At 68.8% G+C, this 226,516-nt stretch carries 221 protein-coding genes and 5 tRNA genes (2 of these 226 cut by a window edge); 105 read left to right on the forward strand and 121 right to left on the reverse strand.

The annotated features are described in order from the left end of the window. Positions 1-1,293, reverse strand: partial view of a nitrate/nitrite transporter gene (locus LL946_RS03930; protein WP_404384994.1) — the 5' portion only. It extends 51 nt beyond the left edge of the window; only the first 1,293 of its 1,344 coding nucleotides appear in the window; its start codon is at positions 1,291-1,293; the stop codon falls past the left edge of the window. 143 nt (positions 1,294-1,436) lie between these two features. Here LL946_RS03930 and LL946_RS03935 point away from each other — a divergent pair. Continuing rightward, positions 1,437-1,509 (forward strand) — tRNA-Thr (locus LL946_RS03935). A 101-nt stretch (positions 1,510-1,610) separates the two neighbouring features. Here LL946_RS03935 and LL946_RS03940 read toward each other — a convergent pair. From LL946_RS03940 to LL946_RS03970, 7 genes are read right to left on the reverse strand one after another with little or no spacing between them, the layout of a single operon-like run. Then, entirely contained in the window at positions 1,611-2,828 is a 1,218-nt protein-coding gene (locus LL946_RS03940) for a tyrosine-type recombinase/integrase (protein WP_404384996.1), read from the reverse strand. Continuing rightward, positions 2,828-3,010 (reverse strand): helix-turn-helix domain-containing protein, encoded by a 183-nt coding sequence (locus LL946_RS03945; RefSeq protein WP_404384998.1) that lies wholly within the window; start codon positions 3,008-3,010, stop codon positions 2,828-2,830. The genes LL946_RS03940 and LL946_RS03945 overlap by 1 nt, the downstream gene beginning before the upstream one ends. 18 nt (positions 3,011-3,028) lie before the next feature. Then, a complete protein-coding gene (locus LL946_RS03950) occupies positions 3,029-4,594 on the reverse strand; it encodes a replication initiator (RefSeq protein ID WP_404385000.1) in 1,566 nt (521 codons plus the stop codon). Then, the gene (locus LL946_RS03955; protein ID WP_404385002.1) at positions 4,591-4,941 is read right to left on the reverse strand and encodes a WhiB family transcriptional regulator; all 351 of its coding nucleotides are present in this window, start codon (positions 4,939-4,941) and stop codon (positions 4,591-4,593) included. Before LL946_RS03955 ends, LL946_RS03950 begins: the two co-directional genes overlap by 4 nt. Further along, a complete protein-coding gene (locus LL946_RS03960) occupies positions 4,938-6,473 on the reverse strand; it encodes an FtsK/SpoIIIE domain-containing protein (protein WP_404385004.1) in 1,536 nt (511 codons plus the stop codon). Before LL946_RS03960 ends, LL946_RS03955 begins: the two co-directional genes overlap by 4 nt. 17 nt (positions 6,474-6,490) lie before the next feature. Further along, positions 6,491-6,751 (reverse strand): hypothetical protein, encoded by a 261-nt coding sequence (locus tag LL946_RS03965; RefSeq protein WP_404385006.1) that lies wholly within the window; start codon positions 6,749-6,751, stop codon positions 6,491-6,493. Then, on the reverse strand, positions 6,751-7,182 hold the full coding sequence (locus tag LL946_RS03970) for a plasmid replication, integration and excision activator (protein WP_404385008.1): 432 nt from the start codon (positions 7,180-7,182) through the stop codon (positions 6,751-6,753). The genes LL946_RS03965 and LL946_RS03970 overlap by 1 nt, the downstream gene beginning before the upstream one ends. Before the next feature lie 125 nt (positions 7,183-7,307). On the opposite strand from LL946_RS03970, the gene LL946_RS03975 reads away from it, so the two are divergent. Both LL946_RS03975 and LL946_RS03980 read left to right on the forward strand, forming a co-directional pair. Continuing rightward, complete coding sequence (locus LL946_RS03975; protein ID WP_404385010.1) at positions 7,308-8,132, forward strand: helix-turn-helix domain-containing protein; 825 nt, start codon at positions 7,308-7,310, stop codon at positions 8,130-8,132. Continuing rightward, positions 8,129-8,932 (forward strand): hypothetical protein, encoded by an 804-nt coding sequence (locus tag LL946_RS03980; protein ID WP_404385012.1) that lies wholly within the window; start codon positions 8,129-8,131, stop codon positions 8,930-8,932. The genes LL946_RS03975 and LL946_RS03980 overlap by 4 nt, the downstream gene beginning before the upstream one ends. Before the next feature lie 462 nt (positions 8,933-9,394). On the opposite strand, the gene LL946_RS03985 is transcribed toward LL946_RS03980, so the two are convergent. Further along, a complete protein-coding gene (locus LL946_RS03985) occupies positions 9,395-10,045 on the reverse strand; it encodes a DUF6338 family protein (protein WP_404385014.1) in 651 nt (216 codons plus the stop codon). 549 nt (positions 10,046-10,594) lie between these two features. On the opposite strand from LL946_RS03985, the gene LL946_RS03990 reads away from it, so the two are divergent. Beyond that, positions 10,595-10,993 (forward strand): hypothetical protein, encoded by a 399-nt coding sequence (locus tag LL946_RS03990; RefSeq protein WP_404385016.1) that lies wholly within the window; start codon positions 10,595-10,597, stop codon positions 10,991-10,993. Positions 10,994-11,074: 81 nt separating this feature from the next. Beyond that, a complete protein-coding gene (locus tag LL946_RS03995) occupies positions 11,075-11,416 on the forward strand; it encodes a hypothetical protein (protein WP_404385018.1) in 342 nt (113 codons plus the stop codon). A gap of 733 nt (positions 11,417-12,149) precedes the next feature. Here LL946_RS03995 and LL946_RS04000 read toward each other — a convergent pair. The 4 genes from LL946_RS04000 to LL946_RS04015 all read right to left on the reverse strand — a co-directional run bounded on the left by LL946_RS04000 (position 12,150) and on the right by LL946_RS04015 (position 18,746). Beyond that, a complete protein-coding gene (locus tag LL946_RS04000; protein ID WP_404385020.1) occupies positions 12,150-12,440 on the reverse strand; it encodes a hypothetical protein in 291 nt (96 codons plus the stop codon). Next, the gene (locus tag LL946_RS04005; RefSeq protein WP_404385022.1) at positions 12,434-12,706 is read right to left on the reverse strand and encodes a hypothetical protein; all 273 of its coding nucleotides are present in this window, start codon (positions 12,704-12,706) and stop codon (positions 12,434-12,436) included. The genes LL946_RS04000 and LL946_RS04005 overlap by 7 nt, the downstream gene beginning before the upstream one ends. Positions 12,707-13,161: 455 nt before the next feature. Further along, positions 13,162-13,464 (reverse strand): MafI family immunity protein, encoded by a 303-nt coding sequence (locus LL946_RS04010; RefSeq protein ID WP_404385024.1) that lies wholly within the window; start codon positions 13,462-13,464, stop codon positions 13,162-13,164. After that, on the reverse strand, positions 13,461-18,746 hold the full coding sequence (locus LL946_RS04015) for an RHS repeat-associated core domain-containing protein (RefSeq protein ID WP_404385026.1): 5,286 nt from the start codon (positions 18,744-18,746) through the stop codon (positions 13,461-13,463). Before LL946_RS04015 ends, LL946_RS04010 begins: the two co-directional genes overlap by 4 nt. Positions 18,747-18,789: 43 nt before the next feature. Between LL946_RS04015 and LL946_RS04020 the strand changes: the two genes are divergently transcribed. The 3 genes from LL946_RS04020 (at position 18,790) to LL946_RS04030 (ending at position 22,891) form a co-directional block, all read left to right on the forward strand. After that, positions 18,790-19,617, forward strand: coding sequence for a hypothetical protein (locus tag LL946_RS04020; RefSeq protein ID WP_404385028.1), 828 nt, complete (start codon positions 18,790-18,792; stop codon positions 19,615-19,617). A gap of 1,677 nt (positions 19,618-21,294) precedes the next feature. Further along, positions 21,295-22,020 carry a hypothetical protein gene (locus LL946_RS04025; protein ID WP_404385030.1) on the forward strand — a complete coding sequence of 242 codons (726 nt, stop codon included), beginning with the start codon at positions 21,295-21,297 and terminating at the stop codon, positions 22,018-22,020. Between the two features lie 115 nt (positions 22,021-22,135). Further along, entirely contained in the window at positions 22,136-22,891 is a 756-nt protein-coding gene (locus LL946_RS04030; RefSeq protein ID WP_404385032.1) for a hypothetical protein, read from the forward strand. 355 nt (positions 22,892-23,246) lie between these two features. On the opposite strand, the gene LL946_RS04035 is transcribed toward LL946_RS04030, so the two are convergent. After that, positions 23,247-23,453: a hypothetical protein gene (locus tag LL946_RS04035; protein ID WP_404385034.1), complete on the reverse strand. Its 207-nt coding sequence runs from the start codon at positions 23,451-23,453 to the stop codon at positions 23,247-23,249. Then, positions 23,450-23,911, reverse strand: a complete 462-nt coding sequence (locus tag LL946_RS04040; protein ID WP_404385036.1) for a sulfite exporter TauE/SafE family protein — start codon at positions 23,909-23,911, stop codon at positions 23,450-23,452. Before LL946_RS04040 ends, LL946_RS04035 begins: the two co-directional genes overlap by 4 nt. A gap of 100 nt (positions 23,912-24,011) precedes the next feature. Here LL946_RS04040 and LL946_RS04045 point away from each other — a divergent pair, with 100 nt between their 5' ends. Next, entirely contained in the window at positions 24,012-24,245 is a 234-nt protein-coding gene (locus LL946_RS04045; RefSeq protein WP_404385038.1) for a hypothetical protein, read from the forward strand. Between the two features lie 19 nt (positions 24,246-24,264). On the opposite strand, the gene LL946_RS04050 is transcribed toward LL946_RS04045, so the two are convergent. The 7 genes from LL946_RS04050 to LL946_RS04080 form a co-directional block, all read right to left on the reverse strand. Then, complete coding sequence (locus LL946_RS04050) at positions 24,265-25,113, reverse strand: histidine kinase dimerization/phospho-acceptor domain-containing protein (RefSeq protein WP_404385040.1); 849 nt, start codon at positions 25,111-25,113, stop codon at positions 24,265-24,267. After that, entirely contained in the window at positions 25,106-25,816 is a 711-nt protein-coding gene (locus LL946_RS04055) for a response regulator transcription factor (protein WP_404385042.1), read from the reverse strand. Before LL946_RS04055 ends, LL946_RS04050 begins: the two co-directional genes overlap by 8 nt. A 2-nt stretch (positions 25,817-25,818) precedes the next feature. Continuing rightward, positions 25,819-26,208 carry a hypothetical protein gene (locus LL946_RS04060; protein WP_404385044.1) on the reverse strand — a complete coding sequence of 130 codons (390 nt, stop codon included), beginning with the start codon at positions 26,206-26,208 and terminating at the stop codon, positions 25,819-25,821. Beyond that, positions 26,208-28,022 carry an Ig-like domain-containing protein gene (locus LL946_RS04065; protein ID WP_404385046.1) on the reverse strand — a complete coding sequence of 605 codons (1,815 nt, stop codon included), beginning with the start codon at positions 28,020-28,022 and terminating at the stop codon, positions 26,208-26,210. Before LL946_RS04065 ends, LL946_RS04060 begins: the two co-directional genes overlap by 1 nt. 166 nt (positions 28,023-28,188) lie before the next feature. Then, positions 28,189-28,761 (reverse strand): signal peptidase I, encoded by a 573-nt coding sequence (locus tag LL946_RS04070; RefSeq protein WP_404385048.1) that lies wholly within the window; start codon positions 28,759-28,761, stop codon positions 28,189-28,191. Positions 28,762-28,884: 123 nt separating this feature from the next. Next, positions 28,885-29,418 carry a TasA family protein gene (locus LL946_RS04075; protein WP_404385049.1) on the reverse strand — a complete coding sequence of 178 codons (534 nt, stop codon included), beginning with the start codon at positions 29,416-29,418 and terminating at the stop codon, positions 28,885-28,887. A 146-nt stretch (positions 29,419-29,564) separates the two neighbouring features. After that, positions 29,565-30,821, reverse strand: coding sequence for an ATP-binding protein (locus tag LL946_RS04080; RefSeq protein WP_404385051.1), 1,257 nt, complete (start codon positions 30,819-30,821; stop codon positions 29,565-29,567). A gap of 151 nt (positions 30,822-30,972) precedes the next feature. Here LL946_RS04080 and LL946_RS04085 point away from each other — a divergent pair, with 151 nt between their 5' ends. Beyond that, positions 30,973-31,227: an acyl-CoA-binding protein gene (locus tag LL946_RS04085; RefSeq protein ID WP_404385053.1), complete on the forward strand. Its 255-nt coding sequence runs from the start codon at positions 30,973-30,975 to the stop codon at positions 31,225-31,227. Between the two features lie 60 nt (positions 31,228-31,287). Here the strand turns inward: LL946_RS04085 and LL946_RS04090 are convergent, their stop codons facing one another. The 5 genes from LL946_RS04090 to LL946_RS04110 form a co-directional block, all read right to left on the reverse strand. Continuing rightward, positions 31,288-31,986 carry a transglycosylase family protein gene (locus LL946_RS04090; RefSeq protein ID WP_404385055.1) on the reverse strand — a complete coding sequence of 233 codons (699 nt, stop codon included), beginning with the start codon at positions 31,984-31,986 and terminating at the stop codon, positions 31,288-31,290. A gap of 201 nt (positions 31,987-32,187) precedes the next feature. Beyond that, positions 32,188-32,889 (reverse strand): transglycosylase family protein, encoded by a 702-nt coding sequence (locus tag LL946_RS04095; RefSeq protein ID WP_404385057.1) that lies wholly within the window; start codon positions 32,887-32,889, stop codon positions 32,188-32,190. A gap of 119 nt (positions 32,890-33,008) precedes the next feature. Continuing rightward, positions 33,009-34,463 carry a threonine/serine exporter ThrE family protein gene (locus LL946_RS04100; protein ID WP_404385059.1) on the reverse strand — a complete coding sequence of 485 codons (1,455 nt, stop codon included), beginning with the start codon at positions 34,461-34,463 and terminating at the stop codon, positions 33,009-33,011. Beyond that, complete coding sequence (locus tag LL946_RS04105; RefSeq protein ID WP_404385061.1) at positions 34,460-36,214, reverse strand: protein kinase; 1,755 nt, start codon at positions 36,212-36,214, stop codon at positions 34,460-34,462. Before LL946_RS04105 ends, LL946_RS04100 begins: the two co-directional genes overlap by 4 nt. Before the next feature lie 114 nt (positions 36,215-36,328). Beyond that, complete coding sequence (locus LL946_RS04110) at positions 36,329-36,757, reverse strand: CBS domain-containing protein (protein ID WP_404385062.1); 429 nt, start codon at positions 36,755-36,757, stop codon at positions 36,329-36,331. 203 nt (positions 36,758-36,960) lie between these two features. Here LL946_RS04110 and LL946_RS04115 point away from each other — a divergent pair, with 203 nt between their 5' ends. The 3 genes from LL946_RS04115 to LL946_RS04125 all read left to right on the forward strand — a co-directional run bounded on the left by LL946_RS04115 (position 36,961) and on the right by LL946_RS04125 (position 40,221). Continuing rightward, the gene (locus LL946_RS04115) at positions 36,961-38,067 is read left to right on the forward strand and encodes an ABC transporter ATP-binding protein (protein WP_404385064.1); all 1,107 of its coding nucleotides are present in this window, start codon (positions 36,961-36,963) and stop codon (positions 38,065-38,067) included. Between the two features lie 103 nt (positions 38,068-38,170). Then, on the forward strand, positions 38,171-39,409 hold the full coding sequence (locus LL946_RS04120; RefSeq protein WP_404385066.1) for a DUF4032 domain-containing protein: 1,239 nt from the start codon (positions 38,171-38,173) through the stop codon (positions 39,407-39,409). Positions 39,410-39,477: 68 nt separating this feature from the next. Further along, the gene (locus LL946_RS04125) at positions 39,478-40,221 is read left to right on the forward strand and encodes an RDD family protein (RefSeq protein ID WP_404385068.1); all 744 of its coding nucleotides are present in this window, start codon (positions 39,478-39,480) and stop codon (positions 40,219-40,221) included. Positions 40,222-40,317: 96 nt separating this feature from the next. On the opposite strand, the gene LL946_RS04130 is transcribed toward LL946_RS04125, so the two are convergent. The 10 genes from LL946_RS04130 to LL946_RS04175 form a co-directional block, all read right to left on the reverse strand. Continuing rightward, positions 40,318-40,773 (reverse strand): DUF2752 domain-containing protein, encoded by a 456-nt coding sequence (locus tag LL946_RS04130; protein ID WP_404385070.1) that lies wholly within the window; start codon positions 40,771-40,773, stop codon positions 40,318-40,320. Beyond that, the gene (locus LL946_RS04135; RefSeq protein WP_404385072.1) at positions 40,770-41,177 is read right to left on the reverse strand and encodes a CD225/dispanin family protein; all 408 of its coding nucleotides are present in this window, start codon (positions 41,175-41,177) and stop codon (positions 40,770-40,772) included. Before LL946_RS04135 ends, LL946_RS04130 begins: the two co-directional genes overlap by 4 nt. Positions 41,178-41,330: 153 nt before the next feature. Further along, entirely contained in the window at positions 41,331-42,281 is a 951-nt protein-coding gene (gene rlmB, locus LL946_RS04140; RefSeq protein ID WP_404385074.1) for a 23S rRNA (guanosine(2251)-2'-O)-methyltransferase RlmB, read from the reverse strand. A 2-nt stretch (positions 42,282-42,283) separates the two neighbouring features. Next, the gene (cysS, locus tag LL946_RS04145) at positions 42,284-43,714 is read right to left on the reverse strand and encodes a cysteine--tRNA ligase (RefSeq protein ID WP_404385076.1); all 1,431 of its coding nucleotides are present in this window, start codon (positions 43,712-43,714) and stop codon (positions 42,284-42,286) included. 55 nt (positions 43,715-43,769) lie between these two features. Further along, positions 43,770-44,444 carry an MBL fold metallo-hydrolase gene (locus LL946_RS04150; RefSeq protein ID WP_404385078.1) on the reverse strand — a complete coding sequence of 225 codons (675 nt, stop codon included), beginning with the start codon at positions 44,442-44,444 and terminating at the stop codon, positions 43,770-43,772. Beyond that, on the reverse strand, positions 44,444-45,529 hold the full coding sequence (locus tag LL946_RS04155; protein WP_404386785.1) for an S-(hydroxymethyl)mycothiol dehydrogenase: 1,086 nt from the start codon (positions 45,527-45,529) through the stop codon (positions 44,444-44,446). The genes LL946_RS04150 and LL946_RS04155 overlap by 1 nt, the downstream gene beginning before the upstream one ends. Positions 45,530-45,607: 78 nt before the next feature. Then, positions 45,608-46,111, reverse strand: coding sequence for a 2-C-methyl-D-erythritol 2,4-cyclodiphosphate synthase (gene ispF / locus LL946_RS04160; protein ID WP_404385080.1), 504 nt, complete (start codon positions 46,109-46,111; stop codon positions 45,608-45,610). Then, complete coding sequence (locus tag LL946_RS04165) at positions 46,108-46,878, reverse strand: SDR family oxidoreductase (protein ID WP_404385082.1); 771 nt, start codon at positions 46,876-46,878, stop codon at positions 46,108-46,110. The genes ispF and LL946_RS04165 overlap by 4 nt, the downstream gene beginning before the upstream one ends. Continuing rightward, a complete protein-coding gene (gene ispD / locus LL946_RS04170; RefSeq protein ID WP_404386787.1) occupies positions 46,875-47,561 on the reverse strand; it encodes a 2-C-methyl-D-erythritol 4-phosphate cytidylyltransferase in 687 nt (228 codons plus the stop codon). The genes LL946_RS04165 and ispD overlap by 4 nt, the downstream gene beginning before the upstream one ends. Continuing rightward, positions 47,558-48,040 carry a CarD family transcriptional regulator gene (locus LL946_RS04175; protein WP_404385084.1) on the reverse strand — a complete coding sequence of 161 codons (483 nt, stop codon included), beginning with the start codon at positions 48,038-48,040 and terminating at the stop codon, positions 47,558-47,560. The genes ispD and LL946_RS04175 overlap by 4 nt, the downstream gene beginning before the upstream one ends. A 232-nt stretch (positions 48,041-48,272) precedes the next feature. On the opposite strand from LL946_RS04175, the gene LL946_RS04180 reads away from it, so the two are divergent. Further along, on the forward strand, positions 48,273-48,797 hold the full coding sequence (locus tag LL946_RS04180) for a hypothetical protein (protein WP_404385086.1): 525 nt from the start codon (positions 48,273-48,275) through the stop codon (positions 48,795-48,797). A gap of 78 nt (positions 48,798-48,875) precedes the next feature. Here the strand turns inward: LL946_RS04180 and LL946_RS04185 are convergent, their stop codons facing one another. Then, positions 48,876-49,556 carry a response regulator gene (locus LL946_RS04185; protein ID WP_404385088.1) on the reverse strand — a complete coding sequence of 227 codons (681 nt, stop codon included), beginning with the start codon at positions 49,554-49,556 and terminating at the stop codon, positions 48,876-48,878. Next, on the reverse strand, positions 49,553-50,737 hold the full coding sequence (locus LL946_RS04190; RefSeq protein WP_404385090.1) for a sensor histidine kinase: 1,185 nt from the start codon (positions 50,735-50,737) through the stop codon (positions 49,553-49,555). Before LL946_RS04190 ends, LL946_RS04185 begins: the two co-directional genes overlap by 4 nt. 204 nt (positions 50,738-50,941) lie before the next feature. On the opposite strand from LL946_RS04190, the gene phoU reads away from it, so the two are divergent. Next, complete coding sequence (gene phoU / locus LL946_RS04195; RefSeq protein WP_404385092.1) at positions 50,942-51,649, forward strand: phosphate signaling complex protein PhoU; 708 nt, start codon at positions 50,942-50,944, stop codon at positions 51,647-51,649. Positions 51,650-51,718: 69 nt separating this feature from the next. Here the strand turns inward: phoU and LL946_RS04200 are convergent, their stop codons facing one another. The 4 genes from LL946_RS04200 to LL946_RS04215 form a co-directional block, all read right to left on the reverse strand. Continuing rightward, entirely contained in the window at positions 51,719-52,453 is a 735-nt protein-coding gene (locus LL946_RS04200) for a phosphoglyceromutase (protein ID WP_404385094.1), read from the reverse strand. Between the two features lie 64 nt (positions 52,454-52,517). Further along, positions 52,518-52,997 (reverse strand): YbjN domain-containing protein, encoded by a 480-nt coding sequence (locus tag LL946_RS04205; protein ID WP_404385096.1) that lies wholly within the window; start codon positions 52,995-52,997, stop codon positions 52,518-52,520. Positions 52,998-53,002: 5 nt separating this feature from the next. Next, positions 53,003-54,316: a D-inositol-3-phosphate glycosyltransferase gene (gene mshA / locus LL946_RS04210; RefSeq protein WP_404385098.1), complete on the reverse strand. Its 1,314-nt coding sequence runs from the start codon at positions 54,314-54,316 to the stop codon at positions 53,003-53,005. Between the two features lie 23 nt (positions 54,317-54,339). Further along, positions 54,340-55,131 (reverse strand): hypothetical protein, encoded by a 792-nt coding sequence (locus LL946_RS04215; RefSeq protein WP_404385100.1) that lies wholly within the window; start codon positions 55,129-55,131, stop codon positions 54,340-54,342. Between the two features lie 57 nt (positions 55,132-55,188). Between LL946_RS04215 and LL946_RS04220 the strand changes: the two genes are divergently transcribed. Beyond that, positions 55,189-56,007, forward strand: a complete 819-nt coding sequence (locus tag LL946_RS04220) for a class I SAM-dependent methyltransferase (protein ID WP_404385102.1) — start codon at positions 55,189-55,191, stop codon at positions 56,005-56,007. Here the strand turns inward: LL946_RS04220 and LL946_RS04225 are convergent. Genes LL946_RS04225 through LL946_RS04245 form a run of 5 tightly spaced genes read right to left on the reverse strand, consistent with a single transcriptional unit; the run spans position 55,992 to position 58,886 of the window. Further along, positions 55,992-56,315: a DUF2516 family protein gene (locus tag LL946_RS04225; protein ID WP_404385104.1), complete on the reverse strand. Its 324-nt coding sequence runs from the start codon at positions 56,313-56,315 to the stop codon at positions 55,992-55,994. The genes LL946_RS04220 and LL946_RS04225 overlap by 16 nt on opposite strands. Positions 56,316-56,324: 9 nt before the next feature. Next, positions 56,325-56,759, reverse strand: coding sequence for a D-aminoacyl-tRNA deacylase (dtd, locus tag LL946_RS04230; RefSeq protein WP_404385106.1), 435 nt, complete (start codon positions 56,757-56,759; stop codon positions 56,325-56,327). After that, positions 56,760-57,740, reverse strand: a complete 981-nt coding sequence (locus tag LL946_RS04235; RefSeq protein WP_404385108.1) for an asparaginase — start codon at positions 57,738-57,740, stop codon at positions 56,760-56,762. Between the two features lie 31 nt (positions 57,741-57,771). After that, positions 57,772-58,461 carry a hypothetical protein gene (locus LL946_RS04240; protein WP_404385109.1) on the reverse strand — a complete coding sequence of 230 codons (690 nt, stop codon included), beginning with the start codon at positions 58,459-58,461 and terminating at the stop codon, positions 57,772-57,774. 2 nt (positions 58,462-58,463) lie between these two features. Beyond that, positions 58,464-58,886: a helix-turn-helix domain-containing protein gene (locus tag LL946_RS04245; protein ID WP_404385111.1), complete on the reverse strand. Its 423-nt coding sequence runs from the start codon at positions 58,884-58,886 to the stop codon at positions 58,464-58,466. A 122-nt stretch (positions 58,887-59,008) separates the two neighbouring features. Here LL946_RS04245 and LL946_RS04250 point away from each other — a divergent pair, with 122 nt between their 5' ends. Next, positions 59,009-59,518: a DUF4395 domain-containing protein gene (locus LL946_RS04250; protein ID WP_404385113.1), complete on the forward strand. Its 510-nt coding sequence runs from the start codon at positions 59,009-59,011 to the stop codon at positions 59,516-59,518. 140 nt (positions 59,519-59,658) lie between these two features. Here LL946_RS04250 and LL946_RS04255 read toward each other — a convergent pair whose 3' ends face one another. The 3 genes from LL946_RS04255 to LL946_RS04265 form a co-directional block, all read right to left on the reverse strand. Further along, positions 59,659-60,501 (reverse strand): 3-keto-5-aminohexanoate cleavage protein, encoded by an 843-nt coding sequence (locus LL946_RS04255; RefSeq protein WP_404385115.1) that lies wholly within the window; start codon positions 60,499-60,501, stop codon positions 59,659-59,661. Between the two features lie 63 nt (positions 60,502-60,564). Continuing rightward, positions 60,565-61,596, reverse strand: coding sequence for a YgfZ/GcvT domain-containing protein (locus tag LL946_RS04260; protein WP_404385117.1), 1,032 nt, complete (start codon positions 61,594-61,596; stop codon positions 60,565-60,567). Continuing rightward, the gene (locus LL946_RS04265) at positions 61,593-62,012 is read right to left on the reverse strand and encodes a Fur family transcriptional regulator (protein ID WP_404385119.1); all 420 of its coding nucleotides are present in this window, start codon (positions 62,010-62,012) and stop codon (positions 61,593-61,595) included. Before LL946_RS04265 ends, LL946_RS04260 begins: the two co-directional genes overlap by 4 nt. Positions 62,013-62,069: 57 nt before the next feature. Here LL946_RS04265 and LL946_RS04270 point away from each other — a divergent pair, with 57 nt between their 5' ends. Then, a complete protein-coding gene (locus LL946_RS04270; protein ID WP_404385121.1) occupies positions 62,070-63,095 on the forward strand; it encodes an LCP family protein in 1,026 nt (341 codons plus the stop codon). Positions 63,096-63,149: 54 nt separating this feature from the next. Here the strand turns inward: LL946_RS04270 and LL946_RS04275 are convergent, their stop codons facing one another. Continuing rightward, entirely contained in the window at positions 63,150-63,659 is a 510-nt protein-coding gene (locus LL946_RS04275) for an FABP family protein (RefSeq protein ID WP_404385123.1), read from the reverse strand. Positions 63,660-63,694: 35 nt separating this feature from the next. On the opposite strand from LL946_RS04275, the gene LL946_RS04280 reads away from it, so the two are divergent. Then, a complete protein-coding gene (locus LL946_RS04280; protein WP_404385125.1) occupies positions 63,695-64,075 on the forward strand; it encodes a DsrE family protein in 381 nt (126 codons plus the stop codon). Positions 64,076-64,208: 133 nt separating this feature from the next. Here LL946_RS04280 and LL946_RS04285 read toward each other — a convergent pair whose 3' ends face one another. Continuing rightward, the gene (locus LL946_RS04285; protein WP_404385127.1) at positions 64,209-65,048 is read right to left on the reverse strand and encodes a hypothetical protein; all 840 of its coding nucleotides are present in this window, start codon (positions 65,046-65,048) and stop codon (positions 64,209-64,211) included. 16 nt (positions 65,049-65,064) lie between these two features. Continuing rightward, a complete protein-coding gene (locus tag LL946_RS04290) occupies positions 65,065-65,337 on the reverse strand; it encodes a MoaD/ThiS family protein (protein ID WP_404385129.1) in 273 nt (90 codons plus the stop codon). Positions 65,338-65,357: 20 nt separating this feature from the next. Here LL946_RS04290 and LL946_RS04295 point away from each other — a divergent pair, with 20 nt between their 5' ends. Genes LL946_RS04295 through murJ form a run of 3 tightly spaced genes read left to right on the forward strand, consistent with a single transcriptional unit; the run spans position 65,358 to position 68,746 of the window. Then, positions 65,358-66,065: a DNA-binding response regulator gene (locus tag LL946_RS04295; RefSeq protein WP_404385131.1), complete on the forward strand. Its 708-nt coding sequence runs from the start codon at positions 65,358-65,360 to the stop codon at positions 66,063-66,065. Next, the gene (gene mshD / locus LL946_RS04300) at positions 66,062-67,024 is read left to right on the forward strand and encodes a mycothiol synthase (RefSeq protein WP_404385133.1); all 963 of its coding nucleotides are present in this window, start codon (positions 66,062-66,064) and stop codon (positions 67,022-67,024) included. The genes LL946_RS04295 and mshD overlap by 4 nt, the downstream gene beginning before the upstream one ends. A 42-nt stretch (positions 67,025-67,066) precedes the next feature. Continuing rightward, positions 67,067-68,746, forward strand: a complete 1,680-nt coding sequence (murJ, locus tag LL946_RS04305; RefSeq protein ID WP_404385135.1) for a murein biosynthesis integral membrane protein MurJ — start codon at positions 67,067-67,069, stop codon at positions 68,744-68,746. Between the two features lie 117 nt (positions 68,747-68,863). On the opposite strand, the gene LL946_RS04310 is transcribed toward murJ, so the two are convergent. Both LL946_RS04310 and LL946_RS04315 read right to left on the reverse strand, forming a co-directional pair. Next, a complete protein-coding gene (locus tag LL946_RS04310; RefSeq protein WP_404385137.1) occupies positions 68,864-70,183 on the reverse strand; it encodes a hypothetical protein in 1,320 nt (439 codons plus the stop codon). 11 nt (positions 70,184-70,194) lie between these two features. Continuing rightward, positions 70,195-71,415: a lipid II:glycine glycyltransferase FemX gene (locus LL946_RS04315; protein ID WP_404385139.1), complete on the reverse strand. Its 1,221-nt coding sequence runs from the start codon at positions 71,413-71,415 to the stop codon at positions 70,195-70,197. A 269-nt stretch (positions 71,416-71,684) separates the two neighbouring features. Between LL946_RS04315 and LL946_RS04320 the strand changes: the two genes are divergently transcribed. The 7 genes from LL946_RS04320 to pstB all read left to right on the forward strand — a co-directional run bounded on the left by LL946_RS04320 (position 71,685) and on the right by pstB (position 79,990). Beyond that, positions 71,685-72,392 carry an aspartate/glutamate racemase family protein gene (locus tag LL946_RS04320; protein WP_404385141.1) on the forward strand — a complete coding sequence of 236 codons (708 nt, stop codon included), beginning with the start codon at positions 71,685-71,687 and terminating at the stop codon, positions 72,390-72,392. A gap of 127 nt (positions 72,393-72,519) precedes the next feature. Beyond that, a complete protein-coding gene (locus LL946_RS04325) occupies positions 72,520-74,832 on the forward strand; it encodes an RNA degradosome polyphosphate kinase (protein ID WP_404385143.1) in 2,313 nt (770 codons plus the stop codon). Positions 74,833-74,915: 83 nt separating this feature from the next. Continuing rightward, entirely contained in the window at positions 74,916-75,794 is an 879-nt protein-coding gene (locus LL946_RS04330; protein ID WP_404385145.1) for an NUDIX domain-containing protein, read from the forward strand. Positions 75,795-75,993: 199 nt separating this feature from the next. Further along, complete coding sequence (gene pstS / locus LL946_RS04335; protein WP_404385147.1) at positions 75,994-77,118, forward strand: phosphate ABC transporter substrate-binding protein PstS; 1,125 nt, start codon at positions 75,994-75,996, stop codon at positions 77,116-77,118. A 105-nt stretch (positions 77,119-77,223) separates the two neighbouring features. Continuing rightward, entirely contained in the window at positions 77,224-78,237 is a 1,014-nt protein-coding gene (pstC, locus tag LL946_RS04340) for a phosphate ABC transporter permease subunit PstC (RefSeq protein WP_404385149.1), read from the forward strand. Further along, positions 78,234-79,154 (forward strand): phosphate ABC transporter permease PstA, encoded by a 921-nt coding sequence (pstA, locus tag LL946_RS04345; RefSeq protein WP_404385151.1) that lies wholly within the window; start codon positions 78,234-78,236, stop codon positions 79,152-79,154. Before pstC ends, pstA begins: the two co-directional genes overlap by 4 nt. A gap of 59 nt (positions 79,155-79,213) precedes the next feature. Further along, positions 79,214-79,990 carry a phosphate ABC transporter ATP-binding protein PstB gene (gene pstB / locus LL946_RS04350; protein ID WP_404385153.1) on the forward strand — a complete coding sequence of 259 codons (777 nt, stop codon included), beginning with the start codon at positions 79,214-79,216 and terminating at the stop codon, positions 79,988-79,990. Positions 79,991-80,025: 35 nt separating this feature from the next. Here pstB and LL946_RS04355 read toward each other — a convergent pair whose 3' ends face one another. The 5 genes from LL946_RS04355 to LL946_RS04375 all read right to left on the reverse strand — a co-directional run bounded on the left by LL946_RS04355 (position 80,026) and on the right by LL946_RS04375 (position 84,121). Beyond that, positions 80,026-80,868, reverse strand: a complete 843-nt coding sequence (locus LL946_RS04355; protein ID WP_404385155.1) for a cytochrome c biogenesis CcdA family protein — start codon at positions 80,866-80,868, stop codon at positions 80,026-80,028. Positions 80,869-80,870: 2 nt separating this feature from the next. After that, positions 80,871-81,458, reverse strand: coding sequence for a redoxin domain-containing protein (locus LL946_RS04360; protein WP_404385157.1), 588 nt, complete (start codon positions 81,456-81,458; stop codon positions 80,871-80,873). An 85-nt stretch (positions 81,459-81,543) separates the two neighbouring features. Continuing rightward, complete coding sequence (locus LL946_RS04365) at positions 81,544-82,548, reverse strand: anion permease (protein WP_404385159.1); 1,005 nt, start codon at positions 82,546-82,548, stop codon at positions 81,544-81,546. Between the two features lie 5 nt (positions 82,549-82,553). Then, entirely contained in the window at positions 82,554-83,180 is a 627-nt protein-coding gene (locus tag LL946_RS04370; RefSeq protein WP_404386789.1) for a DUF47 domain-containing protein, read from the reverse strand. A 299-nt stretch (positions 83,181-83,479) separates the two neighbouring features. After that, a complete protein-coding gene (locus LL946_RS04375) occupies positions 83,480-84,121 on the reverse strand; it encodes a hypothetical protein (protein ID WP_404385161.1) in 642 nt (213 codons plus the stop codon). A gap of 30 nt (positions 84,122-84,151) precedes the next feature. Between LL946_RS04375 and LL946_RS04380 the strand changes: the two genes are divergently transcribed. The 3 genes from LL946_RS04380 (at position 84,152) to LL946_RS04390 (ending at position 85,687) form a co-directional block, all read left to right on the forward strand. Continuing rightward, positions 84,152-85,051 carry a crotonase/enoyl-CoA hydratase family protein gene (locus LL946_RS04380; protein WP_404385163.1) on the forward strand — a complete coding sequence of 300 codons (900 nt, stop codon included), beginning with the start codon at positions 84,152-84,154 and terminating at the stop codon, positions 85,049-85,051. Beyond that, on the forward strand, positions 85,042-85,473 hold the full coding sequence (locus LL946_RS04385; protein WP_404385165.1) for a DUF1810 domain-containing protein: 432 nt from the start codon (positions 85,042-85,044) through the stop codon (positions 85,471-85,473). The genes LL946_RS04380 and LL946_RS04385 overlap by 10 nt, the downstream gene beginning before the upstream one ends. Positions 85,474-85,611: 138 nt before the next feature. After that, a tRNA-Lys gene (locus LL946_RS04390) sits at positions 85,612-85,687 on the forward strand. 65 nt (positions 85,688-85,752) lie between these two features. Here the strand turns inward: LL946_RS04390 and LL946_RS04395 are convergent. The 4 genes from LL946_RS04395 to LL946_RS04410 form a co-directional block, all read right to left on the reverse strand. Next, positions 85,753-86,106, reverse strand: coding sequence for a DsrE/DsrF/TusD sulfur relay family protein (locus LL946_RS04395; RefSeq protein ID WP_404385167.1), 354 nt, complete (start codon positions 86,104-86,106; stop codon positions 85,753-85,755). Positions 86,107-86,228: 122 nt separating this feature from the next. Continuing rightward, positions 86,229-86,894 (reverse strand): ArsR/SmtB family transcription factor, encoded by a 666-nt coding sequence (locus LL946_RS04400; protein WP_404385169.1) that lies wholly within the window; start codon positions 86,892-86,894, stop codon positions 86,229-86,231. Further along, positions 86,887-88,215, reverse strand: coding sequence for an MFS transporter (locus LL946_RS04405; protein WP_404385171.1), 1,329 nt, complete (start codon positions 88,213-88,215; stop codon positions 86,887-86,889). The genes LL946_RS04400 and LL946_RS04405 overlap by 8 nt, the downstream gene beginning before the upstream one ends. Further along, positions 88,212-89,570, reverse strand: coding sequence for a rhodanese-like domain-containing protein (locus LL946_RS04410; protein ID WP_404385173.1), 1,359 nt, complete (start codon positions 89,568-89,570; stop codon positions 88,212-88,214). Before LL946_RS04410 ends, LL946_RS04405 begins: the two co-directional genes overlap by 4 nt. A gap of 291 nt (positions 89,571-89,861) precedes the next feature. Between LL946_RS04410 and LL946_RS04415 the strand changes: the two genes are divergently transcribed. Genes LL946_RS04415 through LL946_RS04425 form a run of 3 tightly spaced genes read left to right on the forward strand, consistent with a single transcriptional unit; the run spans position 89,862 to position 91,813 of the window. Beyond that, on the forward strand, positions 89,862-90,728 hold the full coding sequence (locus tag LL946_RS04415) for a GNAT family N-acetyltransferase (RefSeq protein ID WP_404385175.1): 867 nt from the start codon (positions 89,862-89,864) through the stop codon (positions 90,726-90,728). Between the two features lie 53 nt (positions 90,729-90,781). Next, on the forward strand, positions 90,782-91,225 hold the full coding sequence (locus LL946_RS04420) for a hypothetical protein (RefSeq protein WP_404385177.1): 444 nt from the start codon (positions 90,782-90,784) through the stop codon (positions 91,223-91,225). A gap of 45 nt (positions 91,226-91,270) precedes the next feature. Then, a complete protein-coding gene (locus LL946_RS04425; protein WP_404385179.1) occupies positions 91,271-91,813 on the forward strand; it encodes a hypothetical protein in 543 nt (180 codons plus the stop codon). A gap of 29 nt (positions 91,814-91,842) precedes the next feature. Here LL946_RS04425 and LL946_RS04430 read toward each other — a convergent pair whose 3' ends face one another. The 3 genes from LL946_RS04430 to LL946_RS04440 all read right to left on the reverse strand — a co-directional run bounded on the left by LL946_RS04430 (position 91,843) and on the right by LL946_RS04440 (position 93,954). Then, a complete protein-coding gene (locus LL946_RS04430) occupies positions 91,843-92,664 on the reverse strand; it encodes a hypothetical protein (protein WP_404385181.1) in 822 nt (273 codons plus the stop codon). Between the two features lie 61 nt (positions 92,665-92,725). After that, positions 92,726-93,097: a zf-TFIIB domain-containing protein gene (locus tag LL946_RS04435; RefSeq protein ID WP_404385183.1), complete on the reverse strand. Its 372-nt coding sequence runs from the start codon at positions 93,095-93,097 to the stop codon at positions 92,726-92,728. A 131-nt stretch (positions 93,098-93,228) separates the two neighbouring features. Then, the gene (locus LL946_RS04440; RefSeq protein WP_404385185.1) at positions 93,229-93,954 is read right to left on the reverse strand and encodes a lysostaphin resistance A-like protein; all 726 of its coding nucleotides are present in this window, start codon (positions 93,952-93,954) and stop codon (positions 93,229-93,231) included. Between the two features lie 22 nt (positions 93,955-93,976). Between LL946_RS04440 and LL946_RS04445 the strand changes: the two genes are divergently transcribed. Next, positions 93,977-94,972, forward strand: coding sequence for an NAD(P)H-binding protein (locus LL946_RS04445; protein WP_404385187.1), 996 nt, complete (start codon positions 93,977-93,979; stop codon positions 94,970-94,972). Between the two features lie 9 nt (positions 94,973-94,981). Here the strand turns inward: LL946_RS04445 and LL946_RS04450 are convergent, their stop codons facing one another. The 3 genes from LL946_RS04450 to LL946_RS04460 are packed head-to-tail and all read right to left on the reverse strand — an operon-like array spanning position 94,982 to position 98,279. Next, complete coding sequence (locus tag LL946_RS04450; RefSeq protein WP_404385189.1) at positions 94,982-96,217, reverse strand: class I SAM-dependent methyltransferase; 1,236 nt, start codon at positions 96,215-96,217, stop codon at positions 94,982-94,984. Continuing rightward, complete coding sequence (locus tag LL946_RS04455; protein ID WP_404385191.1) at positions 96,214-97,002, reverse strand: DUF1365 domain-containing protein; 789 nt, start codon at positions 97,000-97,002, stop codon at positions 96,214-96,216. The genes LL946_RS04450 and LL946_RS04455 overlap by 4 nt, the downstream gene beginning before the upstream one ends. Beyond that, the gene (locus LL946_RS04460) at positions 96,999-98,279 is read right to left on the reverse strand and encodes an NAD(P)/FAD-dependent oxidoreductase (protein WP_404385193.1); all 1,281 of its coding nucleotides are present in this window, start codon (positions 98,277-98,279) and stop codon (positions 96,999-97,001) included. The genes LL946_RS04455 and LL946_RS04460 overlap by 4 nt, the downstream gene beginning before the upstream one ends. Before the next feature lie 90 nt (positions 98,280-98,369). Here LL946_RS04460 and LL946_RS04465 point away from each other — a divergent pair, with 90 nt between their 5' ends. The 3 genes from LL946_RS04465 (at position 98,370) to LL946_RS04475 (ending at position 101,194) form a co-directional block, all read left to right on the forward strand. Further along, positions 98,370-99,659 carry a class I SAM-dependent methyltransferase gene (locus LL946_RS04465; protein ID WP_404385195.1) on the forward strand — a complete coding sequence of 430 codons (1,290 nt, stop codon included), beginning with the start codon at positions 98,370-98,372 and terminating at the stop codon, positions 99,657-99,659. Further along, the gene (locus LL946_RS04470) at positions 99,659-100,450 is read left to right on the forward strand and encodes a DUF1295 domain-containing protein (RefSeq protein WP_404385197.1); all 792 of its coding nucleotides are present in this window, start codon (positions 99,659-99,661) and stop codon (positions 100,448-100,450) included. Before LL946_RS04465 ends, LL946_RS04470 begins: the two co-directional genes overlap by 1 nt. A 117-nt stretch (positions 100,451-100,567) precedes the next feature. Further along, positions 100,568-101,194 carry a hypothetical protein gene (locus tag LL946_RS04475; protein WP_404385199.1) on the forward strand — a complete coding sequence of 209 codons (627 nt, stop codon included), beginning with the start codon at positions 100,568-100,570 and terminating at the stop codon, positions 101,192-101,194. A 60-nt stretch (positions 101,195-101,254) separates the two neighbouring features. On the opposite strand, the gene LL946_RS04480 is transcribed toward LL946_RS04475, so the two are convergent. From LL946_RS04480 to LL946_RS04490, 3 genes are all read right to left on the reverse strand, one after another. Next, positions 101,255-102,331 carry an S-adenosylmethionine:tRNA ribosyltransferase-isomerase gene (locus tag LL946_RS04480; RefSeq protein ID WP_404385201.1) on the reverse strand — a complete coding sequence of 359 codons (1,077 nt, stop codon included), beginning with the start codon at positions 102,329-102,331 and terminating at the stop codon, positions 101,255-101,257. Between the two features lie 4 nt (positions 102,332-102,335). Continuing rightward, entirely contained in the window at positions 102,336-103,070 is a 735-nt protein-coding gene (locus LL946_RS04485; protein WP_404385203.1) for an SDR family oxidoreductase, read from the reverse strand. 103 nt (positions 103,071-103,173) lie between these two features. Further along, the gene (locus LL946_RS04490) at positions 103,174-104,427 is read right to left on the reverse strand and encodes a DUF445 domain-containing protein (protein WP_404385205.1); all 1,254 of its coding nucleotides are present in this window, start codon (positions 104,425-104,427) and stop codon (positions 103,174-103,176) included. A 40-nt stretch (positions 104,428-104,467) separates the two neighbouring features. Here LL946_RS04490 and LL946_RS04495 point away from each other — a divergent pair, with 40 nt between their 5' ends. Genes LL946_RS04495 through LL946_RS04505 form a run of 3 tightly spaced genes read left to right on the forward strand, consistent with a single transcriptional unit; the run spans position 104,468 to position 108,095 of the window. Next, positions 104,468-105,904: a GuaB1 family IMP dehydrogenase-related protein gene (locus LL946_RS04495; protein WP_404385207.1), complete on the forward strand. Its 1,437-nt coding sequence runs from the start codon at positions 104,468-104,470 to the stop codon at positions 105,902-105,904. Between the two features lie 16 nt (positions 105,905-105,920). After that, positions 105,921-106,892, forward strand: coding sequence for a hypothetical protein (locus tag LL946_RS04500; RefSeq protein WP_404385209.1), 972 nt, complete (start codon positions 105,921-105,923; stop codon positions 106,890-106,892). Between the two features lie 3 nt (positions 106,893-106,895). Further along, positions 106,896-108,095 carry a cysteine desulfurase-like protein gene (locus LL946_RS04505; protein WP_404385211.1) on the forward strand — a complete coding sequence of 400 codons (1,200 nt, stop codon included), beginning with the start codon at positions 106,896-106,898 and terminating at the stop codon, positions 108,093-108,095. A gap of 269 nt (positions 108,096-108,364) precedes the next feature. Here LL946_RS04505 and LL946_RS04510 read toward each other — a convergent pair whose 3' ends face one another. Next, positions 108,365-109,702: an alpha-hydroxy-acid oxidizing protein gene (locus tag LL946_RS04510; protein ID WP_404385213.1), complete on the reverse strand. Its 1,338-nt coding sequence runs from the start codon at positions 109,700-109,702 to the stop codon at positions 108,365-108,367. Positions 109,703-109,814: 112 nt separating this feature from the next. Between LL946_RS04510 and LL946_RS04515 the strand changes: the two genes are divergently transcribed. The 4 genes from LL946_RS04515 to LL946_RS04530 all read left to right on the forward strand — a co-directional run bounded on the left by LL946_RS04515 (position 109,815) and on the right by LL946_RS04530 (position 111,663). Continuing rightward, positions 109,815-110,870 carry a PHP domain-containing protein gene (locus LL946_RS04515; RefSeq protein ID WP_404385215.1) on the forward strand — a complete coding sequence of 352 codons (1,056 nt, stop codon included), beginning with the start codon at positions 109,815-109,817 and terminating at the stop codon, positions 110,868-110,870. Positions 110,871-110,949: 79 nt separating this feature from the next. After that, complete coding sequence (locus tag LL946_RS04520) at positions 110,950-111,324, forward strand: GntR family transcriptional regulator (RefSeq protein WP_404385217.1); 375 nt, start codon at positions 110,950-110,952, stop codon at positions 111,322-111,324. Positions 111,325-111,489: 165 nt separating this feature from the next. Beyond that, positions 111,490-111,562: transfer RNA gene (locus LL946_RS04525), tRNA-Glu, on the forward strand. A 24-nt stretch (positions 111,563-111,586) separates the two neighbouring features. Further along, positions 111,587-111,663: transfer RNA gene (locus tag LL946_RS04530), tRNA-Asp, on the forward strand. A 75-nt stretch (positions 111,664-111,738) separates the two neighbouring features. Here LL946_RS04530 and LL946_RS04535 read toward each other — a convergent pair. Next, positions 111,739-112,494: a lysophospholipid acyltransferase family protein gene (locus tag LL946_RS04535; RefSeq protein ID WP_404385219.1), complete on the reverse strand. Its 756-nt coding sequence runs from the start codon at positions 112,492-112,494 to the stop codon at positions 111,739-111,741. A 55-nt stretch (positions 112,495-112,549) separates the two neighbouring features. Further along, positions 112,550-113,473 (reverse strand): NADP-dependent oxidoreductase, encoded by a 924-nt coding sequence (locus LL946_RS04540; RefSeq protein WP_404385221.1) that lies wholly within the window; start codon positions 113,471-113,473, stop codon positions 112,550-112,552. 122 nt (positions 113,474-113,595) lie between these two features. Between LL946_RS04540 and LL946_RS04545 the strand changes: the two genes are divergently transcribed. From LL946_RS04545 to LL946_RS04590, 10 genes are all read left to right on the forward strand, one after another. Next, positions 113,596-113,937, forward strand: a complete 342-nt coding sequence (locus LL946_RS04545; RefSeq protein ID WP_404385223.1) for a DUF2200 domain-containing protein — start codon at positions 113,596-113,598, stop codon at positions 113,935-113,937. Positions 113,938-114,009: 72 nt separating this feature from the next. Continuing rightward, a tRNA-Phe gene (locus tag LL946_RS04550) sits at positions 114,010-114,086 on the forward strand. Positions 114,087-114,632: 546 nt separating this feature from the next. Further along, positions 114,633-117,860 carry a protein DpdE gene (dpdE, locus tag LL946_RS04555; RefSeq protein ID WP_404385225.1) on the forward strand — a complete coding sequence of 1,076 codons (3,228 nt, stop codon included), beginning with the start codon at positions 114,633-114,635 and terminating at the stop codon, positions 117,858-117,860. Further along, positions 117,853-120,396: a protein DpdF gene (gene dpdF, locus LL946_RS04560; RefSeq protein WP_404385227.1), complete on the forward strand. Its 2,544-nt coding sequence runs from the start codon at positions 117,853-117,855 to the stop codon at positions 120,394-120,396. Before dpdE ends, dpdF begins: the two co-directional genes overlap by 8 nt. Position 120,397: 1 nt before the next feature. After that, entirely contained in the window at positions 120,398-121,267 is an 870-nt protein-coding gene (locus LL946_RS04565; RefSeq protein WP_404385229.1) for a hypothetical protein, read from the forward strand. Next, complete coding sequence (gene dpdH / locus LL946_RS04570; RefSeq protein WP_404385231.1) at positions 121,264-124,263, forward strand: protein DpdH; 3,000 nt, start codon at positions 121,264-121,266, stop codon at positions 124,261-124,263. Before LL946_RS04565 ends, dpdH begins: the two co-directional genes overlap by 4 nt. Then, on the forward strand, positions 124,256-124,930 hold the full coding sequence (locus LL946_RS04575) for a hypothetical protein (protein WP_404385233.1): 675 nt from the start codon (positions 124,256-124,258) through the stop codon (positions 124,928-124,930). The genes dpdH and LL946_RS04575 overlap by 8 nt, the downstream gene beginning before the upstream one ends. Continuing rightward, positions 124,927-129,321, forward strand: coding sequence for a protein DpdJ (dpdJ, locus tag LL946_RS04580; protein WP_404385235.1), 4,395 nt, complete (start codon positions 124,927-124,929; stop codon positions 129,319-129,321). The genes LL946_RS04575 and dpdJ overlap by 4 nt, the downstream gene beginning before the upstream one ends. 44 nt (positions 129,322-129,365) lie before the next feature. Further along, positions 129,366-129,836 carry a phospholipase D-like domain-containing protein DpdK gene (gene dpdK / locus LL946_RS04585; RefSeq protein ID WP_404385237.1) on the forward strand — a complete coding sequence of 157 codons (471 nt, stop codon included), beginning with the start codon at positions 129,366-129,368 and terminating at the stop codon, positions 129,834-129,836. Next, positions 129,833-131,815, forward strand: coding sequence for a hypothetical protein (locus LL946_RS04590; RefSeq protein ID WP_404385239.1), 1,983 nt, complete (start codon positions 129,833-129,835; stop codon positions 131,813-131,815). The genes dpdK and LL946_RS04590 overlap by 4 nt, the downstream gene beginning before the upstream one ends. A 3-nt stretch (positions 131,816-131,818) precedes the next feature. Here LL946_RS04590 and dbpB (LL946_RS04595) read toward each other — a convergent pair whose 3' ends face one another. Genes dbpB (LL946_RS04595) through LL946_RS04610 form a run of 4 tightly spaced genes read right to left on the reverse strand, consistent with a single transcriptional unit; the run spans position 131,819 to position 136,146 of the window. Beyond that, complete coding sequence (gene dbpB / locus LL946_RS04595; RefSeq protein ID WP_404385241.1) at positions 131,819-132,925, reverse strand: DGQHR domain-containing protein DpdB; 1,107 nt, start codon at positions 132,923-132,925, stop codon at positions 131,819-131,821. Continuing rightward, positions 132,918-134,147, reverse strand: coding sequence for a tRNA-guanine transglycosylase DpdA (gene dpdA, locus LL946_RS04600; RefSeq protein WP_404385243.1), 1,230 nt, complete (start codon positions 134,145-134,147; stop codon positions 132,918-132,920). Before dpdA ends, dbpB (LL946_RS04595) begins: the two co-directional genes overlap by 8 nt. Then, positions 134,144-135,280 (reverse strand): DGQHR domain-containing protein DpdB, encoded by a 1,137-nt coding sequence (gene dbpB / locus LL946_RS04605; RefSeq protein WP_404385245.1) that lies wholly within the window; start codon positions 135,278-135,280, stop codon positions 134,144-134,146. Before dbpB (LL946_RS04605) ends, dpdA begins: the two co-directional genes overlap by 4 nt. After that, positions 135,277-136,146 carry a hypothetical protein gene (locus tag LL946_RS04610; protein WP_404385247.1) on the reverse strand — a complete coding sequence of 290 codons (870 nt, stop codon included), beginning with the start codon at positions 136,144-136,146 and terminating at the stop codon, positions 135,277-135,279. The genes dbpB (LL946_RS04605) and LL946_RS04610 overlap by 4 nt, the downstream gene beginning before the upstream one ends. Positions 136,147-136,248: 102 nt before the next feature. On the opposite strand from LL946_RS04610, the gene queC reads away from it, so the two are divergent. From queC to LL946_RS04630, 4 genes are read left to right on the forward strand one after another with little or no spacing between them, the layout of a single operon-like run. Then, positions 136,249-136,947: a 7-cyano-7-deazaguanine synthase QueC gene (gene queC / locus LL946_RS04615; protein ID WP_404385249.1), complete on the forward strand. Its 699-nt coding sequence runs from the start codon at positions 136,249-136,251 to the stop codon at positions 136,945-136,947. Next, complete coding sequence (queE, locus tag LL946_RS04620; RefSeq protein WP_404385251.1) at positions 136,944-137,579, forward strand: 7-carboxy-7-deazaguanine synthase; 636 nt, start codon at positions 136,944-136,946, stop codon at positions 137,577-137,579. The genes queC and queE overlap by 4 nt, the downstream gene beginning before the upstream one ends. Further along, the gene (queD, locus tag LL946_RS04625) at positions 137,576-137,950 is read left to right on the forward strand and encodes a 6-carboxytetrahydropterin synthase QueD (protein WP_404385253.1); all 375 of its coding nucleotides are present in this window, start codon (positions 137,576-137,578) and stop codon (positions 137,948-137,950) included. The genes queE and queD overlap by 4 nt, the downstream gene beginning before the upstream one ends. 8 nt (positions 137,951-137,958) lie before the next feature. Next, entirely contained in the window at positions 137,959-138,540 is a 582-nt protein-coding gene (locus tag LL946_RS04630; protein WP_404385255.1) for a VUT family protein, read from the forward strand. Positions 138,541-138,709: 169 nt separating this feature from the next. Here the strand turns inward: LL946_RS04630 and mobF are convergent, their stop codons facing one another. After that, a complete protein-coding gene (gene mobF, locus LL946_RS04635) occupies positions 138,710-141,595 on the reverse strand; it encodes a MobF family relaxase (RefSeq protein ID WP_404385257.1) in 2,886 nt (961 codons plus the stop codon). A gap of 245 nt (positions 141,596-141,840) precedes the next feature. On the opposite strand from mobF, the gene ung reads away from it, so the two are divergent. Further along, positions 141,841-142,506, forward strand: coding sequence for a uracil-DNA glycosylase (gene ung / locus LL946_RS04640; protein WP_404385259.1), 666 nt, complete (start codon positions 141,841-141,843; stop codon positions 142,504-142,506). A 27-nt stretch (positions 142,507-142,533) separates the two neighbouring features. Here ung and LL946_RS04645 read toward each other — a convergent pair whose 3' ends face one another. Together LL946_RS04645 and LL946_RS04650 are read right to left on the reverse strand one after the other, a co-directional pair. Further along, positions 142,534-143,238, reverse strand: coding sequence for a hypothetical protein (locus tag LL946_RS04645; RefSeq protein ID WP_404385261.1), 705 nt, complete (start codon positions 143,236-143,238; stop codon positions 142,534-142,536). Between the two features lie 80 nt (positions 143,239-143,318). Then, positions 143,319-143,795, reverse strand: coding sequence for a DUF6584 family protein (locus tag LL946_RS04650; protein WP_404385263.1), 477 nt, complete (start codon positions 143,793-143,795; stop codon positions 143,319-143,321). Between the two features lie 123 nt (positions 143,796-143,918). On the opposite strand from LL946_RS04650, the gene LL946_RS04655 reads away from it, so the two are divergent. Both LL946_RS04655 and LL946_RS04660 read left to right on the forward strand, forming a co-directional pair. Next, positions 143,919-144,215, forward strand: coding sequence for a hypothetical protein (locus LL946_RS04655; RefSeq protein WP_404385265.1), 297 nt, complete (start codon positions 143,919-143,921; stop codon positions 144,213-144,215). Between the two features lie 53 nt (positions 144,216-144,268). After that, positions 144,269-144,856, forward strand: coding sequence for an HD domain-containing protein (locus LL946_RS04660; protein ID WP_404385266.1), 588 nt, complete (start codon positions 144,269-144,271; stop codon positions 144,854-144,856). Here the strand turns inward: LL946_RS04660 and LL946_RS04665 are convergent. Continuing rightward, on the reverse strand, positions 144,797-145,267 hold the full coding sequence (locus LL946_RS04665; protein WP_404385268.1) for an NUDIX hydrolase: 471 nt from the start codon (positions 145,265-145,267) through the stop codon (positions 144,797-144,799). The genes LL946_RS04660 and LL946_RS04665 overlap by 60 nt on opposite strands. A 10-nt stretch (positions 145,268-145,277) precedes the next feature. After that, positions 145,278-146,126: an XRE family transcriptional regulator gene (locus tag LL946_RS04670; protein WP_404385270.1), complete on the reverse strand. Its 849-nt coding sequence runs from the start codon at positions 146,124-146,126 to the stop codon at positions 145,278-145,280. A gap of 231 nt (positions 146,127-146,357) precedes the next feature. On the opposite strand from LL946_RS04670, the gene LL946_RS04675 reads away from it, so the two are divergent. Both LL946_RS04675 and LL946_RS04680 read left to right on the forward strand, forming a co-directional pair. Continuing rightward, positions 146,358-146,774, forward strand: a complete 417-nt coding sequence (locus LL946_RS04675; protein ID WP_404385272.1) for a hypothetical protein — start codon at positions 146,358-146,360, stop codon at positions 146,772-146,774. Further along, positions 146,771-147,175: a hypothetical protein gene (locus LL946_RS04680; RefSeq protein ID WP_404385274.1), complete on the forward strand. Its 405-nt coding sequence runs from the start codon at positions 146,771-146,773 to the stop codon at positions 147,173-147,175. The genes LL946_RS04675 and LL946_RS04680 overlap by 4 nt, the downstream gene beginning before the upstream one ends. Before the next feature lie 119 nt (positions 147,176-147,294). Here the strand turns inward: LL946_RS04680 and LL946_RS04685 are convergent, their stop codons facing one another. Further along, positions 147,295-148,047 carry a DUF6994 family protein gene (locus LL946_RS04685; protein WP_404385276.1) on the reverse strand — a complete coding sequence of 251 codons (753 nt, stop codon included), beginning with the start codon at positions 148,045-148,047 and terminating at the stop codon, positions 147,295-147,297. 159 nt (positions 148,048-148,206) lie between these two features. Between LL946_RS04685 and LL946_RS04690 the strand changes: the two genes are divergently transcribed. Together LL946_RS04690 and LL946_RS04695 are read left to right on the forward strand one after the other, a co-directional pair. Continuing rightward, positions 148,207-149,202 (forward strand): hypothetical protein, encoded by a 996-nt coding sequence (locus LL946_RS04690; RefSeq protein ID WP_404385278.1) that lies wholly within the window; start codon positions 148,207-148,209, stop codon positions 149,200-149,202. A gap of 205 nt (positions 149,203-149,407) precedes the next feature. Continuing rightward, positions 149,408-150,910, forward strand: coding sequence for a hypothetical protein (locus tag LL946_RS04695; protein WP_404385280.1), 1,503 nt, complete (start codon positions 149,408-149,410; stop codon positions 150,908-150,910). Positions 150,911-151,048: 138 nt separating this feature from the next. Here the strand turns inward: LL946_RS04695 and LL946_RS04700 are convergent, their stop codons facing one another. Beyond that, positions 151,049-151,579, reverse strand: a complete 531-nt coding sequence (locus LL946_RS04700) for a hypothetical protein (RefSeq protein WP_404385282.1) — start codon at positions 151,577-151,579, stop codon at positions 151,049-151,051. Positions 151,580-151,685: 106 nt separating this feature from the next. On the opposite strand from LL946_RS04700, the gene LL946_RS04705 reads away from it, so the two are divergent. Then, positions 151,686-152,696, forward strand: a complete 1,011-nt coding sequence (locus tag LL946_RS04705; RefSeq protein WP_404386791.1) for a C40 family peptidase — start codon at positions 151,686-151,688, stop codon at positions 152,694-152,696. Between the two features lie 45 nt (positions 152,697-152,741). On the opposite strand, the gene LL946_RS04710 is transcribed toward LL946_RS04705, so the two are convergent. Next, the gene (locus LL946_RS04710) at positions 152,742-155,039 is read right to left on the reverse strand and encodes a hypothetical protein (protein ID WP_404385284.1); all 2,298 of its coding nucleotides are present in this window, start codon (positions 155,037-155,039) and stop codon (positions 152,742-152,744) included. Positions 155,040-155,222: 183 nt separating this feature from the next. On the opposite strand from LL946_RS04710, the gene LL946_RS04715 reads away from it, so the two are divergent. Genes LL946_RS04715 through LL946_RS04735 form a run of 5 tightly spaced genes read left to right on the forward strand, consistent with a single transcriptional unit; the run spans position 155,223 to position 160,541 of the window. Next, entirely contained in the window at positions 155,223-155,507 is a 285-nt protein-coding gene (locus tag LL946_RS04715) for a DUF6112 family protein (protein ID WP_404385286.1), read from the forward strand. Further along, the gene (locus LL946_RS04720) at positions 155,507-156,289 is read left to right on the forward strand and encodes a hypothetical protein (protein ID WP_404385288.1); all 783 of its coding nucleotides are present in this window, start codon (positions 155,507-155,509) and stop codon (positions 156,287-156,289) included. The genes LL946_RS04715 and LL946_RS04720 overlap by 1 nt, the downstream gene beginning before the upstream one ends. Then, entirely contained in the window at positions 156,286-157,608 is a 1,323-nt protein-coding gene (locus LL946_RS04725; RefSeq protein ID WP_404385290.1) for a hypothetical protein, read from the forward strand. The genes LL946_RS04720 and LL946_RS04725 overlap by 4 nt, the downstream gene beginning before the upstream one ends. Positions 157,609-157,623: 15 nt before the next feature. Then, positions 157,624-159,072 (forward strand): SCO6880 family protein, encoded by a 1,449-nt coding sequence (locus LL946_RS04730; RefSeq protein ID WP_404385292.1) that lies wholly within the window; start codon positions 157,624-157,626, stop codon positions 159,070-159,072. Next, positions 159,069-160,541, forward strand: coding sequence for an ATP-binding protein (locus LL946_RS04735; RefSeq protein ID WP_404385294.1), 1,473 nt, complete (start codon positions 159,069-159,071; stop codon positions 160,539-160,541). The genes LL946_RS04730 and LL946_RS04735 overlap by 4 nt, the downstream gene beginning before the upstream one ends. 109 nt (positions 160,542-160,650) lie before the next feature. On the opposite strand, the gene LL946_RS04740 is transcribed toward LL946_RS04735, so the two are convergent. After that, positions 160,651-161,787 carry a hypothetical protein gene (locus tag LL946_RS04740; protein ID WP_404385296.1) on the reverse strand — a complete coding sequence of 379 codons (1,137 nt, stop codon included), beginning with the start codon at positions 161,785-161,787 and terminating at the stop codon, positions 160,651-160,653. A gap of 421 nt (positions 161,788-162,208) precedes the next feature. On the opposite strand from LL946_RS04740, the gene LL946_RS04745 reads away from it, so the two are divergent. Continuing rightward, positions 162,209-163,540 (forward strand): type IV secretory system conjugative DNA transfer family protein, encoded by a 1,332-nt coding sequence (locus LL946_RS04745; protein ID WP_404385298.1) that lies wholly within the window; start codon positions 162,209-162,211, stop codon positions 163,538-163,540. A gap of 449 nt (positions 163,541-163,989) precedes the next feature. On the opposite strand, the gene LL946_RS04750 is transcribed toward LL946_RS04745, so the two are convergent. Further along, entirely contained in the window at positions 163,990-164,589 is a 600-nt protein-coding gene (locus LL946_RS04750; protein ID WP_404385300.1) for a hypothetical protein, read from the reverse strand. Positions 164,590-164,671: 82 nt separating this feature from the next. Here LL946_RS04750 and LL946_RS04755 point away from each other — a divergent pair, with 82 nt between their 5' ends. From LL946_RS04755 to LL946_RS04775, 5 genes are all read left to right on the forward strand, one after another. After that, the gene (locus LL946_RS04755; RefSeq protein WP_404385302.1) at positions 164,672-165,181 is read left to right on the forward strand and encodes a hypothetical protein; all 510 of its coding nucleotides are present in this window, start codon (positions 164,672-164,674) and stop codon (positions 165,179-165,181) included. Between the two features lie 367 nt (positions 165,182-165,548). Continuing rightward, complete coding sequence (locus LL946_RS04760; RefSeq protein ID WP_404385304.1) at positions 165,549-166,190, forward strand: hypothetical protein; 642 nt, start codon at positions 165,549-165,551, stop codon at positions 166,188-166,190. Then, positions 166,187-167,395 (forward strand): CHC2 zinc finger domain-containing protein, encoded by a 1,209-nt coding sequence (locus LL946_RS04765; RefSeq protein WP_404385306.1) that lies wholly within the window; start codon positions 166,187-166,189, stop codon positions 167,393-167,395. The genes LL946_RS04760 and LL946_RS04765 overlap by 4 nt, the downstream gene beginning before the upstream one ends. Before the next feature lie 13 nt (positions 167,396-167,408). Next, complete coding sequence (locus LL946_RS04770) at positions 167,409-167,741, forward strand: hypothetical protein (protein WP_404385308.1); 333 nt, start codon at positions 167,409-167,411, stop codon at positions 167,739-167,741. Continuing rightward, complete coding sequence (locus LL946_RS04775) at positions 167,738-169,078, forward strand: hypothetical protein (RefSeq protein ID WP_404385310.1); 1,341 nt, start codon at positions 167,738-167,740, stop codon at positions 169,076-169,078. The genes LL946_RS04770 and LL946_RS04775 overlap by 4 nt, the downstream gene beginning before the upstream one ends. 159 nt (positions 169,079-169,237) lie before the next feature. On the opposite strand, the gene LL946_RS04780 is transcribed toward LL946_RS04775, so the two are convergent. After that, positions 169,238-169,732: an O-acetyl-ADP-ribose deacetylase gene (locus tag LL946_RS04780; protein ID WP_404386793.1), complete on the reverse strand. Its 495-nt coding sequence runs from the start codon at positions 169,730-169,732 to the stop codon at positions 169,238-169,240. A gap of 370 nt (positions 169,733-170,102) precedes the next feature. Between LL946_RS04780 and LL946_RS04785 the strand changes: the two genes are divergently transcribed. Together LL946_RS04785 and LL946_RS04790 are read left to right on the forward strand one after the other, a co-directional pair. After that, positions 170,103-171,434: a hypothetical protein gene (locus LL946_RS04785; RefSeq protein WP_404385312.1), complete on the forward strand. Its 1,332-nt coding sequence runs from the start codon at positions 170,103-170,105 to the stop codon at positions 171,432-171,434. Beyond that, positions 171,403-172,281, forward strand: a complete 879-nt coding sequence (locus LL946_RS04790) for a PGN_0703 family putative restriction endonuclease (protein WP_404385314.1) — start codon at positions 171,403-171,405, stop codon at positions 172,279-172,281. Before LL946_RS04785 ends, LL946_RS04790 begins: the two co-directional genes overlap by 32 nt. An 835-nt stretch (positions 172,282-173,116) precedes the next feature. On the opposite strand, the gene LL946_RS04795 is transcribed toward LL946_RS04790, so the two are convergent. Further along, complete coding sequence (locus LL946_RS04795) at positions 173,117-173,290, reverse strand: hypothetical protein (RefSeq protein ID WP_404385316.1); 174 nt, start codon at positions 173,288-173,290, stop codon at positions 173,117-173,119. A gap of 66 nt (positions 173,291-173,356) precedes the next feature. On the opposite strand from LL946_RS04795, the gene LL946_RS04800 reads away from it, so the two are divergent. Beyond that, positions 173,357-174,157, forward strand: coding sequence for a hypothetical protein (locus tag LL946_RS04800; protein ID WP_404385318.1), 801 nt, complete (start codon positions 173,357-173,359; stop codon positions 174,155-174,157). A gap of 170 nt (positions 174,158-174,327) precedes the next feature. Here the strand turns inward: LL946_RS04800 and LL946_RS04805 are convergent, their stop codons facing one another. The 4 genes from LL946_RS04805 to LL946_RS04820 all read right to left on the reverse strand — a co-directional run bounded on the left by LL946_RS04805 (position 174,328) and on the right by LL946_RS04820 (position 176,798). Continuing rightward, positions 174,328-174,555 carry a hypothetical protein gene (locus LL946_RS04805; RefSeq protein ID WP_404385320.1) on the reverse strand — a complete coding sequence of 76 codons (228 nt, stop codon included), beginning with the start codon at positions 174,553-174,555 and terminating at the stop codon, positions 174,328-174,330. Positions 174,556-174,615: 60 nt separating this feature from the next. Beyond that, positions 174,616-175,116 (reverse strand): hypothetical protein, encoded by a 501-nt coding sequence (locus LL946_RS04810; RefSeq protein ID WP_404385322.1) that lies wholly within the window; start codon positions 175,114-175,116, stop codon positions 174,616-174,618. 166 nt (positions 175,117-175,282) lie between these two features. After that, positions 175,283-175,726, reverse strand: a complete 444-nt coding sequence (locus tag LL946_RS04815) for a hypothetical protein (RefSeq protein ID WP_404385324.1) — start codon at positions 175,724-175,726, stop codon at positions 175,283-175,285. Between the two features lie 652 nt (positions 175,727-176,378). Next, positions 176,379-176,798 carry a hypothetical protein gene (locus LL946_RS04820; protein ID WP_404385326.1) on the reverse strand — a complete coding sequence of 140 codons (420 nt, stop codon included), beginning with the start codon at positions 176,796-176,798 and terminating at the stop codon, positions 176,379-176,381. A 23-nt stretch (positions 176,799-176,821) separates the two neighbouring features. Here LL946_RS04820 and LL946_RS04825 point away from each other — a divergent pair, with 23 nt between their 5' ends. The 3 genes from LL946_RS04825 to xerC all read left to right on the forward strand — a co-directional run bounded on the left by LL946_RS04825 (position 176,822) and on the right by xerC (position 178,540). Next, the gene (locus tag LL946_RS04825; RefSeq protein ID WP_404385328.1) at positions 176,822-177,100 is read left to right on the forward strand and encodes a hypothetical protein; all 279 of its coding nucleotides are present in this window, start codon (positions 176,822-176,824) and stop codon (positions 177,098-177,100) included. A 127-nt stretch (positions 177,101-177,227) separates the two neighbouring features. After that, entirely contained in the window at positions 177,228-177,428 is a 201-nt protein-coding gene (locus tag LL946_RS04830; RefSeq protein WP_404385330.1) for a helix-turn-helix domain-containing protein, read from the forward strand. A 152-nt stretch (positions 177,429-177,580) separates the two neighbouring features. Continuing rightward, the gene (xerC, locus tag LL946_RS04835) at positions 177,581-178,540 is read left to right on the forward strand and encodes a tyrosine recombinase XerC (RefSeq protein WP_404385332.1); all 960 of its coding nucleotides are present in this window, start codon (positions 177,581-177,583) and stop codon (positions 178,538-178,540) included. 77 nt (positions 178,541-178,617) lie between these two features. On the opposite strand, the gene LL946_RS04840 is transcribed toward xerC, so the two are convergent. From LL946_RS04840 to LL946_RS04890, 11 genes are all read right to left on the reverse strand, one after another. Continuing rightward, positions 178,618-179,904, reverse strand: a complete 1,287-nt coding sequence (locus LL946_RS04840; protein WP_404385334.1) for a hypothetical protein — start codon at positions 179,902-179,904, stop codon at positions 178,618-178,620. An 866-nt stretch (positions 179,905-180,770) separates the two neighbouring features. Continuing rightward, the gene (locus LL946_RS04845; RefSeq protein WP_404385336.1) at positions 180,771-181,979 is read right to left on the reverse strand and encodes a CaiB/BaiF CoA transferase family protein; all 1,209 of its coding nucleotides are present in this window, start codon (positions 181,977-181,979) and stop codon (positions 180,771-180,773) included. Next, entirely contained in the window at positions 181,976-183,463 is a 1,488-nt protein-coding gene (locus LL946_RS04850) for a dihydroorotase family protein (RefSeq protein ID WP_404385338.1), read from the reverse strand. Before LL946_RS04850 ends, LL946_RS04845 begins: the two co-directional genes overlap by 4 nt. A 9-nt stretch (positions 183,464-183,472) precedes the next feature. Further along, positions 183,473-184,858: an FAD-binding protein gene (locus LL946_RS04855; protein ID WP_404385340.1), complete on the reverse strand. Its 1,386-nt coding sequence runs from the start codon at positions 184,856-184,858 to the stop codon at positions 183,473-183,475. Further along, a complete protein-coding gene (locus LL946_RS04860) occupies positions 184,855-185,478 on the reverse strand; it encodes an aspartate/glutamate racemase family protein (RefSeq protein WP_404385342.1) in 624 nt (207 codons plus the stop codon). The genes LL946_RS04855 and LL946_RS04860 overlap by 4 nt, the downstream gene beginning before the upstream one ends. A gap of 20 nt (positions 185,479-185,498) precedes the next feature. After that, positions 185,499-186,884, reverse strand: coding sequence for an MmgE/PrpD family protein (locus LL946_RS04865; protein WP_404385344.1), 1,386 nt, complete (start codon positions 186,882-186,884; stop codon positions 185,499-185,501). Between the two features lie 2 nt (positions 186,885-186,886). Continuing rightward, positions 186,887-187,588 (reverse strand): ABC transporter ATP-binding protein, encoded by a 702-nt coding sequence (locus LL946_RS04870; protein WP_404385346.1) that lies wholly within the window; start codon positions 187,586-187,588, stop codon positions 186,887-186,889. Continuing rightward, entirely contained in the window at positions 187,575-188,309 is a 735-nt protein-coding gene (locus LL946_RS04875; RefSeq protein WP_404385348.1) for an ABC transporter ATP-binding protein, read from the reverse strand. The genes LL946_RS04870 and LL946_RS04875 overlap by 14 nt, the downstream gene beginning before the upstream one ends. Continuing rightward, positions 188,306-189,346 carry a branched-chain amino acid ABC transporter permease gene (locus tag LL946_RS04880; RefSeq protein WP_404385350.1) on the reverse strand — a complete coding sequence of 347 codons (1,041 nt, stop codon included), beginning with the start codon at positions 189,344-189,346 and terminating at the stop codon, positions 188,306-188,308. The genes LL946_RS04875 and LL946_RS04880 overlap by 4 nt, the downstream gene beginning before the upstream one ends. Then, the gene (locus LL946_RS04885) at positions 189,343-190,389 is read right to left on the reverse strand and encodes a branched-chain amino acid ABC transporter permease (RefSeq protein WP_404385352.1); all 1,047 of its coding nucleotides are present in this window, start codon (positions 190,387-190,389) and stop codon (positions 189,343-189,345) included. The genes LL946_RS04880 and LL946_RS04885 overlap by 4 nt, the downstream gene beginning before the upstream one ends. A gap of 9 nt (positions 190,390-190,398) precedes the next feature. After that, positions 190,399-191,637 carry an ABC transporter substrate-binding protein gene (locus tag LL946_RS04890; RefSeq protein WP_404385354.1) on the reverse strand — a complete coding sequence of 413 codons (1,239 nt, stop codon included), beginning with the start codon at positions 191,635-191,637 and terminating at the stop codon, positions 190,399-190,401. A gap of 216 nt (positions 191,638-191,853) precedes the next feature. Here LL946_RS04890 and LL946_RS04895 point away from each other — a divergent pair, with 216 nt between their 5' ends. The 11 genes from LL946_RS04895 to LL946_RS04945 are packed head-to-tail and all read left to right on the forward strand — an operon-like array spanning position 191,854 to position 202,076. Next, entirely contained in the window at positions 191,854-192,657 is an 804-nt protein-coding gene (locus tag LL946_RS04895) for an IclR family transcriptional regulator (protein ID WP_404385356.1), read from the forward strand. Continuing rightward, a complete protein-coding gene (locus LL946_RS04900; protein ID WP_404385358.1) occupies positions 192,654-193,523 on the forward strand; it encodes an HpcH/HpaI aldolase/citrate lyase family protein in 870 nt (289 codons plus the stop codon). The genes LL946_RS04895 and LL946_RS04900 overlap by 4 nt, the downstream gene beginning before the upstream one ends. Further along, on the forward strand, positions 193,520-194,365 hold the full coding sequence (locus tag LL946_RS04905) for a cyclase family protein (protein WP_404385360.1): 846 nt from the start codon (positions 193,520-193,522) through the stop codon (positions 194,363-194,365). The genes LL946_RS04900 and LL946_RS04905 overlap by 4 nt, the downstream gene beginning before the upstream one ends. Further along, entirely contained in the window at positions 194,362-195,765 is a 1,404-nt protein-coding gene (locus LL946_RS04910) for an MmgE/PrpD family protein (protein ID WP_404385362.1), read from the forward strand. The genes LL946_RS04905 and LL946_RS04910 overlap by 4 nt, the downstream gene beginning before the upstream one ends. Then, positions 195,765-197,210, forward strand: a complete 1,446-nt coding sequence (locus LL946_RS04915) for an MmgE/PrpD family protein (RefSeq protein WP_404385364.1) — start codon at positions 195,765-195,767, stop codon at positions 197,208-197,210. The genes LL946_RS04910 and LL946_RS04915 overlap by 1 nt, the downstream gene beginning before the upstream one ends. Further along, entirely contained in the window at positions 197,207-198,142 is a 936-nt protein-coding gene (locus LL946_RS04920) for a DUF3891 family protein (RefSeq protein ID WP_404385366.1), read from the forward strand. The genes LL946_RS04915 and LL946_RS04920 overlap by 4 nt, the downstream gene beginning before the upstream one ends. Then, complete coding sequence (locus tag LL946_RS04925; RefSeq protein ID WP_404385368.1) at positions 198,135-198,692, forward strand: hypothetical protein; 558 nt, start codon at positions 198,135-198,137, stop codon at positions 198,690-198,692. The genes LL946_RS04920 and LL946_RS04925 overlap by 8 nt, the downstream gene beginning before the upstream one ends. Continuing rightward, on the forward strand, positions 198,692-199,063 hold the full coding sequence (locus tag LL946_RS04930) for a hypothetical protein (protein WP_404385370.1): 372 nt from the start codon (positions 198,692-198,694) through the stop codon (positions 199,061-199,063). The genes LL946_RS04925 and LL946_RS04930 overlap by 1 nt, the downstream gene beginning before the upstream one ends. A gap of 3 nt (positions 199,064-199,066) precedes the next feature. Continuing rightward, entirely contained in the window at positions 199,067-199,708 is a 642-nt protein-coding gene (locus LL946_RS04935; protein WP_404385372.1) for a hypothetical protein, read from the forward strand. Then, positions 199,705-200,694: an LLM class flavin-dependent oxidoreductase gene (locus LL946_RS04940; protein ID WP_404385374.1), complete on the forward strand. Its 990-nt coding sequence runs from the start codon at positions 199,705-199,707 to the stop codon at positions 200,692-200,694. Before LL946_RS04935 ends, LL946_RS04940 begins: the two co-directional genes overlap by 4 nt. Then, a complete protein-coding gene (locus LL946_RS04945) occupies positions 200,691-202,076 on the forward strand; it encodes an MmgE/PrpD family protein (RefSeq protein WP_404385376.1) in 1,386 nt (461 codons plus the stop codon). Before LL946_RS04940 ends, LL946_RS04945 begins: the two co-directional genes overlap by 4 nt. Positions 202,077-202,485: 409 nt before the next feature. Here LL946_RS04945 and LL946_RS04950 read toward each other — a convergent pair whose 3' ends face one another. Together LL946_RS04950 and LL946_RS04955 are read right to left on the reverse strand one after the other, a co-directional pair. Further along, positions 202,486-203,139, reverse strand: coding sequence for a hypothetical protein (locus LL946_RS04950; RefSeq protein ID WP_404385377.1), 654 nt, complete (start codon positions 203,137-203,139; stop codon positions 202,486-202,488). A 12-nt stretch (positions 203,140-203,151) separates the two neighbouring features. After that, positions 203,152-205,302: an MMPL family transporter gene (locus LL946_RS04955; RefSeq protein WP_404385379.1), complete on the reverse strand. Its 2,151-nt coding sequence runs from the start codon at positions 205,300-205,302 to the stop codon at positions 203,152-203,154. A gap of 194 nt (positions 205,303-205,496) precedes the next feature. Here LL946_RS04955 and LL946_RS04960 point away from each other — a divergent pair, with 194 nt between their 5' ends. The 5 genes from LL946_RS04960 to LL946_RS04980 all read left to right on the forward strand — a co-directional run bounded on the left by LL946_RS04960 (position 205,497) and on the right by LL946_RS04980 (position 211,772). Continuing rightward, a complete protein-coding gene (locus LL946_RS04960; protein WP_404385381.1) occupies positions 205,497-206,903 on the forward strand; it encodes a wax ester/triacylglycerol synthase domain-containing protein in 1,407 nt (468 codons plus the stop codon). A 182-nt stretch (positions 206,904-207,085) separates the two neighbouring features. After that, the gene (locus tag LL946_RS04965; protein WP_404385383.1) at positions 207,086-208,561 is read left to right on the forward strand and encodes a DUF4389 domain-containing protein; all 1,476 of its coding nucleotides are present in this window, start codon (positions 207,086-207,088) and stop codon (positions 208,559-208,561) included. An 87-nt stretch (positions 208,562-208,648) separates the two neighbouring features. Beyond that, positions 208,649-209,149, forward strand: a complete 501-nt coding sequence (locus tag LL946_RS04970; RefSeq protein ID WP_404385385.1) for a flavodoxin family protein — start codon at positions 208,649-208,651, stop codon at positions 209,147-209,149. Further along, complete coding sequence (locus LL946_RS04975; protein WP_404385387.1) at positions 209,146-210,105, forward strand: ABC transporter ATP-binding protein; 960 nt, start codon at positions 209,146-209,148, stop codon at positions 210,103-210,105. The genes LL946_RS04970 and LL946_RS04975 overlap by 4 nt, the downstream gene beginning before the upstream one ends. After that, positions 210,102-211,772, forward strand: a complete 1,671-nt coding sequence (locus LL946_RS04980) for an ABC transporter permease (RefSeq protein ID WP_404385389.1) — start codon at positions 210,102-210,104, stop codon at positions 211,770-211,772. Before LL946_RS04975 ends, LL946_RS04980 begins: the two co-directional genes overlap by 4 nt. Positions 211,773-211,781: 9 nt before the next feature. Here LL946_RS04980 and LL946_RS04985 read toward each other — a convergent pair whose 3' ends face one another. From LL946_RS04985 to LL946_RS05020, 8 genes are all read right to left on the reverse strand, one after another. Next, entirely contained in the window at positions 211,782-212,402 is a 621-nt protein-coding gene (locus LL946_RS04985) for a dihydrofolate reductase family protein (protein WP_404385391.1), read from the reverse strand. An 85-nt stretch (positions 212,403-212,487) separates the two neighbouring features. Continuing rightward, a complete protein-coding gene (locus LL946_RS04990) occupies positions 212,488-213,594 on the reverse strand; it encodes a glutamate--cysteine ligase (RefSeq protein ID WP_404385393.1) in 1,107 nt (368 codons plus the stop codon). Further along, a complete protein-coding gene (locus tag LL946_RS04995; protein ID WP_404385395.1) occupies positions 213,564-214,436 on the reverse strand; it encodes an iron-containing redox enzyme family protein in 873 nt (290 codons plus the stop codon). Before LL946_RS04995 ends, LL946_RS04990 begins: the two co-directional genes overlap by 31 nt. A gap of 110 nt (positions 214,437-214,546) precedes the next feature. Beyond that, positions 214,547-214,771 (reverse strand): CDGSH iron-sulfur domain-containing protein, encoded by a 225-nt coding sequence (locus LL946_RS05000; protein ID WP_404385397.1) that lies wholly within the window; start codon positions 214,769-214,771, stop codon positions 214,547-214,549. 27 nt (positions 214,772-214,798) lie between these two features. Further along, positions 214,799-216,235, reverse strand: a complete 1,437-nt coding sequence (locus LL946_RS05005; protein WP_404385399.1) for a pyridoxal phosphate-dependent decarboxylase family protein — start codon at positions 216,233-216,235, stop codon at positions 214,799-214,801. After that, on the reverse strand, positions 216,225-217,544 hold the full coding sequence (locus LL946_RS05010) for an MFS transporter (protein ID WP_404385401.1): 1,320 nt from the start codon (positions 217,542-217,544) through the stop codon (positions 216,225-216,227). Before LL946_RS05010 ends, LL946_RS05005 begins: the two co-directional genes overlap by 11 nt. Before the next feature lie 67 nt (positions 217,545-217,611). Then, complete coding sequence (locus LL946_RS05015) at positions 217,612-218,379, reverse strand: hypothetical protein (RefSeq protein WP_404385403.1); 768 nt, start codon at positions 218,377-218,379, stop codon at positions 217,612-217,614. Further along, complete coding sequence (locus LL946_RS05020) at positions 218,376-219,308, reverse strand: ABC transporter ATP-binding protein (RefSeq protein WP_404385405.1); 933 nt, start codon at positions 219,306-219,308, stop codon at positions 218,376-218,378. Before LL946_RS05020 ends, LL946_RS05015 begins: the two co-directional genes overlap by 4 nt. Positions 219,309-219,402: 94 nt before the next feature. Between LL946_RS05020 and LL946_RS05025 the strand changes: the two genes are divergently transcribed. The 4 genes from LL946_RS05025 (at position 219,403) to LL946_RS05040 (ending at position 224,388) form a co-directional block, all read left to right on the forward strand. Continuing rightward, on the forward strand, positions 219,403-220,797 hold the full coding sequence (locus tag LL946_RS05025) for an esterase-like activity of phytase family protein (RefSeq protein ID WP_404385407.1): 1,395 nt from the start codon (positions 219,403-219,405) through the stop codon (positions 220,795-220,797). A 210-nt stretch (positions 220,798-221,007) separates the two neighbouring features. Continuing rightward, a complete protein-coding gene (locus tag LL946_RS05030) occupies positions 221,008-221,748 on the forward strand; it encodes a hypothetical protein (RefSeq protein WP_404385409.1) in 741 nt (246 codons plus the stop codon). A gap of 47 nt (positions 221,749-221,795) precedes the next feature. Further along, positions 221,796-223,751, forward strand: a complete 1,956-nt coding sequence (locus LL946_RS05035) for a sensor histidine kinase (protein ID WP_404385411.1) — start codon at positions 221,796-221,798, stop codon at positions 223,749-223,751. Beyond that, positions 223,744-224,388 carry a response regulator gene (locus LL946_RS05040; protein ID WP_404385413.1) on the forward strand — a complete coding sequence of 215 codons (645 nt, stop codon included), beginning with the start codon at positions 223,744-223,746 and terminating at the stop codon, positions 224,386-224,388. Before LL946_RS05035 ends, LL946_RS05040 begins: the two co-directional genes overlap by 8 nt. A 10-nt stretch (positions 224,389-224,398) precedes the next feature. Here LL946_RS05040 and LL946_RS05045 read toward each other — a convergent pair whose 3' ends face one another. The 3 genes in view from LL946_RS05045 to LL946_RS05055 are tightly spaced (each overlapping or abutting the next) and all read right to left on the reverse strand, a layout consistent with a single transcriptional unit that may run on beyond the window. After that, positions 224,399-225,400: a hypothetical protein gene (locus tag LL946_RS05045; protein ID WP_404385415.1), complete on the reverse strand. Its 1,002-nt coding sequence runs from the start codon at positions 225,398-225,400 to the stop codon at positions 224,399-224,401. Then, on the reverse strand, positions 225,397-226,269 hold the full coding sequence (gene folP, locus LL946_RS05050; RefSeq protein WP_404385417.1) for a dihydropteroate synthase: 873 nt from the start codon (positions 226,267-226,269) through the stop codon (positions 225,397-225,399). The genes LL946_RS05045 and folP overlap by 4 nt, the downstream gene beginning before the upstream one ends. Continuing rightward, positions 226,266-226,516: the final stretch of a glucosyl-3-phosphoglycerate synthase gene (locus LL946_RS05055; protein WP_404386795.1), read on the reverse strand. The gene runs 721 nt beyond the window's last position; 251 of the gene's 972 nt are visible here — the last part of the coding sequence; its start codon lies beyond the right edge, outside the window — the gene reads right to left on this strand; the stop codon is at positions 226,266-226,268. Before LL946_RS05055 ends, folP begins: the two co-directional genes overlap by 4 nt.

The raw sequence follows: 226,516 nt of genomic DNA on the forward strand, positions 1-226,516 counted from the left end.
CGCGTCCAGGGCGCCGGGGTGGTCGTCGATGAACTCGAGCCCCTTGTAGCGGTAGCGCCAGATCTGGAACGCGCCGAGGGCCCACAGGAGGAACTGCACCGACATGGCGACCTTGAAGTCGGTGAGCGTGTAGCTGGTCGGCCCCTCCGGCGCGCGCTGGTCGAGGATGATGCCGACGAGCGCCATCGTCACGAGCGAGGCGAAGAAGCCTCCGATGTTGATGACGCCCGACGCGCGCCCGAGCCGGTCCGAGGGGTGGAAGCTGCGGGCGAGGTCGAAGCCGACCATCGACCCCGGACCGCCACAGCCGGTGACGCAGACGAGCAGGACGAGCAGCGTCAGCGGCGCCCGACCCGGCCAGAGCAGGACGAGGGCCCACGTGGTCGCGATGGCGGTGACGATCGTCAGCACGATCTGCGAGCGCCGATAGGGCAGGCGGCCGGTGAGATGGCCGACCACCGGACCGGCGACCATCGACGCCAGGGTGAGCGTGATGAGCAGGGTGCCCGCCGTCGTCGGGCTGAGCCCCTGGCCCTGCACGAGGAACGGGTAGCCCCACAGCATCGTGAAGACCGTGGCGCCGAACTGTCCGGTGAAGTGGATCCACATGCCGAGGCGGGTGCCCGGGTTGCCCCACACCTCGCCGAGCGTGCGGGCGAGGGCGCGCACCTTGATCTTCTCGACCGCCATGCCCGTGTAGGGCGAGTCCTTGACGACGAGGAACAGGGCGACCGAGAGCAGGGCGCCGGCGCCGGCGGAGATCCCGAACGACCGCTCCCACCCGTAGTTCGAGAGCGCGGCAGCCAAGGGCGTTGCGGCGGCGACGGCGCCGAGCTGGCCCACCATGCCGCTGAGCTGGGTGATGACCGGGGCCTGCTTGACCCGGAACCACAGCGCGACGAGGCGCAGCATGCTCGTGAAGATCATCGCGTCGCCCATGCCGAGGAGCACCCGCGCGGCGAGCCCCACCCCGAAGCTGCCCGCGAACGCGAACCACAGCTGCCCGACCGAGATGAGCGCGAGCCCGACGAGCAGCAGGCGCCGCGAGCCGAAGCGGTCCAGGAGGACTCCCACGGGAATCTGCATGCCGGCATACACGACGAGCTGGACCACCGTGAACGTCGCGAGCTGCGAGGCGGTGATGTCGAAGCGCTCGGCCGCGACGATGCCCGCGACCCCGAGCGAGGTGCGGTGGAAGACGGCGACGACGTAGACCGACAGCGCGACGGCCCAGATGACCCACGCGCGACGACGGCCGATGTCGTGGATCTGCCGTCGGAGGGGTCGCGTCACCGCTCGATCCTAATGACGGACGGGGTATGCCGGCCGCCCCCGTCCGCGAGCGACCCGGTTCAGCGACAGGCGCTGGCGTCGCAGCGGAGCGGCAGGCGGGTAAAGTTCAGGTGCCGTCGGGGGCGCACTGCTCGCCGACGCGCGCTGGCGTGGCGCAATCGGTAGCGCACCTGTCTTGTAAACAGGTGGTTGAGAGTTCGAGTCTCTTCGCCAGCTCTCACCCGTGACATGCGCCCTGACCTGCGCAGATGCGGTGAATCGCCCAGGAGCGCGGTCGCCCGCGCGTCGTGTCGCAACCGCATTTGCTAACACGTTTGCTAACACGCCGACTCATCCTCGCCCTCGGGATCGGCTTCCTCGGGCGGTTCGAGCAGGGCGGCGAACGTGCCCGCGACCTCAGCAGCATGTTCCTTGATCACGTGCGCGTAGACCCGCAACGTGATTGCCGGGTCAGCGTGACCGAGGCGCGCGGCAACTACGTGGACAGGCACCCCGGCTCTCAAGAGCAGAGTCGCGTGGACGTGCCGCAGATCGTGGAAGCGACTCCGGGGCAGGGTGACACTGTCGGCCTTGTCGTCGTGCCCTTCATTGAACGCCGCCACTGCAAGGCTGAGGCGTTGACTCGGTGCAGATGGGCAGATCGGCTTCCCGAAGCCGTTGACGAAAAGGTGGCCCTCCCCCACCCACGACGCACCCGCCATTGTTTGAGCCTGCATCTGGCGGTTGCGGTGTCTCTGAAGGGCTGCGACCGTGCCCGGGTCGATGCTCACGGTGCGTTCGCGCCCACTCTTGGTCGTTCCCTCCACTCGCTGCTTCCCGACCATGCCCGCGGAGGCCCGTATTCGAATGGAGGGCGCGTTCCAATCGACGTCGGCCCAGCGCAGTGCCAGGAGTTCACCGCGCCGGGCTCCGGTGTAGGCGGCAAGACGGTAGAGGGCGAACCACTGGTGGTCGGCCATGTGCTCGAGGAACGTTCGCAGTTGCTCGGCGTCCCACACATCCCCGATCTGGCGCGTGACCCGGCGAGGTCGCTTGGCGCGTTCGGCTGGGTTGCTGGGGATGAGGCCGCCGATGAGGACCGCGTCACCGAGGGCCTTGCGCAGCGTCGCGTGTACGTAATCCACCGTACGTCGGGAGAGTGGGCGGCCATTCTTCCCACCACCTTCAAGAAGCTGCAGATAGAGACGCGTCAACGTGGCCGGTTGGACAGCCTGCAGCCGCATGCGCCCAATACGGGGGACGACATAGCGGTCCAAGATCTCGCGATAGCCCGAAAGAGTCCTGGGCCTGACCTCCAGCGCGTGGCCGTCGAGCCAGTCGGACAGGTACGACGAGACGGTGACGGTGGAGCGATTGACGAATTCGCCACGACGGGCGGCCACTCGTGCTTCATCCCGCGCCGCCTTGGCCGCTGCTTCGGTCTGAAAGCCGCTGACCCACTTGGGTTTGCTCAACCCGGTGTCAGGGTTCGTCACGCGGATGACGTAGGACCATGACTTTCCGCGCTTCACCACTCCGTCGCGGACCTGTGCCATCAGGCGGCGTCCGTCATCAGGTCGGCTACGAATGCCTCCACGTCCTCGCCACGGACACGGCGCGAGCCGTCGATCCGCACCGAGCGAAGAGCCCCGGACTGGATCAGGACATAGACCTTCGACCGGCTCAGACTCAGGTACTCGGCAACCTCGGTCACTCGGTACAAAAGTTTGTCGTTCATCGTGAATCTCCCTCTCTCTCAGTGGTTTTGATGGTGCTTCTGTTCGGCCTTCCATTGGGCGTATTCGCGGGCGCGGGCGGCGGCGGCGTCTGCGAGGGCGGCGTCTCCGGTGTTCTCCCAGCCGGTGCCGACGTAGGACCAGCTGCCGATGACGAGGGTGGTTTCCTCTTCGTCGTCGTCCATGAGTCGGCGTTCGAGGTCGGCGGTGTCGACGGGCTGCCCGGTGCGGGCGGCTTCGGCGGTGATCGCTTGCCAGCGTCGACGAGCACGGCGGAGCCTGCCGAGGGTGACGGAGTAGCGGCGGGACTTGGTCGAGAAGTGGCCCCGGAACCCGAGCATGTGTGCCCACTTCCCGATCAGGGCGTAGGGGTCTTCGTAGGCGAAGTCCCCGGCTTCACGGTGTGCAGCTGCACGACGTTCGGCATCCATCGACAGTCCTCGGCAGATCTCCCGGATACGGACGTAGTGGGCGTTGCTGCGGCCCTCTCCGGTGGTGTCGGACACGGCTTTGGTGGCGTACTTCGCCAAATAGCCGGCCACCCGCTCGACATGCTCTGAGGCCAACGCGGACGTGTCGTCATCGGGACGGTGAGCGGCTCGGACCACCCGCACGTCGAGTTGCCGCCCGAAGCGCAATAGCCGCGGTTGTGACCCCGACTGAGCGGGAGGGGCGTCGTAGTGGGCTCCGGCAGCGGCGTCCTCGATCAACGACGCCAGCAGAGTCACCGGAAGGAACTGCGGGGAAGCGCTGAACCCGTCCTTGGTTGTGGGTCCGTCGAGGCGCACGAGGCCGTGAAAGTGCATCGCCCCACGTGTCTGTGGTTCGGCCACTTTGGCGTACTGGATCGTGGCGTGATCCTTGAGACGCGATTCTTTGACGCCGAGCGCGCGGGCGATGCGGCGGCGCAGGTCGATGGTGAACCGTCGCCACAACTCCGGTGCCCACCACTGCCAGACGACGTGCCCCTCGTAGTCGTAGCACTCGTGGCAGATCGGCTGTCCTGCAAGGGGATCGCCTTCGCCGTGGGTGGTCATGCACCCGGCGGGGCGTCCGTGCTGACAGACCTGGGCTTTGTCCCGGGGGCGACACCGGGTGACGGGCCGCCCCGGCTTGGCGGTGCGGTGCACGTGCCCGAACGAGGGTGCGGTCAGGGTCACGAACAGCATCGGGTTGTCGGCCACCGAGGCGGGCACGGTCTTGCCACCGACAGCACCGGCGCGCAGGAGCTCAAACGTGTCCCGGGCGTACGTGCGGGAGCAGGACGGGCACGCGGACGCGCGACGGTTCCCGCACGGCACAAACGTGACGCCGAGCGGTGCCGAGGTCGAGGAGTACGACGACAGCACCTCACCCGTCATGGCGTCGACGGTCTGCGAGGATCCGGCCAACTGGATCGGCTTGGTGCAGTAGTGCACCGAGGCAGCGGAATCGGTGAACGCGGTCATGGTTCGGTCACGGAAGCGGCGCACCAGGGCGGCGGCACCAGCATCGGTGAGGTTGGGAAGGTCCAGCGGGGCGTTCTCCCCGAACCCGGGGAAGGACCCCGAGCCCAGGGACAGCGTGCCGTTGGCCGAAGCCTTCATGCAGCGTCACCACCGGGAAGCCACACCGGCACAGCCGGGCCGACGTAGGCGGGATCACGGTTGGTACCAGCCCACCATCCCGCGCACACATCGGATTGATCGGCAAACTCCGCGCACTGGTTGCGGACAGGACAACTCCCACACAGAGACCGCATCACCTCAAATTCCCAAGGGTCGATGTCCTCGGGGTCTGCTGTCCAAGGCAGATCTGTTCGGGTGGTACAGGCTCCAAGGGCCTGCCACGGGCCGTGTCCATGGGCTCTGGTCACGGACACCGGTGAGGCCTGCTCCCACCCAGCGCCGACCTTGGACCACCGGGAACGCGATGACCACAATTTCACCCTCATGCGACCTCACTCCCGTCAACGGAAGCTGTCGATGCGGGTCGGGTCCGAGGCGCGCGCGGTGGGCGAGGCTTACGCGGTGCCCGAGGTCGAGCAGGGGTGACCTCCGCAGGCTCCGAAGGGTGCTCACTCCTTGCCGGGTGAGGCGGCGCCGATTCCGTCCGGGCTTCCCGGCGGGTGTAGTCACCCAGCGAGGGGGCCAGCGAGGGTTCCGGGGCGAGGTTGGGAACCTCGAGCTGGTGCGGGCTCGGGTAGGACGCGTTCACGCCGTGGATCAGGTCGTCGGTGGCGTAGTGCGCCCGAACCTTGGCGGCGTGCCCGTCTTCGGTGATGGCGTACCCGGTGCCCGGGTGGGTGTCGCGTATGCGGTGACACGGGGCGACCTTGGCCGTGCCCTCGCCAAGGATCATCTCCGTCTCGAAGACGTCCACGAGGCGCAAACCGATCTTCTGCGGGAACAAGCTGCGCATCGGGACGGTGTCCTTGCGCGGGTCCTGCACCCACCCCCACACCGTGAACCCGGGTGCGCGGCCTTGGGTCAGGAGCAGGCGCAGTGCCGTGTCTGCGCGGCGCGACAGGTCCCGATCGGTGATGTAGCGGGTGATCGCGGCCAACTCGTCGATGACCACGATGACGTGCGGGTCGGTCGAGGACGGGTTGTGAGAGCGGATGTTCCCGGCCATGACAGCCGCCCGGATCGCCATGGCCTCGGCTTCGCGTTCCAGCACCACCACCGCTTCCTCAGGGGTGGTGGCCAGGGACGAGAACAGGGCGCGGGCGTGGAGCAGTTCCATCCCTGCTTTGAGGTCGATCCCGACCAGGCGCACCGTCCCGGCTCGAACCGCAGGTGCCAGGGCGGCGATGAGGGACCACATGACCGACGCTTTGCCGGACCCGGTCGCCCCGGCCACGAGCGTGTGCACCCGGGCATCCACGGTCCACGGCTGACCGCTCATCACCCGGCCCAGTTCGACACCCGAGGCGGGGTGTGTTCCGGTGGCACCGTCGCGCGGTGTCGGGGTGTTCGTGACCCGGTCGAGGACATCCCGCAGGGCGAGAGTCACGACGGCGCGGGTGGGGCCGTCATCAGCGACCCGCACCGAGTGCCCACCCAGGAGGGACGCCAGCGCGGGGGCGGCGCGTTCGACGGTGTCGATGGTCTGCCCGGCGGCATACCGCATCCGCAGCACCGAGACACCGTCACGGGTGCGGGTGCCGCGCAGCAGGCGCGGGATCGTGCGACTGTCCGCCTCTCCGGGACGGGTGACCGACAACCCGACCGACGCCGCCGTGGTCGGCCAGTGCCGACGCTGGTTCAGCGACACGCGCCGGTCGGCCACGCGATGCCAGGACTGCGAACCCCACGACGGCCAGCCCAGCAGGCCAACCAACGCCAACCCGACTCCGGAGCCGGTGACGAACCGACCCAGCAGGACCAGCACGACGACGGCCAGCAGGGCCACTGTCACCAGGTGTGGGAGGCAGCGAGCCACCCACCACACCTCACGTGCCGTGTCCGTGAACCAGCGCAGCACGCGACCTCCCGGGGTCATCACTGCTCACCCCGGACGTGATCCTCAGCCGAGGTCCGCACCGCGATGACAGCGTTGACCGCGTCGATCAGGCAATCGCGCCCGACCAACAGCGCGTCAGCTGCGGCAGGGACACCGTCACCCAGTCGGTTGATCTGACCCACAAGCAGGTCGTGGCACTCATGGAGCCGGGACAGCGAGGCCGTCAGCGAGTCCACGATCCCGTCATCACTGTCGACGCCCAGAGCAACAGCGACCCGATCCAGATTCACGGCCGTCATCAGGCCGCACCCTTCACGGGAGCAGCCGACGCACCGGGAGCGACCATGCCCTCAGCGCGGAACGACCACACGATCCGGGAGCGACCCGTCGCGGACTCCTCGATGTACGGCAACGCCGTGAGACCGGTGAACTCCACCGGGGTCCACGGAAACTGGGTCTTGTTCTCCGGGGGCACCGGCTGGTGCTTCGCGGCGATCTTGATCGACAGGGCCGTGTCCTTCTTGCCTGCTTCCTCGTCAGCGTCCAGAACCATCACCTGCCACAGCGGCAAGCCCGTGCCCTCCCCGCGCGCGTTGAGGTCGACCGCCTGCACCCGGTTGTCCTTGCTCGACTTGTCGAAGTCGATGACCTGCTCAACCGACCCCTTGATGAACGCGCCCTGAGGGAACACGTCCCCGTGCTTGACGCCAAACCGCTTCTGCATCGCCATGACTTGCCTCCATCGTTTACCCATCTAAACCAGTAGCTCAGAGTTGAACCTCGGACTAATTTAGGGGGCTAAACAGCAAGGTAGGGCACTCTGGGAGAGTAGTCAAGAGGTCTAAACTCGGCGGCGTGTCAGATTCAGAGGAGTTCGCGAGTGTGCGGGCGGAGCCGGACGCTCTCCGGCGTGGCCGACGCGCAACGGAACTGCTCACCCTGTACCAGCAGCGCTCGACGGAACTGGCCCGTTTGCGTCGCGCCGCCATAGAGCAGGCCCGCGACGAGACGGGGATGAGCTACACCGAGATTGCTGCCGCCCTGGGCATCACCAAGGGCCGTGTCACCCAGATCCGAGGGTCTGCTCCGACCCAGGAACGAGCCTTCTTCGGCGTGGGGCCGGTCACCATCGGCGTTCCATACCGCTACCAGACCACAGATCGGGAACGACCCCTCATCGCGGCGGAGGACGCTCAGGCCGGGGAGTCGGCGACGCAGCTGCTCCACGCTCTCGGGTTCGCAACGACCTCGATGCAGATCGAGCCCGATATGCGCGAACTGCCCGAAGGGGATGCACTGGTCATCTGTGGACCGAAGTCCGCTCCTATCGCCGCAACCTTGCTGGACCGCGACCCCGTCCTTGCCGTCGTGAACCACGGTGGCCGATGGTGGATCGAGGACCGAGAAACCGGCATCCGGCACGGATCGCCCAGCGACGAGCCAGAGCCCCTTGACGCAGACATTGCCTACGTCGCACGCCACGTCATCGATGGGCGAGTCATCGTCCACGTTGCAGGCCTTCACGCCATCGGCTCCCTAGGCGCTCTCCACTACCTGACCGCCAACGTCGCCGAGCTTTTCACCACTGCCGACACGTCGCTGTCGCTCATCGTCCGTGCCAACTACACCGGCTTGGAGATCGACGCGACGGAGCTACTGGCAGGCCCGAAGACCTGGTGACCCACACGATGCAGACGGTTACGGCCCAACTCCCGGACCATCGACACAGCGACGACCGCGTGTTCCTCACCGACAACGCCGTCATCGTGATGGACGGGGCGTCCGCCTTCCTCCCGGTGGCGGTGCCCGTGACCGCCTACGTCGACACCCTCGGTTCGCACCTGCTGCAAGGTCTACGCGCCGACCCAGAAGGAGAACTGCCGGATCTTCTTCGTGCCGCCATCGCACACACAGCCAAAGCCTTGGATCTAAAGCCCCGCCACTCCCCCAGCAGCACCGTCGCCATGGCCCGGGTCTCCCCCGAGGCCGTCGACCTTCTCGTCCTTGGTGACTCCCAAGTGGCAACACCCGAGCGCATCATGCGAGACGACCGCTTAGCTCAGATTGCCCCCGATCAACGCAAGGCCTACCGCACCCGCCTAGCAGCAGGACGCGGGTACGACGACACACACCGAGCACTCTTGCGCGATCTCCAAGCGGAGCAGGTCCGACACCGCAATGTGGACGGCGGCTACTGGATCGCCGAAGCAGACCCGGACGCTGCTGACCACGCACTCACATCTCGACTCATGCGATTCGAAACCCCTTGGCTCGTGCTCGCAACAGACGGTGCCTACAAGCCCATGGAACACCTCGGGCTCGACGACTGGACCGCTCTAGCCGTCGGCTCGCCAGAGCAACTGTCGGCCGTCCTGGCCACCTGCGAGGACTGGGAGGAGCGACAAGATCCCACCGGCATTGGGCTCGTGAGGGCAAAGCGACACGATGATAAAGCGCTGGCAACAATGCGTCCCGGCTGATCAAAATTTGGCGGTTGGTGGACCGCCGCGCGGTGTTGTGGCGCGCGAGCGAGGTCACCCCGGTCCGGTCGGCCAGAAGCTGCACCATGCCTGGGGGCCTCACGCCGTTCCCGTCCCCGGACAACTTGGCTACTTGCCCGCCCCCGACTGGCCTGTTCCCGCGTTCCCACCGGGGGGCCTGGCCTGACCTGAATTCGGCTTGATCGTTGGCGGCTTCCACCCACGATTGCCAAACTGGCCGCGCTTCTCCTCGACGGGCGGTTCCGCGGGACCAGGCGACGGCCGGCCCGAACGCTCACTTGGCACGACTGACCCCTGCAGACCCATGCGGTGGCTGCCGCACGGCACCAGACCGTGGAGCCTTCTTTGCGGCAGTCTTGGTCAGCTTGAACTGTCCCGACGTCGCACTGCGACTGACACTCTTACCCGAGTAGCCCCCACCGGCTGGGGGCAACCAACGACTCATGTGGAACCCTCCACTCCGTAGACAGGGGCGACGATCTGCAGCAACTGTATCTCCGAACACTGAACCAGAACCCCGAGTGAGTTTTCGACCTCGTCCCCAATCTCGCCTGTGTCCGACACAGCGTGGGCCTTCTCCAGAAACAACTGCTGGTCCTCTGGATAGGAGGTCGCGTATGACGCACCTCCGTAGTACCCCGCGATCCACGTTCCGTCCTTCGTCAGGATCCGAATGAAGCACTCGCTGGAGTTCTGAAACGCCTTATCCCACCCCGTAGGGGTGGGGTCGTACTTGGTCACCTGTGGCAGGCGACCACCCAGCCTCTGCACCCAGGGCCACTGGGGAACGCGCGCCACGGCCCCCAGCGCCGGAACCACGATCCCCAAGCCGAGCGCCATCGCCGCGCCGACCCGCACGTTCCGGAACGCGAACCCTTCACCGCGAGCAGCCTGAACGAGCAGGTCACCGAAAACCACTAGGTACACCAGCCCGAACACCGCCGAGGAAACGATCGCTCGCACCAAACGGGTAGAGAGGTCGACGTCGAGAGGGAGACGACCGCGCACGGAGATTCGGACCGCCTGATAGACGAACCCCGGAACAACGAACAACAAGAGGAGCAGCAGTTCACTGACTGTCTTGGGCCACATTGTCCGTCCTTCGCTGCAATCCGCTCTGGAGTTCGCACGCTACGTCATCACGACGACAGCACCCTGTGCCGCGCCGGACAACTCCGGGACACGACCCGCGTGTCAGGCGGCTTGTCGCACCCAGGTGGCATCCTCGGATCAAACCCGCCCCGCCCCCTTGCGGAGCTTGAGTCCCACGCACCTAGGAGGAACCAGTGCCCCCGAGGATGACACTAGAACCCGTCGGCGAAGGCGAGGAGTACCCGATCGTCGGACTCACGTCACCAGCAGGCTTCGAGCGCACTCAAAGCGGGTACGCCTGTCGTACGTGCGGCGCGATGACCCCATTGATGGCCAAGTTCGTTGAACTGCACCGTGGCTGGCACGAGGCCCAAGAGCGAGACTGACCGAGACCATGTCTTGACGCTCCTGATGCTTGACAGTCCTGTGTCAGCTGAGCCTTGACACCGGCTAGACACAGGAGCGCCAAAGCACGGATCTGCCGAATGTCGGGCGTTGCGATTCTGCCGATGAGCCGACCTCTCGCTTTGGGGCTGGCATGCTCGGCTCATGACCTCGGAGAGCGACCGCGACCTGCTTGAGCAGGTCGTCAGCGAAGTTGTCGGAGGGGCCGCGCAGGTCGAGTGGGTGGAACCGGCGGATCGTTGGTCGGCTCATGCGCGGCTTCGGGGCGCGGATGGGCACGTCAGCCACGTGCTCACCTCGCCGGAGTGGCAAGAAGCTAGGTTCGACGAGCCTCGGTGCTGCGTCGTCATCCTCACGAGCACCGATGAGGACGAAACGCGTGAGGCTCTGGAGAAACTCGCTCGGGCAGCAGTGGAGTACTCATCCGGCCGCGGTCACGTGGAGCGCAGGAAGGGACTACTTGGCACCCGGCCAGTCCTTGTCCTCCGCACGACTGAGGGCGAGTGGCGGATCGGAAAGCGGTCTGGCTCCATCCCGTACTGACCGCTCGAAAGGCCGATCATGCCGCTGTCCGATCGTGTCGGTGTGCCTGCACGGATCTCGTCACCACGGAAGGATGAGGGCATGTCCATGCTGGCAGGCGAAGACGCCGACGAGGTGCGAAACTGGCTCGGCCGCAATGAGTTCGAACACGTCTCGTCGGTGGGTGGCGACACGGCAGGTTTCGGCGATCGTCAGGACATCTGGGAGCGGGACGGCACCCTTATCCGCGTCACTCGGGATCGCGGCCAATGGTGGTATGACATGTCACGCGCGGGGACCGGCTCCTGGCTCGATGTGGATACGGTCGCAGGGGCTATGGGCTACAAACTGACAGCGCCCGTCGAGCGCGTGGCGTACGTCGCTGCTTCGATTGACGATCGTGTATTCGGCGCTCTGCTTGCTGCCGAGCGGCACTCGCCGTAACGCACGATCATGCCGCAAGCAGGATCGATCTCGCATACCTTTGAGCCCGTGTACAGGGACTTCTGGCGACTTCACGTCGCTGCGGCGGGGGGTGTCGTCTGTGCCCTGGGTCTGGCAACTCAAAGCTCCGGGTGGGCAGCAGTCGGTTGGCTGGCGGCCGCCCTGGGCTGCGTTGCGATCCTGACGACTCCCTTGATCGCCGGATCAATCCTTCGCCGACGCAGTCCATCACCGGGTCGGCACGCTGGGCCGAATCCGCCGAAGTGACGTCCCTCGGCATCTACATCCGGAACTGACGCGATTTGGGCCTAACCTTCCCGGCTCTGTCGTCGATCGCCACGGCTAGGGGTAGGGGACGTCGGGTCCTTGCTTGGGTCGTGCACCTCGGACCTCTCCTGTCGCCAGATTGCTATCTGAATCGCGACTGCAGTCGCCAGCAGTCCGGAGCCGAGCCATGCGAGCCGGGAACCTCGCCCCTCGGCCCACCAACTTAGATAGAGGGGGAAAGCGAAGGGCGCAACGACGTCCCAGAAGTTGCGCGGCCGCCAAGGAGGAACGAACTTCTCGTTGAGTGGCTGAGAGACACTCCGCAGGCCGTAGACCGCCAGGGCGAGCAGCCCGCATCCCATGAGCCAGTCGAACCAGTTCGAACTGGCGTCGAAGAGTAGGAGATATCCGGCAGCAGCAGCCGCGCTCACCGTCACAAGGATCGATGTCCGCTGTAGCCGTGCGGCTACTCGATTTCGTCGGCTTCGCATGCCCCCTCCCCTTCCTCGAGCTCGTCAAGCCACGCGTGGAAATCGGGCTCGGAATGCAGATACTCGTCGGGGCTGACCCTCAGGTCCGCCCCCGACAGCTTCTTGAGGGCATCCCAGACCAGTTGGTCCTTGACATCCGGTGACGCGTCACGCACCCATGCTGCCGCCCAATCGGCAGCTTCCTCGGGAGTGATGCGGCGGGACAGCAAGTCGAGCAAGCGTTGCCTGAGTGCATCGCGCGTGGGCTCGGGTCTGGAGTTCACCATGCACCTCCGAACTGACCGAACTCGTCGAACGAGTAGTGGACCTTTGCCCCACCGGTTTCTGGCCTGACGATGCGAACGTTCCCGGCACCGTCAAGGGTTTCGTGCCAAGTCCGAGTGAAGTCCTTTGTCGGATCCCATTCGCGCACGAGACGGCGGCCGACCATTTCGCCTGGCTTCGCCGCCTGGATCGCTTCTCCGTAGTAGCGAATCCGACCGCTCTCAAGTTCCTTGACACCACCAGCCCCGTACTTCTCAACCTGACTCATGTGTCGTGTGAGTTGGGCGCCACTCAACGCAGATTCGGCGCCACTTGCGCCCTTTGCGGCAACTTGGCTCCGGTGAAGCGATGAGTACGCCCCGTCAATCGCCGGAACATCGCCGGCCGTCGTAGTTCGACCTGCGCTCGCCTTGACCGGGCTGGTGACCAGGACGAGGAGCCCTCGCTGGTCGTAGGTGGTGTGCCCGGGGGCGGGTGCAGCGTCAGCATGCACGGAGGTTCCGGGCGAACCACTGTGGCCGGTGTCGGCATCAGGTCCAGAGACGGCACCGGCGGGCGGGCCGCGCTCGTCACAGTTGACCGTCGGCAGAACCGTGGGGTCGACCGTGGCGTACGCGTAGATGGGTCGTGGCTCGACTGTCTCAGCGACTGCGGGCCCAGATAGAGGCGGGCCACTGAAGAACACCCCGACGAGGGCCACGATCAGGGTCCGGGCAAGCGCGATCACAGTGGGTCGCCACCCCCAGGCTCGCTTCCTTCGACGTTGTTCACGAGATCGGGTGGTAGCTCGGCAGCCATCCTCATGTCAAGGGCAAGTTGCTGGATCTCAGCAAAGTGACTCGCCGAGATGGTCTTAGCCTCCTCACTGATGATCCACGCCAACGAACGGAGCGCCTCACCAAACTCAGCGTGGTCCAGGAACTCATCGACCTCGCTCAGCTCGGAGGGTGTCAGCACATCCATCAGTGCAATAAGGAGCCCGCGCAGCCTCCCGGAGAGGCTGTCGTAGTCGGGGCGCGCGCTCACCACGGGTTCCTCGGCAGGTTTGTGGGATGCCCAGTGATGATTTGTCCACCGCGGAGAACAACCTTCATGTCCACGCCTCCGCGGGTGCCCGTGGCGATCGTGCTTCCACCGCGTCCGGGCCTGAAGATGGAATTCGGATCCGTGGCGACATCGGAGATCTCGTGCATAACTCGATTGCCAGACCAATCCTTCGGGAACGGCGTCTTACCCGGAAGCCCCGGCCACAGATGGCCACCACCTGTCGCGTCCCCGTCGAGAATGTGGGTACGCCGGGATGCGGAAGCGAGGTCTACGAACTCGTCCGCTGACTTTGCGGCCTTTGTCGTCGGCTTGGCGGCTTTCGCGATCTTAGATGCCCATTGCAACGCAGCAAGCAGATTCTTGGCGCCAACTCCGGGTATTGGCAGAAAACCAATGCCGGTCCAGAGGACTTGACATCCCGTCGATTGCGGCTGACCAACAGCGCACTCGCCGGAGAGATCAGCGCCGAAGTCGGCCCACACTGGCGAAGCGACCACACCGGGTCCGGATAGAGCATGACCTGCTGCAATGAGTGTGTCAGGGTGGGGATGAACAGAGGTGGGTGGGGCAGGTTTACCGCCACCCCCATCACCACACTGCGAGATGCAGGGCGGCGGTGTCGCGGCTGGGGGCCGAGGCTGCGTGTTGGGTGTGTGCGCCGGCCCCGGCGTGTGGACGGGTCCTCCGGTCGAGGGTTGCCATGCGTCACCGCTTTGGCAACTGTCTGCGCAATTGCGCAGGCCACTGGGGTCGCTGTAGGTGAGGGGGTTGTTGGCGCCGTAGGTGTAGGGGTTGGGGGTTTGGGTGGTGGCTTGGTCGTTGAGGGGGTCGGGGCTGAGGAAGCGTTGGGTGGTGGTGTCGTAGTAGCGGGCGCCGAGGTGGGTGAGGTTGGTGGTGGGGTCGGTGGTTTTCCCGAGCCAGCCGCGGTCGGTGACGGGGGCGGTGGTGCCGGTGCGGGGTTGGCCGTAGGGGTCGGTGTAGGTGCGGTTGGGTGTGGTGGTGCCGTTGGGGATTTGGAGGTCGACGGAGCCTTGCCGGTCGTTGGTTTGCCAGGTGAGGGTGTTGCTGGTGGGGGTGGCGACGCGGACGGCGACGGTGGTGCCGTTGATCGTGTAGTAGCGGCGGACGGCGGTGATGGCCCCGTTGTTGACGTCGATTTCTTGGCCGGGTAAGTAGAGGGTGGCGGTGCCGTCGGGGGTGGTGCGGGACAGGCGGGTGCCGTCGGGGGCGTGGCTGGTGCGGGTGGTGTTGGTGCCGGTAGTGGTGGAGGTGAGGTGGCCGAACAGGTCCCAGTCGTGGGTGGTGGTGGACCCGGCTTTGGTGGTGGTGTTGGTGTGCCCGTCCGGGTCGTACGTCAGGTTGGCGGTTCCGGCGGTGGTGGCGGCGTGGGGGTGGGCGGGGTCGGTGTACGCGTAGGTGCTGGTGGTGGCCCCGCGCCGGACGCTGGTGGTGTTCCCGTCGGGGGTGTACGTCCACGAGGTGTTGTATCCCGCGGGTCCGGCAGCGGTGGTGGTGTCGGTGTCGGTGCAGGGCGTGGCGGTGGTGGTCCAGGCGTGGGTGAGGCGGTTGAGGGGGTCGTAGCTGTGGCAGGTGGTGACGGGGGTGGGGGTGGTGGTGTCGGTGAGCGTGCGGAGTTGGCTGGCGTCGGCCCAGGTGTAGGTGTCGTGTTGGGCCGTGGTGGCGCCGATGGTGGTGCTCACCGCGCCTAGGCGTTGGGTGGGGCCGTCCCAGGTGTAGGACCGGGTGATGGGTGAGGGGGCGGCGGCCAGGGTGCGGGAGGCGAGGGCGCCGTGCCCGTGGTAGGTGGTGGCGCTGACGTAGGCGGTGGTCCCTATGAGGGTTGAGGGCAGCCCGAGGGGGGTGTAGCCGGTGGTGACAGTTTCGGCGGGCAGGGCCCCGGCGGCGGGGTAGGTGAGGGTCGCGGGCCGGTCAGCGGCGTCGTAGCCGACACCGACGGTGAACGTGGTGGGGGTGGTTTTCCCGCCGAGCGCGGGGAAGGTGTAGGTGGTGCCGGTCGGCAGGCCATGGGTGGTGTACCCGGTCACGGCCTGGGTGTAGCTGCCGGTTGCGGGGTCGGTGATGGTGGTGCTCGCGGGACGGCCGATGCCGCCGGTGACGGTGGTGGAGTCGTAGGTCTGGGTCTGGAGGGTGACAGGGGTCGCGGCGGGGGTGGTTTTCCCGGTGACCTGGGTGACCCGGTTGAGGTCGTCGTAGGTGGTGGTGGTGGACGCGCCGGAGGCGCGGGTGGCGGTGACCGGGTTGTTGTTGTTGTCGTAGGTGGTGGTGGTGACGCCGGTGTCGGGGTCGTCGGTGCGGGTGCGGGCGCCGAGGAGGTTGTACGTGTAGGTGGCTTGGTGGCCGGCGGCGTCGGTGAACGTGATAGGCCGGTCGGCTGCGTCGTAGTCGGTGCCAATGGTTGCGGTGGTGGCCCCGGAGCCTTCGGTGTGGGCGGTGACCCGGCCGAGGATGTCGACGGTGGTCGTGGACGGGACTCCTCCGTCGGCTGGTGGGGTGGTGACGGTATGGGAGCCGTGATAGGCGGTGGCCGTCTGCCACTGCAGCACGTCACGCCCGTAGAACCGGGCGATGGTGGGGCGGCTGATCGAGTCGTAGACGGTGCGGGTCTCGTTGAACGCCGTCATGGGGAAGGTGAGCATCGCGGTCCCGGCGGTGCCGAACGCGGCGACCGGTTGGGACTGAGTTTCGACCCGGCCGGCTTCGTCGTAGCGCAGGTTGACCAGCTGGGTCACGTCCTGGCCCTCGTAGGGGCTGGTCGGTGCGACCGTCTGGGTTTGGCGGGGCTGCCCGAGGGCGTCGAGGAACGTCGTGGACGACACGTACGTGCCACCGGGTTGACGGCGGCTGCTGGTGATCTTCGCCGGGCTGGCCTTGGCCGGGTCGAGGGTGTACGTGAACGTGTGCGACGCGGTCGCGGCGGTGTCACCGGGGAGCAGGCCCTTGACAACACGACCGAGGAGGTCGGTGATGGTGGAGGTGGTGTTGCCGTTGGCGTCGAGGACCATGGCCGGCGTGAGCCGGCGGGCGTCCAAGGTCGTGGTCAGAGTCTGGTTCAGGGGGTTGCTGACCGTCACCGTTTGTGGGGTGGCGGTCACCGCGGAGTAGGTGGTGCTCGTGGTGTTGCTGTTGCCGTCGGTGCTGGTCAGGACCCGCCCGTAGATGTCGTAGGTGGCGGTGGTGCTGACGGTGCTGGTGATGGTGGTGCCGGCGGTGTCGGTGTCCTTGCCGGTGAGGGTCTTGGTCGGGTTGCCGGCACCGATGGGCCTGCCGGTCAGGACGACCTCGTTGTCGTAGTACGTCTGCTGCCGGGACAGGAACGCCCCGGTGCTGCAGCCCGAGCCGGTGCGGGTGTCGACCTGGGCGACGTAGTCGAGCTTGTTCCTCGCGGTCGCGGCGGCGTCCCCGGCGTACGTGTAGGTGGCACATCGGGGGTCGCCGGCGCCGGTGCTGGACTCGGTGCGGGTCTGCCCCAGGCTGGTGTACATGTACGAGGTGGTCAGGGTGCGGGACCCGACCACGCCACCGTCGACGGTGCGTTGACGCTGCACGACCGCGCTCGGTTTGATCATGTACGAGTCGTGGACCGGGTCGACGCTGCCGCTGGGGTTGGCCTTGACCGGGGTGCGCGCGGTGGTGTACCCGGTCAGGGTGCCGGAGTCCTCGGAGCTGTCCGCACCGGACGCGGTGAGGTTGAGCCGGCGGGTTTCGCGTTCCAGCCCGGACAGGTAGCCCCAATCCGTGACCTCGGTCCCGGCCGAGTCGGTGATGCTTTCGGTGCGGGTGCCGTTGATGAGCTTGTCGCCGTGCATCCCCCGGTAGAACAGGTGGTTGGTCCGAGCAATCCGCACCGTGCTGCCCCGGTACGCCGAGTCAGTACGGGTCGCGACCGTGACCAGCTCGTACCCGCGCCAGCCCGCCCAGGACTGGGTCGAGGCCGGGGCCGTCGGTGAGTCATCGTGGTGCCAGCCGGGGGTCCCCCCGTAGAAGTAGTCCGTGACCTGGTCCGCCGACCCGGTCGCGGTGTCGTCCGCCCCGACTGGGAACCGGTTGTCGCGCACGACCTTCGTCGTCACGTACTTGTGGAACGCCCCGAACCCGGCGGGCCCGAACTCGGGGACCCAGTACCTCGGGAAGCACGCCAACGTGTTGGTGTCCCACACGCTCGGGATGTTCGCTGCGGTGCATGTCTGCCCGGCGGGCTGCCCGTACGTGACCTCGACCTCCCCACCGAGCTCGTCACCGATGTACACCACCCGGTACTTGTTCAGCGGCGCCACCCCCGCCGAGGTGTCGTAGTCCACCCGGTTCGGCCGGGCTTGGCCGGTCAATGTCACATCTGGCAGCGCCAGCGCGCTCGAGCCGTTCACCCCCGAACGGCGGATTTTCGCCAGCCACAACGACGGCGACGACCCGTCACCGGGGTCGGGGTAGGAGTACGCGTACTCGACCTTGTCCACCGGGGCGAACGAGCCGCCGGTGCGGGTGTACGACGTCACCGACCGCATCAGGTAGTGCGAGAAGAACGACGGCGACTCCTGCGTGCACCCCGACGTGCACAGCAGGTCCATCGGCACATCCGGGTACGACGACGCGTTGGCCGCCGCGAAGCTCGGACACGACGGGGTCGCCCCGACAATCGCCCCGGTCGCCCGCTGGGAGCAGCGCGGCTCGAACGTGAACACTGTGCGTGACCGTGCCGCCTCCGCCCCAGCTGAGGCGAACCGGGAAGAGTAGTCCACCCGGGTCAGGAACCCGCCCCGGTCATACACAACATCGGAGGCGCCCCGCAGCCGGTAGTGGTTGACCTCGTTCGCGTACACGTACGCGGTCTGCGCGTTGTGCCGGTCCAGGACCGAGTCCAGGTTCCACCGCCACGCCTGCTGGCACCACGACGCCGCCAGCGTCGACTGGTGACACGGCTCCCCCGCGTCGTCACCGAACACCGGGACCGTCCACACCGAGTTCGTCGCCTCCGCGGCCTGACCCGCGTACTGCACGAACCCCCGACCGAACACGTTCAACGTGCCATCGGTCTCGTACACCCGCCAGTACTCGCCGTTGTTGTCGCCATAGACGTTCGAACCCGACGCCGCCAGCTCCAACCGCAAACCACGATCCTGACGGGTCCGGAACACCCGCGACCCCGCCGGTGCACCCACCGCGGCCGTGTCCTCCACCAGCTCCGAGGACTGCCCATCCATGACCAAGCGGTAATGCTCCTTGTCCCAGCACAGGTCACCCATCGAGGAATGACCATCCTGAGAACAAGCCCGGTACACCCGCTCGATGTACGCCTGCGACAACCCCCACCCGATGCCCTGCTGCGACGCCTGCGAGTTATCGCCCGCCGTCATCCCATCCACCGACGACGAGTCGTACTGCAATGACATCGACGGCACCCCACCGGTCAACGCCGGCGCCATCGGAATCGGGTTCGACCACGAGAACGAACCCGACTGCAACCCCACCGACCACGACCCCGCCACCGTCAACGGCGTCGCCGTGAACGTCCCCTCCGACCCCGACGGCCCAGCCGACACCACATACACCGACCCCTCACCCACCTGCCCCGACGGCTCCACCGCCGAAGACTCCGACGCTGAGGGGGACGACTCAGGCGACGAGGACGCGGAAGGCGACGCCGACGGGGACGCGGATGCGGACGTGCCCGGTTGGGGTGACGGCGTGCTCGATGACGTCGGTGACGGCTTCGTCGTACTCGTCGAGGACGGCTCCGGTTCGCCCGCGGCCGACCCACCCGGCGACATTCCGCCCGCGTTGGGGTCCGGCGATGAGTCCAGTCCGGTGCCCACCTCCGCCTGCAGGGCGAGTGACGTTGGCGCGTCCACCGTCAGATCCGCCGATACCGTCCCCGCCAGCGGGTCCACCACTGCCTCAACCGGCTCGGGGACCCACGCACACTCCGCCGACGACACCGCAGCACCGGCCAAAGCCAAGTCCAGCGCGCACCTCGGCACCCGCACCAGACGCAACCGCGACGCGAAACCGCCACCGAATGCCTGCGCGAACCCCGACACATCCAACCGGACCCCCACCCGGCCCCGAACGGCTGCGTCACCGTCAGCGCGGGTCAACGTGAACGCAACCCCGTGACCGCCCAGCCGCGTCGCCACATCCGCGCCCACAGCGTCCACCGCAACCTTTGCCGGCACCTCCACCGGCAGGGCAGGCTGCGGGACCGGAACCCCAGGAACCGTCCCTGCAGGATCCGCCACCGGTGTCGACACCCGAGCCGGGGCATCCAACACGCTCCGCCGTGTCAGCGACACCACCGAACCTGTCAGCACCACCTCGCCATCAGTAGAAGGCAGCGCGACCGTGCCCTTGGCCGGGCCAGGCCACACCGGTGCCACCACCTTCGCTGCCGGCATCGACCGCACCGGGGCGGGCACAGCCCCGACGGGCTTGGCCCCGATGGGCGCCTCCGGTGCCGGGGCCGTCGCCGGGGAAGCTTGCGCCGCGGGCGCCGGAACCGGCGCGAACAACGACACCGTCAATGCCGCCGCCACAGCCATCGCGACAGACGTGGCCCCACGTCGCTTCCTCGTCACCAGCGCCCGAACCCCACGACCACCGGCCACGTCAGCCTCCCAAGTCCCCGGCGCCCTCAGGACGGGCGCCCCGAGGACACCTAAGCGCACGAAGGTCCCTCCCGGCTAGTGCCTCAAGGAGCTTACTATTCGAGCCGGATGGCCCGCAGGAACAAGGCGCGCAGCCAAACCACGCGTCCACCGGATCGAGCAATGGAGAAGGCCTCATCGCGGGGGTCCACGAATTCCGTTGGGCAACAGCGGGGCTGGTAACCGTCTTCGCCAGGCTTGAACCGAACGACAGAACTTCGGGAGAGCTATCGATGCTGGAAATGCGGTCCGCTGGTCACGGCCGCACCGACCACCGACATCACATGCAGTGCCAATCCCGGCCTCCCTACTCGACGACGCCCACGGACACATCACCGAACACAGCGGCCGACCACGGCCGACGTCAAGCATCAACTGACGCAGGACTGTCAAGCATCACCCGAGACAGGACACCGTCCCGGACAGGCAGCGGTGAGAACTTTCTCTACTGACTCAAGGCGCGCCTTCGGCGCGAGCCCCGGCCCGTGGCCGGGTCCACGGCAGGGACCCCCGCGCTCCGGCCTCCCGCTTCGCTCCGGCCTACGCGCACCCCCACCGCTCCCCCGGCCACCACCGGACATGACAAAGGGGACGGCCCGGATTCAGTCCGAGACGTCCCCTCACCGCCAAGCCGCCGACCCTGCGCTACACCGTCCGGACTGCACGAGCACGCATCAAGCGGCAGCTTCTCCAGAACACCTGGGCATGTCCTCCCGGACAACAGCGCCAAGACCCACGGGGCACGACCGCTTGACCCGCACTCCCTCCGTCCGTCTCTGCTCCGCTACAGGTTCGGTGGCTCTCCCTGCCCAGGCCAGATTTGCTAACGCTTTTGCTAACGCCCATCCACACAAACCGGGACGACGCAGGATCAAGTGCCCTCGCGGGGAGCCAGTCCCCGGGGCCGACAGACGCCCATGGACACCACCTCTGAGACTTGTAAACAGGTGGTTAGGGGTTCAAGTCCCCTCGCCAGCTCTCGACGTTTTTCCGCAGGTCGGGTGTGATCTTTGGCCGGCTGGGCGCTCCAAGCCTTGCGTTTGCAGGGCCGTTATATAAGGGCGGAGGGAAAGAACCGAACCTCCCCGATATCCAGGAACCCATATGGCAGGCTCTGGGGCCATGGCTTCTATCGGGGTGAAGGTGTGGCATGGCTGAGGGAAACGAAGCGAGCGAGCGTAAGACGTTCCCGCAGTTGTCGCCAGGTGTTTGGTGGGCCCTACGCGACCGCTTCAAGCGGAGCATCCCCGGCAGCGTTGACGCGAATTACATCCACACCGTGCTGGGGGTGAGCGAGAAGAGCGCCGCCAACTACTTGGGGCAACTGAAGATGATCGGCCTCGTCGACGGGCAGGGAAAGGCAACGGAGCTTGCGGCGGCTTGGCGGTTAGACGACAAGTATGCGGAGGCGTGCCAAACAATCCTCGATATCTGCTACCCCCAAGGGCTTCTCGACGCCGTACCTGATCCCGCCACAGATCGAGCCAGCGCCCAGCGCTGGTTCATGAGTAAGGGTGTAGGCGAAGCAACGGCTCGCTTCCAAGCGCAGTTCTTAGCTCTCGTCGCCGATGCAGATCCCTCCGGTGGAGATTCACGTGGAGTTAAGGCAAACGGAGACAAGAAAACACCACGCAAGACGGCTGCAAAGAAGACTGCGGCTAGGGCACCCGCGGCGGCGGAGACGAACGCGGACAACCAAACACAATCTCCCATGGCGGATAAGCGCACCGGTGCGGACGACAGCGCGAGGGATAACCGGTCCAAGAACCGACCGGATCTGCATATCGACGTGCAAGTGCACATCGCTGCGGACGCGAGTGTCGAGCAGATCGATGCTGTGTTCGCCAGCATGGCCCGACACATCTATGACCGCTGACAGCCGAACGGTCCGCAACGTCGCACGTGTTGCTGCGGGAATACAGGCAGCAGCGCGAGCGATAGGGACCCCCTCCGCTGCAGCCACCCCGACGGGGGCGACGCCAGTCGACACCGTGACGATCCCATCGCCTGTCGGCTCAGACTCCAAGACTGTATTTGTGTCCTGGGCCCATGCCGATGAGGGCTGGTCGCAAGGTCAAGCGGACGAGTGGGCCTCGCAGGTAGCTGCGCTCGTCGGCAACCTTCGAAACTCAGGCATCGAGGCGGATGTAGACCTCTACCACATGCACGACGCCGACATCGACTGGACGAGGTTCGGGCCCAATGCCATTGAGGCCTCGGATCACGTGTTGGTGGTGATGTCGGAGGGTTGGGCGCAAAGGTGGTCCGGCAAGAACCACCCCAAGGTAGGCGCGGGGGCGGCTGCCGAGGCCGATACGTTGCACGGTCTCTTCAATCGCGACCAAACGGAATGGCAGCGAAGGATCAAGATCGTGCTACTTCCGGGGGTCAGCGGTGCACTCATCCCGGCGCAGCTCGAGCGGGTCAACCGGTTCTACGTTGAGCCCGATAACCCGGACTCGTTTGAGGATTTGGTGCGCACCCTCACCGGTCAGCCCTTGCACGCCAAGCCGCCTCTCGGCACGGTTCCTGTCCTGCCATCGGCAGCGCTCCGGAAGGAGCAGAGGCCAGTACTGGATCGCGGGCTCGACGAGATGGACGTCCGCAAGCAACTCGTCGCTGAGGTGGATCGGCTTTCAAAGCAGATAGAGCGCCAGCCCCACTCGAAGCGCGCTGAGACGTGGCGCGAACAGCGAAGCCTGATTCAAGGGACGCTGGAAGCTATGTCCGGTTGGAGCAGCGACTAGACGCGCGCCATCAAGTCGAATGGGTGGGGCGCGTCGTCCTCGGACGGAATCCATTCGGCATAGACGTCGTAAGTGATCCGGTAAGACCCGTGCCCCATTGATTCGGAGAGCCGGTGGATGTCGCCCCCCTTCGCGAGGTAGGTGCTAGCGAGCTGGCGCGGTCTGGTCGCACCCCCGGGTATCACCCCCGTCGAGAGGTAGGAGTGGGTCTCGGGCTGGATCGACGCGTTCCGCACCGGGGACAACTTCGAGCGCTTCCTCGAGCAGCAGGGTCGACAGGTCGTGGAGACCCTGGCCTCTCTCGACCTCGACGAGTCCGGACCGACTACGTCCCCGGACCCGTGAACAAGAGCGGCTAGGGACGAGGGGAGCCACCGGTCGACGACGGGTCCGGGGTCTGGGTCGACTCGAGACGGGTGCCCTCGGGGTCCTCAGTGCGCTCCTCTGACTCCGCGAGGATGGCCGCTGCCTGCGCGTCCGGGTCGTCGCTGCCGACGGCCTGTTCCTCGGGGAGCAGCTCGGCCCGGCTGCCCACGTTGTCCTCGTCTGGTTCACGGCTCATCTCTCGACCGTACCCACTCCCCGAGCCAACACGCCGGTCGCGGGCCTGCACGACCTCTCCGGACCCAGAGGAGCAGCGCGGCGGTGATGCGGGCCAGCACCACGAGGGAACGCATGACGCGCTCGGGGAGCCCATCGGCCGAGGTGCGAGCCGGCATACCCTCCGACGACGGATCCGGCGGCCAGGACGCCGACGGCACGCCAGTCCACCGGGGCGATCGCGACGAAGACGACCGACGCCACGACGTTGGCCACCATCACCGCGAAGGTCTTCTGCGCATTGAGGATCCAGAACTCGAGCGTGGTGCCGAGGCCCAGCACCGCGAGCATCATGACGCCGGAACCGGCCCCGAAGTACCCGCCGTAGACACCGGTCACCCGTCGCCCAGATCCGCGTCCCGAGTGGGAGGTGTGCGACGTGATCCCACGCTGGGCGTCGCCGCTGCGAGGCGCAGCCATGCTTTGAGCCGCGGCTGGATCCCGACGAGCAGGCAGGTGGCGAGGATGAGCCGAGGGCGCCTCGGCGATCGTCCACCGCGACACCGACCACGCCGCCGAGATGGCCGAGGCGCGGGGCGTGCGCTCGAGCGACCTGCGGCGCGCCGGCCTCGTCGACAGGGTGGTGCCGGAACGGCCGGACGCGTCAGCCGAGCCCGAAGCCTTCTGCATCCGGCTGGGTGCCGTGCTGCAGCACGAGCTCGCGACCCTGCTGGCCACGCCGGACGACGAGCGGCATGCAGCGCGGCTCGCACGTTTCGCGGCTCTCGGACAGGTGAGCGAGCCGGCGCACTAGGCGGAGCGGCCTCCGCCGTTCAGGAGCCGGGGTCGGCGTCCGCGTCGGGCCGGCGCTGGTCGCGAGCGGTGTCGATGTAGTGAGTGACGGCCTCGCTGAGCCGGGTGAGCTCGGGGATGCAGCTGCGCAGCTCGTCGGCGACGTCGGGTGGGGTCTGGGGCCACATCGCCAGGTCCTCCAGCTCGAGCCGCAGCGCTGCGATGGGGGTCCGCAGCTCGTGCGAGGCGCTGACCGCCAGGTCGCGCTCACGCTGGAGGAGCTCGTCGAGCCTGCGGGCACCCCGGCGCAACGAGTCCCCGATCGCCTCGGCCTCCGGGACGTTGTAGTGCGGGACCTCGACGTCGAACCTCCCCTTGCCGATGTCGTCGGCGATCGACGCGAGCTCCGCGAACGGGCGCGACAGGCGCCGGGCCAGGACCCAGCCCACGACGGCGGCGGCGAGCAGTACTCCCGCTCCCAGGAGGACCAGCGGGAGCACGGCGTCGGACACGCGCTCCTCGATGAGCTCGCCGGAGCGCGACAGGGTCAGCCGCCCGCCCCCCGTCAGCTCACGGGTGACGGAGATGTCCTGGGCGGCCTGTCGTGCGAGCGGCGTCCCGGCACGCGCCAAGGACCCGTCGGGCGCGACGTACTCGATGCTCTCGCCCTCGATGAGGAGCGGCTCGAGGTCGTCCGTGGTCACGCGGGTCGGTTCCGCGGCAGCCAGCCGCTCGGTCAGCAACACCGCGATGAGGTCCGCGGACCGCTCGACCTTGCGGACCTCGCTGTCGTGGACGAGGTCGGCCACGAGGTACGCGCGCGGGATGCCGTAGAGCCCGACGACCGCCACGCTCAGCCCGACGAGGATCGCGACGAGGCGCTCACGCATCCGGGGAGTCCTCGAGACGGAAGCCCACTCCGCGCACCGTGGTGATCCGCGCGGGCGCCCCGACCTCCTCGAGCTTCTGGCGGAGACGACCGATCGTTGCGTCCAGGGTCTTCGTCGAACCGAACCAGTTCTCGTCCCAGACGTCGTTGATGAGCTGCTCCCGGCTGATGACGGAACCTCGCTTCGAGTCGAGCAGCGCCAGGACGTCGAACTCCTTCGAGGTCACGGGGAGCTCGGTGTCGCCGACCCAGAGGCGGCGGGCGTCGACGTCGACCCGGACGCCGCTCGTCGGCGCCGCGGCCGGCGCGGGAGCAGGTGCTGAGTCCGACTGGACGTCGATGCCGTTGCGGCGGAAGAGCGCCCGCACCCGGGCCAGTAGCACGGACAGTCCGAAAGGCTTGGCGAGGTAGTCGTCGGCGCCGACGTCGAGTCCGACGACGAGGTCCAGCTCGCCGTCACGGGCGGTGAGGATGATGATGCCGCCCCGGTAGCCGTCGTCACGGACCTGCCGACAGACGTCGAGGCCGTCGATGTCCGGCAGCCCGAGGTCCAGCAGAACCAGGTCCACACCGCCCGCACGGACACGCTCGATGCCCGGCGACCCCGCGACGACCCGCTCGACGGAGTAGCCCTCCCGCTCGAGCGTGCGCACGAGCGGGGCAGCGATCTTGTCGTCGTCCTCGACGACCAGCACGTGAGCCATGGTCACCGAGCATAGGGGCGGGTCGGAGGCGTCGCCGCGGGGCTCCTGCGGGCGGGGAGCCGGAGGAGCACCAGCACCGTGACGCCGGCGACCGCCACCAGCACCCCCCTGACCGAGAGCCCACCGCCGAACGTGCCGGGCGGACCCAGGGCCATCCCGATGACCGCGAGCAGGGTGCTGGCGCCGGCGACCACGGCCGCCGTGAGGCGGGCCTCGAACCGGTCTCCGCGAAGGAGGCCGGCGACGGCGAGGACGGCAGCCACCGCACCCATCACGGCCATGACCGTGGTGGTGGTGGTCTCGGCCGTTCGGGCGACGTCGAGGAGGAGGGCCCCGAGGGCGGCAGTCCCGGCCGCGGTGGCGACGGGACCTCGAGCAGACGGTGAGGACATCAGAAGTCCCGGTCGAGCGTGCCCGACTCCGTGACCGGTGAGACCGAGCACACCCTGCCGTTGAGGTCGCTGACGGCTGCCGAGGGCGACCAGATCATGGCGGCCGTCAGGCTGGTCGTGCGCAGCGACGCCGCACTGCCGGAGGCGATGGTGCCGAGCCGAAGGGTCACGGTGGTGCGCACGATTCCGTTGACCGTCACCGTTCCTGCGGTCATCGTCGCGTTGAAGGAGACCGTCCGGTTGGTCTTGACGTACTCCTCCCTGAGGTTGACCGAGCCGAGGTTGACCGTCCCCCCGGTGCGCTGCACGTCGAGAGTGTCGCCCTTGTTGCCGAGGCCGAGGATGTTGCCGTCGCGCAGTCGCACGGTCACGGCCTGGGCCGCGCCCGTCCACCCGCTGGTGATGGTGGCGAGGTTGACCTGGTCGGAGTAGGTCAGGGTGACGCTGTCGTTCGCCTCGAACCGCCCGGTGGCCGCGCCCCCGTTGACCGCCTGCACGTCGGTGCCGCGCAGTGGGGTGTTGTCGACCCTCGGCCCGGTGAGGACCGTCGAGGTCGTGGTGCCCCCGGCCCCGTCCACCAGGATCGCGCGGAAGTCGTAGAACCCGTCGACGACCTTGGTCGTGTCCCAGGCGCACGAGTAGTGCGTCGCGGTGTCGGTGCAGACGTCGGTCCACGTGGACGTACCCGTGGCGGCGTACTGGATGCGGACCGAGGTGACACCTGACGTCGACGTGGCGCTCGCGAGGAGCGTCGTCGTGCCGGAGAGGAACGCACCCGGGTCCTCCATGGAGACTGAGGAGACCGTGTTGTCCACGAGCCTGTTCGCGACCGTGGTCGAGGTGGTGGCGTTGCCGGCGAGGTCGGTGGCCACGGCCCGGAATCCGTAGCTGCCGTCGGCGATCGTCGTCGTGTCGTAGCGGCAGGAGTACGGCGCGACGGTGATGGTGCAGAGCACCTTCCACGTCGACGTGCCCGTGACGGCGTACTGGATGACGACCTGGGCGACGCCGGAGTTCGCGTCCGAGGCGGTGGCCGCGAACGTCCGCGTGCCGCGCAAGGGGGTACCGGGGTCGGTCATCGTGACCACGGGGGCGAGGTTGTCGACGGACACGTCCGGGATCACGACGGAGGTCAGGGTCGAGCCACCGGACGTCGCGACGGCCCGCAGGTCGTACTCCGTGTTGGTGTACGCGGCCGCGGTCGTCACCCAGGAGCAGGTGTAGGGCGTCGAGAGGTTGGAGCAGATGGACTTCCAACTGGTGGTGCCGGCCGGCGTGTACTCGATCCGCACGGTGTAGGTGAGGCCGCCCGCGTTGTAGACGGTCGCGGAGAGCGGGACCGTGCCCCGGACGAGGTCTCCCGGCTCGGCGAGCACGACGAGAGTGGTGTTGGCGACCGTCACTCGGACGGCGTCGGAGGTCGTGGCGTAGCCGGCGCGGTCGGTGGCGCGCGCACGGACCTCGTAGCTCCCGTCGGTCAACGGCTTGGTGTTCCAGGAGCACGACCAGGGCGCGGTGGTGCTGGTGCAGGCGGTGACCCACGAGCTGCCACCAGATGGCAGGTACTCGAAGACGACGTCCTGGACCCCGGTCTCGCCGTCGGACGCCGTGGCGGTCAGCGTCACGGTGTCCTTGGCAGGCGAGCTGATGCCGCCCATCGTGACGACGGGCGGCGTCCAGTCCACGGCTGCGGTGATGCTGGCCTGGCTCGTGCTGGAGGACGTGAAGGAGGCTGACGAGAAACCCGGAGCGGTGAGACCGAGCACGGCCGCGAGCGCGAGCACGAGGAGCGCGGCGGCACGGCGGTCGAACACGGCTGCTCCTTCGGCACGAGGGCGGGTGGTCGGGCAGCGCACGCACGGTGCGTGCCCAGGGAAGACGCTACGGAGAGGCGCTCGACGGGGACTCCACAGGACGGCCCCCCAGGTTCCCCGGTTTGCTACGGCGTCGCAGCCGTGGGCCGTGGAGCGGCCCGGGCCGTCAGGGGGTCGTGGCGACCGCGCGACCCCTCCGACGCGCGGTCACGGACGACCCGACGTTCCTGACCAGCTCGACGAGGGCCAGGAGGGCGACGAGGGCGGACGGGACACCGATGACGAGCATCCGCGTCTCGCGGTCCGCGAGGGCGATGAAGACGTAGCCCGCTCGCGGAACCGAGAACTGGACGACGGGCTGCTCGGCAGCCACGAGGGAGAAGGTCCACGGGTCCACGGCGGCGTTGGCGTCGCCCTTGGTCCGCAACCGGGACGCCCCCTGCGCGTCCTCCCCCAGCTCCACGATCCGGTGGGTGACGAGGTTGCTGACCCCGCTGTCGGCGGGCGGCAGGTAGGTGATGACGTCCCCGACCTCGAGGTCGCCGACCGGGACCGGCTTCTCGAACGCGATCGACCCCTTGGCGATGGAGCCGGTCATCGAGCCACCGGTGATGACGTAGCGCTCGTAGCCGAGGAGGGACGGAACCAGGTATGCCGTGCACGCGAGGGTGAGCGCGATGAGGCAGACGTTCGTCAGGATGCGCACGAGGCGCGAGGCTGCTGACACGAGAGGCTGCATGCTGAGCTCCTGACGGTCGAGGCACGGATTCGGTGACGCGGGTGCGGCGTCGCCGGTTTCGCTGCGGTTGCGCCAGCGGGTGCGACCGCGACAGGGGCGCCATGGCTGGCGCCCCCGTCCGGATCACTGGGTGAAGGTCTCGCCGGCGAGCTGGACCGAGTTCCAGGTGTAGGTCGCCGAACCGGTCTTGCCCTGGTCGTCGTTCGGGGTGTCCTGGGCGAGGGTGACCGTGAAGGTGTAGTCGGTCGCAGCACCGGCCGCGATCTGGCCCAGGTCGGTCTTCGCCCCGTCGACGAGGCCACCGAACGTGCCGTCGTAGACGGTGGCGCCGGTGGTGGTGTTCTTGATGGCGAGCTTGAGGTTGCTCCCGGTGAAGGTGTTGGCGGACTCGACCTCGGTGAGGGAGAACGCGGCCGGCAGGGAGCCGGTGTTCGTGATCTTGAGCGCGCCGGTGACGGTGTCGCCCGGCTTGAGGTTGGTGAGGCCGAAGATCTGGGCCCCGTTCTTGGAGTTGGTGTGCAGCAGCGAACCGGAGGTGACCGTGCTGATGGTGTTGCTCGTCTCCGAGCTGAAGGTGGCGCCGGATCCGACAGCCAGCGCGCCGGCGGCGAGCAGGACGGTGAGGGGGACGAGGACCTTCTTGGCGGCGATGCTCATGGGTTCTGCTCCTGGCTGGTGTGTGATCCGGCTGACCGGTTTGCGATGAAAGCAACGCTAGGGAGCGTCGTTCCACGGCTTCTCCACACGAGTTACCCGTGAGTTCTCCAGTTCCACCCCGAGGCGGAACACCTCGACACCGAAGGTCACGCCTCGGCGAGCACCTCGGCGGGGTCGTCCCGGACCACCGGGAGCTCGAACCACACCGTCGCCCCGCCGGCCTCGTTGGCCTGAGCGCCGACCTGGCCGCCGTGGGCCTCGACGATCCGGCGGACCGTCGCCAACCCGACGCCGTGCCCGTCCTCGCCGTCGCGTGACCCGCGGCTGGGGAGCCGCAGGTAGGGAAGGAAGATCGAGTGGGTGTGCTCGGCCGGGATCCCGATGCCGTCGTCGCTCACGACCACCCGCCAGAAGTCCCCGCGGCGCTCGGCGCCGACCTCGACCCGGGGAGGCGTCCCGGACCGGGCGAACTTCAGGGCGTTGCCGAGGAGGTTGAGGGCGACGGCATACAGCATCTCCGGGTCGCCCGAGACGTGCGGGAGCTCCGCGACCGCGACCTCGGCCGAGGTGGCGGAGACCACCGGGCGGAGGTCGAGGACCGCCTGGTCGAAGACCGGCCCGAGCCGCACCGAGGTGATCCTCGTCCGGCCGCCCTCCCTCGCGTGGTTGAGCACACTGGTGATCAGCCTGCTCATCCGTGATCCGGCGTCGCGGATCTCGCGCACCATCTCGGCAAGCTCCGGGTCGTCGGCGACGGCGGGCTCCATCGACAGCATCTCGGCATTGGCGCTGATCACCATCAGCGGGCTGCGCAGGTCGTGGCTCACCTGACCGGCGAAGTGGCCGAGGGCGTCGTTGGAGCGCCGCAGCTCGTCGCGGGTGCGGGTCAGCTCGTCCAGCGACTGCTCGACCTCGCGGCTGCGCAGACGCAGCTCGAGCACGTCCATGACCCTCTCGGCAAGGACGGTGAGCGCGCGGCGCTGCTCGGGCGTCGTCTCCCTGGGCCGATCGTCGAAGACGCAGAGCCGCCCGAGCGGGATGCCACGCGGTGTGACGAGCGGCGCCGACGCGTAGTAGCGCACCGAGCCGATCACCCCGGTGACGAAGGGGTTGTCGGCAAAGCGGGCGTCGAGGCTCGCGTCCGGGACGACGACGGACCCGGGCTCGTCGACGACGGCCGCGCACATCGAGTCCTCGCGGGCACAGATCGAGGGCTCGAAGCCGGCCGTCGCGATCTGGTGCTGCTCGTCGCTGGTGATGAGGTTGATGGCCGCGGTCGGCACGTCGAAGAAGTCGGCGGCGAGGTCGACGAGGGCCTGGAGGTCCCGTCCCGCGGGCTCCTCGAGGACGCCGTACCGCTCGATCTCGCGATCGCTCGCGGACCTCACGCGTGTCTGCCCCACACCCCACCTCCTGTTGGTCGTCATGTTCCCAGACCGTCAGCGCGACCGCGCGGCGACCCCATCGCCGGCCCCACCGCCCGCTGCGCAACGAGCCCAGGGTGCGTCCGGGAGACCGTTCCCCGCACCCGGCCCACACCGCTAGCCTGAGCCCATGGCAGGCACCGACTTCGACAAGGCCGTCAAGGACGTGGGCAACCTCGCCGACGACCCCGGCAACGACACCAAGCTGCGCCTCTACGCCCTCTACAAGCAGGCCACCGTCGGTGACGTCGAGGGCAAGCGTCCCGGGTTCACGAACCCGGTGGGCCGGGCGAAGTACGACGCGTGGGCGGCGTTGTCCGGCACCCCGGGCGACCAGGCGGAGGCCGACTACGTCGCCGAGGTCTCCCGGCTCACCGGCGGCTGACTCGCGGCTTCATCGCCGGGCAAGCCTTCGGCCCAGCGTGTGGCTGATCGCCACGAGCGGTCAGTCGAACAGCCGGTTGAGGTAGCCCTGGAGCGCCGCCGTCGTCTTCGGACCCCAGGACCCGTCCTGCTCGGCACCCACCTTGGCCTGCAGCGCCTTGGTCGTCCTGGGCCCGATGCTGCCGTCGGGGTAGGACCCGACCTTGGCCTGCAGCTTCTTGACGTCGGTCCGTGACCACGAGCCGTCGACGGTGCCGCCGACCCACTGCTCGACACCCTTGCGGGTCCTCGGCCCCTTCTGTCCGTCGACGGTCAGGGGGAAGAGCGAGCGGGTGCTGTCCCGCGAGACCGTGACCGCGAGCCCGTTGGCGACGGTGAGTCCGGCACGGGTGCTGCAGGTCGGCCAGGCGCCCGGCCCCTGGACCTTGAGGACGGCCTGGGCGACGAGGATCTGCTGCGCCTTCGTGGCGAGGTTCGCCGACGTGGCGTACTGCTGTCCCCCGAAGGCCTTCCACGTGGCGGACGAGAACTGCAGCCCGCCGTAGTAGCCGTTCCCGGTGTTGATCGACCAGTTGCCCCCGCTCTCGCACTGGGCGACGCGGTCCCACACCGTCTCGGAGGCTCCGGCGGAAGTCGCCAGTCCGACGACTGCTGCGGACGCCGTCACGGCGAGCAGGGTGCCGCCGACCACGGCGCGCCGCAGGGGCCGACGTCGAGCGGGGTGGGTGGGCTGGGCAGGAAACTCTGGGGCGAAGAGCATTGACCGAGGTCCTTCGTGTCAGGGGACGACAAAGGACGCTACGTCACATCAGTCACACAATTCAATCGTGTCACAGAACTACACAACTGTAACTTCATTCCCACGCGACACGCAAGCGTCGACACGCGGCCGGCGCCAAGGAGCCGGACAACGCACGAGGCGGACCCGGTGTCCGGGTCCGCCTCGTGTGGGTGGCGCGTGTCAGCGAGCGTTGAGGTAGCGCTGCAGCGCCTTGGTCGTGAGCGGCCCCCACGACCCGTCGGTGCGGGTGCCCACGAGACGCTGGAGCTTGCGGACGTCGTCGCGGCTGTAGGAGCCGTTGACCGACCCCCCGATCTTCTTCTCGACGAGGCGCTTGTCGGCCCGGCTCAGGGAGCCATTCACCGACCCACCGACCCAGCGCTCGATCGCGCGGCGCGTGGCCGGGCCCTGCTTGCCGTCGACGACGAGCTTGCCGGGGCGGGTCGTGCTGCGCGACGCGGTGCCCGACGTCGTGGTGGTGCCTGCCGAGGCTGCTGCCCCGTTGGCGCGCGTGAGACCGGCACGCCTGCTGCACACCGGCCACGCGCCGGGGCCCTGGGTCTTGAGGACCTTCTGGGCGATCTCGATCTGCTGGGACTTGGTCGCGCGGTTCGCCGTGGACGCGTAGCGCTGCCCGCCGAAGCCCTTCCAGGTCTGGTAGGAGAACTGCAGCCCTCCGTAGTAGCCGTTGCCCGTGTTGATCGACCAGTTGCCGCCGCTCTCGCAGGCGGCGACACGGTCCCAGACGGTCGTGGCCGCGCTGGCGGGCTGGGACATCGCGGCGCCGCCACCGACGGCGGCGAAGGAGGTCACGGCGACGCCCGCGAGGCGGCGACGGACAGGCGCGGGCTTCGGGGCAGCATGCTTCGGGCTGTAGGGCATCGGCAGGGGTCCTTGCGGTGAGGGAGAGCCCGTCAGGTTCCGGGCAAGCCAGAACCGTACCGACCCGTGAGCGAGGTCACAAGTTGATCACGAACCTTCACAAAATTGTGAAGTACGTGTCAGACGCGGACGCGTCGCCGGGCTCGCGCCACCCGGCTGTCCCAGGGAGACGCGAAGATCTCGCCCAGCGTCGTGCCCGTCGCGATCGCGAGGAGCACGCCTGCCGCCCCCAGCAGGGTGCCCACACCCGCCTGGAACGACAGTGCCCCGACGTTCGTGGCACTCTCCCCGACGAGCTCGTACAGACCCCGGAAGATCGTCAGTCCCGGGAGCAGGCCGAAGCTGGCCGGCACGACGACGACCATCGCCGGAGCACCCAGCCGCAGGGCCACGAGCCGCCCGACGAGCCCGATGGCCACCGCAGCCAGCCCCGTCGCCGTGACCGACCCGAGCTCGCCCACCCGGGTGAGGAACGCGAACACCCCGGTCCCCGCGAGTGAGAGCAGCGCCGTGGGGAGGAGCAGGCGACGCCGGCTCTGCATCGTGACCGCACCGCACGAACCGACGATGAGCGAGCCGAAGACCGCCGCCCACCACTCCGCCTGCGACGTCCGCAGGTCGAGTACCGACGGCGACACGAACGAGAAGTCCATGGCCTCGGTGAGCCGGATCGTCGCACCGAGCGCGACGGCGATGCCGATGATGAGACCCGTGAGGGACACGAAGACCGCGAGGAGCCGACCTGCCCCGGTCACGGCATACCCGGAGATGACGTCCTCGACGGCGGACGCCATGGTGCGCCCGGGGAGGAGGGCGACGATCCCGCCCGCGACAATGAACGCGAAGTCCTTCCCCCCCAAGGGAATCCAACCCATCGCGCCGGCGGAGTACGCGACCCAGGCGAGGACGGTGGCGACGAAGGCGGCCACGGCGTTCGAGTAGAAGTCGGGCAGTCGCATCGGCCCCATGAGCCCCTCCACGGCCGAGACGCCGAGCACGACGAGCACCGTGAGCAAGCCGGTGAACAGCGACGCCCCGATCATCACGGCGACGGCTGCGGCGAGCAGGGCGGTCGCGAGCGTCACCGCCCAGTCCGGCCAGATCCGTGGCGTCCGCTTGAGGTCGCGCAGCTGCTCGGCCGCCTCGGTCATCTCGATGTGGCCGTTGACGAAGGCGTCGACGAGCTCGTGCACGGCCACGAGCCGGGCGTAGTCGTGCCGGGTGGAGCGGACGACCCGCAGCGACGTGACCGAGTGGACCGCGTCGATCCGGGCATGGACGAGCAGCGACTGCAGGGTGATGTCGATCTCGACGTCGTTGAGCCCCGCGGCCGCGCACACCGCGGCGACCGAGCCCTCCACCTGTGGTGCGCCCGCGCCGGACCGGAGCATGAGCTCGCCGACACGCACGGCGAGGTCGAGCGCCTCCCGGACGCGAGCCTCCTCGGCGCCCTCGATGGCGACGCGGGCGTTGCGGTAGGGAGTGCGGCGCAGCAGGTCGACCAGCGGCATGGGCTCGGTCGGCGGACCGCCCTGCAGCCGCCACTGCCGGCGCCGACGGATCTCCTCGTTCACGGCAGATTCAGCTGCTCGGCCCACGCCGTGCCGGTCGGCCACCACGAGGGCTGGCCCTCGACGACCCCGGCCGCCGCGACCGCGACGGCGGCGACGAGGAGCAGCAGCACGAGGACCCGACTCGCACTCGGTCCGGGGCTCACGCCGCGCGCGATGCTGCGCGTGCCGCGCCGCAGGCTGGCACCGCCGGGACCCCACCACGCCATGAGGCCGGCGAGGAGGCCGCCGACAGCCATGGGCACGAGGGCGTTGGGCTCCGGGGAGCCGCTCCCCCGCACCGCGACGACCGCGAGCGCGGCGCAGAACACACCCGACACGGCGATGAGCGCGGGCATGATCGCGCCGAAGAGCGACGCGAGCAGTCCGAGGACGAGGTGCCACGGGCTGACGAGTACGGCCACTGGCACGTCGCTGCGGCGGGCCCCGCGGTCGTGTCGCCGCATGATGAGCGAGGTGACGCTGCGGTCGGCCGTCCGGGCGAGGACCAGCCACCCGAGCAGCGAGAACGCTGCGACGACCGGCACCGTCGCAGCCGTCGCCACGAGCACGGCCAGCAGGGCACCGACCGTCCCGCTGCGGCTGGCACGACCGATGCGCGGGTCGAACCGCTGCTCCCCCGCCCACTGCTGGGGTCCGCCGTCCTGCGGTGGGTATGCCGGGTGGTCGCCGTGCTGCCCCGGCGCGGGGGCGAGCTGGTCAGGGCGCGCACCGAAGATCGCGTCGGCGGGATCCTGGCGAGACGGGGCGACCTGCCGGATCGGGGTGACCGGCGCCATGACCGCCGGCGCGATCGGTGGGCGCGGCTGGATCTCGCTGCGGGACAACGGCATCACCGAGGTCGGCGGCATAGCGAAAGACTGCGTCGCAGAGGTCGGTGGGACCGGCGGTCGCACGGAGATGACGTCCGTGACGAGCCCACCGTGCGCGTAGCGCTCGAGGGCCGCGACGACCTCACGCTGGTGCGGGCGGTCCTGCGGGTCCGGCGCCAGGGCGGCATACAGGAGGGGTGAGATCCGGTCGTCGACGCCGCTCAGGTCCGGGTCCCCCGTGGTGACGCGGGTGAGCACGACGTCCATCGGGCCGCGCCCGAAGGGCGGGCGCCCGGAGGCGGCGTACGCGAGCGTGGCCGCCCAGCCCCACCAGTCGGTCGCCGGTGACACGGGCTGGCCCTCGACGACCTCGGGCGAGAGGTATCCGGGCGTGCCCATGACGAGGCCGGTCATCGTCAGGCGGATGTCGTCGGTGACGTGGGCGATACCGAAGTCGATGACGACCGGGTCGCCGTCGACCATGAGGACGTTGCCGGGCTTGAGGTCGCGGTGGATGACGTCGCTGTCGTGGATGACGTCCAGGGCCTCCGCCAGTCCACGGCCGAGCCGGTGCAGGTCGTCCCCGCCCATCGGCCCACTCGTGGAGACGACCTCGTCGAGAGGCGGGCCGGGGACGTAGCGAGTGACGATGAAGGGCCGGTCACCGTCGATGTCGGCGTCGATGACCGGAGCGACGCGAGGGCTGCGGATCCGGCTCAGCGTGTCGACCTCGCGGGAGAGGCGGGCGCGGGCGGCCGGGTCGTGGGCCACGTGCGGACGCAGGACCTTGATCGCGACGGCCTTGCCGTGACGGTCGAGGGCGAGGTGGACGACACCCATGCCGCCCTCGCCGAGGCGCTGGACGAGACGATAGGAACCCAGCAGGGAGTGCTCGGGCAGCTCGTCACGTCCCCCCGGCTCGTCGAGGATCTCGGCGGTCATGACAGACACGGTATGCCGTGTTCCTGAGCGAAGCCTGTCCGAACCGCCGTACCGAGGTGTGACGGATGTGGCGGATGTGGCTAGTCGAGGACGTCCGGAAGGAGTGCCCGGCGGCTACTGCTGGATGTAGGCGCTCAGCTGGTCGCGCTCGGCCTGGAGGTCGGTGATCCGGTGCTTGACGACGTCACCGATGCTGACGATCGCGGCGAGCTTGCCGTCGACGAGAACGGGGACGTGGCGGAAGCGGTTCTCGGTCATCGTGTGCTCGAGCTCGACGAGCTCGTCGTCCGGTGAGCAGGTCTGCACCTCGACGGTCATGATCGCGGACACCGGCTCGTCGAGCACGGTGGCGCCGCGCTTCTGGAGGTGGCGGACGACGTCTCGTTCGCTGACGATGCCGGCGATCGTCTCACCGTCGTCGCTCACCACGACCGCGCCGATGCGATGCTCGGCGAGCAGGTCGAGGAGGGCGGTGACACTGGCGTCGGAGCGCACCGTGACGACAGTGGCTCCCTTGCGCTTCACGACGTCGTGGATCCTCATGTGCCGACGGTAGTGCTCCGAGCGGGACCGCGCCAGAGTTCCGCCTCGTTGCGACCCCGGCCACATCCGACCGGTGGCCACCGCGTGACAGCGCGCACGGCATACGGCATGCTGAACGCACCGCTGACACCGATGTCGGCGGGATTTCCCTTTACGACGGATCGTCCGGCACGTTCCTGCCGGTGAAGGAAGGCAATGACGCCATGGCAACTGTGAAGTTCGACGAAGCAACCCGGATCTACCCGGGCAACGACAAGCCCTCTGTCGACCGGCTCAACATCGACGTCCAGGACGGCGAGTTCCTCGTCCTCGTCGGCCCCTCGGGCAGCGGCAAGTCGACCGCACTCCGCATGCTGGCCGGCCTCGAAGAGGTCAACGGCGGCAAGATCTGGATCGGTGACCGCGACGTCACCAACCTGTCCCCCAAGGACCGCGACGTCGCCATGGTCTTCCAGAACTACGCGCTCTACCCGCACATGTCGGTCGCCGACAACATGGGCTTCGCGCTCAAGATCGCCGGCGTCGAGAAGGGCGAGATCCGCAAGCGCGTCGAGGAGGCAGCCAAGATCCTCGACCTCGAGCCCTACCTCGAGCGCAAGCCGAAGGCCCTCTCCGGTGGGCAGCGCCAGCGCGTGGCCATGGGTCGCGCGATCGTGCGCTCCCCCCAGGTCTTCCTCATGGACGAGCCGCTCTCCAACCTCGACGCCAAGCTCCGCGTGCAGACGCGCACCCAGATCGCCTCGCTCCAGCGGCGCCTCGGTGTCACCACCGTCTACGTGACCCACGACCAGGTCGAGGCCATGACCATGGGTGACCGCATCGCGGTGCTCAAGGACGGCATCCTCCAGCAGGTCGCGACGCCGCGCGAGATGTACGACTCCCCCGCCAACGTCTTCGTGGCCGGCTTCATCGGCTCTCCGGCGATGAACCTCATCAGCGTCCCCGTCACCGACGGTGGCGTGAAGTTCGGCTCGCACACCCTGCAGGTCCCGCGCGACTCCCTCGAGGGTGTCGGCCAGCAGGCCATCGTCGGTGTCCGACCGGAGGACGTCGAGGTCACGTCCGAGGGCCAGGGTCTCGAGATCACGATCGACGTCGTCGAGGAGCTCGGCGCCGACGCCTACGTCTACGGCACGCCCACCGACGGTTCCATCCACCTCGAGGGCGGCGACGACTCCATCGCGAAGCCGTTCATCGCCCGCGTCGACGGCCGCCGCGTCCCGATGAAGGGCGAGACCATCTGGGTCCAGCCCAACTCGAGCCACATGCACGTGTTCAACGCCGAGTCCGGTGTCCGCCTGAGTCACTGACGACACCGCACGCCCAACGTCGGGGGTGCCAGGAGCTCGGTATGCCGTGCACCTGGCACCCCTGACGCGTTCCGTCCCCGTGCTTCCCCGTCGGAGGTAGTCGATGGCCCTGCAGATCACGACCGCTCGACCCGATCCCGCACTGCTCGACCTGCCGTGGTCGACGCCCCTGGAGGAGTGGCCCGAGCACCACCTCGCGGCGCTCCCCCGCGGCATCTCGCGCCACGTCGTCCGGTTCGTCAGGCTGTCCGGTCGTGTCCTCGCGGTCAAGGAGATCAAGGAGGACATCGCCCGCCGCGAGTACGCCATGCTGCGCAACCTGCGCCGCCTCGACCAGCCCTCCGTGGAACCCTTCGGCATCGTCAGCGGCCGCGTCGCCGACGACGGGACACCGCTGGACGCGTGCCTGCTCACGCGGCACCTCAAGTTCTCGCTCCCCTACCGCGCGCTGTTCTCGCAGGGCCTGCGCCCGGGCACCGAGACCAGGCTCATCGACGCCCTGGCGGTGCTGCTCGTCCGTCTGCACCTCACCGGGTTCTGGTGGGGTGACGTGTCGCTGTCCAACACGCTCTTCCGCCGCGACGCCGGCAGCTTCGCCGCCTGGCTCGTCGACGCCGAGACCGGCGAGCTCTTCCCGAGCCTCAGTGACGGCCAGCGTGCCCACGACCTCGACATCGCCCGGGTCAACATCGCCGGCGAGCTCATGGACCTCCAGGCCGGCGAGCTGCTCGACCCCACGATCGACCCGGTCGAGATCTCCAACCGCATCGTCACCCGCTACGAGGAGCTGTGGGCCGAGCTCACCGCCACCGAGGAGTTCGACACCGGCGAGCGGTGGCGGGTCGAGGAGCGGATCCGCCGGCTCAACCTGCTCGGGTTCGACGTCGACGAGCTCGCGATGACGACCGACATCGACGGCACCCGGATCAGCATCCAGCCCAAGGTCGTCGACGCCGGGCACCACTCCCGGCGGCTGCTGCGCCTCACCGGCCTCGACGTCGGTGAGGGACAGGCCCGGCGCCTGCTCAACGACCTCGACGGCTACCGCGCAGCGACCGACCGGCAGAACGACGACGAGGAGCTCGTCGCCCACGACTGGCTCACCCGGATCTACGAGCCGATCACGCGTCGCGTGCCGCGCGAGCTGTCCGGCAAGCTCGAGCCCGCCGAGCTCTTCCACGAGGTGCTCGAGCACCGCTGGTACATGGCCGAGCGCGAGCAGCAGGACGTCCCCATCGAGCGGGCCATCGAGGACTACGTCGCCTCGATCCTCCCGACGAAGCCCGACGAGAAGGCGGTCGTCGGTGTCGACACCATCGAGATGCCGGTGATCGCCGACTGAGGTGCGGCCGGCCGTCGCGTCACTAGGATCGGGCTGTCCGCACGAGATCCCACAGGGGGAACCACCGCATGTCCCAGCCGTTCGACCCGAACCAGCCGTCGCAGGACCAGCCGCCCCAGGACCCGGCCCAGCCGCCGGCACCCGAGCGGTACCGTCCGGAGCCGCCGACGTGGGTTTCCGAGCCGGGTGGTTCCGGACAGCAGCCGTATGCCGGTCAGCCGCCTGCCGCTGGAGCCCCGGGTCCCTCGTCCTACCAGCCGGCGCCGGGCATGAACCCCTACGGAGGCGGGGGCCAGGCGTGGCCCGGGTCCAAGGCCTACGTCGAGCAACACTTCGGCCCCGTCGCCGGCTTCGGCAGCCGGGCGGGCGCACTCATCATCGACACGCTCCTCACCCTCATCGGCCTCATCCCGTTCATCATCGGGACCGTGCTGCTCGTCGTGTCGGCACCCGAGACCGACGAGCTGGGCTACTCGGTCGACGGCACTGCCAACGGTGGCCTGGCCGCGACCGGCGGCATCCTCATGTTCATCGGTGTCCTCGCCATGATCGGCATCCAGGTCTGGAACCGCATCTTCAAGATGGGGCGCACCGGCCAGAGCGTCGGCAAGAAGATGCTCGGCCTCAAGCTCGTCAACGAGCAGAGCGGCCAGCCCATCGGGGCGATGCAGTCGTTCCTGCGCGAGCTGCTCGGTGGCCTCATCAACCAGATCTTCTACCTGAGCTACCTCTGGATGCTGTGGGACGACAACAAGCAGACGCTCGCCGACAAGGTGGTCCACTCGACGGTCATCGAGGTCCCCAAGTCCTGACGCATGTGCGCCGACTGATTGCGCTTTCCAGCGGAGGAGCGCAGCGACGAGCGCTGGAAAGCGCAATCAGTCGGTGCGGGGTTGCGGATGAGCGGGTCAGGCGGGTGAGAGCCAGGTCCAGCCCGGCACGTTGCGCAGCACCCAGAACGCCATGATGAGCCAGAAGAGCCCGTAGAGCAGCCACGCCGGTGCCGCTGTCCAACGCTGCTCGCCGCGCCACTGGCGGCGGGTCCACCGGGCGAAGCCGAGGGCCATGAGGACGAAGGCGCCGACGGTGAGGGGGTTGCGCTGCAGCGCCTCGAGCACGCTGCCCTCACTCAGGGCGTGCGTGGCGCGCAGCGTCCCGCATCCGGGGCAGAAGGTGCCGGTGAGGGCCAGCCACGGGCAGGTCGGGTAGTTGCCGGGCTGGTTGGGGTCGATCATGTGCGCGACGAGGACGAACCCCGTCGCACCGGCGGCGGAGACCGCCGGCCACAGCAGGCGACGCCCCCGCCCGACCGACGGGTCGGTGAGCGGAGGCGTCGGGGACTGCGTCAGGGACGTCGGGATCACATACCCGTCGTCGTCGTGTCGGAGCTCATGACGCCCGTCATGATGAGCACGATGTAGAAGATCGTCGCGATGACGCCGAGGACGAGCGCGATCGTCGCGAACTTCTTGGCCTTGGCGGCCGACTCGATCGCACCGGCCTGGTCGCCGGCGTTCCACTTGCCGTTGACCTGCGCCGCGAAGACGACGGCGGGGATGCCGAGCGGCCAGCAGCAGAGCAGGCCGAGGATCGCCATGACGAGGTTGTTGCTGGGCGGCGGGCCGGCCGGGGCCCCACCGTAGCCACCCGCGGGCGGCGGAGCACCGTAGGAGCCGCCGTCGTAGCCTCCGCCACCGGGCGGGGGCGGAGGCGTCGAGCCGCCGCCGCCGGGCGGCGGGGGCGGCGGGGTGCTTCCGTAGTCAGACATGCTTTGGTCCCTCTCACTGAGACGACGTGTAGGGGTGTGATCCCCCTTGGGTCGGGTTCCCGACTGCCCGACATCGTGGCACAGGTCACCACGCCGACGGGCGAGACGCACGGATCATTGCGCGACTGGTGGAGCCGGCATACGGGGCTCTGATCAGCGACGACGTCGCCGGGCGACCTCGTAGAGCGTCACGCCGGTCGCGATGCCGGCATTGAGTGACTCGACCGCGGACGACATCGGCACCGAGACGATCTGGTCGCAGGTCTCCCGCACGAGCCGGGAGAGGCCCTTGCCCTCCGAGCCGACCACGACGACGAGGGGCTCGTCGGCCAGCTCGAGGTCGGGCAGCTCGACGTCGCCGTCCATGTCGAGCCCGACGACGAAGAAGCCGGCCTTGCGGTAGTCCTCGAGCGCGCGGGTCAGGTTGGTCGCCTGGGCCACGGGGATGCGGGCCGCCGCCCCGGCGGAGGTCTTCCAGGCCGAGGCGGTCATGCCGACCGACCGGCGTGCGGGCACGACGACGCCGTGCCCACCGAAGGCCGCGACCGAGCGCACGATGGCGCCGAGGTTGCGGGGGTCGGTGATCCCGTCGAGGGCGACGACGAGGGGGATGCCCGGCGTCTCGGGGTCGATGAGGTCGCTCGGGTGGGCGTACTGGTAGGGCGGCACCTGGAGGGCCAGCCCCTGGTGCACCGCACCGTCGGTGATCCGGTCGAGCTCGCCGCGGGGAGTCTCGAGGATAGGGATGCTGCGCTCGGTCGCGATCTTGAGCGCCTCGCGCACGCGGTCGTCGCTGTCGATGCGTCCCGCGACGTACATGGTCGTCACGGGGACATCGGTGCGCAGGGCCTCGAGCACCGAGTTGCGCCCGGCGACGACCTCGCTCGAAGCCTTGGCCTTGCGCCCACCCGTGGGACGGCCACCGCCCGAGCGCCGCTCGCCGGCCTTCGCCTCCTTGTGGGCCTTGTGGTAGGGCCGCTCCTCGGCACGAGGCGTCGGCCCCCTGCCCTCGAGGCCCTTGCGTCGCTGTCCTCCAGAACCGACGGTGGGCGCCTTCTTGCCACCCTTGCGGATGGCTCCACGTCGCTGGCTGTTGCCGGCCACGGCTACTCCCCTCGTCCACGGGTCAACGACCAGCGGGCGCCGGTCGGGGTGTCCTCGATCGTGATGCCGGCCGCCGTGAGCTCGTCACGGATCGCGTCCGACGTCGCCCAGTCGCGCGCGGCGCGGGCGGCAGAGCGTGCCGCGAGCCGCTCGCCCACGAGCACGTCGAGCGCTGCGAGGGCGTCGCTCGAGGAGCTGTCGGCGCTCGACCACGACGGGTCCAGCGGGTTGACGCCGAGGATGTCGGTCATCGCCACGACGAGACCGGCGACCTCACGGGCCTCGTCGTTCTCGCCCTCGTCGAGCGCGGTGTTGCCGCGAGTGACGGCCTCGTGCACCGCCGCGAGCGCACCCGAGACGCCGAGGTCGTCGTCCATCGCCTCGACGAAGTCGTCGGGCAGCTTCTCCTCGCCCGTCGGTAGGGCGGAGCCGGCTCCCAGGGTGCGTCGCAGGAAGCCCTCGATGCGGTCGACGGCGGCCTCGGCCTCGGCGAGCGACCCCTCGTGGAACTCGATCATCGACCGGTAGTGGGCGGCGGTGAGGTAGTAGCGGACCGCGAGCGGTCGGGCCTTCTTGGTGACCTCGTGGATGAGCAGGCTGTTGCCGAGCGACTTGCTCATCTTCTCGCCGCCGGTCGTCACCCAGGCGTTGTGCATCCAGAGCGAGGTGAACGGCAGGCCCGCCGCGCGCGACTGTGCCTGCTCGTTCTCGTGGTGCGGGAAGCGCAGGTCCACGCCACCGCCGTGGATGTCGAACGCGTCGCCGAGGTACTTGCGCGCCATCGCCGAGCACTCGAGGTGCCAGCCCGGCCGTCCACGCCCCCACGGGGTCGGCCAGCTCACCGAGGCCGGCTCGTCGGCCTTGCTGCCCTTCCAGAGGGCGAAGTCGCGCGGGTCCCGCTTGCCGCGCGGGTCCGCGTCCTCGGCCGCGGCCATGTCGTCGATCTTCTGGTTGGTCACTTCCCCGTATGCCGGCCACGACCGGACGTCGAAGTAGACGTCACCCGATCCGTCCTGCGCCGGATAGGCGTGCCCGCGCTCGACCAGGAGCTGCATGAGCTCGACCATCTCGGTGATGTGGCCCATGGCGCGGGGCTCGTAGGTGGGCGGCAGCACACCCAGGAGCCGCAGCGCCTCGGACGTGGCGACCTCGTTGCGGTAGGACAGGGCGAACCAGTCCTCGCCGGACTCCGCCGACCGGCGCAGGATCTTGTCGTCGAGGTCGGTGACGTTGCGCACCAGCGTGACGTCGTAGCCATGGCCGCGCACGAGCCACCGACGGAGCACGTCGAAGGCCACCGCGAAGCGCACGTGGCCGATGTGGGGCGGGGCCTGGGTCGTGAGCCCACAGATGTAGATCCCGACCCGGCCTGGCTGCAGCGGGACGAAGTCGCGCAGGGCGCGCGACTGGGAGTCGAACAGTCTGAGAGTCACCCGCACAAGGGTACCGGCGGCAGGTACGGCTCCCGACCACTCGGCTCGAGCCCCGTCAGTGGCCCCGGGCGACCCACTCGGCCAGGTGCGGGGCCTCGTCGCCGATGGTCGTGTGCTCGCCGTGACCGGTGAGGACGACCGTCCCCGGGGGCAGGGTCAGCAGCCGCGTCCGGATCGACTCGATGATCTGGTCGAAGCTGCTGAAGGAGCGACCCGTCGCGCCGGGACCGCCGTTGAAGAGCGTGTCGCCCGTGAAGACGGCGTGCAGGGCGGGGACGTGGAAGGAGCAGCCTCCCGGCGAGTGGCCCGGGGTATGGAGGACCCGGACCGTGACGTCGCCGATGTGGAACTCCTGCCCGTCGGTGAGGGTGGCGTCGGGTGCGCCGTCCTGGGTCAGCGCCCACACGACGCGGCCCAGGGGGTGGAGGTGCACGGGAGCACCGGTCCGCGCCCTGAGCTCGTTCGCGACGTTGACGTGGTCGTTGTGCCCGTGCGTGAGGAGGATGGCGCGGACCTTGCGGCCGGCGACGGCTGCGAGGATCGCGTCGGCGTCGTGGGCCGCGTCGACGATGACGCACTCGCGCTCGTCTCCGATGACCCAGACGTTGTTGTCGACCTCCCACGAGCCGCCGTCGAGCTCGAAGGTGCCGGAGGTCACGACCCGGTCGACCCGGACTCCTCCGTGCGAGGGGGCGATGCAGTCGATGCCGGCGGAACGGGGAGCGACCATCAGAGCACCACCACCGAACGCAGGACCTCGCCACGCTCCATCTTGTCGAACGCCGACTCGACCTCGTCCAGTGCGATCCGCTCGGAGACGAAACCGTCGAGGTCGAAACGACCCTGGCGGTAGAGGTCGACGAGCATCGGGAAGTCACGGCTCGGGAGGCAGTCGCCGTACCAGCTCGACTTGAGCGCCCCGCCGCGCCCGAAGATCTCGATCATCGGCAGCGTGACCTCCTTGTCCGGCGTCGGAACGCCGACAAGGACGACCGTGCCCGCGAGGTCGCGCGCGTAGAAGGCCTGCTCATAGGTCTCGGGCCGGCCGACCGCCTCGACGACGACGTCGGCGCCGAAGCCGCCGGTGAGCTCGCGGATCCGCTCCACGACGTCCTCGGTCCTGCCGTTGACGGTGTGGGTCGCACCGAACGACGTGGCGGTCTCGAGCTTGGCGTCGTCGACGTCGACGGCGATGATGGTCGTCGCACCCACGGTGCGGGCTCCGGCGATCGCGGCGTTGCCGACCCCACCGCAGCCGATGACGGCGACCGAGTCACCGCGCTGAACTCCGCCGGTGTTGACGGCCGCACCGAACCCGGCCATGACCCCGCAGCCCAGCAGTCCGACGGCCGCGGCGTCGGCGTCCGGGTCGACCTTGGTGCACTGTCCGGCGGCGACGAGCGTCTTCTCGATGAAGGCACCGATGCCCAGCGCGGGACTCAGCTCCGTCCCGTCGGTGAGCGTCATCCTCTGCGTCGCGTTGTGGGTGTTGAAGCAGTACCAGGGCTTGCCCTTGAGGCAGGCGCGGCACTGGCCGCACACCGCCCGCCAGTTGAGGATGACGAAGTCTCCCGGGGTGACCTCGGTGACGCCCTCCCCGACGGACTCGACGACACCGGCCGCCTCGTGCCCCAGCAGGAACGGGAACTCGTCGTTGATCCCGCCCTCGCGGTAGTGCAGGTCGGTGTGGCAGACCCCGCACGACTGGATCTGGACCACGGCCTCGCCGGGCCCCGGGTCGGGCACGACGACGTCCACCACCTCGACGTCGGCACCCTTGGACAGGGCGACGACTCCCCTCACCGTCTGCGGCACAGAACCCTCCGTGGTGTCGACCTCGACAAGCCCTCCGACCCACGTCACGCGGGCCTCGGGTCCGACGTTACTCCGTGTTCAGTCCACCTGCGCAAGGGGCATGACCAGCGCAGATGCAATCGCGGCCACACCGTCGCCGCGTCCGGTGAGGCCCAGACCATCGGTCGTGGTGCCGCTGACGGAGACCGGAGCCCCGCACGCCGCGGCGAGAGCCTGCTGGGCCTCGGCCCGGCGGGAGCCGATCCTGGGCCGGTTGCCGATGACCTGGACGGCGATGTTGCCGATCTCGAACCCGGCCTCGCGCACCAGCCGAGCGGCCTCGGCGAGCAGGGTGAGGCCGGACGCGCCGGCGAGCTCCGGGCGGGCCGTGCCGAAGTGCTCACCGAGATCACCGATGCCGGCGGCCGAGAACAGCGCGTCGCAGGCCGCGTGGGCGGCGACGTCGGCGTCGGAGTGTCCGTCCAGGCCGCGCTCGCCGGGCCAGTGCAGGCCGGCGAGCCAGAGCTCGCGACCCGAGCCCTCGGGAGCCAGGGCGTGCACGTCGACCCCGATCCCCGTCCGCGGCAGCTCGGCCCGCCTCACGACCCGTCCTTCCAGTCGATGGGGCCACGGTGGAGGAGGTGCGGCGCCGCCTGGGCGACCGGCTTGACGACGAGGGTGTCGATGTTGACGTGCTGCGGGAGGGCGACGGCGAACGCCACGCAGGCAGCCACGTCGTCGGCGACGAGCGGACGGTCGACCCCGTCGTAGACCTTGTCGGCCGCCGTCTGGTCGCCGTGGAGGCGGGTCAGCGAGAACTCCTCGGTGCGGACCATGCCCGGGCGGATGTCGACGACCCGGACGTGCTCACCGTTGAGCTCGAGCCGCAGCGTCTCGGAGACGACCGACTCGCCGTGCTTGGCCGCGGTGTAGCCACCACCGCCGGCATAGACGCGCTCCCCGGCGATCGAGCTGATGTTGACGACCGTCGCCCGGGGCGACCGGCGCAGCAGCGGCAGGGCCGCCTGGGTGACCCGCACGGTGCCGAGGACGTTGGTGGCGTACATGGCCTCCCACTCGGTGAGGTCGCCGTCCTCGACCGGGCTGAGGCCGATGGCGCCACCGGCGTTGTTGACGAGCACGTCGAGGCGGTCGAGCCCGCCCACCCCCGAGGTCACGCTGTGAGGATCCGTGACGTCCATCGGGAGGGCCGTGGCGGCGTCGCCGAGCTCGGCCACCACCGCGTCGAGGCGCTCGCGTCGGCGGCCGGCGACGACGACGGCATACCCGTCGTCGACGAGGCGGCGGGCGACGGCGGCACCGATGCCGGTGCCACCTCCGGTGACGAGGGCGACGGGTCTCTGGCTCACGGGCCGAGGATACGGTCGGCGCGCTCGAGGTCCCCCGCGGTGGTGACCTTGAAGGCGAGATCGTCACCGTCGATGACGAGGACGCGCCCACCGAGCCGTTCGACGAGGGCGGCGTCGTCGGTGGCCTCCGCCCCCGAGGCGTGGGCACTGGCGAGCACCGACCGCCGGAAGGCCTGGGGCGTCTGCACGGCCCGCAGGCTGGACCGCTCGGGCGTGGCGACCACGACCCCGTCCGCATCGACCTGCTTGACCGTGTCGGCGACCGCCAGCCCCGGCACGACGGCGTCCGCGCCGGCCCGCACGGCCGCGACCAGGCGGTCGAACAGCTCGGGGGGTGCGAGGCACCGGGCGGCGTCGTGCACGAGCACGATGTCGACGTCGTCGTCCAGTGCGTCCAGCCCTGCCGAGACCGACTGGGTCCGCTCGGCGCCGCCGGCGACGACCGTGACGTCCTGCGCGCGTGGGTGCTCGGACACGAGCGCGCCCGCCTCCCTGAGGTGGGAGGCGGGCGCGACGACGACGACCTGTGCGGTGTCGGCGGCCTGGAAGGCTCGCGAGACGGCGTGCTCGAGCAGCGTCAGACCCGCGACGCGGACGAAGGCCTTGGGCTGGTCAGCCCGCAGCCTCGTGCCCTGGCCCGCGGCGACGAGGACGACGCCGACGGAACCGGAGTGGCCGCTCAGGACGCGAGGACCTCGTCGAGGATGGACTCGGCCTTGTCCTCGTCGGTCTTCTCGGCGAGCGCGAGCTCGGACACGAGGATCTGGCGCGCCTTGGAGAGCATGCGCTTCTCGCCAGCGGACAGGCCACGGTCCTTGTCGCGGCGCCAGAGGTCGCGCACGACCTCGGCGACCTTGATGACGTCGCCGGAGGCGAGCTTCTCGAGGTTGGCCTTGAAGCGGCGCGACCAGTTGGTCGGCTCCTCGGCGAACGGCGCGCGGAGCACCTCGAACACCTTCTCGAGGCCGGCCTTGTCGACGACGTCACGGACGCCGACGAGGTCACAGTTCTCTGCGGGGACCTCGATGACGAGATCTCCCTGAGCCACCTTGAGCTTGAGGTAGAGCTTCTCCTCGCCACGGACGGTGCGCTTCTTGATCTCTTCGATGCGCGCAGCCCCGTGGTGGGGGTACACGACCGTTTCGCCGACCTTGAAAACCATATGCTGTTTGCCCCTTTCGCGACCCCCAGTTTAACACGCCGGGACCGACAGGCGGAATCGGAGCGGACGGCATACCTGCAGGTCAGAGGGCTGAAATGGGCTGGGCGGCAGCGAAGTTGGGTCTTGACACATCGCCGTTCACATGCCTGTGGACTCTCCGCGGGACCGTGCGCGGGAGCCGACCGGAGCCACCTGCACATCCCGGCCGCGTGTGCTCGCTACGCTGTGTCCCGTGACGACGACTGCCCAGACGACTCCCCGCCGCCGCCTCCGTGCCGTCCTCGGTGCTGCCGTGCTCGGCACGACGCTCCTCGGTGGGTGCGCCGTGTTCTCGCCCGTGCAGACCGACTACGCCTACCAGGCCTCCGACGGCGTCAACGCGACGTTCGGCGACCTCGACGTGCGCGGGCTCGCCGTCATCGCCGACGCCAAGGACGCCCCGGGTGCGCTCATCGGACAGCTCGTCAACACGAGCGACGAGGACATCGACGTCTCGGTCGCGAGCGAGGGCAGCGAGCCGACCCAGGTGACCGTGCCCCGCCACGGCACGCTGTCGTTCGGTGAGGAGGGCGAGGCGGTCAGCCTCTCCTCCGTCAGTGCCGCCCCCGGCGAGGTGCTCGAGGTGCAGGTCGCGACCTCCGCGACCGGCCAGAACGTCCTGACCGTGCCGGTGCTCCCGGCCCTGGGCTACTACGAGGGAGTCACGCCGGCCCCCGCGTCGAGCGCCAGTCCCTCCGCCAGCGCGTCGACCAGCTGACGCCACCCCTTCGTATGCAGTGAGCCCACCGAGCGCGCCGGGGGGCTCACTGCTGGGTCCTGCTGCCCGGGCCCGGGCTCAGGCCTCGAACTTGTAGCCCAGCCCACGCACCGTGACGATGTGCTTGGGACTGGCGGGGTCGGGCTCGACCTTGGCCCGCAGCCGCTTGACGTGCACGTCGAGGGTCTTGGTGTCCCCGACGTAGTCGCTCCCCCACACGCGGTCGATGAGCTGCATCCGGGTGAGCACCCGGCCCGTGTTGCGCAGCAGCATCTCGAGCAGCTCGAACTCCTTGAGCGGCAGCTGAGTCGTCGCGCCGCCCACGGTGACGACGTGGCGCTCGACGTCCATGCGGACCGGACCCGCCTCGAGCGTGGTCGGGAGCAGCTCCTCGGGCTCGCTGAGCCGGCGCAGCACCGCCTTGATCCGGGCGAGCAGCTCGCGGGAGGAGTAGGGCTTGGTGACGTAGTCGTCGGCGCCGAGCTCGAGGCCGACGACCTTGTCGATCTCGCTGTCCTTGGCCGTGAGCATGATGATCGGGACGGCCGACTTCTGGCGCAGCGAGCGGCAGACGTCGACGCCCGACAGCCCCGGGAGCATGAGGTCGAGGAGCACGAGGTCGGCGCCGGCGCTGTCGAACTCGACGAGGGCGTCGTTGCCGTTCTCGGCGACGCTCACCTCGTAGCCCTCCTTGCGCAGCAGGTAGGACAGGGGGTCCGAGAAGGACACTTCGTCCTCGACGACGAGGATGCGGGTCATCGGTGCTGTTCTCCTTGTGCTGTGCCGACCGAGTGTCGGTCCGAGTCTGCCGTGGTCCGGACCGCCGCCGAGGGAAGTCTCATGGTGAAGGTCGAGCCGTGCCCCTCCTCGCTCCAGACGGACACGTCCCCACCGTGGGTGGCGCTGACGTGCTTGACGATGGCCAGGCCGAGCCCGGTGCCACCGGTGGCGCGCGACCGCGCGGCGTCGACCCGGTAGAAGCGCTCGAAGATCCGGCTCTGCTCCGACGCGGGGATGCCCTGTCCCTGGTCGGAGACGGTGATCTCGACGGTGTCCCCGACCCGGCGCGCCGCGACCGCGACTCGCGTCCCGGCCTCGGAGTAGTTGACCGCGTTGGACACGAGGTTGGCGACGGCCGTCGCGAGCAGCTCGGCGTCGCCGAAGACGCTGGCCCGCTCGTCGGCCACGGTCTCGAGGCTGATGTCTCGCGCCTCTGCGGCCACGCGAACCCGGTCGACGGCCTCCGCCACCACGTCGGGGATGTGGACGAGCTCGGGCTCGTGGAGGGTGTCGGCGACCTGGAGACGGGAGAGGTCGACGATCTCCTTGACGAGGCGCGTCAGCCGCGTGGACTCGACCTGGATGCGGGCGGCGAAGCGCGAGACGGCCTCGGGGTCGTCGCGCGCGTCGAGCACGGCCTCGGCGAGCAGGGCGATGCCGCCCACGGGCGTCTTGAGCTCGTGCGAGACGTTGGCGACGAAGTCACGCCGGACCTCCTCGACGCGGCGGGCGTGGGTGTGGTCCTCGGCGAGGATGAGCACGTGGACCGCGCCGAGGGGCGCCACGCGGGCCTTCATGAGGGCGTTGGTCGTCGTGCCGAAGCCACGAGAGAGCTCGAGGTCGACCTCGCGGATCTCGCCGTCGCGCCGGACCTGTCGCGCGAGCTGGCGCAGCTCGGCGTGGACGAGCTCGCCGTGCCGCACGAGGCCGTAGCTCACCGCCGACGGGGAGCTGTTGACCACGGCGTCCGACGAGTCGAGGACGATCGCGATGGAGCGCAGGACCGCCAGCACGTCGGTGACGCCGGGGGGCAGGGCCGGCGGTGGCGTCGGGGGGATGGTGGTGAACCGGCGCTCGCTGAAGCGGCTGGCGGCGACGGCGACGGCTCCGATGACGAGCCCGAGGCCGCCACCCACGATCCCCGCGAGCGTCGCATCCACCTCATCAGCGTAGACGCGAGGTGACACGCACCGTTCCACTCGGCAGCCCGCCGTGGGGCGACCACCCACAATGTTCACCTGCGATGTGGCGGGAGTTCACCACCTCGTGTCACGCTGCCGACGTCGGCCGCGCTCACGTCTGGGAGCCGCCGAGCCGAAGGGCGTGCGATTCGCCGCTGTTGAACCGAAGCCGGAAGGGAACTGATGCGCAAGGCATTTCACGAGGAGCTGGACCGGGTGACCGAGGGGCTGGTCGAGATGACCCGGCTCGCGAGCTCGGCGATGTCCCGGGCGACGACGGCTCTCCTCGACGCCGACGTCCAGCTGGCCGAGTCGGTCATCGGCGCGGACGTCGAGATCGACGCCCTGCGCGAGGAGCTCGACCTGCTGTCGTTCGACCTCCTGGCGCTCCAGCAGCCCGTCGCGACCGACCTGCGCATGGTGGTCACCTCGATGCGTATGAGCTCCGACATCGAGCGGATGGGCGACCTCGCCCGCCACGTGGCCAAGGTCGCCCGGCTGCGCTACCCGAACTCGGCGGTGCCGGCCGAGCTCCGCTCGATCATCCTCGAGATGGGCCAGGTGGCCGAGCGCATCGTCACCAAGGCCGGCTCGGTCATCGCCGCCCGCGACGTCGAGGCCGCTCGGCAGATCGAGCGCGACGACGACGCCATGGACGACCTGCACCGGCGGCTCTTCGAGCGGCTCTCCGCCGACACGTGGAACCACCCGGCGGAGACCACCGTCGACATCACCCTCGTGGGTCGCTACTACGAGCGCTTCGGTGACCACGCCGTCTCGGTCGCCCGTCGCGTGATCTTCCTCGTCACCGGCGAGCAGAGCGCCGAGAGCGAGTCGAGCCACGAGGACGCCGAGGACCACGAGGCCTTCCCGGAGACCACGACCTCCTGACCGCAGGCCGGCATACGCGGAGAGGATCCGGTATGCCGGACCTCACGGAACGTGGGACCCGCGCGCGCCTCAGCGGCCCTGGTTCGCGACCGCGGCAGCGGCCGTCGCCGCGGCCTCGGGGTCGAGGTACTCGCCGGGCCCGGTGGGCATGAAGTCGTCGCCGAGCTCGTAGACGAGCGGCTGTCCGGTGGGGATGTTGAGCTCGGCGATCGCCTCGTCCGAGATGCCGTCGAGGTGCTTGACCAGTCCGCGCAGGCTGTTGCCGTGGGCGACGACGAGCACCGTCTCACCGGCGGCGAGGTCGTCACGCAGCGGCCCCTCCCAGTAGGGCATGAAGCGCTCGATGACGTCCTTGAGGCACTCGGTGCGAGGCACCTCGATGCCGGCGTAGCGCGGGTCGCTCGACTGGTCGAACTCGGAGCCGACCTCGATCGCCGGCGGTGGGGTGTCGAACGAGCGGCGCCACAGCATGAACTGCTCGTCGCCGTACTTCTCGCGGGTGGCCGCCTTGTCGAGGCCCTGCAGCGCGCCGTAGTGGCGCTCGTTGAGCCGCCAGTCGCGGCGCACCGGGATCCAGTGGCGGTCGGCGACGTCGAGCGTGAGGTTGGCGGTCGTGATCGCCCGGCGCAGGACGGAGGTGTGCACGACGGTCGGCAGGACCCCGCGCTCCTTGAGGAGCCGGCCGCCGTTGAGGGCCTCCTCACGTCCCTGGTCGTTGAGGTCGACGTCGACCCAGCCGGTGAAGAGGTTCTTGGCGTTCCACTCGGAGTGGCCGTGACGCAGCAGGATCAAGGTGTGTGCCATGGCTCCAGCCTAGTGACGCGAGGAGCGGCTGGGAGGCGGGCACCCGGCATACGGGCGCGGGCTGTCAGGAGCGGTCGAGGAGGTGACGGAACGCCTCGAGGTTGCGCAGGGACTCCCCGCGCGAGACCCGCCAGTCCCACTCCTTCTGCATCGAGGTGAGGAACCCGATGACGAGCAGCTCGTTGAACGGGGAGTCCGCCGCCTCGAGGACGACACCGAGGACCTGGTCGAGGCGGTCAGCGTCGACGCCGGCGAGGGGGACGCGGCCCGTGACGTAGACGTCGCCGCTGCCGTCAATGGCGTAGGCCAGCCCGGGCAGGCGCAGGTTGCGGCGCAGGAGGCTGCGGTAGAAGGCCTCGTGGTTCTCGTCCGGGTTGCGGATGACGAACGCCGAGATCGACAGGTCCGACTCACCGGCGACGAGGGACACGACGGTCTTGAGCTTCTTCTCGCCGGGCAGGGTGACGACGAACTCGCCGTCGCGCGCACCCTGCTCCCACTCGATCCCGGTCTCGGTGAGGTAGTCCTCGATCGTCGAGGTCACGTCGGTCACGGGATCACCGCGGTCGGTATGCCGGCAAGGGTGTCGGAGTCGTTGATCGAGGCGCGCAGCGGTGCCGCCAGCGCGGCGTCGTAGACCGCTGCCAGCCGCTCGGCGGTCGACTCCCACGAGAACTGCGCGGCGTGCTCGACCGCCCGCCGCGACAGCTCGGCCGACCTCGTGGGGTCGTCGATGACGCCCTCGATGGCGTTCGCCCACTCGTGCGGGTCGTGGCCGTCGACGAGGACGCCCGCGTCGCCGACCGCGGTGGGGAGACCGCCCACGCGGGTGGCGACGACGACGGCGCCGCACGCCTGGGCCTCGACGGCCACGAGGCCGAAGGACTCGTTGTGCGACGGGACGGCGACGACGTCGGCTGCCCGCATCCACGTCGCGAGCGTCTCGCGGTCGGTGGGGGGCACGAAACGCACGAGGTCGGCGATCCCCTCCTCCTCGGCGAGGCGCTCGAGCGCCATGGGCGAACGGACCGCGGCCCCGCTCGCGCCCCCGAGGACGCCGACGACGAGGCGGCCGCGTAGGGAGGGGTTGCGCCGGACGAGGTTGCCGGCGGCCCGGATGAGGACGTCCGGCGCCTTGAGCGGCTGGATCCGCCCGACGAAGAGCAGGAGCACGGCGTCCTCGGCGACGTCGACGCTCGCGCGCGCCGTGGCGCGGTCACCGGGACGGAAGACGTCGAGGTCGACGCCCGGCGAGACGACATCGACGCGCTCGGGGTCGGCGCCGTAGAGGTCGAGCAGCTCGCGTGCCTCGTCCGTCGTGTTGGCGACGAGCCGGTCGGCGGCGTCGACGACCTGGGCCTCGCCGATCTCGCGGCCCCGTGGCTCCTCGGTGTCGCCCTCGGCGCGGTGGAGGTTCTTGACCCGGGCCATCGTGTGCATCGTGTGGACGAGCGGGACGTCCCAGCGGTCGGCCGCCAGCCACCCCACCTGTCCGGAGAGCCAGTAGTGCGAGTGGACGAGGTCGTAGTGCCCCTCGGGCGCGTGCGCGGCGACCCGCATCATGCCCGCCGCGAACGCGCAGAGCTGGCCGGGCAGGTCCTCCTTGTCGAGCCCTTCGTAGGGCCCGGCGGCGATGTGGCGGACGATGACCCCCGGCTCGACCTCGACGATCGGGGCGTCCGACGCGGTCGTCCGGCGGGTGAAGATGTCGACGGCGACGCCGTGCCTGGCCAAGCGCTTGGCGGCCTCGAGGACGTAGACGTTCATCCCGCCCGCGTCCCCGGTCCCCGGCTGCGCGAGCGGCGAGGTGTGCACCGACACCATCGCGACCCGGAAGCGTGGCCGGACCTGCTCGCTCGTCATCACGTCAGTCTGTCACGCACGGATCAGCTCGGACGCGGCACGCCACTGAGGGTGAGGGTGGCCCGGTTCGACCACGCGTGGACGTCGAGGCGCCCGTCCGGGCGGAGGTCGACACCGCGAGAGCGCACCGCCGGCCCGATGCCGACGACGGCACGGCGGGCCGACGTCAGGGCCCGCTGCTCGCCCGCCATCGGGACCACCCACCACCCCTTGAGGCGCAGGTTGCGGTCCGGCAGGGCGGGCGGCAGGCCCGTCGTCGCGGGCATCGTGTCGAGGTGGACGACGACGGCGTCCGCCCCCTGGACGTGGGCGGTGACGTGCACTCCGGCGGTCGTGAGCAGGAAGGTGAGGCGCAACGGCATGGTGCGCGGCTCGCCGTCGACCTCGCCGTGGACCACACCGAGGTAGGCGGCCCTCCCCGGCTCGATCCGGACCTCGTCGATCCGCACGTGGTCCAGGGTCGCCTCGACGTCCTCGACGGGGTGGTCGTCGCGCTCCCCGAGCTCCCCGATGACGGCGCTCACCGGCGACCCCCTCGTGATGGTGTCGACGAGGGTCCCGCTCGAGGCCGCCACGCGGAACCCCGACTGGTAGGCCGCGACGGTGTAGCCACGGCCGAGGGTCGCGATGCCACGCGCCGACTCGTCGACCGTGAGCAGCCCCGGCGCGACCTCGGCGATCCCGATGTCGGTGCGCAGGACGACCGGCAGCCAGCCGGCGAGCCCGAGGGCAGCCGCCGCGGACACGGAGACGACGAGCGCCACCATGCTGCGACTGACGTCGCCGCTCCAGCGTCGCGTTCCCCATCTGCCCACGTCAGCAGCCTAGGTGTGCGTCCTGTGGGCGTGGGCGCCTGCTCGTACGCTGGCCCCGTGGCGAGGACGAGACCGGTCGGGGTGATCACCCGCGGGACGACCAACCCCAACCGGCTCCGGCGGTGCGACCGGTGGCTCGCCGGCCCGGCAGCGTGGCGGCTGCGGCGGTCCGTCGACCCCCCGGTCGTCGTCGACCTCGGCTACGGCGCCTCGCCCGTCACCGCGGTCGAGCTGCACGACCGGCTGCGCCGGGTGCGGCAGGACACCGAGGTCGTCGGGATCGAGATCGACCCGGACCGGGTGGCTGCCGGGCAGCTGCTGGCCCGGCCGGGGCTGTCCTTCCGCCGTGGCGGTTTCGAGGTGCCGCTCGACGGTCACTCGGCGACGGTGGTGCGCGCGTTCAACGTGCTGCGCCAGTACCCCGAGGAGGAGGTCGCCGGCGCGTGGGCGACGGTGTGCGACCGCCTTACCCCGGACGGGCTGCTCGTCGACGGGACCTGCGACGAGCTCGGCCGGCTCTCGACCTGGGTGGCGGTCGAGACGTCCGGGCCCGTGAGTCTCACCCTGTCGTGGCACCTGCGCGGGCTCGACACGCCCTCGGTCATCGCGGAGCGGCTGCCGAAAGCACTGATCCACCGCAACGTCCCGGGTGAGGCCGTGCACGACTACCTCGCCGAGCTCGACCGGCACTGGGCACGCAGCGCGAGCCACGCGGCATACGGGGTCCGTCAGCGGTTCCTCGCGACGGCGCAGGCGATGCGTGAGAGCGGCTGGCCGCTGCTCGACGGGCCGTCGCGGTGGCGCCTCGGCGAGCTCACCGTCGCGTGGGACGCCGTGGCGCCGGGGTCAGGCGCGCGAGGTCACCACGGGCCGTAGGGGCCCTGGTGCGAGCCGGTGCCGCGGCCCTGGACTGTCTCGACGGCGGGACGGACGTCGGCGAGGTAGACGCCGGCCGCGACCACCCCGATGATGGCGAGCAGGCCGAGGCCACCCATCGAGATGAAGCCCAGGAGCATGGCCACGCCCGTGACGGCGAGCCAGAAGTTCTTGGTGCGCTTGCCGGCGGCGACGAAGGCGTCCGGGCGCGTCTTGAGCGCGTGGACGAACGCGAACACCTCGAGCGCCAGGGCCGCGATGGTGAGCGCGAGGGTGACGTAGTACTGCGCCTGGCCGAGTCCGAACATGCCTGCAGCCTACGGCGCGGAGCTGTCCACCACGATCGTCACCGGGCCGTCGGCGACCAGCTCGATGTCCATGTGAGCACCGAAACGACCGGTGGCGACGGTGATCCCGCGCTCGCGCAGGGCCGAGACCACCTGTGCGACAACCGGTTGGGCGACGTCACCGGGCGCTGCGGCGTTCCACGACGGTCGACGCCCCTTGCGGGTGTCGGCGAGCAGGGTGAACTGGCTGACGACGAGGACGGGCGCCCCGGCGTCGGTCACCGACTGCTCGCCGTCGAGGACGCGGAGGTCGGCGATCTTGCGGGCGATGAGCTCGACCTCGGTGGGCCCGTCGTCGTGGCCGACACCGACGAGGACGAAGAGGCCCGGCTCGGTGATCTCACCGACGGTCTCACCCTCGACCACGACGGCCGCACGGTGGACGCGCTGGAGGACTGCGCGCACTCAGATCCCCACTGCGACAACGGATCCGACAGGCTTGCCGTGCCCGAGGATGGGTGCGTCCTCGAGGGCCTCGATCGCGCCCGACTCGATGCCCAGTCGGCGCATGACCGCGGCCAGGATGACCGTCCGCGCCCGCTGCCCGCCGTCGGCGACCTTGAGGGCGATGCCGCGGCCGTCGGCCAGCCCGACGGCATACACGGCTTCGGCACCGTCCTTGGCGATCGCGCCGGGAGTGCCCTGGACGAGGGTCGTGACGTCGCGACGGCTGCCGCCGAGGTACTCGGGGTTGCTGCGGATGGCGTCGGCCACGCGGGCCTCGTCGGTGCCGGGCGCGGCGGAGGCGATGCGACCGAAGGCCCGTGCGAGTCCCCCGAGCGAGATCGCCATGACCGGGGCGCCGCAGCCGTCGACCGCCGTGGCCGCGACGGGTTCGCCCGCGAGCTCGGCGAGCGTCGCCTCGCAGGCGCGCTGCAGCGGGTGGTCGGCCTCGAGGTATGCCGTGTGGTCCCAGCCGGCGGCAACGCAGGTCGCGAGCATGCCGGCGTGCTTGCCCGAGCAGTTCTGCGCGAGCGACTCCTTGGCGTTGCCGGCACGGATCCAGTCGAGCTTGGCCTCGTCGTCGATCGGGAAGTCCGGGGTGTTCTGGAGGTCGCGCACCGTGAGCCCGGCGCCGTCGAGGATCTCGCGCACGGCGTCGAGGTGGAACGGTTCGCCGGAGTGGCTCGCGCTGACGAGGGCGAGGTGGCGGGGCGCCACGTCGAGCCCGTTGCGGACCATGGCCAGGGCCTGGATCGGCTTGTTGGAGGACCGGGGGAAGACCGGGTCGTCCGCGTCTCCCAGGGCGAGCACGACGGACCCGTCGGCCGCGGTGACGGCCACGCTCGCGCGGTGGGCTGACTCGACGAAGCCGCCCCGGATCGCGTGGGCGAGGACCGGGGCGGCGTCGAGGACGGCAGGGGTGGACAGGTTCTGGGCGCTCACACCACCCAGACTATGTCCGCTCCTGATGGGGTCAGTCGCCGACCTTCTCGGCAGCCTTCTCGGCGGCCTTGGTCGAGGTGGCGGCGGTCTTGCGGGCGCTCGTCGACACGGCCTTGGTGGAGCTCGTCGTGCGCTTGGCGGCCTTGGTCGCCGTGGTGCTCGTGCGCTTGGCGGCGGAGCGGGTGCGCTTCGCGGAGGCCTTGATGTCGGTCGCGGCGACCTCGGCGTCCTCGCGGACGGTGTCGACGACGATCTCGGCGACGTGGGCGGCCTCGTGGCGACCGGTGGTGAAGGTGGCCAGCGCCGAGGTGCGGACGTCGAGGACGGCCTTGCGGGCGGTGGTGACGGCACCCTTGCCGAGCGAGAGGGTGACCTCGGCCTGCTCGACGAGGTCCTTGGTCGCCTTCTGGTTCTTGATGCGGTTCACGAGCTTCTCGCCGCGGGTGGCGAGGTCCTCGTAGCCCTTGGTGACCTGGTCGAGGGTGGCGACACCCTGGTCCAGGGCCTTGGTCGGGAGGGCCTTGACGTCCTCGATGACGACGCCGGCGCGCTTCTGGACCGACGCCGGGGCGAGCTCGGCGGCGACCGTGGTGCGGGCCTTGTCGGCGCGCAGGCGGGCGTCACGGGCGCGCTCGACGGCGAGGTCGGTGGCACCGACGACGGCGAACAGCGGGGTGGCGGGGGTGTTCTTGGTGGTCGTGGTCGTGGTCTTGGTGGCCATGTTCACTCCTTGGGTGAGGTGGACTTCTTCTTGGGGCGTGCGGTGGTTCGGGGGCGCGTGGGTGCGGGGTCGGAGCCGACGAAGGACTCGTAGACGTCGACCAGAGTCGCCTTCTGACGGGCGGTGAGGGCCGGGTCGGCTGCGATGGCGTCCCGCACGGTCGGGGTGGTGGTCTCGGCGCCGTGGTGCTCGTCGAGGATTCCGGCCTTGACGTAGAGCGTCTCGGCCGACACCTCCAGGCCCTTGGCCAGCTGCTGGAGGATCTCGGCGCTCGGGCGCTTGAGTCCCCGCTCGATCTGCGACAGGTAGGGGTTGGAGATGCCTGCGAGCTCGGACAGCTCACGCAGCGACAGACGGTTCGACAGACGCTGCTCGCGCAGGTAGTCGCCCAGTCCGGCGAGGTCGCTCAGCGGGTTCCGGCTCATGTCTCCATTGTGCTTGCTCCAGTTAGCAAAATGCAAACCCGGGCAAGCGTGATGGTGAACACACCGCGTCCACCCTGTGAGCGGCGTATGCCGTGTGCTTCTGTGGGGCATAATCTGCAGTTATGTCTGTGCGCGAGGTCCTGACCTTCCCCAACCCGGTCAACGAGAAGGCTGCCCGGTCGGTCGCCGGTGGCGTCGTCGTCCTCGCCGCCCTCACCCTCATCACCCAGTGGTGGTGGCTCGCCGTTCTCCTCGCCGCCGGGTTCGCCCTGCGCGTCGCTGCCGGCCCCCGCTTCAGCCCGCTCGGGCGGCTCGCCGTCCACGTCATCGCCCCCCGGTTCGGGGAGCCTCGCCTCGTGCCGGGCCCGCCGAAGCGTTTCGCCCAGGCCGTCGGCCTCGTGACGAGTGCGGCTGCTGCCGTCGCGGCGCTCGCGTTCGGTGCGACGACGGTGGCGTCGGTGCTCCTCGGCGTCCTCGTCGTGTTCGCGACGCTCGAGTCGGCGGTCGGGTTCTGCGCCGGGTGCTGGGCGTTCGGGCACCTCATGCGCCTCGGCGTCATCCCCGAGGAGACCTGCGCCGCCTGCAACGACATCACGCTGCGCCAGCGCGAGAACGTCGCCCAGCCCGCCTGACCACCCTCACCTCCAGCGTCCGCCACCCTGACGCCACCACCCCCACACCGGCGGACGCAAGCGGTGGTGGACGGATGGCATACCCCTGCGTCCGCCAACCTGACGCCATCACCCCCACAGCGGCGGACGCAAGCACTCGGTCAGCGGCGGGGCTTGATGCCGAGCAGCTCGCGTGCGTCCGTGGTCGACATCGGCGGGCGCTGCATCGTCGTGGCGAGCTCCGCGGCGCGGGCCACGAGCTCGGCGTTGTGCTGGACCTGCTGCCCGCGCGCGAACACGACGTTGTCCTCCATCCCCACGCGCAGGTGACCACCGGCCGACAGTGCGCCGGCGAGCACCGGCAGGTGGGTGCGGCCGATCCCCGTCGCCGACCACGACGTCACTTCGTCGGGGAGCATCGCCACCCCAGCCATGAGCGCCGCAGCCGTGCCCGGCATCGCCCCGGGCACCCCGAGCACGAAGTCGACGTGGACCTTGCCCCCGAACGGCAGCCCGTGCGTGTCGATGAGCCGGCGGAGCGCGTGCACGTGGCCGAGCTCGAACAGCTCGAACTCCGGCACGACCTCACGCTCCTGCGCCTGGACGTAGAGGTCGGACATGAAGCCCCACGGGTTGAGGAACACGTCGTCGCCGAAGTTCGTCGTGCCGCACGTCAACGAGCACGAGTCCGGCTCGGCGTCGAGGACGGTGAGCCGCTGCTCGAGCGGGTCGTGGACCGACCCGCCTGTCGAGAGCTGCACGACGAGGTCGGTCTCGGAGCGGATCGCGTCGACCGCGGCGCGGAGGTGCCCGCCGTCCAACGTCGGACGGTGCTCGTCGTCGCGGATGTGGAGGTGGATGAGCGCCGCGCCGGCCGCCTCGCAGGTCCGCGCCGTCTCGACGAGCTCCTCGAGCGTCGTGGGCAGCTGCGGGAGGTCCGCCTTGGCGTGCTCGGCGCCGGTGGGCGCCACGGTGATGAGGGTCGCGGACGATGCGGGAGCCATGCGGATCAGTGTGTCAGGCGGCCCGCGCCCGTACCGCGCCGGATCGGGAGATACTGCGGCGGATCAGGGGGTGACGATGACGGTCTGTGCGCCCGCGACGGTTCCGGCGACAAGATCGGCGTCAACAGGGGTGTTGCGCTTGACGACCGCGAGCGCGATCGGACCCTCCTCGTGGTGGCGCGCCACCGTGGTGAGACGCCCGACGACGCGACCGTCGAGCACGAGCTCGGCACCGGCCTCGGGCAGCACGTGACCTGAGCCGTCGAGGTGGAGGAAGACGATCCGGCGCGGCGGACGGCCGAGGTTGTGGACGCGGGCGATCGTCTCCTGCCCGCGGTAGCAGCCCTTGTGGAGGTGCACGGCCGTGCGCAGCCAGTCGAGCTCGTGTGCGATCGTCCGGTGGTCGGTCTCGAACCCGAGCCGCGGACGCCAGGCCGCGACACGGAGCGCTTCGGCGGCCCACGTCCCGGCGAGCGGCCGGTCGCCGACCGTCGACTCGAGATCCGCGCGCGGGACGACGAGCTCGCGCCAGCGTCGCGCCTCACCCGGGTGCCCCGTCTCCGGTCCGTATGCCGCGGTGTCGCCGACGAGGTTCGGCCACGGGTCGACCCACGCGACCGGCTCACCCTCGACACTCGCGGCCGAGAGCGGCTCGCCGAGGACGGCATACGAGGCAGTGACGTCCGCGACCTCGACCCTCAGCATGAAGCGCATCGAGTCGAGCCAGGTCACGAGCGCCGGCGCGGTGCCGGGCTCGACGGTGATCCACGTCGTCTCGCCGTCGTCGACGACGTGGAGCACGTGCTCGATGTGGCCCTTGGGCGAGAGGACCAGCGACTCGGCCGAGACGCGGGGGGCGAGCCCGGTGAGCTGCTGGGAGGTGATCGAGTGCAGCCACGACAGCCGGTCCGGGCCGGTGATGGTGACGACGCCCCGGTGGGACAGGTCGACGACGGCCAGACCCTCCTCGAGCAGGCGCTGCTCGCGCCCGGGGTCGCCGTAATGGGCGGCGACGCCGGCGTCGAGCCCCTCGCCGGCGACGGCACCGGGGCGGTCGAGCAGCGGCGAGGTGGCGAGGGTGGTGGTGTCGGTCATGACTGCTTCCTGCAGGTGCGGCAGAGGCCGTGGATGGCGGCGTGGGTGACGTCCGCCTCGAATCCGAGAGAACTGTCGAGCCTGGCGACGAATTCCTCGGCCAGGCTGGTCGGCGCCTCCCCCACGGAGCCGCACTGACGGCAGACGACGTGGATGTGGGTGGCGTGGGAGGTGAGGTGGTAGCTCGGGACGCGGTGGTCGACATGGGTGTGGCTCACGAGGCCGAGGTCCGAGAGCGCCTCGAGCGAGCGGTAGACCGTCGAGAGCGCCATCGGGGTCGAGCTCTCTCGCGACACGGCCTCGACGATCTGCTCCGGAGTGGCGTGGCCGAGGGACCCGACGGCGTCGAGCACCTGCTGGCGCTGCGGCGTGAGCCGCCGTCCGGCGGCCCGCAGTCGCGTGCCGAGATCGCTCACCCCACCAATGTATGCCGCTGCCCACGCGGTTCCGACCGCGCACCTAGACTGGGCCGGGTGCTAGACGTGTTCCAGGACGAGAGCCAGCCGACCGTCGAGACCCGGAAGAGGCCTCGGCGGTTGCGTCGCTTCGTCATCTTCGTCGCCTCCCTCTTGGCCCTGAGCCTGGTCGCGGTGGCGGGGTTCGTGGTGTTCCTCAACCAGACCGTCTCCGGCAACATCACCCGGGAGGACCTCCTCCCCAAGGCTGCTCCCTCGGCCACGCTGCCCGACGGCTCCACCGTGCAGCTCCCCCAGGCCGGGGTGGGGCAGAACTACCTCATCATCGGCTCCGACGCCCGTCCCGGCGAGACCGCGAGCCGCTCGGACGTCATCGTCCTGGCGCACGTGCCCGAGGACAAGGGCGCGGTGCAGCTCATCCACTTCCCGCGTGACCTCTACGTCGCGATCCCCGGTCGCGGCAAGAACAAGATCAACGCCGCCTACGCCTTCGGCGGCGCACCGCTGCTCGTGAGCACGATGCAGAACCTCCTCGGCGTCAAGATCGACCACGTCGCCAAGACCGACTTCGAGGGCTTCCGCAAGATGACCGACGCCGTCGGCGGCGTCCGCGTCTATGCCGAGGAGGCGAGCGACGAGGGCGGGTTCACCATCCGTGAGGGGTTCAACGACCTCAACGGTGAGCAGGCCCTGGCCTTCGTGCGCGAGCGCTACCAGCTCTCCGAGGGCGACATCTCGCGTGGCCGGCGCCAGCAGGCGTTCATCAAGGCGCTCATGATGAAGGCCCTGAGCCGCGAGGTCATCACCAACCCGATCAAGCTCACCCGGTTCATCGACGCCGCGACCGACAACCTCACCGTCGACAGCGCCCTGTCGGTCGGCACGATGCGCAATGAGGCGATCTCGCTGCGCAACCTGCGCAGCGACGACGTCGTCTTCATCACGGCCCCGTTCACCGGCTTCGGCACGGCCCCGGACGGCGGGTCGATCGAGATCGTCGACGAGGCGAGCATGTCGGCGCTCGGCAAGGCGCTGCGCACCGACGCGATGGCCGACTACGGCGACGTCTCCGTCATCCCCTGAGTCCAGCGTCCCCCCGGACGCCGGGAGCCTCCAGGACCGGACGGGGACGGCGGCTCACTCGACGCGCTTGAGCTCCGCGGACAGGTGCGAGGTGAGCGGCTGGCCCATGGCCGCCATGTCCATGACCCAGAGCAGGTTCGACTGGACATAGCCGTACATCCGGTGGCCGGCGGAGTAGTCCTTGGCGTGGGGGCTGCGCATGACGCCGTCGGTGCGCAGCTCGACCTTGGCGGGCTGGGCGTGCCCGGCATACATCTCCACGATCCCGGTCGGGTGGGTGAGCAGGAGTTCGACGTTGGTGCCGTCCTCGGCCTCCGCGACCGGGCGCCAGAAGCCGACCTCGGTCGCGAGGGGCCGCACCTTCTCGCCCGCGTCGTTGAGCAGCCACGTCCGGCTGTGCCACGACAGGAACGGGCGGCCGTCGTGCGAGCAGGTGATCTCCTGCCCGAAGTTGGCCGACTCGATCGTCGGGTAGCCGACGACGCCGGCCCCGGCCCACTTGCCGATGAGCCAGGCGAGGGGGGCGAGCTCGGAGGGAAGGTTGGTGTCGAGGTGGAATGCCACGAGTGGGATCGTAGTCGCACACCTCAGGAGGACCCATGTCCGAATCCTCGAGCGACATCCGGCCGCTCGTCGTCAAGATCACCTGCGGGGCCGAGGCCCTCGAACGACTCAACCAGGGGCTCACCGTCGCGTCGACGGCGCTCGCCGCGGGCGCGGACGTCAGCCTGTGGCTCACCGGAGACGCCACGTGGATGGCCGTGCCGGGCCGGGCGGAGGAGCTCACCCTCCCCCACGGCGCTCCGCTGCACGAGCTGCGAGACGCCCTCCTCGGGGGCGCCACGGTCACGGTCTGCGGCCAGTGCGCCGCCCGGCGTGAGCTCGGTCCCGACGACCTGCTCGCCGGCGCGACGATCCGGGGCGCCGCGGCCTACGTGGAGGAGATCCTGCGGCCGGACGTGCAGGCGATCGTCTACTGACACGGGCGGCGTATGCCGTCCGCGCGGCGTTCGGGGAGCGGTGCGCGTTCGACTGATTGCCCGTTCGTGCATGTCCCAGCGATGGTTCCAGTGCATCCAGCGCCGGAACGGGCAATCAGTCGGAGGAGCTGGGTCAGCCGACGAAGATCGTGGCGAGGACGCCGACGGGTACCCCGGTGACGAGGACCGAGGCCGCGGCAGCGGTGAGCTGACCGCGGAGGCCACGGATCGGGGGCAGGACGCAGAGGACGCGCCGCATGACGTGCGCCACGCCACCGGCCACCGCGCCGATGACGACCCCGGCGAGCACGCCGACCTCGTCGACGACCAGGCCGCTGATGCCGCCGGCGAAGAACCCGAGCCCGATGGCGATCCCGACCATCCACGGGCGCACCCGGTCGAGGCCGGCCGCGAGGTCGGCGGCCGCCGACACGGCGAGCGCGATGGCGGCGACGACGACGACCTCGGTGCCGCCCGAGGTCCGGCCGAGCGGGACCCACCCGACACCGATGGTGGCGATGGCGATGCCCGCCGCACCCGCCGCGACCGACTGGGTGAGCCGCGGACGCCCGTCCTTGCGGACGAGCTGGTGCAGGAACATCGCGAGCACGGCAGCGGCGACGACGACGGGGACGTGCCGGAGGTACGGCTCGTCGGGGGTCAGCGCCACGGTCACGGGCCCGAGGACGCCGGCGATCCCGATGGCGAACGAGGACCCGAAGCGGCTCGTCGACCCCAGCAGCTCGGGCCAGCCCCAGGCGAGGGCCAGACCGATCCACGCGACTGCGGCTGCGCCGAGGGCGTGGTCGGCGACCGTGCCGACGGCCAGCAGCCCGGCGAGCACCGCGGTGGCGACCACGACCGTGAAGCGCCGCTCGGTCGCCATCGGCGGCAGGATCGGGTTGCGGCGGCGCTCCTCGCGAGCGGCCCGGCGCGCTGCGCGGGACTCGCTCACCGGCTCGGACGCATCCACGGTCGGCATCCTGCCATCACCCCCCGGCGAACGGCGGGAGCACCTCGAGCACCTGGTCGCGACCGACCTCGGTCTCGCGACCCACGGCCCGGCCCTCGAGCAGCACCGAGCAGACGGCGACGACGTCACGCAGCTCGGGGTGCGCCGCCACGGCGGTGTCGAGCACGTCGCCGACGGTCGGGCCGGCCGCGAGGGTCTCCTCGGAGACGCCGGCCGCCGCCCGGGCACCCGCCCAGTAGCGCAGTGTCACCGGTCTCAAGCCACGGCGAGCGCCGTCGATCGTGGTCATGTCCACCTATTCTGTGCTGGATGGCCCACCTCTTGCTGCTGACCAACGCCTTGGCGCCGAGCGCCGAGGTGCTGCCGGCTCTGGGCCTGCTCAGCCACCATGTTCGCATCCTCCCGGCCGAGGCCACCGCCCTCATCGACGCGCCACCCGCCGACGCCGTGCTCGTGGACGCCCGTCGTGAGCTCGCCATGGCGCGCTCGCTCTGCCGCGTCATCCGCACGACCGGGCTGTCGGCACCGCTGTTCGCGGTGCTCACGGAGGGTGGGCTCGCCGGGCTCACCCCCGAGTGGGGCATCGACGACGTCCTGCTCGACACCGCGGGTCCGGCCGAGGTCGAGGCCCGCCTCCGCCTCGCGATCGCCCGCGCGCTCGAGAGCGATGGTCCGCCCGACGACGACGTCCGGATCACGGCGGGTGTGCTCGTCATCGACGAGGCGACCTACTCCGTCAAGCTGCGCGGTTCGGTCCTCGACCTCACCTACAAGGAGTTCGAGCTCCTCAAGTACCTCGCGCAGCACCCGGGCCGCGTCTTCACCCGCGCGCAGCTGCTCCAGGAGGTCTGGGGATACGACTACTTCGGTGGCACCCGCACCGTCGACGTCCACGTGCGGCGGCTGCGCGCCAAGCTCGGGTCCGACTACGAGTCGCTCATCGGGACCGTGCGCAACGTCGGCTACCGCTTCGTGCCCGAGGAGGCCGCCGACGACGCCAAGGTCGCGACCTCGTGAGCGACGTCGGGCTCGACACCACGAACCACCTCGACGAGGCCGCTGCGACGGACGTGCTCGCCCTCGCCGGTCGGGCTGCTGACGTCGACGGCGTCGAGGCCGTCTCCGAGGCGTTCCGTCTCGCCCTCCGTTCACCTCACACCTCGGTCACCCACCTACGCGCGTATGCCGGGGGCTCACCTTCCGAGGGCCTGCTCGGCTACGCGGCGGTGGACCCCGGCGGCTCCGCCGAGCTCGTCGTCGACCCGGTGGCACGCCGTCAGGGAGTCGGTCGGGCGCTGCTCCGGGCCGCGCTCGACGCCGGGACCACCGGGGTGTGGGCGCACGGCGACCTGCCCGCGGCTCGGGGGCTGGCGGCTTCGGAGGGTCTGGTGTCGACGCGCGAGCTTCATGTCATGGAGCGGCCGGTCCGCGACGGCGACGACGTCGACCCGGTGCTGCCCGAGGGCTTCTCCGTGCGGGCGTTCGAGTCCGGCCGGGACGAGCAGGCGTGGCTCGACGTCAACCGGCTGGCCTTCGCCTCGCACCCCGAGCAGGGCTCGATCACGCTCGAGGACCTCGAGGAGCGGATGGCCCAGGACTGGTTCGACCCGGCCGGCTTCCTCCTCGTCGAGGACACGACCGTGACCCTGGACGGTGGCGCGCACCCGCTGGCGGCGTACCACTGGACCAAGCGCGAGCCGCACTCTGCCGCACGTCCGGGCCACGCTCGAGACGGCGACGAAGGAGCCGGCACGAGTGGGGAGGTCTATGTCGTCGGGGTGCACCCGGCATACCAAGGGCGTGGGCTGGCCGGTCCGCTCACGGGACTCGGCACGGCACACCTCGCCCGGCAGGGCGTGAAGACGATCGAGCTCTACGTCGACGGTGACAACACGCGCGCACTGGCGACCTACCGGCGCGCCGGGTTCGAGGACGCGGCGATCCACGTCGTCTACGGTCGGCCGCCCGCGCCGTAGAGTGGCCCGGTCCCGACGACCGACACCCCTGAGGGAGATCCGGTGAGCCTGTCCCGTCCCGAGGGCGCCGAGGCCGATCCCGAGGGCGCCGGCGCGCCTGCTGCCGGCGACGACATCGCCCACAACAGCGCGATCATGGCGATCGGCACGTTCGGGTCCCGGATCCTCGGCTTCATCCGGACGGCGATGCTCTCGGGCGTCGTCCTCGCCAAGGCGCTCGACTCGTTCACCATCGCGAACTCGCTGCCGACCCAGCTCTACGTCCTCATCAACGGCGGGCTCATCTCGGCGCTGCTCATCCCGCAGCTCACGAAGGCGATGATGCGCAAGGACGGCGGCCAGGACTTCAGCGACCGGCTCATCACCCTGTGCCTGCTCGTCCTCGGTGGCGCCACGGTCCTGTCGATGCTCGGCACGCCGTGGATCATCGACGCACTGACCAAGGACGGCTCTGGCCGGGACTTCCTCGACCTCACGGTCCTCATGGCCTACATCTGCGTGCCGCAGCTGTTCTTCTACGGCCTCTACTCGGTGCTCGGGCAGGTCCTCAACGCGCGCGGCAACTTCCTCGCCTACGCGTGGGCACCGGCCTGGGCCAACGTCATCCAGATCATCGGGCTCGGGTGGTTCATCTGGCAGTGGGGCACGCAGACGTCGGCGTCGGGCTGGACCACGCAGATGATCCTCGTGCTCGGGCTGAGCACGACCCTGGGCATCGCGGTGCAGGGGCTCTGCCTGCTCGTGCCGCTCCGGAGGTCCGGCTTCCGGTTCCGCCTCCGGTTTGGGTGGCGCGGCTACGGGTTCGGCGACATGTCCCGGATGACGGGGTGGACGGTTGCCGCGCTGCTCATCTCGCAGTTCTACGGGTTCGTCACGACGCGGGTCATGGCGCCCGGTGACGACCTGGGCGCGAGTGTGCCCGGCAACGGCGTGCAGGCGTGGGCCTACACGCTCTACATCCTCCCCCACTCGATCATCACGACCTCCGTGGTGAGCGCGCTCTTCCCCGCGATGTCGCGGGCCCACGAGGCGGGTGACCTCCGGGAGATGCGGCGCCGGGTCGTCAGCGGCATGACGAGCCCTGCCGTGCTGCTCCTTCCGGCGACGGCGGCGTTCATCGCGCTCGGCCGACCGATGGCCAAGACGCTCTTCCCCGGGACGCGCTACCTGCCCGAGCAGGGCATCGACGAGCCCGGCGACATCGCCCTCGTGCTCGCCCTCATGGCGATCGGCCTGCTGCCGTTCGGGATCACGGCGCTCAAGCAGCGCTACTGCTTCGCCCGCGGCGACGGCTGGATGAACTTCTGGCTCGTCGCCCTCATGACGGCGGTCAACCTCACCGCGTGTGCGGTGGCCGTGTGGTGGTCGCCGGTCGAGTACGTCGTCGCGACCGTGGCGGCCGGGGCGACCATCGCCAACATCATCTCGGCCGGAGCGTTCCTGCTCGTGGCGCGGCGCCAGCTCGGCGGACTCGACTTCGGCCGGGTGTCGCGGCTGTGGGCGCGGGTGGCGCTGGCGTCGGCGGTCGCCGGGCTCGGCGGGTGGGCGGTGGCCTCGCTCGTGGCCGACCCGGGGAGTGCCTATGTGCGCCAGGCCCTGTCGCTGGCCGCCGGTGGCGCCGCGATGGGTGTGCTCTACCTCGCCGCGGCAAAGCTGCTGCGGATCCGCGAGGTCGACGACATGCTCGCCCCCGTCCTGCGCCGCTTGCCGCTCCCCCGCTGACCCCGCCCTTCGCCCGGCCGTCCCGCCCCATCCGCACTTTTCGACCAATAGGTCACGAAACGGCCCGGACAATTCGTGACCAATTGGTCGAAAGTTGCCCCGCCGCACCCGGCCCCGTCAGTGGGTGACGGGGAGGTCTGAGTCGGCGGGCTCGCCGCCCGGGAAGTACGCCGCCTCGGGGTCGTAGTACTGGTGGAACTTGCGGTCGTAGCTCACGCCCGCCGCGAGGATCTTGGCCCAGCGCACCGGGTGCTTCTCCGCGCGGTAGTGCAGGGGGTTGCGCAGCCCGCCGGCCCTGATGACCCGCTTCGTGCGTGCCCACAGGTCGGGGTGGCGGGCGACGGCCCACTTGATGGTCCGCACCGGCACCACCGAGTAGACCGTCTCGGTGTCGGCCTCGACGAGCTCGAACTCCTCGGGCAGGGTGTCGTGGACGTACTCGTCGACGTACCAGGTCACCGGGTTGAAGCCCGTCCCCGTGACGTAGTAGTTCGAGCGCCCGAGCCGCGGGTTGAGCTCGAAGAACTTCGTCGTGCCGTCGCGGGGGTCGTACTTGAGGTCGAAGTTGGCGTAGCCCACCCACTCGAGCTCGGCGAGCAGCCGCACGGCCTCGTCGACGATCTCGCGGTTCTGCCCGGTGAGGATCGCTGCCGGCACCCCGAGAAGGCCGGGCGCGTGCTCCTCGATGAGGGTGCGCCCGTAGGAGGCGAACCGGACCCGCGAGTCCCTGTCGCAGTAGCAGGTGAGGATCCGCATGCCCGTGTCGTCGCCGGGAATCCTGTCCTGGACGATGAGCGTCTCGCGGTAGCCGGCCGCCTGAACCCGCCCCACGAGGTCGCGCAGCTCGTCGGCCGTCGCCACCTCGTGCACCTTGGCCTGGCCCTCGAACGTCACGGCGTTCCACGCGGCCGGAGCCGTGGGCTTGACGATGAGCGGGTAGCCGCACCCCGCGGGCGGCTCCACCTGGGCGAGGTCGTATGCCGGGTCGCCCAGGTCGATGAACGTCGTCGCCGGGGTCGTGACCCCCGCGCGTTGGGCGGCCTCCTCGAAGGTGTGCTTGCGCGTGGCGATGGCGAGCGGCCCGGCCCCGACGTAGGGGACCTTCCAGGAGTCGTCGAGTCCGTCGCGCATGAGCGCGATGACGTCGACGAGGGCGTCCGAGGTGGCGAGCAGGATCTTGGGCTGGGAAAGCTCCGCGAAGGGCGAGCCTGCCAGGGTCGCCGCCAGCACCTCCGGGTCGTGGGCGTCGGTGCAGTGGACGACCTCGAGGATCGCGGAGTGCTCGACCACCCACGACGTCGCACCGGTGACGACGAGCGACTTCACCCCGTAGGCCTCGTGGAAGGCACGCACGAGCGAGTAGCCGCCGACGTGGGCACCGACGACGACGGGAACGAACGGCTGGTCGGGGATGGACTCAAAAGACCTGTCGGACAAGGGAACTCGATTCAGCGACGCTTGTAGACGCGGACGACGAGGTCGATGAGCCGACCCGAGAGGGGATGGAGCTGCTTGGTGAACTCACCGGCATACTCGCGTCGTTCGGGGTTCCACTGGCGCTTGAACTCCTCGAGCCCCTCGGAGGCGTCGATGCCTCCGAAGTCGAACGTCGTCACGCCCTTGGCCGCGGCGTCCTGCATGATCCGCCAGACCATGAGGTAGTTCGGGCGCAGGTTGCGGTGCTCGTCGGACGACGCGGCATACAGGTAGGAGCCGCGGGTGCCGCACGTCGCGAAGATGGAGCCGGCGAGGTACTGGCCCTCGGGGTGCTGCGCGTGCGCCGCCTCGAACTCGGCGGCGGACGCCTCGTTCTTGGCGATGGCCTGCTCGAGCTGCTCGACCTGGCGGTCGGCCTTCTCGGAGGGGTACTTCTCACGCTTGGCCTGAGCCTTCTCGAGCTGCTGGCGCGAGTCCTCGACCTTGGCGCGGGCCGCCTCGGCCGCGGCGCCGTGGTCGAGCTTGACCAGCGAGACGACAATGTCGTCGGTCGGCGAGAGGACGTCGTAGAGGGTCGTGAAGTACTCCAGGCTCCGGATGCCGAAGCCGTCGCGTGCGCCCGTCGTCTTCATGAGCTCGTAGAACGCGGGGATCCTGTCGCGGCCGACCGACTCGTAGACCAGGCCCGACTTCTCGGCCTTGCGGATCGACTGGCGGGTGCCCTGCGACAGCTCCTTGTGCAGCGCCTCGAGGTCGGAGATGTCGGTGACCATGCGCAGCGCCGGCTGGGCGAGGGTCTTCGCGGCGTCCTCGCCCGGGTCGGTGCGGGTGAAGCCGCGGGACTCGAGGGCGGGCCGGATCGCCGGGTCGTCGATGCGTACGGCCGGGTCGATCCGGAGCAGCACGCCGCGGTTGGCCTTGGCGACGCGGCTCACCTCGGCGAGCAGGGCGTCGACCGACTCGGCGTCGGCCCAGTCGACGACGAACCCGCGCGGGCAGTAGGCCAGCGCCAGCGGCAGCACGGGGGTGCGGCGGAAGAGGATGAGCGCGACGCCCGTCACCTCACGCTCGCCGTCCACGCCCGTCCGGCCCACGGCGACGGTGCGCCAGGTCCAGCCGGTGTGCTCCTTCTCCCGGCCCCACGGTGTCGTCTGCATGAGGTGACCGTTGGGGTGGTCACGGACGAAGTCGTCGTGCTCGCGGTCGGTGAGATCAAGGGCGGCGAGTGCCACGAAGCTCCTCGGTAGGGCCGGTCAGGGATCGCGTCGGAGTCTATCCGCCGGGCTCCTGGTCATCGGCCGGCGTGATCGCCAGGCTCACAAACCCCCAGGCTGCGCTGCGCGTCGATGACCTATAGGTATTGCTGAACACCTATAGGTCATCGACCCGTCAGGGCACACGTGTGGGATCCACCCCAGCACTGCTGATCCTGGGCGGCGTCGCGCGGCCGGCCACTGCATGGGTCGGGCCGCGTGCGCCCACTCGGGGTTAGGCTCGACGGGTGCGAAACGAACCAGTCGGCATCCTCGGCGGGATCGGGCCGATGGCCACCGTCTACTTCATGCAGCGTGTGCTCGCCATGACTGACGCGTCGCGCGACCAGGACCACGTCGACATGATCGTGTGGAACCACGCGAGCATCCCCGACCGGACGGCATACCTCGTGGGAGACAGCGACGAGAGCCCCGGACCGGTGATGGCCGAGGACGCGCGACAGCTCGAGCGCGCCGGCGCGAGGTTCATCGCCGTGCCGTGCAACACCGCCCAGGCCTTCCAGGACGAGGTGGCAGCCGCCGTCGACATCCCCGTCATCGACATCGTCGCCGAGACGATCGCGGCCGCCCGGGCCGCCGTCCCCGACCTCACGCACGTGGGCATTCTCGCCACCGACGGGACCCTGCGCGCGCAGACCTACCACCGAGCCGCGCAGGCCGCCGGCCTCACGCCGGTCGCCCCTGACGACGTCGTCCAGAAGGACGTCATGTCGATGATCTACGACGGGGTCAAGGCCGGTATGCCGGTCGAGCGCGAACGCTTCGACGCTGCGGTCGAGCACCTGCGCGCCAAGGGAGCGGGTGCGGTGCTGCTGGCCTGCACCGAGCTGTCGATCCTGCGGACCGACCTCGCCGTCGACGACCACGACGTCGTCGACTCCCTCGACGCCCTCGCCGCCCGGACGGTGACGATGGCCGGCGGACGGCTGCGCTGACCATGTCGCGGCGGACTGTGGCGACCGACCGCATGGCGACCGACCGCAGGGCGGCCGATCACACCGCGGCGGACCGCACGCTGGTCGATGTCGACCGCCGTTCACCTCGACCTGCCACGATGAAGCCATGACGACGTCGACGAGGCCGAAGTCCACCGACGTGGACGGTGCGGCGAGCACCGAGGACGCGGACAGCACGGGCGCGGACACCACCGGTGACGCGAGCATCGTCAGCGAGGTCTCGATCGCGAGCGCGTCGGCCGCCGAGGCCCGGGGCACCCAGCCGCGCGCGTCCAACGGCCGCTTCGTCCGCACCGGCGGCGGGGACGAGTCCGAGGGGCTGCCGGCCGACAGGTTCCTCGACCGCGAGATCTCGTGGCTCCAGTTCAACGAGCGGGTCCTCCAGCTCGCCGCGGACGAGAGCGTCCCGCTGCTCGAACGCGCCCGCTTCCTCGCCATCTTCACGTCGAACCTCGACGAGTTCTTCATGGTCCGAGTGGCCGGCCTCAAGCGGCGGATCGCCACCGGACTCGCGGTCCGTTCCGCCTCGGGCCTGGAGCCGCGCGAGGTCCTCGAGCAGATCTCGGTCGTGAGCCACGAGCTGCTCGACATGCAGGCCCGGGTCTACGACGACCTCGTGCAGCCGGCGCTCGAGGACGAGGGCATCCAGATCCTGCGCTGGGACGAGCTCTCCGAGGAGGAGCAGCTCAGGCAGGGACAGCTCTTCACCGACCGGGTCTTCCCCGTTCTCACCCCGCTCTCGGTCGACCCGGCGCACCCCTTCCCCTACATCTCCGGCCTCTCGCTCAACCTCGCGGTCCTCCTCACCAACCCCAAGACGGGCAAGGAGCACTTCGCCCGGGTCAAGGTGCCGCCGCTGCTCCCCCGGCTCCTCCGGGTCGGTGAGAGCGGTTCGTCCAGTGACATCTACGACGTGCGCTTCGTCCCCATCGAGGACGTCATGGCCGCGCACCTCGACCAGCTTTTCCCCGGCATGGAGGTGCACGAGCACTACACCTTCCGCGTCACACGCAACGAGGACCTCGAGGTCGAGGAGGACGACGCCGAGAACCTCCTCACGGCGCTCGAGAAGGAGCTCAGCCGTCGTCGCTTCGGGCCGCCAGTGCGGCTCGAGGTCGACCGCGACATGGACGACCACGTCATGGAGCTCCTCGTCCGCGAGCTCGGCGTCTCCTCTGCCGAGGTCTACCGGCTCCCAGCCCCGCTCGACCTGCGTGGGCTCAACATCATCGCCGACCTCGAGCGCTCCGACCTGCACTACCCCGCCTTCGCCGCCCGCACCAACAGCGACCTCGCACCCACCGAGAGCGCCAAGGCGCGAGACATCTTCGCGAGCATCCGCAAGCAGGACGTCCTGCTCCAGCACCCCTACGACTCGTTCTCGACGTCGGTGCAGGCGTTCATCGAGCAGGCGGCCGCCGACCCCCACGTCCTGGCGATCAAGCAGACCCTCTACCGCACGAGCGGCGACTCCCCGATCATCGACGCCCTCATCGACGCGGCCGACAGTGGCAAGCAGGTCCTCGCGATCGTCGAGATCAAGGCCCGCTTCGACGAGCAGAACAACATCTCGTGGGCCCGCAAGCTCGAGCGGGCAGGCGTCCACGTCGTCTACGGCATCGTGGGGCTCAAGACCCATTCCAAGCTCAGCCTCGTCGTGCGGCAGGAGGAGGACGGGCTGCGCCGCTACTGCCACATCGGCACCGGCAACTACAACCCCAAGACCGCCCGCCTCTACGAGGACTTCGGCCTCCTCACCGTCGACCCGCAGGTCGGCGATGACATGACCCGACTGTTCAACCAGCTGTCGGGGGTGGCGCCGCGCAGCAAGTTCAAGCGGCTCCTCGTCGCACCGCGGTCGGTCCGCAGCGGGCTCGTCGAGCGCATCGAGTCGCAGATGGACGTCGAGAAGGCGAACCCGGGCCAGGGCTACATCGGCATCAAGGTCAACTCGATCGTCGACGAGCAGATCATCGACGCGCTCTACCGGGCCTCGATGGCCGGGGTCAAGGTCGACGTGTGGGTCCGGGGCATCTCGGCCCTGCGCCCGGGCGTCGAGGGACTGTCCGAGACGGTCACCGTGCACTCGGTCCTCGGCCGCTTCCTCGAGCACTCGCGCGTGTTCCTCTTCGGCAGCGGGGACGACCTCGAGGCGTGGATCGGCAGCGCCGACATGATGCACCGCAACCTCGACCGCCGGGTCGAGTGCCTCGTCCGGCTCACCGACCCGCGCCACCTCGAGGACCTGCGCTCCCTCATGGCCATGGGGATGAGCACCGACCACTCGCACTGGTCGCTGGGCAGCGACGGCCGCTGGAGCCGTCACCACGTCGACGCCGACGGGAACCCGTTGCCGGACCTGCAGGCCGACCTCATCGAGATGCACGCCAAGCGTCGACGCAAGGCGCGGCGGCGCTGAGCACGCAGGCGCGACCGGAGGTCATCCCCGCGGCGGGCACGCTGCCGTGGCGGGTGCACAAGGGCGTACTCCAGGTGGCGCTCGTGCACCGCCCCCGCTACGACGACTGGTCGTGGCCCAAGGGCAAGCTCGACCCGGGTGAGGCCTGGGCGACCGCCGCCGTGCGCGAGACGTTCGAGGAGACCGGGCTTCAGGTGCGGCTCGGCCCTCCCCTGCCCGGCGCCCGCTACCTCGTGCTCACCAAGGCCGGCGACCGCGGGGAGAAGGTGGTCCACTACTGGGCCGCCACGGTGACCGGCGGTCACGGCCGCCTCGAGCACGAGATCGACGCGCTCGACTGGCTCGACGTCACCGAGGCCCACGTGCGCCTCGACTACGCCCATGACCGCGACCAGCTCCGCGCGCTCGTCCGGGCGCACGGTGAGGGCACCCTCGACACCTGGCCGCTCGTCGTCGTGCGGCACGCCAAGTCGGTCCCCCGCTCCGACTGGGACGCGGACGACCAGCAGCGGCCCCTCGACGCGCGGGGCAGGGAGCGAGCCGAGGCGCTCATCCCGGTGCTCGCGGCATACGGGATCACCCGGATCCTCACCTCACCCTCCGTGCGGTGCGTCGACACGATCGCCCCGTATGCCGTGTGGTCAGGGACCGCGCCGCGCACGCGGCGCGGGCTGTCCGAGGAGGGGCACGAGGCCGAGCCGGGGCGGGCGGCCGACCACGTCGAGAGGCTGCTGGAACGCGGTGAGCCGGCGGCGGTGTGCACGCACGGACCGGTCATGCCCGCGCTCACCGAGGTGCTCACCCGGCGCCTCGGCCTCGCCGGAGCCGACGCGGTGGGGATGCTCGAGCGGTTCGTCGAGGCCCGCGACGACAACCTCGCCAAGGGTGAGGCCCTCGTCTGCCACGTTGCCGGGGTCGGGCCTGAGGCGCGCATCGTCGCGGTGGAGCGCCATCTCCCCTGAGCCGGCCCGCCCTGATCACGTGGCTGACCTGGGATCGCCGGCCTGACGCTCGCTTGAACTGCGCGACAACCAATGGCCGAACACCGTTCACGCGTCGTTCACCCCGCACGAGCCGACCGGTCACCAGCCCTCCCTACCTTCACAGTTGTCGGTACACCACGTCCGGCCCCGATCTCTGTCCTTGTGAGAGGTACACACAGTGAAGATTCAGCGTCTCGGCGCGATGGCGTCTCTCGCCCTCGTCGGTTCGATCGCCCTGGCCGGTTGCGGCTCGGACAACAACACCGGTGACCCGGCCGCGTCCGGTGACACCACCGCGAGCGCCTCGGCCAACGCCGACTGCTTCGACGGCACGCTCAACGCCGAGGGCTCCTCCGCCCAGAAGAACGCCTTCGAGGAGGTCGGCTCGCTCTTCAGCGCCGAGTGCACCGGTGCCACCGTGAACTACAACCCCTCCGGCTCCGGCGCGGGCATCAAGCAGTTCATCGGCGGCCAGGTCGACTTCGCCGGCTCCGACTCGGCGCTCAAGACGGTCGAGAAGGACGGCAAGGTCGAGGCCACCGAGGCTGCGACCTACTGCGGCTCGCCCGCCTGGAACATCCCGCTCGTCACCGGCCCCATCGCCGTCGCCTACAACGTCAAGGGCGTCGACAAGCTCACCCTCACGCCGGCCGTCGCGGGTGACATCTTCTCCGGCAAGATCACGACCTGGAACGACCCCAAGATCGCCGCGGTCAACTCGGGCGTCACCCTCCCGTCGACGGCCATCAAGGTCTTCTTCCGCTCCGACGAGTCGGGCACGACCGAGAACTTCACCAAGTACCTCAAGGCTGCCGCTCCGGCCAACTGGGCCGGCGAGCCCGCGAAGACGTGGGACGGCAAGGGCGAGGGCAAGGCCAAGTCCGCCGGTGTCGCCGAGGGCGTCAAGAGCACCGACGGTGGCATCACCTACGTCGAGTGGAGCTACGCCAAGGACAACGACCTCGGCGTCGCCGCGATCGACAACGGCGCGGGCCCCGTCGAGCTCACCAGCGAGACCGTCGGCAAGGCCGTCGCCACCGCCAAGCAGACCGGCACGGGCAACGACCTGGCCCTCAAGCTCGACTACGCGACGAAGGAGCCGGGTGCCTACCCGATCAACCTCGTGACTTACGAGATCGTCTGCTCGAAGGGCAAGGACGCCGAGAAGCAGAAGAACATCAAGGCGTTCCTCAAGTTCTTCGCCTCCGAGGAGGCCCAGAAGGCCATCGAGGAGATCGGCTACGCGCCGCTCCCCGCCGAGGTGCAGACCAAGGTCGAGGCCGCGATCGAGGCGATCAGCTGATCGCGTCTTCCGGACGCACTGACCTTCTGGTCAACTGAGGGGGTGGGGCCGCTCCGGCCCCGCCCCCTCAACCCCGTCACACAGATCCTGAGAGGACCTGCCTTCGTGTCATCGATCACCGGTCACAGCGCGATCGACGAGCTCCCCAGCGGCGACGGCCGCCCACCGCTGGAGGCCGACCGTGCCGGGACCGGCCGTCTCGGGGACCGGATCTTCGGCGGCCTGGCCACCGGCTCCGGCCTCGTCATCATCGGGCTCGTCACCCTCGTCGGTGTCTTCCTCGTCTGGCAGGCCGTCCCCTCGCTGCTCAACAACGAGGCGAACTTCCTCACCTCGCGCGAGTGGGTCCCGAGCGGCACCGAGCCCCGGTTCGGCATCGTCGACCTGCTCTGGGCCACGGTCGTCACCTCGATCATCGCGATGCTCGTCGCCGTGCCCCTCGGCGTGGCCGTGGCCCTCTTCATCACCCAGTACGCCCCGCCGTGGCTCAACAAGCCCGCCGCCGCGCTGGTCGACCTGCTCGCCGCGGTGCCGTCGATCGTCTACGGCCTGTGGGGTCTCCAGGTGGCCGGCCAGTACTTCGAGCCCGTGGCCAGGGTGCTCGACTCCGTCCTCGGCTGGCTCCCCTTCTTCTCGTACACCGAGACGCCCAGCGCCAAGAGCACGCTCGCCTTCGCCGGCCTCATCCTCGCCATCATGATCCTGCCGATCGTCACCGCGATCTCGCGCGAGGTCTTCGCGCAGGTGCCGACCACGCACAAGGAGGGCGCGCTCGCCCTCGGCGCGACGAAGTGGGAGATGATCCGCGTCGCCGTCCTGCCCTTCGGCAAGCCCGGAATCATCTCGGCGGCGATGCTCGGCCTGGGCCGCGCCCTCGGTGAGACCCTCGCCGTGACGCTGCTCCTCTCGGCGCTCAACACCTCGGAGGTGTTCTCGTTCTCGATCTTCGGCGGCGGCGAGACCTTCGCGTCCCGCATCGCCAACGACGCGGGCGAGTTCGACTCCGCGCAGAAGACCGGCGCCTACATCGCCGCCGGCCTCGTCCTGTTCATCCTCACCTTCATCGTCAACGCGGCCGCCCGTGTCGTCATCGAGCGTCGGAAGGCCTTCAGCGAATGAGCACCCTGAGCACCCTCGACGAGTCGGCCCGGCGCACGGTCCTGTCCGACGACGACTTCGGCGGCAAGTCCGGCGGACGTGCGTTCAAGGACCAGCTGGCCCGCGCCCTCATGTGGGCGGCGTTCCTCATCGCCCTCATCCCCCTCGTCTGGATCCTCGGCTCGGTCCTCGTCAAGGGCGGCCAGATGCTGCTCGACGTCGGCTGGTGGAGCAAGTCCCAGGCCGGCATCACGGCCCGCCGCGAGGGTGGCGGGGCCGTCCACGCCATCCAGGGCACGCTGATCCAGGCCGGGGTCACGGCGCTCATCTCCGTGCCCGTCGGGGTCCTCACCGCGGTCTACCTCGTCGAGTACGGCCGGGGTCGCCTCGCCAAGACCGTGTCGTTCATGGTCGACATCCTCACCGGCATCCCGTCGATCGTCGCGGCGCTCTTCGTGTATGCCGTGTGGGTCACGACCTTCGGGCTCCAGCGCATCGGGTTCGCCGTCTGCCTGGCCCTGACGATGCTCATGATCCCGACGGTCGTGCGCTCCACCGAGGAGATGCTCAAGCTCGTCCCCAACGAGCTGCGCGAGGCGTCCTACGCGCTCGGCGTGCCGAAGTGGAAGACGATCATGAAGATCGTCATCCCCACGTCGTTCTCGGGGATCGTCACCGGCATCCTGCTCGGCCTGGCCCGCGTCATGGGCGAGACCGCCCCCCTGATCATCCTCGGCCCCTACACCGCCGTCATCGCGACCAACCTGTTCGACGGGCTCATGCCCACGCTGCCGACGATGATCTACCAGAACTACGGCGAGAGCCTGCAGCCGTCGGTCGACCGCGTCTGGGGCGCCGCCCTCACGCTCATCCTCATCATCTTCCTGCTCAACATCGCCGGCCGCCTCATCAGCCGGTTCAGCAAGGTGAGCAGCTGACCCGGCCGCGCACACGGCATACACCTGATCTTCGGAACGAAAGAGAAACGACACCTCCCATGGCAAAGCGCATCGACGTCAAGGACCTCGACATCTACTACGGCGACTTCAAGGCCGTCGAGGGCGTGACCCTCACCGTCGAGCCCCGCTCGGTGACGGCCTTCATCGGCCCGTCCGGCTGCGGCAAGTCGACCGTCCTCCGCACCCTCAACCGGATGCACGAGGTGATCCCCGGCGGTCGCGTCGACGGCAAGGTCTCGCTCGACGACCAGGACCTCTACGCGTCGTCGATGGACCCGGTGGCCGTGCGCCGCACGGTCGGCATGGTGTTCCAGCGGCCGAACCCGTTCCCGACGATGTCGATCCGCGACAATGTCGCCGCCGGGCTCAAGCTCAACGGGGTCAAGAACAAGAAGCAGCTCGACGAGGTCGTCGAGCGCTCGCTCAAGGGCGCCAACCTCTGGAACGAGGTCAAGGACCGCCTCGACAAGCCCGGCGCCGGGCTCTCCGGTGGCCAGCAGCAGCGTCTGTGCATCGCGCGGGCCATCGCCGTCGAGCCGCAGGTGCTGCTCATGGACGAGCCGTGCTCGGCGCTCGACCCGATCTCGACGCTCGCCATCGAGGACCTCATCAACGACCTCAAGGCCCAGTACACGATCGTCATCGTCACGCACAACATGCAGCAGGCGGCGCGGGTCTCGGACCAGACGGCGTTCTTCAACCTCAAGGCGACGGGCCAGCCCGGCCGCCTCGTCGAGGTCGACGACACCCAGAAGATCTTCAGCAACCCGACCGAGAAGGCCACCGAGGACTACATCTCCGGCCGCTTCGGCTGATCCCGGCCGACACGCCGGACCCCTGCCGCGCGGTCTCAGGTGCGGCCGCGGGCCTGGGCGACGCCGCGGGCAACCAGCCCGACCACGACGAGGGCCGCCACGACGGCCAGCCCCGCGGGTCCGACCCGGTCCAGGGTCGCGGCGACCTCCGACTGCACCGCGAGAGCGGCGTCCACGACCGGGTCGTCCGTCGACCCTCCGCCGAGGACCCGGATCTCGTACCAGCCGTACCACGCGACGTAGGCGCCGGCGAGGACGAGCAGGATGCCGCTCAGCCGACCCACCCAGGGCGCGGCCGCACGCAGACGGCCGAGCACCGCGCCCCGGGCGAGGGCGACCGCCACGGCGAGGAGACCGACGAGCAGCCCCATCCCGACGGCATACGCGAGGACGACCGCGAACCCGGCAGCGACGCCGGAGGCCCGGGAGGTGGAGGCGAGGACCGCCAGGAAGGGGGCCACGGTGCACGAGAGGGACGCGAGGGCGTACGCGACGCCGTAGCCGACCATGGTCAGCCACCCACCCGTGGGCGCTCGCTGCACCCGGGGCAGGCGCAGGGTGAGCTCTCGGCCGCTCGCGAGGACGAGACCGCCGACCACGAGAGCGAGACCGATGACGACCGTCACCCACGGCAGGTAGCGCTCAAGCGACAGGGCCAGCGGCACGACGAGGGCGCCGAACGTGCCGAACACGGCGACGAAGCCGAGCGTCATCGCCGCGGCGAGGCCGACAGCACGCACCACAGCCCGACGTCGGTCGGCCCCCCCGGTGCGGTCGACCACCAGGGTGAGCCAGACGGGAAGCAGCGCGAAACCGCACGGGTTGAGGGCGGCAAGCATCCCCGCGCCGACCGCGAGGGACAGGGCGACGGGTTCCATGCTCAGCCGAAGGTCGAACGGACCAGCGCGTCGAGGTCGACGTCCCTCCCGTATGCCGGGTGCGTCGTCACCGTCCCGTCCGCACCGACGAGCACGAAGGTGTGCTGCTGGGTGATCCCGAACCGGGTGTAGACCTCGCCCCGGGTGTCGGCCACGTGGGTCAGGTCACCGACGTCGTGCCGGCTCACGAACTCCCCCATGGCGCGTCCGTCCGAGCTCAGCCCCGCAACGCCCACGAAACGGATCGTCGGCGACGCCTCGGCCGCGGACCTGACGCTCGCGGCACTGCGCGCGCACACCGTGCACCACGGAGCCCAGAACCAGAGCACGGTGTCCTGACCCGCGAGCGACGCGCCGTCGAACGGCTGACCGTCCACAGTGGTCGCTGTGAACCGGAGTTCGTCCGGGACGCTCGCGGTCGCGCCGCTGGGTGCCGGGGCTTCCGCTGTGGCGCTCCCCGACGCACTGGCAGTCGAGCGGTTCGTCGACGCCGAGGACGCCGACGCTCCGCCCTGTGAGGACCCACAGCCCGCGAGGACCGCGAGCAGCAGCGCAGAGGTTGTCGCGGCGAACAGACGGGTGAGGATCACCCTGCCAGTATGGCGATCGCGGATGCCTGCGCCGCCGGGTCCGGCCTTACGGATCGATGACGCCGACGGGACTCAGACGACTGGGTCAGAGGCCGATGATGAGCTTGAGCAGCAGGTAGGACGTCGCCGCCACGAGCCCGGCGCCGGGGAAGGTGAAGATCCACGCGCCGACGATGTTCTTGGCCACGCCCCAGCGGACCGCCTTGAGGGACTTCGTCGAGCCGACGCCCATGATCGCCGAGGTGATGGCGTGGGTGGTCGAGATCGGCGCGCCGGTGGCGGTGGCGACGTAGAGCACTGCCGCGGCCGTCGTCTCCGCCGCGAAGCCCTGGGGCGGGTCGAGGTGGATGATGCGGCGGCCGAGGGTGCGCATGATCCGCCACCCACCGGCATACGTGCCGGCGGAGATGACCACGGCGCTCATGACGAGGACCCAGAGCGGGATGTGGTCGTCACCTTGGGCCGTGAAGCCACCCACGGTGAGGGCCAGCACGACGACACCGGCGGTCTTGGCAGCGTCCTGCATGCCGTGCCCGAACGCCATCGCGGCCGCCGAGACGGTCTGCGCGTAGCGGAAGCCGCGGTTGACCTTGCCGGGGTGACCTTTGCGGAACAGCCACATGATGGCCGTCATGACGAGGAAGCCCACGATGAGCCCGACGACGGGCGAGGCGATCATCGGGAGGATGACCTTCTCGAGCACCTCGCTCCAGTGGACCGTCGTCGAGGCCGCGATCGCGGCACCACCGAGGCCACCGATGAGGGCGTGCGAGGACGAGGACGGCAGGCCGTACCACCACGTGAGCATGTTCCAGGCGATGGCGCCGATGAGGCCGGCGGCGCAGATCGTCAGGCCGACGTTGCCGGCGGGGGCGTCGATGATGCCGCTGCCCACCGTCTTGGCGACCTTGGTGCCGAGGAACGCGCCCGCGAGGTTGGCGATGGCCGCCATGCCGAGCGCGATGCGCGGCGTGAGGGCGCGCGTCGACACCGACGTCGCGATCGCGTTCGCGGCGTCGTGGAAGCCATTGGTGTAGTTGAAGCCCATCGCGAGCGCGACGACGAGGGCCACCGGGATCCAGCTCTCCACAGTGGTCAGGACTCCTTGACGGCGATGCTCTCGACCTTGTGGGCCACCGTCTCGAAGGCGTCGGCGGCGGCCTCGAGCTCGTCGATGAGCTCCTTGTGCTTGATGACGTCGATGGGGTCGGCGCCCTCGGCGTTGAACATCTCGGCGAGCATGCGGCGGTAGGCCTTGTCGGCGGAGTTCTCGAGCCGGTTGATCTCGATCCAGTAGGAGCTGAGGTCCTTCATCGAGCGCAGCCGCGGCATCGCCTCGACGGTGAGCTCGGCCATCCGCGCAAGGATCTCGATCTGCTGCGCCACGCCGGTGCCGAGGTCGGTGATCCGGTAGAGCGCGATGAGGTCGCCCGCGGCCTCCATGTGGTCGATGCAGTCGTCGAGCGCACTCGCGAGGCCGTGGATGTCCTCACGGTCGAAGGGCGTGATGAACGAGGAGTTCACCTTGCGGATGAGCTCGTGCGTCGCCTCGTCGGCGGAGGTCTCGATGTCGCTGAGCCGCTGCGCGATCGCCTCGCGCTCCTCCTGGCTCTCGGCGCCGAGGATGGCGGTGAGCTCGGCGGCGCCTTCGATGAGGTGGCTGGCGGACTGGGAGAACAGGTCGTAGAACCCGGTGTCCTGGGGGGTCAGGCGGAAGCCCACGTGAGTCGCTCCGAACGGCTCGAGGTCAAGGGTCGCGGACAAGGCTACGGCCTGTCGTCCGGTTCGCCGTCATCGGCGGTTCACCCCCCGTTTCCTCGCAGGTGAGGCGTGGTCCCCGAGGCACGGGAGAGACTCCGGCGGTGTGAAGTGGTGCCGGACCGGGAGCGCCTCACGGCGCGTGGCCGCTCGTAGCGGCTGAATTTGGGACCCGGGGCTGCCGCGGTCCGGCACCACCACCAGAGCCTAACGCGCCCGACCCCGGAGTCTGTTCCCGAACAGCCTTCGGTATGCCGTCCGGCTCAGTCGAGTTCGTCGGCGCGCCACAGGCGCGCGCACGCCACGAGGTCCTCCCCGGTGCGCTGCATGGCGGCCGCACTCGTCGTGAGCGCGCCCGCCGACTCCGGGTCGGTCTCGTCGCGGTCGTGGGCGAGGTCGGCGCGGCCTGCGGCGACGACCGCGGCGAAGGCAGCGGCCCGCTCCAGAGCCACCGCGAGGTCGCCCTGGAAGACGCCGGTGAGGATCTCGTCCGCGAGGGCCGTGACCTCCTGCGGGCCAGGCGGCTCGGCGACCCCCGCGATGGCGTGACCGACATCGGTGAACCGCATGCCGGCGGCATACTGCCGGCTCGCCTCGACGGGCTGGCGACGGACCCACTCCCGCAGGGCGTAGAGGCGCCACAGCGCGCCCGGGAGGCTGCGACCCGGGCGCCCGGCCCACAGGTCGGCGACGGTCGAGAGACCCAGGTCGTCGACGAGGGCCACGAGGCGGGCGGTGACGGCGGGGTCGTGCGCGGCGCGGCCGGTGCCCACGAGGACGGCGGCGGTCTGGTGCGCGATCTCGGTGGTCTCGGCAGGACCGGGCAGGGTGCCGCCGTGGGCTTCGAGGGCGTCCGGGCCGAAGTGGACCGGGCGCCTCGGGACGTTGCGGCCGCTGTCTGTCACCCGTCCATCTTGCCCCGTACGTTGGGATGCATGACTGGCACCGCAGGCCCACCGACCTACGAGACGCTGCTGTGGGAGGTCGCCGAGGACGGCATCCTCACCCTGACGCTCAACCGCCCCCACGCCCTCAACGCGTTCACCGTGACGATGGCGCGCGAGCTCGAGGACGCGTTCCGGCGCGTCAACGACGACGACGCGGTGGCGGCAGTCGTGGTCACCGGCGCCGGTCGCGCGTTCTGCGCGGGTATGGACCTGTCGCGTGAGGGCAACGTCTTCGGGCTCGACGAGTCGCTCTCGCCGACGCTCGAGGACATGACCCAGCGGCTCGACTCCCCCGAGGTCGCCGACGGCGTCCGCGACACCGGCGGACGCGTGGCGCTGGCGATCTACGACTGCACCAAGCCGGTTCTCGCCGCGATCAACGGTCCGGCCGTCGGGATCGGCGCGACGATGACGCTGCCGATGGACGTGCGCCTGGCGTCGACGTCGGCGCGGATCGGGTTCGTCTTCGGGCGCCTGGGGATCGTGCCGGAGGCGTGCTCGTCGTGGTTCCTGCCGCGGCTCGTCGGCGTCTCGCGCGCGCTGGAGTGGACGTATGCCGCCGACATCCTCACCGCCGAGGAGGCCCTGGACGGTGGCCTGCTCCGCTCGGTGGTGGAGCCGGAAGCGTTGCTGGACACGGCATACGGGCTTGCGCGTCGTTTCGTGAGCGGGCGCTCGCGGGTCGCGACGGCACTCACCCGGCAGATGATGTGGCGCAACGCGGCGCAACCGCATCCGCTCGAGTCGCACCGGGTCGACTCGCTCGCGATGTGGTGGACGAGCGTGCACGACGGCAAGGAGGGCGTCGCCGCCTTCAAGGAGAAGCGCGAGCCCGAGTTCACCTCCGCGGCCTCGCGCGACCTGCCGGGCTGGGTCCCGTGGGGCTGAACCGGTTCGTCGAGGCGCAGGATGCCGGCGGTGCGTATGCCGCGGCGCTCGCCGAGCTGCGCCGTGGCCGCAAGACGAGCCACTGGATGTGGTTCGTCCTCCCCCAGGTCGCCGGCCTCGGCCGGAGCGAGATGGCCCAGCGGTATGCCGTGTCCGGGCTGGGTGAAGCGCGCGACTATCTCGCGGATCCCGTTCTCGGACAGCGGTTGCGCGAGTGTGCGGAGGTCCTGCTCGAGCTGCCGGGGTCGGATGCGGTGGCGGTCTTCGGCGGGATCGATGCCGTGAAGCTGCGGTCCTCGATGACGCTGTTCTCGCGCGCGGCGGAGGTGGAGCTCGACCGGCGGCTGTTCGACGGAGTGCTCGAGAAGTACTTCGACGGCGAGCCCGACCCGGCGACGCTGGATCTGCTGGACGGACGTTGAGCGGCGAGCACGCGAGGCGGCAAACGCTCATCGACGGGCATACCGCGCGCATGGTCGGCACGGACCGTGGACCGGTTGCCGCCCGAGGTGCTCACCGCTGCCCGGTATCGTCTGCGCTCGTGTGGGCCTGACCCACGCGGGCCTCTAGCTCAATTGGCAGAGCTGCGGACTTTTAATCCGTAGGTTGTGGGTTCGAGTCCCACGGGGCCCACCAGCACGCAGGTCAGCGGACCAACCACCGCTGTCATTCGCGCAGAACGCCGAGCAGTCGCGCTGAGGTCAGAAGGTCAGGACCTGGTCGGCCTCGACGGTCCAGGCGGCGAGCTCTTCCATGCTGGATCGGGGGGCCTCCTCGATGAGGTGCTCCTTGGTGAGCCCGCGGGCGTCCAGGCAGGTGCCACAGCAGGCGATGTGCCCACCGTGCCGAGCGAAGGACCGCAGCATCCGGTCGAGGGTGTAGTAGCCGTCCGGTGTCTTCTGGCCTGCGACGGCACAGGTCACCGCGTCGCCCATGAGGAAAACGGTGGTCTCCGTGTCATCCCGGCGTGCAAGGGCGAGGGCGAGGCGCAACGCGTTGAAGGTCTCGTCCGAGCCGTAGGCGGGGCCGTTGACGATCAGGAGCATCTTCCTCATGCCGCCAGCGTCCCGACCCCACAGGGAATCGGGCAGCGCCAAAGGTCCTGAGTTGCCCGCTCACGGGCGGTCGAGTTGGCCGGCCGCCCAGGGGTGGCGTCGTCGACTGCCGCCGTGGGTGGTCAGGCTGCGCCGCTCTGCTCCAAGAGGCCGGCCAGACGCCATTCGAGGGCCCCTTCAGCGGCGCGGCGGGCGGTGAACCCCTGTGCTGCGAGCAGCCGGGCCGCGTCGTGGGCCAGGACGCAGTACTGGCCGCGGCAGTAGGCGACGATCTCCGTGCCCTGGGGCAGCTCGGAGATCCTGTCGGCCAGCTCCTCCATCGGGATGTTCAGGGCACCCGGCAGGTGTGCCGCGTCGAACTCGGCTCTCGGGCGCACATCCAGCAGCAAAGTGTGGGCGTCCTTGAGGCGGCGCCGGAGCTCGGCCGTGTCGACGGCTTCGGTGTCCTCCGGGCCCAGGTAGGCGCGACGTGCGACTTCGGTGTGCGGCCGCCGCTGTTGCGCCACCTGGCGCAGGGTTGCCCACAGGTCCGCCACGTCGTCGCCGGCGAGGGCGTAGTAGATCCGCTTCCCGGCTCGTCGCGTGGCGACCAGACCCGCTTCGCGCAGGATCTGCAGGTGCGCCGAGCAGGTACTCATGCCAAGGTCGGCGGCCGCGGCGAGGTCCTCGACGCTGCGGGCTCCCTGCGCCAACAGGTCGAGCAGCTCCAACCGTTTGGGGTTGCCGAGGACCTTGCCGACGGCGGCGAACTCTGCGAAGAGGGCGTCCTTGGCCCTGCGCTCACCCATGGTGCTCCTCCTGGCTGTCCACCGGTGTCGGCTCGGCCGTCCGGTTCGGGTGATGGGTCTCGTACATTCTCACCGCCACGACGAACCCGGACACGGCGGTCAGCGCGGCGACGACCCACACGGCGGCACGAACTCCAAGGAGGTCGGCGACGATTCCGGCCAGCAGCGCCCCGACTGCGAAACCTCCGTCGCGCCAGAGCCGGTAGATGCCCACGGAGCGGGCGCGCCACGCAGGGTGCGCCACGTCGCCGATGGATGCCAGCAGGGTGGGGTAGACCATGGCGGTTCCCGCCCCGAGCAGGACAGCGGCGACGGCCCAGGCGGTGAACGCGTCAGCGAGGGCGACGAGGCCGAGGGCGACGGCTTGGAGCCACATTCCTGCGACGATGAGCCACTTGCGGCCCCACCGGTCGGAGAGGGCTCCGGTGACCAGTTGCCCGGCACCCCACACGGCCGGGTAGAGCGCCGCGAGGATGCCGATCCGGGACACGGACAGGCCAGCACCGGCGAACAGGATGGGGAACAGGCCCCAGGCGAGCCCGTCGTTGAGGTTGTTGACCAGTCCGGCCTGGCTGGCCGAGGAGAGCGCCGGGTCGCGGAAGCTGGTCTGGGTGAAGACCTGCCGGCCGGTCAGCTCCCCGTGGAGGTGGTCGTGCTTGCCGTCGGCCCGGGCGACATGGTTGGCCGCCTCGAGGTGGGCGTGGCCGCGCGTCTCGCGCACCGTGAGGGTGGACAGGCCCAAGCCGAGGGCAGCGAAGGCCACGCCGAGCAGGAAGGGCGCCGGCCGCAGTCCGTAAGTCTGTGCCAGGTAGCCGGTGACCAACGCGGTGACGGCAACTGCGGCATACCCGGCCGCCTCGTTGAGGCCCATGGCCAGGCCTCGGCGAGCGGGTCCGACCAGGTCGATCTTCATCACGACGGTGGTCGACCAGGTCAGTCCCTGGCTGATGCCCAGCAGGACGTTGGCAAAGATGACCCAGCCCCACGACGGTGCCCAGATGAGCAGCAGGGGCACCGGGACGGCAACGAGCCAACCGGCGACCAGCACGGGCTTGCGCCCCCAGCGGTCCGACCAGGTGCCTGCGAAGTAGTTGGTCGCCGCCTTGGTGAGACCGAACACCAGAATGAAGGTGAGGCCGGCGGTGTAGGCCCGCAGACCGAACTCCCGCTCGCCCAGGAGGGGCAGGACGGTCCGCTCCTGGCCGAGCATGCCGCCGACGAGGGCGTTGACGGCGACGAGCAGGGCGAACTGTGCGGCGTTCTGGCGCAACCCCAGTTGGATGGGCCGGTCGTTCGTGGTCTTCGGTGTGGTTGCGCTCATCGGCCGACCTCCAGGCTGCGGCCGGTGGTCTTCGCCCAGTCATCGGGGCCGCCGGCCAGGACGGCGACGTCGGGCTTGCCGGAGCGCTGCAGGAGGCTGGCCGCTCCCATGGCGCGCTCACCGTGTCCGCACATGACCACGGTGGGCCCTGTGGGCAGGTCGCCGAGGTGGCTGTGCAGGCGGCCGAGCTCCACGTGTTCGGCCTGTGGCACGTGGCCGGAGGCGAACTCGCTGTCCTGCCTGATGTCCAGCACATGCCGGCCGGCGACGGCGTCGGCTTCGACGAGCGGGATGGAGGAGGTGGCCCCCGCCGCTGCGGTCCACGCGGGCAGGCCGCCGGCGAGCTCACCGATGATGCTGTCGAAGCCGATCTTGCGGGCCTGCCACAGCGCCTCTGCGGGGTCCTGGTCGGCGTCCCGGACGATGACCACCGACGCGTCGGCGTCGATGAGCCACCCGAGCCAGGTGGCGAACGCATCCCGTAACGGGATCGAGACGGCACCGGGCACGTGCTGTTCGGAGAAGGCCTGGATGGGTCGCACGTCGACCACCACGGCACCCTCAGCAACCAAGGAACGGACCTGGGCAGGCTGGAGCGCCGGCATGGTGTCACCACTGACCAGCTCGGGGCCTCGTCGGTTGAGCTCGGGCAGGCGGAGGAAGTACGGCGGGAAGGTGCCCAGTGACCCCAGCAGCTGCTTCACGAAGGCGTCTTCGTCCGGGGCCCGCAACAGGGAGTTCGTGGCCCGTTCGGTGCCGACCGTGGTGGTGCGCTCCGCTCCCGGAGGGGCCGAGCAGAAGGACCCGGCGCCATGGGTCGGCCATACCGCCACGTGGTCGTCGAGCCGGGCGAGGCGTTGCAGTGACCGGTACTGGGCCCGAGCCAGCTCCTCGGTCCGCTCCGGGGACACCAGGTCGGTCCGCGCCGCGGACCCGACGATGAGCGAGCCCCCGGTGAAGACGCCCACCGTGGTAGCCCCGTCCAGGACCTCGAAGGAGATGTGCTCGTGCGTGTGGCCCGGAGTGGCCAACGTCCGCAACGTGAGGCCCCCGAGGTCGACCTCATCCCCCTCCTGCAGAGGCCGGTGGGGGAACTCTCGCTCACCTGCGGCGGAGGCCAACACCGTGGCGCCGTCACTGGCAGCAAGCTGCACGGCCCCGGACATGAAGTCGGCATGCAGGTGGGTGTCGGCAGCGAAGGCCACCGTCAGCCCCCGACGCTCGGCCGTCCGCCGCAAGGCGCGCAGGTCCCGACTGGTGTCCACAGCCAGGGCGCGACCATCGCCGAGACTCAGGAGGTAGGCGGAGTTGCCCAACCCCTCGTCGACCAGCGGTACCAGATCGATGTCACTCACGACAGCTGCCTCTCACGTCGGACGGGTCTCGATCCATCATTCCACAGATTTATGGATCGTCTTTTCACTGATCGGTGAGCCCTTTCTTCACTGGCTCAAGCGCGGCTTCGCCGCGACGCGGGGCCGCGCGATGGGGCCCCGCCCTGGGGCCCCGCGCGCAGCCGGTCACCAACCAGCACCGGCTGGACGCGAGCAGGTGTGGCCAAGTGCTTGGATGGGCCATGGCCGACGACACCCCACGACGCAGCCTCTTCTGGCTCGTCCACGGGTCGGCTGGGAGCTGAGGCTCTCGTGTCGACCCTCTCCTGGCGGCCTCTCAGCGACGAGGACCTCCCCGCACTGACCCACCTCGCGTCTCGATGCCTCGAGCGTGACGGGGGCCTGCCCCTCCTCGCCACCGACGAGCTGCTGCGCCAGCTCTTCAGGAGTGGACCGTCGATCGGCGGGTGGGACGAGACGGGCGAGCTCATCGCGGCAGCCAGTGCCTTCCGCGACGGCTCCGGTCGCCGGGCGGTCACGGGTCTGGTGCATCCCTCGACGCGGTCGCAGGGCCTCGCCGCCGAGCTCCTCAAGTGGTGTCGAGACCACTTCGGCGAGTCTCCGCTGAGAGTCGTCGTGGAGACGACCTCCCCCGAATCCGAGCGCTTCTTCGCCGACATCGGGCTGCGTCGCACGTTCGCCGAGCACGTCATGCGACACCCCTTGGTCGACATCCCGAGAGTGGCCCGTCCGCCCGGTCTGCAGGTCTACCCCTGGACCGAGGACACGGTGGGGCTGTTCCACACTGCCTTCATCCAGTCGTTCGCCACGCGCCCCGGTTTCACCAACACCCCGAAGGATGTCTGGGTCGCCCAGACCGCCGAGGACGAGGGTTTCCGGCCAGAGCTGAGTCGCGTGGCGCTCGACAGCGGCGGCCGCGTCGCCGGCTTCGTCACGATCAGCGACAACTGGATCGACCAGGTCGGCGTGGTTCCCCCGTGGCGTGGACGAGGTCTCGGGGCACACCTCGTGGTCCGGTCCCTGAGGTCGGCGCGCAAGGCGGGCTGGACGGAGTCGTGGCTCGCGGTCAACGTCGACAACCCGGCCCACGACCTCTACCTCCGGCTCGGCTACGTCGATGCCGGACTGCGCGCGCGCTACGAGGAAGCCAGACCCTGACCTCGCGTGGCGCGACCTGCTCAACGCACGTGCATCACCTCTAGCATCAAAGGATGAAGTCTGTCGACGACGCCCACGCCCGCCCCGACGGCACGAGTGACGCGACGGTCGAGGCCGTCGGCAAGCTGTCGGAGGCCTTCGAGGTCATCGAGGAGGCCCGCGGCTCGCTCTATGCCTTCCACCGCAACCTCGGTCGCGCCGACCTCACCCTCGGTGAGGCGGTCGACAAGCTGCGAGCCGCCGGCCACACCGACCTCGCCGACGAGATCGAGACCGACCTCCTGGGCCGCAACGTCCTCGCCGGACGATGGACCTTCCAGGTCGTCGAGGAGTTCGACGACGGCTACTACTCCGCCTTCCGGGATCACGACCGTCGAGTCCGCGAGGCCCTCATGGACGGCCGGCGGCACGTGTTCGAGGCCGAGATGAAGGAGGAGCGGCGCACCCACGGACGCGCCGGTCACGAGGCGACCCCGGACGAGCCCGCCGGAAGTTGATCGAACGTGCACGCCCGGTGGTGCGGGTGCTGCACGATCGTCGCCATGGGCATCGACGTCGTCTTCCACTCCGCCCCTGATGACGAGACCGCAGCCGCAGCCCAGCAGGCACCGGGTGGGCCCCTCGGCTGGTCACGCCCCGCGCAGACCCCACGTCCGCGGTGGTGGCGCCGGACGACGCCCGTCGTCGAGGACCCGGCGCCGGTGTGCGATGGCTTCCTCACCCGCGGGTACGACGGAGTCGTCACCATGGGGACTCTCGAGGAGCTGCTGACGGGCCGCCCCTACGACGACCTCGAGCGCGACCCGCGGTGGGGAGGGCCCGTCGGCCACCAGTCGCCGGACGACAACCGCGGTGGCTGCACCCTCACGACGACGCTGCGCGATGCGCTGGCCGAGGCCGACGACGCACAGCTCTCCTACGTGGTCGAGCCGTGGGCTCACACGGAGGAGCTGGCGCCGACCGACGGTGGCGCCGTGCACGAGCTCGATCTCGCTGCCCACCTCGAGTTCCTGCACGCGCTGCGCGACCTCGCGCGTCGGGCCAAGGCGTCCGACCACGGGCTCTACTGGTACTTCGAGCTCTGACCGAACCACTGGCTCGATCCGAGCCGGCGTCACAGGGGCAGCGGGATGCCCAGCGACCGCAGGAACTCGGCGCCGAACCCGAGCACGAGACCGGCGAGCAGCGCACCGAAGAACCCCACCACACCGGTGAGGCGCCGCCTCAGGGGCGGGTCGGGGCGGGGACGGATCCCGATGAGCTCGAGGACGGCATACGCGACGAAGCCCAGGGCGACCGGGGAGTTGAGGAGCACCCAGAACCAGAACCAGCGCGTCCCGACACGAGGAGCCGGACCGGCCACGAGGAGGACGAGGACGAGAAGTCCGCCGGCCACGACGTAGCCCTGGAGCGGCGGCCCCTGCGAGAACTCGTAGGGCCTCATCGGCACCTGGGCCGCACGCAGCTGCGCGACGAGGGCCGTGGACTCCTCGGTGGCGGTCTCCCGGAAGTCGTCCCCCACCGAGGACACGTCCGTCTGGGCCGCGACGTGCCAGCCGGGCGATCCCCACGTGCGCCAGACGAGGATGCCGCCGAGGGGGTCGCCCTCGGGTGGCATGAACCCGCCCTCCATGGGCTCGTCCAGGTCGCCTCGCACGGTCGACGACGGAGCGCTCAGGAGGTCGAGCGGGCCCGACTCGAGCTGCTCCGAGGCATACCACTGGTGCACCGAGCCGTCAGCGATGTCCGCCCGGAGCTGCTCGAAGGTCGAGGGCCGCAGGCCCGTCGGCCACGCCATGACGAGGAGCAGCGCCACGGTTGCGACGACCGCTCCTCCGAGCGCGACGACGAGCCGCTGCTGCCACGGTGTCGAGGTGCGTGCTGCCGCCTCCGCACTCACGGCCCCCGCCTCGATGTCACCCGCTCCCACGGTCATGGGTGAAGCGTGGCACGACAGACCCCCGCTGAACAGGACTTCAGCGGGGGTCGGTGGCAGGTCAGTCGAAGAGCTCGGAGAGGAAGGACTTCTTGCGCCGGTAGCCGGGCTGCCCGTAGTAGCCCTTGCCGGGCGAGGACGAGTAGCGCGGGGCCTGGCCGTAGTGCTGGGCCGCCGGCTGTCCATAGGGACCCTGCCCGTATGCCGGCTGCTGCGGTGCCGCTGCCGGTGGCGCCTGCTGCTGGGGCGGGGCCTGGGGCGGGGCCTGGGCCGACTGCTGCTGGTGCCAGGCGTTCTCGGCGTTGACGAGGGCCTCGAGCTCACCGCGGTCGAGGAAGAGGCCACCGCAGCCGGTGCACTGGTCGACGTGGACCTGGTTGCGTTCGTAGTTGCGCATCTCTGACGCGCACTTCGGGCAGGTGAGAGTGCTCATGCCGCCTCAACGAACGAGACGCCGCCATCGTCCCGAACCCACCGCGACTTCTTGCCCCACCACCACCGAAATGGTCCCAAAAACGGGCGAATCCGGTGGTCCAGGGGCAAGAAGTCGCGGCGCGGGGCGGGTCAGCGGGCGGCGTCGAGGACGACCGGGAGCAGGAAGAGCATCCCCATCGACCACGTGAGGTGGGTGACGATCGGCCCCAGGATCCCGCCCGTGACGCGCCGCTGGAGCCCCACGACCGCACCGACGAGCGCAGCCGCGAGGACGAGGAGCGGGATGCCCGACCCCGCGCACACCAGCGCGTAGACGACGGTCGTCACGAGGACCGCGTGCCGCCGCCCGACCGCGGCGAACAGCGAGCCCCGGTAGAAGAGCTCCTCGGCGACGCCGTTGATCGCCGTGATGACGGCGACGACGGTGAGCGACCCGAACCGGGCGTGGTCGAGCAGCCGGTCGACCGGCTCACGCAGGACCGGGACCCGGGCCACGGCGACGGCGCCGATGAGGAACAGACCGAGCAGCATCAGGCCCAGGACGAGCGACTGCACCACGGAGCGGCTGGGCCGGTCGCCGGCACGGGTGTGGGCCCGGCCCAGGTGCAACGGACCCGAGAGGAGCGCCCCGAAGCCCCAGACCCCGGCCAGAGCGAGCGTCGCCGGGTAGAAGAGGTCGTTACCGGGCTCGATCCGCAGCGCCCAGGCGTTGACGAGGAGACCGACGACGAGGGTCACCGCTGCCACGATCCGTCGCCGCCGAAACGCCCGGTCGCTCTCCGTGTGGTCGCGCGGCACCGGCTCCACGAGGGCAGCGTTGATGAATCTTCGCAGTTCACCGACCGGATTCGCCATGACGAGTGAGACGATGCCACAGATGACTTCCCCCCAGCAGCCCCGTGTCCTCGTGACAGGTGCGACCGGCTACATCGGGTCCCGCCTCGTCCCCGTGCTCCTCGACGCCGGGCTGGAGGTGCGCGTGCTCACGCGCTCGGCCGACCGGCTGCGGGCCCGCAAGTGGGCCGACGACGTCGAGGTCGTCGAGGGCGACGCCACCTCGCGCCAGGACCTCGAGACGGCACTGGAGGGCATCGACGTCGCCTACTACCTCCTGCATTCCATGGACGGCAAGGACGACTTCGAGGAGCGCGACCGTGAGCTGGCGCGGACGTTCGGGCTCGCCGCCCAGGGCGCCGGCGTCGGGCGCATCGTCTACCTCTCGGGGCTCCACCCGGACCACGGGCACCTGTCGGCACACCTCGCCTCACGCGTGGAGGTCGGCGACCTCCTCATGGCGTCGGGCGTCCCGACGGTCGTGCTCCAAGCCGCGATCATCATCGGCTCCGGGTCGGCGTCGTTCGAGATGCTGCGCCACCTCACCAAGAAGCTGCCGGTCATGGTGACGCCCAAGTGGGTCAACAACCGGATCCAGCCGATCGCCATCGCCGATGTCCTGCACTACCTGCTCGGCGCCGCGACGATGGAGGGCCAGGTCAACCGCACCTTCGACATCGGCGGGCCCGAGGTGCTCACCTACCGCCAGATGATCCAGCGCTATGCCGCCGTCGCCGGCCTGCGCGCCCGGGCCATCCAGACCGTCCCCGTCCTCACGCCGGGCCTGGCGAGCCACTGGGTCGGCTTCGTCACCCCGGTCCCCGCCGGCATCGCGAAACCGCTGGTGGGCAGCCTCATCCACGAGGTCGTGTGCCAGGAGGACGAGATCGACGACGTCGTCGGACCGCCGGCGGACGGCAAGACCGGCTTCGACGACGCGGTGCGAGCCGCCCTCGGTGGGGTGGCCAAGGACAGGCCGGAGCCGGGCACGGTGGACCCGGCCCGTCTCACCGCGGCCGACCCCGACTGGGCCGGCTGAGCCCGCGCCTCAGTCGCGGCGCATCGTCACCTGGGCGACGTCGAGGTAGCCCGAGGCGAACCCGGCCTCGCAGTAGGCGAGGTAGAACTCCCACATGCGCTTGAACGTCTCGTCGAAGCCGCCGCCCTCGATCTTCGGCCAGGCCTCCAGGAAGGTCATCCGCCACCGGCGCAGCGTCTCGGCGTAGTCGCCGCCGAAGGCCCGCACACCCCGAACCCGCAGATCCGTATGCCGTCCGGTCACCTCCGAGATCGCGTCCAGCGAGGGGATGAGGCCGCCGGGGAAGATGTACTTCTGGATCCACCCGTACGAGTTGCGGGTGGCGAGGTAGCGGTCGTGACCCATGAGGATGGCCTGGACGACGGCCGTCCCGCCCTCCGCGAGCAGCGAGTCGATCGCGGAGAAGTAGGTCGGCCAGTACTCCTCCCCCACCGCCTCGATCATCTCGACCGAGACGACGGCGTCGAACTGCCCCGACACCTCGCGGTAGTCCTGGAGCCGCACCTCGACGCGGTCGGAGAGCCCGGCGGCAGCGATGCGCTCGCGGGCCAGCGCCTGCTGCTCACGCGAGAGGGTGATCGACAGGACGTCGGCGCCACGGGCAGCCGCGCGCAGTGCGAGCTCGCCCCAGCCCGTCCCGATCTCGAGGACCCGCGACCCGGACGTCACGCCGGCGGAGTCGAGGATCGCGTCGATCTTGCGGTGCTGGGCCTCGACGAGGTCCTGGTCGGCGAGAGGGCGGCTGTGGTCGAAGAGCGCCGACGAGTAGGACATCGTCGGGTCGAGGAAGGCCGCGAAGAGGTCGTTGGACAGGTCGTAGTGCGCCTCGATGTTCGACCTGCTGCCGTGCAGGGTGTTGCGGGTGGCGGCAGGCAGCGCGCGGTCGACGACCCGGCGCATCGAGAGCACCGGCTTGGGCAGCAGCCGACCCATGCGGGCCGCGAAGGGCAGCAACGCCTGGGCAAGGTCGGTGCCGGGAGCGGCACGCCAGTCGCCGGCCATGTAGCCCTCACCGAGGCCGATCTTGGGGTGCTGCTCGACGCGGCGATACAGCGCCGCCGGGCGCACGACGTCGAGCGTCGGGGCGTCCTCGCCACCTCCGCCGACGTGGGAGCCGTCGGGGTAGCGGAGACGGACCGGCACGCCCTCGACGATGCGGTGGACGAGGGCTCGCGCCACTGCTCCGCGGGTGAACAGCGTTCGGGCGGAGGGGATCTCGAGCGACGGCAGGATTTCGGAGGTCATCGGACACTCTCCTCTGAAGGGGCGGGACGGCTCTGGACGGGGAGGCGGCGAGCCCACAGCCGGATGCCGTGCATCCGGATGAGGGCGCTCACCCGTTGGGTCATGAGGGGGTGGCGGGCGACGGTGCGCACGACCGACGCCGGCGTGGCGGGGACGACCGCGCCGTCGACGACGGCGGTGAGGACGAGCTCGCCCTCGCGGTGCAGGCGGATGCCCACGGACACCCGCTCCGCGTCGAGGTGGAAGCGGATGGCGTACTCACCCGAGGTGTCGTTGAAGGGCGAGACGTAGAAGTCCTTGTCCACCGAGGCGGCGCCGCTGGGATCGGGGCGGACGGCATACGCATGGCGTCCGCCGTAGGTGTTGTGCACCTCGACGACGACGCCGCGCAACGAACCGTCCGCGGTGAGGCACCAGTAGGCGGTCATGGGGTCGAAGACGTGGCCGAGGACGCGGGCGTGCGTCAGGGCGACGACCCGGGTCACGCCCTCTGCCGGAATGCCGGCCCGCTCGAGGCAGCGCAGGACGTTCGCCTTGAGCTCGGGCAGGGTCGCCGCTCCCGCGAGGTGGTCCTGCGGGCGGAAGCTCGCGACCGGTCGCACGCAGGCCGGCAGCCGCGGTGGCTCGTCGAGGTCGAGGAGCCACTGGTAGTGCCGGTGGCTGAAGGTGTGGCGCATCGGCGTGTGGCGGGTGTGGTGGACCTGGCCCACGACGAGGGCGGGGAGCGAAGGGAGCGTGGGGTGCGTCTGCGGTCGGGCAGCGGCGCGCTCACGGGTCTCGGTCATGACCACCCGACTCCCAGTGCCCGTGCCGCCTCGACCCCCGAACGGCAGCCGTCCTCGTGGAACCCCCAGCCCCAGTGCGCCCCCGCGAAGGCCGTCCGGGACGTGGTGATCTGGTCACGCCGACGCTGCGCCATGACGGCGTCGAGGTCGTGGATCGGGTGGGCGTAGTCCATGACGGCGACGACCTTGGCCGGGTCGATGAGCGCAGTGGCGTTGAGGGTGACGTAGAGCGGGTCGGCCGATGGCAGGCCCATGAGCCGGGTCATGTCGTAGGTGACGACCGGGCCGGTCGTCCCGGCGTCGTGGCCGGGACGCGCGACGCGGTAGTTCCACGAGGCCCGCGCCCAGCGAGCCGACGGCAGGAGCGAGGCGTCGCGGTGCAGGACTGTCTCGTTGCGCGAGTAGCGGAAGGCGCCCAGGACCTCCTTCTCGGCCGGGGTGGCGTCGACGAGGAGGTCGAGGGCGTCGTCGGCATGCGTCGCGACGACGACGTGGTCGAAGCGCTCGGCGCCGCGGCGGGTGGTGACCGTGACGCCGTCGTCGTCGCGCTCGACGGCCAGGACCCCATGTCCACGGCGGACGTCTCCGAGCCGCGCCGCCAGGGCCTCGACGTAGGTCGCTGACCCGCCCACGACGGTGCGCCACTGCGGTGATCCCGTGACGCTGAGCATGCCGTGGTGGTCGAGGAACTGGAACAGGTAGCGCGCCGGGTAGTCCATGGCGTCGCCGCGCCCGCTGGACCACACGCACGAGACGAGCGGGACGGCATACAACTCGACGAAGCTCTCGGGGAACGCCCGTGCGGCGATGAACTGCCCGTAGGTGGTCTGGTCCTCGTCGTCGGTCGCCGCGAGGAAGGCGGCGGCCTCGGCGTGGAACCGGCGGACCGAGCGCAGCATCGTGACGAAGTCGCGCGAGAGCAGCTGGCGCGGCCGGGCGAGGAAGCCCGTGACGCCGCGACCGCCGGCGTACTGGAGGCCGGAGGCGGGGTCGACGATCGACATCGACATCTCGGTGTCGCGGACCTCGATGCCGAGTTCGTCGAACAGTCGCTGCAGGTGGGGGTAGGTGCGGTCGTTGTGCACGATGAAGCCCGAGTCCACCCGGACCTGCCCGTCACCGGACGCGATCGTGTGGGTGTGGGCGTGCCCGCCGAGCCGGTCCTCGGACTCGAAGAGGGTGACGCGGTGCTGCTGCGAGAGCACGTGGGCGGCGGTCAGGCCGGAGACTCCGGAGCCGACGACGGCGGTGCGTGGGGCAGCGTCAGTCGAGGTCATGCCGTCCATTCGTGGCGCCGGGGGATTTGGATTGGATTCGGGTCCATCTTCGCCCGACCCGACCCCAATCCACGACAGAGGGGACACCGAATGTCGACCGTGAGCACCTCGTCACCTGATCTCGCCCTGCGCATCGCCGACGCCCTGGTCCCCCTCCTGGGTGGACCGCTGCCCGTGGGGCTCCGGGTCTGGGACGGCTCACGGGCAGGGCCGGAGGAGGGGCCGGTCCTGGTCCTGCGCTCGCCCCGCGCCCTGCAGCGGCTGCTCTGGTCGCCGGGCGAGCTGGGCGCGGCCCAGGCCTACGTCACGGGTGAGCTCGACGTCGAGGGCGACGTCGGGGAGGCGCTGGACGTCACCCGGGCCACCCTGTGGGCGCGTGGCGTGACCGGCGCGGGGTTCGGTGTGCTCGCCCGCACGGCACCGCGCCTCGTGGCCCTGGCACGCGAGCTCGGGGCGCTCGGCGGTCCGCTGCCCGCGCCGCCGAGCCAGGCGCGGCTGCGCGGTCGGCTGCACTCCCTCGGGAGGGACCGGTCGGCGATCAGCCACCACTACGACCTCTCCAACGCGTTCTACGACCTGCTCCTCGACGACCACATGGCCTACTCGTCCGCGTGGTGGAGCGACGACCCGTCCGACTCCGGGCAGTCGCTCGAGTCCGCGCAGGCGGCCAAGCTCGACCTCGTCTGCCGCAAGATCGGCCTGCGTGAGGGATCGCGCTTCCTCGACGTGGGCTGTGGCTGGGGCTCCCTCTCCCTGTATGCCGCGGAGCACTTCGGCGCGCAGGTCACCGGGGTGACCATCGCGGCGGAGCAGAAGCGCTTCATCGACGCGCGGATCCGCGAGCGCGGGCTCGAGGACCGTGTCGAGATCCGGCTCGAGGACTACCGCGACGTCGTCGACGGCCCCTACGACGCGGCGGCCTCGCTCGAGATGGGTGAGCACGTCGGTCAGGCGAACTACCCGGCCTACGTCTCGGTCCTGCGCGACTCGGTGAAGCCCGGAGGGCACGTCCTCGTCCAGCAGATGTCGCGCCGGGGCCGGCACCCCGGCGGCGGGCCGTTCATCGAGTCGTTCATCGCCCCCGACATGCACATGCGACCCGTCGGCGAGACGATCGAGCTCCTCGAGGCCGGCGGCCTGGAGGTGCGGGACGTCCATGCGATCCGTGAGCACTACGTCTGGACCATCGCCGCGTGGCTCGACACCTTCGAGAAGAACTGGTCGGCCGTCGTCGAGCTCGTCGGTGAGGAGGTCGCGCGGGTGTGGCGGCTCTACCTCGTCGGTGGCGGGCAGGCGTTCCGGGACGGGCGGATGGGTGTGGACCAGATCCTCGCGCGCCGGCCCGGCGGTGCACCCGTGGCCCATGAGACGGTGCGCTGATGAGCCGCTTCCTCATGGTCACCCTGCTCTCGCTCGCCACCGCGGCCCTCGTCATGGGCGTGACCGCGCTCATCGCGAAGCGGCTCGGCAAGGTCAGCGTCGTCGACATCGCCTGGGGGCTCGTCTTCGTGGCGATCGCCTGGGTCTGCACGCTCGGGTCGGGTGGGCCCCGGCCGCTGCTCCTCGCCGTGCTCGTCACGGTGTGGGGCGTGCGCCTCGCGTGGCACATCCGCCGCCGGGCCCTCGGAGCCGGCGAGGACCCGCGCTACGAGAAGCTCCTGTCTGCGGCGCCGCCCGAGCGCCGGTTCGCCTACGCCGTCCGCCGGGTCTTCCTCGTCCAGGGGCTCGCGGCATACCTCGTCTCGATGCCCCTCCAGGTCGCGGCGGCCGCCGACGCGAAGCCCCTCGGCTGGGTCGCGGCGCTCGGCGTGCTCGTCTTCGTCGTGGGCGTCGGCTTCGAGGCCATCGGCGACGCGCAGCTCGCGCGCTTCAAGGCCGACCCGGCCAACAAGGGCAGGATCATGGACCGGGGGCTGTGGGCGTGGACGCGTCACCCGAACTACTTCGGCGACTCAGCCGTGTGGTGGGGGCTGTGGATCATCGCGGCCGAGGTGTGGCCCGCGGTGCTGACCATCTTCTCGCCGGTGATCATGACGTACTTCCTCGCCTTCGCGACCGGGGCTCGGCTGCTCGAGTCCGAGATGGCCAAGCGCCCCGGCTACCCCGAGTACATGCAGCGCACGTCCATGTTCTTCCCCCTCCCGCCGAAGCGGTCCGGCGGGGTCGGCTGAGGCGTCCTCCCTGTTCAGCGCCCTTTTTGCCCCGGCGCTGGGCCACCGGTGGCCCCGGAATGTCATTACCTTCGAGGTGAGGACCAATCCTCACGTCATCGAAGGAGAGTGATCCGAATGGACCCGATCTGGTGGTGGGTCATCGCAGCGATCGTCCTGATCGCGCTGGTGGTGCTGCTCGTCCCGCAGATGCGCAGGCGCCAGGAGGACTCGCGGCGACAGCAGGCCGCCGAGGTCCGCGAGGAGGCCCAGTCGCAGTCACAGGTCGTGCGTGAGCGCGAGGCCCATGCTGCGCAGGCCGAGGCCCAGGCCCGACAGGCCCGTGCGGAGGCGGACCAGAAGCTCGCCGAGGCCGAGAAGCTCGAGACCGAGGGCGCCCGCCGGGGCGAGACCGCGGCTGCTGCCCGCTCCGACTACGACGAGAAGCTGCAGCGCGCCGACGAGATCGACCCGGACGTCGACGCCGACGGCCGGCGTGACGACGGTGTGGGCCGAACGGCCGACGGCGTCGACCGCGACGGCTTCGGTGACGGTGACGGTGACGGTCGGCTCGACCGCGGCGACGTCAACCGTGACGGCTTCGGTGACGGCGACGGCCGCCTCGACCGCGACGACCTCCGTCGGCGTGACGTCGCGCAGGACGACCTGCGGGACCGTGACGGCCTCGGTGACGGTGACGGTCGGCTCGACCGCGACGACCTTCCCGGTCGCGACAGCAGGAGCGACGTGCGTCGCGACGTCTGACGCGTCTGCCCCTCGACACCCCGTATGCCGGACGGCATACGGGGTGTCGTCCGTCCCGGCTCAGCGGGAGGGCAGCAGCAGGGCCGAGTCCCCGAACTCGTGCCAGAGGTACCCGTGCTCCACGGCCGCGTCGTAGGCGGCCTGCGTCAGGTCGGCGCCGGCGATGGACTCCACGAGGAGCAGGTGCGAGGCGTGCGGGTCGTGCCAGCCCGTGATGAGTCCGTCCACGACACGTGCGGGCTCGTCCGGTGAGATGACGCGGTCGGTCCAGCCGCGCGCGGCCTCCATCCGTCCGCCGGGCGTGACCGCCGACTCGAGGGCACGCGTGACCGTCGTCCCGACGGCGATCACCCGGCCACCGGTGGCACGGGTGGCGTTGACCAGCCGCGCGGTCGTCTCGGGCACCACGAAGCGCTCCGTCTGCGGAGCCTCCCCGGCCTCCTGCGACGACACACCGGTGTGCAGGGTGACGGGCGCGACCCCCACGCCGCCCGCGACGAGCCGCGTGATGGTCGAGTCGGTGAACGGCCGCCCGGCAGAGGGCATCTCGGCGCTGCCCGGCACCGTGCTGAACACGCTCTGGTAGTCCGAGAGCGGGTACCGCCGGTCGAGGTAGCCGTACGCGATCGGGCGTCCGTGCCGCCGCAGATCCTTTGGCAGGTCACCGTCGACGCTCGCGCGCCACAACCGGTTGCCGGCACCGGTCGGCGACGACTGCGGCCGCGGATACGGGTCCACCAGGGTCAGCAGGACCGACCCCACCTCGACCACCTCCCCGCCGACGGCGTCGAGGATCGGCGCGGACGCATCGGGCGCCGTGCGGAGCTCGATGACCCAGGTGCCGTCGTCGAGGGGAGTCGCCACGTGGACGACGACCGCGCCGTGGTCGCGCCGGTGGCCTCGCCGGACACCGTCGACCTGTGCGGCGATCGTCGCCGAGTTGTTGATGACGACGAGGTCGCCGGGCGCCACGTGGTCCGGCAGGTCGCTGAAGTGCGCGTGGGTGATCCGGTGGTGGGAGGCCACCATGAGCCGGACACCGTCGCGCGCGACCCCTCGCGCCTCCGCGGGTGCCGGTGCGGTCGTGTCGTCGGGCGCACCGAAACGCGTGGTCGGGGTGCTCGTGAGCACGGTCATCGAGTCAGACCCCCTCGGCGACGACGTGGGCGAGGTCGGCGGGGGCGGGGGCGGCGGGGGCGGGGGCGGCGAAATCCGCGGCCCGGTAGCGCCCGGACGTCGGCCGCACCGCGAGGAGCCCCAGCAGGTGCGGCACGACGGTCTCGGGCAGCGGCCGGTCGGAGATGTCCTCGCCCGGGAAGGCGTCCTGGTGCATCTGCGTGCGCATGTCACCGGGGTCGACGGCGTATGCCGTGAGGCCCGTCTCCTGGCCGTAGGTCAGCGTCACGTGGTCCAGACCCGCCTTGGACGCGCCATACAGCCCCCAGCCCTCGTAGTGCTCGACCGCGGCGTCCGAGGAGATGGACACGAGGACCCCGTCTGCGGCCCTGAGCGCGGGCAGCAGAGCCGCGGTGAGCACCAGCGGCGCCCCGACGTTGGTCTGCCACACGGTGCGGAGATCCTCGATCCTCATCGTCTCGAGCGGCCTCAGGGGCGAAGGCCCCAGGGTGCTGGCGTTGTGCACGAGCAGGTCGAGCCCTCCGCGGTCGGTGACGGCGCGGAGCAGCTCGTCCCGGTGTGCGGCGTCGGTGACGTCGCCCGCCAGCGCGACCACGTCCCCAGCGAGGCCGGCGACGGCCGAGTGCAGCCGGTCGGCGTCACGGCCGTCGGTGACGACGGTCCATCCCCGGGCGGCCAGGGCTCGGACGATCTCAAGGCCCAGTCCGGCGGACCCACCGGTGATGAGGGCGACTGACATGGTGTGCTCCTTCGGCTTCGTGGTGCGGTGAAGCCATGCTTGAACCTCAAGCCCACTTGAGGTCAAGACCGCCGGTCGGTGCGACGGGTCGAGCGTGGGCGGCTCAGCCGAGGGTGGAGCTCAGAGCGTGGATGACGATCCCGGCGAGCGCGCCGACGATCGTGCCGTTGATCCGGATGAACTGGAGGTCGCGGCCCACGTGCAGCTCGATCCGCTCCGCCGCCTCGCGGCCGTCCCACTGGTCGACTGTCACCGAGATGACCTCGGCGAGCTCGGAGCCGTAGGTGTTGACGAAGAACGACACCGCCTCGCCGAGGTGGCCCTCGAGCCGCGAGCGCCACGGCTCGTCCTCGACGAGGTGGCGCCCGAGGTGCTCGAGCAGCTCGTCGCCGCGGACGTGGAAGTACGACGTGGGGTCGTCCATCGCCGTCTCGAGCGCGGACGCGAAGGAGCGCCACAGCCCCACGGCGGTCTCCGGCACTTGCGGGTGCGACAGGAGGCGCTCCTTGAGCGACTCGGCCTGCGCCATGACCTCGGGGTCGGTCTGCAGGTCCCGGGCGAGCCGCGTGAGCAGGTCGTCGAGGGCCACCCGGGCAGGGTGGCCGGGCGTCTCGCGGATGTCGCGCAGCCAGGTGAGCACCTGCTGGTAGCTCCACCCGATGACCCTGTCGTCGACCCACGGCGGCGACCACCACGGCGCCCGCTCGCCGATGACCGATGCGAACATGCCGGGGTTGTCGCGCAGCCAGTCGTGCAGCTGCTCGAGGCCGAGGTCGACCAGGCCGTGGTGGGTCTCCTCGTCGACGACGCCCTCGAGGAGCGACCCGGCGATGGGGGCGATCGGCTCCTTCGCCAGGCGCGGCAGGAGGAAGTCCTCGATGACCTCGCGCACGTCCTCGTCGGACAGCCGCCCCAGACCGGCGCGCGAGACCCGCACGACCTCCGTCATGACGCGCTGCCGGTGGGCGGGCACGGAGAGCCACCCGCCGAGCCGCTCCCCCACCCGGGCCGCGGCGAGGCGCTCGCGCGCGATCTCGTCGGTGAGGAAGTTCTCGGTGACGAAGTCCTGGAGGTTGCGCCCGATCTCGTTCTTGCGCTTGGGGATGATCGCCGTGTGCGGCACCGGCAGGCCCAGCGGGTGCCGGAACAGGGCGGTCACCGCGAACCAGTCTGCGAGCGCGCCCACCATGGCCGCCTCGGCGCCGGCGTTGACGTAGCCCAGCCACCCGGTCTCGTGACTCAAGGTCACGGCATACACGATGGCGGCGAGCACGAGCAACGCGAGCGCGAGCGCGCGCATGCGGCGCAGGCCCACGCGGCGCTCGGCGTCGGCGGGTGACGGGGCTAGGAGACTCACGGGCACGATCCTGCTACACGGGGCCTCCTACAGTGGGACCGTGCACTTCCTCAACGGTCTCCAGCCCCAGTTCGACCTCACCTATGACGACGTGTTCATGGTGCCGAACCGGTCCGACGTCACGAGCCGCCTCGACGTCGACCTGGGCACGGACGACGGGACCGGCACGACAATCCCGCTCGTCGTCGCCAACATGACCGCCGTGGCCGGACGCCGCATGGCCGAGACGACCGCGCGCCGCGGCGCGCTGACGATCATCCCGCAGGACATCCCGGTCGAGGTCGTCAGCGAGGTCATCGGCTGGACCAAGTCGCGCCACCTCGTCTTCGACACCGCGATCACCCTCGACCCGCACACCACGGTCGGCGAGGCCCAGGTCCTCCTCGGCAAGCGCGCGCACGGCGCGGCGGTCGTCACCGAGGGCGACCGGCCCGTCGGGCTCATCACCGAGAAGGACCTCAGTGGCGTCGACCGGTTCGTCCAGGTCCACGGCGTCATGTCCCGCGAGCTCGTCACCGTGCAGGACGACGTCGACGTCGTCGCCGCCTTCGACACCCTGAACGAGAGCCGCCGCCGACTGGCCCCGGTCGTCGCGTCGGACGGCACGCTCGTCGGCGTCCTCACCCGACAGGGCGCGTTGCGCGCGAACCTCTACTCCCCCGCCGTCGACGCCGACGGCTCCCTGCGCATCGGCGCGGCCGTCGGGATCAACGGCGACGTCGCGGGCAAGGCGGCCCAGCTGCTCGAGGCCGGCGCCGACGTCCTCGTCATCGACACCGCGCACGGTCACCAGCAGAAGATGATCGACGTCCTCAAGGCCGTGCGCGACCTCGACCCGAAGGTGCCGATCGTCGCCGGCAACGTCGTCAGCGCAGAGGGCACCCGGGCCCTCATCGACGCCGGGGCCGACATCGTCAAGGTCGGCGTCGGGCCGGGCGCCATGTGCACGACCCGGATGATGACCGCCGTCGGCCGGCCCCAGTTCTCGGCTGTCCTCGAGTGCGCCACCGCAGCGCGTGAGCTCGGCAAGCACGTCTGGGCCGACGGCGGGGTCCGCCACCCACGCGACGTCGCCCTCGCCCTGGCTGCCGGCGCCTCCAACGTCATGATCGGCTCGTGGTTCGCCGGCACGCTGGAGTCCCCGGGCGACCTCTTCACCGACGAGAAGGGCCGCCAGTTCAAGGAGTCCTTCGGCATGGCCTCGTCGCGCGCCGTCCGCAACCGCACGGCCGCCGACACGGCCTACGAGCGGGCCCGCAAGGCGATGTTCGAGGAGGGCATCAGCTCGGCCCGGATGTTCGTCGACCCGGCCCGACCGTCGGTCGAGGACGTCCTCGACGAGATCATCGCCGGGCTGCGGAGCAGCTGCACCTACGCCGGCGCCCGCACCCTCGCCGAGTTCCACGAGCGTGCCACGGTTGGCATCCAGAGCACCGCCGGCTTCGCCGAGGGGCGACCGCTGCACCAGTCCTGGTGACCGGGCGGGCTCGCGCGTGAGGTCCCGTCGCACGATCGCGTATGCCGTCGCTGCGGGCCTCGTGGTCGTCCTCACCGTCGTCGTCGGCTGGCTGACGACCCCGTCGACGGAGGGGCTGGAGGGCAGCTGGGAGACCGAGGCGGTCGACGGGGAGGTCCTCGGCGGACGTGCGCTCGTGGCGCGGGGGGCGAACGTCGCCATCGACCTCGTGACCGGCACGCGGATCACGCTCGGCTCGGTGAGCGGCGGCACGAGGGCCATCGGTGGCGGACGGCTCCTCATCATGCGCGAGTCCACGCTCGACGGCGCCGGCCTGGACGGCCAGTCACGATGGACCTGGCAGGGCCCGCCGGCGCACATCCTCACGCTCGTCGCGGCCGCCTCGACGACGACCGTCGTGCAGGCCTGCGGCGGCACCCCCGTGGCGTGCCGACTCATCGGCATCGGCCCCAACGGCAAGGAGTCGTGGCAGACGCAGCAGCCGACGGCCTCCGGCACCGCCTCCCCCGTCATCGGCACCGACGGCAACCTCCCGACCGTGGGCGCCCTGCCCACCAGCGACGGCACGGTCATCCTCCTCGACCCGGTCTCCAGCCGCATCGTGCTGCGTCCGCCGGCACGGGCCTCTGTCGGCCGCGACGGCGCGCTCACGCTCAGCGCCGACGAGGGCGGACAGTGCGTGCGCACGACCTTCGAGACCTTGGACCGGACGTCGACGAGCTCGACGACTGGAGCCTGCGGATCGTCCTCGCCGCCTGTCACGGGTGGGGAGGCGACCACCGTCGAGGCGACCCGCACCCGGGTGTGGTGGTGGCCGTTCGGCGACGGGAGGGCGACGCTCGAGGTGGGCGCGGGTCCCACGCTCCGGGTGGGCCGGCATACGGGCAGGGTCGTCGGAGGTGACCCGCTGCGGGCGCTGCGCACGGACGCCGAGGGCCTCACGGTGCGGGACGGCGACATGGTCCGGCGCTACACGTGGCAACGTTGAGCCATGACCTACGACGTGGTGGCCGTCCGTGAGCTCTTCCCGGCGCTGAGCGAGGGCGCGGCGCACTTCGACGGGCCCGGCGGCTCGCAGACGCCCCTCCCGGTCGCGGAGGCGGTGCGCGACACGCTCGTCTCGGCGATCTCCAACCGCGGCGACGTCACGGCGAGCGAGCGGCGCGCCGAGTCCGTCGTCGTCGAGGCGAGGGCCGCGATGGCCGACCTGCTTGGCGCCGACCCGCGTGGTGTGGTGTTCGGGCGGAGCGCAACCGCGCTGACCTACGACCTTTCGCGGGCGCTCGCGAAGACGTGGGAGCCCGGCGACGAGATCGTCGTCACGCGACTCGACCACGACTCCAACATCCGTCCGTGGGTCCAGGCGGCAGAGGCGGTCGGGGCTGTCGTCAGGTGGGCCGACTTCGAGCCAGACACCGGTGAGATGCACTCCGCCGCGGTGACCTCGCTGCTCACCGACCGGACCCGGCTCGTGGCGACGACCGCGGCCTCGAACCTCATCGGGACCAAGCCGCCGGTGTGCAAGATCGCGCGCGCCGTCCACGAGGTCGGAGCCCTGCACTGGGTCGACGGCGTCCACGCGACCGCCCACGCGTCGGTCGACCTCAGCGACCTCGGCGTCGACTTCTGGACGTGCTCGCCCTACAAGTTCCTCGGCCCGCACATCGGTGTGGTCGCCGCTGCCCCGGAGCTGCTCGAGACGCTGACGATGGACAAGCTGCTGCCATCGAGCAACGCGGTGCCGGAGCGGTTCGAGCTCGGGACGCTGCCCTACGAGCTGCTCGCCGGGACGACGGCTGCGGTCGAGGTGCTGGCCGGGCTGGACCCGTCGGCGACCGGGTCCCGGCGCGAGCGCATCCTCGCGGGGTTCGCGGCGCTGGAGGAGCACGAGCACCGGCTCCTCTCACGGTTGGAGGCCGGACTTCGCGGTATGCCGGCCGTCCGCCTCTACTCGAACGCTCGCAAGCGCACGCCCACCCTGCTCTTCACGGTGGAGGGGATGACGGCGCAGGAGGTGCGCCGCGGCCTGGCCGAGAGCGGCGTCAACGCACCGGCGTCGCACTTCTACGCGATCGAGGCCTCTCGCCACCTCGGCCTCGGCGACGAGGGCGGCGTGCGGGTCGGGCTGGCTCCCTACACGGACGACAGCGACATCGACCGCCTGCTGTCCGCCCTCGCCGACCTGGTCTGACCTCGGACTGCTGTTGGCGCGCCCGACGACCCTCCGGGGGGGTCACACAGGTGCCGTTCAACGCTGTGCACTGCTGCGCCCCACTGCAGCAGTGCACACTTTCGCCCTGCCCCGGCTGTGCACTGCTGCGCCCCACTGCAGCAGTGACACTCCCGACCTGCCCGGCTGTGCACTGCTGCGCCCCACTGCAGCAGTGCACACTCCCGACCTGTCCCGGCTGTGCACTGCTGCGCCCAGTTGCAGCAGTGCACAGCGCGACGCCGGGGGTGTCAGCGAGGCGGCGCGGGGACGACGAAGTCGCCGGACCTGATCTCGGCGATGCTCGCGGCTCCGGCCAGTCCCATCGTGAGGTCGAGCTCGGCCACGACGTCCTCGACAACGGCCTGCACCCCGTCGGCACCGTCGAGCGCCAGCCCGTAGATGTGCGGGCGCCCGATCAACGTCGCGTCGGCGCCGAGAGCGAGGGCCACGAACACGTCCGCCCCGGACCGGACACCGCTGTCGAGGAGCACGACAGGCTCCGGACCGACGCGCTCACGGATCGCCACGAGGGCGTCGAGCGAGGCGACCGACCGGTCGACCTGGCGTCCACCGTGGTTGGACACGATGATGCCGTCGATGCCGGACTCGACGGCTCGCTGTGCGTCGTCCGGGTGCAGGATTCCCTTGAGCAGCACCGGCATCCGCGTCCGTCGGCGCAGCGTCTCGATGTGAGTCCACGACAGGCCCGGGTTCGAGTAGATGTCGAGGAACGTCTCGACCGCGGCCCGCGGCTCGGCGGAGCGCAGGTTGTCACGCGTGCCTCCGGGATGACGTCGCGCCTGGTTGACCAGGGTGCGGGCGCCACTCGCTGCCGCCACGACCTTCTGCGCGCCCGTCGTCCCCGCGAGCGGCGACGGCTCCTCACCGGCGGCGGCCACGCGCTCGCGCACGATCTCCATGAAGCGCGGGTCCGAGGTGTACTGCGCGATCCCGACGCCCTGCGTGAACGGCAGTGAGCCGAGGTCCAGATCGCGCGTCCGCCAGCCGAGCATCGTCGTGTCGAGCGTGACGACGAGCGCCCTGGCGCCGGCCGCCTCGGCCCGTCCGATGAGCGAGTCGACGAGCCGCTCATCGACCGACCAGTAGAGCTGGTACCACCACGGCACGTCCCCCATCGCCCGGGCGGTCTCCTCCATCGGCGCGCACCCCTGCGTCGAGAAGATGTACGGCGTGCCGGCTGCCGCTGCCCCCTGCGCGATCGCGACGTCCGAGCCGGGGCGGACGAGGTCCGCAGCGCCGATCGGCGCGATCATGACGGGTGCGGTGAGCGAGGTGCCGAGGACCTCGGTGCGCAGGTCACGACTGGTGTTGCCGTGCAGCATCCGTGGCACGACCTGCCACCGGTCGAAGGCGGCGCGGTTAGCGCTCACCGTCGCGCCGGACCCCGCTCCGCCGGCGACGTAGGCCCACGCCTGCGGGCTCATCGCCTTGCGCGCCCGGCTCTCGAGCTCGTCCGGGTGGGTCGGCACCCGGGGCGCCTGCCCGAGCGTGCCCCGGCGGTAGATGCTGTTCTGGCGCAGGCGCCCGGGTCCGACCGGGGGCGCGGGAGGTCGCTGCTCGCTCACGCCGCCACGCTATCCACGCCAGCCCGACTTCGTGCCCCACAACCACCGCCAGATCGCCAGAATCCGCCTGCCACGGTGGTCCCGGGGCACGAAGACACGTGAGGATGGGGCCATGGTCGCGCTGCTCCCGCCCCTCGAGGCTCCCGTCGAACCCACCGACGCCCTGCGACGAATCGCCTTCCTCCTCGAGCGCACGCGAGCCGGCACCTATCGCGTCGAGGCGTTCCGCAACGCGGCCAAGGCCCTCAAGGCCCTCAGCGACGACGAGGTCGCCCAGCGCGCCAGCGCCGGCACCCTCCAGCAGATCCAGGGCATCGGGAAGTCCACGTCGGCGGTGGTCGAGGAGGCCGCGCGCGGTGAGCTGCCGGCATACCTCGAGTCGTTGCAGGACAAGAGCGGTGGTCCGCTCGTCGAGGGAGGCGAGGACCTGTATGCCGCGTTGCGCGGGGACTGCCACCTCCACTCCGACTGGTCCGACGGCGGGTCACCGATCGACGAGATGGTGCTCACCGGTATCGAGCTCGGCCACGAGTGGATGGTGCTCACCGACCACTCCCCCCAGCTACGCGTCGCGAACGGGCTCACCGCCGAGCGGTTGACTCAGCAGATCGCCATCGTCGACGCGATCAACCGCGGCGTGGGACAGGCGTTCCGGCTCTTCAAGGGGATCGAGGTCGACATCCTCGACGACGGCTCGCTCGACCAGACCGACGAGATGTTCGCCCAGCTCGACCTCGTCACAGCCTCGGTCCACAGCAGGCTGAGGATGAACTCGGCGCCCATGACGAAGCGCATGGTCGCAGCCGTCCTCAACCCCCGCGTCAACGTGCTCGGGCACTGCACCGGACGTCTCGTCACCGGCTCGCGCGGCGTCCGTCCGCCGTCCGACTTCGACGCGCGCGCGGTCTTCGAGGCCTGTCTCGAGGGCAACACCGCCGTCGAGATCAACAGCCGCCCCGAGCGCCAGGACCCGCCGGACGACCTCATCGAGCTCGCCCTCGAGATCGGCTGCCTCTTCGCGGTCGACTCCGACGCACACGCCCCGGGGCAGCTCGACATGAAGGCGTACGGGTGCGAGCGCGCCGAGCGGCTCGGCGTCCCGTGGGAGCGCATCGTCACGACCTGGGACGCCGACCGGCTGCACGCCTGGGCCAACCCGGTCAGCTGACCGGTCCGGGTCGCCCCCCGTCCTCACGAACGGGACGGATGAGCCCCGTTTCGCAGGACCCTGTTGACACACTGCCTCCATGAGCGACTTCCTCGTCACGGTCGACGACACCGCGGCCGACCCACCGTACGAGCAGGTGCGGGCGCAGCTCGCCGGGCTCATCGGCCGCGGTGATCTGGCCGAGGGCGATCGCCTACCCACGGTGCGTGCCCTCGCCGGCGACCTCGGCCTGGCCGTCAACACCGTCGCCCGCGCCTACAAGGAGCTCGAGGCGGCGGGCCTCGTGACGACGAGACGCCGTGCCGGCACCGTCGTCGCGGGCGGAGGGCACGCCACGGACGTCGCGCTCCACCGCAGCGCGGCCGCCTACGCAGCCAGCGCAGCCCGCGCGGGGCTCAGCGAGTCCGCGGCCGTCGACCTCGTCCGTGCGGCACTCCGGGAGGCTCGCGCGTGAGGTGGGCGCGGGTTCCACACTCTGCATGAGCCGGCATACGAAGGCGGTTTCCGAGCATGGACGGGGCTCGTTTTGGAACCTGCGCGATGGTCCCTTATGCTTTCCGAGTCCACGACGGATCCGAGCGCTGCGCGCTGCGCGACGTGGGTTCCTGTCGGGAGACGGGTCCCCATCGTCTAGCGGCCCAGGACCCCGCCCTTTCACGGCGGTAGCACGGGTTCGAATCCCGTTGGGGATACGCAGTACGGTCTTGCACCAGCAAGGCCCCGTAGCGCAGTTGGTTAGCGCGCCGCCCTGTCACGGCGGAGGTCGCGGGTTCGAGTCCCGTCGGGGTCGCCAGCACGAAGAGGTCCACACCACCAGGTGTGGGCCTCTCGTCATGTCGCGGCAGCGACAGGTCCGTGAGGCGCGACCTCAGCCGTCGGATTGACTGCGCGGCACGCCGTACTCGTACGCCGCCTCGAGACCCCGCAGCTCCTCGATGAGGTCGATGAGCCGGCCCATGACGTCGTCGGCCACGCGACGCACGGTGGCCTCGTCGGGGTCCGGCCCCGCGAGCGCCACCACGTCGATCGTCTCCCCCACGAGCACGCTGACCTCGGGTGGCAGGGCGAGGTTGCGGAGCAGGCGGCGCAGGTTGTCACGACGGCCGACGATGTCCTGGGCGCCCTGGAGCGCCACGGGAACGACCGGGGTTCCGGTCCGCAGGGCCAGCCGCACCGCACCGGTCTTGGACCGTTCGGGCCAGAGGCCGGGGTCGCGCGTGATCCGTCCCTCGGGGAACAGCCCGACGGCCTCACCCGAGGCCAGGGCCTCGGCGGCGGCGTCGAGGGAGCGAGCAGCGGAGTCCGACCCGCGGTGGACGGGGATGAACCCGAGGCGGCGCACCATCGGACCGAGCAGCGGCGCCGTGAAGACCCCGGCCGTGGCGAGGAGCCGCAGCGACCGGCCGAGGTCCCGGCAGGCGATCGCGAGCAGGACCCCATCGGCGTAGCTCGTGTGGTTGGCGACGACGATGAGCGGCCCGCTCGGCAGCTGCTGGGCGACGGACCGGCGCCCCACCTGCCGGGCGGCCTCGAGGCGGGCGACGCTGGCCACGAGGCCGCCCGCGACCGCCGCGGCAGCCCCGTAGAGCAGCGCTCCGCGCCGACCCGGCTGGCTCCAGTCCATGGGCGCCGAGGCTATCGGGCCGGACGCCCCGCCTGAGCCGTTTCGGGGCGGTCGGTCAGTTGCTGACCTCGATCGCGATCTTGCCGCGCACGTGTCCGCCCTGGCTGAGCTCGAACGCCTTGGCGGCGTCCTCGAGGGGGAAGACCTCCGCCACCGGGACGGTGAGCCGGCCGGCGTCGGCGAGGTCCGCGAGCGCCTGCAGGTCGGCAGCGTGCGGTCGCACCCAGGCCGAGATCCCGCCGGCTTCGGCGACGGCACCGTCGGTGATCGACCCGTGACGGCCCCCGTCCTTGAGCACCGCCTGGGTCGCCTCGAGCACGCCGCCGACGAAGTCGACGGCGACATCGACACCCTCAGGCGCCAGCTCGCGAACGCGCTCGGCGAGCCCGTCGCCGTAGGTCACCGGCTCGGCCCCGAACTCGCGGAGGAACTCGTGGTTGCCCTCGGAGGCGGTGCCGATGACCCGGGCACCGAGGTCACGTGCGATCTGGACGGCGAGGAGGCCGACGCCACCGGCAGCGGCGTGGACGAGGACCGTGTCGCCTTCGCTCGTACCGAGCCGGTGGAGGAGCTGGTATGCCGTGAGGCCGGCGAGCGGGAGCCCTGCGGCCTGGTGCCAGTCGAGGCTCTTCGGCTTGCGGGCGACGGTGCGCACAGGTGCGGCGACGAGCTCGGCGAAGGTGCCGTGCTGGGCCCAGTCCTTGCGGGCGTAGGCGATGACCTCGTCGCCCGGGGCGTACTCAGGGGTGTCCAGCCCGACCGCCTCGACGACGCCGGACACGTCCCAGCCCGGGATCGCCGGGAAGTCGGCCTGCATGAGGCCGTCGAGGTAGCCGCCCATGACCTTCCAGTCGACCGGGTTGACCGAGGCGCTGCGGACCCGGATGAGCACCTCCCCCGGTCCGACTCGGGGGTCGGGGACGTCGGTGAGGGTGAGGGTGTCGGGGGTGCCGTACTGGCTGTAGGTGATGGCTCGCATGCTGGGGGCCAACGCACGGGCGGCAGGGTCGCATTCCGGGGCGGACGGCATACGGGCTTCGGGCGGGTGGGGCGTCGGGTGATCGTCGGGTGGGCGTCGGGTCCGGCGGATACCCTCGGAGGGTGCACAGGATCTTCACCACGAGCTTCGCTTCGGTCTACCCGCTCTACGTCACCAAGGCCGAGCGCAAGGGCCGCACCCAGGACGAGGTCGACGAGGTCATCCGGTGGCTGACCGGCTTCGACCAGGCCGAGCTCGCGAGCCACCTGGAGAAGGAGACGACCTTCGAGGACTTCTTCGCGCAGGCGCATCTCAACCCGGCTTCCTCGCTCATCACCGGCTCGGTGTGCGGGGTGAAGGTGCAGGAGGTCGAGGACCCGCTGATGAAGCAGATCCGCTACCTCGACAAGCTGGTCGACGAGCTCGCCAAGGGCCGCCCGATGGAGAAGGTGCTGCGCGCCTGAGCGGTTTTCGGACCCGCCCGCGCGTTGGGTTATAGTTGCCGTCGCGTCCGGGAGACCTGGCGTTTGTCACACGGCCAGGTAGCTCAGTTGGTACGAGCGTCCGACTGAAAATCGGAAGGTCGACGGTTCGACCCCGTCCCTGGCCACCACCCCAGCCGCAGGTCAGAGGCCCTCTGACCTGCGGCTTTGTCGTTCCCGGCCGTCGGGCGCTCGGTGGGCGAGGAACCGTGAGAGACCCCGATTTACCCCCAATGGCCGTGAGATGTTGCACGAGATGTTGCACGAAATCTCGACGTCAAGAGACCTCGTGAAACGGCCGTACGTGGTTCGATACGCCCCCCGGGGCTACCGACACGGTAGGAGGCCCAACCGAACCCAGCGATGACCGACCGAAGCACAGGCTTTCGCTCGGCTTCGACTGCGCCTACAACCCGTCGCGGTCGCCGCAGAATTTCAGGCAATAGTGGCCTTTAAATTCGACCCGCAGGCGGCCATCGACTCGTCAAGGCATCTTCTGGCGACATAAACACCGCACCGTGATGCGATGCAACTTGCCGAGTGACCAAGGCCCCCGCCTGAAGCACCTTCAGGTTTCTCGCGAACGGCGCGCATCTCTCGGCAGCCTTCATTAGAGTGCTTCGAGTGAGCCCGATCATGGCTCGCGTAGTACTTTCTCTCAGGGGTTGGTGACACGGGTGGCTGGCACGATCGGCTCGCTCGTCACGTTTGACGGCGCTCCGGGCATCGGCCGGATTGCAGACCTTGAGGACGGCAAGGCACGCGTTGTCTTTTTCGAGTCCCCTGTCGAAGTCGAGGCTGACGCCCACTGGATCGCAATAGATCGACTGCGAGGCGTCGCACTGGACGTACAAACGCGAGTGTTCGTTCCGAAGCTCGACGGTCGATGGTGGGCTGGGCGAGTTGTCGGTGGTCGCGCTCCGGATTACTTCATTCGGTTCCCGAACGTGTCCTCTGACGTCGATATCCCGGAGTCCAGTCTCCGGGTGCGTTGGGATCAACCGACCAGGGACCCACTCCAGGTGCTGTTAGCTGGCGCCAACGAGACACCGCGGTTCCGTGATGCGCGCCAACCTGTCCGCGATCTGCTGCTCGCCGAGCGGGCGGCTTCGACGTCGGCAACTGGCTTGATGTCGGCGGGAGTTGCCATCCACGAACATCAGGTCAACGCGGCGCTCCGCATCATCAACGACCCTATTCAGCGTTACCTCCTCGCCGATGAGGTCGGCATGGGCAAGACCATTCAGGCTGGGTTCGTCGCACGGCAGTTGCTCATCGATAACCCGAGTCGGCGGTTCGGCTTTATCGTTCCGGACGCCCTCCGTGAGCAGTGGCAGGCCGAACTACGGGACAAGTTCTATCTGGATGATTTCGCGACCCCTGACGGACAGTTGCCGTTCGCAGTCCTCGGTCACGATGAAGTCGAGGAGTGGCACAAATTTCGGGGCGCTGATCTTCTCGTCATTGACGAAGCACACCAATTGACTCGTGTCGACTCACCTGACGACGAGCCGTACCGACAGTTGGCATCCGTCGCGCACGCGGTTCCTCGGCTGCTTCTTCTTTCGGCAACACCCTTCTCGCGAAAGGTCACGAGCCATCTGGCGCTGCTGCACCTGCTCGACCCTGAACTGTTCAAATGGAGCGACTTGGCGGGCTTCGAACACCTCCTGGACACTCGGCGTGAACTCGCGATGGCCGTGTTCGGCCTCGAGGAGGAGCCTGACCCCGAGAACCCCGAATTGCTTCAGTATCAGTTCGATGCCCTCCGACGCCTGCTCCCCCACGACAATCTGTTGACCTCCGCAATGGCAGTGGCTCAGGAGGCATTCGGCGAGAGCGGCGTTGCCAACTCAAGTGACCTGAATCGAGCCGTTTCCACGGTACGGGCCCACGTGTCGGAGACATATCGCCTACATCACCGCGTCGTACGCAACCGGCGCCACGTCGTGCAGCAACACCGACTCGATGACGAGGGCAACATGGCGCCGTTCGAATTTACGGGCCGCGAGCGCCCTAAGGTCATCCGTTTGGATACCGCTGAAGGCGACGCTGTCGTCGACGCGGTCGAGACCTGGATCCGGATGGCTGCGGCGGAAGTCGCCGATGCCGGACTGGACCCGCGGCCATACGCCAACGCGGCCAGTGTTCTGGTTTCACGCCTGGGCGCAGCAACCGTTGCGGACGCCGTTGCTGTCCTGAGGGCTCGCCTCGAGCAATCCTCGAACGAAGCTGTCCTCTCGCCGCAGGATTTCCAACGCCTCACAGAGGCGGACGTGCTGTCCTTTGAACGGCGCGTTCTTGACGACTTGCTGGAAGTTGCTGATCACGACGCATGCCGGAACATCGCCGAAGCGATCGCGAAGCGCGTTCGACCTGGTCAGCGCGCAGTGGTCTTCTGCGGCCGGGGAGCCCTCGCAGGTCAGGTTGCGGCAGCCCTTCGGTCGTTGCCAGCGGCGCCACGGCCTGTTTACGAACACCTGGGTGACTCACCGAACGGCTTGCGCCAAGAGACGGTAACCGCTTGGCGTGCCAGGGGCGGTGTGCTCGTCGCGGATCAGAGTGGCGACGTCGGCCGCAATTTTCAGCAGGCCGAGATTGCCATTCACGCCCGCCTGCCTTGGAGCCCGACCGAGTTCGAACAGCGCATCGGTCGGGTTGACCGCTATGGCACCGGTCGCGCCGCGACGCAGTTCGTCATCTCCGATCTCGACCCCGACGGGCTTCACACCATGTGGTTGCGCGTTCTCGGGAATGGGTTCGGAATCTTCGGACAGTCGATCTCAGCCATGCAAGAGATAGCCGACGGGCTTGCCGACACGTTCTGGGCTCAAGTGCTGGTCGAAGGGCGCGAATTTGCCGTCGACAGAAATCCTGACGTTCAGTCAGCCCTTGGTGCTGAGCGACGGCGGATCAACGAACTCGATGCGTTGGAATCGAGTTATGGCGGAGGTGAGGGCGAGACACTCGCTAAGAACATCTCGAAATTTGACTCTAGGCACGAGCAAATCGAGCGGGCCTTCATGAAACTCGTCACCGGCGCCGAGGGCTTCATGCTCTCAAGCAGGAGCCAGCCCGATGGAAGCATCCGCTTCGATCGGGATCCGCAGCAAGCACCACTCGTCAGCCCTCGGTTGCTCACGCGGGTGGTCACGCGCCCGGAGACTCGGACCGGGTACTTCGACCGCTGGCAGGTGACCCCCGGGCGTCGATTGTTCCGACGCGGCAACCCGTTCGTCGATGGGATCGAGTCCGTCTTGGAGATTGACGATCGGGGCCAAGCCAGTGCTCAGTGGCGACTCGATCTGCGATGGTCATTTGACCCACTGGTGTACTTCGGATACGACTTTCTGGTCGAGGCGAGCCTCGACCCCGTCATCAGCGCACTAGGACAAGGATCAGACGGTTTCGCGGTTGCTAGGCGTCGCGGCGACGCCGCACTCGCGCCGGTCTTCAGGCGGATATGGATCGCGGTAAATGACATGGCACCCGTAGCAGACGAAAGCGTCGTCGCATATTTGGATCAGCCGGTCATGAGGGGCCGCGACGTCAACTTGAACGCCGCAAGGATTTCGGCTCTGCATGGCGTTTTGGGTGGGGAGAATGTCCTTCAGGTCGTCGGTCCCGAAGGTTTTGCGGTTGCACGATCCCACCTGGCTCAGGTCGCGGACCTTGTTCGGGTGACAGAAAATGCAGCCGCGATCGTGCGCGCGAGGACGGATCTTCTGGTTGCCCAGACCAAGGCGCGCCAGGCGGCCTCCGGCCTGGTTGCCGATCCGGAGGCTTGGGCACGCGAGATCGCGGTGGGCCGTGCTCTTGAGGAAGGCGTCACGTCGCCGAGCATCCGGCTGACGGCGGTCACATGCTTGGTGCGTTCCGCTCAGTCCTGGAGTGAATATGTCTAGAGACGACCTGAGTGTCGCGTCGCAAGCGCTTGGCGCTTGGCCGACTGCTCCGCAAGTCGACGGTGGGTCCGCGATCTCGGACGCCTGTCGACGCATGCTCGATGCAATGACTGGTCTGGATTCTGGGGCATCAAACTGGCGGGACCTGGCAACCCTGCTAAGGCAGGTCCTTGTGACTGCTGCAGCGACTTATGGGTCTAGCCCGGCACTAAGCGTTCCAGTTGGTGGCTCGTGGCCGAGCGCTGAACAGTGGCGTCAGTTGAACTGTGTTCCCACAAGCCTTGCCGATGGGCGCCTGAGCATTCGCGCCGTCAACTGGGCTCCAGGTAGGACGGACGAGCGCGAGGAAGGGAAAACGGGCGGAGAAGAAGTGCTCGCGGCTTTTCGGGACGCCGATCCGATGTTCGCGTCGGTACGAGCCGACCCATTCTGGCCACGCGCCCACGGCCCGGAGTTCGAGGCATACCGCGGTGAGTCTCAGCGTCAAGCTGCTCGCGCAGCGGTGCTGAGTCGTGACGAGACGCTCATGGTTGCGCTCCCGACGGGGCGCGGAAAGACCGCCGTTGCGTGGTCCAAGACCATGCTGAGCTCGTCCGGCGTCACGGTGGTGGTTGTGCCCACGATCGTGCTCGCTCTTGACCTCGAACGCCGGACCCAAGAGTTGGCGCGCAACCGAAAGCTCAATTTGAGCCCGCTCAATCGGTATGCCTACGTCGGTTCGCTGGACGCAGCCACCAAGGAGTCTCTGCGTGCAGCGCTTCGGTCAGGGGCGCAACGCCTCCTGTACACGAGCCCGGAAGCTTTCGTGAGTGGACTTGCTCCGGCGATCCTCGACTGTGCAAGCAAAGGACGGCTTCAGCAAATCGTGATCGACGAGGCACATCTGATCGATCAGTGGGGGACCGACTTCCGGCCAGAGTTTCAAACAATGCCTGGGCTCATTGCTGAGGCTCGCAACCTCGCTCCGGATGATTCACGTCCGGCGGTACTGCTCCTAAGCGCCACTTTGGGGCAGCGCTCCGTCGATGTCCTTCAGCGTCTGTTCGGGGCGGGTGGCTCAGAGTTCGTATGGGGCACGGAGTTGCGTGCTGAGCCTGCGATCTTCATCGACCGCGCAGAGGACACTGGGACGCGGCGGCAGGCGATCCTGGGCGCGGTCGATGCTCTTCCGAAGCCGCTGATTCTCTACGCGACGCGGGTGCGGGATGCCAAGGAATGGGTCAAGTTTCTCCGTGACGCCGGCTACGGGCGGGTCGCGGGCATCACTGGTGAGTCGACAGAACTCGAGCGGGCGGAGGTTGTGGAATCAGTGCGGGGTGTTCGAGCAGACGGTCGCCGCACTGTGACCTCGGTGGATGTGGTCGTGGGAACGTCTGCCTTTGGGCTCGGGTTGGATCTCCCCAACGTGCGCAGTGTCGTGCACGCCTGCGTACCCGAAACGATCGACAGGTACTACCAAGAGGTTGGTCGGGGCGGGCGGGATGGCAGACCAACGGTGGCGTACTTGTGCGAAGGCCCCGGGGACCGCGATGTTGCAAAGCGCCTGAACTCAGCGGTTCTCATCGGCGACGAGAAGGGCTGGAGTCGTTGGCAGGATCTCTTGCGCCAGGGCAAAAACGTCTCCGGGCTTCGATACAGAGTCAACCGAAGCGTCGTTCCGGCCTACCTCCCAGAGGGCTTCAATGAGAGCGCGCAGTGGAACGTTCGCACGCTCACGCTTATGGCGCAGGCCGGGGCGATCAAGTTCCAGGTTCCCCGGTGGCGCGACGAGGGCGACGAAACGGACCGCGACACCTTCTACGAGTCAGTGCAGGACCTGCTGGAGTTTGAGCTGGCAAACGGGGAGTTTCTGAACCGCCCTGGCTGGACCAGGGCAACGGAGGGACTGCGCTCCGAACTCCGGGCATCCCAAGAACTCGCGCTTGGTGCCATGTTCGATGTACTGGAAGGTCATCGCTGTGTCGGCAGAGTCCTGGCTAGCCACTACCGAGTTCGATATAGGGGGGGTCTGCTCTGGACGTCGCCGCGATGCAGGGGATGCCCGCACTGCCGCATGAACCCTGACTCAGCACCGGGTCTACATGTGCCAGAGCCAAGTCCGCGACTCCCGAGAGTGGGGACGCTGGCTGATCCGCTAAAGGCATGGCGAGGAGCCTCGCCCTGGGCGTTCGTTTGGTACCCCGATGGCGCCGGGCACGACGTGATCCTCACGCGACTGGCGCAGCGAGGCTTGCGCTTGTTCGCGGGACTCGAAATCGCTGAGGCGGATGCCCTTCAACGAAGCGTTCCGACGTCTCCTGTGATCTTGGACGATCCTGAGTCGGTCGTCCCGCTCATGTCGAACCATCCCGATCCACTCGTGGCTGTGATTCCGGATGGACGCCTGACACGAGGGCTTAGAGAGCGGCTGGACTTGGGCTTGATCACGTACGTGATCGGCCCGCAGTCCACATTGAGTGACGTCAAACCAGGTTGGACGCTGGCGGACACCGCCGACGTGAGCATTCGAGCGAGCACGCTCATGACGGAGATGTGAAATGAAAGTTCTTGACCCCGGCCAGGGGGTTGTCCTCCCGCAGGCCATGTGGCTCTGCTACTCGACAATTGCCAAGGCGCCTGGCCTTGCGGCGGAGGAGGTGCTCAGCTTTGTCTTGCCTCAGGAACTGCGCGAGCATGCGCCGTCCGACGGCGCGCACGCCAAGCAGGCCCTGTCCGCGCTAGTTGAGTTCCAGCTCGTGTCTTCGGACGATGGCATGCTCAATGCTGAGCCGTCAGATCCCGCTGGCTTTCTTCGCCGACTGCGTCACCAAGTGATGCGCCCGCCATCGGACGTGTCTGGGTCCTTCGAGGGTGCGCCGGACCTTCGTTCCGGGCTCGTCTGGTTGATGACTCAAAGCCCGTTCGCGCCTCTCCACTGGAAGAGCAATGTGCAGGTGGCTATGCCGCCTGGGCTTTTCACCAACGACACGCGTTGGAACAACTTTCCAACTTGGGCAACCACACTGGGGTTCGCCCGCCCTGCCCTTCGCGCCCTTCTGCCAGCGGACGCAGCCACGAGGAGTCACCTGGTGGCCGACCCAACTGAGGCAGTTCTCGACGTCATAGCCCATCCATTCGCTGAGCCTTTGCCGATTGGTGTTCAGGTTCCGGTCGCGACTTTCATGGCATTTCTCAGGCGTGAGTTGCCCGTACTGCCCGGGCATCCATCGGCGACGTACGAAGGACTGAACAGCGACCTACAGGACCAGTTTGCTGCCGTCGGATTGGCTCTGAACAGTGCCGAGGCGCGGGGCGTCCTCACGATGGGGTACCAGTCCGACCCGACCGGGATTCTTGCCCTGCCGGACGGTGGGCGCAAGGCCGGCGCAAGGTACGTCTCGACCATTCAGATTGAGGCAAAGAAGTGAGCACTCTTCCAATTGGCTTCACCTGTTGGCAGGCGGAGTCCGTTGCGGCGACCATTCCAACAGAGGCAGCAACTCCGTCCGACAAGGTTCTGCTGGCGACCCACTCGCCGCTGCGGATCCGGCGTGAGGGCGCGAAGACCGGGAAGCAGGCAGCGTTCGTCTCCGAGCACGATGTCGTGCAGGAATTCCTGACCTCTACGCCGAACGCAGGCGTACTGATTGCGCCCGTCCTCGGCGAATCCGGTGCCGGCAAGTCCCACCTCGTGCGGTGGGCGCACGCCAACATTCCCCGGGCTGACGGTCGGCATGTGATCTATCTGCAGAAGACTCAGACCAGTCTTCGCGACGTTGTGGAGCAACTTCTCAGCGACAAGACCGGGCCAGCATTCGACGAGATCCGTCGGCAAGTCTCAGGTCTCGGAACCGCCATTTCCGTCGAGGAGATGGAGCGCAAGATCCTTGCCGAACTTGCCGAAGCGCTTCGCTCCCGGGAGCCACAGGGATTTCTCGACAAGCCACTGGTTGGCGAGCGTGGGCTTGGCCTTCTCTTCCTGGACCCGCTGTTCCGAGAGCACTTGCTGCGTCCCGGTTCATTCATCAACCGCCGTGCCGTGCACGCGCTCAACGGTCGCGATCCCGACGAGCCGGATGTGCCGCTGGAGTTCACGGTTGACGAACTTCCGCTGGACATCACGGACGTCGCCAATCTCGCTGACGCGTCGAAGGCCGCTCAGAATCTCTTCAGGCAGGTGGTCGTCAACACAGACATGCAACTCGAGGCCGTCAGGATCCTGAATGACTCCCTCGACCTAGCGGTCATGAAGGCCGCCAATCTGGGCGTCGGCAATGTCAACCGCGCCTTCATGAAGGTCCGAGAGGAGTTGGTCGGCGACGAGATCATTCTCCTGATCGAAGATGTCGCCCTGATCCAGGGTGTCAGGCGAGACCTGCTCGACGCCATCCTTGAGTCGAGCATCGTTCAGGGCCAAGAGAAGTACGCGACGGTCCGAACACTTCTCGCGGTCACGCCGTCGTACTACCGGGAGAACCTGCCTGAGACATTCAGGACACGGGCAGAAGCAAGTTCGCCGGCCTACGTCGTTGACGTGAAGATCGACGGCGGCAAGACGAGCGACACGGACCTTGTCGACTTCGTTGGCCGTTACCTCAACGCAGCCCGCCTCGGCAAGGACGTCCTTGAGGCAGAGATGGAGGCCAAGAAGGTCGCTCCCAACGCGTGCGACACTTGCCCGTTCAGCGACTCATGTCACAGCACCTTCGGGACCTCGGAGGCTGGGCATGGCCTCTACCCCTACAACGAATCAGCGGTGCTGCGCGCGGTGCGGGCATGCGTCGACCCGGACAATCCCCAACTCTTCAGTCCGCGACGGGTCCTTGCCGGCGCAATCCGCGAGGTCCTGATGGACGCCGCCGGCCGATTGCCTCGTGGCGAGTTCCCGCCGGGCCAACTCCTTGGTGAACGAACGCGAACCGCCGGTCTTCCGTCACTTCCACTCGCTGTTCGTCAGCGACTGGAGGAGGACTACCCGAAGGATCTGGCCCCGCGACTTGAGTCCATGCTTGCGTTCTGGGGGAGTGCGGGAACACGCCCTATCCCGGAAGCGGCCTTCGAGACATTTGGCTTGGATCCCATCGCCTCGGGCGACGGATCGGATGAACTCACGAAGACGGAGTCGGACGACCACGTCGAGCCGCATCATGAACAGTCAGAAGGCTTACCGAAGTCCGTTCAGCGGCAACTGGAGGCCATCGAGGAATGGTCAGCCAAGGAAAAGGCTCTTCCGCAAGACATTGCACGCTTGGTTCGTTCGCTGGTGCGTGAAGCCGTCCTGGCTCGCCTTGAGTGGTGGTTCGATCCGGTCATCAAGTCTCCTGACACCGAGACGGTAAGGAAGGCGGTGCCTGACAACGCCAGAAGCATCTCGATCGAAGGTGCGCAGGAGGGTATCGGGCAGGGAATCGAGCCGATCGTGCGGCTTGAGAGGACGGCTCGAAACGCGGTGCTTCTGCAGGGCCTGATCCTCATTCAGGCCGGCTTCGCTGGACTTTCAGGAGATGCCCTCGCGCGGCTCGATGCAGTGTCCGTGGACGCCGTGCCGAAGGCGCGTGCCCGCATCCTTACGACGTTGGAATACGGCGACGCCGCGATGATCGAAATGGCACGATCCCTGATCATCGGGGCTCTCGCGTGTGGCCACGTCGCATCGACGGCGCGTGACGTTGACCTGATCCGCGCCGTTGCATGGCGTGGTGAGATTGTTCGTGATGACGCAGATTCTCGACACCCGCAATGGGTCGAGAGTTACAGGGCCTACGTGACCGAACGGAGTGGATCGGTAGACCGATTCCTCAGTGGCGTCGGGGCAGCACAGGGTGATCGCGGCGGGGTTCACGCGCTTGACAGCGTGCGCCTCACGAAGATTGTGAAGGCTGCCCGAGCGCAGCTTGATGAACTCCCGAGCAGTGTTCCCAGTTGGGGTGCGGACGCCAACCGGAAGCTCGCGATCCTCGTTCAAGTCGCCCCTGCCCAGATCGAGCACTGGGGGAATCTCGTTCAGCGCACGCGCCGGTTGTTGCCGGAATCGGAGTCGTACGTCGACACCGTTGATGCGGTGGTGCTTGCCGCGCGTGAAGGCCAGGCACAAGGTCTGGTCAAGGTCGTGGACCTTGCGGCGCTCGAGCAGACGAACGATTCAGCACGCCGGCTCGATGCGCGGGGCGTTCCTGAGGTCGAGAAGGTTCTCACAGACGCCGCGGGTACCAGTGGCGTCACGCTGGCGCGCCTTCTCGGCCCGACAGTTGGCAAGGACCTGAAGAGCATCGCTCAGTATCTCGAGGACACTGAGCGTTGGGTTGAATCAGGCATCAGCGACGCGGAAATTGACTCGGGTACCAAGATCGACATTGACGAAGCTATCGACAACCAAGTGATCCGTTGGATCAAGATCGTGACCACCGGGACAGACAATGAGTGACGCGCAACCCGACGGCCTGCTCGTTCGTGCAAAGCGCCTCACGAACTTGGCTCGACAGGCACGCAAGGGTGCCGAGGCCATCCAAGATCACACGCGGACCGAGACGGCCTTGTCCAAGCTCGACGCCTCGCTCAGCGAACTCGAGTCAGCTGTCAAGCTCGAGTCAAAGCTCGTCAGTAGTGGCGTAGCGTCGGCGAGCGAAGTCGATCTGACCAAAGCCCCGAAAGACCTGCAGAGCCACATCGCCAGTGTTGGACGACCGAGCCCTCAGCTGTTGACGGCTCGCGCAAACGACGCTGCCAAGGCCGTCCGGGCGATCTCGGACGCCGCGACGGAGGCGTGGACAACCTGGTCCCAGGGTCGGCTCAACGCCCTGCCAGTAGACCGCCTGGCACGGCTGGGGTTTGAGCGACGGACTGTCGAGCTGCGACTGGAGTCCCTGAAGCGCATGGCGGGAGCGCCCCCGACAACGGACAGCGTCGGCACGTTTCTAGAGGCCTACGAGGCGGTGGCATCGCGACTGGAGAAGGTGACTCCGGAGGGCCCTCTGGACGCACTCCTGGCCAAGCTGCCCTGCCACCTCGACGAGTTGACTGACGACGAGTTGCGCTTGCTGCGAGTCGACCACCCCGACATCGGCGCACAGATCGTTCTGAGGGTCGAATGACCTCCCCGAACGAAGAGCGCCTGGGAGACCTTCTGAGTCGCTTAGAGGATCTGGAACTTCCCCTCTTGGCGTGGGGGGTCGTGGACGGTTTCCTCAGCGAGGACGATGTCGTTAGGGCAATCGACGAACAGCGCATCGCCGAGTTTGCCGCTGGCGGAACAGAGGTGCCGGCAGCAAAGGAGTACCTCCAGGTCTTGGTGGACCGTGGCCTACTGGTCCGGCAACCAACCGGCGACGTGCGATTTCGCACCCGCTTCGCGGAGACCCTCCGACTCCTTCGCCTGCTGCGTCAATTGTGGCCGCCGAAAGACACAAATGCCGACGGTTGGTGGCGGGCCTACGCCCCACTCGTTGCTGACTACCGGCTTCGCGTTTCTCCTCGCCGCTACCCGAAGCGCGAGTTGGACGTTGAGCAGGTGGCGACCGCCTTACAAGCATCGGCGGGCTGGGGATCAACGCAGGACGCAATGCTGCGGCGCCTCGTGGGTGCATCGAAGTTGGCGCCGTTCCAGCTGCGCGCAACGGCGTCTGTCCTGGCGGCTGTCGCGGCGGAGAGGCCGACGGCTCGGATCGTGACTGCGGGGACAGGCTCGGGCAAGACCTTGGCCTTCTACCTGCCTGCGCTGCTTGACTTGGCATCCGAAGGAGACCGTCGCCGGCGGGGTCCTCACACGCTGGCTTTGTACCCGCGGATCGAGCTACTGCGCGACCAAGCGCGGGAGGCCCTGCTCGTCGGAGAACGCGCAGGCCAGGTCGGTACCACCGCGCCGAGGCCGTTGCGCATAGCGCTCCTCTACGGATCCACTCCTCGTAACGCTGACTTTCAGCGAGGGACGGTCCGAGGGTGGATCCGCAACGCGGCCGGCTGGGCCTCGCCGTTCTTTCCCTGTCTTGAAGACCAGTGTGCGGGAGACCAAGTCTGGCTTGATGCCGACCGCGCGTCAGGCATCGAACGACTTACCTGCTCGACGTGTGGCCGCGTAACTGCCGCGGGTGCTCTGGCCATCACTCGTGAGTCGATAGTCAGCAGTCCGCCTGACATCCTCTTCAGCACTACGGAGATGCTGAGCAAGCAAGCGACGTCGTCCAAGCTTGGCCCGCTCCTTGGCTGGAAAGGACCAACGGGAATCCGCCTCGTGCTGCTAGATGAGGCACACACGTACGCCGGGGTGCACGGGGCGCAAGTGGCCTACACCTTGCGGCGTTGGAGGCACTCGCTCAGGCAGTGGGGACCCGAGAGCCCAGTTGTGGTTGGGCTCTCCGCAACACTGCGCGATGCCGGACAGTTCTTCTCGACGTTGACGGGCGTTGATCGAGGAGACGTCGAAGTGATTGCACCAAAGCCCGACGAACTGGCCCCCATCAGCCGGGACTATGGAGTGGTCCTGAGAGGAGATCCGCTCTCCGGCGCTGCGCTACTGTCTACGACCATTCAAGCGCTCATGCTGGTAGGGCGGATGCTTGACCGGACACCTCACCTTTTCGGTTCTGTGGCGTTCGCGTTCACCGACGATCTGGACGTCATCAACCGTCTCTACGACAACCTGCGCGATGCAGAGGGCGCTTCGCCCTTTGGGCGTTCACGCGGCACAGTGCTCGGAAGTTTGCGAGACCCAAGTCTCCCGCACTCGGGAAAACGCTACGACGACGGCCAGTCGTGGGATGTGGCTGATCGACTTGGCCGAATGTCCGGGCCTCTCCGGATTGCTCGAACGTCGTCCCAAGACAGCGGCGTTGACGGCTCCGCGGACGTGGTCGTCGCCACGTCATCCTTGGAGGTCGGCTTCAACGATCCGCGCGTAGGGGTGGTCCTCCAGCACAAGGCCCCGCGTGACATGGCGTCTTTCCTCCAGCGTCGGGGTCGTGCAGGCCGCCGCCTCGACATGCGGCCGCTCACACTTGTGGTGCTGTCGGATTACGGTCGCGACCGGGCGGCATACCAGTCGTATGAGCAGTTGCTGGAGCCCGAACTTCGAGCGCGCTCGATACCGATTGGCAACAGATTCGTGGTCAAGATCCAGGCGGCTCACGCTCTGCTGGACTGGACCGCTCGAGCGTGCTCGGTCGATGCCCGCGCACTCGCGTCGTTGCCTTGGTCATCGCAGGCGCATGACCCTTCGCGCGTGGTCAACCTCCTCAGGGACCTTCTCGCTTCAGCAGCGAGACAGGATGAACTCAAAGTGCACGTGCAGCGCGCTCTAGCGATCAGCCCCGATGAGGCCGATGCTGCCCTTTGGGAGGAGCCCCGTTCACTCCTGCTGTCAGTTGTGCCGACCATCCTTCGCCGCCTTGAGAGCGGATGGCGACCCCTTCCCGGGGAGCCAGATGCGGGAGCAGTGGCGGGGCAACCGTTGCCTGAGTTCTTGACCGCGACTCTTTTCGACTCGCTCAATACGCCGGATGTCATCCTCGCGATGCCAGTCGACTTCCGAACGGGTGAACCGCAGACCATGCCCATTGGCCAAGCTATGAGGGAAGCGGTTCCCGGACGGGTGAGCCGGCGGTTCGGTCATGCTCACGCCTCTCATCGGACCTGGCTGCCGATCCCGGAGGCTGGCCACAGCCTTGAACTCCGGGCGATTGTGTCCAAGGGACACGCACTTGGGGAGTGGACCGATGCATCGGGCGAGGACTTCGTCATCGTGCGGCCCCTGGAACTTCAGTTGGCTTCGCCTACACGGGATGTTGCCGACACGTCGTCGACCCGTCCGGTCTGGCGATCGGCCTTCTCCTATGCGACTGGCTCGCTTCAGCAGATGGATGTCCCGACGCCCTCGGCATGGGCTGCCTTGATCTCGCAGTTAGCCTTTGGGATGCATGTGTCGGGCAACCCGGTCACAGTCCGCCGATTCTGCGTGGGTGCTGATGGGGAATTGGTCACCCAGGACAATCGCGGACTCGCGCGGCGACCACTTACTGTGCGCTATACCCACGATGGGCGGCCTGCGGCCCTCGGATTCGAAGTTGAGGCAGACGCACTCATTGTCGAGGGCATCGTGCCCACATCCGAGGACAGCGACGGCCCGTTGGCGTCGGCCGCTTGGCGCACGCTCTGCTACCGCATGCGCGTAATGGAAGACACAGCGCTCGATGGCATAGCGAATCAGTTCCACCGGCGCTGGCTGGTGGAGGTCTACCTCCACGCGTTCGTACAGGCACGGTTGCGCGGCGCCTCGGCAGAGGACGCAACGGATACCTTGCGCGATGGGGTTTGGGCCACTGATCTGGCGTCCTTCCTCGCCAGTGCCTATCGATCGGACGATCCGGCACTGGTGTCGAGCCAGCGCATCCTGACCGACCTTGAGCACCTCGCCGCCGACCCCGACGTTCGCGCGGTTATCGAACGACACGCGTCGCTCCTGACGGCCAACAGCTTGGGCGGAGCGTCGGTGGACCTTCGTCGACGAGCCTTCGCAGACACGCTGGCTGCAGCATTGCTCGACGCAACGTTCGAGACGGTCCCCGATGCTCAGGAGTCTGACCTCGTCGCGGACGTTGTCTTCGACAGCGTCGACGCAGACCGGTTCCAAGTAATCGTCTCGGAAACTTCTGTTGGCGGGCTCGGGGTCATGGAGGCTCTTAGTCGCTCATATGCGGTCGATCCGCGCCGCTTCTGGGACGCGGTGGGTCGTGCGGTTGGGAGCTCAGACGCGGAGGAGACCGACCGGTCCCTACGGATCGCCCTCGGAGAGCTTGAAGATCCGAGTTCCCGCTTCGCGACTGCTGTCGCTGGGTTCAGGGCGGCCACCGATTCCGGGTCGCTCGACATCGCATTCGCCGAGGTTCGAGACGCGTGGACACAGCTCGACGGTCCACCCACGCACTTGGCCTTGTCCACGTTCGCGGCCCGCCTGCTGCGTCCGGGTGCTCGACCTCAGATCGATCGTCGCGTGTCTTGGCTCATTGCCAAGTGGCTCGAGGTTGAAGGGAGCGTGGGCGTCGAGATTGATGCAAGAACCCTGGCGTTCTTCGGCGCGTCCGGCGTCCTTGGTGAGTCGATCGCACCCCTGAACTTGGACTCTGCATTCAGCATGCTGTGGCCAAGAGGGCACGACGCGCGCAACCAGCGCCTCCAGCATTGGCAGCCGTTTAGGGATGACGTGCTGATCGAAAGACTCATCCTGGACGACGTGGTGCGTGACCGAGCCCTTGCCGTGGATGTCACAAGCAGCGACTGGCTGGACGGGTATCTGACCGCCCTCTCAGTTGACGGTCGAGTGCGCCTCACGGCGCCGGACTCGGCGAGGGCCGATCTTGCGGTGGCCATCAGGACGTGCTTGGCCACCCCAGTCGAGCGGTCGGGCTTGCGCGTGTATCCCCGACTCGAAGGCTTGGACCGACGGCTCGGACTCTGGCATGCGCGAATGGCGTTCGCTGAGGAGTTGCAATGACGATCAGGCTTCAGCGAACTGTTCGAACTCGGCCTCGGAACGGCTTGGCGATCGTCGACGTGTTGGCCGGCGTGATCGCATCTGAGTTGTGCTCGCCGAGCCCGGAGTTGTGGCTGGTCAGCGGGTGGGTCAGCGATGTCACGGTGCTCGACAACTCGTCGCGCCAGTTCGACGGCCTGATGGGGCAGGACGCTGGCTCAAGCCTGACTCTGTCCGAGGTGCTTCAAATCTTGGCGACGAAGGGGACCGAGGTGCATGTCGCTCTTCGAGATGTCGAACACAACCGCGACTTCCTGCGGCGCCTCGGCAGTTCCCCAAGGATCCACACCTACCTGAGCGCGGATCTGCACGAAAAGATTCTCGTCGGCTGGGATTGGACCTTGAAGGGGTCCATGAACTTTACGTGGAACGGCCTTCGGCGGAACGAGGAAAGCATCGACTTACAAGTTGGGCCGGCAGTCGCGTCGACTCAGCGACTGGAACTCCGAACTCGGTGGATGGGAGGGGCCGGGTGAACGACAGCCAGGTGGATCAGTTGATCCTCACCTTCTTCTCCAGCCCCAACATCGTCTGGCCTGGCATGGCAGCGGACCATCCCGCGGCCGAGCGGATCACGTCGTTCCTTCGGGCTCTAGACATTCGTGGCGAGTGCCCCTTGGTGCTGCCGCGGCGCGACGCGGCGGGGAATCCGTCGATCGTGTACGTCGTGTGCTGGGATCACTCACACGCGGGAAGGATGCGGCCGCTGCTGCAGGCTGCTGTGGCGGATTACCTCAGTCCCTTCGATGGGCGAGTCGCGTCCTTGAGCGCCGCCGATCCCCTTGGGGGCGCGATTCATTCAATGGTTGGCTCGGGGACAACCTTCGTGCTCAAGCCGACAGCCCAGACCGAAGGACGCTTGGTCGTCGCGCTCCAGCGGCTGGTGCGTTCGCTCGACGGGCGGCCACGTCGGAATCCAGTATTGCCGAGGCCCGTAGGTCGAATGCTGCGTGAGTTCGACTTGGCGTTGGCAGTCGGTGCAACCGAACAATCTGCGGCCATCCTCCAGGAGATCGAGCGCGCCGGAGGAATCTCCCACGAGAATGTCGCATTCCTCCAGATGCAGCGTCTGGGGCGTCTCGGCCGCGATCGTGAACTCCTAGCCCACGGGTCCTTGCCGACCGTTGTTCACACTGAACCTCCTCAGGCGGTCCGTGAGGCCATTCTCGCTGCGTGGGGCAGGAGCAATCTGCACGTGGATGGAGTCTTGGACCTGGACGGCGGGGCCCAACGCCTTGCAAATGAACCCATCGACATTGCGATGTTGGTGGATGAGCGGGTCGCGGCCAGTTCGGATCCTGATGCTCTGACGGTGGGTGCGCTGGTTTCGCAGGCCCGAGACGACGCTGGTTTGGGTGAGGCTCTGCTGGCGAACGATCACCTCCCCGATGAAGTGCGAGTTCACCTCGTCGAGCTTCGCCCGACAACAACGGCTTCCGAGGAAGGGTTCCCTGAACAGGACGCCGGTTCGCTGGATGGACTCGACACCGGGCCAGGGGCTTCGGTTGTCACCGACGACATTGCGCTAGCTCGTTCCTGGTTCGAGTGGCTCGATCGGCTGGGGGGCGGCACCGCGGTTTCGCCTGTCACGGACCTGGTCGAGTCTTGGGAACCGGCATGGCAGGTGGACACCGAACTCGGGCAGGCCATCGACGACATCTCCGATCTCGCTACTGACACGCTCTTGGCTGGAGTTGCAGCGTTTCTCGACACCGCGGATGCAGGGCGCCCCGCGCCGCGAACGGCACGCGCCTTCATAAGCCGATACCTGGTCGAGGAACGCTTTGGCCCTGCCGACCTGTCTGCACTCGCCGCACTTGCCGCGATTTTCCTCAGCAGCGCTCCTGGCCGCGATGACTATGCCTCGCTCTTGGATGACATAGCGACGTTTGCGCCGCAATGGAGTTCAGTTGCGTCGGCGGCACAGACGTTGGACCTCGCAGACACCGTTGTGTGTGGGCCGCGGGCGGCGCCCGAAGCGCAGGCTCAGTTCATCTCCACTGTTTTGGGCCCCTTGAACGCCCAACGCCAGCGTCTTTCTGGCGGTCTGCGGTCCCTTGCCTCCTTGATCACCGCCGATGTAGGGCTGCAGTGGGACTGGGCGGTCCCCGCTTCCGGGCCAGAGAGCGGCGCAACCGAACTGCCGACCGGCACGAGTGTCCTGCTCTATAGCCTTGACGCCGGAACGCTGACGCGGGTCGCGACATCCCTCAATCGGCAGTACCCGACGCTGACCATCCACCAGTCGTCGGACAAGGTCGCCACCCCAGCACTACGTCAGCACAGTCGCAAGGCCGACCTCATAGCAATCGCAACCGGCCGCGCCGCTCATGCGGCCACTGGCTTCATCAGCGACAACGCCGGCGGCCGGATCTGTTATCCCGATGGCTGTGGGGCCGCGTCGATGCTGCGAGTGGTTGAGGCCAACCTCGAAGAGTTGCGTTCTGCGAACTAGCCTTCACTTCTTAAGAGCCCGGAGCAGGTGACTCGTGAGGACCTTGACGTCGTTTGGGGTGTTCTGAATGCCGTTCCACCGACGAACCTGTTCCTCGCCGAAATCCCACGTGCCGCTAGTCCAAGCGCAGTACTCCCCCAAACGGCCAAGGGTCGATTCCAGACTCAAGCCACCGAGCTCGGCTGTTGGGACGCCGTCGGTCAGTGCATCCATCACGTACCCCACCGCCTGGATGCCGGCGCCGTGCGTCAGGCGAGATTTCGTCGGCGGAATCTCCCAGGCGTCGGGAAACGTCAGTTGGACGACGGTCCAGAAGTAGTTCAGATGCAAGACCATCTGGTCGACATCGCCCGAGCCACCTTCGGGATCGCGATACTGGTATAGCGCGCCTTCGTACAGGCTGTTCTCAATCATTTTGAGGACGCTGTTGTCCTTGATGTAGCCGTTGGCCATGGTTGGTGTCGCTATTCGCCCAGCGAACGGCGCGCCCGCTTCCCGATCGCCAAAGTTGAGCCGCGCCAGAACCTCTGCCGGAAGTTGCTTCCGAGCGTATGCCGCCGGGAGATGCCCCATCGTGTCAGGGAGAAGTTCGTGGATGAGGCCCTTGGGCAATGGCTTGGTGTTGTTCACGAGGATGAACTGGCTCCGCTGCTCCGCTTCGCCGCGAGCGATGAAGCCGACGGCGGCCACAGCAAACTCCGCGAGGTCCGCATCACGGATGGCGGCGCTGCGCTGCTGACCGTCCACGAGCCAAGCAGGCTTCTTGTCCTCGGGAAGCGACTCGTCGATCGGAATTACGAGTTCGCCCGACGAGACATAGTCCACGGAACTGGTGGATCGATTGGCTACAAAGGTGACCCGTTCGTCGAACGCGACGACCACAGCATTCGGCAGCATCGCACCGTCGGACTCCAAGTACCGACGGATCGCCTTGATGTGGCTCAGAACCTCAGGCCGCTGATAGCCCTGCAGCGTGACATCTTCCCGATGAACCCGACTGACGGTTGCAAAGTCGTGGATGCGCTTGCCATCCACACCAAATGTGTAGATGAACTGCGCGCCTTGTCGGATCCGAAGGGCGGGCAGTCGCAACTCGTACCGATCAGCCATCTGCACTCCTGTGGGACTTCAGTTTCGCCATCTTGTCGGCGAGGACGGACATGTTGTGGAAACCGCGACGCTTGTTTCGTTCAGTGCCGCGGAAGATCGCTATCTCGACCCCGTGCTCGCGGCAGATCTTGCAGTTGCACTGGGTCCACGGCGCGGCCGTGAGCGTCTCCTCGTAGGCGGCGAGATACGACTTCTTGGATTGGCAGATCACTTGATACTCGTCCAGGCGATCGAGGCATGCTTGTCTGGATCTGGACGAACCGTCGTAACTACGCAGCGCATTGAGAGCCTCACGCTCCGCCTTGACGGCGTCCTTCTGACTCACGTTTCCGGCGAGGATTGCGCGCTTCAAGGCCGGGTTCCCATCGACCTGAGGGACGCGAATCGCGACGTAGGCGCGCTCGGCAGTGTGGAAGTTCTTCCGGTCGTCCATGAATGCTTGCCGAAAGGCCGAGGTGCTGTCGAAACTCGTGACGCCCAACTCTGAGAAGTCGTCCATCGAGTCGACGCGTGTGATGCCAAGCAGGTGAAGTTGGGTATCGGTCTTAAGGACGTCCGAGATCCTCTTGAGGCTCGCGAGAATCTGACTCGTCTTGAGGGGGACCATGCCGCCTAGCGCGATGCGCCTATACCCGAGATCCTGTAACGCGCGGACGCTGTCGGCGTACGTTTCGGGACTCCAACCTTGGGCCGCGCCCACAGGCTCGACCGCGCTGCGGCGCTCCTGGCACAGGGCGAGGAACTCCTGTGCCAGCCCGAGGGTCAGTCGACGGCGTGACTCCCATTCAGGTTCGACCCCGTCGCTCGATGCATCTTCCGTGAAGCCGAAGACCACGTGGTCCGTGCTCACACCTGCGTCGAACCCACACTCTTCGTAGAAGTCGAGGGTCTCAGCAGCCGTCACGGGTGGTACGGCTTCATCGATGTAGTTGAACGCGCCGTTGTCGCCGAGCGCTTCAACTCCAGCAGGGAGACGGAAGAACTTGTGCACGCCCATGCGGTGAAGCCGCGCACGCTGGGCGGTCGAATATTTGCCGGATCCCTTGATCGAGCCGTCGACGATGGATTTGCTGACCAAGATGCCGTCGTAGGGAGCGCGGTCGAGGACCTCATGCGCGTATCGATCGTCGCGCTGGCGGACTCGATGGGCCGCGTATTCGTCGCGTAGGAAGTCGTACGAGGGGCTAACGAGGTCTTGGCTGTCGGGGAAGAAGAACCTCACTTGCGTTGCGTCCGCTCTGCCAGGTAGGTCCGCACCAGGTAGTTGGACAGCGCGCTTATATGGCGCGGCGTGTTCTGGAGATCGTTCCACGAAAGGCCGAGCGCATCCCAGGAGCCCTCGGTCCAGGCGCAGTGCTTGGCGATCAGCGAGAGTTCAGCCGAAGCCGCGGTCCGGGCATTCGGGTCATCGTCGCGGATATGGGTCATGACTCGGTCCATGAGGCGCCCCATCGACCGAATCCCAACACCGTGCATAAGTCGGCTTTCCGTCGCAGGCTTGGCCCAGGCGTCCTCAAAGACGTCGTGCACCGCACCCCAGTAGGCGATGAGCGCGCGCCGAATGCCTTCGGTGTCAGTCGTTCCTGTCGCAATATTGCGATACGGGAAGAGCGTCCCGGAGGGCGACTCGATGGACTCACGGATTGCTTCGATCAGGCTTGTATCGGTCACGTAGGTCGACTTCTTGGTGTCGGGGTCCGTCGAGGCCCGTCGGATGATGCCGCAGAACGGTGACGCGCTGTCTTGGTTCAGCATGTCAACCAAAGCCGAGGGAAGTTTCCGCGTTGCCATCCGAGCCGATGGAACGCGCGTGATTTCTGGGAGAAGTTCTGTCACGAGACCTATCGGGAGTGGTTGAACCGTGTTGACCCTCAGGAACTGTTCGCGTTGAAGTTCCAGAGTCGGAGCAACGAACCCTGCGACGGGCACAGGGAGGCGCCGGTTCTTTGTTCGAGACAGTGCCAAGCTTCGCTGCTGGCCATCGACGATCCATGCTGGACGGGGACCATCGACATCGCTGGTGAACGGGATATGGAGTGTCCCGGCGACAGCCAACCCATCGCTCGTCGACGGCCCGCGACTCGACCTCCAACGGACCTCCGGCGGGAGTGCCAGGATCAAGCCGTTTGGGAACAGCGGATCCTCCGAGTCGAGGTACTCCTGGATTTGCCTAACGTGCTTCTGTTTCTCGGGCCTCTGGTAGCCAATCAGTCTGCCGGCCTCATCGCGACTGATGCGGGCAACGTCAGCAACGAGGTCGACCTCTTCGGCGGCGAGTGTGAAGAGATATAGGGGAACGTCATCGTTCTGCAGCACCTTCAGGGCGCGCCGTTCAAGCCACTCCACGTTCGTCATGCCTTCCGCGCCTCCTCGAACAGTCCCGAGAACCGGCGCTGTTCACAAGCGATACCGGATGCACGCAGATTCCTCAGAGCCGTCGTCTTCGAGAGTTTTGGGTGGACTCCGAGCATCTTTTCGACCAGTTGGCGGATGGAGGTGTCGGGGAGGGAGCGGCGATCGTAGTGCTCGCTTTGTTGGGCGTGTTGCGCCCACTTGGCCCAGTCCTGACGGACGACCGCCGATGTCGGCAGCCTTCCGTCAGCCAGCTCAAGCCAGCGGTTCGCCATGCGCGTATTCAGGCTGGTCATAGTTCCACCCAGGGCAGCACGAAGATTGCGGTCGGACCGAATCCGTGACTCCGCAGGTGTGCCAGACGCTCCGCCAAACACGAGTGACACGCTCGGGTTCAGGGGCTGAAGGTCGTCCTGCATGGCTAGAGCGTAGGACTCCGACAAAACCCAGATCGACGGGTGATCGTTCGAGGGGGCTTCCACGTGTGGAAGGCGTTTCCACCAAACCCGGGAATCGGCGGCGCCGGTCACCACTGAGTCCTCGTGTCCACGAGCGAACGTCGCTGCGTACGACGGGCCGAAATCGGTCACTGAGCGCAGGCCCAGGCCTGCTGATGCGACGAAGACCTCAGGATCAAACCCCGTCCTCTGGGCCGTGACAGCCAACTGTTTCGCCTGGGTCCAACTCTCACCCTTGTAGAGGTCGAGAAGGCGCGTCGTGCTCTGGGCGTCTTTGAGGCGGCCAACCCAAGCGTCGACCCGCTCGCTGACGGTGGCGGTCGGTAGGCTCCGGACCATCAGGTCATCGAAAGGCGCAGTCGACTTGCGGTCAGTGCAAGTGACCACGATTGTCAGTTTTTGGCGCGCCATGACCCCTCGATGCAGAAACTACCGTTTCGTTCCATTTACTGTACCTTGTAGTTTCAGCGGTCGGTGCTTTTAGGCACGGTGCATATCGGAGAGGTGGACGTGATGAGCCGCAAGGCAGTGGTGCTGCTCAGTGGTGGCCTGGACTCGACGACGGTCCTGGCGGTTGCCAAGGACCAAGGCTTCGAGCCGTATGCGATCAGCTTCCGGTACGGCCAGCGTCATGCGATCGAACTCGAAGCAGCCCGTCGCGTGGCGGATGCCGCTGGGGTTGATCGGCACGTCGTATGTGACATCGACTTGCGCGTCTTTGGCGGATCGGCGCTTACAGCCGATGTCGAGGTACCGAAGCATCAGTCGGCGGAAGACCTGACGGAGGGCGAGATCCCGATCACGTACGTCCCGGCGCGAAACACGGTCTTCCTTTCGTTCGCTCTGGCATACGCCGAGGTCATCGGCTCGACGGATATTTTCATCGGGGTCAACGCGCTCGACTACTCGGGTTACCCGGATTGCCGGCCGGAGTACATCGCTGCCTACGCGCGGATGGCCAACTTGGCTACCAGAGCGGGCGTCGAAGGCCAAGAGTTGAGGATCCATACGCCGCTTATCGACCTGACCAAGGCTGAAACCGTGGAGGTCGGCACACGTCTCGGAGTCGACTACTCGCTGACACTTTCGTGCTACGACCCTGACGCTGATGGCCGGTCGTGCGGCCATTGCGACTCGTGCCTGCTGCGCCTACGGGGGTTTGCCGACGCTGGCCTCGCTGACCCCGTCCGTTACCAGGAGGCGACTACGTGACGTACAAGATCAAAGAGATCTTCTACACGCTCCAGGGTGAGGGCACACACGCCGGCCGGCCTGCGGTGTTCTGCCGCTTCAGTTCCTGCAACCTGTGGACCGGCAGGGAGGCCGACCGTGAACGAGCAATCTGCAAGTTTTGCGATACCGACTTCGTAGGGACTGACGGCGAGGGCGGCGGAAAGTTCGCCGATGCGGAGGCCCTAGCGGAGGCCGTGGCAGCGAAGTGGCCGGTGAACGGCGGTGGGCGGCCGATGGTCGTCTGCACTGGCGGCGAACCCCTCCTGCAGTTGGACGTCGAGGCCGTCGAGGCCCTCCATGCGCGTGGCTTCTACGTTGCTGTCGAGACGAATGGAACGGTCGCTCCGCCGACCGGGATCGACTGGCTCTGCGTCAGCCCAAAGGTCGGTTCTGAGCTCATCGTCGAGAAGGGCCACGAACTCAAATTCGTTGTCCCACAAGGCGGCGTCGATCCGACGAAGTTTGAGCACCTGGGCTTTGAGACCTTCCGAGTGCAGCCGATGGACGGCCCGGACGTGGCCGCGAACACCGAACTGGCCGTTAAGTTCTGCCTTGACCACCCGCGATGGCACCTGAGCCTGCAGACGCACAAGTACCTAGGAATACCGTGACCTACACATCTGAGATCTACCGCGAGTTCACCTTCGAGGCGGCTCATCGGCTCCCGAATGTGCCAGACGGCCACAAATGCGCGCGCCTGCACGGCCACTCCTACCTGGCTGTTGTTCATGTCGCCGGCCCGGTTGGTGAGGACACCGGTTGGGTGCAGGACTTTGGCGACATCAAAGCAGCGTTCAAGCCCCTCGAGGCCCAACTCGATCATCACTACCTCAACGAGGTTCCGGGTCTCGAGAACCCGACCAGTGAGGTGCTGGCCAAGTGGATCTGGGACCGACTGATCCCTGAGCTTTCGAACATGACGGAGGTACGTGTGCGTGAGACGTGCACCTCCGGTTGCATCTACCGCGGAGTCGTCAGTTGAACTCCCCCATGAGAGCCCTTCCGGTTCGCGATGCAACTGCAAGGCACTCGTGGCCCCTCCTCGCGATAAGCGTCGTCCTGTATGTCTCAGCCGTCGTTCTCGCAAACATCGTCACAGAGCGGCTCGGCCTCGTGCCTGTGGGATTTGGACTCATGGTCACGGCAGGCACGTACGCCGCTGGCTTTGCGCTCCTGGCCCGGGACTTCGTCCACCGTTTCGGCGGTCGCACCTGGGCCCTTGCTGCGATAGCGGCAGGAGGTGGCATTTCCTGGGTCTTGTCTTCGCCGGCACTGGCCCTGGCTTCCACCGTCGCGTTCGTTTGCGCGGAACTGGTTGACCTAGTGGTTTACGAACCCATTCGCAGGACGAAGGGGTTCCTCAAGGGCGCGCTTGCATCCAACATCGTGTCCGCCCCCATCGACACGTTTGCGTTTCTGTCCCTCGCAGGTTTCCCCTTGACCACCGAAACGGTTACGGGCCAATTCGTCGGCAAGGTGCTGTGGGGCACTGCTCTCCCGCTTTGCGTCTATTGGGGAGCGCGACGGGTCTGGACGGCGCGAAGGATTAGCGCCGATCCCACGGCGGCTTAGCAGAAGAATGGTCCCTGAGGGGCCGGCCTACCCCAACCGCCAGCCGGGGGGAACGCCGACTCTGCGCCACCCGTCGCTGGAGGTCTCAGAGGTGCACCGGTCAGCGAGCACCATCCACGCCCGATTCGACGCACACTGGTGCTTTTCGCCGGTTCCCAGGGGATTGGATTCAGAGCGGCCGTGCACGTGGCGCATCGGCTGGCAATTGGACACGCCTCAACATGGCGGCACCTTGGGCTTCGACACGCCGCGGGGCATGGGCTGCGGTCTCCTCCATGCGACGGGTTTCGGTCGCGGAAAGGTCGGCACCACTGGTGGTGATCGCTACTTGGAGGACTTCGATCGGGTCGGAATGGATGTCCTCGCCGTGGCTCGTGGCCGCCTCGGGGTCGAAGGCCGTATCGATGTAGAGGCGATTCGACTCTCGTCCCCGCGTGGACATGACATAGAGGGGTTCCCGACCGGTCGTGGCGGTGACGTACGCATGTGCGGTGTCGACCGTCCGGCCTTGCGCCCGGTGTGCTGTGGTGGCGTATCCGAGCTCGAGATTCTCGGCGACATAGTCAGCCGGCAGCACAGCAACCGCACCCCCGCTCGCTCGCCGCACCCGCATCGACCCGTTCTCATCGATGGCCCGCACGATCCAGTCGTCGCCATTCTTAACCCACCCGCTCCCCGTCACTAGTGCGCGCCGGTTCAGACGGGTCACGACGACGTCGCCAACCCCGACGGCTGACCCGTCCCCGAGCCGAATTTCCGTGTCGCCGACCTCACCTGCCGCGACTCGGTGCGCCCTGGCGCGGGCGTTGAGGTCTCTCACGGTGTCAGCATCCGCGGCCAGCATGAGTGAGGTCTGACCGGCCTTCACGTCCTGCCGCCACCCATCGAAGATGAGGTCGACCATGTCCTCTCGCGTCCCGGATTCGACTCGTCCCTGAGCGGCATACATCGCAGCGACCGAAGCCCGGCCAGCGCGCAGGTCGAGGCTGGCGTCGCGTTCCCACTCGTTGCGGAACCGGCGTACGTCGTGCAGCGCCGGCGCGTCCGGCTGAGCGTCCGCGAGGAGCTTGAACGCGCCTCCGGCCTGCACGGGCGAGAGCTGGGCCCAGTCCCCCACCAGCAGTACCTTTGCGCCAGCATCGGTGGCCGCAGTCGCGATGCGGTCCAGGTCGAACGTGCCCGCCATCGACGCCTCGTCGACGATCACCAGCTGTCCCGGACGCAGAGCCCACCGCTGGTAGGCGGCCTGCACGGCATACGCCTCTTTCTCCAGTCGACGAGTGGCAGGTGAGGGATACGCACGAGCCAGGTGGCCGGCATACTCGTCGGCTTTTGTTTTCAGTTCTGGGAGGCGGTCTTGTTCGCTGATCCACTTGGCGGTGTTCTCGGTGGGGACGCCGACTGCGTCGGCGAGTACCTCGGCGGCTGCGGCTGAGGGGGCAAGTCCGACGACGGATCCGGGACCGTGGGTGGCTTCCCAGGCGGCGCGCACTCCGGCCATCGCGGTGGACTTCCCGGTGCCGGCGGCTCCGACGAGGAGGTCGACGCGGCGACCGGAGGTGACGGTCGCGGTGACCGCTGCGGCCTGCTCGGCGGACAGGTGGTGGGTGCGCCCGGGCAGGGGTTGCTCGGCGATGGCGGAGGCGGTTGCGGCGGGTACGACGGGGGCGTCTTCGGCAGCAGCGGCGTCGAGGAGGCGGGCCTCGGCGTCGAGGAGTTCCTGGGTGGCGAAGACCTCGCTGTCGCGGGCGACGAACTCGGTGGTGCCGTCGGCGCGGCGGAGCCCGTCGGGTACGCGACCGACGTCGGGTGGGGTGAGTTGGACGGCGAGTTCGGTGGCGTAGGTGGCGGTCTTGCCGGCCACGGTGGTGCGGTCGGCGGGCGTGGCGAAGCGGACCCCGTGGAGCTCTCGGAGTGCTTCGGCGAAGAGGTTGGCTCGGGTGAACGTGGCACGCTTGTCGGCGACCTTGGCGAGGACGACCTTGGCTACGTCGCGCACGATCCCGTCGTCGAGGTCGTGAGCCGCTCGGAGCGTGGGGGCGGTGGCACTGGTCAGGTTTGCGGCCCAGGTTTGTGGGTCTTGGCCGATGAACGGGTGGGCGCGGTCGCGCCACTCGGTGATGAGGTCGCGCAGGGGTCGGAGGTGCTTGTCCTCGCGGGTGGTGAGGGTGGCGTGCTGGCGTAGTTGGATGACTTCGCGGGCCGTGGGTTCGCGGCCGTGGTTGGCAGTGAAGGTGGTGACGAGGTCATCTTTGGCGGCCTCGATCGCGGTGGTGCGCTGGGAGAAGTGGTCGCGGAGTTCTGCGGGGACACCGGCGACTTCCCACTTGGGTTCGGCGGAGCGGCGGCGCTGTTCAGGGGTCCAGGTCCAGCCGAGGTCGGCCGTGAGTTGGTCGGCGAGGATACCGTTGTAGAGCTCGGACATGCCGACGGCTGCGCGGAAGAGGGCCTTGGAGTCGAGGGTGCGCCAGTTGCCGTCGCTGACGGCTTGGACGCGGTTGAGGACGACGACGTGGGTGTGGAGTTGGGGGTCGCCGGAGCGGGAGTCCCAGTGGTCGAACGCGGCCCCGACGATGCCTCGGATGTCTTCCTGGACGACGCCGCCCTTGCCGAGTCTCGTTGCGAATACTTGCGATTCGCCGTAGGCGATGACGGCCTCGAGGGCGCGACGGTGGGCGGCGTAGATGCGGGCTCTTGTGGCGTCATCCGCTAGGGCCCACGCGACGCTGACGGACTTGGGGGCGGAGAAGGTGAGGTCGAAACCGGCGACGGTCTTGTGGGCTTTGCGTGTGCGGCCGAACCGGTCGATGACGGTGGCGGGTTGGGTGCGTGGGATCTGGCCGAGGGGCTCGCCGGTGACGGGGTCCTGGAGCAGGCCGAGCATGCGCCAGAGTGCTTCTTCGGTGACTTCGGTGCCGCGCGGGATGCCTGCTCCGTTGGCGAGACCCGCGAGACCCGCGCCGAGGAATCGGCCGGGAGGGGTTCCTTCGGCTGCGTAGTACGCGGCCAGTCCGGCAGCAGGGCCGGCTTCGTCGAGCCGAGCGACCGAGGACATGAGGTAGCGGTATCCCGCCCCCAAAGTCATCCGCCTTATCGACATCGTCATGCGGGGACAACGGGGTGGTCGGGGCACTACAGGAGGTGGGCCGCCCGATCACCCGCGACAGCGGGTGCCAGACGTGTGGCGCTCAGTTTGGGCGGGCGGAACGACGAGCCGGACGACGTGAGTGAACGAAGTCAAGGGCGGGGACATAGTGAAAGTCGGGAGGTGCCGGCCACGCGTGAGTCAGGATGTCGGGCATGGGAACGAACTGGGACACACTGCTGGCTGAGGAATCCGCGAAGTCGTACTGGACCGACCTGCAGCGCTTCGTGGCCGATGAACGAGCACGTGGCGATGTATACCCGCCGGAGGATGAAGTCTTCGCGGCTCTGAACGCGACCCCGTACGAAGAGGTCAAGGTCGTGATCCTTGGGCAGGACCCGTATCCCGGCTCTCACGAGGCCAACGGTCTGGCCTTCTCCGTCCAGAACGGCATCGGAGTTCCGGCGTCACTGAGGAACATCTTCACGGAGTTGGAATCCGACCTCGGCATCGATCGCCCGAACCACGGGTCTCTCACTCACTGGGCGAACGAAGGAGTGCTGCTGCTCAACACCGTTCTCACGGTCAGGGCAGATCAGCGGGACTCACACAGGGGCGCCGGGTGGGAGACCTTCACCGACGAGGTGCTCCGCAAGGTCAGCGCGAGGGACGAGCCAGTGGTGTTCATGCTGTGGGGCAACCCGGCCCGCTCCAAGAGGAACCTGATCGCGAGCCACCATCTGGTGATCGAGTCTTCCCACCCTTCCGATCTGTCGGCCGGACGGACCTCTCAGCCCTTCTACGGCAGCCGCCCGTTCTCGACGGCGAATGACTTTCTGAAGGTGACGGGCCGCGAGATCGACTGGCGCATCCCCGACTAGGCCGACCGTGTTCGGAGCCGCCGTCGATCAGTCCCAGTTGGTGTCCGGCGGTCCGATCATCCCGAGGACTTCTGGTGGACGGGGCTGCGCTCCGTCTCCTGCCTCGTAGACCTTCCCCTCTGCTGGCACGACCACGAGGGACCCTCCACAGATCACTTCGTCGCGCTGGTCGGGGTCGATGGGGTCGATCACCCAAAGGTCCTGATAGGGGTTGGGATACGTGTGTCGCTCGTCGGCGACCATGCCCGGGTGCACGGTCTCGAGGTATTCGTTCGCCCGCGCGATCGCCTCGTCGCGCTGACGGGTCATGCCCGCGACCGCTCGCCGGTCCGACAGGAAGAGTGCGTCGACGTTCAAAGTCCTCGGGTGAACACGATCTGCGTCCATGTCTTCCGATTGCATCATTTCCAGCCGCCACTCACGATCTTGGGGCCGTTCATCAGGGAGCAATCGTCGACGGAGGTCCTCGACGGTCTCAAGCCACTTCTGCTCGTGGACGTAACCGATGACTTCATAGAAGGTCCGGACCCTGACGTCCTCGTAGGCCGGGCCTTCGCCGAGGTCGAACACCTCTCGGATCCGCTCCAACTGCCCGCGGCGCTGGAGCGCCCAGTCCCGTCGCTTGGCCTGGCCGAAAGCAACGGCGGCACGAGCTGACTCCGAGCCCTCGGCGTCAGCCGGAAGCATTTCGTCCTCGCCAACCCAGCCCTTCGGGTCATTAGCTCTGCTCACGTGCCCTACCTCCGGTCGTTCATAAGCAGAGCGTCCCACCGATCACCGACAGACGCGCACCGAAGCGGCTTGTCCTCGAATCAGCCCCAGATCCAGCGGCCGACAGTCCACATCCCAATCACCGCCATAACCAAGAACGATCCGACCACGACGAAGAACACGCCAAAGAACACGATGTCCTCCCACCGTGACTCGTCGACCTCGCGTTGGAACTGAGGCTTGGTCGCTGCCATGGCCGCGCCCTTGAGTTCCTCCAAGTCTTTCGAGTGAACGGAGCGACGGATCGGACCCGGGATGCTGCGCCACAGGGCGGCATCGTTTCGGTGGAACTCCTTCCACGCCTCGACTGAACGTTGGGCGGCTTCATCGTCACGACCGGTCGCGAACCAGATGGCTCCCGCCGCGGGCAGGTCCCCCATCTCGTGGTGGACGGTGGCCAGCAGGTCGAGCACCTCGATGTCCTGGCGATGCGCGAGAACACCGTTGAGACGGGTCCGAGCACTCCACGGGCGGCCCTCGGCCAAATCCTTGCGGGCGCGCGTCACTCCGTCAGTCATTCGCTGATCCTCGCAGCCGCACCCGCCCTCCAGAAACGAATAGCTGCGACGTCGGGCCCAACGCTAGGTGCCCCGCCGTGCCCGTGATCCTCCCGAAGCCCCTCGTCAGGCCAGGAGGAAATCATGAACTCGCTTCCCACCCGTGAAGACGCCCGTCGTCGGCTGCAGGAGGCGCAGCGCGCCGAGGCTGCCGCTCTCGCGGCAACGACCAAGGCGTATGCCGCCCGCGCCCGAGTCCAGAAGCGCGTCGCCACCGCGGATCAGGTCATCGCCGACTCAGTCGCCACGTTGGTGACGGTCTCTGGGCTCGACCGAGCTGCCCAACTCCTCGACCAGCCAGTCGGCGTCGTCAAGCGGGCCGTCCAGTCCGCCGAGCGCAACGGCTCGCCTGCGGGCCTTGAGCCAGGATCTCCGGTCTGACTTCGTGCCCGGCCATCGCGATGGCCGGGCCGACTGCGGCAGGATGGCGAGTCATGTGGCACGCGGAGAAGGCCCCGAAGCTTGCAGCCGAGTACCTTAGTGACCTCGGCTCGCGGTGGGCGCACATCCAGACCGTCGGTCGACTTGCCGATCGCATCGTCGAGAACCACGGACTCCCGACGGACATCGCGGCGGCCGCTTGGCTTCATGACATCGGCTACGCGCCGGCGCTGGCGGTTACCGGCTTCCATCCAATCGACGGCGCGAGGTTCCTTGCCGACCAGGGCGCGCCTGATCAGGTGGTGAGCCTGGTCGCCCACCACACCGGTGCGAGGTTCGAAGCCGAGGAGCGCGGCATCGAAAGGGCCCTGGCCCGTTTCCCACTCCCCTACGCCGATGACCTCGACGCTCTGACGTTGCTCGACCTGGTGTCCTCGCCCACCGGCAGCCTCACTACTCCAGACGAGCGCGTCGCCGAGATCCTCTCGCGCTACCCCGAGCCTCACCCAGTGAATCGCGCGGTGACTCGGTCGCAGCCAGAACTACTTGCATCCGCCGCCCGGGCGCGGGCGCGGCTTGGTCTATCCGATGTGTGGCCGGCTGGCTTCCTCGAGAGCGTGGGCGAGACGCAGTCGCATTGACGGGTGCAGGTTGAGGCGCGAGATCTTGTCAGGCGTCAACCACTCGACCTCGCTGCTCTCCTCGCTCGTGCGCTTCTCACCACCAATCAGCTTGGCGCGGAACGCAATTGAGAACTGCTGACGCACCTCGCCGTCGTCGTAGGCCATGACGTGACCCGGGTTGGTGTAGGTGCCAGTGATGGTCTCGACCTCTACGTCGTAGCCGGTCTCTTCCTTCACCTCGCGCACGACGGTGTCGGCGATCGACTCCCCCGGTTCGTGCCCGCCCCCGGGCAGGGCCCAACGGTTGTTGTCGGTTTTGTGGATCATGAGGACCCGGCCCGCGTCGTCGCGGACGATGGCCACGACGGAGGGCACGACGCTGTTGATCGCTGGCGCGGCGGGGTCGTCGATGTAGTCGATGCGTCCCATGCAGGCGACGTTACGCCGGGTCGAGTGGCTTGGCTTGCTGCCAGGTCCTCTCGAACGAGTCGAGGTAGTGGGAGAAGAGCCTGCCCCCAGGAATGCCGTTGAGGTGCATGACTGGCGAGTGGCCGGCCGCGGCGCCGTAGGCGTGGGGGTTGACGAGCATCGTGTCGTCGAACCGAAACAGGGAGGCGTAGAGAGTGCAGCCGTGCTGACGCGCCTGAACACCTCCCCCGGCACCTTCCACTCCATGTCCAACAGCTGCTCCCCCATTGAGGATGGGTGCGTAGTACGCCCAGGTGAGCGAGCAGCGAGCAGCCATCAATTCGCCGATCCCTTCTTCCCTGCCACGCAACGCCACCGCGTCGCTCGTCGGATCGCCGAACACCAAGCGCACCTTGACGCCGTCGGCGGCTCGTTGTGAGAGCCGCTCGGCGAAGGACGGGACGCTGTCGTGAAGGAAGCTGGCGGCGTACGCCAAAAGATCGATCGATTCGTGAGCTGAGTCGAGCAACTCGACCCACGTCGAACTCGGCACGCTCCCCCGGTTGGGATACAGATCCACGAAGTCGGCCTTCGCTGCGGCATGAGACCTTGGATCGGATTCCGTTGTGGGCCAGAGGAATACGTCCGTCTTGCCCAACACGACGGAGGACCTCATGCGATGCGCGCGATGAGGTATCCGCTCCTTGGTGATCCAGCGCTCCACCGTTTTGGGGTCGACGCCGACGGCGTCCCCGAAATCGGTCAGGGACAGGCCGGCTTCGAGAATCGCCGACCTGAGTCGCTCGTTGGACAGGACCCTCCCTCGCAATCCAGCAGGGACGTTCTGTCGAACCGAAGACGTCTTCGAACGTCCTGCCACGTGGTGACCGCGTCCCGACCTCTCGCGATGTGCTGTTCACGGCACCGGGGCCGTCGGCCCCAACAACAACCATGCCGGATCTGAGGAGTCACTGGGGCACTCGCGTTTCCGACTGTGGATAACCCCGAGTGCTCGGCTGGCTGTGGATAACTTCTGCGGCCCTGAGCCGAATAGTGCTCTCCTGAAAGGCAACCGGCGATCGGAAGACCAGCAGACAGGAAGGCCTGCGACATGGCGATCGGACAGATGGAGAAGGGCGCGGAGCTCAAGGCCGCGTTGGAGGGATGCGGACCGTTGGGATGCCCCGGACCCGAGGTGGAGCGGCTGTGGCTCGAGATTCGCGACTGCGTCTGCACGCGCGGCCGAGCCGACGTTGTGCCGTATGGGTCGGGGCGAGCAGTGACCGTCACGGAGGACTACGCCAGCGACGAACTCCTCTCGGCGATGGAGTGGCTCATCAAGAACGAGGAGAAGGCACGCAGTCTCGAAGCCGAGTCACTGTTCGCGCACCTCTCCGCCGAGGCCAAGCGAAGCGCCAAGGGATCCGGGCGCGCCGCCAGGAACGACCAGCTGCACGGCGTGACCAATGTGTCAGCTGGGGATCCGATCCATTTCTACGAGCTCGACGCCCCTCGGGAGGAGTCATGAGCACGCTCGGACTGGAGCACTGGACCGTCGACGAGCTCGACCTCCAACCGGACGATCCGCGGATGGACGTCATCGTCCCCGCGATCGACATCCTCATCTCGCGACTGGAGGAAGCCAGGCGTAGAGGTGCGAGCGACCCGCTGGTGACGATCACTGCGAAGAGCGCTGGTGGCAACTCGCGGGAGTGCACCAAGCGGATGCTGATGCAGCTCGGGCTTGCGCCGAACTCACGGCGGGCGGTTCATCGGCTGCTCGGCGGGTCACCGTCGGGCTGGTCTGGGTTGCTCAGGATCTTCTCGGAGGGGCGGGGGTTGACGGAGGAGGAGTTTGTGTACGCGCGACGTCAACTGCTCTGCATCAACCCCGGTCATGCTGTCGCCCAGTCGAGCATGGGCGCGTAGGGCCTCGGCTCCGGGCCGGAGCCTCATGCGCTCGCAGGTTCGAGGCTGCGTCATCCGCGGCTAAGTGACGCACTATCCGCCTCTCCGCGGAGGACCTGCGGCAGCAGGAATCTCCCGGCTCAACTCGCCTGGTTGGCGATCCACTCCGACATTCGTCGTTGGCGGTTCTGTATCAGGGACAGCGTCGCCTCCATACAGGTCATGTACTCGTCGACGCTTTGCGGTAGCCCGCTACGCGTGAAGTCCTCCAGTGGTAGGTAGAACCGGACGCTCTCGTAGTCGGGGGTGACCAAGTCCTGGAAGTGGAAGAAGTCCACGAACTCATTGAACCCCTCGAACAACGCGAAGAAGTCTCCATATGCGGCCAGAACATCCGCGAGCGGGCTGCCTCCCTCACCCAGGTAGTGGCGCCGGACGCACTCGAGGGTGAGGTCCATCCGATCAGCGATGGGAGAACGGGTCCCCCTTGCCTGATTGATGGTTGGTCGGTCCTTCGATCGCACAGGCCAGATCATGGTGCTGCCGACGGTGTACGGCGGGTGCAGGTATCGAGCCTTCTGTTCCGAGGTCAACGCTGCGATCGAGGTCACCAAAGACTTGGGCCGCAACCAACGCGTGTAGGAGTTGGTGATGGCATCGCTGCCGAACCAGTGCTGGTCTCCTGACGCGTCCGCGTAGATGAGATAGCCCTCGCGCCGGACGGCGGGCGCCTCCAAGACGAACATGGCTCCAGACCTCAGCTTCTTGGACCACAACCGCTGGTGGTAAGTGCGAAGCGTCGGGCTGTCGCTGTCCGCGTCGGGCTTCGTCGCGCGTGGATGGTCCGTCTCGAAGTTGAACTCGTCGTCGAAGTCGTGCTCGCCTTGACTCATGGCGACATCTTCGCAGCGAAGATGCTGCCCGGCTTCCTTTCCAGAACCCTCGGGCCGCTGCGGTACGTGGCCACAGCGACTCAGGTGAAGGGCCGGCCGCGCGTTGCCACTTCCCCAGTCCGGGGTGTCGGTGTCGGCAGAGCGATCTACGCTGCGAGCATGTGGGAGAGCCCTCCGGAGTTGTGGCGTCGACTGAAGTTGGGTCGTGAGGAGTTCCTTCAACGCGTGCTCACGACGCTGATTGTGGGTGGCGATCCACCTCCGTGGAATGTCGCGCGGACTCCAAGCGAGCAGGGCATCCGCTTCCTGCACCTGCTGGACGCCTTGGCGCACGGCGATGAGGCGCACCAGACAACAGCGGCGGATCCTGACGTCTTTGTTGATGAGTACCTGCTGCCCAAGGTCGAGGAGTCAGCCATGAACGGCTGGCCCGACTGGGCGGTGCTCTGGCCCGACCGGGTCTGGGTGATCGAGCTGAAATCGGAAGCAGGCAGCCACCGAGCTGACCAGCTTCCCTACTACCTGCACCTGGCGGCAGCGGCACACCCCGGTTCCCGCGTCGACCTCACCTACATCACCGGGCTATTGACCAAGCCCGCACCGGCGCTCGGCCACGGTCAGAGATACAGCCACCTGCAGTGGACCCAGGTACTGCCGTTGGTTGAGAGCGTGTGGGGCGCCGATGGGCGTCCGGAAGTCCGGGCCTACCTGGCCGCCGCGCGCACCGTGATCGAGAACCTAACCATTCTGCGACCCTCCGAACAACGGCAGGCGATCACAGGCCGGGCTCCCACTACGCCGAGCCGTGCTGACCAGCCGATCTCGCCAACGGAGCCGAGGGACATCCAACTAGCAGGGGCACCGGTCACCCTCGACCTCACCAACCATGACGGATTGCTGGCCTTGGCTCAGGCGACCGCTGCCGACGGCCGACAACGTGGAACCGGAGCGACCAGCCCCGCTGAGCTTGAACTCCTCCGGGACAGGGCCCGGAACCTGATCGACACCCTCTCCGACGACGACGAGACTCGATACGTGATGCCCTGGCTCTGGAAGGTCGACAGCACCACGGGGAGAGCCCTCACCCCTGAAGGCGAGGAGTTCGGATACGAACTGAGGTTCTCCCGATACAAGACCGTGCAGGTCAAGCCCTGACCAGTACTAGCTTGGCGTAGGGCCGAGGCATCGTTGTGCCGAACCGATCGCCAGCGACAGCCGTCAGGGCGCTGGCGGGAACCGGATCTTCGACGCCATAGTGCTCTGCGATGACTTCGGCTGTCTCGCAGCCCCAGTGTGATCGCTCTGCGATGGGCACGAAGTCGTCATCCGCGCGCAGCAGTTCGAGCCTAGGATCGCGCGCATGCGTCTCATGTCGGCTGTCCTCGGCTTCCTGATGAGGAAGCTGGGTCTGTTTCTTGGGCTGGTGGCCGGCTTATTTCTCGGTTATCTGCTTATGCACGCCGCCATCCCAACTCTCCGGGATGCCGTCGCAGAGCGGGATCGACTGCCACAGATTGCCGCAGACCGATCAGCTGTTGAGGAGGACCTGAAGCAACTCAGGAGCACCGCCGCGGAGGCTCAAAGAAAATCGATCGCGTCGCTGGAGGGCGAGATCGACGCTGAGATCGAGAAGGGGCGCCGCAACGTCACCGAGAAGAAGGCGGAGATAGAGCGTCTGCGTGACGACCAGCAAGAAGTCTGCGGCTTCGTCCGGGATCTCATCGATTTGGTGACACCCGGCAGCGCATGCAAATCCGCCGAGATGGCGGTGAAGAAGGCGGATGAGGCGCTGGACACCCTCGAAGCAAGCCTGGGCCAGGCTCAGGAGGTCGCCGCTGTCCTTGGCGACCCCGCCCTGACCAATCAGGAGAAGCTCGATCGATTGGGTGAGAGCGGCGACCATGCCCTCATCCAAAGAGAAATCAACAACAAGGAATCAGAACTGGGCCAGAAGAAGGCCGAAGAGGAGAGCCTGGAGGAAGCCCAGGCATCTGGAGTGGGGCGGGTGGTCAACCTATGGGCTCGGTCGTGGAAGTGGTTGGCTGCCATTGCGCTGCTCACACTCGTCCTGCCCGTAGCGCTGCGCATCGTTAGCTACTTCCTGCTGATGCCGATGGTGAGTCGGATGCACAAGCCGATCCACCTGGCAGCTGGGTCTGAGAACGCGGCTGCCGACCTTCGCAGCACGGATGCCCAGCGGACCCTGGCGATCCAGCTGGGCGCCGGTGAAGTGTTGTCCGCGCGGTCGGAGCACGTACGTCCAGTGCAAGGCAAGATACGCAGCCAACTTCTCTACGACTGGACGGCGCCGTTCATCAGCTTCGCGGCCGGGCTTCACGGACTGAGCCGCATCACCGGCGACGAGCGCGGCAGTTCGGCGACGCTGGCAACACCCGATGACCCCAACTCGTACCTGATGCGCATCGACTTCAAGGACCACCCAGGCTTGGTGATGCATCCGAAGCACGTTGTTGGCGTCATCGGCACACCGGAGCTGCAGACGCGCTGGCGATGGGGCATCCAAGCCCTTGCGACGTGGCAGGTGCGCTACATCATGTTCGTTGGCACCGGCAGCCTGATCATTCAGGGCAGCGGAGATGTTGTGGTGACCAACCCTCGGGGCGGGTCCACCAAGATGGAACAGAACCTCGTGATGGGCTTCGACTCCCGCTTGAGAGTAGGTGTCAATCGAACTGAAGTGTTCTGGCCGTACTTGCGGCGCAAAACCCCACTGGTCGACGACGAGTTCACTGGCCACCAACCCTTCTTCTGGCAGAAATCCAGCACTGATGGACCCAGCAACCCGATCGCAAAGACGTTCGACGCGATTTTTTCAGCGCTCGGCAAACTGTTCGGCTTCTGAGTTCTCCTGTGTCTCCAACTGACATCCTGGAGTGAGGCACTGGAGCGGTGCACCGAGCTGGGCTCTGCGCTTAGCGTGTAGACTCGGAGAACGGCTCCAAAGTCGAAGGCCTTGAACCAGCGACACGCAGTCCATTCGTCAGGACAGTGGCCATGACTGGCGCTTCGACCCCCGCTCAACGTCGGGAGGGGGCTCATGCGCCCGCAGGGGCTCAAGGCTGGGGTGCTTGACCAACGCCTCTGTGCCGTAGAGCACGTAGATGCCAGCGACTGCAACGACCGCGGCAGCCGGTCCCGCGATCTGCCGAGGTCGCCCGTCGCCGTAGTCGAGCACGACGTGCCCGGCATGAAGATCAGCATCGAAGCCCACGACGGTGGACCACCACTGAGAGCGAAGACTGCCGTCGGGCAGACGCACGAGCAGGCGCTGCGTGGTCACGATCCCCCGGCACCACAAGGCCTCACTCCACTGACCATCAACGCGCCACCGCACCCAGCACATCACCGCGCGCAGGACCTCCTCCCCCGGCTCGGTCACCACCCCCAGCGCCATCGCGTCGATGCGCTGCGGAGGGTTCATCCCCGCGAGCTCCAAGGCGAGCGCGCGCGCATCCTCGGCCGCTGCCGAAACAACAGCCGTCGGGTATGCCGTCCGCTCACCAGCGCGCACGTTCCCTCCTTGACCTGGCGCACCTTGACTGACAACACTCTCGCGCTGGGGCCTGACATCGCAAGAGGAACAACGGAAGGTGCCCCATGCAGTCCGTGTGGCTGACATGCCCTTCGCCCGCATCGCTGCTGCCGTCACTGCTGCTGCCGCAGCGGTCGCGCTGGTGGGCTTCGTAGTCGTCCTCGGAGCCGTGCCGCAGTCCGCATCGGGCGCAGAAATCTGCGCGAGCTCCGGTCCCGTCGCCACTCTCTCGGAGGTCCAAGCCAAGAACGCCCGTACGATCGTCGCCGTTGCGACGCAGCGTGGAGGCCGGGTTGCCGCGCAGATCGCAGTCATGACTGCGATCACGGAGTCCAATCTCAAGAACCTCGGAAACCCGAACGACCCCAACGGCACCCAGCTGCCCAACGAGGGATGGGGTTACGACCACGACTCGCTCGGCCTGTTCCAGCAACGACCCGGTTGGGGCAGCGCAGCCCAACGAATGGATCCGATCGTCTCGACAGGGCTTTTCCTTGACGCTCTCCTCGAGGTCAGGGATTGGGAGGTGCGGTCGCCCTGGGTTGTCGCCCAACAGGTGCAGCGATCTGCGTTCTCTGACGGTAGCAACTACCTGGTGCACGCCGCCGCAGCATCGCGGATCGTCGACGTTGTCCTCGGCACGTCAGTGGAATGCGAAGCCCCAACCAACGGTCAGCCGGTAGCGCTCCCGACCGGCTTCACTCTCCCTGCAGGAACGAGTCCAGCAGCCCAGCGCGCCGTCTCGTTCGCCTTGGCACAACTGGGCAAGCCCTATGTCTGGGGCGCAGAAGGTCCCGACTCCTACGACTGCTCCGGCCTGACCCAGACTGCCTGGCGCACAGCCGGCGTCTCCATTACGCGCGTTGTCACCACCCAGATGCACGACGGCGTGGCCACGGACCTCGACCGCCTCCTGCCAGGAGACCTCATCGCCATCCCCGGCGGCCTGGGGACCATGGCCTCACCGGGTCACGTCGGCATGTACATCGGCTCAGGTCGCGTCGTAGAGGCTCCGCATACCGGCGACGTCGTCAAGGTGGTGAGCCTGAAGTCCTACATCGCGGGCGGCGTCGCAGGTGTCCGCCACATCGCGTAGCCAGGCTCGGAGTGCTTTCCAGCGCACTATGACTCAAGGGGTGGCTTAGCCCAGCCATCGCCCGAAGATAGCGTCGAGCCGATCCAGATCATCTTGAGTGACAATGATGACTTCTACATCAAGTGCCGCGGCCAGGGCCTCTTTCCGCGACATTTTTTCCGCGTAGTCGCTGCGATTCATCAGCCCTGCTGCCTCGACATAAATCCCCTCAATGAGCCAGTCAGCGCTAAGGCCCGTGGGGTTCAGGTCCGCGTGAAAGGGGTACGACGGCTCCACCTCATGGGCAATGCCGCGCTGGAAGAGCCAATCGTCAATGTGCCGTTCAAGCATGGATCGGCAGGGATGGCCATCCGTGGCAGTCGAATGGACACCAAACGACGGGCGCCAGCCGTTAGCCAGAAGTCCGGCTTGTTTGAGCCAGTCAGTCCAGGACCACTGCGGTTCGCCAGCAATCCGGGCCAGCCCTGGCAGCGGCATGCGCAGCAGGGTTTGGGCAATGCGTTCTTCGTGGGTGGCATCGGCCGCGAGGTTCCCTCGTAGGAGCTGCCTTGAGGGAGGGCCTCCCGCGGAGCCGGCCAAGACTTTTAGCGCATCGAGAGCGCCTTTCGTTCTCAAACTTCCCCAACGGTCCGCGGGGTTCCTGAAGTCGGCGGCTTCCGTACAAGGTCCGCAGATCTGAGAGGTCCCGAAGATGAATAGTTTATCGAGTGAGTGCGCTGCGGGGCTAAATCCTCGTGAGCAGACGGCACACGATGAAGTGGGGTCGAAGTTGACACCGACCTTGCCGATCCCCTGGTGGGCCAATCTCCCGGCTGCCAGAAAAAGGCGTCCATGGTCGTTTTGCGAAAGTGGCGCGGGCAGATCAGGGTATTGCAGGGCCCCCGACCGAAGTGCATCGACCAACGCTGGGGCTCCGGAGGCCGCTGCCTGCGGCGCGCTCATCTCAGTTAGGCTGGTCTGAACCTGTGCGTGCTCGGTGGGAGTCAGCCCCCGTCTGGGTAGATCAGCTTCCTGCCACGGGAGCGACCGCCACCAGATCGGGTGCTCACTACGCAGTCGGAGGGCCGCGAGCATAAGGACGTGTTGAGGGGACACGTCATGGGCCCATGCAACGGTCAGATCCACATTGCCGGGAAGGGCGCCAGGCGGGGTGACTTCGGTCAACGCTGAGACTTGCAAGTCGGTGAGCGCAGCTGTCCTGTGCGTCCACCAAACGTGATCGCTGAACTCGTTCCTTCGAGCCCACGGATCGATCACACCAGCATCGATCCATTCATCCACAGCGTCGCAAACGCTTACGGGGACCAGTTCTCGAACGCTGGCGCTAAGAGGGCCAGGTCCTGGCGGTGCAGGGCGCCGAAGCGACTCCATCTCGGCAAGGACAGTTTGGGCTCTGCGGGGCCGCGACACGTACTCACCGTGGGTGGCGTACAGCTGGAGCTTCTTGTAGAGGCGCGGGTCATACCCGTCCGGGACTTCGACTTCCAGAATCCCATTCACAGGCAGGCCATGCCGCTCAATCACCTCTCTGAACGGCTCCACCCAGACCTCGCGCGCGACCATGAGTTGCTTCTCCGGCGGAAAGTACAGTGCGGCCGGCACCCGATTCGGCACGTCTCCGAAAGAGGCTTGGAAGACTCCCCAGGCGCCAATCCACTCGACGCAGGCAACGAAGTCCGTGCCGCGTGCCGTTCCGTGGATGGGTTGCCGGACCGAATGGCCACTTTCTTCGAGAAAATCGCCAACCGCCTCGCGCTCTTCCTCGTTTGTGACTGTCAGAACGTTCCATGGCAATAGGAGACGGCCAACGATGTCGCGCCCCCGCTTCACCAGGATCCGTGCATCTGGCCCCTTCCTACCGTGCACTTGCCACCTGAGATCGGAAGGGGGCTGGCTAGCCAAGCTCGCCAGTCTTTTGTGGCGCTTCAGCAGCGCAACTCCTCGCCGTTCCTTGCGGTAGGCGCTCCGGGCAGCCGCGAGAACCTTCTCATCGTGGGCCTCCAGGATCGCGGAGACCTCCTCGAACCAACCTGTTGGAGCGCCAGGGGGTGCAGTCGTGACGTGAGCGTCACCCACATGAGCCGTACCGTCAGCGCGGTAGGTGATCAAGGACCAGGTGACTGGCGCACCAGCGTCGCGCCGATAGATCGAAGTTACGTCTCCCAGGTTTCCCTCCATGACCTCGTGGCGCTGAGCGGTCATCACCGCGAAGGCACCAAATTTCCCGCTGACAACGAGGACGCCATCGGGTGGCACCCAAGGTGCAGAGACGAGGTTCGCATACTCCTCGCCCGGCCGTTTCGGTGCGGATTGAATCGGGATCCACGAGAACGAACTCACCATGCCCACTACCTCACCACAGGGCGAGCGGGAGGGACCCCGGCTTGGCAACTCTGCGTGGGACGCCGATGGGAACCGTGGTCAACGGGCAAGCGACCGTGAGTGCAAACGCATGGTGCCCCGGTGGCTGCGTGGTCCTAGTACGAGCGGGATCGGCCCGCCTCTGCTGCGAAAGGCACCCTTGCCATGTCTGCTCCCTTCATTGACATCCAGCCCAACACCCGCGGACTTCCCGGCCTCACGGCACTGGAAGACATCGTCGGCGGCCTCCTCACCTTTGGACTCGTGGCCGCCGTCGCTGGCGTCGCCCTGTCATCCGTCGCCTGGGCCATCGGCAGCCACTCGTCCAACCCGCACGTCGCGGGCAAGGGCAAGTCCGGCGTCGTCGTGGCCGCAGGCGCAGCCATGCTGCTCGGCGCCGCCAGCACCCTGGTCACGTTCTTCAACAACGCGGGCGCCGGGATCCGGTAATGGGTACCTCGCGTATGCCGCGGGGCGCTGTCGCTGTCGCGCTGGCCGTGGTCGTCCTTGCCGCGACGATCGGCGTTGCCGCCGTCCACGGTGGTGATGGCCAACAGCCCTCAGTGTCCGCGCCCCAACAGTCGGCACCTGCCCAACGCGAGGCCGTCGCAGAGCCGAGCCAGCCCGACGGCACCACTGACGTGGCACTCCAGCAGGGGCTCGCGAGAATCGCGTCGACACCGCGATATGCGGGCAAGCCCGCGTCCCCTCGGATCAATGGCGCCGCAACCGAGCAAGCTGACCTCTACGCCACCGAATTCGTCCGGCGCCTCCTGTCGCGGGACTACGCCAGGGTCTCGCGCGACTCCCATCTGGCCTGGGTCCAGGCCGAGTCCGCAGCCACCACGGAACCGCTGGTGATCGGCTTGGTGCCGGAGTCCGCGCGGGATCGGTTCGCTGTCTGGTCGGTGACCGACTCGACGGCCGGGCCCGCACCCGTTCCCGAGCAAGACGAGTGGACGCAACTCGCCAGCCAGCGCACCGTGGACACCGCCCAGGTCGAGCGCATTCACCAGCCCGTCGTGTGGACCAACGCCGTCGCCAGCGGACGCATCACCGATCCCGGCGTCACAGCCCGTGAGGTCTCCGCGACGGTCACCCGCACCTCACCCGCAGGCACCCAGCGGTTCAGCGTCGCCGTCAGCCTCAACCTCGAAGGTCCCCCGGTCCGCGCTACCCTCGGCGTGGTCGGCGTCATCACCTTCACCTCGATCCCGGTAGGTCCGTCATGAGCTGCCCCGGGCCGAACAAACTCAACCCCCTCTGCCTGGTCCAGGAATCGGTCAACGACGCAGCCGCGGGGGCCGCGACCTCGACGTTCTCCCACATCGCCGGCTACTTCGGTGAAGCAGCGGCCAAGGCCACGACCTGGTTGTGGGAGCAGATCGACGAGGCCACCACGCTCGATCTCACCTCACCGAATCTGTTGCGGGAGATGGCAATCACGGGATCGATCGCCGCGGTGATCTGCGTCGGTCTCTTCGCCGTACAACTCATCAAGGCTGTCGTGCGGCAGGAGCCCGGCGGCCTCCAACGCGCTCTCTCAGGTCTGATCACCGCCACGCTGGGCACCGCCCTCGCGCTCGCCGCCACCCGAGCCCTCCTCGCTGCCGTTGATGCGCTCAGCGCCGGGGTAGTCCAAGCCACCATGGGCACGAACGCCGAAGGTCTCGGCGCCAAACTCGCCGTCGCCCGGCTCACCTCGCAGGCCAACCCCGCTGTCGTCTTGCTGCTGAGTCTGGTCACTCTCGCGGCGGTTGTGATCGTGTGGGCTGCCATGCTGGCGCGCAAGCTCATGCTGCTGGTCGCTGCCGTCCTGGCCCCGATCGCTTTCGCCGGAGCGTCCGCCGACTTCTCCCGCGCCTGGGTGCGTCGCTGGATCGAGTTCGTCGTCGCGATGATCGCGTCCAAACTGCTGCTCGTCATCATCTTGTCCATCGGCGTCTTCGTCCTCAACGAAGCCGGGCAGGACGGCGACGGCGCAAGCCAGCAAGTCACTCAGGTCATTGGCGGGTCCCTCGTGCTCTTGATGGGTGGCCTCGCACCGTGGGTCTCGATCAAGATGTTCAGCTTCGCCGGAGAGGCGATGCACGCGGCGCACGCCGCCGCCGGTCAGACCGGCACCGGCGCCCGCAGCCTCATCGCGGCGCCGCAAAAGGTGGCCGCCATGCGAGCAACGAGCCGAGCGCTCATGCCAGCCATGGCTGCGACTGGTGGCGCGGGAGCCGCGGCTGCACTGGCGGCCAGAGGTCAACAGGCGGCCCAACGGTTACCAGGCCCACTAGAGAACGCTCCTCACCCCGGCGACCAACCGGCCGCCCATGGTCGGGGACCCTCCAACCGCTCGGCTGGGGCCGTCGAGTCTCGCGGCCCAGCCGCAGCCTCGGCCGCGACAAATCCGACGACCCCAGCCGGGTTCACCCTCACTGAAACCCCGCGAAGCGGAGCTTCCGGAAGCGGCCCGCCCGCCCACACGACACCTTCAGATGCCGTGCCACAACAACACACACTGCCGCCACAAGGTCCGCACCAACCGCCGCAGAAGAACTGATCAGGAAGTCATTCAATGACTGACACCACCTCCACGGCTCCCTCGATCCGCTTCGCGCGACTGCCTCGCCGAGGAGTACTCCTCGGCTTCTCGGCCCTCCGTCTCACCTCCCTTTGCGTCGCGGTCGCCGCCTTCGTCCCCGCCCTCTTCCTCGCCGGGGCCCAGGGCGCCGCCCTCACCTCGCCGATCTGGGGCAGCGCCATCGCGGCCACCTTCGTCCCCTGGCGCGGCACCCCGCTGATCGAGTGGATCCCGACCGCCGCGCACTACGCATGGCGCGGGGCGACCGGCCAGACCCGCTTTCGGGCACGACCCGAACAGCCGCGCCCTGCAGGCACACTCGCGCTGCCCGGGGACGCCGCAGCACTGCGCTTCCTCATCGACGCAGAGACAGGCGCCGCGATGCTGCACGATCCGCACGCGCAAACCCTCACGGCAGTCGCCATCCTCAGGCACCCTTCATTCGTCCTTCAGTCGCCGGACGAGCAGGCCCGCCGGGTCCATGGTTGGTCGCGCACCCTCGCCCACCTCGCCGCCACGGGCAGCGGCACCCGGGTCCAGATCCTCGAGGTCACGCTCCCGGATGCCGGCCGGGGCATCACAGGTTGGTGGGAGACCCACGCGTCCGCCGAGAGGGGTGGCTGGGTCGTCCGGCAATACGAAGAACTCATGACCACCGTCGTCCCCGCGGCCTCGACACACCGCACGCTCGCCGCGCTCTCGCTCGACCTGCGGAAGGCACGGCCCCTCATCCGCCAGTCAGGTCGTGGCATCGCCGGAGCAGCCGCCTTCCTCAAGCAGGAGATGACGTCGTTCCAGACCAGTCTTCGAGCGGCTGAGATCCACCTCGACAACTGGCTCGGCGAGGAAGACGTCGCCGCGACCCTTCGCACCGCCTACGACCCGACCTTCGGCTCCACCGACCAGGCGACTGCCCAACTCGCGACCGCTGGCCCGGTCGCGGTCGACGAGCACTGGGACCACGTCCGCCACGACACCGGCCGCTCAGCGGTCCTCTGGGTCAACGAGTGGCCGCGCGTCGCCGCTCCCCCGTTCTTCCTGCACTCCCTCGTCTTCCAGCCCGGGATCCGCAAGACGATCTCAATGACCTACGAGCCGATCCCCGCGGACGAAGCCATCCGCGACATCCGCCGAGCCAAGGTCGAGTACGCCACCGACGCCGCCCAGAAGGCCAAGCTCGGTGTCATCGCCGACCTGTCGGACTCGGTGGAAGCCTCCGACGTCGTCGATCGCGAACGCGCCCTCATCGCCGGCCACGCCGATATCCGGTTCACCGGACTCGTCGCCATCACAGCCGGTTCAATCGAGGAGCTCGAGGCTGCGGTCGCCGAGATCGCCCGCGCCGCAATCCAATCCGGCTGCGAAACGCGGCGACTGTATGGCCAGCAGGCACGCGCATTCACCGCAGCCGCTTTGCCGCTCGGTCGGAAGGTATCCAAATGAAGCGCACGAATGAAACCTTCTTCAGTGCCTCAGCAAAACGACGGCGTATGCCGTCCGGCCGGCCGGGTGCCGCACAGCTCCGTTTGTTCGAAAAGGTTCGCGGACCCGACGGTAAGCAGGACGCGAAGGCCGAGCGGCCGGCATACCTGCCCGCCGAAGGCGAGCACGGACCGGAGGCGGGACGCTCACTCCGTCGAATGCGACTCCCCGCACATCGCGCGACCTCGGACGTGGTCGCAGGTGCCTACCCGTTCCTGGCCGAGGCGGGCCTGGGGTCGGAGGGCGTCTACATCGGGCAGGACGCGTGGTCTGGTGGCGGGTTCTGCTTTGACCCGTGGGTGCTCTATGGCAACGGGGTGCTGACGAATCCGAACTGTCTGCTCGCCGGAGTGGTGGGCAAGGGCAAGTCGTTCCTGGCCAAATCGATGGCCACGAGGTCGATCGCGGTCGGGCGACGTGTCTATGTGCCCGGTGACCCGAAGGGTGAGTGGACCGCCGTCGCGGAGGCTGTGGGTGGGGTCTCGATCCAGTTGGGTAGTGGGACGCAACATCGGTTGAACCCGCTCGATCCTGGGCCGCGTGGCTCGCTGCTCGATGAAGGTGCGTGGGCTCGGGAGGTCGCGCAGCGGCGTCGAGTTTTGGTCGGATCGCTGGCCGAGTCAGCTCTTGGTCGGCCGTTGCGTGCGGTTGAGCACACGGCACTCGATGCGGCGCTGACGTCGGCCGTGTCGTCGAGCGGGACTCCGACGTTGCCGATGGTGGTGGACGCGATGCTCACTCCCATGGTTGGGCTGCCGGGGGCGACGGTGGAGGAGTTGGCGCGGGACGGTCGTGAGGTCGGGCATGCGTTGCGACGCCTGGTGTCCGGTGATCTGGCGGGACTCTTTGACGGCCCCTCGACGGTCACGCTTGATCCTTCGCTGCCGATGGTGACGCTCGACCTATCGCGGGTGCACGGTTCGGACCAGCTGATGGCGATGCTGATGACGTGCGCGTCGGCATGGATGGAGTCGGCACTCGCCGACCCGGCCGGCGGTCAGCGCTGGGTGATCTACGACGAGGCGTGGAGGCTCATGCGTCAGCCCGCGTTGCTCGCACGGATGCAGTCGCAGTGGAAGCTGTCACGCGGGCTAGGGATCGCGAATCTGCTTGTGGTGCACCGGCTTTCGGACCTCGATGCTGTTGGTAATGCTGGGTCCGAGGCGCGGGCCCTGGCTCGCGGGTTGCTGGGTGACTGCTCGACGAAGATCGTGTATCAGCAGGAGGTCAGCGAGGCCCGGCATGCGGCCGAGCAGCTCGGGCTGACCACCGCGGAGCGCGACCAGCTGCCCGATCTGCAACAGGGAGAAGGGCTTTGGCGAGTAGGCGGTCGGGCATTCGTGGTTCGTCACCTCGCGACTGAGGCCGAACGGTCTGTCTTCAACACCAATCAGCGGATGTTTGGCGCGTCACCTGCAGGTGTCGAATGAGGCCAACGGCGGGCCGTCAAACTGAAATGGCCTTCGATCTGGCCGGCTGCACCGCAGAGATCGCCGGCCTCAATCACCGGGCATCGATCCCGGCAAGCAGGCTGGCTTCCTAGTCCGAGTTCGTGTTGCTCGGCAGACATCGGTCTTCCAGCTCAGCGAGGAGTTGCCGCTCCCGCGCGTTCGCATCGCCGTCCACGGTCGCAACCCGAACACCTACGTCAACGAGGTCGCTCAGGTCCCCGGTCTCCGCCAGGATGCGTTTCCAGACGTCACTAGGGTCGATGGCTACGACATTCGCGAGCTGCTCGTCAACAACCTGGTGCTTCTCCGCGACCATGCTCACCAGATGCCGAAAGAGCAATGACTCATCATCGGAGATCTTGCCGTCAGCATTGATTACCAACCAAGCGACCCAGAGCATTAGCTCGGGGTGCCGGGTTGCGTCGCACAGACCGGTGGCCAACTCGAACACACGCGCTTCATTTCGAAACACGGCGCGGGCGTGCCGGCCAGCGATCTGCGTCGTGTAACGGTTCACCACCACCGCAAGCGGAACCCCGACGAGCGGAATACCGATCTTGATGACGTTGCGCTGGAGCAGGAACTTCCCGACGACGGGGAGGCTCCTGCCCGCGGCGAGGACGCCTTTCGAGTAGTAACGCTTGATCAACGGACGCACGATCGCAGGGACAACCTTGACCACGCCCTCGCGCGCGACTTCGCCACTCTTGATCGTGAACACCACACGAATGAGCTTCCACAGATCTTCGGGGTCTGAGACGTCGAGCGGAACGCGATAGAGGACCGAGATGTCGTAAGCGAGGCGCAACTGCAGTTGCGTGATGTAGGCGACGTCGACCATCACTGTCGCAATGGCCGCAGGCACGGTTGCCGGGGAAGCTCCCCCGCCAGATCCAATCGTCGCAGCAACCGTAGCGGTGTAGGCGCTGGCGGAGAGCCCGCCTTCGAGCGCCGCATAGCGAGCAGCAATCTTGATGCGTTGATCGACGATGGCATCAGCGGGGACTCCCCTGTACTTGTTCTGGAAGTACTGCCAGTCGACCGTCTTCGTGTACGTGCGGAAGGCATGGGAGAGCAATCGAGTGAACCAGCTACCGGACTTGATTTCGGCGGCAGATAGGTTGCTCACGAACTGGCGCAGTTCGGCCCGCTCGGCATCGACATGCGCGCGGTCGGCAGCCTCGTCGACCTCGCCTTCTCGGACTTCGACCACGGGGTCTGACACGGTTCGGGACCTCGGCACTTCCTCGGGGGTGATCGACTCTCGGAGCGTATCCGGGCTCGCTGCGTCGACGGGCTTGATCGCCTAGAAGTGGCCGATCGTCACAGGTTCGATGATTGTGTGTCGCGGTGCCCCCGCCCTCTCGTTTCCGAAGTGAACGGAAACGAGAGGGGTCACGGTGACGATCAACGAAACTGCCATGGCTGCGCCATGGCCGTCGCTACTGCTTTTCGCCGCCGGCTTCGGGCTTCTGCTTCTGGTTGAACGCGACGGGATCACTTCGAACGGACGCCAGACTGGCCCGAACCGACTCTCTGCGCACGCGGCGCCTCGGGCTGAGGTGAGGCGCGCAGCTGGCCGGGGCCGGCTGCGAAGGAGCGCCGAGACGTTGCTACCGGGGCGCGCGGCGACGAGCCTGAGAGACGTGGGATACCGCATCGGCACCTCGCGAGGCGTTGCCTGCCACGCCTCCATCGAGGACTCGGTCGTCGTCCTCGGCCCACCCCGATCGGGCAAGGGACTGCATCTGTCGATCCCACTCATCCTCGACGCGCCCGGCGCCGTCGTCACCACAAGCACCCGCCCAGACAACCTTGCCGTCACCCTTCGCTCTCGTCAGGCGACCGGCCCGGTAGCTGTCTTCGACCCGCAAGGGCTCGCCCCCGGCATACGGTCGTCGACCCGTTGGTCTCCAATCCGCGGATGCCGAGACCCGCACATCGCGATGATCCGCGCGAAGGGCCTGACTTCTGGGAGCGCAGAGGGCACCACAGATGCCAACTTCTGGCAGGCCTCGGCCGAGCAAGCCGTCCGCTGTCTCTTGCATGCTGCGGACTTGGGCGGCCGCACCAGCCGGGATCTGTATCGCTGGTCCCTGTCGGCAATTCACGCCAGCGAGGCCGTCCACGTCCTCGCCACCCATGAGCACGCGGCCCACGCTTGGGACCAAGCCCTCGACGGCATCCTGAACGCCGATCCTCGCCAACGCGACTCCGTGTGGGCCATGGTCACGATTGCCTTCAATGCCCTTGGCGACCCAACGGTCTTGGACGCCCTCTCCCCCAACCCTGGCGAGGACTTCGACCCTGATGCGTTCCTGGCGGCCAAGGGCATTCTCTACCTGCTCGGCACTTCCACCGGGGCGTCCGCCACCTCCGGCATCGTGGCCGCATTCATCGAGGACATCGTCGAAACGGCGCGCCGGCGAGCCGCCGCTGCACCCGGTGCACGGCTCGATCCGCCGCTCTCGCTCATCCTCGACGAAGCTGCGAACTACCCTCTCCCGTCCTTGCCTTCGCTCATGTCCGACGGCGGTGGCACAGGCATCTCAACCATCGTCGTCCTGCAATCCTTGGCGCAGGCTCGACACGTCTGGAGCGAACACGCAGCCCAAGCGATCTGGGACGCGGCCATCGTCAAAATCATCCTTGGCGGCGGCTCCAACGCTCGTGACCTCGAGGACCTCTCCCGTCTGATCGGGCAGCGACACAAGGTCACCCGCTCGACAAGCCGCGGGACGGATGGCCGCCGCTCCACTTCGACGTCCAGCAGCAAGGTGCCGATCGTTGAGCCGGCACAGCTGCGCACTCTGCCGTTCGGCACTGCGATCCTCCTCATGCGCGCGGCCCCAGCCATCGCCCTTTCCCTCCACCCCTGGACCAGACGCAAGGATGCGACGCAGCTCACCGCCGATCGAGCCGCCGTCGAAACCGAGATTCGCGCTGGCGCCGTCAAGCCAGTGAGCGGAGCGGCATGACAACGGATGCGCGACCTAAGGACAGGGTGGCCAGCTCGCCAGCACCGGCGCCGATGGGCGGTGGTCCGATCCACGTGCCTTCACTCAGCGACGGCGAGTACGAGGCACTGCTCACCGACCTCCGCCTATGGGTCGACGCCCTCGTCTCGAGGTTCGCTCTCGACGTCCGCACCATCCCGCCCTGCTGGGAGCGGCACAACGCCATGGTCGAAACTCTGGCCGCCCTCCGCGATTCCGAGCGCGGCTGCTTTGTTGGTAGGGCACCGGCAACGGCCGGGCTCGATTGGATCAGAGCAGTGAGAGACAGCGTGGCCTATCTCCGGGACCAGGCAGCAGTCACCCAATGCTCAACTCACGAGCACCGCGCTTCGATGAGCCCATCGACGCGCTGATCGAGTGCGCAGAAGGCGGCCCGCCGCCTCAAACAGTTGGCCAACCGGCAGGTTGGATCACTTGACTGGTCGAACTAGCCGACCTGCGTCGGCGAACCAGATTGGGTCGACACGGTGGCAGATTCCAGATGCCCGGAAGTTTGTGGCTGTGACCTGCTGCCACTCCTTGGCGACCGCGAACTGGGGACGTTGGATGTTCGAGACGAGCTGCCCCTCGAAGATGAGATTCACGAGGAGGGCCTCGAGCTCTCCGACGATGTGCCGCATCTCAGTTCGCCCGAGGTGCTCCCGGAAATCAACATGGGCCCAGCCTTTCGGATAGGGCTCGTACGTTTTCCGTCGCTCATCCATCCAAACGTCGTCGAACGAGAACCACGAAAACTTCGTCCAACTCTTGGTTGAATCGCCGGTGTGCGCCAGTAGGCGAGCGCCGAAGCCCTGTCCACTTCTCGCAAGCCCTGCATAGACCGGTGCACCCCGCTTCTCGAGGACATACACGCCGGCGGCCGGCCGGAAGTCACAAATTCGTAGGCTTGGGGACTTGCTGCCGCGTCGTCCGAGCAACTGCCACGTGCGCCCCTGCCCGGGATGCCAGTCGACCTCTTTGCGTTCCCAATGGAGTCCGTATGCGCCGATCAGGTGTGTCGTAGTGGGCATGTTTCCTGTCTACTCCCGGCCACCAACCCAAGTCCCCCCAATTCGCAATCCCCATGTCACCGTGGCGCCCTAGACTTTCGGCGTGGCTGGCACCGCTGAGGCTTCTCTTTCGGTGATTCCGGACGACCCTGCGACGCCTTCGATCGTGGTGTGCGCCAGCCTCGCTGCCTACTTCGAGGTGGATCTCGGACTGCTCGTGCAACTCATCGGAGGCGACTGGCGCCTCGTTGACGATCGCCGCTTGAACTTGCTTCCTGAGCCGACCAGGTGGCTTGGCAGGGGAACCCCGCTGCAGGTCCTGCTCGGCCTGTCGACTTCGCGTGCTGTCGTCGCCAGACCCGATGAATTCATGGGCGGTCTTGCGGGCCCGCCAACACTCGACGCTGCCGACCCCGTTGGAATCGACCTAACTGCTCCACAGCCGCTGCAGGCACTCGGTGTGGCGGTCGAACAAGTCCTCGTCACGACGCGGCAGGGGTGGGGTTGGTGCCAAGGGTGCCGCAACTACCTGCCCACAGGGCCAGTGAGCGGGCGCACTGGACTTTGGTGCGGTGAGTGCCTAGGTCGATATCTCGGAATCATTGCCTGCTGAGCCGGGAGATCCTGAGTGTCTGCGTCTTGCGACGAGTGGCCCGGCGTTCGCCGTGCGCGGAGCGGGTACACGCGGCTGACTCCATCGGATGAATAACATGCCGTCGTATGCCGTCGTATACCGAGGTGTGCGGGCATCCAGACCGCGATCGACTCCGATTCACAGGACCGGTTTCAGGTCGACACTCCAACTCGTCCGCCCACGTCTCAGGGCCGGCGTGTAGCGGCTTCTATACCGGCGGAATCGGCTAACTCAGTGTGAGGCGACCGAGCCCGGCCTGCGCACTGAAATCCAAGCCTCTGAGTGCCCCGAGCTGACGGTGTCCTCCTCATAGCGCGACATCGAGTCGCGCGGGGAGGGCGGAACGATGGACACCAGCACCAACACGGACGACACCGCCGAGGACACAGCGCGTGTGGACCCCGAGTCCATCGCCCTGCGGATGGCCATCAACAATCACGCCGTCATCGACAGCGACATCGGCTCGCCCTATCAAGAGGGCCGCCGCGACGCCTACCTTCTGATGGCCGTGGCCCTCGAGGCTCCCCGTGAGCCCACTCTCAGCCGGACCATCACGCAACTGCGCCAAGCACTGCACGGTGGCGTGACCGAAGTCGACGATCTCCGCGAGATCATCACGCGATCAACCGGCCGCTCCCCCACTCCGAAGCCCAGCCTCGAATGGGTCGGCCCCAAAGCCTTCGACGCACGTCACAGCGATTGGGGCCTCGACGAGGACTTCGGCATGCGTTGGGGCACCAACCGCGACATTCGCATCTCCTTCAAGCGCCAACCCGGCGCCACCGAGGGCCTGCTCTACGCCTACGACAAGACGTGGGACACCTACGCCGTCATCGCCGACAAGACGAACCGCACTCTCGTCCAGCTGGCCTACCGCCAGGCCCTCGCCGCGAACCCGGACATGACGGCCGAGAACTTCGCCCACATCCACCAAATCGTCACTGCCGCAGGGCAAACAGCGGCCCTCGCCCCGGCTGTATCGCTGTGACCGCCACCGGCATCATCGACGTCGCCGACGTCCGCGCCCGGCACCGCATCGAGGATGTCGTGGCCGCCTCCGGAGTCGAACTCCGCGCCACTGGCAAGTCCCTCATGGGCTGCTGCCCCCTCCACGAGGACGACACCGCGTCCCTGTCCGTCGGCGGCATCCCCGACCGGTTCCACTGCTTCGGTTGTGGCGCGTCGGGTGACGTCATCGAGTACGTCGCGCGCCTGCGCAATCTCACCTTCCGCGACGCGGTCGCCTACCTCGAGAACGACCACAGCCTGGGTATGCCGTCCGCTCCCCGAGCGCCCGTTCTTCACCTTCCGCGGCCGCCCGCCATCGACGTCGCGCCGGAGCGCGCTTGGGAGATCAACGAGATGGCGTGGCAGCGATGGACTCGGCCGGTCAACCACGCGTTCGCTCTCTCCTGGTTGCGCAACCACCGCGGTCTCGACGTCGCCCCGGTAGAGGCGACGCTCGGCTCTCAGGTCGTCGGGCACACCGGCGCCGAGTGGACCACGACCACCCACCATCTCAGCCGGGCCGGTGTGAGCGACGACGAGCTGCTCGCGCTGGACCTGGCGCAGCGCACCCGTCGAGGCACCCTCATCGACTCCCTGCGCGGCCGCCTGGTCGTCCCGGTTCGCGACCCCGCCGGGCACCTCACCGGGTTCATCGGCCGCGAAACGCTCGACAACTCGCGCGGTCCGAAGTACCGAAACCCCACGCGCACAGCGGTATTCGACAAGTCCACCATGCTCTACTCACTCGCCTCCCACCCCCACGCATCAGCTCACGTTGTCGTCGTCGAGGGACCACTAGACGTCCTGGCGGTCGCCGCCGCAGCTGTGTCGGCGAACCTCCCAGTCATCGCGGTCTCGACCGGCGGCACCAGCGTCAGCCGTGACCAAGCACGCCAAGTCTCGACCTTGTCCCCGCAACGAGTGTTTCTCGCCTTCGACGGCGACCCTGCCGGCCGGGATGGAGCGACCCGTTGGGTCGACCTGTTGCACCGGCACATCCGTCACCCCGTCGCGGTCGCGGACCTCCCGTCGGGCCGAGACCCCGCCGACTGGATCGCCGAACACGGGTCGGGCGGGCTCCGCAGTCTGCTCACCCAAGCCCGCCACCCGGCGTACGAACTCGCGCAACTGGCCCCCAGCGGGGCGGCACCCGCTCCCAAAGCCGCGTTCACCCCTCGCATGTGAAGGAAGCACCTCCATGACCAGGACACCCCGCGCCCAGGTCCTCATCGACCTGGCCCAACGCCACCTCGACGCGGCCGCCGAAACCGCTCAGCACTCCTCGCCCGATCAAATACCCGGGGCCGCCTTCGCTGGGCAAATTCGGCTTGCCGCCGCAGCCCTGCCCACGATCGACGAGGCTGTGGCCGATGGCCCACCGCTCCCGGCTGCGGATGTCGCCACACACCTGCGGGATGCGCTCACCGCGCTCGACCAGATCGCGCCCTTCGACGGCCCACCCGACCTGCCGCTGTGCGCGTGGCACGTCCACGAGCTGTTCCGGATCGCGACCCGGACCGGTGCCGCATGACCACCGTCGAGCAGTTCGTCGAGCGCATTGCCGTCCTCACCCGAGAGGTGCGAGCAAGCGATGAACCCGTCACCGAGAAGCAGTGGCAGGGCTTCGACGCCAATCTGCACCGCTTCCTCGCCGGGAGCATCGGGTACCAGGGCACTCGAGTGCCCAAAGGCCACCCCTGCGCTGACATTCTGCGGGAACTCGTCGACCGCTACCCAGCCCTTCCACGTTCACCCCTCGCTGCGTCCTCTCTCCCGCCGGAGGTCTCCGCGCGGTGGCCGGCGCGAGACGTGACCCCCACAGTGGGCCTCCCCCGGCGCGGTGTTCTGCGACTCGTGGATCAACACACGTCGCACGAATCAGAGGGCGTCGCATTGCCCGACGCCACTGACCCGCGGCCGATGGCACGGATCACCTGCGCCCTCGGCGCCTTGGCTGACCTCGTCGACCTCCTTGAGTATCAACAGGTTCCGTCCACGAGCGAGTTCGCGGACAACACGGCGCATGTACTGGCTGCCTCGGCTGTCGTCGCCCGCCACACCCTCGCCTCGGGATCGCTGATCTCCGCGGATCGACCTCTGGCCGTCGGGAAACATGTCGAGGCTGCTCTGGGAGCGATGCAGCCGGCGCTGGAGGCTACCCCGGTACGGTCCTTCCGCGGCCTGCCCACCGTGGTCGACGTCGACGTCGGTGACACCGCACTCGATCGCGCTGTGCACGCTTGGAGCTTCGCGAGCGAGGCCGAGCTACGCGCCCGTATCCCCAGCGCGCAATCACTTCACATGCTGGTCAACCAGGGCACCCACATCACCGCCACCTTCGCTGCAGTCGTCCGCCAGCCAGTCGGCGGGAAGGCGCCTCCCGGCGCGATTTCCGCCTTGGACGAAGCCTGCGAGGCCCTCGGTGCCACGGACAAGGCCTGGGTTCCGCGCCTGACAACGCTCGTCAAGCCCAGCGCCGATTTCATCACCGCCAGCCGGGGGCTCTTTCTCGCCCTCGAAGAAGCGCGGGCTCGTTCACACGGGCTCACGGAGGCGAAGCGGGAGCGAGCCGCGGACAGCCTTGGTCAGGCCATGACCATCCTCGGACGTCGGCTGACGGCCGCCCGTTCATTCTTACGGCCCCTCGCCGACGGGAAGGCCCTGTACGCCCCGGCGGGCCAAGTCGAGAAGTCAGCGGAACGCCTCAATGACCGGCTCAAGGGACGCTTCGTCACCGTCAAGTACTTCGACATCAAGGACCTCGACACCGCCTGGCGCGTGGCCGAGGACTCCATCCGCCAGGCCCACGCCCGCTTAAGGTGCAGCCCCAGGTCGGTCCCCTCGGAAGTCGCGATCATTTCGCGCTGAACCTGAGCTTTGAGCAGGGCTCGTGGCGACGCCCTTGGCGACGGTGACGTGGCCAAGCTGCCGAAACGATGCTGGCAGCTGAACCGTGACGAGAAGAACTTCCTAGAAGGAGTGCTTGAGGCTGACGTGAAACGCCGGTGGGGGTCCTTGCCTTGATGGTCAGAGAAGAGTCTGGACGGTGGCGACTGTCGCGGGATTGAAGGCGATGATCCTCGCCTCGCGCACCGACGACTCGGTGGCCCGGAGCGTCTCGACTGCGGCCCGTATGGCGTCGCCGTGGGGCCAGCCGTAGATTCCGGCGCTGATGAGTGGGAAGGCGATGATCGCGGCGCCGAGTTCGTCGGCCACCTCGAGACTGCGTTGGTAACAGGAAACGAGGAGGCCGCGATCGGTGTGACCAGCGCGGTAGTTGGGGCCGACTGTGTGGATCACCCAGCGGGCGGGCATCAGACCGGCTGTGGTCCAGCCGGCGTCACCGGTTGCCAAGCCGCGGGGGAAGCGCGCGACGCAATCGATGAGGATTTCGGGTCCTCCGGCACGATGGATGGCCCCGTCAACGCCGCCTCCGCCCCGCATCCGGGTGTTGGCGGCGTTGACGATGGCATCGACGGTCTGGGTCGTGATGTCGCCGAGGACGACGGTGACCTCAGGCATGAGCATGCCCGGACGCGGAGTATCGATCGAACTCGTCGCTTGTCACCGCGCGGATGAAGTACACCCAGGGATCGATGGCGTACCGCTTGGACCTTCGTGGCTGATCCCCGGCCAGAGTCGCTCGCCCCCTGCTCATGTCTTTCACCAGCCCAGTGTGCCTCGACCTCCTAGACACCAGAGGGTGGGACGACGAAGCCCCAGCGACTCACGTCATCCGCGGGAGGCCGCCAGGCGTCGTCAGATTCCCATCCGGTTTAGCGAACGCGGTCGCACCGCCTGGCCGGTGTCCTGCTCTGATTCCTCTCCGCGGCATTCAACACTGGCCTATCGTCCACAGGAGAAGTCAGTGGGCGGCGACAGGATGGGTGCCATGAAGCTCCAGAGGACCGCGTACGCCGAGAGGGCACTCCGCGCGGCCGCGCACGTCTTAGAGGTTGAGCCGACGCAGTTTGCGCCTGCACGGATGAGTAAGTACGCGCATTGGTTTGAGGATCCGCAGCACGGCAGCGTCGTTGCAGTCGTCACTCCCGGGGAGAAACCAACCGTCACTGACGAGGTTCTCGCCTTTGGTTTGGCGTGGCAGCAGAACCGGGATCTGCTTCTGGTCGTCCCTGACGACATGGTCGTGGAGGCGATCGCTCGCATCGGCTGGCTTGAGACCGAGGTCCGTGTCTTCGCTTTCGATGGCGCCGAGGGTGAAGTTCCGCGGCCGGTGCGAAGTCCGGGACGATTCGCCATCCTTGAGCGTCTCGCCGAGCTGCCCGAGCGTGTCCCTCGACGGGCAGCGTTGAAGACGGGTCACGCCTCGTGGCTCGACAATATCCACACCCACGAGGTCGGGTTAGTCGGCCACGACCGGGGGGGTTACTTCTCCTGGCACCACGAAGGTCTCCAGGTGCTTCAGGCCCACGAGACCAAGAGCGGGCTGCGCATTCGAGCAGGGGTGCAGTACAAGACACCGCAGCCGGGGCGCGACGTGTTCGACAAGACGTTCACGAATCCCCCAACCGTTGGCGAGGTCGCCGTCATCAACGCGAAGGTCGCGCTGGCGATTGAGGACGGCGGGAGCTTGACCTCGAAAATGCGCGAACACAAGCTCCAGGCCACGCTCAAAGGTCAGCCCGAGGTGCTCGGCTTGACCGACTTGTGGCGCGAGTTCCCTGCTTGGCGCGGCCTACTCACGTCGTCGATGCCGCCCTTCGGAAGGCCGGGCTATATCGATTTCCTCGGCGCTGACGCAACGGGGGTTTTGCACGTCGTCGAAACCAAGATCGGGCACGACCCCAAGGTGGTCTTGCAGGCGCTCGACTACGCGATCTGGGTGCGGGCAAACGACTCTGCAATCCGGGAACGACTCAAGGCCGAGGGGCACATCCTCCCCACGCCCAACGGGCACCCACCAGCTGGCGGAACCCCCGCCCCAATCCACTTGGTCTTGGGGTCATTGGGCTCTGGGCCCGCATTCAACGCCTACTTGGCTGGGCAGATCGAGGCGCTGGCCGGCGACTGCCGCGTCAGCATCTACCTGACGGCCGAACCGACCGCCGACGAGCTGTCCCTGACCAAGGTTTCGGCGCGTGACTTGTGGGAGCCCAGCGCGCTAGTCGCCAAGCCGGTCGTCGGACCAAGGTGGCCGGGAGAACTCACCACGGAACTAGGAAGGCACTCAGGTGAGCGGGCCGATCCTCTTCCATCCCAATGACGCAAGCGCGGTCCTGCCGGAAGCCCTACCGGCACTGACCGACCTCCGCAGGCGCGGTCTGACTCACCGCTACGTGCGCCACGTACGCAGCTCCCAAGCGTTCGCACTCAACCTGTTTGCACCGCTCGACGCGGACGGTGTCCTCGCTGTGCTTGCCCACCTGGGGCACGTCGCCGTGGACGTCGAGGCCCCGTTATTCGAGTACGAGGACACCCTCGACCGGCTTGCCGAGGGATCAAAGCGCAGCCCGCACCGTACCCAGGTCGACGTTCTCCTGCGCGGCAGTACCGAGGACGGACGCAGAATCGCGGCGTTGATCGAAGTCAAGCTCGGTGAGCCGAACTTCGGGACATGCAGCGCGTTCGCCAGTGCAGACAACACCGACCCCGATGTCTGCGGACAGCCAGGGCTTTTCGGTAGCGACCCCGGCCGATGCTTCCAGCTCAATAACCACGGAAACGGACACCGTCGATACGCCGAATACTTGGCAGAGGTAGGGCTAGTCCCTCCTTCGCCACGTGCCGATGATGGGGGCTGCTGGGTGCGAGCCGGCCGTAGCCAGCCGATGCGAAACCTTGCCTTGGCGCACGTGCTGGTCACTGAGGGCGAGGCAGACCAGGTGGTGTTCGCCCTTTGCGCCCCCGTCCTGCACTCCGTGATGTGGCGAAGGTTCGCCGAGTTCCGCGCCGTCTTTTGCGACACGGATGCCGTCACCATGCGTGACCTGCCGGCCGAGACCGTTGCCCGACAGCATCCCGATGATGGAGCCGCCTTCACGATTCGGTATCGGCCTGCCTTGAGCAACACCGCCCTGCGGAACCTCGCGACTGACTCGTCCACAAGCTAGGCGCGGCTGAATCGGGTTAACAGACCGCTCGCCTGCAGGGCATCCCGGTCAATGGGCCGACTTTGGACAGGAACCGGCGAAAGGACGCCGGCAAGGGGCGGTTCAGTAGTGTCTTGGATCACCGGGGCGAGTGGCCGAACTGGGTGGCGATCGGGCGCGGACTACGCCGCCTCATCGAGGACCGTCGCCGTGGTCTTGCGGTCTCGGCTCTACGTAACATCGCTTGGACACGGGGTGGCGGTCCTCAAGTGTTTGCCCAAGTGGACGGAAATCCTGATGGCCGGCTCACTCGTATGGCAGCATCCGAAGACTACGTCTGCGATGGAGGTGCCGGGTGCGGGAACCCGCGGAGGCAGGCAACGAAGCCGGAATTTCTGCTGCGTCATGGGCGGATTCCGGACCATGGATCCGCCACCTACCGACACTCTGGTCCCGCCTCAGCGAAATGTCCCAGGACTCTACCCTCGGCGCGTGGAGCCCCCCGCCCCGCCCAGCGGTTATCAGGCCGGGAACCTGGAGTTACCAGGAGTGGAACCTCCCGGACGACCTGCGAGATGAATTGGCTGCGTGGTGGGAGCCAGCGCTGCACTTGCTCCGTTACGGACTCGGCTGCGCAGCCCCGATCGCGGCGCTCACGCGCCATCTGGACCGCCACGCGGGGTTTCCCACCGATCCGCGAGACGATTTAACGGATCGTCCCGACCACCCTGCGTGGAAGCTCATGGATGCCTGGTGGGGGTGGGGCCTCCATGGACTGGCCGCATGGGGTTTGCTGTTCGAGCTGGACTCGAGTCTCGCGGCAGAGGCGCCGCTTCGCTGCGGAAGGCTCAGCCGCCTACCCCGGGTTGAACTCGAGCGGATGGCAAGCGCCGAGTATCTCTGCTGTGCGGGCGGCTCCGACATGCTCCACCTCTCGGGCCACCTTGAGATGCCGGACCTCGACGACGAAGGGGCGACCGTCGCCATCACGTGGCCCGCCCCGGAGGATGACGACCGTCTCGAAGTCCATGCTCAGTCCTACGCATCCTGGTATCGGACGCTCCGCGCCTTCTTGCACGGGACTCGATTCGCGCGTGTGACCATCTCCGGTATTGGCGCGCTGGGGACATTTCGCAGCGAAGCGGGGGCACCCTACTTCTCAGTCTCGGACCCAGAGTCCCTTCAGGCCGAAGCATCGAGGGGCGACGATCGCGCGCTCGACCACAAGGCGTATCTCGAGCAGCGCCTGGTCTGGACGCCCGACCAGATCACAGTGACCCAATCACCAGCCGCGACTAACTCAGACAAGTCCGGCAGCGGACTCCGAGCCGGTTCCCGCCTTGAGGTACCCACAACCGTCCCGGCCTTGACCTCGAAGAAAGTGAAGGACGATATCTGGCCGGACGACCCCAAAGAGGTGGAACGCCGACTAACGAGCGCCGTGGCCGTCGCGCAATTCGCCCGAGACGCAGCCGATCTGCATAGCGATCATCGGAAGAGATTGGTCAACGAGGCCATCTGGTTCTGGACCGAACGCGGCAGCGTGTCACGGAAGTACAAACTGCGGTTCCGCACGCCGGCCGCTCTGAAGCTGCAGCGCGACCTGGGCTTTAGCGCCGCCGCCAAGCACCTGGCTCACGAACATGTCCACGAGCGGGCTGCTGTCGTACTGAGATTGCTGGCCCCGGACACTGACATCAGAGCCACGCTCCAGGCAACGGAGGCTTGCGTTGTGACCAAGGAGGAGCACCATTTGTTGGCCTCGGTGAAGGGTGTCCACGGCTGGGTGCGCTATGCGACAGTGCACCTGCATCCTCTCGACATGGTTACTGGCCTGCCCATGGACCTGATTTCCGCCGCGGCTGCCGATGCCATCGCGTGGCCCCGAGAGGGATAGTCAGCACCCATAGTCCTCGTCGAACTCAGCGCGGTCACCCGTTAACCGCCCGACGTTCGACAGGACGCTTCCCCACTCACTACCCAGCACCCGACACCGCGAGAACAGGTCTGCGCGGCGCCCTCGTGGGCCGCTCGGCTCAGCGATTGGGTCCGGCACTACACGGAGATTCAGCCCAACGGCTCGCTAGTTCGAAGATCCCAGGCGGTGCCGGGTTCGGCTCCGCAAGTGGTACAGGCGTAGATGGTCTCCTGGTTGCCGCCGACCAACCGGCCCACTGGCAACAAGTCTCCCGAGCCACCACAGTTCACGCACGCCGACCCGTCACGAATGCTGTTGTCGATGTCGAAGGACTCGAGCAGGCCGCTCATGTTCAGGTGAACAGTTTGATACGCCACGCTTCATCCTAGGCAGGCGCACCCGCAGATGCGGCTTGGGGCGCGCCATCTGGGGCCTAGTCAGGCCTTCTCGAGTGTCACGTCGTCCGCAATCTCCTCCACCGGAATCTCGACGTTGACCAGGACTTGTCGTATTTGGGCTGCCTTGATCTCGTCACGCAAGGCGTCGGGGATTTCGACGACCATCAGCTCGATCCCGAACTGCTCGGCGGCCAAGCGAATCCAGCCGGTGACGGAATCGTGAGCCTCTTCGCTGGCGAAGACGGCAATCGCTCGTGAATCACTCAGTCGAGGATCACGCTTCAGGAGAGCCAGTTTGAGGATGTCCTGGCTGATCTTCTTGATCTGTGCGCCCTTGAGCTTGCCCTGCCTCGCGTAGGCCTCAACCAGGATTCGCTCGTCTCCTGAGCAAGCATCCAGTTGGACGTAACCGCCACCGAGCACGGCCACTCGCTTTGGCTTCAGGGCCCCCTTGAAACCCAGCTGTTTCGCAAGCGCTTCGACGATCGCACCCTCTGCATTTCGCTGAACTGCTGAATCACTCAGATGCTCACTAGCCATGAGCCGACCCTACGACGATGTCATGCACTCAGAGGCTGGACTGCGGAGGAACGACCGCGACGACTCGCTGGCTCGTCGCCAACGGCAACGGCCGCCTGGCGACGAGATGACGCGCACGAGGAGGCCCCGGCTTGTTGGTTGAATCTCTGCCGTGAGGCGGGAGCCGTCACCGGAAGAGTGCCGAGGCTTGGACTTCAAGGAGGTACTGGCTCATCTGCTTCTCGTGTTTGAGGGTGCTCCCAGCAACGGGAGCGTCGATTCGCCAGTAGATCTGCCGGATGCCCTTCGCCGAGTGCTGCTGGGCGTGCTGCTTTGCCTCGTCGAGGGAGAGCAGCCAGACGGTGTCGACGTCCAGTGCAACGAGCGCGATGACTTGGGCGGGGCAGTCGTGTGGGAAGTACCAGCCCCGAGACATGGGGCCACGGCCGCCTGCTGGCTTCGGCGCGAGGTTGGCCTTCACTTGGATCGTCGTTGCTGACCGGTCGCCGGGTGCGTAGACGACGAGGTCGATTCCTGCGTCGGTGGTCATCCGCGCGCTGTCGATTCCCAGCTTCAGGAGCCGGTACTGAACCAGGAGTTCACCAGCGGCTCCTATGTGCTGCGTGCTCACGATTCGCACGGTATCGCGGCGAAGCAGTTGGAGTGAGCCCCGCTGGTCTCATTGACGGTCGGGCTGTCCGACAGCCGCGGGTGGTTCAGCGCGAAGTTCCGCTCGAGAAAAACTCAACCTCAAGCATCGGACGACTCGTCACCTCCGCCCCTGCGCTCGCATGATCATCACCTCATCGATGCTCGCGCTCAGGGTGGCGCCTGTTCCGTAGGCGGCGCAATGACGCAGTTCCCACACCGTGCTCATCTACCGATTCCCATGGCTCTACAGATGGCCGTGCCCTACCGTTGGCATAGGTGGAGTCTTCAGGCTCCTTGGTGGCCGAGCGCTATGAGGCGTGAACTGCGCACCGGGCCGGATATGAGTTGGCCGATTGCGACAAGTCGAGGAACAACGACATGTCGTGCTCGAAGCAGCCATATCGGACTCAATGGATGGCGCTCTGCGCGATGCGTGCGATCGTCCATAAGTGTCAAGGGCAGGACGTTAAGGTCCCGACGGGCGCCTACTTCTGCAGCGAATGCCGATGCTGGCACCTGACGTCCAAGTCAGGGACTCAGACGCCACCGTGGGGCAAGCGACGAACCAAGCACTGACGCGTGTTTGGGTATTCGGCCCTGATACGCAACCTGCTAGTCGCGTCAGAGGTGCCTTAAAGCTGACGCACCCCACCGTCGAGCGCGACCGCGTAGATGTCGATCTTGAGTACGCCGCGCACCTCTGCCGGCACGCGCGCAACGGCGCGGACGCTTCGAGGATCGTCCCTGATGACTGCGGCGAAGCGAATCGACGGGTCGTTGGCATTCGTCATCCGTCCCAGCAATTGGCCGTAGAGGACGTCGCAGTCGGTACCGATATCCGGACTGCTTCCTTTCGCCTCGCAAAATAGGCGTTGCCCTTGTGGCCCCGTGGCCAGGACGTCGACGAAGTCGACCTGTCGGTCAGACCGCCAACCCACGGAGGCAAGCCACCGACAGAACGCGTCCTCGACGGCTTTCTCATCACCTTGCATCCCAGCATCCTCGTCGCAATCTCGCAGGGCTTCCAGCGCGCATTCCAGTGCGACGGCCACCACTTTGAAGGCAGACTGCGTTCGTGGCAGCGATCGAAGTGGTCTGGCCGAGGATCGAAGCCAACGCCGGTCGCGAGTTCAAGACGGTGACCGGGCTCCGGTTCACCTATCGAGTGCCCGGGCACTTCATTCGTGTGACTCGTGAGGGGCGCGAGATCAACCGCGTCCTGTCTCGAACCAACTTCGAAAAGGCCCTGCCGAGCATGCCCGCGAGCAATCCGAGCCAGCTCAAGGGCCGGCAGGGGTCCGCCTACGTCTGGGCAATCCTCATGGACCCAAGGATTCGCCAGTCTGACTGGTGAGCCCCGCGACTCGAGATGCGAAGTTCGCCTGGGCGCATTTTATGGGGGCACGCTTCCCCAGCGAAAGCGACCCGTGGTGCCCCGGAGGACCCGTGTACCCATGGAACCTGAACGAGGAGGACTCCCCATGGTGCACCTGCTGACCGTAGGACAGGCCGCCGAGATTCTCGGCACGTCTGAGCGCTTCCCGCGTCGACTGATCGCCGAGCGGCGCATCCGGTTCGTCCGGGTCGGACGGCACGTACGGATCCCCGAAGATGCCCTCAGCGAGTTTGTCCGCGACGGGGAAGTCGAACCCGTCGATCTCTCGCACCTGGCAGGCGCCTGATGGTCCGAAGGAGGTTCGGCCTCATCCGCCGCCTTCCGTCAGGTCGGTTCCAAGCGTCGTTCACGGACCCCAATCGACGCAGGGTCAACGCACCCGAGACGTTCCGCACCGAGACAGATGCGCGACGCTTCCTCGATCGCATCGAGCAGGAGATGCAGCGCGGGCACTGGCTTCCCGATGCGGGCCTCGGACGGCGAACGCTCCGCGACGCCTGCGAGGCCTACCTAGACGAGAACCCGCGCGTGGGTGAGCGCTGGGCCGAGACCTGCCGCCGCAACATGCGGCTACATCTCATGGATCTGCTCGACATGCCGATCGTCACCATCACCCCGCCCATCGTGCGGGCATGGCATGCAAAGGCGCTCAAGGGCGATGGCGGGCGCACCTCGATCAGCCAGTCCTACCGGCTGCTGCGATCCGTGATGAACGTCGCCGTCAATGATGGAGCCATCCCCCGCAACCCTTGTCAGATCCCCGGTGCCGGGTCCGAACGGACACCTGAGCGAAGTGTCGCCACCCCGCGGCAGGTCGCAGAACTCATCGAGGCCATTACGCCTCGCTATCGGGCCGCGGTCGTCCTCGCTGCCTGGTGCGGTCTGCGTCGCGGGGAGGTCTGCGCGATCCGCACCGCCGACGTCGACCTCGAAAACCGACGCGTCCGCGTCGCAAAGAACTGGGTCGAGCTCCTGGAGTCACCGAGGAAGTTCGAGAAGGACCCCAAGAGTGATGCCGGCAAGCGCACCGTGACCATCCCACCGCACGTCCTGCCCACCCTTCAGGCCCATCTCGAAGAGTTCGCCGGCGAAGAGTTCTTTAACGTTGGTCGGGATGGGAAGCGGACCCGAGGCAACACCGTCTACCAGGCGTTCGTGCGAGCCAGGACAAAGGTCGGTGTCGACATCTCCTTCCACGACCTGCGGCACACCGGTCAGACCCTCGCGGCCTCGACGGGCGCCAGCCTCGCCGACCTCAAACAGCGGCTCGGTCACTCCTCGAATGCTGCGGCCCAGCGATACATGCACGCAGTGGAGGGTCGCGACGCCCAGATTGCTGATGCGCTCTCCACCCTCGCTGAGCAGGGTGATGCGGCCAAGCTCCCGAAGCGGTTCTAACCACGAGCCAGTGGCGAATTCCACTGAGTAGTGCACGCGAACAGAGCCCCAGGGACCACGGATGCCGATGCAAATGGTCAACCAGCGGCCCCAAGGTGGCGGCGCAACAGCTGGAAGTCGGGCAGGTCGGAACTGCCCATGAAGCGGCGGAGGATCGTGTGTGGCGCGTCAGTGGCCGTGTACAGAAGCATCACGCGTTCAGCGTCCATGAGGATCGCTCGGCACCCAAGCGCCGCCGAGTAGTTCAGGGTTTGGGCGAGGTCCGGCGACAGCCTGAGGTCTCCTGGGTCGTTGATAGCGAGCTTCACCTCTATGACGCAGGTGGGCTTTTCGCCGTCCAGGACGACGTAATCGACGCGTTTGCGACCGATGGGGTACTCACGTCGGAACGTAAGACTGGTGCCATTGAGGCTTTCGCGCAGGAGCGGTTCGACGAGGTAGGTCGACACGTCCGACTCGAGTCGCATGGCTCCGCCAGCGAGCTCCGACCACATGGCTAAGTCGATGGCGTCAGGAGTGGGGAGATCGGCCCGACCCACAGGAATCTCCACGATTTCGTCCAGATAGCTCTGCTCCGCCGGATCGATCGCTGTGAACCGCAGGCTCCGGATCACCTCAGGTCGCAGGAATTTTCCGCTGCGGCCTTTCAACACCAACTGGCCGTCGCACGCGTCACGCAAGGCGGCGTATGGGATCGGTTCGATCTCCACCCGGTTGGTGTGGAAGGCCCACCACTGCTGGTCCGCAACGGCCGTGTCCGCATTAACCGTCATCGCGGAGGAGAAGTACGCCCGCGAAGCAGCTCGAGCAACGAAGTGGACGGCCTTGCGTTCGCCGACGAAATAGATGAGGAGCAGGTCGCCCATCTGCGTCTGCTTTGCCGCTGTCCAAGTCGACTCGAACACGGCACCTGATGCTTGCACCAGTTCGTGAACCTGCTCTTCGCGACTGGGCCAGGACGCGTCGTCTCCCAGCATGAGCCAAGCCTGCTGGGGAGGCTCCTGCCAAGGTTCCGCCGGCTCATCCGGCTCGTCCATGTCTGGCACGTCGCCCCGGACATGCCACGCCACGTCGAAGTCCCGAACCGTGGACGCGAGGCGCCCGCCATTGACCCCAGCTTCGGTGACAGTCCGTTCGAACAGCACCCTCAGAATGGTCCGCCCATCGGCCATCCCCACGACTTCCACGACGCAGTCGAACGGGAGTGGCTGACGGTCCAGCCATTCGAGCGCTTCGGCCTCGTCAATGACGACTGCAATCTCGACGTGACCACGGATTCGGCTTGTCCCCTCCAAGACGCGCACCCGACCAGGCCGACCGGCGACAAGAAAAGTGGCCGAGCCGTCGTCGTGGGACTCGATCACGGACGCGCCCACCGCCTCAAGGAAGCCGTGAAGGAACAACTGCCTCGAGTCGCGCGATCCGGAAGGCGCGATTCGTCGACTCACCAAGGCCCCACTCCTTGCGGACGAGTCCGACTCACCTGACATGCTCCGTTTCCATCTGTCCGCGGACAACCCCACTGCTTGGGGTTCTTGCTGCCGAGCCGCCACTCGCTCGGGATGCGCACAAGCTCTCGCGTGGTTGACGCCGATACGCCGATGATGCCAGCGCAGCGGGTCAGCCGCGGAGAACCATCGACGATTGGCCGCGCCGATGTGACTGCCGAGGTGGTCGTCGACGATGCCCCAAGCCCCGCTTGCGGCGCCCAAGGCAGAGTGCCCCTTGTCCGACGTGTTTCACTCGACGGCCAAGTTGCTGAAGCAGTTCTGATCGCGAGTCCGTGCTGAGAAGTTGCATGAGATGTTGCACGCCAGCCCTCTCACCCTTGCTGACCTGCAGTTACGCGTATGTCTGAAAATCGGAAGGTCGACGGTTCGACCCCGTCCCTGGCCACCATCCAAGCCGCAGGTCAGATGCCTTCTGACCTGCGGCTTTGTCGTTTGGGGTCGTCGGGCGCCTAGAGAGTGAGGAACCGTGAGAGACGTCATTTACCCCGAATGGGACTGCCGACGGTCGCGTTGACACCTCGTCTGTGGGGACGAGGGATCCCCGCTGGAAGGATGTCGGCATGCCAGTTGCTCACCCGAAAGAGTTTCGTTATGACGTGGTCGCGGTCTCGCGCCGAGGCGACGTGTCGATCGCGCAAGTGGCCAAGGGTCTTCGGAATCTCCGAGTCCTGCTTCGTTACTCAAGCCGAAGAGAGGACGTGGCCAAGAGGCGAGGATAGTCAGCCGATCACACCCTGAGACCTCAGGCGACGAAGGTCTTCCGCCGAGAGATCCAGCACCTCGTTCAGGATGCTGGAGGTGTCCGCGCCCAGACCCCGCCCGGTAGAGCGGATGCTGCCTGGCGTCCTGCCCATGCGCCACATGACGTTCTGCATCTGCACCGGCCCAAGATCCTCATCCGGAACCGTCGTGATCAGCTCCAGCGCCTTGACCTGGGGATCCTCGAGCAGCTCGCTCGGTTTGTACACGGGGGCGACGGCCGCCCCCGCTGCGGCGAACGCCTCCATGACGTCCGTGCGGTCGCGAGCAGCGATCCACTCTCCGACGTACCCGTCGAGGAGGTCGGCGTGTTCGGCGCGGCTTCGACCGTGGGCGAACCAGGGCTCGGTGATGACCTCAGGGTGTCCGACCAGTCGGAGCACCCGCTCCGCGATCGGGTTGGCACTCGTGGAGATGGCCACCCAGTGGCCGTCCCTGGTCTGGTACGTGTTGCGGGGCGCGTTGTTCTGAGAACGGTTGCCGGTGCGTTCCTGGTCGATGCCGAGCTGGTCGGCATAGATGACACCGGGGCCCACCGCGGTCATGATCGGACTGAGGAGGTCCAGGTCGATCTCCTGGCCCCGACCGTCCTTCTCGCGCTGGAAGAGGGCCATCGACACGGCCGCCGCCCCAGCCACACCGGCGATCGAGTCGGCGAGCCCGAAGGCTGGGAGCGTGGGCGGCCCGTCCGGCTGTCCGGTGAGGTGGGCGAACCCGCTCATCGCCTCGACGAGCGTCCCGAAGGCGGGACGTGCCGCATAGGGGCCTGTCTGCCCGAACCCGGTGACCCGCAACAGGATCAGGCCGGGGTTGTCCTCGGAGAGGAGGTCGTAGCCCAGCCCCCACCGTTCCAGGGTCCCGGGACGGAAGTTCTCGACGACCACGTCCGCGCTCTTGGCCAGCTCCCGGAGGATCCGTGCCCCTTCGGGGTCCCCCAGGTAGAGACCGATGGTGCGCTTGTTGCGGCTGATCATCTTCCACCACAGGGGCTGACCGTCCTTCTCCAGCCCGTGTCCCCGCATCCCGTCGCCGCGGGTCGGGTGCTCGACCTTGATGACGTCGGCGCCGAAGTCGCCGAGGATCTGCGCGGCCAGCGGCCCCGCCAGGATGGTGGAGAGGTCGAGGACGCGCAGTCCGGTGAGCGGCCCGCTGGGGGCAGGCTCGCTCACGCATCCTCCTTCGCGGCGACACCGCGCCGCAGGTAACGTCCGCGGGGCTCACCCACGACCTTGCCCTCGTCGAGGACGCGCATGCCGCGCACCCAGGTGTCCGTGACCGTCGCGCTCAGCTCGAACCCCTCGAAGGGTGTGTACTCCTGGGTCGACTCCGAGTCCTCCGCGTGGATGGTCCACGCGCTCGAGGGGTCCACCAGACAGAGGTCGGCGTCGTAGCCCACGGCGATCCTGCCCTTGGTGGCGCCGAGGCCGTAACGCTCGGCCGGGTTGAGCGAGGTGAGCTGCGCGATGCGCCGGTAGGACAGGCCGCGGCGGACGCCCTCGCTGACCAGCGCGGGCAACAGGTACTCGGCGCCTCCGAAGCCGGACTTGGCCTGGAAGATGTCGTCCGGGTCCTCGCCGAACTTCATCTCCTCCTTGCAGCATGCGTGGTCGCTGACGACCCAGTCGATGTGACCCGCGAGCAGGTGGTCCCACAGGCTCTCGACGTCGTCTCGCGGGCGCAGGGGTGGGTTCACCTTCCCTCCGAGACCCGAGGCCGTGTCGATGTCGGCCACGAGGTGGCCGATGGTGACCTCACGGCGGAAGTTCACGTGCGGGAACGTCTGCTGCATGAGCATCGCCGCCTTGAGCGCCTTGGCCGAGGTGAGGTGGAGCAGGTTGATGTTGGGGAGGTTGGTCTCGTCGGCGAGGAACGAGGCGATCGTGATGGCCAGGCCTTCGGAGTGCTGGGGGCGGGAGGCGCTGTATGCCGCGAGCCCACTGAGCTCCCCGGCTTCCTCCACGAGCTTCGTGTATGCCGTCATGATCTCTGCCGTCTCGCAGTGCAGCGACAGCGAGATCTGGTCGGCCAGCTCGGGCAGCTCCTCGCGCGCCCTCTGCACGCCCCGCATGACGAACTCGAAGTGGGCGAGGTCGTAGCGCTCTCCCGGCGGGATCATGAGGAACTCGCTCTGGTCCTGCGATCGGCCGTGGAGGCCGTGGCTGCCGTAGAACATGAAGATCTTGAAGGACGGGACGCCGAAGTCGGCGACGATGGACGGGATCTCGTCGATGTGCTCCTTCATCATCGGCGCGAGGTGGAAGCCGTAGTCGATGAAGGAGCGGCCCTCGGAGGCTGCCAGCACCTTCGGGAAGAACTCACGGTACGGGCCGCCCTGGTTGAGGTAGTACTGCCCCGTGCGCATGTACGTGATTCCCGAGGTGACACCCCCCTGCGCGCTCGCGCGGCTCTCGGTGGCGGTGTCCTCCTCGAGCGGGTTGTAGATGCCCCAGTGCTGATGGCCGTCCACGACTCCGGGGAAGGCGACGAGCCCTCGGCCATCCACGACCTCGGCGGCGTCGGACTCGGGGATGTCGGCCTCGATGCGGGCGAACTTCCCGTCGACGATGCCGATGTCGAGACGCTGGCCGCCGTCCGGGGCGGTGTCATCGGTGGAGACGACGGTGACGTTCTTGATGAGAGTGTCGAGCTGCATGTGTCCTCCTCAGGACGCGGTGGGCGTGGTGGCGTGCACGGTGGATCCGACGTGCTCGGCGGCGAGCAGGGCCAGCCCCAGGGCAGGGAGCAGTCCGTTTCCGGCGAGGTAGCCGGCGGCGCCGTGACCGGAGATCCCCTCGGCTGCGCCCCCCGAGGCGTAGACACCCTCGATGGGGCTGCCGTCGGGGCGCAGCACTCGGGCGTGCTCGTCGACGACGAGCCCTCCCTGGGTGTGGAAGAGGGCCGGGACAACGCGGACCGCGGCGTACGGCCCGCGAAGGGGTCCCTCGACGCGGGTCCGACCGAAGCGATCCTCGGCGGCCCCGGCAGCGACCTGCGCGAGTCCTTCGGCTTCCTGGACCAGGGTCTCGGCGTCGACGGCGATCCTCTCGGCGAGGCCTTCGAGGGTGTCGGCCCACACGAGGGCCCCCCCCTCCACGGTCTGTCGGAAGTCGGTGAAGACCAGGCTGTCGTCGTGGATGCGCTGGTCGAAGACCAGCCAGCCCTCTGCCTCGTCCTGGGCGGCCAGCTGGGCGGCGTACTCGGAGTAGCCGGTGGTCTCGTCGCCGAACCGGTGGCCCGAGAGGTTGACCATGAAGCCGCCTCGCATGATGGTGGACCACCCGACCAGCGTGGCTCCCCGTTTCGCCAGCGCCGCGTGGCCCTGGTAGGCGTCGAGAAAGGCCGTGTCCGCGCCGAGCCGCTCGCCCATGCGCAGGGCGTCGCCGCGGGAGGCCTCGCTGCCGTGGTAGACCGCGCCGGCAATCTCCGGAAGGTGGCGTTCCACCAGTCCGCGGTCACCGCCGTAGCCGTTCGTTGCCAGGAGGACGGCTCCGCACTCGATGCGCAGGACGGTGCCGTCCGGTTGTTCCACGACCGCCGTGCACCCCTCCGCGGCCGGCTCCACGTCGACGAGCCGAGCCGGAACGAGCATCTCGATCCGGTCGGACCCGCGTACCTTCGCGACGAGGTGCTCAAGGAGCACGGACCCGTGCCGGCCCTCGACCGTGTGGCACCGGTCCACGCTGTGGCCCGGGTAGTGGAAGTCGGTCACGAGCTCCAGGGGAAGGCCGACGTCGTCGGCGAGCCACTCGACCAGCCTTCCTGACACCTGCCCGAGGGCGAGTGCGAGGCGCTCATCCGCCTCTCCCTTGGTCTTCGCCCGGACGTCGGCGACGAACTGCTCCGGGGAGTCCTCGATGCCCGCCTCCTTCTGCCAGCGGGAGCCGGCTCCCGGGATCATGGCCGTGGACATCGACGTGTTGTTGCCCTTGCGGTAGTGCTGGCTCGCCTCGACGACGAGGACGTCAAGGCCCAGCTGAGCCGCTCGCAGGGCACCGACCAGGCCCCCGCCCGCGCCGGCGATGACGAGGTCCGGGCGCTCGTCGCTCATCGCGCGTCCCCCGCGGCGACGAGACGCAACGCCAGCGAGGTCGGGTCGACCACGGCCAGCGGATGGTGCGACGTCACCGGCACGGCCGAGCAGCCGTTGATGACGACGTCGACCGAGGAGTCGAAGCGGCCGAGCGCCGAGTCGAGGGCCGCGTCCCATCGGGCGTGGTCGGCGATGGCGTCCACCTCGAGGCCGAGGACCTCCACCCCGGCCACGTGCTGCCCCCAGCCGTAGGCGCTCGCCCGGTCCGACAGCTCGGCGGCGATGGCCTCGTTGCGCGCCACCATGCCGCTGCGCCGACCTCGGATCACCTGCCACCCCAGGCTCAGCTGGAGGATGCCGACCACGGGGAGCTCGCCCCTGAGCTCCGCGACGCCGGGGTCGAGCACACAGTCGGGGAGCAGCACGTCGTAACCCGCGGGAGCGGTCCTCAGCGCGGCAACCACGGCATCCGTGCTCGCCCCGATCTCGTCCGCGGTGTCGAGCGCGCGGGGAGCAGCGGGTCCGATGTCGGCGAGATCGAGGGTGACACCCGTGGGCAGCAGGGCGTCGTACCGGGCCTGCCGACGCCGAAGCTCCTCCGGGCCGACATGGATGGGAGTGACGGAGAAGATGCGCATGACAGGGTCCTCGACGTTTCTCAGGGGTGTGCGGGAGCAGATCGACGGATGGGGTGGGCGGGACTCGCGAGGTCGCGAAGCGCCGCACCCCCGGAGGTGTGGCAGAACAGGTCGTCCACGACGCTCATCACGGTCGTGAGCTCCTGCTCGTGGTCCGGGCCCAGCAGCCGACGCAGCAGGGCCCCCAGGGCCGACTCGTCGAACGGCTGGAACGCGCTGTCCCCGACCGGGTTCGGTCGCTCCACCACCCACTGACGTCCGTCCGCCTCGACGGTGACCCGGACCGGCCTCTCGGCCGGCAGCCTCGCGTCGAGGTCGGCCGCCCCGACGACATCGACCCGCTGGGCAAGGAGCCGAACCGCCGGATCGGCCAGGGCCTCGCGGCGCGTGACGGCAGGACCGACCTCGCCGTGGACCAACGCGGCCGCCACGACGAACGGGATGGAGAACATGGCTGACAGCTGGTTGTCCCACGACCGACGTCTCAGGCCCGTCGCGAGGGAGTGCGTCTCCACCGTGATCGACTCGATCGCGGCGACATCGGGCAGATCGTCCGTGACGGCCAGGTCGAGGACGGCGTCCGCAGCCGCGTGGGTGAACGAGCACGCTGCGTGCTGCTTGAAGTAGCCCAGCTCGATGTCCCACCGCACCCCCAGCTCCGCGGTGAGCTCGCCGGGGTCGAAGGTCCCCAGCATCGTTCCGAGCGAGTATGCCGCCGTCCCCGTGTTCGAGGCGGAACCAGCTGCCGCAAGGCGGGCGGAGTTCAACCCGGAGACATTCGCCGCTGCGACCCAGGCATCGCGGACCCTGTTGCCGTCCAGGGCAGTGGCGAAGTGACCGGCGATCGGCATGCCGGCCGCCGCGTCCACCGCCGCAGCGGTGGACTCGCCGTCGAGGCCGAGCAGCCGCGCGCAGCCTGCGGCGGCGCCGGCGACGCCCCAGGACCCGTGCGGGTGCGCGCTGTCGCGCAGCGAGGTCGCTCGGCCGAAGCGGGAGGCGACCTCGTACGCCACGACCAGCGCTGCCAGGAGGTCGCCGGGTGGAGCGTTGCGAGCTGCTGCCAGGGCGAGCACTGCCGGGAAGCCGTGAGCCGCGGGGTGGCCCTTGGCGAACTTGTTGCCCTCGTCGAGCTCCAGTCGCACCAGGGCGGTTGCGTTGAGCCAGCAGGCGGCCTCGATGCTGGTCAGCTCTGCGCACCCCACCAGTGGGGCCAGTCCGGGGGGGAGTTCCCAGACGTCGACGAGGCGTTGCTGCTCAGGATCGTGGGACCCCACGAGGGTCACACCGAGGACGTCCAGCAGGACGAGCCGCAGTCGGTCCTGGACGCGGATCGGCACCTGCCGCCACTCCAGCCCTGCAGCCCAGTGGCCGAGGACGTCCGTGTGTCCGGCGGCTGCGGTGTCCACGGTCACATCCCGAGGTAGGCAGCGCGCACGCGGTCGTCCTTCGCCAGCTCGGGGCCCGGCCCTTCGAGCACGACGCTGCCACTTTCGAGCACGTAGGCACGGTCGGCCATGGCGAGGGCGTGGGCCGCGTTCTGTTCGACGAGCAGGACGGCCACCCCGGTGTCACGGATCCGCTTCACGGCGTCGAGCACGGCCCACGTGAGCTTCGGCGACAGGCCGGTCGACGGCTCGTCGAGCATCAGCAGCTTGGGCTTGGCCATGAGGGCTCGGCCGATGGCCAGCATCTGCTGCTGCCCGCCGCTGAAGGTCTCCGCGATCTGCGCTCGCCGATCGCGGAGCACCGGGAAGAGCTCGAACACCTCCTCGAGGGAGCCCTTCAGCTCCGACGTGTCCTGGGTCCACCCGCCCATCTGGAGGTTCTCCTCGACCGTCAGCGTCCCGAACAGCGCCCGGCCCTCGGGGACGAGGACCAAGCCCTGACGCACGAGGTCGCTCGGTCGACGGCCGTGCGCGTCGCGGTCCGCGAACGAGATGGTGCCGGCCGTGGGCCTGACGAGTCCGGCAATCGTGTTGAGGGTCGTGGTCTTGCCGGCACCGTTGGCGCCCACGATGGACACGATCTCGCCCTCGTCGACGTGGAGCGAGACCTCGTGGAGGATCTGCAGGCCGTGGTACCCGGCGACGACCTTCTCAAGAGTCAGCACGCGTGGGCTCCTCTCCGAGGTACGCCTCGATGACACGGGGGTCCTTGGTGACCACGTCGGGGGCACCCGCCGTGAGGACACGGCCCAGGTTCAGCACGAGCACCGAGTCCGACAGCCGCATGACGGCCGCCATGATGTGCTCGACGAAGACCAAGGTGATGCCCTCGTCCGTCCGCAGCCGTTCCAGGAGCTCCATCACCGGTGTCCGTTCCGCCGGCACGAGGCCCGCCAGGACCTCGTCGAGGAGCAGGACCTTGGGCTTGACCGCCATGGCGCGGGCCAGCTCGAGCCGCTTGAGGGCCGCTGTCGGCAGCCCCTCCGTCGCCGAGTCCCGCCAGGGACCGAGGCCGACGGTCTCGATGATCTCCGCAGCGTGGTCGCGCGGGGTGCGGTGGCCGTCCCGGCTGGCCAGGACGCCGATGGTGACGTTGTCGAGGACGCTCATCGAGTAGAACGGCCGCATGAGCTGGAAGGTCCGAGCCATCCCGGCCTGGGCGATGGCGTGCGGCGGTCGACCCGAGACGTCCACACCCTCGAGGAAGGTCCGCCCGCTGTCCGGCGTGATGGCTCCCGCGATGAGGTTGAAGAGGGTCGTCTTGCCGGCACCGTTGGGACCGATGATCCCGAGGATGCTGCCCTCCTCGACCTCGAAGCTCACGTCGTCGACGGCCTTGAGACCGCGGAAGTGCTTCGTCAGGCCCTCGGCTCGCAGGATGCTCATGAGCGGAACCACCTCTGCCTGATGGCGCTGTAGATGCCTTGCGGGAGCACCAGGATGATGACGATCAGGAGGACGCCGTAGATCATGACGTCGAGCCCGCCGCGTCCGGCAAGGAAGGACAAGAACTCCGGCGGGTTGCGCAGGATGGTCGCGGTCACGTCCGACAGTGGTCCGAGGATGAGGGCTCCCACGACCGGGCCCCAGATGGTGCCGACGCCACCGATGACGGCCGGCAGGATCGCCTGGATCGACACCCCGGCACCGAAGGCGAGGTCGGGGTCGATGAACAGGTAGTACTGGACGTAGAAGGCACCGGCCATCGACGTGATCGCAGCCGAGAGGGCCATGGTGATGAGCTTGTACCGCGTGACGGGTATGCCCAGGCCGGCGGCGGCGTCCTCGTCATCACGAACGGCCAGGGCGAACTGACCGACACGGGATCGGAGGAAGAACACGCTGGCCACGAGGGAGACCACGGTCAGGCCGAGCGCCAGCCAGAAGTAGTTCGGCGAGGAGGGAGCGAACTGCATCCACCACCAGGACTCCTCCACCCGCAGGGGAACGTGGTACCCCTCGGCCCGGTTGACGACGTCGCTGTTGGTGGCCAGGAGTCGGAACATCTCCGCGAACGCGAAGGTGGCCAGTGCGAAGTAGGCACCCTTGAGCCGGTACCGCAGGGCGAGGAAGCCGGACACCACGGCGAAACCGGCCGCGACCAGCATGCCGCTGACCATGCCGATCCAGGGCGACACCTGCCGCTCCACGAGCAACCACGCGCTGGTGTAGGCCCCCAGGCCGAAGTAGGCGGCGTGGCCGAAGGAGAACAGCCCCCCGAACCCGCTCATGACGTTCCAGCCGATGGACATGAGGGCGAAGATCAGCACGCGGACGGCCACGGCCTGCTGCGGAGCGGGAAGCAGGAGCGGCACCGGGATCATGAGCACCGTCAGCACGGCGATCGCGACGAGGTGTCGGTTCCACGGCTTGCGGGGCAGTGGTGTGGGCGAGGTGCGCTCCGCGGTCACGGTCTGGGTCACGACGTCCTCCCGAAGAGCCCCTGCGGCTTGAGGAACAGGACGAGGACGAAGACGATGAAGACGGACAGGAGCGGGCTCTGGCCCGGCAGGAAGATCGAGCCCAGCTGCTCGGCCAGCCCGATGACCAGACCTCCGATGAGGGCGCCCACGACGTTGCCCATGCCGCCGATGACGACCACGACGAACGCCACGATGTTGAAGAGGGCCCCGGTGCTCGGCTCGACGGTGACCAGCGGCGCGACGAGCGTGCCGGCAGCCCCGGCACACGCGGTGCCGATGGCGAAGGTGAGGGCGTAGATCCGTCGCGTGTCGATGCCGACCAGCTGGGCTCCGGCGTCGTTGGACGCCACGGCGCGGATGGCAGTGCCCAGGCGGGTGCGCCGCAGGATCACGAAGAGCAGCCCGGCCAGCACCAGTGCGCCGACGAAGGCGAGGATGCGCGAGAGGTCCGCGACGGCACCGAAGATGCCGATGGCCGGGTTGGAGGGCAGGGGTACCGATCGGGGGTCGGCACCGAAGAACAGGAGCAGCGCGTTCTCGATGACGAGCGAGATGCCGAGGGTGATGAGCAGCTGGTTCTCGAGTGGCTTGCCCATGGCGCCGGACAGGATGCCCCGCTGCACGGCATAGCCGAGCGCGAACATGGCCGGAACCGTGACGACCATCGTGAGGTAGGGGTTGAACCCCACCGAGCTCGCCAGCCACCAGGTGAGGAACAGGGCCACGGCGAGGAAGGCGCCGTGAGCGAAGTTGACGATGTCCAGGACGCCGAAGATGAGGGTGAGGCCCATGGCGACCAGTCCGTAGACCCCGCCGATCAGGAGTCCGGTCACGATCGCCTGGGTGGCGATGACGGGGCTGTCGGCACGCACGTACGCGAGGAGGACCGCCGCCGCGAGCACGGCCGCCACGACCAGCTGGCTGCGGGCGACACCGCCCCCGCGGGCACGTCGGTCGACGACACCCCCCTGGGGGGACCCCGAACCCTCCTCCTCAGGCGGGGAACCGCCCGAGGAGGAGACGCTCTTCTGGTTGTTCGCCATGGTGGCGGGTCAGTTGCCGAAGGCGGGGTAGAGGGGCTCGGCCTGAGCCAGGTCCTTCGGCCACGTCTGGTTGACCACGCCCTCCTGCACCTGCATGAGGATCGGGATGGCTCCCTTGTTCTCGCCCTTCTCGTCGAAGGCGATGGGCCCGCTCTGAGCCATCAGGGACTCGAAGTTCGTCTGGGTCAGGGCCTCGCGCACCTTCGCCGGCTCGGAGCTCTTGGCCCGCTCCAGGGCATCGGCGATGACGCGCACGGAGTCGTACGCGAGCACGGCTCCGGTGCGGATGTCGTCGTTGTGCTGCTTCTTGTAGAGGGCGGCGAGGTCCTTCATCGGGGCCTTGGTGTAGTCCGGGTGGTAGTTGGCGTCGAAGTAGCCCTCTCCCGCTGCCCCGGCCTCCTTGGTGAACTGCGGGAGGTCGAACGCACCGTTCGCGACGCCGTAGACGGCGTTCACCGGTGGTTTGACGCTGCTGACGGCCTTGGCGACGAGGACGCCGTCCCGGTAGTAGCCGGCCACCGCCAGGACGTCGGCCCCGGAGGCCTTCACCTGGGTGATCTGCGTCGTGAGGTCGGACACGCTTGCCGCGTCGTAGCTGATCGCCGGGCCGACCTGGAAGCCGAGCTCCGTCGCCTTCTTCGTGAACGCGTCGCGCACGCCCGTGCCGAACGGGCCCTGCTCGTGGAGGAAGGCCACCTTCTTGACCGGCTTGCCGGCTGCGGTGGACACGTCGAACAGGTACTGCGCGCCCTGCTGCCCGATCACACCCGCACTCGGCTGCACCCGGAACGTGTACTTGTATCCCTGGCTGAGGATGGAGTCGGCCGAGGAGACGTCGATGACGAAGGGCACCTTGTTGCGCTCGGCCACAGTGGCGACGTTGGCACTCACGGCGCTCTGGTACGTCCCGACGATGCCGACGACGCCCTCCTGGATCAGCCGCTGGGCCTCGCTCTGGCCGACCTCGGGCTTGCCCTGCGAGTCCGCGGAGACGAGCTGGAGCTTCGCGCCATCGAGCGACTTGATCCCGCCGGCCGCGTTGATCGCCTCGACGGCCAGCTTGGCTCCGTTGTCCATCTGCTGCCCGTCGGCTGCCGCCGCTCCACTCAAGGGGTGCAGCGAGGCGATCTTGATCGTCTCGCCCGACCCGCCATCGGCATCGGACCCCCCGCTCGGGCTCGAGCCACCACATGCGGCGAGAGCCAGGGGGGCCGCGAGCGCGACGCCAACGAACCAGGCTTTTCTCATGTCCACTCCAGAGTCCAGGGCTGTTCCGCCGATCGGAACGACTGTGTTGCGGCAAGAGTGGCAGCAGCGGTGCGCGCGGGTCAAGGGGTGCGCCCGATTTGTTTGTCTCCCTCTCGCACGGCGAGAAACCCCGGTCCGATCCCCTTGTTTCGGTGGGGCACGACCTGCCATACTCCGTTTCACTGACCGGAACACACACCTCGAGGAGTCGTGGCGTTGGCCGCTGAGAGCAAGGGAACAGAGACCGCGACCCGAGTCGCCGACGTCTTGCTGCTGTTCACCGACGGTCCAGACTCCCTCGGGGTGTCCGCCATCGCCCGCTCGCTCGGGCTGTCGAAGACGGTGGTGCACCGCACCCTGTCGAGCCTGGTCGGGCGAGGATTCCTCGTCAGCGACCCCCGCACCCGCGAGTACGTCCTCGGCCCGTCGCTGGCGTCGCTGGGAGCCCGCGCACTGCGGGAGTCGGGCCTTCGCAGCGCCGCGCTGCCCGCGATGCGGCGTCTCCACTCCGTGACCGGGGAGACGGTCACCGTCTCGGCCAGGGTGCCCGGGGGCCGGGTCTACCTCGACCAGGTGGAGAGCACCCGCGAGATCAAGATGACGGTCGAGCTGGGGCGCCGCTTCCCGCTGCACGCAGGTTCGTCGAGCACCTGCATCCTGGCCTTCCTGCCTGATGCCGAGCGCGACGCGTATCTGCGGGAGCACCCTCTCGAGGCCCTCACGTCCAGGACGATCACCGATGCCGAGGCCCTGCGCGAGCGGATCGCGAGCGTCCGCGCCACCGGCGTCGCCCAGTCCGACGGCGAGCGCCAGTCGGGCGCGGGCTCGATTGCGGCACCCATCTTCGCTCTCGACGGTGAGGTGGTGGGTTCCCTCTCCATCTGCGGGCCCGCTGACCGGATGCACGCGGAGGTGCGGACGGCCATCATTCCGCTGCTGCGCCAGGCGTCGGACGACGTCTCACGCGCCCTCGGATGGCGCGGCGGACTGCCGGGCGGCCTCCGCCAGGACGCCTCGTGAGTGCCCCGGTCCGCTCGTGGCTCTACGCACCCGGGCATCACCCCGGACGGGTGCTGAAGGCGCTTGCGGCGGGGGCCGACGCTGTCGTCATCGACCTGGAGGACTCGGTACCGGCAGGGCGCAAGGACGAGGCCCGGGCCGTGGCGGCCGACATCGTGCGTGACCTCGACGCCGACCACCCCGAGGTGTGGGTCCGGGTCAACCCACCGTCGACGCCGTGGGGTGAACGTGACCTCGTCGCGCTCGCCGGCGTCCCGCTCGACGGCGTCCGGGTACCGAGGTGCGAGGACCCGTTGGACGTCAGGAAGGTGGCGGCGGCGGTGGGATGCCCCCTCCAGCTGTTGCTCGAGACGGCGCGGGGACTCATGACGGCGCGTGAGCTCGCCCGGGCCGACCCTGCCGTGTGCGGCATCGGGTTGGGTGAGGCAGACCTCGCCGCGGACCTCCGGGTCACCAGTGAGGGGCTCACATGGGCACGAGGATGGGTCGTGGCCGTCTCTCGAGAGGCCGGCCTGCCCTCCCCCGTGCAGAGCGTGTACACCGACGTCGCCGACCTCGAGGGACTTCGTGCGACCACCGCCACGGCCCGCGCCCACGGGTTCTTCGGACGCTCGCTGGTCCACCCCCGACAGATAGCGCCCATCCACGACGTCTACCGCCCCACCGCGCAGGAGACGGAGCGCGCACGGGAGGTGTTCGAGGCCTGGGGGGACGCGCAGTCACGCGGCGAGGCCGCGGCACTCACCGCCGACGGTCGGTTCGTCGACCCTGCCGTCGTCTCGCAGGCGCAACTCGTCCTCGAGCTCGCCGCCCGCGCCAGCACCGCACCATCCACAGCAGACACCCTCAACGAGGAGCACAGATGACCACCGCGGACGCCGGCCACGAGGCCACCTCCACGACGCGAGAGCTCATTCAGGCGGCCCGTGACGCCCGAACCATCGAGCTGGGTCACCCGCACTTCACCGGTATGCCGTGCTCGCCCAACCACCCGGGTTTCCGGATGACCCTCATCCGGCGCCACGGGGACATGGTGCGACCAGACGGGGGGTCGGCCTCCAACGAGATCATCGTCACCGGTGGCCACGTCGGGACCCACGTCGACGCCCTGTCCCACGTCAGTCACGACGGCCTCATGCACGGTGGGATCGACGCCGCCGAGGCGCAGACGGGGGGCAGCTTCTCGGCGCTCGGGGCGGAGCACACGCCGTTCCTCCTCACCCGCGGAGTCCTGCTCGACGTCGCCGCCACCAAGGGGGTCGAGGTGCTTCCCGCGGGTTACGGCGTCACGGCCGACGACCTGCGACAGAGCGCGGCGCGCATCGGGGTCGAGCTCGCACGGGGTGACGTCGCGCTGATCCGCACCGGCTGGGCCAGCCACTTCGCGGACCCGCCCACGTACCTCGGCCAGAGCGCCGGCGTTCCCGGACCCACCGTCGATGCCGCGCAATGGCTGGCGGAGGCGGGTGTCGTCACGACCGGGGCCGACACCACGGCCTACGAGCAGATCCAACCGGGCGCCGGACATGCGGTGCTGCCGGTGCACCGCGTCCTCCTCGTCGAGTCCGGCATCCACATCATCGAGCACCTCAACCTCGAGGAGGCCTCTGCCCTCCGTCTCACCGAGTTCCTGTTCGTCATGGCCCCGCTGCGGATCGTCGGCGGCACGGGCTCCCCCATCCGCCCGGTCGCGGTGGTGGGCGCATGAGCGAACAGACCGTCGCCCAGCTGCTCGCAGAGGTCGCGTCGCAGGTGGCCGACACCGGCCTGGACCGGGGGCTGCGTGAGGACGTCGCCCGCCGGGTGCTCGACGTGCTCGGGAACTCCCTCGCCGCTGCGGACCAGCCGGCCGCGCGCGCGGTGACCGCGGTCGCGTCGGCGTGGGGTGGGTCCGGCCACGCCACGGCGATCGCTGCCGGCATCCGCCTACCCGCCCCGGCCGCCGCGCTGGTCAACGGGACGCTTGCCCACTCGTTGGACTTCGACGACACCCACCTCCCGTCCGTCCTCCATCCCTCCTCCTCCGTGGTGCCGGCCTCGCTCGCGGTGGCGGAGGCGCACGGGGCGAGCGGCCTTGCCCTGCTGGACGCGGCCGGCATGGGGATCGAGGTCACGGTGCGGCTGGGCATGGGCGGCTACGACCGCGACCTGGGGAACTCGGTCTTCTTCGAGCGTGGGCTGCACGCGACGTCGATCTGCGGGGCCATCGGGTCAGCCGTGTCCGCCGCCATGCTCATGGGCCTGGATGCCAAGGGCATCACCGACGCCATCGGCATCGCCGCCAGCATGGGGGCAGGTCTCCTCGAGGCCAACCGCACCGGCGGGACCGTGAAGAGGATGCACTGCGGGTGGGCAGCCCACTCGGGAGTCGTGGCGGCCGAGCTCGCCCGAGCCGGCCTCACCGGACCGCCGACGGTCATCGAGGGGCGCTTCGGCTTCCTCCAGGCGTACTGCGGCGAACGAGCCGACGTCGACGCGGTGACCGAGGGCCTGGGCGAGCGGTGGGAGCTGCCGAACATCTTCTTCAAGCCCTACCCCTGCAACCACTTCACCCACGCCGGCATCGACGCCGCCCTCCAGCTGCGCGCCGCCGGTGTGCGGCCCGAGGAGATCGTCGAGATCGAGCTCGGCGCACCCTCGCCGGTGCTGCGCACCATCGCTGAGCCCCCAGAGGCGAAGGCTCGACCGGAGTCCGGCTACCACGCGGCCTTCAGCGGCCCGTTCACCGTCGCTGCGGCCCTCGTCGGCGGTGGTGGCCTCGGCGTCGGACATGAGGACTTCACCGACGAAGCGGCCCGGGACGAAGAGCGTCTTGCCCTGGCGTCGAAGGTGCGCTGCGTCCCCGACGCCCGCTGTGACGAGATCTTCCCCAACCAGTTCCCGGCCGTCCTGCGGGTCGCGCTGCGCGACGGCACGCGTCGCGAGGTGCGCGTAGACGTCAACCGTGGCGGGCCGGGCAACCCTCTCTCGGCGGACGAGCTGGCGGCGAAGTTCCGGACCAATGCCGAACGATCCCTCGACGACGACGCCGCTGGGCGGGTGGCGGCTGCGGCATACGCGCTCCCCGACGGCGGATCGGTCGGCGACCTCATGAGCCTGGTCGGCTGATGTCCCTCGCGGGTGGCCGGCTCGCGGCACCGGCCGAGGACTGGACGGACCGGCTTGCGGGGCTCGCGTCGCAGGCGGCGCACACCTCGTTCCACGCCGCCCCGCCCGAGGTGGCCGAACGCCTCGTGGAGCTCGTCGTCGACACACTGGCGGTCACGTCGTGGGGCAGCAGGCGACCGGAGCTGGTCGCCCTGCGCGACGTGGTCACCCGGGACGGCGCGCCCGGCGGGGCGACGGTCCTCGGTGACGTGCTCCCGCGTCCAGCCTCGGTGGCCTGCACCCTCAACGGCTCTGCCGCGGCCGCTGACCAGCTGCAGGACGGACACCGGATGGCTCGCGGCCATCCGGCCACTCACGTCGTCCTCGCCGTCCTCGCGCTCGCCGAGGAGATGGACGCCACGACCGAGGAGTTCCTGTCCGCCGTCCTCGGCGGCTACGAGCTCGGAGCCAGGATCGGCCTGGCCATGCACGGCACCCCACCCGGCGTCCACGACATCGGGACGTGGGGGTCGATCGCTGTTGCCGCGGGGACCGCGCGCCTGCTGGCACCCCATGATCCCGACGCGATGCGCCGTGCCGTCGAGCTCGCCGCCTCCGCGGTGCTCCTCACCGACTCCACGACGATCTTCACGGGCCACACCGGTGGCCACGCCTACCTGGGTGCGTCGGTCGCGCACGGTCTCTGGTTGGGGCAGGCTGCGGTCGCGGGTCTCGAGGCGGCTCCCGGCTCCCTGGAGCGGTTCTTCGCAGCCCACGCAGCTCACGAGTGGCGTGGCCTGCCGGACGTCGCCGACAGCGACCCGGGCCGCTGGCCGTCGTACGAGGTCCTGCAGGGGTACATCAAGCTGCACCCGACGTGCGCCCACCTTCACGGCATCCTCGACGCGCTCGACGATGCCGTGACCCTGCTCGAGGAGCAGGGCGCACCGGAGCCGGAGGCTCATCGAGTGCAGCGGGTGGAGGTCCGGACGTATGCCGTGGCGGCCACCTTCCTCGCGCCGGCGCACAACGAGCTGCAGGCGCGATTCAGCATCCCCACCGCCGTGGCTCTCGCGCTGATCCACGGGGGGCTCACCGACTCGGCGCTCACGGATCACGCCGCGCGCTCCCCCGCGACCCGAGACCTGGCCTCGCGGGTCGACGTCGTCGTCGATGCCGAGCTCGACAGCGGGTACCCGCACGGTCGTCCCTCAACGGTCACCCTCCTCCTCGACGACGGGTCGCGTGTCACCTCGACATCTCTGCGCCCGCGCGGCGACGCGGACGCAGACGCGAGCCGAGTCGCCATTCAGGACAAGGCCTCCCGCCTGCTCGCCGCATCATTCGGGCAGCGGTCGGACGACCTGGCCGACGTCATCGCAGGGTGGCCCTCACGACACACTCCGCGGGAGCTGGGCGCGGCGTTCCGCCTCGCTGCCACGTTGGCCGGGGAGGCACGCACGTGATCGTCACACGTCGTCCCGACGGCCTCGCGCTCATCGACCAGACGGAGCACGGTCGGGTCGCGGGCGAGCTCGCGTCCCACTGGGGCAACGCCGCGTTCGAACATCCCACCCCTCGGCAACCCGTCCTCTTCGCGACGAGCCACCACGACGAGGGCTGGCGCGCCTGGGACGCGCTCGACCTCCTCAACGAGGTCGAGCGACGTCCCCTGCACTTCCTCGAGATCGACCCCGACGAGCACGTGCGCCTGTACCGGCAGGGAGTGGAGCGCATCCGGATGCGCGACGCCTACGCCGGGGTGCTCGTGGGCATGCACTGGACCGGCCTCTACCGCGGACGATGGAGCAGCCCGACGGCGCGAGGCAGGCTCGCGCGCACCACGCGTGACTCCGCCCTGCTGGACGAGGTGGTCAGCGAGGAGGAGCACCGATGGGTGACGGGCAAGCGTGCCGCCTGGACCGCGGAGCAGCCGCGCGCGCACTTCGAGGCCACGCTCTGGCACAACTACCAGCTGTTGCAGCTGTGGGACCTGCTGTCCCTCTACCTCTGTGTCATGCCCGAGGAGCCCGCGCCCACCCACGGCATGCCCACCACCCCCTGGGGGCCCCAGCTCGCCTCGATCGAGCACTCCCCCGCCACGGTCACGCTGCCGCACGTGCGCAACGGCACCTACGGCTCCGAGGTCGCCCTCGAAGTCTCGGTGTCCGGGCCCGGAACGGTATCGGTCCGTCCCTGGCCGTTCACCGAACCCGTCTTCTCGATCGAGATCGAGCAGGCGATGGTGCCCGACCGCCACTACGGTGAAGCAGCGCGAGTCGCGTCCGAGCGAGCCCGCGGGCGCACCACCGCGCTGCGGTGGACTCTGCGGGACGACGCGGCCGCGGACGGCCCCCGGGGTGCCGCAGATCTGCGAGGTGGCCACGACCATGCGTGAACCGGACAGCACGGATCGACTCGAGACCGACCTGCGGGACGCGGCAGCACGCGCCCACCGTTTCGTCGTCGACGAGGCGGGTTTCGCGCAGCTGACGACCGTCGACGTCCGGGGCTACCCGGTGACCCGGACCATGACCGGCTTCCTGCTCGAGGACTGGTCCGTCGCGACGGTGCAGCGTCGTGGACACCGCCGGTTGACGCAATGGCGACGGCGTCCCCAGACCGAGGTTGTGTGGATCGGGTCGCCACGTCCGGGCGTGACCAACGACCGCCCCCACGTGTTCGACATCGGCGAGCTCCCACCACGAGTGGTCGCCGTCCGTGGCGACGCCGAGCTCATGGACTCGGCCTGGACCGAGGCGGTCTACCGACGCGCGGTGACGACCCAGCGCGCTGCGGGGAACGACCGCGCCCCCCTGCGCACCCCCGACGAGGTGGCCGCTGAGCTGGTGGGGGTCCTGATCCGCCCGGTTCGTGTGCGCCTGGAGGGCTTCGGCCAGGGTGCGCAGTCCTTCACCTTCGACCCCGACATGCAAGGAGAAGCCTGATGTACAAGACGATTCTCGGTTACGTCATCGAGGACGGCGTCGAGGAGGCGGACTACGAGAGGTGGCTCTTCGAGGTCCACGCACCCGACCTGCTGGCCAACCCGCACCTCGACCGGATCATCTTCAACAAGGTGGAGGAGCAGGTGACGTCGACCTCTGGGGGTACCGCGCAGATCGACGGGGGCGAGACGTTCTACCGCATCGCCGAGATGCACTTCGCCGACGTCGCGGCCTACCGGGCCTACCGTGAGTGGTTCACCGAGAACCCCATCCCGCTGGACCGTGGACCGGCCGGACGCACTCGGTTCAGGTTCTACGTGACGGCAACCCCCACCGAGGTCACCCGGGCCTCCCTCGCGGCAGGGGACTGACGGATGACCGCAGCCCTGGCCGCCGCACTGGCCCTGGCTGCCACCGGCGAGGGCGGCACGAGCACGGACGCCCGCCTCGTCGAGGCCGAGTCCGCCCTGTCCGCACTGCGCGCGATCACACCCGAGGACGACCTCGCCGCCGTGGCGGCTCGACGTGACCCGGGAGACATCCCCCTGCTGGGGACCCCTTTCACCGCGGAGACCTACGCCGCCCTCCTCTGGAACGGCGAGCGGTTCGAGCGTCACCGGGTTCCGTGGCTCGCGCGGTTCCTCTTCCTCGGACGCGTCGTGGGTGGGGATGCCCGGCGTGCCGCGGCGGGGGCCGTGGCAGGTGAGGCGATGCGTACGGCGTGGCCTCCCCCGGGCACGACGTCTCTCGTGGCCGACCTCACCGTCGGTGCGGTGGCCGCGAGCGTCTGCGCCGCGACCGCCGAGGGGCTCGACGTCGACGCGCGGGAACGCGTTGCCGAGCTGGCCGCCTCCCTCATGGTCGTCGCACCTGTCCAGCAGAGCACCGAGCTCGCCGGCCTCCTGGCCGGCCATGCCCTGGCTGCCGGCTGGCTCGCGGTCCGGCTCCACCATTCGCTCGTGACGGCGGCACCGGGCACCAGCGACGAGGTGCTCCTCACCCGTGGAGCGCCATGACCGGCATACCGGTTCTGGTCAACCTCGCCCGACCACGGGGTGAGGTCGACGCGGTCGAGGTGGCCCGGGCCGTACGGCGCGCGTCACTCAGCGGCGTGGGGCTCGCCGACTCCCCCCGCCTGTACGCCGACCCCCTCATCGAGACGACCCGGGTCCTCGCCGCCGACCCCGACGTCCTCGCCGGTCCCTGTGTCCTCTCCCTGCCTCTCATCGGCCCCATCCGCGCCGCCAGCACCTTGGGCACGCTGGCTGACTCGTTCCCCGGACGGTTGACCGCGGTCGTCGGGCGCGGTGAGAGCTCGCTGGCCAACGAAGGGATCAGGCCGCCCGGGCTGGATGCGTATGCCGGGATGCTCGGCGCGCTGCGCCAGCACGTGTCGGCGCGTTCGCCCTCGATGACCCTGCTCGGCGCTGCCTCCGGTCCGAGGACGACCGAGGTCACTGCGCGCGAGCTCGGCGGAGTGCTCCTCGACGTGGGCGTCGATGGTGCCGGCATCGCCGAAGCGATCGCCCGAGCGCGCTCGGCGAACCCACGAGTGGTGGTGTGGGCCTTTGTCCGTATGGCCATCGCTGACGACGCCGCGGAGGCAGATGCAGCCGCGGCGCCGCTGCTCGGATCGTGCGCCGCTCGCATGGCAGCCGCCCCCGACTGGTTCGGTGTCGACGCCGACACGGCCGAGTCGCTCGCCGCACTGGCGAAGCTCCACGACTACCGCCGCCACGGCACAGCCCGTGCCCTCGACCCGGCCGAGCTGAGCGGGAGTGCAGGACTGGGCCCCGCAGCCCAGCTCGTTCGTGAGCGGTTCGTCCTCGCCGGCTCCGAGGCGGTGCTCGAGGAGCGATTCCGCGCCCTGGCCGCCACCGGCGTCGCCGGGCTCGTGCTCGCCGGCGCCCTTCCGGGCGTGGTCACCCGGCTGCCGGAGCTGGGCCGGGCGGCCCGCGTCATCGTCGGCAGCCGGGACACGTCAGGGGTGACCCACCCGTGACATCGTCACCTCACTCCCCAGAGGCGTTCGCCGCGGAGCTCGACGCGCTTGCCACGTTCGCCGTCGACGCCATGGGTTCGGCACTCCCCCCACCCGCCGAGGCCTTCGCGCGCACCCTGCTCCTGGACACGTTGGGGGCGCTGGTCGGGGGCACCAGGTACCCCCAGGTGCAGGCCCTGCGAGAGGGCCTCGGCGCCGGCGACCTCGGTCGTTCGGCGACCTCGTTCCCGGCGCTCATGCGACTCGGAGCCGCCGCGACCTGGCTCGACGCGGACTCCGGCGGGGCCTTCCACCCTCAAGGCCACCGGCTTCCGCCCGTACCGACCGCCCATCCCGCCCCGCACGTCCTTCCTCCCCTGCTCCAGGGCGCCGCTGGCGGCGTCGCGGACGACGAGCTGGTGCGCGTCTTCGCCATCGCCACCGAGATCGGTCTCCGCTTCGGAACGGCGACCTCCCTGCGACCCGGCCTCCACCCGCACGGCCTGCACGGCCCCGTGGCCGCTGCCGTGGCGGCGAGCCTCCTGTGGGGGTACTCGGCTCCGCTGACTGCCGCGGCCATGGCGCAGGCCCTCAGCCTGCCCATGGCTGCCCGCCTGTGGCAGCCGATGGTGGGCGGGACCGTGCGCAACGCCTGGACCGGACTCGGTTCCTACTACGGAGCCCGAGCCGCCGCGGAAGCACCGCACCGCGACGTGCGGGCGGACGACGCGATGCGGGCGCTGCTCGCCGTCGTGACCGACGACGCGGACTTCGCCGACCTCGGCCGCGAGCTCGGCACCCGCTGGGCCTTCCTCGACAGCTACCTCAAGCCCTACGCCTGCGCCCGATGGGTCCACCCCGCCCTGGACGCCCTGAAGGAGTCCGTGGAAGCGCGCCGAGGGGCCGGTCGTCCTGTCGAGGGAGCCGACATCCGACGGGTCGAGGTGGTCACGTTCGCCTACGCTGCCTCCCTGTCGGCGAGCGACGCCCCCCAGTCGGACCTGCAGGCGCGGTTCTCGGTGCCGGTGTGCCTGGCGACGCTCGCCCTCGACGGCGAGCTCCACGCCGCCGGTTTCCTGCCCGACAGGCTGGCGCGACCCGAGGTGTGGGCGCTGGCTCGACGAGTCGACCTGCGTGAGGACAGCACCTTCACCGCCGCTCTTCCCCGCGAACGGCCGACGAGCGTGATCGTGACGTGGACGGACGGGGACGTCACCGCCGCGCACGTGCGTGAGGCCAGAGGAAACCCCGAGAACCCGCTGAGCCCGGCGGAGGTCACCGCGAAGTTCCGTGCCAACGTCGACACCGTTCTCGCACCGAGCCTGGTAGAGGAGTGCGAACGCCTCTTGGTCGGGACCGGAGAGTCGAACGCACTGGCATCCGTGGCGCGAGTGCTGTTCTGATTCGGTGCAGTGTCCTGCACTTGCGCCGCCTTCGACGGCTCCGGCACCAGGCTCAACACCACCGGTAGAAACGACTTCGTCGGGCCCGAGCGCGGAGCCCCTCAAACCACTGCCCCTTCGGTCAGCCCCTTTGATGCCTCGCGAACGCACCGTGCCCCTTGCCCGACGTGTTCACAGACGGGCCAAGTTGCCGAAGTGGTTCTGCCCACGGAAGCGGTCGAGAAGATGCACGCGCTGTTGCACGCAGACCATTACACCCCTGCTGACGTGCGGTGATGCGTCCGACTGAAAATCGGAAGGTCGACGGTTCGACCCCGTCCCTGGCAACCACCACGAAACCGCAGGTATGCCGTCACGGCGCCTGCGGTTTCGTCGTCCCAGCGGCGACCTCCACCCTCGGACCGGATGCCTAGGTGGAGGGCGACATCATCCAGGGGTCACGCAGGTCGTGGTAGGTGACCTCGCCGACCTCCAGCTCGTTCATCTCCTGCATGGTGGCCGCCAGCTCGGCGGGGGGTTCGGTCTGCTCCCCCACCCTGGCCTCGGCCTCCGACGTGAAGGAGATCGCCATGACGTACTCCCCGTCGTCGCGGGACAGCAGCAGCGAGCCGAGGATGTCGGGGCGGAAGCGCGCCCATGCTCCAGGGTCCGCGCTTGCCAGCTCACGCGCGCGGGCGGCGTCGCTGACCTGTCCACGCATGACCTGGACGAACCCTGCGGTGTCCGGGTCGCCGACGAGGTCCTCGTCCACCTCGGTGCTGTCGAAGAAGGTGGCCTCGCCGTCGAGGTTCGCCGCGAGCGAGTCCCACCACTGACCCTGCTCGGGTCGGTCGCTGTTGGCGCGCGCCGCCTCCGCGGACTCGAACCGGGCGAGGGCCACGAGCTGGCCGTCGTCGGTGATCCCGGCCGTCGATCCCAGCCACCCCTTCGCGTCACGCCCGGCTCCCGTCGGCCAGCTCTCGAGCGTGGCGCGGACGGCGTCCGCGTCGGTGACCTTGCCGGTGAACATCTGCACGAACATCTCGACCTCCGTGTGGTTGCTGGTTGCTGGTCCTGGTGACACCCGGCTCCGCGTTCAGTGAGCCGCCTCCAAGGTCGCGGCGGGCTCGGTCTCCTCCCGCGTCGCCGGCGTCGCCGCATCGAGCTCGGCATCCCGCCGCGCGAGCGCGCTCGGCCACCACATGCGTCCCCGCACGTCGAGGTTGAGAGCGGTGACGAGGACCGAACGCACCACCAGCGTGTCGAGCAGCACCCCGAGGGCCACCGCAATCCCGATCTCGGCGAAGGCGACCAACGGGAGGGTCGCGAGCACGGCGAACGTCCCGGCGAGCACGAGACCGGCCGAGGTGATCACCCCACCGGTCGCGGCGAGCCCGACGAGGGCTCCACGGCGGGTGCCGATCTCCTTGGCCTCCTCGTGGACGCGGGTCATGAGGAAGATGTTGTAGTCGATCCCCAGGGCGACGAGGAACACGAAGACGAACAGCGGCAGGGACGAGTCCGCGCCGGCGAAGCCGAACACGTGCCGGAAGAGGAGCGACGAGATGCCGAGCGCGGCCCCGAAGGACAGCACCACCGTGCCGATGAGGATGAGAGGGGCGGTGATGGCGCGCAGCAGCAGGACGAGGATCAGCAGCACGACCACGAGGATGAGCGGGATGATCCGCACGTTGTCGTCGGCGGCGGCGCGGAGAGTGTCGGCACGGGTGGCGGTGTCCCCACCTGCGATCGCATCCGCACCGGGCAGATCCGCGATCGCGTCCCGGATCCGGTCGATGCTGTCCGTGGCCGCGTCCGAGTCGGGGGCATCGGCGAGGGTCGCCTGCAGGAGCGCTCGCTCACCCCGCGTCACCGGCTCGGCCACCGAGTCCACGCCGTCCACCCCCTCGAGCGTGGTCCTGACCTCGCCGGCCACCCCGGCGTTCGCCAGCACGAGCACCGGCGAGCCGGCACCTGCGGGGAAGTGCTTCGCCAGGACCTCCTCCCCCACCACGGACTCCGGCGTGTTGTAGAAGGAGTCCTTGTTCTCCAGGCCGGTCGCGTTGAGCTGAAGGACACCGAGGGACGCCACCGCCAGCAGGACCGACGTCACGACCCAGGTGCGCCGCGGTGCGCGAGCGATGCGAGCGCCGATCCGGGCCCACAGCCCATCGCGCGTGTGGTCGTTCGAGCCGTACGACGGACGGACCGGCCAGAAGATCCAGCGCCCGCAGACGACGAGGATCGCGGGCAGCAGAGTGAGCATGACGAGCAGCCCGACCGCGACACCGATCGCCGCCACTGGCCCCAGGCCCTTGGTGGAGTTCATCGTCGCGACGAGCAGGCAGAGCATGCCGGCGATGACGGTGGCGCCGGAGGCGACGATCGCGGGCCCCGCACGGTGCAAGGCGAACGCCATCGCCTCGTGGCGGTCCTCGTGCCTCCTCAGCTCCTCCCGGTAGCGGGCGACCAGGAGCAGGGCGTAGTCGGTCCCGGCACCGAACACGATGACGGTGAGGATGCCCGAGCTCTGCGCGTTGACGGTGAGGGTGTCGTCCCTCGCGAGGAAGTAGATGACGCCCTGGGCGACGAAGAGGGCGGTGCCGGCCGAGACCACCGGGACGAGCCACAGCACCGGGCTGCGGTAGGTCAGCAGCAGGATGACGATGACGACACCCATGGCGGAGTAGAGCAGCTTGCCGTCGATCCCGGCGAACGCCTCCGAGGAGTCCGCCGCGAGGCCAACAGGGCCGGTGACGTGCATCGAGAGCCCGACCGGGCGGTCCTGGGCGACGGCCCTGAGGTCCCCGACCGTCGCGCCGAGCGAGTCCCAGCCCTCCTCGCCCGCGTCGACCGGGACGATCACCTGGAGGGCCTCGCCGTCCTGCGAGGGGATGGGACCGATGACGTCGGTCCGGACCTCCTCGATGGCGCCGAACTCGGCGGCATGGGCTCCCACCGTCTCCATGTCAGCCGGCGTAAGGCCGCCGGGCCGCTCGTAGACGATGACCGCCGGGAACTCGTTCTTGCTCCGGAACGCCTCGATCTGCCTCACGACCTGCGTGGACTGCGCGTCCTCGGGCAGCCAGGCGACCGCCTCGTTGTTGAGGACGTCCGGCAGCCTGCTCGACGGCCCGAACGCGGCCGCCAGCACGAGCACCCAGAACACCACGACGAGCCACTTGGTCCTCCGGGACGCCGGGAACCAGGCCAACCGACCTACGTCCGCGATCCGTGTCTGCGCCACCGCCATCGCCCTTCTGCCGCGGCGCCGCCCCTGCCTGCCCGGCGCACACTCGTTCCACGTTAGGGCGGCCTCCTCGGCCCGACAATGGTCGTTTCGGCAAGATGAGGGGGCCGTCGGGGGCCCCTCCGGACTGGCCCGGACCGAGGGGACCTTCGGGCCTTGTCCCGTCGCGAGACCCTTCGCAGGCTGGCTGCATGAGCACGACAGGGACACGCGGCGCGCCACGGGCAGGCTCCGTGGAGCGCATCAGCGCCGGTGACGCGCTCCAGCTGGCCACGGATGTCGGCCCGGTCCCCATGAACATCGGCGCGGTCCTGACCCTCGGTCCGGGGACGACCGTCTCCGACGTCGTGCGAACCCTGCAGCGGCGCGCGGGCACCATCCGCCGGCTGCGCCAGGTCCTCGTCAGGCCGCCACCTGGGCTCGGCCGTCCCTACTGGACCGATGCCGCGGCGTTCGACGCCCGGTCTCACGTGACGACCCAGGACGGCCTCGGGCCCGGGGAGGTTGACATGGACGCGCTCCTGGCGATCGCCGTCGACGCCGTGACGCGCCCGCTGACCCGGGCGCTCCCGCTGTGGCGTGCGGTCGTCCTGGGCCGGCAGGACGGGCAGGCAGTGGCCGTCGTCGTGGTCCTTCACCACGTCCTGACCGACGGGATCGGAGGTCTCACGGTGCTCGACCAGCTCGTCGACGGTGATGGACCGGCGACCCGCGCGCCGGGAGCCTCACGCGGAGCGAGACCCGGCATACCCGATCTCCTGTCCGACCGCCTTCGCGAGCTCGCGCGCAGCGTGTGGGGGGTGCGGTCGACCCTGTCCAGCATGCGTCAGGGAGGAGCGGAGCTGGGACCGCGCCGAGGGCGGCGAGCCCCGACCATCTCGTTGAACCGGCCGACCGGCCACCGGCGGCGCATCTCCGCCGTCACCGTCGACGTGAAGAGCGTGCACGCCGCTGCTCGCAAGAACGGTGCCACCGTCAACGACGCCGTCCTCGTCGCCGTGACCGGCGCCATGGCGGAGGTCCTCCGCATGCGGGGCGAGCACGTGCGGGAGCTCGTCGTCTCGGTGCCCGTCTCCGCCCGCGCGCGCACCACCGTCGGTGAGCTCGGGAACCAGGTGGGAGTCATGCCCGTCCGCGTGCCGCTCTCGGGGTCGGCCACCGAGCGCCTCGAGGCAGTCGCTCGGCTCACCCGGGTCCAGAAGACGCGGACCCGCGGGGCCTCCGCTGCGCTCATCGGGCCGGCCTTCCGGCTGGTCGCCGCGACCGGCCTCTTCACCCGGTTCATCAACCGCCAGCGGCTCGTCAACTCGTTCCTCACCAACCTGCCCGGTCCGCGGCGCGAGCTCACCCTCGCGGGAGCGCCGATCCGGGGGATCGTCCCCGTGACGACGACGGCCGGCAACGTCGGGGTGTCCTTCGCTGCGCTGTCGTATGCCGGGTCGCTCACCGTCGTCGCGATGACCGACCCCGACGTGGTCCCGGAGCTCGGGTTGATCGTGACGTCGCTGCGACGTGAGCTGCGTGCCCTGGTCGCGGAGGTCGCCGTCCCCGGCGACGCTGAGCGAGATCGCGAGTCGAGAGGGGACCAAGGACCCTGAGCCTGGGGCGCGCCGCGGCTCCACCCTTGCGTCATGAGCACCCTCACGTGCTTCGGGGTCATGGCGGCCCCGGACTCCCCCGTGGTCTCGCGTAGAGGTCGAAGGTCCCTACCGAGAAGCTGATCCCGGGAGCACGGTGGGGGGTGGGAGAGCCATCCCGCAACCGAAGGTCGTGATCCACGATGGCGTCAACCACCCACGCCCCCATCCCCACCGCCTATCCCGTGCACGTCGATGCCGTCGACCAACCCGCAGTCTCGAGATGGCTGTGGCTCGTCAAGTGGCTCCTCGCCATCCCGCACTACGTCGTCCTGATGTTCCTGTGGGCGGCGTTCGTCGTCCTCAGCGTCGTCGCGCTCTTCTCGATCCTGTTCACCGGGCGCTACCCACGCGCGATCTTCGACTTCAACGTCGGTGTGCTGCGCTGGTGGTGGCGGGTGACGTACTACTCGTACGGCGCCCTCGCCACGGACCGCTACCCACCGTTCACCCTCGCCGACGACCCGAGCTACCCCGCGCACCTCGAGGTCGACTACCCCGAGCACCTGTCGCGAGGGCTGGCCCTGGTCAAGTGGTGGCTGCTCGCCATCCCCCACTACCTCGTCGTCGCCGTGCTCGTCGGCGGTGGGACGGCCGTCGCCTGGCAGGCCGACGACAACACCCGTTGGGCCTTCGGCGGAGGCCTCGTCGGACTTCTCGCGATCGTCGCGGCCGTCGTCGTCGCCGTGACCGGCGCCTACCCGCGTCCGCTGTACGACCTGCTCCTCGGCCTCAACCGCTGGGTCCTGAGAGTCGCGGCGTATGCCGCGTTGATGACGGACGAGTACCCGCCCTTCCGGCTCGATCAAGGACCCCACGAGCCCGGCGGCCGGATGGTCCTCCCCGCACCCGCGCCCCCGGCACCCGGGTCGGCCGCACCCGGCCGTGGAGTCACCGGACCTGCGGTCGCGGGGCCTCTCGCACCGGCCGCACCACCACGGACCCGAGGAGGGTGGGGCGCCGGCTCCGTCCTCAGCGTCGTCGTCGGCTGCGTCGCGGCCCTGACGTCGCTGGCCCTCGTGACCGGGGGTGTCGCCACCCTCGTGGCCGACAGCGTGGCTCGCGACGACGACGGCTACATCGTGTCGCAGGCCGAGAGCTTCACGAGCGAGGGCAGCGCGGTGCTTTTCAGCGACCTCGAGCTCGACACCGCGGGAGCGAGCTGGGTCCCCGAGCGGCTCATCGGTGACGTGCGCGTCACCGTCACCACCGTCGGCGCCGACGAAGCCTTCTTCGGCATTGCCCCCGCCATCGACGTCGACGCCTACCTGGAGGGCGCGGGCTACACCGTCGAGCAGGGGCCCGGACTCGCACCCCGAGAAGTCGTGGGTTCGACCGAGCCCGGCGCCCCGACGGCGGAGTCCTTCTGGGAGGCCTCGGCGAGCGGCCCCGGCACCCGGGAGCTCACGTGGTCGCCCCGCGACGGCAGCTGGTCCGCGGTGCTCATGAACGCCGACGGCAGCACCAACGTGACGGCAGACGTGGCCATCGGAGCCACCCTGCCGTGGTTGACGCAGCTCGGGGTGGGCCTGCTCGTCGCCGGCCTGGTGCTCGCACTGGGCAGCGTGGCACTCATCGTCCTCGCGCTGCGCCACGTCGGGGCAGGAGCGAGGGCCTGAGATGACCGTCGCCACACGTCAGGGCCCGGCACCCGGGCCATGGGTTCGATCCCGGGCAGCGTCCCGGAGCTGGGAGAGGTGGACGAGATGACACACGCATGGGTCGTCTACGAGTCGATGTTCGGCAACACGCGCGAGATCGCGCAAGCGGTCGGCGAGGGACTGCGGGAGAACGCTCAGGTCGAGGTGCACGAGGTGTCGACCGCGACGCCCGTGCCCGCCGACCTCGACCTCCTCGTCGTGGGTGGCCCCACCCACGCCTTCGGGATGAGCCGGGCCTCCACCCGGGAGGACGCCGCCACCAAGGCGCACCGCCCGGTCGAGTCGCCCACGATGGGCCTGCGCGAATGGCTGGGCGAGCTCGGCAGCGACAGGGCTGGCACGGCATACGCGACGTTCGACACGAAGGTGAACCACCCCCGGCTCCCCGGCTCCGCCGCGAAGAAGGCCGCCAAGCGGCTGCGCAAGCTGGGAGCGAGCCAGTCCGCGGACCCGACGTCGTTCTGGGTCGAGGGCACCGAGGGTCCGCTCGTCGACGGTGAGCTCGACCGGGCCCGCACGTGGGGTCGCTCGCTGGTACGCGGATGACGGGTGTGACTCCTGCCGTCGTCGTCGAGGACCTGCACAAGGACTACGGCGAGTTCGCTGCTGTCGACGGGCTGTCGTTCACGATCGGGCACGGTGAGGTGTTCGCCCTGCTCGGTCCGAACGGCGCCGGCAAGACCACCACCGTCGAGATCCTCGAGGGGCACCGCCGCCGGAGCTCCGGACGGGTCGAGTGCCTCGGGGTCGACCCGGAGACCGGCGGCCGGTCGTTCCGCGAGCGGGTCGGGATCGTGCTGCAGGACGCCGGGTTCGACGAGGACTTCACGGTCCGCGAGCTCGTCCGCCTCTACGGCGGGATGTACCCACGACCTCTGGGGACCGAGGAGGTCATAGCCCAGGTGGGCCTCGACGACAAGGCGGACGCCCGGGTCAAGACGCTGTCGGGTGGCCAGCGCCGCCGGCTCGACCTCGCGCTCGGGCTGGTCGGCGACCCCGACCTCATCTTCCTCGACGAACCCACGACCGGCTTCGACCCCGCCGCACGACGCCAGGCCTGGGGCCTCATCGAAGGCCTGCGGACCCTGGGCAAGACGGTCCTGCTCACCACGCACTACCTCGACGAGGCCGAGCACCTGGCCGACCGGGTCGCGGTCATCGTGCGGGGCCGGCTGGTCGCGATCGGGACGCCGGCCGAGATCGGCTCGCTCCAGCGCGACGCCGTCGTGTCGTTCCGGCTGCCCGGGGGCGTCGACGTCGCCTCGCTGCCGGACCTCGGTGCCACCCCGGTCGCCGAGGGGGCCGACTGGCTGCTGTCGACGGCGACACCCACCGCCGTCCTCCATGCGCTCACGACGTGGGCGCTCGAGCGGGGTGTCGAGCTGCCCGCCCTGACGGTGCGACGGCCCTCCCTCGAGGACGCCTACCTCGCCCTCATCGGGTCGACCGAGCCGGAGCCCGACCTCGTCACGAGCGACAGCGCGGGACGGGTCTCGACGTGAGCACCACTGTGGCAGAGGGCATCCGACCGTCCGACTGGAGCATCGTGCGCTCACAGGTCCGCTACGCGACGACCGAGTACTGGCGCGCTCGCCTCGTCCTCATCTTCAGCCTCTTCATCCCGCTCACCTGGCTGCTCGTCATCGGAGCGGTCGCGGGGAACGACGTGCTCGACGGGACCGGCGGGCTCCGCGTCATGCAGTTCGCGACGCCGGTCGCCCTCTCGATGGGAGCGCTGTATGCCGCCCTCCCGACGACCGCGAGCACGCTGGCACACGCGCGGGAGACCCGGGTGCTCGTCCGGCTGCGGGGCACGCCGACGCCGATGTGGGCCTACCTCGCCGGCCGTGCCGTGGGGGCGAGCGTGTTCGCCCTCATCTCCATGGCGGTGGTGCTCGTCGCCGCAGTCGTCGTGCACGACGTCCGGGTCGTGGCGTCGACGCTGCCGGCGACGCTCGTGACCCTGACGCTCGCCCTCGTCTGCTACGTCGTCGTCGGCCTCGCCCTCGCCGCGTGGATCCCCTCCGGCTCGACGGCACAGGCCGTGTCGATCGGCGCGGTCGTGATCCTCTCGTTCGTGTCGGGGCTCTACACCGGCTTCGGCTCGCCCCTCCCCGAGGCGCTCGACCGCACCGCGGCGCTGTTCCCGGTCAAACCGGTCACCGAGGCGCTGCAGGACCAGTTCAACCCCGTGCTCCCGGGCGCCGGGCTGGACCTGTCCCTGCTCGTGGTCCTCGCGGTGTGGACTGTGGCGGCCGGAGTCCTCGCGGCGCGGGGCCTGTCGCGCGAACGTGCTGGCCTGCCGTGGTCACGGCGGCCGCACCGCCCTGCAGGGCCCGGCTCGGTCCAGGCGGGAGAGGCGGCCCGCGTGGCGGCGGCGGCGCCCGTCGGGAGAGGGCGCCGGCGACGGTCCGGCAGCGCGGCCTCGATGGTGGCGGACCAGGTGCTGGCCGGCCTCCGGCTCACGTGGCGGGACCCCGGCGCCGTCTTCTTCGCGGTCCTCGTGCCCGTCGGCCTCTACGCGTTCCTCTCGACCATGACGGGCGACCCCTCGCTCGCCAGTGGGGTGCCCCCCACGACGCACCATGCCGCGAGCATGATCGCCTGGGGCGTGGGCGTCACGGCCTTCATGAACCTGCCGGAGTCGGTGGCGCAGGCCCGTGACCGTGGAGTGCTCAAGAGGCTGCGCGGGACCCCGCTCTGCCCCCTCCAGCTCCTCGTCGGCCGCGTCGTGACGACCGTCCTCGTCAACCTCGCCCTCGCCGCGCTCATCCTCACGCTCGGGGTCGTCGCCCTCGACCTCTCGCTCACGGGCGCGGGCGTCCTCGTGCTGGTCGTCGTCATCGTGGTCGGCACCCTCAGCCTCGCGGCGGCGGGCTTCCTCCTCGCCACGGTCGTCCCCGGCGCGCGGGCCCTGGGTGCCGTCGCACTCGTCGTCCTCCTGCCCCTGGCCTTCGTGTCGGACGTCCTGCTCACGGGAGGACCGGAATGGATGGGCACCGTGGGTTCGGCGTTCCCGCTCCGGCACCTCCAGCACGCGCTCGTGGCCGCCCTCGACCCCGGCGGTGCGGCGGTGCCGTGGGTGGCGATCGGGGTCATGCTCGCGTGGATGCTCGCGGCGGGCGCTGCTGCCGTCCGGTGGTTCCGCTGGCAGGCCGACCCGGCCTGACAGCCATTCTCAGGATGACTGCCCGGCGTCGGGCTGGGACTCCGGGCGCGAGCCGAGCCCACCGGCGGGCGGGCCGTCGAGCAGCGTCGGGACGTACTCGAGCAGCTGCATCCCCTTGTCGAACGTCCTGCTCTCCACGAGCTCCAGCGCGACGTCGGGGTAGCCGTCGAAGATCCGCTCCTGCCCGGTCGCGCCGGTGATGAACGGGAAGAGGACCACCCGGAAACGGTCCACGAGCCCAGCTGACAGGAGCGCACGGCATACGGAGAGACTGCCGATCGTCCGCATGGGGCGGTGTCCGCCCTCCTTCTGCGAGCGCACCCACTCGACCGGATCGTCCCTCACGAGAACGGTGTTGGCCCACGAGAGTGGCTCGTCGAGGGTCGACGAGAACACGACCTTCGGCATCGCCCCCATCTGCTCGAAGCCCGGGTCGTCGGGCATCTGCTCGGCGAACCCGGACATGAGCCGGTAGGTCTTCGCACCCATGAGGACGGTGTGGTCACCGGTGTCCTGGGACCCGAGCCACTCGAGGTATTCGGGGCTCTCGACGCCCCACAGGCCGGGCCAGCCGTCCGCCGACGCGTAGCCGTCGAGGCTGATGATGAAGTCGACCATGACGCTCTGCATGCGAGCTCCTTCCGTGAAGGGTTCTCGAAGTCTCCCGTATGCCGTCCAACCGGGGAAGTGAGTCGGCGACCCTCGGGTGGTGCACTCAGCCGACGCGGAAGCCGGCCAGGCCCGGCCACGGGGAGCGTGGGTCCACGAGGCGCCGCTGCCGCTCTGCGGAGGTGCCGTCGACGAGAAGGCGCTCGACGACGTCGCGCACCCGTTCGAGGTCACCGTGGTGGTCCAGCGCACCGCCGGTGAACTCGAGGAGGGAGGAGAGCGCGTCTGCCGCGGGCACGAGGTCACCGCTGGCCGGGTCCACGAGGCGCTCGCCGAGGCCGTGCCGGGCTGCGCGCCAGGAGGCGGCCCGGAGTGCTGGGGTGGAGTGGTCCCCTCGCGGGGAACTCGTCGCGGCGGGGCCAGTGGCGGCGTGAGCCACCGTGGCGACGAGGGCGCGGCACAGGCCGGCGACCGCGACCGTCGTGCCGAGGTCCGGGCAGGTGTCGGTCACCCGGATCTCCACCGTGGGGTACCGGGCGGACAGCCGGGCGTCGTAGTAGAGCATCCCCTCGTCGAAGGCGCCTCCGGCGTCGATGATCGCCCGGGCCGCGCGCCGGTAGGAGGCGTGGTCACCCCACACCGGCGCAGGCCCTGCAGTGGGGAGCTGCGAGAGGACGAGCGAGCGCCAGCTGGCGTGGCCCGTGTCCCTGCCCTGCCAGTGGGGTGAGTTCGCAGTGAGGGCGGTCAGGAGTGCCAGCCAGGGACGGATGCGGTCGAGGACGAGGACCCCCTCGTCGGGTGAGCTCACCGAGACGTGGACGTGGGTGCCGCAGGTGAGCTGCTGGTGGGCGAGCTCGCCGAACTCCTCGCCGATACGGGCAAACCTGTCGGAGACGGATGGCGTGGGCACGTGGACGCCCGGCCACGTCCCCGACGCGACGACGGCCGCGTCATGTGCCCCGGCGAGACGAGCTACGTCCCGACGCAGCCGCTCGAGGTCGAGGGACAGCACGTCGAGGGAGTCTGCGGGGAGGGAGCAGGTCTCGACCTGCTCCTGCTTGAACTCACCCTTGATCCCGGCGTCAGACGCCTCCGCGACGAGCGCCGGTCCGATGGCCACCGGCTCACCCGTGCGGGCACCGACGACGAGGAACTCCTCCTCGACACCGATCGTCCGCGCCGTCACCGCAGGCTCGAGCGGCCGGCCGACCACGCCCCGAGAACCTCGTGGGCGAAGCGGTCGCCGAGGAGCAGGCTCGCCTGGATGCCGAAGACGAGGTCCCCTGCCAGGTGGGGCTCGTCCGCGAGCATCGGCGCGAGGACCTCGCGCCGGAGGATCTGCTCGTGCACCGCGTCCGCCTCGACGTGCTCGGCGTAGAAGTGCTCGGTTGCCGGCCCGCACCCGAGTCGCTGCGCGGCCCGGACCAGGCGCGCCGACCCCGGTGACGACGTCAGCTCGATGACGGCGAACTGCCCGACGGCGGCGGCCCGAAGCTCACGCCTCAGCCCGCACACGGACATGAGGTTGACCTCGGCGAGCACTGACCCACTGACCCGGTCGACGTGGTCACCGTAGGCGGACGTGAGACCGAGCTCCCGCATCATCGCGGCGAAGAGCTCGGAGTGCATCTCGTCGGCGCGGCCGGCACCGTACTCGTCGTGCTCGACCGCGACCATTCCGGCCTTGGCCCGCCCGGTCATCCGCGACACGACGAGCAGCTGGGGGTCGGCCTCCTTGAGGTGGTAGGCGGACCGGTGGGTGACGTACTCGCGGAACTGCTCCTTCGTCCCGTCCCGAAGCAGGTGGTGCGAGATGCCCCGCTCCCCGACCGTCTCGGTCAGCAGCGCCGCCACTTCAACGTCGACGTCGACTCCACCCGCGACGTCGCGACGCAACGCCTCGAGGAAGGCCGCCTCCAGCTCGAGGCGCAGGGCGAGGAGGTCCAGGTCCCACTCCATCGAGTCGGGCACGTCGGCGAACCCTCGGTAGTGAAGCTCATAGCAGACGTAGAGCGCGAGCTGGAGGTCGTCGCCGTACGGGTCCGCGCGTGACACGCCCGCGACGGGCGCCCCGGACCGCCCCGAGCAGTGGTCGATCACCGCCCGGGACAGAGGTCCTCGGTCCGCCGGCAGGCGAGGCGACTGCACCCTCACCCCGGCCGCCGTCATGAGGCGTCCCCTACGGCTCTCACCTTGGTGCGGTGGCTCGTGTCGCAGAACGGGGCGATGCGGCTCCTCCGGCAGGTGCACAACGCCACGAGTCGACGATCGGAGCGCACGGTCGTGCCGTCCTCCATGACGACCTCCACCGGCCCGTCGAGGAGCACCGGGCCCTCGTCGGTGACCGTCACCCGAGTCGCGGGCCGTGCGGCGTCGTCGTTGTTCATCATCGTTCCTCCTGGGGCTCTCTCCCGAGACTAGACGTCGCGTGGCGCCGTGAACCGTTGCAGGAACGCGGACAGCAACGTCGCGGACTCACCGCGGGGCAACGCCTCGATGAGCGACAGGATCGTCGGGAGGTCGAGGTCTCCCCCGGACCGTGCGGCGTCCGCGAGGGCCAACGGATCCGGTATGCCGGCGTGAGACAGCGCTTCCGGGCTCGGCAGCGCGTGACCGCGGGCCGCGTCGGCACCATCCCCGAGGGCCGGCAGCAGCTCTCCCAGCAGCCCCTCCGTGACCGGCGTGATGGTGAGGTGGGCCGTGTGTGGCACCACCGTGCCGTCGGCCTGCGACAGCGCGGGCTGCCCCTGGAGGACGAAGCCCCGCTCGCGCACAGCGGCGACCCACAGCAGCGGGTCGACGCGCCTCTCCGGCGGCACGTCCTCGTCGGCAGCGACGGCCACGAGCGGCCCCTGCGGGTCCCCGAGCACCCGCAGCCCGTCGATGCCCTCGATCGTCTCCAGCACGCCGGCCGTGGCGGTGACGACGCGACGGGTGAGGACGGCATACCCGTCCGCACCGAGGGTCTGGACGACGGCCCAGGCCGCGGCCAGCGACGTGGCGGAGCGGGTCCCGAGCATCGTCGGGTTGACGACGGGGTAGCCGAGCCAGTCCGTGAGGGCGAAGTAGCGCGCCAGGTCGAGTTCGCCGTCGGCGAAGAGGAGGAGGGAGGCACCCTTGGGGACGTAGCCGTACTTGTGGATGTCGGCGCTGATGCTGCTCACCCCGCGCACACGGAAGTCCCACTGCGGCAACGGGTCTCCGCCGGCTGCCTCCCACCACGGCAGTACCCAGCCTCCGACACAGGCATCGACGTGGCAAGGGATCCCGAGGTCGGCGGCGGCACCCGCCACGTCGGCGACCGCGTCGACGACACCGTGCGGGTAGGACGGTGCCGAGACGACGACAACTGCCACCTGGGGACCGAGCTCCGCCTCGAGCGCACCCGCTGCCGCCCGGCCGGTCTCCAGGTCGATGGGCACGACGACGACGTCGAGACCGAAGTAGTGCGCCGCCTTGTGGAACGCCGCGTGCGTCGACGACGACAGCACCAGACGTGGGCGACCGCGACCGCCGCGCGCCACCCAGAGATCGCGGGCCGCCTTGACCGCCAGCAGGCAGCTCTCGGTCCCACCGGACGTCACCGAGCCGGTGGCGGCGGGTCCGTGGAGCATCGTCCGTCCGAACTCGACGAGGTCCGACTCCATGAGCGCGACCGAGGGGAAGGTCGTCGGGTCGAGGCCGTTGACCGGCTGGAGGAGCCGCATCGCCTGTGCAGCAACCTCATCCAGATCGGGGCGTCCGTGGTCGTAGACGTAGGACAGCACTCGCCCACCGTGGGTCGGCGCGTCGTGGGCGCGGTAGGCCTGCAGCTGCGCCAGCACCTCGTCGACATCCCGGGACTCACCGGTCATCGAGCACCACCTCCGGCTCCTCGTAGCGCCTGAGCGCCAGGATCGACACCAGCGCGAGCGCGGCCGGCACGAGCGTGAACGCCAACCCCATCGCCACCTCGGCGCTGCGGGGCTGGCCGACAGGGTCGCCGATGCTCGACACGAACCCGCCGACGGCGAGCATCGCCAGCACGACCGCGGGGCCGAGTGCCAGACCGGCGGTCTCGAGCGCCGTCCAGACCCCGCTCATCGCGCCGCCCCTGGCTCGACCTGCCTCCTCGATGACGTCGGGGAGCATCGCCAACGGGAAGAGCTGCATCCCGGCATACGCGATCCCCCCGACCGCGAGGGCGAGGACCGAGAGCCAGGCCCAGCCGAGCACGAGCGCGGGCACCTGCGCCACGCAGGCGATGACGAACAACCAGGACGACGCGAGGTATGCCGTCCGCTTGCCTCGCGCTGCGGCATACCGCTTCCACAGCGGCATGACGAAGAGCGCCGGTGCCACGACCGCGGCGAAGAGGACGCTCACCCAGGACTGCGAGCCGAGGAGGTAGGTCGCGACGTACTGCGCGGCCGCGAGGACGATCCCGGTGGCGAGCGCCTGCACGACGAAGACGACGAGGAGCGAGCGGAAGCGCGGCAGGTCGCGCACCGCGTCGAGCCCGGCTCGCAGCGTGGGTGAGTCGACGATCGCCCGCGCGACGCTCTCGTGGCCCCGGAGGCTGGCGACGGTGGCGAGCATGCCTGCGGTGAGGGCGATCGCCGACACGACGGCCATGACGAGGTAGCCGGACCGACCGCCGCCGAGGGCGTCACGGACTGCTGGCGCACCGGCGCCGAACGCGAGGATCGCCAGCGCGAGGACACCGACCCGCCACGCCATCATCCGGGTGCGCTCGGCGTAGTCGCTGGTGAGGTCGGCCGGCGCCGCGATGTAGGGCACCTGGAAGAGGCTGAACGACGTCGTGGCGAGGACGAAGGCCACGACGACCCAGAGGGCGGCGATCCCGCTCCCGGTTCCCGACGGCACGGCGAACATCGCGACGAAGCCCACGGGGAGGGTGAGCGCACCGACCGTCATGAGCCGGTGGCGGGACCCACGGGTCGCCAGTTCGCCGTCACTGCGGGCCCCGATGGCCGGGTCGATGATGACATCCCACACCTTCGGGAGGAGCACGACCACCGCGGCGAACGCGGCGGCCACGCCGAGGGTGTCGGTCAGGTAGTAGGCGAGGACGAGCCCCGGGAGCGTCCCGAACCCGCCGGTGCCGACGCTGCCCGCGGCGTACCCCGCGGTCTGCGCACGGGTGAGGCGGTCACGGGGCATGACCGCAGTATGTCCGTCGCCGGGTCCGCAGCCGGCTCAACCGGCTCAACCGGCCCAACCGCCTCGATCAGTGCCCGGCGTCGCTCCGCAGCAGCCGCCACCCACCCAGGGCGGTCGCCCCGGCGGCCCACGCCGCCATCGTCAGCCGGGCCGTGGCCACCGTCATGTCGTCCCGCGGCCCCTCGCCGAAGATGAGGAAGAGCGCACTCGACCCGGGCAACCGTGACGACACGGTCGTCGCCCAGTCGAAGGGGAGGTTGGCGACGAGCAGTGGCAGGACGAGCAGCAGCGCGATCGAGAGCACGAGCGCTGCCGCCGTGCTGCGGGTCGCGAGCCCCAACCCGATGCCGAGCAGCGCACCGGACCCGATGACGACGACGATGTCGCCCAGGGAGCGCAGCCCGTCGCCCATCGGCAGCCCCACCTCCGGTGCGAGCGCCCAGAGCGCGACCGTCGCGCCGACGACGAGCCCGACGCCGATGAGGGTCACGGTGAGGGCGACCACGCCGGAGCGGGCGGCGAGGAGCACCGACCGGCGAGGGGTCCACTGCAGCGTCGGGACGATGGCACCGGTCGCGTGGTCGGCCGTGCTCGTCATGACCGCGAGCGCGACCGTGCCGAACAGGGCGAACATCGCGGTGAAGCGGGCACCGTCCCACGCGCTCGCGCCCGGAGGCACCGAGGCGGGGTTGTTGGCGGCGTCGAGCCCGGCCAGCACGCCGATCCCGAGGATGAACAGGCTGAGGCAGGTCACGAGGACCCAGCTCGACCGCACGCTCCAGATCCGGGCCCACTCGGCTCGTCCCGCCCGGGCCAGGACCGTCGCTGTGCTCATCGCGTCGCCCCTTCCGCCAGTGCGGTGGGGACGTGGCCGTGGTGCTCGACGCTGCCCTCGGTGAGTGAGAGGTAGGCGTCCTCGAGCGACTGCTCGACCTCGGCGAGCAGGTGAAGCGGTATGCCGTGTGCGTGCGCGAGCTCGCCGACCGTGCTCGCGGGCAGGCCCCTCACCTCGAGCTCGTCGGCCGACGTCGCCGCCACGGACGCCTCGGCGGCCAGCACCGCCCTCAGGTCGTCCGCCCGCGGCGACCGCACCCGGATCCGCTGCCCGTCGAGCCCGGCGAGCAGACCCTCCATGTCGGTGTCGGCGATGAGCCGTCCCCGGCCGATGACGACGACCCGGTCGGCGATGAGCTGCATCTCGCTCATGAGGTGGCTCGACACGAGGACGGTGCGGCCCTCGTCGGCGAACCCGCGCAGCAGGGCGCGGATCCAGCGCACTCCGTCGAGGTCCAGGCCGTTGACCGGCTCGTCGAAGAGCAGGACCGGCGGGTCGCCGAGCAGGGCCGCCGCGATCCCGAGCCGTTGCCGCATCCCCAGCGAGTAGCCCTTGACGCGCCGGCCGGCCGCGGACTCCAGACCCACCTGCTCGATGACCTCGTCCACCCGCGAGGTGGCAATCCCGTTGCTGTGCGCACCGATCCGCAGATGCGCCCGACCCGTCCTGCCCGGGTGCATGGCGCCGGCGTCGAGCAGGGCCCCCACCTCGCGCAGGGGCGCCGGGAAGTCGACGTAGCGGCGGCCACTCACCGTTGCCGTGCCCGCCGTGGGCCGGTCGAGCCCGAGAACCATCCGCATTGTCGTCGACTTGCCCGCGCCGTTCGGCCCGAGGAAGCCGGTCACCTTGCCGGACTCCACCTCGAAGGTGAGGTCGTCGACCGCGCGCACCCCGGCATACACCTTCGTCAGTCCCTGGACCGTGATCATCGCCCTGCTCCCTCGCTCGTCCCAACGCCTCGAGTCGGACGCTAGGGCCTGGGGCCGGGTCCGGTGGGGTGGAACCCGTGAAGGTTGTGTGGAGATGACGCCGACGGTGGGGCAGGTGTTCGGCTCCGGTTCACCCGTCCGTATGCCGTCCGTTCCGCTGGCCGGGCACGCTGCGCCCATGTCACCACGCCGCTCCGTCCTGCCCGTGCTCGCCCTCGTGGGTGCCGTCGCCGTTCTGACCCCCACGGTCGCGAGCGCGCTGCCGGGAGCCTCGTCAGGCGACTCGTCCGGCGCCGGCCGCCCGGTCCCTGCGCCCTCCACGGCCGAGGTCGCGGGCTTCTCGGTGCTTCCGGCCGAGACCTACGTCCCCGGCAGCGAGCCCTCGGGCCACTGGACGACCGGCAACGCCGCCGTGCCGGCGCCCTACCCCGGTCAGCCGGTGCAGGGCTTCTCCGGGACCCACCGCAACGACGACGGCAGCTACCTCGTGCTCAGCGACAACGGGTTCGGCTCCAAGGCCAACAGCGCGGACGCCCTCCTGGCACTCCACCGCATCCGGCCGAACACGGTCACGGGCCTGACGGCATACGAGGAGACGCTGTTCACCTTCTCGGACCCCGAGCGCCTCATCCCGTGGACGACGTGGCGCGACGGCGGCTGTGCTGCAGCGACGTCCCTGCCGGCGGGGTACACGTGTCCGGCTCCGGACCGCCGGCTCACCGGCTGGGACTTCGACCCCGAGTCGCTCCAGGTCGCGCCGGACGGGACGTACTGGGTCGGCGAGGAGTTCGGTCCGTACCTCCTGCACTTCGACGCGCGGGGCCGGCTGCTCGAGGCACCCGTCGCGACGCCGGGGGTCAGGTCGCCGTCGAACCCGACCCTCGGGTCCGCGGTCCCGAACCTCGCCAACTCCAAGGGCTTCGAGGGGCTCGCGATCTCGCCCGACGGCCGGACCCTCTACCCGATGCTCGAGGGGGCGACGGCCGAGGACAAGGCGGCCCGACTCGGCAGCGACCTGCGGATCTACGACGCTCCGATCGCCAAGGACGGCACGGCGAGCTTCACGGGGGAGTTCCGGCGCTACCGGATGGAGGACCCGGCCCACGCCCTCGGCGACTTCATCGCCGTCAACAAGCACCAGTTCCTCGTCATCGAGCGCGACAACGGCCAGGGTCCGACGGCGGTCTTCAAGCGGATCTACCTCGTGGACACGCGTGGTGTGGACACGGGCGGCTACGTCACCAAGACGCTCCTCGTCGACCTCATGGACGTCCCGAACCCCTCCGGCGCAGGGGGATTCGACGACCCGTTCACGTTCCCGTTCTTCACGATCGAGGACGTCGAACTCGTCGACGACCGCACCATCGCGGTGATGAACGACAACAACTTCCCGGCCGCCGGTGGGCGCAGCGCGACCGAACCCGACCGCAACGAGTTCGTCCTCATCCGCCTCGGCTCCGCCCTCCAGGTCGACCACCGCCTCCTGTGACCTCCGGACCGGCCTGCTCGGACTGACCCCGGTCGCCCCGGTCCTCGCGCGGGGGCCGCGGGGCCGCCGCCCCGGTGGGGCCCGGCCGCCCCGCGGGGTGCGGCGTCCCGTCGCAACGTCCCGGACGGACGGGACACCGGGCTCTGTCAGTGAGGACGCGGGGCGCACGACGGTGGTGACATCCAGTTCACCACCACCTCAGGAGCCGCCATGAGCGCCACCACGAGTTCCATCACCACCACGTCCGGCACCACCGACCCGACGCGCCGGCTCGAGACCACCGACACAGCGCCAGCCACCTCGACCGGCCGCGGCTGGGCCTTCGCCGGCGTCGCCGCCGGGCTCGCCTCGATCATCGGCATCGCCGCCTCGATGCAGATCGACGCGGTCTACTCCCCTGAGGCCGACGGCGACCCGGACGCCATCGTCGCCCGGCTCGGCGAGCTCGTCCCGCAGATCCTCGTCTTCCACACGGCGACGATGCTCTCGGTCGTCCTCCTGCTCGTCTTCGCGGCCGGCCTGCGCCGACGGCTGGCCGACCAGCTGCCCAGCCGCAGCCTGTTGCCGGACGTCGCAGCCGGTGGGCTCGGCCTCGTCGCCGTGGCGGGGCTGCTCGGCTCGGGCCTCACCACGGAGTTCGTCTTCGGCGTCTCGGACCCGGACAAGGGTCTCGTCCCGGAGTCGGCCGTCTTCTTCAACCACTGGGTCGGCACGATCCCGTGGCTGTGGGTCGGCGCCGGCGCCACCGGTGTCGCCGTCGCGATCAGCGCCCTGCGGCACGGTGCTGTCTCCCGCTGGGTCGGGTGGGTCGGCGTCGTGCTGGGTGGCCTCACCCTGCTGCTCGGGCTGTCGCCCCTCCAGTACATGGCGGGGATGACCGGTCCGGTCTGGTTGTTCGTCACCGCCCTCGGCCTCGGCCTGGGCGACCGCGCCACCCGTTCGCGGGTCTGAGAAAACCCCGGATTCGCATCGTGGACCGGCGCTATGGTGCCGACATCATGAGCCCATCCGACGCCCTCCCGAGGGCCGGTCAGCCCCGGGCGGCCGCGGTGATCGCCGCAGCCGCCTGGGGCACGGCCGTGCTCGCGGTCGCGTTCGTCATCGCGGCCCGCCCACCCCTCGGGGAGGGCGTCTGGTTCTTCGTCGTCGACGTCGCGGTGGCCTGCGTCTACGGCACGGTCGCCGCGCTCATCATCTCGCGGCGGCCGCACCCGGTCGGCTGGCTGCTCGCCCTCGCCGCGGTCGGTGGAGGGGTCGCAGCCCTGGGGTTCGGCTATCCCGCCCTGGCCGAACAGCGACCCGGCCTGCCGGGCGCCGAGCTCGTGTCGTGGCTGTCGAGCACGGCATGGGTGCCGGGCACCCTCGCCCTCTTCCTCGTCGTCCCCTGGCTCGTCCGCGACCACCCGCTCGGCCGGGCGAAGTGGGGCGTCGCAGCAGGTTGCCTGGTCGTCGTCGCGTTGCTCGTCGCCCAGCTCTCGGATGCGCGCGAGCCCTTCACGGTCGTGCTCGCCGTCGCGGTGGTCCTCGGCCTCGTGTCCGCCGCCGCCGTCGAGCACCGGCACCGCCGCGGACCGATCGCCGAGCGCAACGGCCTCGGCTGGCTCGCCCTCGGCGCAGCCCTGCTCGCGCTGTCGTTCGTGCCTCTCCTCCTGCCGTTCGGGATGCTGCCGCTCCCCGTGTGGACCACACCCGTGCTGCACCTGCTGTCGCAGGCGGTCTATCCCGGCGCGATCCTCGTCGCCGTCCTCCGCAGCCGGATGTGGGGCCTCCAGCTCGCCGTGAGCCGCACCGTCCTCGCCGGCCTCGTCACCGTCACCCTCGTGGCGGTCTACGTCGCCGTGACGGTCGTGGCGACCCAGCTGCTGCCCGGGGACGGTGCTGCCGGGCTCGTCGGCGCCGGGGTCGTCGCGGTCGCCGTCCAGCCGACCCGTCTCTGGCTGGAGCGACGCGTGCACCGCCTCGTCTACGGCGTCTCGGCCTCACCCGACCACGTCGTCCGCCGCCTCGGCAGCCACCTGCGCCTCGCGGAGACCACCGACGACCTGCTGCGCGGCCTGGCCGCCGACATCGGTGCAGCGATGCGGCTCGAGTCGGTGACCGTCGCCCTCCCGGGCCGCGAACCGGTCATCTGGGGTATGCCGGGTGCCCACCCCGTGCGCGTCCCGCTCGACCACCGTGGCGAACCCGTCGGCGAGCTCGAGGTCACCCTGCCCGGCGGCGAGAGCCTCGGGTCCCGAGGCGAGCAGACCCTCAATGACCTCGCCACCGTCGTCGCCACCGCCGCCGCCGTCACGCGCGCCGCAGCCGAGGTCGACGACGCCCGCGCCCGCCTCTCCCGCGCGCGGCTCGAGGAGCGCCGCATCATCCGCCGTGAGATCCATGACGGGCTGGGCCCCTCGCTCGCCGGCCTGCGTCTCGGGCTGCAGGGTGCGCTCAACCTCATGTCCACGGACCCCGCCGCAGCGGCGACACTGCTCACCACCCTCCAGACCGAGCTCGACCAGCGGGTCAGCGACGTCCGTACCCTCTCGCACCACCTCCTCCCTCCTGTCCTCGACGAGCTCGGCCTGGCAGCGGCCCTCGCCGAGCTGGCCGCCCGGCACGCCGAGGACGGCGGGGAGGTCTCCCTCGACCTCGCGCACGACGACGCCCTCGACCCCCAGACCGCCGCCGCGGCATACGCGATCGTGTCCGAGGCGGTGACCAACACCCTGCGCCACAGCGGCGCCCACGCCGCGCGCGTCACGACGGCGACCACGACGGACGGACTGCACCTCAGCGTGGCCGACGACGGTCGCGGCATCTCCGAGGAGGCCCGGTCCGGCGTGGGGACGCGGTCGATGCGGGAGCGCGCCGAGGAGCTCGGCGGCAGCCTGACGATCACCTCTCCGACCACCGGCGGGACCGTCGTCGAGGCCCTCCTGCCCCACGCCGAGGTGGTGACCCGTGCCTGACCTCGGTGTCGCCGTCGTCGACGACCACCCCGTCTTCCGGATGGGCATGGCCGGGCTGCTCGACTCCCTCGACGGCATCAGGGTCGTCGGCCAGGCGAGTGACGCGGCCGAGGCGCTCGCCCTTCCCCTCGACGAGATCGACGTCATCCTCATGGACCTCAACCTCGGCGAGGACTCCGGCATCGAGACCACCCGCGAGATCGTGCGGCGCGACCCCGACGCGCGCGTCCTCGTCGTCACGATGCGCGAGGACGACGACGCCGTCGCGTCCTGCATGCGGGTCGGCGCGCGGGGATACCTCCTCAAGGGCGCCAGCCCCGACGAGGTCGAGAGGGCCGTACGGGCGGTCGCCAACGGTGACGTCATCCTCGGCTCGGCCGTCGCCGCCCGAGCCGTGACGGCGCTGACGTCGGGGCGCTCGGTGGCCCGCGTCCCCTTCCCGGAGCTCACCGACCGGGAGCGCGAGGTGCTCGACCTCGTCGCCCGGGGCCACGACAACCTCACCATCTCGCGCCGGCTGGTGCTCTCACCCAAGACCGTCCGCAACGTCGTCTCCAACGTGCTCACCAAGCTCGCCGTGCGCGACCGGGCGGCTGCCGTGGTCCGGGCCCGCGAGGAGGGCCTCGGGATCGACTGAGGCCAGTGCCTCAGCGGGCGCGGGCGAGGTGCGCCACGACGTAGAGCACCCCGAACGGGTCGCTCACCTCGCACGACACCACCTCGAACCGCCCGTATGCCGTCCGCTCACGGCCCGCGTCACCCCCACCCGCCGCGCTGGCGCTGAGGGCGGGGCTGGCGCTGACTGGAGCGCTGACCGGGTCGCCGACCGGGGCCGCCGCGGCGCCGGTGGCGGCGTCCGCGGCGGTGGCGGCGTCCGCGGCGGTGGCGGCGTCCGCGGCGGTGGCCACGGCAGCCGCGAGGACCTGCAGCGGGGCCCTGCCGGCGACGAGCAGGTCGGCGCACACCTCGGGGTCGAGCTCGAGGAGCCGTTCGAGCCCGCCCCTGGCGGAGTCGCGGATCGCTTCGACGATGAGGTCGTCGACCTCGTGCGAACGCGGGTCGAGATGACCGGGCGCCTTCTCCGTCCGCCGTGCCGATCCGTCCGCGACCACCAGCACCGTCGTACGACGTGTCTTTGCTCCACCACCGGACGCAAAGACACCCCCATGTGCGTCGCCTCCCGCAGCGAAGGGGGGTTCCTTTGCGTCACCAACGGGAGCAAAGACATCCCTCTTTGCGTCGCCCTCTGCAGCGAATGGGGGTGCCTTTGCGTCATGAGCGGGAGCGAAGGCACCCCTCTGGCGCACCCCTGTCGAGGTCTCGTCGCTCACGGTGGACGAGGCCACGGCTTGGCCGGTGGCGACACACTCCTCGACCGTCGCGTCCCACGCGACCGACACGTGCTCGACCGTGAAGCCGACGTGGGTCTCGGCCAGCAGGTGGTCGGCCACCCGGAGGCCGACCGCCGGCCGCGTGCTTCGGGGCTCGCGGTCGGTGGCGTGCACGACGACGACGTGCGCTGCCGTCGCCACCGCGTCACGGACCGCCGCAACGCACGACTCGAGCAGTCCGGGGACGGCCGGAGCACGCCCCTGGTACTCGGGGAGCAGAAGCGGCGCCCCCGGGACGATGACGACGTCGGTGATCACGCGAGCCCCCGGGCGGTACGGGCCGGCGGGAGGTCACCGGCCAGCACGGACACCATGTCGAGCACCTGTCGGGTCTCGACGACCTCGTGCACGCGGTAGATGTGGGCGCCGTGCCAGGCCGAGATCGCCGTCGCCGCAAGGGTCCCGGTGAGCCGCTCGCCCACCGGCAGGTCGAGGGACTCCCCGACGAAGTCCTTGTTGGACAGCGACACGAGCAGCGGCCAGCCCAGCGCCACGAGCTCGTCCAGACGGCGGGTCACCTCGACCGAGTGCCAGGTGTTCTTGCCGAAGTCGTGGGCCGGGTCGATGACGACGCGCTCGCGCGCGACCCCCACCGAGACCGCACGGTCCGCCTGTGCCACCAGGGAGTCGACCACCGATGCCACGACGTCGTCGTACTCGATCCGGTGCGGCCGTGTCCGCGGGGTGACCCCACCGGTGTGCGTGCACACGACCGCCGCGTCGAACTCCGCTGCGACCTCGACGAGCTCGGGATCCGCACCTCCCCACGCGTCGTTGAGGACGTCGGCCCCGGCCTCGAGCACCGCGCGGCCCACCGACGCGCGCCACGTGTCGACGCTGATGAGCAGGTCCGGGTGCTCGGCGCGCACGGCCGCGACGAAGTCGACGACGCGCTCCTTCTCCTCGTCCGCACCGATCTCGACGCCGGGGGCGGCCTTGATGCCGCCGATGTCGACGATGTCGGCACCCTGCTCCACGACCTGGCGCACACGGTCGAACGCCGCGTCCTCACGCCACGTCGCGCCCTTGTCGTAGAACGAGTCTGGGGTCCGGTTGACGATGGCCATGACGAGGCGCGACCGCGAGTCGAACTCGCGGCGACCGAGCCGGAAGGTGAGGTCGGTCATCGCGACTCCGGGGACGGCATACGGAGGAAGGCGGCCGGAGGTCGCTCGCCGGTCGCCACGGCGGTGACGCGCGGCTCGAAGCCGGACTGGCCGCGGGTGTACTGGGTCAGCTCGACCGTCGCATCGCGCACCTCGTCGCCGGGCACGACGGCGCCACGACGCCGGTCGGCTGCGGCGAGCACCTGGACGGCCATGAGCCCGAGCGTGTCATGCCGGTGGTGGCGATGGGTGCGCCGCCCGAGGTCGA

Source organism: Knoellia locipacati (assembly GCF_044791685.1).
GTDB classification, from domain to species: domain Bacteria; phylum Actinomycetota; class Actinomycetes; order Actinomycetales; family Dermatophilaceae; genus Knoellia; species Knoellia locipacati_A.

Excerpts from the sequence above, each read along its gene's own strand:
- LL946_RS03940 (WP_404384996.1), bottom strand. The coding sequence starts at position 2,828 with ATGGCACAGGTCCGCGACGGAGTGGTGAAGCGCGGAAAGTCATGGTCC.
- LL946_RS03945 (WP_404384998.1), bottom strand. The coding sequence starts at position 3,010 with ATGAACGACAAACTTTTGTACCGAGTGACCGAGGTTGCCGAGTACCTG.
- LL946_RS03950 (WP_404385000.1), bottom strand. The coding sequence starts at position 4,594 with ATGAAGGCTTCGGCCAACGGCACGCTGTCCCTGGGCTCGGGGTCCTTC.
- LL946_RS03955 (WP_404385002.1), bottom strand. The coding sequence starts at position 4,941 with ATGAGGGTGAAATTGTGGTCATCGCGTTCCCGGTGGTCCAAGGTCGGC.
- LL946_RS03965 (WP_404385006.1), bottom strand. The coding sequence starts at position 6,751 with ATGACGGCCGTGAATCTGGATCGGGTCGCTGTTGCTCTGGGCGTCGAC.
- LL946_RS03970 (WP_404385008.1), bottom strand. The coding sequence starts at position 7,182 with ATGGCGATGCAGAAGCGGTTTGGCGTCAAGCACGGGGACGTGTTCCCT.
- LL946_RS03985 (WP_404385014.1), bottom strand. The coding sequence starts at position 10,045 with ATGTGGCCCAAGACAGTCAGTGAACTGCTGCTCCTCTTGTTGTTCGTT.
- LL946_RS03990 (WP_404385016.1), top strand. The coding sequence starts at position 10,595 with ATGACCTCGGAGAGCGACCGCGACCTGCTTGAGCAGGTCGTCAGCGAA.
- LL946_RS03995 (WP_404385018.1), top strand. The coding sequence starts at position 11,075 with ATGTCCATGCTGGCAGGCGAAGACGCCGACGAGGTGCGAAACTGGCTC.
- LL946_RS04000 (WP_404385020.1), bottom strand. The coding sequence starts at position 12,440 with ATGGTGAACTCCAGACCCGAGCCCACGCGCGATGCACTCAGGCAACGC.
- LL946_RS04005 (WP_404385022.1), bottom strand. The coding sequence starts at position 12,706 with ATGAGTCAGGTTGAGAAGTACGGGGCTGGTGGTGTCAAGGAACTTGAG.
- LL946_RS04015 (WP_404385026.1), bottom strand. The coding sequence starts at position 18,746 with ATGGGTGACCTGTGCTGGGACAAGGAGCATTACCGCTTGGTCATGGAT.
- LL946_RS04020 (WP_404385028.1), top strand. The coding sequence starts at position 18,790 with ATGTACGCCTGCGACAACCCCCACCCGATGCCCTGCTGCGACGCCTGC.
- LL946_RS04025 (WP_404385030.1), top strand. The coding sequence starts at position 21,295 with ATGGCTGAGGGAAACGAAGCGAGCGAGCGTAAGACGTTCCCGCAGTTG.
- LL946_RS04035 (WP_404385034.1), bottom strand. The coding sequence starts at position 23,453 with ATGAGCCGTGAACCAGACGAGGACAACGTGGGCAGCCGGGCCGAGCTG.
- LL946_RS04040 (WP_404385036.1), bottom strand. The coding sequence starts at position 23,911 with ATGGCTGCGCCTCGCAGCGGCGACGCCCAGCGTGGGATCACGTCGCAC.
- LL946_RS04045 (WP_404385038.1), top strand. The coding sequence starts at position 24,012 with ATGGCCGAGGCGCGGGGCGTGCGCTCGAGCGACCTGCGGCGCGCCGGC.
- LL946_RS04050 (WP_404385040.1), bottom strand. The coding sequence starts at position 25,113 with ATGCGTGAGCGCCTCGTCGCGATCCTCGTCGGGCTGAGCGTGGCGGTC.
- LL946_RS04055 (WP_404385042.1), bottom strand. The coding sequence starts at position 25,816 with ATGGCTCACGTGCTGGTCGTCGAGGACGACGACAAGATCGCTGCCCCG.
- LL946_RS04060 (WP_404385044.1), bottom strand. The coding sequence starts at position 26,208 with ATGTCCTCACCGTCTGCTCGAGGTCCCGTCGCCACCGCGGCCGGGACT.
- LL946_RS04070 (WP_404385048.1), bottom strand. The coding sequence starts at position 28,761 with ATGCAGCCTCTCGTGTCAGCAGCCTCGCGCCTCGTGCGCATCCTGACG.
- LL946_RS04075 (WP_404385049.1), bottom strand. The coding sequence starts at position 29,418 with ATGAGCATCGCCGCCAAGAAGGTCCTCGTCCCCCTCACCGTCCTGCTC.
- LL946_RS04085 (WP_404385053.1), top strand. The coding sequence starts at position 30,973 with ATGGCAGGCACCGACTTCGACAAGGCCGTCAAGGACGTGGGCAACCTC.
- LL946_RS04090 (WP_404385055.1), bottom strand. The coding sequence starts at position 31,986 with ATGCTCTTCGCCCCAGAGTTTCCTGCCCAGCCCACCCACCCCGCTCGA.
- LL946_RS04095 (WP_404385057.1), bottom strand. The coding sequence starts at position 32,889 with ATGCCCTACAGCCCGAAGCATGCTGCCCCGAAGCCCGCGCCTGTCCGT.
- LL946_RS04105 (WP_404385061.1), bottom strand. The coding sequence starts at position 36,214 with ATGACCGCCGAGATCCTCGACGAGCCGGGGGGACGTGACGAGCTGCCC.
- LL946_RS04110 (WP_404385062.1), bottom strand. The coding sequence starts at position 36,757 with ATGAGGATCCACGACGTCGTGAAGCGCAAGGGAGCCACTGTCGTCACG.
- LL946_RS04115 (WP_404385064.1), top strand. The coding sequence starts at position 36,961 with ATGGCAACTGTGAAGTTCGACGAAGCAACCCGGATCTACCCGGGCAAC.
- LL946_RS04120 (WP_404385066.1), top strand. The coding sequence starts at position 38,171 with ATGGCCCTGCAGATCACGACCGCTCGACCCGATCCCGCACTGCTCGAC.
- LL946_RS04125 (WP_404385068.1), top strand. The coding sequence starts at position 39,478 with ATGTCCCAGCCGTTCGACCCGAACCAGCCGTCGCAGGACCAGCCGCCC.
- LL946_RS04135 (WP_404385072.1), bottom strand. The coding sequence starts at position 41,177 with ATGTCTGACTACGGAAGCACCCCGCCGCCCCCGCCGCCCGGCGGCGGC.
- LL946_RS04150 (WP_404385078.1), bottom strand. The coding sequence starts at position 44,444 with ATGGTCGCTCCCCGTTCCGCCGGCATCGACTGCATCGCCCCCTCGCAC.
- LL946_RS04175 (WP_404385084.1), bottom strand. The coding sequence starts at position 48,040 with ATGGTTTTCAAGGTCGGCGAAACGGTCGTGTACCCCCACCACGGGGCT.
- LL946_RS04185 (WP_404385088.1), bottom strand. The coding sequence starts at position 49,556 with ATGACCCGCATCCTCGTCGTCGAGGACGAAGTGTCCTTCTCGGACCCC.
- phoU (WP_404385092.1), top strand. The coding sequence starts at position 50,942 with ATGCGCAAGGCATTTCACGAGGAGCTGGACCGGGTGACCGAGGGGCTG.
- LL946_RS04200 (WP_404385094.1), bottom strand. The coding sequence starts at position 52,453 with ATGGCACACACCTTGATCCTGCTGCGTCACGGCCACTCCGAGTGGAAC.
- mshA (WP_404385098.1), bottom strand. The coding sequence starts at position 54,316 with ATGACGAGCGAGCAGGTCCGGCCACGCTTCCGGGTCGCGATGGTGTCG.
- LL946_RS04225 (WP_404385104.1), bottom strand. The coding sequence starts at position 56,315 with ATGTTCGGACTCGGCCAGGCGCAGTACTACGTCACCCTCGCGCTCACC.
- LL946_RS04240 (WP_404385109.1), bottom strand. The coding sequence starts at position 58,461 with ATGGCCACCAAGACCACGACCACGACCACCAAGAACACCCCCGCCACC.
- LL946_RS04245 (WP_404385111.1), bottom strand. The coding sequence starts at position 58,886 with ATGAGCCGGAACCCGCTGAGCGACCTCGCCGGACTGGGCGACTACCTG.
- LL946_RS04250 (WP_404385113.1), top strand. The coding sequence starts at position 59,009 with ATGTCTGTGCGCGAGGTCCTGACCTTCCCCAACCCGGTCAACGAGAAG.
- LL946_RS04255 (WP_404385115.1), bottom strand. The coding sequence starts at position 60,501 with ATGGCTCCCGCATCGTCCGCGACCCTCATCACCGTGGCGCCCACCGGC.
- LL946_RS04260 (WP_404385117.1), bottom strand. The coding sequence starts at position 61,596 with ATGACCGACACCACCACCCTCGCCACCTCGCCGCTGCTCGACCGCCCC.
- LL946_RS04280 (WP_404385125.1), top strand. The coding sequence starts at position 63,695 with ATGTCCGAATCCTCGAGCGACATCCGGCCGCTCGTCGTCAAGATCACC.
- LL946_RS04290 (WP_404385129.1), bottom strand. The coding sequence starts at position 65,337 with ATGACCACGATCGACGGCGCTCGCCGTGGCTTGAGACCGGTGACACTG.
- LL946_RS04295 (WP_404385131.1), top strand. The coding sequence starts at position 65,358 with ATGGCCCACCTCTTGCTGCTGACCAACGCCTTGGCGCCGAGCGCCGAG.
- LL946_RS04325 (WP_404385143.1), top strand. The coding sequence starts at position 72,520 with ATGACGACGTCGACGAGGCCGAAGTCCACCGACGTGGACGGTGCGGCG.
- pstA (WP_404385151.1), top strand. The coding sequence starts at position 78,234 with ATGAGCACCCTGAGCACCCTCGACGAGTCGGCCCGGCGCACGGTCCTG.
- pstB (WP_404385153.1), top strand. The coding sequence starts at position 79,214 with ATGGCAAAGCGCATCGACGTCAAGGACCTCGACATCTACTACGGCGAC.
- LL946_RS04355 (WP_404385155.1), bottom strand. The coding sequence starts at position 80,868 with ATGGAACCCGTCGCCCTGTCCCTCGCGGTCGGCGCGGGGATGCTTGCC.
- LL946_RS04380 (WP_404385163.1), top strand. The coding sequence starts at position 84,152 with ATGACTGGCACCGCAGGCCCACCGACCTACGAGACGCTGCTGTGGGAG.
- LL946_RS04395 (WP_404385167.1), bottom strand. The coding sequence starts at position 86,106 with ATGAGGAAGATGCTCCTGATCGTCAACGGCCCCGCCTACGGCTCGGAC.
- LL946_RS04400 (WP_404385169.1), bottom strand. The coding sequence starts at position 86,894 with ATGGGTGAGCGCAGGGCCAAGGACGCCCTCTTCGCAGAGTTCGCCGCC.
- LL946_RS04405 (WP_404385171.1), bottom strand. The coding sequence starts at position 88,215 with ATGAGCGCAACCACACCGAAGACCACGAACGACCGGCCCATCCAACTG.
- LL946_RS04420 (WP_404385177.1), top strand. The coding sequence starts at position 90,782 with ATGAAGTCTGTCGACGACGCCCACGCCCGCCCCGACGGCACGAGTGAC.
- LL946_RS04425 (WP_404385179.1), top strand. The coding sequence starts at position 91,271 with ATGGGCATCGACGTCGTCTTCCACTCCGCCCCTGATGACGAGACCGCA.
- LL946_RS04430 (WP_404385181.1), bottom strand. The coding sequence starts at position 92,664 with ATGACCGTGGGAGCGGGTGACATCGAGGCGGGGGCCGTGAGTGCGGAG.
- LL946_RS04435 (WP_404385183.1), bottom strand. The coding sequence starts at position 93,097 with ATGAGCACTCTCACCTGCCCGAAGTGCGCGTCAGAGATGCGCAACTAC.
- LL946_RS04440 (WP_404385185.1), bottom strand. The coding sequence starts at position 93,954 with ATGGCGAATCCGGTCGGTGAACTGCGAAGATTCATCAACGCTGCCCTC.
- LL946_RS04445 (WP_404385187.1), top strand. The coding sequence starts at position 93,977 with ATGACTTCCCCCCAGCAGCCCCGTGTCCTCGTGACAGGTGCGACCGGC.
- LL946_RS04450 (WP_404385189.1), bottom strand. The coding sequence starts at position 96,217 with ATGACCTCCGAAATCCTGCCGTCGCTCGAGATCCCCTCCGCCCGAACG.
- LL946_RS04455 (WP_404385191.1), bottom strand. The coding sequence starts at position 97,002 with ATGACCGAGACCCGTGAGCGCGCCGCTGCCCGACCGCAGACGCACCCC.
- LL946_RS04460 (WP_404385193.1), bottom strand. The coding sequence starts at position 98,279 with ATGACCTCGACTGACGCTGCCCCACGCACCGCCGTCGTCGGCTCCGGA.
- LL946_RS04465 (WP_404385195.1), top strand. The coding sequence starts at position 98,370 with ATGTCGACCGTGAGCACCTCGTCACCTGATCTCGCCCTGCGCATCGCC.
- LL946_RS04470 (WP_404385197.1), top strand. The coding sequence starts at position 99,659 with ATGAGCCGCTTCCTCATGGTCACCCTGCTCTCGCTCGCCACCGCGGCC.
- LL946_RS04475 (WP_404385199.1), top strand. The coding sequence starts at position 100,568 with ATGGACCCGATCTGGTGGTGGGTCATCGCAGCGATCGTCCTGATCGCG.
- LL946_RS04480 (WP_404385201.1), bottom strand. The coding sequence starts at position 102,331 with ATGACCGTGCTCACGAGCACCCCGACCACGCGTTTCGGTGCGCCCGAC.
- LL946_RS04485 (WP_404385203.1), bottom strand. The coding sequence starts at position 103,070 with ATGTCAGTCGCCCTCATCACCGGTGGGTCCGCCGGACTGGGCCTTGAG.
- LL946_RS04505 (WP_404385211.1), top strand. The coding sequence starts at position 106,896 with ATGACCTACGACGTGGTGGCCGTCCGTGAGCTCTTCCCGGCGCTGAGC.
- LL946_RS04515 (WP_404385215.1), top strand. The coding sequence starts at position 109,815 with ATGGTCGCGCTGCTCCCGCCCCTCGAGGCTCCCGTCGAACCCACCGAC.
- LL946_RS04520 (WP_404385217.1), top strand. The coding sequence starts at position 110,950 with ATGAGCGACTTCCTCGTCACGGTCGACGACACCGCGGCCGACCCACCG.
- LL946_RS04535 (WP_404385219.1), bottom strand. The coding sequence starts at position 112,494 with ATGGACTGGAGCCAGCCGGGTCGGCGCGGAGCGCTGCTCTACGGGGCT.
- LL946_RS04540 (WP_404385221.1), bottom strand. The coding sequence starts at position 113,473 with ATGCGAGCCATCACCTACAGCCAGTACGGCACCCCCGACACCCTCACC.
- dpdF (WP_404385227.1), top strand. The coding sequence starts at position 117,853 with ATGTCTAGAGACGACCTGAGTGTCGCGTCGCAAGCGCTTGGCGCTTGG.
- LL946_RS04565 (WP_404385229.1), top strand. The coding sequence starts at position 120,398 with ATGAAAGTTCTTGACCCCGGCCAGGGGGTTGTCCTCCCGCAGGCCATG.
- LL946_RS04575 (WP_404385233.1), top strand. The coding sequence starts at position 124,256 with ATGAGTGACGCGCAACCCGACGGCCTGCTCGTTCGTGCAAAGCGCCTC.
- dpdJ (WP_404385235.1), top strand. The coding sequence starts at position 124,927 with ATGACCTCCCCGAACGAAGAGCGCCTGGGAGACCTTCTGAGTCGCTTA.
- dbpB (WP_404385241.1), bottom strand. The coding sequence starts at position 132,925 with ATGGCTGATCGGTACGAGTTGCGACTGCCCGCCCTTCGGATCCGACAA.
- dbpB (WP_404385245.1), bottom strand. The coding sequence starts at position 135,280 with ATGACGAACGTGGAGTGGCTTGAACGGCGCGCCCTGAAGGTGCTGCAG.
- LL946_RS04610 (WP_404385247.1), bottom strand. The coding sequence starts at position 136,146 with ATGGCGCGCCAAAAACTGACAATCGTGGTCACTTGCACTGACCGCAAG.
- queC (WP_404385249.1), top strand. The coding sequence starts at position 136,249 with ATGAGCCGCAAGGCAGTGGTGCTGCTCAGTGGTGGCCTGGACTCGACG.
- LL946_RS04630 (WP_404385255.1), top strand. The coding sequence starts at position 137,959 with ATGAGAGCCCTTCCGGTTCGCGATGCAACTGCAAGGCACTCGTGGCCC.
- mobF (WP_404385257.1), bottom strand. The coding sequence starts at position 141,595 with ATGTCCTCGGTCGCTCGGCTCGACGAAGCCGGCCCTGCTGCCGGACTG.
- ung (WP_404385259.1), top strand. The coding sequence starts at position 141,841 with ATGGGAACGAACTGGGACACACTGCTGGCTGAGGAATCCGCGAAGTCG.
- LL946_RS04650 (WP_404385263.1), bottom strand. The coding sequence starts at position 143,795 with ATGACTGACGGAGTGACGCGCGCCCGCAAGGATTTGGCCGAGGGCCGC.
- LL946_RS04655 (WP_404385265.1), top strand. The coding sequence starts at position 143,919 with ATGAACTCGCTTCCCACCCGTGAAGACGCCCGTCGTCGGCTGCAGGAG.
- LL946_RS04660 (WP_404385266.1), top strand. The coding sequence starts at position 144,269 with ATGTGGCACGCGGAGAAGGCCCCGAAGCTTGCAGCCGAGTACCTTAGT.
- LL946_RS04665 (WP_404385268.1), bottom strand. The coding sequence starts at position 145,267 with ATGGGACGCATCGACTACATCGACGACCCCGCCGCGCCAGCGATCAAC.
- LL946_RS04675 (WP_404385272.1), top strand. The coding sequence starts at position 146,358 with ATGGCGATCGGACAGATGGAGAAGGGCGCGGAGCTCAAGGCCGCGTTG.
- LL946_RS04680 (WP_404385274.1), top strand. The coding sequence starts at position 146,771 with ATGAGCACGCTCGGACTGGAGCACTGGACCGTCGACGAGCTCGACCTC.
- LL946_RS04685 (WP_404385276.1), bottom strand. The coding sequence starts at position 148,047 with ATGAGTCAAGGCGAGCACGACTTCGACGACGAGTTCAACTTCGAGACG.
- LL946_RS04690 (WP_404385278.1), top strand. The coding sequence starts at position 148,207 with ATGTGGGAGAGCCCTCCGGAGTTGTGGCGTCGACTGAAGTTGGGTCGT.
- LL946_RS04695 (WP_404385280.1), top strand. The coding sequence starts at position 149,408 with ATGCGTCTCATGTCGGCTGTCCTCGGCTTCCTGATGAGGAAGCTGGGT.
- LL946_RS04705 (WP_404386791.1), top strand. The coding sequence starts at position 151,686 with ATGCCCTTCGCCCGCATCGCTGCTGCCGTCACTGCTGCTGCCGCAGCG.
- LL946_RS04710 (WP_404385284.1), bottom strand. The coding sequence starts at position 155,039 with ATGGTGAGTTCGTTCTCGTGGATCCCGATTCAATCCGCACCGAAACGG.
- LL946_RS04715 (WP_404385286.1), top strand. The coding sequence starts at position 155,223 with ATGTCTGCTCCCTTCATTGACATCCAGCCCAACACCCGCGGACTTCCC.
- LL946_RS04720 (WP_404385288.1), top strand. The coding sequence starts at position 155,507 with ATGGGTACCTCGCGTATGCCGCGGGGCGCTGTCGCTGTCGCGCTGGCC.
- LL946_RS04725 (WP_404385290.1), top strand. The coding sequence starts at position 156,286 with ATGAGCTGCCCCGGGCCGAACAAACTCAACCCCCTCTGCCTGGTCCAG.
- LL946_RS04730 (WP_404385292.1), top strand. The coding sequence starts at position 157,624 with ATGACTGACACCACCTCCACGGCTCCCTCGATCCGCTTCGCGCGACTG.
- LL946_RS04735 (WP_404385294.1), top strand. The coding sequence starts at position 159,069 with ATGAAGCGCACGAATGAAACCTTCTTCAGTGCCTCAGCAAAACGACGG.
- LL946_RS04750 (WP_404385300.1), bottom strand. The coding sequence starts at position 164,589 with ATGCCCACTACGACACACCTGATCGGCGCATACGGACTCCATTGGGAA.
- LL946_RS04760 (WP_404385304.1), top strand. The coding sequence starts at position 165,549 with ATGGACACCAGCACCAACACGGACGACACCGCCGAGGACACAGCGCGT.
- LL946_RS04770 (WP_404385308.1), top strand. The coding sequence starts at position 167,409 with ATGACCAGGACACCCCGCGCCCAGGTCCTCATCGACCTGGCCCAACGC.
- LL946_RS04775 (WP_404385310.1), top strand. The coding sequence starts at position 167,738 with ATGACCACCGTCGAGCAGTTCGTCGAGCGCATTGCCGTCCTCACCCGA.
- LL946_RS04780 (WP_404386793.1), bottom strand. The coding sequence starts at position 169,732 with ATGCCTGAGGTCACCGTCGTCCTCGGCGACATCACGACCCAGACCGTC.
- LL946_RS04785 (WP_404385312.1), top strand. The coding sequence starts at position 170,103 with ATGAAGCTCCAGAGGACCGCGTACGCCGAGAGGGCACTCCGCGCGGCC.
- LL946_RS04795 (WP_404385316.1), bottom strand. The coding sequence starts at position 173,290 with ATGGACTTCGAGACGGTCGTCATCCTCCGGGGCGGGCCACGTGATGGC.
- LL946_RS04810 (WP_404385322.1), bottom strand. The coding sequence starts at position 175,116 with ATGGCTAGTGAGCATCTGAGTGATTCAGCAGTTCAGCGAAATGCAGAG.
- LL946_RS04830 (WP_404385330.1), top strand. The coding sequence starts at position 177,228 with ATGGTGCACCTGCTGACCGTAGGACAGGCCGCCGAGATTCTCGGCACG.
- xerC (WP_404385332.1), top strand. The coding sequence starts at position 177,581 with ATGCAGCGCGGGCACTGGCTTCCCGATGCGGGCCTCGGACGGCGAACG.
- LL946_RS04850 (WP_404385338.1), bottom strand. The coding sequence starts at position 183,463 with ATGCAGCTCGACACTCTCATCAAGAACGTCACCGTCGTCTCCACCGAT.
- LL946_RS04855 (WP_404385340.1), bottom strand. The coding sequence starts at position 184,858 with ATGAGCGACGAGCGCCCGGACCTCGTCATCGCCGGCGCGGGCGGGGGC.
- LL946_RS04860 (WP_404385342.1), bottom strand. The coding sequence starts at position 185,478 with ATGCGCATCTTCTCCGTCACTCCCATCCATGTCGGCCCGGAGGAGCTT.
- LL946_RS04875 (WP_404385348.1), bottom strand. The coding sequence starts at position 188,309 with ATGAGCATCCTGCGAGCCGAGGGCCTGACGAAGCACTTCCGCGGTCTC.
- LL946_RS04885 (WP_404385352.1), bottom strand. The coding sequence starts at position 190,389 with ATGGCGAACAACCAGAAGAGCGTCTCCTCCTCGGGCGGTTCCCCGCCT.
- LL946_RS04890 (WP_404385354.1), bottom strand. The coding sequence starts at position 191,637 with ATGAGAAAAGCCTGGTTCGTTGGCGTCGCGCTCGCGGCCCCCCTGGCT.
- LL946_RS04905 (WP_404385360.1), top strand. The coding sequence starts at position 193,520 with ATGACCACCGCGGACGCCGGCCACGAGGCCACCTCCACGACGCGAGAG.
- LL946_RS04910 (WP_404385362.1), top strand. The coding sequence starts at position 194,362 with ATGAGCGAACAGACCGTCGCCCAGCTGCTCGCAGAGGTCGCGTCGCAG.
- LL946_RS04915 (WP_404385364.1), top strand. The coding sequence starts at position 195,765 with ATGTCCCTCGCGGGTGGCCGGCTCGCGGCACCGGCCGAGGACTGGACG.
- LL946_RS04925 (WP_404385368.1), top strand. The coding sequence starts at position 198,135 with ATGCGTGAACCGGACAGCACGGATCGACTCGAGACCGACCTGCGGGAC.
- LL946_RS04930 (WP_404385370.1), top strand. The coding sequence starts at position 198,692 with ATGTACAAGACGATTCTCGGTTACGTCATCGAGGACGGCGTCGAGGAG.
- LL946_RS04935 (WP_404385372.1), top strand. The coding sequence starts at position 199,067 with ATGACCGCAGCCCTGGCCGCCGCACTGGCCCTGGCTGCCACCGGCGAG.
- LL946_RS04940 (WP_404385374.1), top strand. The coding sequence starts at position 199,705 with ATGACCGGCATACCGGTTCTGGTCAACCTCGCCCGACCACGGGGTGAG.
- LL946_RS04960 (WP_404385381.1), top strand. The coding sequence starts at position 205,497 with ATGAGCACGACAGGGACACGCGGCGCGCCACGGGCAGGCTCCGTGGAG.
- LL946_RS04965 (WP_404385383.1), top strand. The coding sequence starts at position 207,086 with ATGGCGTCAACCACCCACGCCCCCATCCCCACCGCCTATCCCGTGCAC.
- LL946_RS04970 (WP_404385385.1), top strand. The coding sequence starts at position 208,649 with ATGACACACGCATGGGTCGTCTACGAGTCGATGTTCGGCAACACGCGC.
- LL946_RS04975 (WP_404385387.1), top strand. The coding sequence starts at position 209,146 with ATGACGGGTGTGACTCCTGCCGTCGTCGTCGAGGACCTGCACAAGGAC.
- LL946_RS04985 (WP_404385391.1), bottom strand. The coding sequence starts at position 212,402 with ATGCAGAGCGTCATGGTCGACTTCATCATCAGCCTCGACGGCTACGCG.
- LL946_RS05000 (WP_404385397.1), bottom strand. The coding sequence starts at position 214,771 with ATGATGAACAACGACGACGCCGCACGGCCCGCGACTCGGGTGACGGTC.
- LL946_RS05005 (WP_404385399.1), bottom strand. The coding sequence starts at position 216,235 with ATGACCGGTGAGTCCCGGGATGTCGACGAGGTGCTGGCGCAGCTGCAG.
- LL946_RS05010 (WP_404385401.1), bottom strand. The coding sequence starts at position 217,544 with ATGCCCCGTGACCGCCTCACCCGTGCGCAGACCGCGGGGTACGCCGCG.
- LL946_RS05015 (WP_404385403.1), bottom strand. The coding sequence starts at position 218,379 with ATGAGCACAGCGACGGTCCTGGCCCGGGCGGGACGAGCCGAGTGGGCC.
- LL946_RS05020 (WP_404385405.1), bottom strand. The coding sequence starts at position 219,308 with ATGATCACGGTCCAGGGACTGACGAAGGTGTATGCCGGGGTGCGCGCG.
- LL946_RS05025 (WP_404385407.1), top strand. The coding sequence starts at position 219,403 with ATGACGCCGACGGTGGGGCAGGTGTTCGGCTCCGGTTCACCCGTCCGT.
- LL946_RS05030 (WP_404385409.1), top strand. The coding sequence starts at position 221,008 with ATGAGCGCCACCACGAGTTCCATCACCACCACGTCCGGCACCACCGAC.
- LL946_RS05035 (WP_404385411.1), top strand. The coding sequence starts at position 221,796 with ATGAGCCCATCCGACGCCCTCCCGAGGGCCGGTCAGCCCCGGGCGGCC.
- folP (WP_404385417.1), bottom strand. The coding sequence starts at position 226,269 with ATGACCGACCTCACCTTCCGGCTCGGTCGCCGCGAGTTCGACTCGCGG.